Source organism: Nocardia vulneris (assembly GCF_001613425.1).
GTDB classification, from domain to species: domain Bacteria; phylum Actinomycetota; class Actinomycetes; order Mycobacteriales; family Mycobacteriaceae; genus Nocardia; species Nocardia vulneris.
Window position 1 is genome coordinate 55672 of sequence record NZ_BDCI01000007.1, and the last position, 230174, is coordinate 285845.

206 protein-coding genes (2 of these 206 only partly in view) are annotated in these 230174 nt (G+C 68.4%); 112 read left to right on the forward strand and 94 right to left on the reverse strand.

Annotated features, from left to right (window positions below; genetic code table 11):
- The 3 genes from NVU01S_RS09555 to NVU01S_RS09565 all read right to left on the reverse strand — a co-directional run.
- A protein-coding gene (locus tag NVU01S_RS09555) for a GGDEF domain-containing protein (RefSeq protein ID WP_156161398.1) crosses the window boundary here: on the reverse strand, positions 1 to 955 show its 5' portion. Its footprint begins 140 nt before the window's first position; only the first 955 of its 1095 coding nucleotides appear in the window; it begins with the start codon at positions 953 to 955; its stop codon lies off the left edge, out of view.
- A gap of 447 nt (positions 956 to 1402) precedes the next feature.
- Complete coding sequence (locus tag NVU01S_RS09560) at positions 1403 to 1633, reverse strand: hypothetical protein (protein ID WP_156161399.1); 231 nt, start codon at positions 1631 to 1633, stop codon at positions 1403 to 1405.
- A 600-nt stretch (positions 1634 to 2233) separates the two neighbouring features.
- Complete coding sequence (locus NVU01S_RS09565; RefSeq protein ID WP_043663874.1) at positions 2234 to 4408, reverse strand: VanW family protein; 2175 nt, start codon at positions 4406 to 4408, stop codon at positions 2234 to 2236.
- Between the two features lie 331 nt (positions 4409 to 4739).
- On the opposite strand from NVU01S_RS09565, the gene gnd reads away from it, so the two are divergent.
- Entirely contained in the window at positions 4740 to 5768 is a 1029-nt protein-coding gene (gene gnd / locus NVU01S_RS09570) for a phosphogluconate dehydrogenase (NAD(+)-dependent, decarboxylating) (RefSeq protein WP_042258609.1), read from the forward strand.
- Between the two features lie 154 nt (positions 5769 to 5922).
- Here gnd and NVU01S_RS09575 read toward each other — a convergent pair whose 3' ends face one another.
- Entirely contained in the window at positions 5923 to 7248 is a 1326-nt protein-coding gene (locus NVU01S_RS09575) for a lipase family protein (RefSeq protein ID WP_043663880.1), read from the reverse strand.
- Position 7249: 1 nt separating this feature from the next.
- Entirely contained in the window at positions 7250 to 8521 is a 1272-nt protein-coding gene (locus NVU01S_RS09580) for a hypothetical protein (protein ID WP_043663883.1), read from the reverse strand.
- Positions 8522 to 8954: 433 nt separating this feature from the next.
- Here NVU01S_RS09580 and NVU01S_RS09585 point away from each other — a divergent pair, with 433 nt between their 5' ends.
- On the forward strand, positions 8955 to 10709 hold the full coding sequence (locus NVU01S_RS09585) for an SDR family oxidoreductase (RefSeq protein ID WP_043663886.1): 1755 nt from the start codon (positions 8955 to 8957) through the stop codon (positions 10707 to 10709).
- A gap of 60 nt (positions 10710 to 10769) precedes the next feature.
- Here the strand turns inward: NVU01S_RS09585 and NVU01S_RS09590 are convergent, their stop codons facing one another.
- A complete protein-coding gene (locus tag NVU01S_RS09590; protein ID WP_043663889.1) occupies positions 10770 to 12092 on the reverse strand; it encodes an acetyl-CoA C-acetyltransferase in 1323 nt (440 codons plus the stop codon).
- A 274-nt stretch (positions 12093 to 12366) separates the two neighbouring features.
- Here NVU01S_RS09590 and NVU01S_RS09595 point away from each other — a divergent pair, with 274 nt between their 5' ends.
- Positions 12367 to 13725, forward strand: a complete 1359-nt coding sequence (locus NVU01S_RS09595) for a 3-oxoacyl-ACP reductase (protein WP_043663891.1) — start codon at positions 12367 to 12369, stop codon at positions 13723 to 13725.
- Positions 13725 to 14591: a MaoC family dehydratase gene (locus NVU01S_RS09600; protein ID WP_042258615.1), complete on the forward strand. Its 867-nt coding sequence runs from the start codon at positions 13725 to 13727 to the stop codon at positions 14589 to 14591. Before NVU01S_RS09595 ends, NVU01S_RS09600 begins: the two co-directional genes overlap by 1 nt.
- A 108-nt stretch (positions 14592 to 14699) precedes the next feature.
- On the opposite strand, the gene NVU01S_RS09605 is transcribed toward NVU01S_RS09600, so the two are convergent.
- From NVU01S_RS09605 to NVU01S_RS09615, 3 genes are all read right to left on the reverse strand, one after another.
- Positions 14700 to 15872, reverse strand: a complete 1173-nt coding sequence (locus tag NVU01S_RS09605) for a DUF5685 family protein (RefSeq protein WP_244467089.1) — start codon at positions 15870 to 15872, stop codon at positions 14700 to 14702.
- A 143-nt stretch (positions 15873 to 16015) separates the two neighbouring features.
- On the reverse strand, positions 16016 to 16615 hold the full coding sequence (locus NVU01S_RS09610) for a TetR/AcrR family transcriptional regulator (RefSeq protein ID WP_014988928.1): 600 nt from the start codon (positions 16613 to 16615) through the stop codon (positions 16016 to 16018).
- Positions 16616 to 16714: 99 nt separating this feature from the next.
- Positions 16715 to 17866, reverse strand: coding sequence for a glycoside hydrolase family 3 N-terminal domain-containing protein (locus NVU01S_RS09615; protein WP_043663898.1), 1152 nt, complete (start codon positions 17864 to 17866; stop codon positions 16715 to 16717).
- 160 nt (positions 17867 to 18026) lie between these two features.
- Here NVU01S_RS09615 and NVU01S_RS09620 point away from each other — a divergent pair, with 160 nt between their 5' ends.
- From NVU01S_RS09620 to NVU01S_RS09635, 5 genes are all read left to right on the forward strand, one after another.
- Positions 18027 to 18515 (forward strand): universal stress protein, encoded by a 489-nt coding sequence (locus NVU01S_RS09620; RefSeq protein ID WP_014988930.1) that lies wholly within the window; start codon positions 18027 to 18029, stop codon positions 18513 to 18515.
- 121 nt (positions 18516 to 18636) lie between these two features.
- On the forward strand, positions 18637 to 19731 hold the full coding sequence (locus NVU01S_RS09625) for an isochorismate synthase (protein ID WP_043663902.1): 1095 nt from the start codon (positions 18637 to 18639) through the stop codon (positions 19729 to 19731).
- Positions 19732 to 19865: 134 nt separating this feature from the next.
- Entirely contained in the window at positions 19866 to 20036 is a 171-nt protein-coding gene (locus tag NVU01S_RS42380; protein WP_014988932.1) for a DUF2613 domain-containing protein, read from the forward strand.
- Positions 20037 to 20101: 65 nt separating this feature from the next.
- A complete protein-coding gene (locus NVU01S_RS09630) occupies positions 20102 to 24424 on the forward strand; it encodes an alpha-(1->3)-arabinofuranosyltransferase (RefSeq protein ID WP_043664282.1) in 4323 nt (1440 codons plus the stop codon).
- Positions 24425 to 24483: 59 nt separating this feature from the next.
- Complete coding sequence (locus NVU01S_RS09635; RefSeq protein ID WP_244467090.1) at positions 24484 to 24984, forward strand: DinB family protein; 501 nt, start codon at positions 24484 to 24486, stop codon at positions 24982 to 24984.
- Between the two features lie 37 nt (positions 24985 to 25021).
- On the opposite strand, the gene NVU01S_RS09640 is transcribed toward NVU01S_RS09635, so the two are convergent.
- The gene (locus NVU01S_RS09640; protein ID WP_043663908.1) at positions 25022 to 26230 is read right to left on the reverse strand and encodes an acyltransferase family protein; all 1209 of its coding nucleotides are present in this window, start codon (positions 26228 to 26230) and stop codon (positions 25022 to 25024) included.
- Between the two features lie 206 nt (positions 26231 to 26436).
- On the opposite strand from NVU01S_RS09640, the gene pgfA reads away from it, so the two are divergent.
- The gene (pgfA, locus tag NVU01S_RS09645; RefSeq protein ID WP_041563190.1) at positions 26437 to 27582 is read left to right on the forward strand and encodes a cell envelope lipid trafficking protein PgfA; all 1146 of its coding nucleotides are present in this window, start codon (positions 26437 to 26439) and stop codon (positions 27580 to 27582) included.
- Between the two features lie 44 nt (positions 27583 to 27626).
- Here pgfA and NVU01S_RS09650 read toward each other — a convergent pair whose 3' ends face one another.
- The 3 genes from NVU01S_RS09650 to NVU01S_RS09660 all read right to left on the reverse strand — a co-directional run bounded on the left by NVU01S_RS09650 (position 27627) and on the right by NVU01S_RS09660 (position 30497).
- Positions 27627 to 27974 (reverse strand): VOC family protein, encoded by a 348-nt coding sequence (locus NVU01S_RS09650; RefSeq protein ID WP_043664285.1) that lies wholly within the window; start codon positions 27972 to 27974, stop codon positions 27627 to 27629.
- Positions 27975 to 28312: 338 nt separating this feature from the next.
- On the reverse strand, positions 28313 to 28717 hold the full coding sequence (locus tag NVU01S_RS09655) for a hypothetical protein (protein ID WP_043663911.1): 405 nt from the start codon (positions 28715 to 28717) through the stop codon (positions 28313 to 28315).
- A gap of 616 nt (positions 28718 to 29333) precedes the next feature.
- Positions 29334 to 30497, reverse strand: a complete 1164-nt coding sequence (locus NVU01S_RS09660; protein ID WP_244467091.1) for a polysaccharide biosynthesis protein — start codon at positions 30495 to 30497, stop codon at positions 29334 to 29336.
- Positions 30498 to 30735: 238 nt separating this feature from the next.
- Here NVU01S_RS09660 and NVU01S_RS09665 point away from each other — a divergent pair, with 238 nt between their 5' ends.
- Positions 30736 to 32607, forward strand: coding sequence for an MmpA family trehalose lipid delivery protein (locus tag NVU01S_RS09665; protein WP_052280143.1), 1872 nt, complete (start codon positions 30736 to 30738; stop codon positions 32605 to 32607).
- A 37-nt stretch (positions 32608 to 32644) separates the two neighbouring features.
- Here the strand turns inward: NVU01S_RS09665 and NVU01S_RS09670 are convergent, their stop codons facing one another.
- The gene (locus NVU01S_RS09670) at positions 32645 to 33817 is read right to left on the reverse strand and encodes a glycosyltransferase family 4 protein (RefSeq protein ID WP_043663914.1); all 1173 of its coding nucleotides are present in this window, start codon (positions 33815 to 33817) and stop codon (positions 32645 to 32647) included.
- Between the two features lie 210 nt (positions 33818 to 34027).
- Here NVU01S_RS09670 and NVU01S_RS09675 point away from each other — a divergent pair, with 210 nt between their 5' ends.
- The gene (locus tag NVU01S_RS09675) at positions 34028 to 34813 is read left to right on the forward strand and encodes a class I SAM-dependent methyltransferase (RefSeq protein ID WP_052280144.1); all 786 of its coding nucleotides are present in this window, start codon (positions 34028 to 34030) and stop codon (positions 34811 to 34813) included.
- Positions 34814 to 34878: 65 nt separating this feature from the next.
- Here the strand turns inward: NVU01S_RS09675 and NVU01S_RS09680 are convergent, their stop codons facing one another.
- Positions 34879 to 35181 (reverse strand): hypothetical protein, encoded by a 303-nt coding sequence (locus NVU01S_RS09680; RefSeq protein ID WP_014988943.1) that lies wholly within the window; start codon positions 35179 to 35181, stop codon positions 34879 to 34881.
- Between the two features lie 210 nt (positions 35182 to 35391).
- Between NVU01S_RS09680 and NVU01S_RS09685 the strand changes: the two genes are divergently transcribed.
- Positions 35392 to 36837, forward strand: coding sequence for an aldehyde dehydrogenase (locus tag NVU01S_RS09685; RefSeq protein ID WP_043663918.1), 1446 nt, complete (start codon positions 35392 to 35394; stop codon positions 36835 to 36837).
- 36 nt (positions 36838 to 36873) lie between these two features.
- Here NVU01S_RS09685 and NVU01S_RS09690 read toward each other — a convergent pair whose 3' ends face one another.
- Positions 36874 to 37077, reverse strand: coding sequence for a hypothetical protein (locus NVU01S_RS09690; protein WP_042258632.1), 204 nt, complete (start codon positions 37075 to 37077; stop codon positions 36874 to 36876).
- Between the two features lie 500 nt (positions 37078 to 37577).
- Positions 37578 to 38528 (reverse strand): GlxA family transcriptional regulator, encoded by a 951-nt coding sequence (locus NVU01S_RS09695; protein WP_043663921.1) that lies wholly within the window; start codon positions 38526 to 38528, stop codon positions 37578 to 37580.
- Between the two features lie 104 nt (positions 38529 to 38632).
- Here NVU01S_RS09695 and NVU01S_RS45215 point away from each other — a divergent pair, with 104 nt between their 5' ends.
- Positions 38633 to 39388 carry an HD domain-containing protein gene (locus NVU01S_RS45215; RefSeq protein WP_043663923.1) on the forward strand — a complete coding sequence of 252 codons (756 nt, stop codon included), beginning with the start codon at positions 38633 to 38635 and terminating at the stop codon, positions 39386 to 39388.
- A gap of 78 nt (positions 39389 to 39466) precedes the next feature.
- Here the strand turns inward: NVU01S_RS45215 and NVU01S_RS09705 are convergent, their stop codons facing one another.
- The 6 genes from NVU01S_RS09705 to NVU01S_RS09730 all read right to left on the reverse strand — a co-directional run bounded on the left by NVU01S_RS09705 (position 39467) and on the right by NVU01S_RS09730 (position 46214).
- Complete coding sequence (locus NVU01S_RS09705) at positions 39467 to 39832, reverse strand: hypothetical protein (protein WP_043663926.1); 366 nt, start codon at positions 39830 to 39832, stop codon at positions 39467 to 39469.
- A gap of 20 nt (positions 39833 to 39852) precedes the next feature.
- Positions 39853 to 40218, reverse strand: coding sequence for a hypothetical protein (locus NVU01S_RS43300; protein ID WP_156161400.1), 366 nt, complete (start codon positions 40216 to 40218; stop codon positions 39853 to 39855).
- Between the two features lie 364 nt (positions 40219 to 40582).
- Complete coding sequence (locus NVU01S_RS09715; RefSeq protein WP_043663932.1) at positions 40583 to 42415, reverse strand: phosphoenolpyruvate carboxykinase (GTP); 1833 nt, start codon at positions 42413 to 42415, stop codon at positions 40583 to 40585.
- 244 nt (positions 42416 to 42659) lie between these two features.
- Positions 42660 to 44249: a hypothetical protein gene (locus NVU01S_RS09720; protein WP_043663935.1), complete on the reverse strand. Its 1590-nt coding sequence runs from the start codon at positions 44247 to 44249 to the stop codon at positions 42660 to 42662.
- The gene (locus NVU01S_RS09725) at positions 44236 to 45369 is read right to left on the reverse strand and encodes a putative GTPase (RefSeq protein ID WP_043663936.1); all 1134 of its coding nucleotides are present in this window, start codon (positions 45367 to 45369) and stop codon (positions 44236 to 44238) included. The genes NVU01S_RS09720 and NVU01S_RS09725 overlap by 14 nt, the downstream gene beginning before the upstream one ends.
- Before the next feature lie 62 nt (positions 45370 to 45431).
- Entirely contained in the window at positions 45432 to 46214 is a 783-nt protein-coding gene (locus tag NVU01S_RS09730) for an SDR family oxidoreductase (protein ID WP_043663939.1), read from the reverse strand.
- Positions 46215 to 46368: 154 nt separating this feature from the next.
- Here NVU01S_RS09730 and NVU01S_RS09735 point away from each other — a divergent pair, with 154 nt between their 5' ends.
- Genes NVU01S_RS09735 through NVU01S_RS09750 form a run of 4 tightly spaced genes read left to right on the forward strand, consistent with a single transcriptional unit; the run spans position 46369 to position 52399 of the window.
- The gene (locus NVU01S_RS09735; protein ID WP_052280163.1) at positions 46369 to 47712 is read left to right on the forward strand and encodes a lipase family protein; all 1344 of its coding nucleotides are present in this window, start codon (positions 46369 to 46371) and stop codon (positions 47710 to 47712) included.
- A gap of 59 nt (positions 47713 to 47771) precedes the next feature.
- Positions 47772 to 48623 carry a tRNA (guanosine(46)-N7)-methyltransferase TrmB gene (gene trmB / locus NVU01S_RS09740; RefSeq protein ID WP_043663944.1) on the forward strand — a complete coding sequence of 284 codons (852 nt, stop codon included), beginning with the start codon at positions 47772 to 47774 and terminating at the stop codon, positions 48621 to 48623.
- Positions 48623 to 49351, forward strand: a complete 729-nt coding sequence (locus NVU01S_RS09745; RefSeq protein WP_014988955.1) for an NYN domain-containing protein — start codon at positions 48623 to 48625, stop codon at positions 49349 to 49351. The genes trmB and NVU01S_RS09745 overlap by 1 nt, the downstream gene beginning before the upstream one ends.
- The gene (locus tag NVU01S_RS09750) at positions 49352 to 52399 is read left to right on the forward strand and encodes an MMPL family transporter (RefSeq protein ID WP_043663947.1); all 3048 of its coding nucleotides are present in this window, start codon (positions 49352 to 49354) and stop codon (positions 52397 to 52399) included. It abuts the gene before it with no gap.
- 63 nt (positions 52400 to 52462) lie between these two features.
- Here NVU01S_RS09750 and NVU01S_RS09755 read toward each other — a convergent pair whose 3' ends face one another.
- On the reverse strand, positions 52463 to 54184 hold the full coding sequence (locus tag NVU01S_RS09755; RefSeq protein ID WP_082031805.1) for a DUF2339 domain-containing protein: 1722 nt from the start codon (positions 54182 to 54184) through the stop codon (positions 52463 to 52465).
- A gap of 1018 nt (positions 54185 to 55202) precedes the next feature.
- Between NVU01S_RS09755 and NVU01S_RS09760 the strand changes: the two genes are divergently transcribed.
- Positions 55203 to 56237 carry an isopenicillin N synthase family dioxygenase gene (locus tag NVU01S_RS09760; RefSeq protein WP_052280146.1) on the forward strand — a complete coding sequence of 345 codons (1035 nt, stop codon included), beginning with the start codon at positions 55203 to 55205 and terminating at the stop codon, positions 56235 to 56237.
- An 18-nt stretch (positions 56238 to 56255) separates the two neighbouring features.
- Here NVU01S_RS09760 and NVU01S_RS09765 read toward each other — a convergent pair whose 3' ends face one another.
- Positions 56256 to 56729, reverse strand: a complete 474-nt coding sequence (locus tag NVU01S_RS09765; RefSeq protein ID WP_043663952.1) for a hypothetical protein — start codon at positions 56727 to 56729, stop codon at positions 56256 to 56258.
- 147 nt (positions 56730 to 56876) lie between these two features.
- On the opposite strand from NVU01S_RS09765, the gene NVU01S_RS09770 reads away from it, so the two are divergent.
- Positions 56877 to 58067: a helix-turn-helix domain-containing protein gene (locus tag NVU01S_RS09770; protein WP_043663955.1), complete on the forward strand. Its 1191-nt coding sequence runs from the start codon at positions 56877 to 56879 to the stop codon at positions 58065 to 58067.
- Positions 58068 to 58087: 20 nt separating this feature from the next.
- Here NVU01S_RS09770 and NVU01S_RS09775 read toward each other — a convergent pair whose 3' ends face one another.
- The 4 genes from NVU01S_RS09775 to NVU01S_RS09790 all read right to left on the reverse strand — a co-directional run bounded on the left by NVU01S_RS09775 (position 58088) and on the right by NVU01S_RS09790 (position 61948).
- Complete coding sequence (locus NVU01S_RS09775) at positions 58088 to 58789, reverse strand: DUF1707 SHOCT-like domain-containing protein (protein WP_014988963.1); 702 nt, start codon at positions 58787 to 58789, stop codon at positions 58088 to 58090.
- Between the two features lie 81 nt (positions 58790 to 58870).
- A complete protein-coding gene (locus tag NVU01S_RS09780) occupies positions 58871 to 59539 on the reverse strand; it encodes a response regulator (protein WP_043663958.1) in 669 nt (222 codons plus the stop codon).
- Positions 59536 to 60717, reverse strand: a complete 1182-nt coding sequence (gene macS, locus NVU01S_RS09785) for a MacS family sensor histidine kinase (protein WP_043663960.1) — start codon at positions 60715 to 60717, stop codon at positions 59536 to 59538. The genes NVU01S_RS09780 and macS overlap by 4 nt, the downstream gene beginning before the upstream one ends.
- Positions 60698 to 61948: an AI-2E family transporter gene (locus tag NVU01S_RS09790; RefSeq protein ID WP_052280164.1), complete on the reverse strand. Its 1251-nt coding sequence runs from the start codon at positions 61946 to 61948 to the stop codon at positions 60698 to 60700. The genes macS and NVU01S_RS09790 overlap by 20 nt, the downstream gene beginning before the upstream one ends.
- A gap of 182 nt (positions 61949 to 62130) precedes the next feature.
- Between NVU01S_RS09790 and NVU01S_RS09795 the strand changes: the two genes are divergently transcribed.
- The 3 genes from NVU01S_RS09795 to NVU01S_RS09805 all read left to right on the forward strand — a co-directional run bounded on the left by NVU01S_RS09795 (position 62131) and on the right by NVU01S_RS09805 (position 65255).
- Positions 62131 to 63666, forward strand: coding sequence for an adenylate/guanylate cyclase domain-containing protein (locus NVU01S_RS09795; RefSeq protein ID WP_052280165.1), 1536 nt, complete (start codon positions 62131 to 62133; stop codon positions 63664 to 63666).
- 54 nt (positions 63667 to 63720) lie between these two features.
- A complete protein-coding gene (locus NVU01S_RS09800; RefSeq protein WP_043663963.1) occupies positions 63721 to 64809 on the forward strand; it encodes a lysylphosphatidylglycerol synthase transmembrane domain-containing protein in 1089 nt (362 codons plus the stop codon).
- 65 nt (positions 64810 to 64874) lie between these two features.
- A complete protein-coding gene (locus tag NVU01S_RS09805; protein ID WP_043663966.1) occupies positions 64875 to 65255 on the forward strand; it encodes a DUF3054 domain-containing protein in 381 nt (126 codons plus the stop codon).
- A gap of 8 nt (positions 65256 to 65263) precedes the next feature.
- Here the strand turns inward: NVU01S_RS09805 and NVU01S_RS09810 are convergent, their stop codons facing one another.
- Positions 65264 to 66940, reverse strand: coding sequence for an NTF2-like N-terminal transpeptidase domain-containing protein (locus NVU01S_RS09810; protein WP_244467092.1), 1677 nt, complete (start codon positions 66938 to 66940; stop codon positions 65264 to 65266).
- A 408-nt stretch (positions 66941 to 67348) separates the two neighbouring features.
- Here NVU01S_RS09810 and abmR point away from each other — a divergent pair, with 408 nt between their 5' ends.
- Both abmR and aroQ read left to right on the forward strand, forming a co-directional pair.
- Positions 67349 to 67960, forward strand: a complete 612-nt coding sequence (gene abmR / locus NVU01S_RS09815) for an ATP-binding transcription factor AbmR (protein ID WP_043663970.1) — start codon at positions 67349 to 67351, stop codon at positions 67958 to 67960.
- A 17-nt stretch (positions 67961 to 67977) separates the two neighbouring features.
- A complete protein-coding gene (aroQ, locus tag NVU01S_RS09820) occupies positions 67978 to 68418 on the forward strand; it encodes a type II 3-dehydroquinate dehydratase (protein WP_014988972.1) in 441 nt (146 codons plus the stop codon).
- Positions 68419 to 68455: 37 nt separating this feature from the next.
- Here the strand turns inward: aroQ and NVU01S_RS09825 are convergent, their stop codons facing one another.
- Entirely contained in the window at positions 68456 to 68902 is a 447-nt protein-coding gene (locus NVU01S_RS09825; RefSeq protein WP_052280147.1) for a nitroreductase/quinone reductase family protein, read from the reverse strand.
- 181 nt (positions 68903 to 69083) lie between these two features.
- On the opposite strand from NVU01S_RS09825, the gene NVU01S_RS09830 reads away from it, so the two are divergent.
- The gene (locus NVU01S_RS09830) at positions 69084 to 70205 is read left to right on the forward strand and encodes a glycerate kinase (protein WP_043663973.1); all 1122 of its coding nucleotides are present in this window, start codon (positions 69084 to 69086) and stop codon (positions 70203 to 70205) included.
- A gap of 138 nt (positions 70206 to 70343) precedes the next feature.
- Here NVU01S_RS09830 and NVU01S_RS09835 read toward each other — a convergent pair whose 3' ends face one another.
- A complete protein-coding gene (locus NVU01S_RS09835) occupies positions 70344 to 70694 on the reverse strand; it encodes a winged helix-turn-helix transcriptional regulator (RefSeq protein ID WP_042258679.1) in 351 nt (116 codons plus the stop codon).
- Between the two features lie 143 nt (positions 70695 to 70837).
- Between NVU01S_RS09835 and NVU01S_RS09840 the strand changes: the two genes are divergently transcribed.
- Positions 70838 to 71719, forward strand: coding sequence for an NAD(P)-dependent oxidoreductase (locus NVU01S_RS09840; RefSeq protein WP_043663975.1), 882 nt, complete (start codon positions 70838 to 70840; stop codon positions 71717 to 71719).
- Positions 71720 to 71787: 68 nt separating this feature from the next.
- On the opposite strand, the gene NVU01S_RS09845 is transcribed toward NVU01S_RS09840, so the two are convergent.
- From NVU01S_RS09845 to NVU01S_RS09855, 3 genes are read right to left on the reverse strand one after another with little or no spacing between them, the layout of a single operon-like run.
- A complete protein-coding gene (locus NVU01S_RS09845; protein WP_029900775.1) occupies positions 71788 to 72024 on the reverse strand; it encodes a helix-turn-helix transcriptional regulator in 237 nt (78 codons plus the stop codon).
- Entirely contained in the window at positions 72014 to 72865 is an 852-nt protein-coding gene (locus NVU01S_RS09850) for an ABC transporter permease (protein WP_043663982.1), read from the reverse strand. Before NVU01S_RS09850 ends, NVU01S_RS09845 begins: the two co-directional genes overlap by 11 nt.
- On the reverse strand, positions 72862 to 73791 hold the full coding sequence (locus NVU01S_RS09855) for an ABC transporter ATP-binding protein (protein WP_043663985.1): 930 nt from the start codon (positions 73789 to 73791) through the stop codon (positions 72862 to 72864). Before NVU01S_RS09855 ends, NVU01S_RS09850 begins: the two co-directional genes overlap by 4 nt.
- A 161-nt stretch (positions 73792 to 73952) precedes the next feature.
- On the opposite strand from NVU01S_RS09855, the gene NVU01S_RS09860 reads away from it, so the two are divergent.
- From NVU01S_RS09860 to NVU01S_RS09880, 5 genes are all read left to right on the forward strand, one after another.
- On the forward strand, positions 73953 to 74756 hold the full coding sequence (locus NVU01S_RS09860; RefSeq protein WP_043663988.1) for an ArsR/SmtB family transcription factor: 804 nt from the start codon (positions 73953 to 73955) through the stop codon (positions 74754 to 74756).
- 114 nt (positions 74757 to 74870) lie between these two features.
- Positions 74871 to 75239 carry an MmcQ/YjbR family DNA-binding protein gene (locus NVU01S_RS09865; RefSeq protein ID WP_043663991.1) on the forward strand — a complete coding sequence of 123 codons (369 nt, stop codon included), beginning with the start codon at positions 74871 to 74873 and terminating at the stop codon, positions 75237 to 75239.
- A 43-nt stretch (positions 75240 to 75282) separates the two neighbouring features.
- The gene (locus tag NVU01S_RS09870) at positions 75283 to 75915 is read left to right on the forward strand and encodes a TetR/AcrR family transcriptional regulator (RefSeq protein WP_043663994.1); all 633 of its coding nucleotides are present in this window, start codon (positions 75283 to 75285) and stop codon (positions 75913 to 75915) included.
- 70 nt (positions 75916 to 75985) lie between these two features.
- The gene (locus NVU01S_RS09875) at positions 75986 to 76555 is read left to right on the forward strand and encodes a TetR/AcrR family transcriptional regulator (RefSeq protein ID WP_043663997.1); all 570 of its coding nucleotides are present in this window, start codon (positions 75986 to 75988) and stop codon (positions 76553 to 76555) included.
- Positions 76556 to 76627: 72 nt separating this feature from the next.
- Positions 76628 to 77662: a medium chain dehydrogenase/reductase family protein gene (locus NVU01S_RS09880; RefSeq protein ID WP_043663999.1), complete on the forward strand. Its 1035-nt coding sequence runs from the start codon at positions 76628 to 76630 to the stop codon at positions 77660 to 77662.
- 16 nt (positions 77663 to 77678) lie between these two features.
- On the opposite strand, the gene NVU01S_RS09885 is transcribed toward NVU01S_RS09880, so the two are convergent.
- The 5 genes from NVU01S_RS09885 to NVU01S_RS09905 form a co-directional block, all read right to left on the reverse strand.
- Complete coding sequence (locus tag NVU01S_RS09885) at positions 77679 to 78548, reverse strand: LuxR C-terminal-related transcriptional regulator (protein WP_244467093.1); 870 nt, start codon at positions 78546 to 78548, stop codon at positions 77679 to 77681.
- Between the two features lie 29 nt (positions 78549 to 78577).
- Positions 78578 to 79897, reverse strand: a complete 1320-nt coding sequence (secY, locus tag NVU01S_RS09890; RefSeq protein ID WP_043664002.1) for a preprotein translocase subunit SecY — start codon at positions 79895 to 79897, stop codon at positions 78578 to 78580.
- 150 nt (positions 79898 to 80047) lie between these two features.
- On the reverse strand, positions 80048 to 80737 hold the full coding sequence (locus NVU01S_RS09895) for a nitroreductase family protein (RefSeq protein ID WP_043664005.1): 690 nt from the start codon (positions 80735 to 80737) through the stop codon (positions 80048 to 80050).
- A 139-nt stretch (positions 80738 to 80876) separates the two neighbouring features.
- Positions 80877 to 81248, reverse strand: a complete 372-nt coding sequence (locus tag NVU01S_RS09900) for a hypothetical protein (RefSeq protein WP_014988988.1) — start codon at positions 81246 to 81248, stop codon at positions 80877 to 80879.
- Positions 81249 to 81397: 149 nt separating this feature from the next.
- Positions 81398 to 82987 (reverse strand): alpha/beta hydrolase, encoded by a 1590-nt coding sequence (locus tag NVU01S_RS09905; protein ID WP_052280148.1) that lies wholly within the window; start codon positions 82985 to 82987, stop codon positions 81398 to 81400.
- Positions 82988 to 83182: 195 nt separating this feature from the next.
- On the opposite strand from NVU01S_RS09905, the gene NVU01S_RS09910 reads away from it, so the two are divergent.
- Positions 83183 to 83494, forward strand: a complete 312-nt coding sequence (locus tag NVU01S_RS09910) for a GNAT family N-acetyltransferase (RefSeq protein ID WP_014988990.1) — start codon at positions 83183 to 83185, stop codon at positions 83492 to 83494.
- Here NVU01S_RS09910 and NVU01S_RS09915 read toward each other — a convergent pair.
- Positions 83488 to 84249 (reverse strand): lysophospholipid acyltransferase family protein, encoded by a 762-nt coding sequence (locus tag NVU01S_RS09915; protein WP_043664008.1) that lies wholly within the window; start codon positions 84247 to 84249, stop codon positions 83488 to 83490. The genes NVU01S_RS09910 and NVU01S_RS09915 overlap by 7 nt on opposite strands.
- 116 nt (positions 84250 to 84365) lie before the next feature.
- On the opposite strand from NVU01S_RS09915, the gene NVU01S_RS09920 reads away from it, so the two are divergent.
- The 3 genes from NVU01S_RS09920 (at position 84366) to NVU01S_RS09930 (ending at position 86304) form a co-directional block, all read left to right on the forward strand.
- A complete protein-coding gene (locus NVU01S_RS09920) occupies positions 84366 to 85010 on the forward strand; it encodes a YqgE/AlgH family protein (protein ID WP_014988992.1) in 645 nt (214 codons plus the stop codon).
- Between the two features lie 62 nt (positions 85011 to 85072).
- The gene (locus NVU01S_RS09925; protein WP_014988993.1) at positions 85073 to 85582 is read left to right on the forward strand and encodes a sigma-70 family RNA polymerase sigma factor; all 510 of its coding nucleotides are present in this window, start codon (positions 85073 to 85075) and stop codon (positions 85580 to 85582) included.
- Positions 85579 to 86304: an anti-sigma factor family protein gene (locus tag NVU01S_RS09930; RefSeq protein ID WP_043664011.1), complete on the forward strand. Its 726-nt coding sequence runs from the start codon at positions 85579 to 85581 to the stop codon at positions 86302 to 86304. The genes NVU01S_RS09925 and NVU01S_RS09930 overlap by 4 nt, the downstream gene beginning before the upstream one ends.
- A gap of 79 nt (positions 86305 to 86383) precedes the next feature.
- Here NVU01S_RS09930 and NVU01S_RS09935 read toward each other — a convergent pair whose 3' ends face one another.
- The 3 genes from NVU01S_RS09935 to NVU01S_RS09945 all read right to left on the reverse strand — a co-directional run bounded on the left by NVU01S_RS09935 (position 86384) and on the right by NVU01S_RS09945 (position 88784).
- Entirely contained in the window at positions 86384 to 87154 is a 771-nt protein-coding gene (locus tag NVU01S_RS09935) for an ABC transporter permease (protein ID WP_043664014.1), read from the reverse strand.
- Positions 87151 to 88128 carry a daunorubicin resistance protein DrrA family ABC transporter ATP-binding protein gene (locus NVU01S_RS09940; protein ID WP_043664309.1) on the reverse strand — a complete coding sequence of 326 codons (978 nt, stop codon included), beginning with the start codon at positions 88126 to 88128 and terminating at the stop codon, positions 87151 to 87153. Before NVU01S_RS09940 ends, NVU01S_RS09935 begins: the two co-directional genes overlap by 4 nt.
- A gap of 140 nt (positions 88129 to 88268) precedes the next feature.
- Positions 88269 to 88784, reverse strand: a complete 516-nt coding sequence (locus NVU01S_RS09945) for an EXLDI protein (protein ID WP_014988997.1) — start codon at positions 88782 to 88784, stop codon at positions 88269 to 88271.
- Between the two features lie 204 nt (positions 88785 to 88988).
- Between NVU01S_RS09945 and NVU01S_RS09950 the strand changes: the two genes are divergently transcribed.
- The 5 genes from NVU01S_RS09950 (at position 88989) to NVU01S_RS09970 (ending at position 94309) form a co-directional block, all read left to right on the forward strand.
- A complete protein-coding gene (locus NVU01S_RS09950) occupies positions 88989 to 89759 on the forward strand; it encodes an MspA family porin (RefSeq protein ID WP_156161402.1) in 771 nt (256 codons plus the stop codon).
- A gap of 118 nt (positions 89760 to 89877) precedes the next feature.
- Entirely contained in the window at positions 89878 to 91566 is a 1689-nt protein-coding gene (locus NVU01S_RS09955) for a thiamine pyrophosphate-binding protein (RefSeq protein WP_052280166.1), read from the forward strand.
- Positions 91550 to 92248: an SRPBCC family protein gene (locus NVU01S_RS09960; RefSeq protein ID WP_175068882.1), complete on the forward strand. Its 699-nt coding sequence runs from the start codon at positions 91550 to 91552 to the stop codon at positions 92246 to 92248. Before NVU01S_RS09955 ends, NVU01S_RS09960 begins: the two co-directional genes overlap by 17 nt.
- Positions 92249 to 92255: 7 nt before the next feature.
- Complete coding sequence (locus tag NVU01S_RS09965; protein ID WP_043664018.1) at positions 92256 to 93278, forward strand: 3-oxoacyl-ACP synthase III family protein; 1023 nt, start codon at positions 92256 to 92258, stop codon at positions 93276 to 93278.
- Positions 93275 to 94309, forward strand: a complete 1035-nt coding sequence (locus tag NVU01S_RS09970; protein WP_043664317.1) for an aminotransferase class I/II-fold pyridoxal phosphate-dependent enzyme — start codon at positions 93275 to 93277, stop codon at positions 94307 to 94309. Before NVU01S_RS09965 ends, NVU01S_RS09970 begins: the two co-directional genes overlap by 4 nt.
- Here the strand turns inward: NVU01S_RS09970 and NVU01S_RS09975 are convergent.
- The 5 genes from NVU01S_RS09975 to NVU01S_RS09995 form a co-directional block, all read right to left on the reverse strand.
- Positions 94306 to 95310, reverse strand: a complete 1005-nt coding sequence (locus tag NVU01S_RS09975) for a bile acid:sodium symporter family protein (protein ID WP_043664020.1) — start codon at positions 95308 to 95310, stop codon at positions 94306 to 94308. The genes NVU01S_RS09970 and NVU01S_RS09975 overlap by 4 nt on opposite strands.
- A gap of 133 nt (positions 95311 to 95443) precedes the next feature.
- Positions 95444 to 95758 (reverse strand): SCO6045 C-terminal-like domain-containing protein, encoded by a 315-nt coding sequence (locus tag NVU01S_RS09980; protein ID WP_043664023.1) that lies wholly within the window; start codon positions 95756 to 95758, stop codon positions 95444 to 95446.
- Positions 95755 to 96633 (reverse strand): MbnB/TglH/ChrH family RiPP precursor modification enzyme, encoded by an 879-nt coding sequence (locus NVU01S_RS09985; protein ID WP_043664026.1) that lies wholly within the window; start codon positions 96631 to 96633, stop codon positions 95755 to 95757. Before NVU01S_RS09985 ends, NVU01S_RS09980 begins: the two co-directional genes overlap by 4 nt.
- A 15-nt stretch (positions 96634 to 96648) precedes the next feature.
- Positions 96649 to 97569 carry a TIGR04222 domain-containing membrane protein gene (locus NVU01S_RS09990; protein WP_052280150.1) on the reverse strand — a complete coding sequence of 307 codons (921 nt, stop codon included), beginning with the start codon at positions 97567 to 97569 and terminating at the stop codon, positions 96649 to 96651.
- Between the two features lie 154 nt (positions 97570 to 97723).
- Positions 97724 to 98131 carry an SdpI family protein gene (locus NVU01S_RS09995; protein WP_043664028.1) on the reverse strand — a complete coding sequence of 136 codons (408 nt, stop codon included), beginning with the start codon at positions 98129 to 98131 and terminating at the stop codon, positions 97724 to 97726.
- Positions 98132 to 98483: 352 nt separating this feature from the next.
- On the opposite strand from NVU01S_RS09995, the gene leuS reads away from it, so the two are divergent.
- Together leuS and NVU01S_RS10005 are read left to right on the forward strand one after the other, a co-directional pair.
- Positions 98484 to 101330: a leucine--tRNA ligase gene (leuS, locus tag NVU01S_RS10000; protein WP_043664030.1), complete on the forward strand. Its 2847-nt coding sequence runs from the start codon at positions 98484 to 98486 to the stop codon at positions 101328 to 101330.
- Between the two features lie 17 nt (positions 101331 to 101347).
- Complete coding sequence (locus NVU01S_RS10005) at positions 101348 to 101566, forward strand: hypothetical protein (RefSeq protein ID WP_043664032.1); 219 nt, start codon at positions 101348 to 101350, stop codon at positions 101564 to 101566.
- Positions 101567 to 101660: 94 nt separating this feature from the next.
- Here NVU01S_RS10005 and NVU01S_RS10010 read toward each other — a convergent pair whose 3' ends face one another.
- A complete protein-coding gene (locus tag NVU01S_RS10010) occupies positions 101661 to 102362 on the reverse strand; it encodes an SDR family oxidoreductase (protein WP_014989010.1) in 702 nt (233 codons plus the stop codon).
- 195 nt (positions 102363 to 102557) lie between these two features.
- Between NVU01S_RS10010 and ggh the strand changes: the two genes are divergently transcribed.
- Entirely contained in the window at positions 102558 to 103895 is a 1338-nt protein-coding gene (gene ggh / locus NVU01S_RS10015) for a glucosylglycerate hydrolase (protein WP_043664325.1), read from the forward strand.
- A 94-nt stretch (positions 103896 to 103989) separates the two neighbouring features.
- Entirely contained in the window at positions 103990 to 104724 is a 735-nt protein-coding gene (locus tag NVU01S_RS10020) for a glycoside hydrolase family 25 protein (RefSeq protein WP_043664034.1), read from the forward strand.
- A gap of 76 nt (positions 104725 to 104800) precedes the next feature.
- Here the strand turns inward: NVU01S_RS10020 and NVU01S_RS10025 are convergent, their stop codons facing one another.
- The 3 genes from NVU01S_RS10025 to NVU01S_RS10035 all read right to left on the reverse strand — a co-directional run bounded on the left by NVU01S_RS10025 (position 104801) and on the right by NVU01S_RS10035 (position 108449).
- Complete coding sequence (locus NVU01S_RS10025) at positions 104801 to 106867, reverse strand: PhoX family protein (RefSeq protein WP_043664327.1); 2067 nt, start codon at positions 106865 to 106867, stop codon at positions 104801 to 104803.
- A gap of 153 nt (positions 106868 to 107020) precedes the next feature.
- The gene (locus tag NVU01S_RS10030) at positions 107021 to 107824 is read right to left on the reverse strand and encodes a hypothetical protein (protein ID WP_043664036.1); all 804 of its coding nucleotides are present in this window, start codon (positions 107822 to 107824) and stop codon (positions 107021 to 107023) included.
- A gap of 85 nt (positions 107825 to 107909) precedes the next feature.
- Positions 107910 to 108449, reverse strand: a complete 540-nt coding sequence (locus NVU01S_RS10035) for a lipoprotein LpqH (protein ID WP_043664038.1) — start codon at positions 108447 to 108449, stop codon at positions 107910 to 107912.
- Between the two features lie 176 nt (positions 108450 to 108625).
- On the opposite strand from NVU01S_RS10035, the gene NVU01S_RS10040 reads away from it, so the two are divergent.
- The 4 genes from NVU01S_RS10040 to NVU01S_RS10055 are packed head-to-tail and all read left to right on the forward strand — an operon-like array spanning position 108626 to position 113751.
- Complete coding sequence (locus tag NVU01S_RS10040; protein ID WP_043664040.1) at positions 108626 to 109939, forward strand: hypothetical protein; 1314 nt, start codon at positions 108626 to 108628, stop codon at positions 109937 to 109939.
- Positions 109939 to 110970: a hypothetical protein gene (locus NVU01S_RS10045; RefSeq protein ID WP_043664041.1), complete on the forward strand. Its 1032-nt coding sequence runs from the start codon at positions 109939 to 109941 to the stop codon at positions 110968 to 110970. Before NVU01S_RS10040 ends, NVU01S_RS10045 begins: the two co-directional genes overlap by 1 nt.
- 1 nt (position 110971) lies before the next feature.
- A complete protein-coding gene (locus NVU01S_RS10050) occupies positions 110972 to 112495 on the forward strand; it encodes a tetratricopeptide repeat protein (RefSeq protein ID WP_043664043.1) in 1524 nt (507 codons plus the stop codon).
- On the forward strand, positions 112492 to 113751 hold the full coding sequence (locus NVU01S_RS10055; protein ID WP_043664045.1) for a CHAT domain-containing protein: 1260 nt from the start codon (positions 112492 to 112494) through the stop codon (positions 113749 to 113751). Before NVU01S_RS10050 ends, NVU01S_RS10055 begins: the two co-directional genes overlap by 4 nt.
- Here the strand turns inward: NVU01S_RS10055 and NVU01S_RS10060 are convergent.
- Together NVU01S_RS10060 and NVU01S_RS10065 are read right to left on the reverse strand one after the other, a co-directional pair.
- Entirely contained in the window at positions 113748 to 114035 is a 288-nt protein-coding gene (locus tag NVU01S_RS10060; protein WP_014989020.1) for a hypothetical protein, read from the reverse strand. The two genes, NVU01S_RS10055 and NVU01S_RS10060, sit on opposite strands and share 4 nt — an antisense overlap.
- A 128-nt stretch (positions 114036 to 114163) precedes the next feature.
- Entirely contained in the window at positions 114164 to 114922 is a 759-nt protein-coding gene (locus tag NVU01S_RS10065; protein WP_156161404.1) for an alpha/beta fold hydrolase, read from the reverse strand.
- 374 nt (positions 114923 to 115296) lie between these two features.
- Here NVU01S_RS10065 and NVU01S_RS10070 point away from each other — a divergent pair, with 374 nt between their 5' ends.
- Positions 115297 to 115581 carry a hypothetical protein gene (locus tag NVU01S_RS10070; RefSeq protein WP_043664050.1) on the forward strand — a complete coding sequence of 95 codons (285 nt, stop codon included), beginning with the start codon at positions 115297 to 115299 and terminating at the stop codon, positions 115579 to 115581.
- Positions 115582 to 115666: 85 nt separating this feature from the next.
- Here the strand turns inward: NVU01S_RS10070 and NVU01S_RS42390 are convergent, their stop codons facing one another.
- From NVU01S_RS42390 to NVU01S_RS10095, 5 genes are all read right to left on the reverse strand, one after another.
- A complete protein-coding gene (locus tag NVU01S_RS42390; RefSeq protein ID WP_082031808.1) occupies positions 115667 to 115963 on the reverse strand; it encodes a hypothetical protein in 297 nt (98 codons plus the stop codon).
- A 158-nt stretch (positions 115964 to 116121) separates the two neighbouring features.
- Positions 116122 to 116847 (reverse strand): amino acid ABC transporter ATP-binding protein, encoded by a 726-nt coding sequence (locus NVU01S_RS10080; RefSeq protein WP_043664052.1) that lies wholly within the window; start codon positions 116845 to 116847, stop codon positions 116122 to 116124.
- A 4-nt stretch (positions 116848 to 116851) separates the two neighbouring features.
- Positions 116852 to 118648: an ABC transporter substrate-binding protein/permease gene (locus tag NVU01S_RS10085; protein WP_043664053.1), complete on the reverse strand. Its 1797-nt coding sequence runs from the start codon at positions 118646 to 118648 to the stop codon at positions 116852 to 116854.
- 170 nt (positions 118649 to 118818) lie between these two features.
- Positions 118819 to 119613 carry an LLM class F420-dependent oxidoreductase gene (locus NVU01S_RS10090; protein ID WP_043664055.1) on the reverse strand — a complete coding sequence of 265 codons (795 nt, stop codon included), beginning with the start codon at positions 119611 to 119613 and terminating at the stop codon, positions 118819 to 118821.
- 104 nt (positions 119614 to 119717) lie between these two features.
- Positions 119718 to 120656 carry a tellurite resistance/C4-dicarboxylate transporter family protein gene (locus NVU01S_RS10095; protein WP_156161405.1) on the reverse strand — a complete coding sequence of 313 codons (939 nt, stop codon included), beginning with the start codon at positions 120654 to 120656 and terminating at the stop codon, positions 119718 to 119720.
- A 239-nt stretch (positions 120657 to 120895) separates the two neighbouring features.
- On the opposite strand from NVU01S_RS10095, the gene NVU01S_RS10100 reads away from it, so the two are divergent.
- Entirely contained in the window at positions 120896 to 121978 is a 1083-nt protein-coding gene (locus NVU01S_RS10100; protein ID WP_043664059.1) for an ABC transporter ATP-binding protein, read from the forward strand.
- 111 nt (positions 121979 to 122089) lie between these two features.
- Here the strand turns inward: NVU01S_RS10100 and NVU01S_RS10105 are convergent, their stop codons facing one another.
- Positions 122090 to 122608, reverse strand: coding sequence for a winged helix-turn-helix transcriptional regulator (locus tag NVU01S_RS10105; protein WP_082031810.1), 519 nt, complete (start codon positions 122606 to 122608; stop codon positions 122090 to 122092).
- A gap of 99 nt (positions 122609 to 122707) precedes the next feature.
- On the opposite strand from NVU01S_RS10105, the gene NVU01S_RS10110 reads away from it, so the two are divergent.
- Complete coding sequence (locus tag NVU01S_RS10110) at positions 122708 to 123877, forward strand: thiolase family protein (protein WP_043664062.1); 1170 nt, start codon at positions 122708 to 122710, stop codon at positions 123875 to 123877.
- 34 nt (positions 123878 to 123911) lie between these two features.
- Here NVU01S_RS10110 and NVU01S_RS10115 read toward each other — a convergent pair whose 3' ends face one another.
- The gene (locus tag NVU01S_RS10115) at positions 123912 to 124250 is read right to left on the reverse strand and encodes a hypothetical protein (protein WP_156161406.1); all 339 of its coding nucleotides are present in this window, start codon (positions 124248 to 124250) and stop codon (positions 123912 to 123914) included.
- Positions 124251 to 124294: 44 nt separating this feature from the next.
- On the reverse strand, positions 124295 to 124747 hold the full coding sequence (locus NVU01S_RS10120) for a winged helix-turn-helix transcriptional regulator (protein ID WP_043664068.1): 453 nt from the start codon (positions 124745 to 124747) through the stop codon (positions 124295 to 124297).
- 90 nt (positions 124748 to 124837) lie between these two features.
- Between NVU01S_RS10120 and NVU01S_RS10125 the strand changes: the two genes are divergently transcribed.
- The 3 genes from NVU01S_RS10125 to NVU01S_RS10135 are packed head-to-tail and all read left to right on the forward strand — an operon-like array spanning position 124838 to position 126158.
- Entirely contained in the window at positions 124838 to 125428 is a 591-nt protein-coding gene (locus NVU01S_RS10125; protein ID WP_043664071.1) for a dihydrofolate reductase family protein, read from the forward strand.
- Entirely contained in the window at positions 125425 to 125802 is a 378-nt protein-coding gene (locus NVU01S_RS10130) for a TIGR03618 family F420-dependent PPOX class oxidoreductase (protein WP_043664074.1), read from the forward strand. The genes NVU01S_RS10125 and NVU01S_RS10130 overlap by 4 nt, the downstream gene beginning before the upstream one ends.
- Positions 125803 to 125852: 50 nt before the next feature.
- Positions 125853 to 126158: a hypothetical protein gene (locus NVU01S_RS10135; protein ID WP_156161407.1), complete on the forward strand. Its 306-nt coding sequence runs from the start codon at positions 125853 to 125855 to the stop codon at positions 126156 to 126158.
- A gap of 7 nt (positions 126159 to 126165) precedes the next feature.
- Here NVU01S_RS10135 and NVU01S_RS10140 read toward each other — a convergent pair whose 3' ends face one another.
- Positions 126166 to 126537 (reverse strand): hypothetical protein, encoded by a 372-nt coding sequence (locus NVU01S_RS10140; RefSeq protein ID WP_043664077.1) that lies wholly within the window; start codon positions 126535 to 126537, stop codon positions 126166 to 126168.
- Between the two features lie 90 nt (positions 126538 to 126627).
- On the opposite strand from NVU01S_RS10140, the gene NVU01S_RS10145 reads away from it, so the two are divergent.
- The gene (locus NVU01S_RS10145; RefSeq protein ID WP_043664080.1) at positions 126628 to 127605 is read left to right on the forward strand and encodes an o-succinylbenzoate synthase; all 978 of its coding nucleotides are present in this window, start codon (positions 126628 to 126630) and stop codon (positions 127603 to 127605) included.
- A 286-nt stretch (positions 127606 to 127891) separates the two neighbouring features.
- On the opposite strand, the gene NVU01S_RS10150 is transcribed toward NVU01S_RS10145, so the two are convergent.
- Together NVU01S_RS10150 and NVU01S_RS10155 are read right to left on the reverse strand one after the other, a co-directional pair.
- Positions 127892 to 128404, reverse strand: coding sequence for a TIGR04338 family metallohydrolase (locus NVU01S_RS10150; RefSeq protein ID WP_043664082.1), 513 nt, complete (start codon positions 128402 to 128404; stop codon positions 127892 to 127894).
- Between the two features lie 129 nt (positions 128405 to 128533).
- Positions 128534 to 129400, reverse strand: coding sequence for a DUF2786 domain-containing protein (locus NVU01S_RS10155; protein ID WP_244467094.1), 867 nt, complete (start codon positions 129398 to 129400; stop codon positions 128534 to 128536).
- A gap of 143 nt (positions 129401 to 129543) precedes the next feature.
- On the opposite strand from NVU01S_RS10155, the gene NVU01S_RS10160 reads away from it, so the two are divergent.
- The 8 genes from NVU01S_RS10160 to NVU01S_RS10195 all read left to right on the forward strand — a co-directional run bounded on the left by NVU01S_RS10160 (position 129544) and on the right by NVU01S_RS10195 (position 138335).
- Complete coding sequence (locus tag NVU01S_RS10160) at positions 129544 to 130845, forward strand: ABC transporter substrate-binding protein (protein ID WP_043664085.1); 1302 nt, start codon at positions 129544 to 129546, stop codon at positions 130843 to 130845.
- A 135-nt stretch (positions 130846 to 130980) separates the two neighbouring features.
- Positions 130981 to 131913, forward strand: a complete 933-nt coding sequence (locus NVU01S_RS10165; protein ID WP_043664088.1) for a carbohydrate ABC transporter permease — start codon at positions 130981 to 130983, stop codon at positions 131911 to 131913.
- Positions 131913 to 132791, forward strand: a complete 879-nt coding sequence (locus NVU01S_RS10170; RefSeq protein ID WP_052280152.1) for a carbohydrate ABC transporter permease — start codon at positions 131913 to 131915, stop codon at positions 132789 to 132791. The genes NVU01S_RS10165 and NVU01S_RS10170 overlap by 1 nt, the downstream gene beginning before the upstream one ends.
- Before the next feature lie 142 nt (positions 132792 to 132933).
- Entirely contained in the window at positions 132934 to 135192 is a 2259-nt protein-coding gene (locus NVU01S_RS10175; RefSeq protein WP_043664089.1) for a transglycosylase domain-containing protein, read from the forward strand.
- A 304-nt stretch (positions 135193 to 135496) separates the two neighbouring features.
- On the forward strand, positions 135497 to 135955 hold the full coding sequence (locus tag NVU01S_RS10180) for a GyrI-like domain-containing protein (RefSeq protein ID WP_029900839.1): 459 nt from the start codon (positions 135497 to 135499) through the stop codon (positions 135953 to 135955).
- A 9-nt stretch (positions 135956 to 135964) separates the two neighbouring features.
- Positions 135965 to 136390 carry a GyrI-like domain-containing protein gene (locus NVU01S_RS10185; RefSeq protein ID WP_014989045.1) on the forward strand — a complete coding sequence of 142 codons (426 nt, stop codon included), beginning with the start codon at positions 135965 to 135967 and terminating at the stop codon, positions 136388 to 136390.
- Positions 136391 to 136731: 341 nt separating this feature from the next.
- Positions 136732 to 137718, forward strand: a complete 987-nt coding sequence (locus NVU01S_RS10190) for a hypothetical protein (protein ID WP_156161408.1) — start codon at positions 136732 to 136734, stop codon at positions 137716 to 137718.
- Positions 137715 to 138335: a hypothetical protein gene (locus NVU01S_RS10195; RefSeq protein WP_043664096.1), complete on the forward strand. Its 621-nt coding sequence runs from the start codon at positions 137715 to 137717 to the stop codon at positions 138333 to 138335. Before NVU01S_RS10190 ends, NVU01S_RS10195 begins: the two co-directional genes overlap by 4 nt.
- 324 nt (positions 138336 to 138659) lie before the next feature.
- On the opposite strand, the gene NVU01S_RS10200 is transcribed toward NVU01S_RS10195, so the two are convergent.
- Both NVU01S_RS10200 and NVU01S_RS10205 read right to left on the reverse strand, forming a co-directional pair.
- A complete protein-coding gene (locus NVU01S_RS10200; RefSeq protein WP_043664099.1) occupies positions 138660 to 139757 on the reverse strand; it encodes an inositol-3-phosphate synthase in 1098 nt (365 codons plus the stop codon).
- A complete protein-coding gene (locus tag NVU01S_RS10205; protein WP_014989047.1) occupies positions 139750 to 140307 on the reverse strand; it encodes a PadR family transcriptional regulator in 558 nt (185 codons plus the stop codon). Before NVU01S_RS10205 ends, NVU01S_RS10200 begins: the two co-directional genes overlap by 8 nt.
- A 170-nt stretch (positions 140308 to 140477) precedes the next feature.
- On the opposite strand from NVU01S_RS10205, the gene NVU01S_RS10210 reads away from it, so the two are divergent.
- The 3 genes from NVU01S_RS10210 (at position 140478) to NVU01S_RS10220 (ending at position 145588) form a co-directional block, all read left to right on the forward strand.
- On the forward strand, positions 140478 to 140897 hold the full coding sequence (locus NVU01S_RS10210; RefSeq protein ID WP_158439950.1) for a DUF5318 domain-containing protein: 420 nt from the start codon (positions 140478 to 140480) through the stop codon (positions 140895 to 140897).
- A gap of 676 nt (positions 140898 to 141573) precedes the next feature.
- A complete protein-coding gene (locus tag NVU01S_RS10215; protein WP_244467105.1) occupies positions 141574 to 143739 on the forward strand; it encodes a transglycosylase domain-containing protein in 2166 nt (721 codons plus the stop codon).
- Between the two features lie 73 nt (positions 143740 to 143812).
- Entirely contained in the window at positions 143813 to 145588 is a 1776-nt protein-coding gene (locus tag NVU01S_RS10220; RefSeq protein WP_052280167.1) for a glycosyltransferase family 87 protein, read from the forward strand.
- On the opposite strand, the gene NVU01S_RS10225 is transcribed toward NVU01S_RS10220, so the two are convergent.
- Positions 145570 to 147198, reverse strand: coding sequence for a TerD family protein (locus NVU01S_RS10225; protein ID WP_043664336.1), 1629 nt, complete (start codon positions 147196 to 147198; stop codon positions 145570 to 145572). The genes NVU01S_RS10220 and NVU01S_RS10225 overlap by 19 nt on opposite strands.
- A 31-nt stretch (positions 147199 to 147229) precedes the next feature.
- The gene (locus tag NVU01S_RS10230) at positions 147230 to 148645 is read right to left on the reverse strand and encodes a TerD family protein (RefSeq protein ID WP_043664106.1); all 1416 of its coding nucleotides are present in this window, start codon (positions 148643 to 148645) and stop codon (positions 147230 to 147232) included.
- Between the two features lie 242 nt (positions 148646 to 148887).
- On the opposite strand from NVU01S_RS10230, the gene NVU01S_RS10235 reads away from it, so the two are divergent.
- The 4 genes from NVU01S_RS10235 (at position 148888) to NVU01S_RS44570 (ending at position 151924) form a co-directional block, all read left to right on the forward strand.
- Positions 148888 to 149511, forward strand: coding sequence for an AIM24 family protein (locus tag NVU01S_RS10235; RefSeq protein WP_043664108.1), 624 nt, complete (start codon positions 148888 to 148890; stop codon positions 149509 to 149511).
- Between the two features lie 10 nt (positions 149512 to 149521).
- Complete coding sequence (locus tag NVU01S_RS10240; RefSeq protein WP_043664112.1) at positions 149522 to 150226, forward strand: AIM24 family protein; 705 nt, start codon at positions 149522 to 149524, stop codon at positions 150224 to 150226.
- Positions 150227 to 150228: 2 nt separating this feature from the next.
- On the forward strand, positions 150229 to 150993 hold the full coding sequence (locus NVU01S_RS10245) for an AIM24 family protein (protein WP_014989055.1): 765 nt from the start codon (positions 150229 to 150231) through the stop codon (positions 150991 to 150993).
- A 118-nt stretch (positions 150994 to 151111) separates the two neighbouring features.
- Positions 151112 to 151924, forward strand: a complete 813-nt coding sequence (locus NVU01S_RS44570; RefSeq protein WP_063775915.1) for an MFS transporter — start codon at positions 151112 to 151114, stop codon at positions 151922 to 151924.
- Positions 151925 to 152052: 128 nt separating this feature from the next.
- Here NVU01S_RS44570 and NVU01S_RS10255 read toward each other — a convergent pair whose 3' ends face one another.
- Both NVU01S_RS10255 and NVU01S_RS10260 read right to left on the reverse strand, forming a co-directional pair.
- Complete coding sequence (locus NVU01S_RS10255; protein WP_043664115.1) at positions 152053 to 152991, reverse strand: NAD-dependent epimerase/dehydratase family protein; 939 nt, start codon at positions 152989 to 152991, stop codon at positions 152053 to 152055.
- Positions 152992 to 153038: 47 nt separating this feature from the next.
- Positions 153039 to 153836: an MBL fold metallo-hydrolase gene (locus NVU01S_RS10260; RefSeq protein WP_043664117.1), complete on the reverse strand. Its 798-nt coding sequence runs from the start codon at positions 153834 to 153836 to the stop codon at positions 153039 to 153041.
- 46 nt (positions 153837 to 153882) lie between these two features.
- Between NVU01S_RS10260 and NVU01S_RS10265 the strand changes: the two genes are divergently transcribed.
- A complete protein-coding gene (locus NVU01S_RS10265; protein WP_043664120.1) occupies positions 153883 to 154335 on the forward strand; it encodes a MerR family transcriptional regulator in 453 nt (150 codons plus the stop codon).
- Position 154336: 1 nt separating this feature from the next.
- Here the strand turns inward: NVU01S_RS10265 and NVU01S_RS10270 are convergent, their stop codons facing one another.
- Genes NVU01S_RS10270 through NVU01S_RS10285 form a run of 4 tightly spaced genes read right to left on the reverse strand, consistent with a single transcriptional unit; the run spans position 154337 to position 160164 of the window.
- The gene (locus tag NVU01S_RS10270) at positions 154337 to 155185 is read right to left on the reverse strand and encodes an HAD family hydrolase (protein ID WP_043664122.1); all 849 of its coding nucleotides are present in this window, start codon (positions 155183 to 155185) and stop codon (positions 154337 to 154339) included.
- Positions 155186 to 155235: 50 nt separating this feature from the next.
- Positions 155236 to 157722, reverse strand: coding sequence for a phosphoribosyltransferase (locus tag NVU01S_RS10275; RefSeq protein WP_082031812.1), 2487 nt, complete (start codon positions 157720 to 157722; stop codon positions 155236 to 155238).
- Positions 157719 to 158933, reverse strand: coding sequence for an HpcH/HpaI aldolase/citrate lyase family protein (locus NVU01S_RS10280; protein WP_175068884.1), 1215 nt, complete (start codon positions 158931 to 158933; stop codon positions 157719 to 157721). Before NVU01S_RS10280 ends, NVU01S_RS10275 begins: the two co-directional genes overlap by 4 nt.
- Positions 158934 to 158946: 13 nt before the next feature.
- Positions 158947 to 160164, reverse strand: coding sequence for a hypothetical protein (locus tag NVU01S_RS10285; RefSeq protein WP_082031813.1), 1218 nt, complete (start codon positions 160162 to 160164; stop codon positions 158947 to 158949).
- A gap of 145 nt (positions 160165 to 160309) precedes the next feature.
- On the opposite strand from NVU01S_RS10285, the gene NVU01S_RS10290 reads away from it, so the two are divergent.
- The 3 genes from NVU01S_RS10290 to NVU01S_RS10300 all read left to right on the forward strand — a co-directional run bounded on the left by NVU01S_RS10290 (position 160310) and on the right by NVU01S_RS10300 (position 162911).
- Positions 160310 to 160885 (forward strand): TerD family protein, encoded by a 576-nt coding sequence (locus NVU01S_RS10290; protein ID WP_014989064.1) that lies wholly within the window; start codon positions 160310 to 160312, stop codon positions 160883 to 160885.
- Positions 160886 to 161094: 209 nt separating this feature from the next.
- Positions 161095 to 162195 carry a DUF475 domain-containing protein gene (locus tag NVU01S_RS10295; protein ID WP_043664128.1) on the forward strand — a complete coding sequence of 367 codons (1101 nt, stop codon included), beginning with the start codon at positions 161095 to 161097 and terminating at the stop codon, positions 162193 to 162195.
- A 92-nt stretch (positions 162196 to 162287) separates the two neighbouring features.
- The gene (locus NVU01S_RS10300; protein WP_043664131.1) at positions 162288 to 162911 is read left to right on the forward strand and encodes a TerD family protein; all 624 of its coding nucleotides are present in this window, start codon (positions 162288 to 162290) and stop codon (positions 162909 to 162911) included.
- Position 162912: 1 nt separating this feature from the next.
- On the opposite strand, the gene NVU01S_RS10305 is transcribed toward NVU01S_RS10300, so the two are convergent.
- Positions 162913 to 163812 (reverse strand): DMT family transporter, encoded by a 900-nt coding sequence (locus NVU01S_RS10305; protein WP_244467095.1) that lies wholly within the window; start codon positions 163810 to 163812, stop codon positions 162913 to 162915.
- 84 nt (positions 163813 to 163896) lie between these two features.
- Between NVU01S_RS10305 and NVU01S_RS10310 the strand changes: the two genes are divergently transcribed.
- Positions 163897 to 164430 (forward strand): CGNR zinc finger domain-containing protein, encoded by a 534-nt coding sequence (locus NVU01S_RS10310; protein WP_043664137.1) that lies wholly within the window; start codon positions 163897 to 163899, stop codon positions 164428 to 164430.
- A gap of 113 nt (positions 164431 to 164543) precedes the next feature.
- A complete protein-coding gene (locus tag NVU01S_RS10315; RefSeq protein ID WP_043664140.1) occupies positions 164544 to 165260 on the forward strand; it encodes an alpha/beta fold hydrolase in 717 nt (238 codons plus the stop codon).
- A gap of 13 nt (positions 165261 to 165273) precedes the next feature.
- Here the strand turns inward: NVU01S_RS10315 and NVU01S_RS10320 are convergent, their stop codons facing one another.
- Positions 165274 to 169119 (reverse strand): ATP-binding protein, encoded by a 3846-nt coding sequence (locus NVU01S_RS10320; protein ID WP_244467106.1) that lies wholly within the window; start codon positions 169117 to 169119, stop codon positions 165274 to 165276.
- A gap of 221 nt (positions 169120 to 169340) precedes the next feature.
- Entirely contained in the window at positions 169341 to 170738 is a 1398-nt protein-coding gene (locus NVU01S_RS10325; RefSeq protein WP_052280169.1) for a glycosyltransferase family 87 protein, read from the reverse strand.
- 170 nt (positions 170739 to 170908) lie between these two features.
- Here NVU01S_RS10325 and rpsF point away from each other — a divergent pair, with 170 nt between their 5' ends.
- The 6 genes from rpsF to NVU01S_RS10355 all read left to right on the forward strand — a co-directional run bounded on the left by rpsF (position 170909) and on the right by NVU01S_RS10355 (position 176639).
- Positions 170909 to 171196, forward strand: coding sequence for a 30S ribosomal protein S6 (gene rpsF / locus NVU01S_RS10330; protein WP_014989072.1), 288 nt, complete (start codon positions 170909 to 170911; stop codon positions 171194 to 171196).
- A gap of 89 nt (positions 171197 to 171285) precedes the next feature.
- On the forward strand, positions 171286 to 171831 hold the full coding sequence (locus NVU01S_RS10335) for a single-stranded DNA-binding protein (RefSeq protein ID WP_014989073.1): 546 nt from the start codon (positions 171286 to 171288) through the stop codon (positions 171829 to 171831).
- Positions 171832 to 171888: 57 nt separating this feature from the next.
- Positions 171889 to 172140 carry a 30S ribosomal protein S18 gene (gene rpsR, locus NVU01S_RS10340; RefSeq protein WP_014989074.1) on the forward strand — a complete coding sequence of 84 codons (252 nt, stop codon included), beginning with the start codon at positions 171889 to 171891 and terminating at the stop codon, positions 172138 to 172140.
- Positions 172141 to 172157: 17 nt separating this feature from the next.
- Positions 172158 to 172610: a 50S ribosomal protein L9 gene (rplI, locus tag NVU01S_RS10345; protein ID WP_043664146.1), complete on the forward strand. Its 453-nt coding sequence runs from the start codon at positions 172158 to 172160 to the stop codon at positions 172608 to 172610.
- A 652-nt stretch (positions 172611 to 173262) separates the two neighbouring features.
- A complete protein-coding gene (locus NVU01S_RS10350) occupies positions 173263 to 175920 on the forward strand; it encodes a replicative DNA helicase (RefSeq protein WP_043664149.1) in 2658 nt (885 codons plus the stop codon).
- 113 nt (positions 175921 to 176033) lie between these two features.
- Entirely contained in the window at positions 176034 to 176639 is a 606-nt protein-coding gene (locus NVU01S_RS10355) for a DUF3558 domain-containing protein (RefSeq protein ID WP_082031814.1), read from the forward strand.
- Positions 176640 to 176678: 39 nt separating this feature from the next.
- On the opposite strand, the gene NVU01S_RS10360 is transcribed toward NVU01S_RS10355, so the two are convergent.
- Together NVU01S_RS10360 and NVU01S_RS10365 are read right to left on the reverse strand one after the other, a co-directional pair.
- A complete protein-coding gene (locus tag NVU01S_RS10360) occupies positions 176679 to 177767 on the reverse strand; it encodes a hypothetical protein (protein ID WP_156161410.1) in 1089 nt (362 codons plus the stop codon).
- 252 nt (positions 177768 to 178019) lie between these two features.
- Positions 178020 to 178385, reverse strand: a complete 366-nt coding sequence (locus NVU01S_RS10365; protein WP_043664156.1) for a winged helix-turn-helix transcriptional regulator — start codon at positions 178383 to 178385, stop codon at positions 178020 to 178022.
- A 75-nt stretch (positions 178386 to 178460) separates the two neighbouring features.
- Between NVU01S_RS10365 and NVU01S_RS10370 the strand changes: the two genes are divergently transcribed.
- Entirely contained in the window at positions 178461 to 179327 is an 867-nt protein-coding gene (locus tag NVU01S_RS10370; protein ID WP_052280153.1) for an alpha/beta fold hydrolase, read from the forward strand.
- Positions 179328 to 179359: 32 nt separating this feature from the next.
- Here the strand turns inward: NVU01S_RS10370 and NVU01S_RS10375 are convergent, their stop codons facing one another.
- Complete coding sequence (locus tag NVU01S_RS10375; protein ID WP_043664158.1) at positions 179360 to 179869, reverse strand: hypothetical protein; 510 nt, start codon at positions 179867 to 179869, stop codon at positions 179360 to 179362.
- 194 nt (positions 179870 to 180063) lie between these two features.
- Between NVU01S_RS10375 and NVU01S_RS10385 the strand changes: the two genes are divergently transcribed.
- The 9 genes from NVU01S_RS10385 to NVU01S_RS10425 all read left to right on the forward strand — a co-directional run bounded on the left by NVU01S_RS10385 (position 180064) and on the right by NVU01S_RS10425 (position 188259).
- Entirely contained in the window at positions 180064 to 180849 is a 786-nt protein-coding gene (locus tag NVU01S_RS10385) for a helix-turn-helix transcriptional regulator (RefSeq protein WP_052280154.1), read from the forward strand.
- Positions 180850 to 181017: 168 nt separating this feature from the next.
- Positions 181018 to 181833 carry a class I SAM-dependent methyltransferase gene (locus NVU01S_RS10390; protein WP_043664162.1) on the forward strand — a complete coding sequence of 272 codons (816 nt, stop codon included), beginning with the start codon at positions 181018 to 181020 and terminating at the stop codon, positions 181831 to 181833.
- A 237-nt stretch (positions 181834 to 182070) separates the two neighbouring features.
- Entirely contained in the window at positions 182071 to 183126 is a 1056-nt protein-coding gene (locus tag NVU01S_RS10395; protein WP_209444749.1) for an SGNH/GDSL hydrolase family protein, read from the forward strand.
- Between the two features lie 204 nt (positions 183127 to 183330).
- Positions 183331 to 183945: a DUF3558 domain-containing protein gene (locus NVU01S_RS10400; RefSeq protein ID WP_082031815.1), complete on the forward strand. Its 615-nt coding sequence runs from the start codon at positions 183331 to 183333 to the stop codon at positions 183943 to 183945.
- Positions 183946 to 184024: 79 nt separating this feature from the next.
- Positions 184025 to 185281, forward strand: coding sequence for a hypothetical protein (locus tag NVU01S_RS10405; protein ID WP_043664167.1), 1257 nt, complete (start codon positions 184025 to 184027; stop codon positions 185279 to 185281).
- 20 nt (positions 185282 to 185301) lie between these two features.
- Positions 185302 to 185766, forward strand: a complete 465-nt coding sequence (locus NVU01S_RS10410) for a hypothetical protein (protein ID WP_244896304.1) — start codon at positions 185302 to 185304, stop codon at positions 185764 to 185766.
- An 81-nt stretch (positions 185767 to 185847) separates the two neighbouring features.
- Positions 185848 to 186378: a hypothetical protein gene (locus tag NVU01S_RS10415; protein WP_043664172.1), complete on the forward strand. Its 531-nt coding sequence runs from the start codon at positions 185848 to 185850 to the stop codon at positions 186376 to 186378.
- A gap of 92 nt (positions 186379 to 186470) precedes the next feature.
- The gene (locus tag NVU01S_RS10420) at positions 186471 to 187814 is read left to right on the forward strand and encodes a family 1 glycosylhydrolase (RefSeq protein ID WP_043664175.1); all 1344 of its coding nucleotides are present in this window, start codon (positions 186471 to 186473) and stop codon (positions 187812 to 187814) included.
- Positions 187815 to 187911: 97 nt separating this feature from the next.
- Positions 187912 to 188259, forward strand: coding sequence for a DUF1330 domain-containing protein (locus tag NVU01S_RS10425; RefSeq protein ID WP_043664350.1), 348 nt, complete (start codon positions 187912 to 187914; stop codon positions 188257 to 188259).
- A 6-nt stretch (positions 188260 to 188265) separates the two neighbouring features.
- On the opposite strand, the gene eccCb is transcribed toward NVU01S_RS10425, so the two are convergent.
- The 6 genes from eccCb to NVU01S_RS10455 form a co-directional block, all read right to left on the reverse strand.
- Positions 188266 to 192612, reverse strand: a complete 4347-nt coding sequence (gene eccCb, locus NVU01S_RS10430; protein ID WP_043664177.1) for a type VII secretion protein EccCb — start codon at positions 192610 to 192612, stop codon at positions 188266 to 188268.
- A complete protein-coding gene (locus tag NVU01S_RS10435) occupies positions 192605 to 192973 on the reverse strand; it encodes a hypothetical protein (protein WP_043664180.1) in 369 nt (122 codons plus the stop codon). Before NVU01S_RS10435 ends, eccCb begins: the two co-directional genes overlap by 8 nt.
- A 131-nt stretch (positions 192974 to 193104) precedes the next feature.
- Positions 193105 to 194091 carry an SCO2521 family protein gene (locus tag NVU01S_RS10440; RefSeq protein WP_043664184.1) on the reverse strand — a complete coding sequence of 329 codons (987 nt, stop codon included), beginning with the start codon at positions 194089 to 194091 and terminating at the stop codon, positions 193105 to 193107.
- Between the two features lies 1 nt (position 194092).
- Complete coding sequence (locus tag NVU01S_RS10445) at positions 194093 to 195121, reverse strand: SCO2522 family protein (RefSeq protein ID WP_043664187.1); 1029 nt, start codon at positions 195119 to 195121, stop codon at positions 194093 to 194095.
- A 2-nt stretch (positions 195122 to 195123) separates the two neighbouring features.
- Complete coding sequence (locus NVU01S_RS10450) at positions 195124 to 196053, reverse strand: SCO2523 family variant P-loop protein (RefSeq protein WP_082031816.1); 930 nt, start codon at positions 196051 to 196053, stop codon at positions 195124 to 195126.
- A gap of 1 nt (position 196054) precedes the next feature.
- Positions 196055 to 197929, reverse strand: a complete 1875-nt coding sequence (locus tag NVU01S_RS10455; protein ID WP_043664190.1) for an SCO2524 family protein — start codon at positions 197927 to 197929, stop codon at positions 196055 to 196057.
- A 463-nt stretch (positions 197930 to 198392) separates the two neighbouring features.
- Between NVU01S_RS10455 and NVU01S_RS10460 the strand changes: the two genes are divergently transcribed.
- The 6 genes from NVU01S_RS10460 to NVU01S_RS10485 all read left to right on the forward strand — a co-directional run bounded on the left by NVU01S_RS10460 (position 198393) and on the right by NVU01S_RS10485 (position 206724).
- Positions 198393 to 199931 carry an FAD-dependent monooxygenase gene (locus NVU01S_RS10460; RefSeq protein ID WP_043664192.1) on the forward strand — a complete coding sequence of 513 codons (1539 nt, stop codon included), beginning with the start codon at positions 198393 to 198395 and terminating at the stop codon, positions 199929 to 199931.
- Positions 199932 to 200288: 357 nt separating this feature from the next.
- Positions 200289 to 201977 carry a cutinase family protein gene (locus tag NVU01S_RS10465; protein WP_043664197.1) on the forward strand — a complete coding sequence of 563 codons (1689 nt, stop codon included), beginning with the start codon at positions 200289 to 200291 and terminating at the stop codon, positions 201975 to 201977.
- A gap of 311 nt (positions 201978 to 202288) precedes the next feature.
- Entirely contained in the window at positions 202289 to 203242 is a 954-nt protein-coding gene (locus NVU01S_RS10470) for a DMT family transporter (RefSeq protein ID WP_052280170.1), read from the forward strand.
- 11 nt (positions 203243 to 203253) lie between these two features.
- Positions 203254 to 203895 carry a class I SAM-dependent DNA methyltransferase gene (locus NVU01S_RS10475; RefSeq protein WP_052280171.1) on the forward strand — a complete coding sequence of 214 codons (642 nt, stop codon included), beginning with the start codon at positions 203254 to 203256 and terminating at the stop codon, positions 203893 to 203895.
- A gap of 129 nt (positions 203896 to 204024) precedes the next feature.
- Entirely contained in the window at positions 204025 to 205380 is a 1356-nt protein-coding gene (locus NVU01S_RS10480) for a WS/DGAT/MGAT family O-acyltransferase (RefSeq protein ID WP_043664203.1), read from the forward strand.
- A gap of 225 nt (positions 205381 to 205605) precedes the next feature.
- Positions 205606 to 206724, forward strand: a complete 1119-nt coding sequence (locus NVU01S_RS10485; protein ID WP_043664206.1) for an NAD(P)H-dependent flavin oxidoreductase — start codon at positions 205606 to 205608, stop codon at positions 206722 to 206724.
- Here the strand turns inward: NVU01S_RS10485 and NVU01S_RS10490 are convergent, their stop codons facing one another.
- Positions 206725 to 207696: a DUF5996 family protein gene (locus tag NVU01S_RS10490; protein WP_043664209.1), complete on the reverse strand. Its 972-nt coding sequence runs from the start codon at positions 207694 to 207696 to the stop codon at positions 206725 to 206727. It abuts the gene before it with no gap.
- A 207-nt stretch (positions 207697 to 207903) separates the two neighbouring features.
- On the opposite strand from NVU01S_RS10490, the gene NVU01S_RS10495 reads away from it, so the two are divergent.
- Positions 207904 to 208500 carry an SRPBCC family protein gene (locus NVU01S_RS10495; protein WP_043664213.1) on the forward strand — a complete coding sequence of 199 codons (597 nt, stop codon included), beginning with the start codon at positions 207904 to 207906 and terminating at the stop codon, positions 208498 to 208500.
- A gap of 19 nt (positions 208501 to 208519) precedes the next feature.
- Positions 208520 to 208693 (forward strand): hypothetical protein, encoded by a 174-nt coding sequence (locus NVU01S_RS43305; RefSeq protein WP_156161411.1) that lies wholly within the window; start codon positions 208520 to 208522, stop codon positions 208691 to 208693.
- Positions 208694 to 209228: 535 nt separating this feature from the next.
- On the opposite strand, the gene NVU01S_RS10500 is transcribed toward NVU01S_RS43305, so the two are convergent.
- Entirely contained in the window at positions 209229 to 210566 is a 1338-nt protein-coding gene (locus NVU01S_RS10500) for an ABC1 kinase family protein (protein WP_043664357.1), read from the reverse strand.
- Positions 210567 to 210644: 78 nt separating this feature from the next.
- Positions 210645 to 211421 (reverse strand): GntR family transcriptional regulator, encoded by a 777-nt coding sequence (locus tag NVU01S_RS10505; RefSeq protein WP_043664217.1) that lies wholly within the window; start codon positions 211419 to 211421, stop codon positions 210645 to 210647.
- A gap of 139 nt (positions 211422 to 211560) precedes the next feature.
- Here NVU01S_RS10505 and NVU01S_RS10510 point away from each other — a divergent pair, with 139 nt between their 5' ends.
- The 4 genes from NVU01S_RS10510 (at position 211561) to NVU01S_RS10525 (ending at position 215261) form a co-directional block, all read left to right on the forward strand.
- A complete protein-coding gene (locus NVU01S_RS10510; RefSeq protein WP_244896305.1) occupies positions 211561 to 213015 on the forward strand; it encodes an ABC1 kinase family protein in 1455 nt (484 codons plus the stop codon).
- A 148-nt stretch (positions 213016 to 213163) separates the two neighbouring features.
- Entirely contained in the window at positions 213164 to 213580 is a 417-nt protein-coding gene (locus NVU01S_RS10515) for a DoxX-related protein (RefSeq protein WP_043664220.1), read from the forward strand.
- A 156-nt stretch (positions 213581 to 213736) separates the two neighbouring features.
- Positions 213737 to 214531 (forward strand): 2OG-Fe(II) oxygenase, encoded by a 795-nt coding sequence (locus NVU01S_RS10520; RefSeq protein ID WP_244467097.1) that lies wholly within the window; start codon positions 213737 to 213739, stop codon positions 214529 to 214531.
- Positions 214518 to 215261 carry an SDR family NAD(P)-dependent oxidoreductase gene (locus NVU01S_RS10525; RefSeq protein WP_052280158.1) on the forward strand — a complete coding sequence of 248 codons (744 nt, stop codon included), beginning with the start codon at positions 214518 to 214520 and terminating at the stop codon, positions 215259 to 215261. The genes NVU01S_RS10520 and NVU01S_RS10525 overlap by 14 nt, the downstream gene beginning before the upstream one ends.
- Before the next feature lie 18 nt (positions 215262 to 215279).
- On the opposite strand, the gene NVU01S_RS10530 is transcribed toward NVU01S_RS10525, so the two are convergent.
- Both NVU01S_RS10530 and NVU01S_RS10535 read right to left on the reverse strand, forming a co-directional pair.
- A complete protein-coding gene (locus NVU01S_RS10530) occupies positions 215280 to 216128 on the reverse strand; it encodes an SDR family NAD(P)-dependent oxidoreductase (RefSeq protein WP_244467098.1) in 849 nt (282 codons plus the stop codon).
- A 44-nt stretch (positions 216129 to 216172) separates the two neighbouring features.
- The gene (locus NVU01S_RS10535; protein ID WP_244467099.1) at positions 216173 to 217072 is read right to left on the reverse strand and encodes a polysaccharide deacetylase family protein; all 900 of its coding nucleotides are present in this window, start codon (positions 217070 to 217072) and stop codon (positions 216173 to 216175) included.
- Between the two features lie 255 nt (positions 217073 to 217327).
- On the opposite strand from NVU01S_RS10535, the gene NVU01S_RS10540 reads away from it, so the two are divergent.
- Positions 217328 to 219700 (forward strand): lysylphosphatidylglycerol synthase transmembrane domain-containing protein, encoded by a 2373-nt coding sequence (locus NVU01S_RS10540; protein ID WP_043664230.1) that lies wholly within the window; start codon positions 217328 to 217330, stop codon positions 219698 to 219700.
- A gap of 18 nt (positions 219701 to 219718) precedes the next feature.
- On the opposite strand, the gene NVU01S_RS10545 is transcribed toward NVU01S_RS10540, so the two are convergent.
- Positions 219719 to 220696, reverse strand: a complete 978-nt coding sequence (locus tag NVU01S_RS10545; RefSeq protein WP_042259125.1) for an NAD(P)H-dependent flavin oxidoreductase — start codon at positions 220694 to 220696, stop codon at positions 219719 to 219721.
- A gap of 338 nt (positions 220697 to 221034) precedes the next feature.
- Between NVU01S_RS10545 and fadD5 the strand changes: the two genes are divergently transcribed.
- The 6 genes from fadD5 to NVU01S_RS10575 all read left to right on the forward strand — a co-directional run.
- Positions 221035 to 222636: a fatty-acid--CoA ligase FadD5 gene (gene fadD5 / locus NVU01S_RS10550; protein WP_052280159.1), complete on the forward strand. Its 1602-nt coding sequence runs from the start codon at positions 221035 to 221037 to the stop codon at positions 222634 to 222636.
- A 29-nt stretch (positions 222637 to 222665) separates the two neighbouring features.
- A complete protein-coding gene (locus NVU01S_RS10555) occupies positions 222666 to 223271 on the forward strand; it encodes a cysteine hydrolase family protein (RefSeq protein ID WP_043664234.1) in 606 nt (201 codons plus the stop codon).
- 101 nt (positions 223272 to 223372) lie between these two features.
- Entirely contained in the window at positions 223373 to 223840 is a 468-nt protein-coding gene (locus NVU01S_RS10560; protein ID WP_043664238.1) for a hypothetical protein, read from the forward strand.
- Positions 223841 to 224032: 192 nt separating this feature from the next.
- A complete protein-coding gene (locus NVU01S_RS10565; RefSeq protein WP_244467100.1) occupies positions 224033 to 224257 on the forward strand; it encodes an acyl carrier protein in 225 nt (74 codons plus the stop codon).
- Positions 224254 to 228483: a KR domain-containing protein gene (locus tag NVU01S_RS10570; RefSeq protein WP_043664244.1), complete on the forward strand. Its 4230-nt coding sequence runs from the start codon at positions 224254 to 224256 to the stop codon at positions 228481 to 228483. The genes NVU01S_RS10565 and NVU01S_RS10570 overlap by 4 nt, the downstream gene beginning before the upstream one ends.
- On the forward strand, positions 228480 to 230174 hold the 5' portion of the coding sequence (locus tag NVU01S_RS10575) for a fatty acyl-AMP ligase (protein WP_244467101.1). It continues 39 nt past the right edge of the window; 1695 of the gene's 1734 nt are visible here — the first part of the coding sequence; the start codon lies at positions 228480 to 228482; its stop codon lies beyond the right edge, outside the window. Before NVU01S_RS10570 ends, NVU01S_RS10575 begins: the two co-directional genes overlap by 4 nt.

Consider the following 230174-nt stretch of genomic DNA (forward strand, 5'->3'; position numbering starts at 1 on the left):
CCCCGAGGCTCGCGGTCACCGAGATCGTTTCCGGCGGCTCACCCGTCGCCGCGCACACCGCCTGCGGTTCGGAGACGGCCAGCCGTACCCGTTCGGCCTCGGCCTGCGCGGTCCGCTCCGCGATCCGGCCGAAGATCACGAACTCTTCCCCGCCGGTGCGCGCCACCACGAACGGTGCGCGCAACGCGGCACGCAGGCGCTGTGCCGTCCGCACCAGCACCTCGTCACCCACCGCGTGCCCGAAACGATCGTTGACGTCCTTGAACCGATCGAGATCGAGCGCGATCGCGTAGACCGGCCTGCGACAACCCGAGCCCGCCAGCGCCGCCAGGTACAACTCCAGCCCGCGCCGATTCAACAGCGTGGTCAACGGGTCGCGGACCGCGTCCTGGCGCAGCACCCAGAAGCAGAACTGCATCGCGGGCATCAGGACGACGCCGCAGGCCGCGGTCATCAGCACGATCGCCGCGCCGATCATCGGATCGCCGCCGCCCGCCACCATCCGGCCGGTCAGCAGCACCACCGAGAACACCGTCCACGCCGCGTGCAGCGCAAGCACTTTCGCGTTGTGCATCACCGCCAGATAGCCGCCGGTGATCACCAGCAGGGTCAGGCCGAGCGCCCCGTAGAGCCGGTTGGATTCCTGCAGGTTGGCGACGGTGATCGCGACGTCCGCCGCCCCGAACAGCACCAGCGATTCGACCCGGGACGGCCACGGCAGCAGCCACCAGCGCAGCGCCCAGAACACCGCGAACCCGGCGATGGTCCAGTCGATCGCGAGACCGAAGTTGTTCGGCGGGCCGCCGTCGGAAGACATCGCCAGCAGGGCGATCCCCGCCAGAAAGACGCCGCCCGTGCCGACCACCACCTTCAGCCAGGCCACCGCCGTGTAGGAGTCCAGCGCCCGCGCGAGCCAGGCATAGTCGGCCGGATCCCGCCACCAAGCTCTGAACATCGCGCCGCTGTGGGCCACCGTCACCGCCTAGTGCAGAGGGATCCGTACCGTGTGCTTGCGACGAGCGCGGGATCAGGTCGAGAAATCCCACCAGCTACCAGGCAAGTGTATTGCGCCCCGCGCGGCGGCGCATACCGCCGACACCTCGGCGAACTTCCGCTTTGTCAAACATCATTGCTGGTCAACGGCATATTTGTCACTTCAACCAAGAGCGCGGACAGCACCGGTGGCGCGGCACCGCGGGTAGGAGACCGGTTTGTCCGGTCCGGCGGGCCGCATCGTGAACCACCAGCAAACGAGGCGTGAGATCCGCCCGTCGGCCGATGTGAGCAGTTCGTGGTTCATCCGCGGGAACAGCCGCAGCGGCCCGGATCGCTCCGGACCGCTGCGCAGAATTCAGGACGCCCCGCCGCCCATCCCCACACTCACGCGGGGCCGATCGGTGACCTACGTGGCGGGCGTACCCTTGCCCGAACCGCTCGACAGCTGCTTGACGATGTCGGCGATGGCCTTGCTCGAGCCGGTGCCGGTCGGATCGGGCTCGCCCGGCGCGACCACCGGCTGCGCCGCGCCGGTCTCCAACGGGAGACCCGGTGCCGCACTGGCCATGCCCGACCCGGCGATGAGGAGACCGGCCGCCGCGGCCAGGACGACACCGAACACTCGTGTTTTGCTCATGTAACTTCTTCCTTTACCGATTTCTTTCTCGACCGATAACCCGAACGGTTTCAGCCGAAAGCAGTTCTATCACGCATGAACTCGGCCAGCGACCATTCAGTCATCGCGGAATTCGGTCACGATTAACCCTTCGATTGCACTACGCAAACACCAAGGAAGAACTGCGGCGCGCCATCAACTCACCTGGTAGGACCCTATTTTTACCGGCAAAGAAGCCGGTGGCACCAATTTTCCACACGCGAAACCGCAGTACAAACAATGCGATAGCGGGCCTACATGACCAAGCCGCGGGCAAATGTACGACAACCTGTCGGCATCGGGCATCGGAACGAATCCGATAAATGTTCAGCGACCCATGCCGCGGCCGGTCCACAGCAATCCGGCCGCAATTCTGTGATTCATTACATAACCGGCAGACGTAACATTATCGGCCCTATCCCGAAGGCGGTGCCGCGCCGAATCTCGCTGCGCAGCACGCCGATTCGAAGGCAGCACGCCGATCGGCGGTAACTGACCGATCGCTCCGCGCCGCCGACGCAGCGCCGCGATTCCAGTGATTCACATCACAGAATGTTTGGCTGAAAGCTCACTGAGCTGGCGTTACTCGCACTTCACCACGGGGATGGGGTCGTATTTGACGGTCCGGGTCGCGCGGGAGACCTCTTTGCCGGTGCGGCGGTCGGTGATGATCCGGGTGTCGGAAATGGTGAAGCCCGGAGCACCCTCGGAGGCGATGCAGTCCTTGCCCTTCGGGAGTTTGATGGTGGACGGCTCGGTCGGCTTGCTCTTCTCGCCGGTGACCGATTCGACGTTCAGCGTCTTGGTGCCCCAGAGCCGAACCGTCACTTCGGAATCCGTGGCGAGCGCCTCGATGAAGACGCCGGTCGGGGTGTTGTTGCGGAAACGCAGATCGATCGCGCCGTCGAACACGGTCGCCTCCCGCGCCGCCGGATACCGGGAGATGTAGTAGCTGTGCTCGGTGTGGCCCGCGTCCTCCATGCCCGCGAAATACGCGGCGTTGTAGAGGGTGGTGGCGAACTGGCTGATACCGCCGCCCACGGCGGTGGCGGGCCTGCCGTGATCGATGATGCCGGACTCCACATAGCCTTCCGCGGCACCGCGCGGGCCGGTGAAATCGTTGAGCGAGAAGGTATCTCCCGGCTTCACGACGGCACCGTTGACCTTCTTGGCGACCACCCGGATGTTCACACCGGAGGGTCCGCTGAAGCCGTTGGTGGTGAACGAACCCATGGTCTCGACGACGCCGAGGCCCTGCGCCGCCTCGGTGGTCAGCTTCGGCTCGACCTTTTCGTAGACGGCTTGCGCGGCGCGCTCACCCGGCGCGGTCAGCAGCGCCGTGTACTGCTCCAGCGTCTTCGGCCAGTTGATCTTGTCACCGACGACGGCGGGTACCACGGTGGGCTTGCCGCCGGTCAGCGCGAACGTCGCGTCCTTCGCCTCCACCTCGGTGGCCGCCAGCTGCGGCGCCAGCAAACCGACCGCGATGTTTTGATCCACGGCGAGGGCCAGCCCGCCGTTGCCGTCGGGGGCGAACGACAGCGTCGTCGCGATCTGCTCCGGATCGAGCTTGGCGGCCGCGCCCTTGCCCGCGAAGGTGATCGGCGCGCGCACCGCGGGCTCGGCGACGGTACGCAAGGCGAGGTCGACCGCTTCCGGCCGCACCTGCAACGGCGCGGGGTGCACCGGCAGATCCACCGTGAGACCGCTGATCCACTCGTCGATGAGATCTTGGCGCGCGGCGGCGATATCGAGCACCCGCCCCGGCACCGGGGCGACGGCGACGGGTCTGGCCTTGTCGAAGGCGATGGTGCCTTCGACCGACGGGCGGTCGTGCACGCGCAACGCCTCGAGCTGACGATCCAGTGCCGCATCGTCGACCACGCTGACGACCGCGACATCACGAGCGCTGAACAGCGAGGTGAACCGGGTGACCGGATTGAGCGGCTGACCGCCGACCCGCGCCCAGGTGCGGTCCCAGTCGACCGACAGGCCTGCGGCGCTCGGGATCATCCGGGTCTGCACGTCGCCGATGCGCAACGGCAGTTCACGCTCGGTGCGCGGCCCGAGTTCGGCGCGCAGCCGCTCGTCCGCCGCCGCGGTGGCCATGCCGCCGACATCGATGCCCGCGACGACGGTGCCGCGCGGCACCTCACCGGAGGACAGCGCCAGGTCGATCCCGTAGGCGATGCCGACCACGGCGCACACGGCGCCGACCGCGATGCCGGCGCGCCGGATCCTGGTGCGGTCGAATCGCTTCGGCGGCGGCCCGGAGATCGGGCGGCGCCCCGGCGGGCGCGGCTCGGCGGGCCTGGCGCGGTGCGTGTTCGCTGCGGGCGTGGTGACCCGCAGGGGTTCGGTGGGGGCCGAGTCGCTGACCCACTCCGGGGCCTGATTCGGCTCATACGGGGCCGGATTGGACTCGTACTGGGCCGGATTCGATCCGTACTGGGCCGAATCCGACTCGTACTGAGCCGGATTCGATCCGTGCCGGGCGGGATTCGATCCGTACTGCACCGGGTCCGAGCCGTATGCGGCAGGGCTCGTTCCGTAGGGCGCGGGGTTCGACTCATACGCGGCCGGGTTCGGCCGGACAGGTGCGGGGTTCGACGGGCCGGGGGCCGGGTTCGACCCGCCCGGCGCTTCCCCCGGAGCCCTGTTCGCGCCGTTCGCCTGGGCCGACTCGAGCAGCTGACGTAGGCCCACCTCGCCGCCTGCTTGTCGGCCGCGGCGTCCGGTGCTCGGCTGGCTCGTCACGAACCGTCCTCCCCGTTCGGGTGTCTTCGGGACCCGCCCGGTGCGAGTCACCCGCCAACGATAGTGCGCCGTCCCGACGACGTCAGGCGAGCACCGAAGTGCAGCTAACCGCCCGCAAAGCGCCCGGTGACACACGCAAAGGGCCCCGCGCAGTTGCCGGGTCGGGGGTCTGGCAACTACGCGGAGCCGATCTGATTATCGGTACGGCGCACCATGCGTTACACAGCCGGGCACATTCGATTCGCACCGGCGCGAGACAATCGAGGACGACCTCTCGCCACCAGGGCTCGCAGAGCGTCCGGACGGACGTCGCATACACGAGGGAGATGGAATGCAGCTGGGAATGATCGGCCTCGGTCGGATGGGCGCCAACATCGTGCGCCGCATCGTCAAGGACGGGCACACCGCGGTCGGCTACGAACGTCGCCCCAAGGCCATCGACGAACTGCGGCAGGAACTCGGCGACGATTTCCGGGGCAGCACCGACCTCACGGAATTCGTGCAGGCTTTGCAGACGCCGCGGGTGGTGTGGGTGATGATCCCGGCGGGCGCCACCGGCGCGGTCATCGATCAGGTCGCCGAACTGCTCGAACCCGGCGACATCATCATCGACGGTGGTAACAGCCGCTATCACGAGGACATCGCCCGGGCCGAGCGGCTGACCCCGAAGGGCATCCACTACGTGGACATCGGCACCTCGGGCGGTGTCTTCGGCCTGACCCGCGGCTTCTGCCTGATGATCGGCGGTGAGCCGGAGCCGGTGCGGTATCTGGATCCGCTGTTGCGTTCCATCGCGCCGGGCGTCGAGGCGGCCGAACGGACGCCGGGACGGACGGGCGAGCCGTCCCCGGCCGAGCAGGGCTACCTGCACTGCGGTCCGGCGGGCGCGGGTCATTTCGTGAAGATGGTGCACAACGGCATCGAGTACGGCGCGATGGCGGCCTACGCCGAGGGGCTGAACATCTTGCACAAGGCCAACTTCGGCGCGGAGCACGCCGGCGAGTTCTCGGCCGAGGAGACCCCGCTCGAGCATCCCGAGCACTACCGGTACGACCTCGACATTCCCGAGGTCACCGAGGTGTGGCGGCGCGGTTCGGTGGTCGCCTCGTGGTTGCTGGATCTCACCGCGAGCGCGCTGTACGCCGATCCGAACCTGGATTCCTACAGCGGGCGGGTCTCCGATTCCGGCGAGGGCCGGTGGACGCTGGACGCGGCGATCGACACCGGGGTGCCCGCGCCGGTGCTCGCCGCCGCGGTGTTCCAGCGGTTCTCCTCACGCGGAGAATCGCTGTACGCGGACAAAATGCTCTCGGCCATGCGTAAAGCCTTCGGCGGGCACAACGAGCTGCCCGGAAAGTGACCGACTGCCGCGGCCCCGCGGGTGCGGGCGCCGCGGCCGTCGGCACCGGGGATCAGAAGCCGGCGGCCTGGGCCATCAGCTTGGCGACCGCCAGCGGGCCGTACCAGAACAGATAGTTGATTCCGTAGAGAAATGCCATGGCGGTCAATCCTTTTCAGTCGAAATTACGGTCGATCCAGTCGATCGTCTGCATGCCGAACAGGTCGGTGCCCCAGCCGTAGATGTCGGTGAGCATCCGGACCATGCTGCAATCGGTCGGCTGGTAGGTGACGTCGGCACCACCCGCCCGATAGATGTCGGCCAGTTCCCGCGAGTCCTTGGCCGGCACCAGGGACATCGGTGAGTCGTCGGCGGCGCAGGAGGTGATGGCCACCTTGGCCTTCGGTGTCCCGGAACGGCCGAGGATGTTCTCCTCGAACGCGTGCTGGAACGCGGGTTCGTCGGCGGGGCTCAGGCCCGAGTTGAACAGCGTGTTGAGCGGCAGGAAGGGCAGCCCGAAGTACGCCGGCGTCTGGCACTGCGTGCGGAACGCGTTGGCCAGTGCGACACCCGCCGGGTTCAGCTTCTCGTTCACCCGCATCTCCGGGTACGCGGGCTCCAGCCCGAGCAGGGTCGCGAGTGCGAAGCCCGAGCCCACCGAGCCGTCGGCGACCCGCATGAAGTTGCGCGGGTTGACGACCATGCCTTCCAGCACAGCGGTTTTCACGTCCAGCTCGGGCGCGTAGGTCGGCTGCAATTCGGCGGAGAACGCCGCCCCGACCCCACCGCCCGCGATACCGAACAGCGAAATCGGCGCCTTCGGATTCAGTCCGGCTTCCTGGTAGCCCAAAGCCGCACGGACGCCGTCGAGTTGGGCGTGCGCGGCGAACTTGCCCGCGAACACGCCGTGCGGCTTGCGATCTCCGTCGTTGCCCACATCGGAGATCATCACCGCGTAACCCTTGTCGAACATCAGCGCCAGCGGACCGAGCGCCGACCACGACGAGCCGTCCAGCGGATCACCGCCGGTCCACTGCGTACTCGGGTGACACGACCAGCCGACGCTGTCGTTGGCCTCCTGGTAGGAGACGACCTTCTTCTCTCCCACCGGCGCACCGTGATTCGGGATCATCAGGATGCCGGTGCTGATCATCGGGGTGACGCCGTCGATCCCGGTGGTCACGTACATCAGCTTGTACGCCTCGATATCGGGCGGGGTGATGCCGAGGAACATCACGTCGACCTTCTTGGCCTTGAGCAGCGTGCCCGGCTGCTCGGCACCGGTCAGCGGTGGTTCCTCGTAGAACGGGTCATTGGCGAGCAGCGCCTGGAACGCCTGATCCGGCGGAACCGGTTGCGCGCCTTGGATCTGCCCGACGACGAAGCCGTTGAAGACCTGGTCCAGTCCGGGCGTGCCCTGCGGGCCCGGTTCCGCCGCCGCGGTGCCCGCGGACAGCAGCAGGGCGGTGGCCGTCGCGACGGCCACGGTGAATCGTTTCATCTCAGCGCACCGCCATCGTCTCGGTCGGGGTCACTTGGAGTTGGCGCGCCGCCGAGTCCAGCAGCTGCGGGATGTTGAACAGCGGACGATGCGATTCCAGCTGCACCTCGTAGGGGGTGCGCATCACGGCTTCCAGTGCGGGCCAGTTGTTCTCGACCTGGAACTTGTATTTCGGCAGCAGTTCGGTGGTGATGTAGTCCCACCGCGCATCGAACTCCGACCAATTCCAGTCCGGCAGCGGCAAAGTCAACAACCCCGGACGTCCGTCGGCCATGGTGACCGGGATGCGCACGGGGTGGAATTCCCGCGGCGGCGCGACACCGGCGACCGACGGCGATCCCGCCGCGCCGCTGACGTAGGTGATCGCTTCGCCGACCACGCCCTTGTAGTTGCGCGTCTCGTCCCACTGATCCCGGATGGCCCAATACTGTTCGCGGCGCAGCAGTGCCGCGTTGCCCGCGGCGATCCGGTCCTGGTCGCCGGAGGCCACGTCCCGCCAGGCGGCCAGCACATCGCCGTCGAACAGTCCGGCCGCATGGAACTCCGCCAGCGCCGGTATGCCCTCGGTGACGTACGCATCGTGCATCGGCATCAGATCCGAGAATATGTTCTTCTGCATCACCAGGATCATCCCGATGAGGTAGTGCAGGTCCGCCGGGGTGATCTGCGGACCGGCGGCGGCGAGGGCGCGCAGGCCGCTCGGCAGTTGCGCCACCGCTTGCGGTCCCGCGGTCTGCTCGACCGCGGCCAGGATGCCGCGCGCGGATTCGGACAGGCCGGGCAGGCTGTAGATATTGCCCATCAGCTCGAAATCGACCAGCCCGCCGCCGAAGTCGGCGCCGACCTGGCCACCCATGCCCGCCCACTGCAGTTCGCGGTGGCTCAGCTGCAGGTCTTCGTAATAGCGGTAGGACTTGATCAGGTTGGCGCGGTTGGCTTCCACGCCGGCGCGCGGATCCCAGGACCGCAGGTCGATGCCCGCCTTGCCGGTCGCGTCGACGAGCCAATATTGATAGAGCAGCGCGGCGTACCGGGTCGGCGCGACGCCCTGGGCCCGCGCCTGGTCCAGCAGACCGCGTAATTCGGCCGCGTCGTAGGGCAGTTCCGGGTTGACTCCGCCGGGTCCGCTCGCCGCGTCCCGATTCACCAGCGGTAGATCCAGGTAGCGGTCCAGGTCACCGGCCGCCCCCGCCGGGGCCGCGGCGGCGAGTCCGAGACCCACCGCGGCCGTGAGGGCCAGCGCGGTGGCGCGCAGCGCCATACCGATTCGCATCAGCTGTTCAGCCTTCCTCTCTGCTTGCTCGAGTCGAACAATTCGTTGAGCGAAGAGATGTCTTTTCAGTAGCTGCGTGTTCGTTGCGCGGTGACAAAACGCACGTTTCACCACCGGATACCGCTAGCACAGTAGGTGACGTGCAGGTAAACACACAGATCAGCCCCGCCGCAAGAATCCATATGACCGATCGCAGGCAACCGAATTAAACCTGTAACACGAAAGTTGCCTGCTAGTAGCTGTTAAATCGCCGAATTAATACGGCGAAATGCGACTCGGCGCGCGACAGACATTCATGACAAACCTCACAGCACCGCACACCCCCACATCGCGACAACCGGGACTACCCGAATCGCACCGTCTCAGACAGAATGAGGCGGACAACTACGTCCACGGACCGCGCGGCTCGCGGCCCGGATAGTGGGGTGAATCCATGGCCGAGAAGCATGTGGTGCGCAACGGCGAGGTCGACATCGCCGTGTACGAGCAGGGCAATCCGGACGGCCCGACGGTGCTGCTGTTGCACGGCTGGCCGGACTCGCACCGGCTGTGGGACAGCGTGGTGCCGGAACTGACCGAACGGTTCCGCGTGTTGTGTGTGGACAACCGCGGGCACGGCGCGTCGACCAACCCGCCCGGTAGCAGAGCCATCTCGACGACGGCCCTGGCGGCGGACTACGTGGCGGTGATCGAGGCGCTCGGCAACGGCGTACCCGTGCACGTGCTCGCCCACGACTGGGGCAGCGTCGCGACCTGGGAAATCGTCTGCGGCCCCGACGCGCAACGATTGATCGCCTCGTTCACCTCGGTCTCGGGACCGCATATCGCGCACGTCGCCCAGTGGGCCCGGCGGCGCCTGGCCCGGCCGACGCCGCGCAATATCGCGCTGCCGCTGGCGCAACTCGGCTCCTTCGCCTACTCGACCTTCCTCGCGCTGCCGGTGCTCCCGCAGGCCGCGATCAAGCTCGGGATGAGCGAAGATCGCTGGCGCGCCGCGCTTTCCGCCGCCGAAGGCGCCCCGCCGGAGCAGATCCATCTGGCGCCGAGCTTCACCGCGGACATGGCGAACGGGCTGCGCATCTACCGCTCCACCTGGGCCGCGAACCCGTTCCGGACGCGCGAGCAGTACACCGCGGTGCCCACCCAGATCATCGTCGGCACCCGCGATCCCGCGGTGCGGCAATCCAGTTACGCCGACGAGGACCACTGGGCCGAGCAGGTCTGGCTGCGCGTGGTGCAAGGCGGGCACTGGCTGCCGTTCTCGCATCCGCGGCTGCTCGCCGCGGCCACCGCCGAGTTGATCGACACGGTCACCGGTGCGCCACCGGCGCGCGCCCTGCGCCGGTCCCGAATCGGCGTGCCACGCAAGCCTTTCGAAGATCAGCTCGTGGTGATCACCGGCGGCGGCAGCGGTATCGGCCGGGCGACCGCGCTGGCGTTCGCCAGGGCAGGCGCAGAAATCGTGGTCTCCGATGTCAACGACATCGCGGCGGAGGCGACCGTGGCGCTGATCGCCCAGGCGGGCGGGCAGGGACACGCCTATGAACTGGATGTTTCCGACGAATCGGCGGTGCGCAAGCACGCCGACGCGGTACTGCGCGAACACGGCGTGCCCGACATCCTGATCAACAACGCGGGCATCGGGCAGGCCGGGCGCTTCCTGGACACCCCGGCGGCCGATTTCGACCGCGTGCTCGCGGTGAACCTGCACGGCGTCGTCAACGGCTGCCGGGCTTTCGCCGGCGCGATGGCCGAGCGCGGAACCGGCGGGCACATCGTCAATCTGTCCAGCATGGCGGCCTACACCCCGCAGCAGGCCTTCAGCGCCTATTCCACCAGCAAGGCAGCGGTTTTCATGTTCTCCGACTGCCTGCGTGCCGAATTGGCGAGCAGCGGAATCGGTGTCAGCACCATCTGCCCCGGCATCGTGCACACCGATATCGTCCGCAACACCACGATGTCCGGTGTATCGGCCGCGGAAGAGCAGCGCAGGCAGCAACGCTACGACCGGCTGTACCGGTTGCGTGGATACAAGCCCGCCAAGGTGGCCGATCAGATCGTGCGGGCGGTGCGACAGCAGCGTGACGTGGTCCCGGTGACCCCGGAAGCCCGCCTGCAGTACGTCTTCGGTCGCATGGCGCCCGCGCTGGTCCGATTCGCCGCCGCCCGAACGAGTTTGGTGCGCTGAACACAGATGGTGTCCGGCCGCGCGGCCGGACACCATCTGGCACTTGCTGTTTCGTGAGGCTTACCGCTCGACGATGGCGACCACGCCCTGGCCGCCCGCGGCACAGATGGAGATCAGCGCGCGGCCGGAGCCCTTCTCCGCCAGCATCTTCGCGGTCGAGGCCACGATGCGGCCGCCGGTCGCGGCGAACGGGTGACCGGCCGCCAGCGACGAACCGTTGACGTTGAGCTTGCTGCGGTCGATCGAGCCGAGCGCGCCGTCGAGGCCGAGCCGCTCCTTGCAGTAGGCGTCGGATTCCCACGCCGCCAGCGTCGCCAGCACCACGGAGGCGAACGCCTCGTGGATCTCGTAGTAGTCGAAGTCCTGCAGGGTCAGGCCGTTGCGGGCGAGCAGGCGCGGCACCGCGTAGGTGGGCGCCATCAGCAGGCCGTCGGGGCCGTGGATGTAATCGACCGCCGCGACCTCGCTGTCCACCAGGTGCGCGAGCACCGGCAGCTTGCGCTCGGCGGCCCACTCCTCGCTGGAGAGCAGCACGGCGGAGGCGCCGTCGGTGAGCGGGGTGGAGTTGCCCGCGGTCATGGTGGCCTCGCCCGCCTTCACGCCGAAGACCGGCTTGAGGGTGGCGAGCTTCTCGATGGTCGAGCCGGGACGCAGGTTGTCGTCGCGGGTCAGGCCGAGGAACGGGGTGACCAGGTCGTCGAAGAAACCGCGGTCGTAGGCGGCCGCCATGTTCTTGTGCGAGAGGTAGGCCAGTTCGTCCTGCGCCTCGCGCGCGATGCCGAATTCCTTGGCGGTGATGGCGGCGTGCTCGCCCATGGACAGCCCGGTGCGCGGCTCGGCGTTGCGCGGGATCTCGATGCCGAGCATGCTCGGGCGCAGCTGACCGACCAGCTTGAGCCGGTCCTTGTTGGACTTGGCGCGGTTGGCGTCGAGCATCCACTCGCGCATGCCCTCGCTGACCCCGATCGGCGCGTCCGAGGTGGTGTCGGTGCCACCGCCGACGCCCGCCTCGATCCGGCCCGCGGCGATCGCGTCGCCGACGGTGACCACGGCCTGCAGGCCGGTGCCGCAGGCGAGCTGCAGGTCGTGCGCCGGGGTGTACGGGCTGAGCGTGCTGCCGAGCACGCTCTCGCGGATCATGCCGTGCTCGCCGACCCGCTTGAGCACGGCGCCGCCGGCGACCATGCCGAGCCGCTCGCCCTGCAGGCCGAAGCGGCTGACCAGGCCGTCCAGCGCGGCGGTGAACATGTCCTGGTTGGACGCGTGCGCGTAGGCCTTGTCGGAGCGAGCGAACGGAATCCGGTTGCCGCCCACGATCGCGACCGGGCGGGCGGTCTTACCGGTCTTGGCGGTGCTCTTCGCCGAACGGGATTTGGTTGTCACTCGAGTCTCCAGGTCTCGTTGGGGATGTCCGGCGCTCCGGAGTCCGCGTGGAAGTACTCCACAGATCGGCGCCCCGTCGCGATTGGTTTACATTAAACTTACTCTGGAGTAAGTTTGTTGTCGACACCGTACCCCCGCAAATGTGCGTGAGCAGACCGAATGCCGGGGAAACGGCAGACCCGAGTACAGATTCGCGGCGTGAGCGACAGTCCCCGGCGGCGGTAGCTTGGCAGGGACCGTGCACGCCGCCGACCACACAGAAAAGGCAGGGACCGTGGCAGCCAGCAAGAGCAAGGGTGCGCCCAACCTCTACGGATCGTTCGTACACTCCTCCCCGGGTCAGTTCCTGGCGAGCAAGCTCGGGCTGCCGCAGCCGGAGAATCTGCGTCGCTACCAGCAGGGCGAGCCCGCGCTCCCGGGCCCGGTGCTGCTCGGCGGCAAGGGCCGGGTCGCCGAACCGCTGCGCACCCTGCTGACGGACTACACCTTCGCCGATGCGGCGAGCGCGGGCACCAAGTACGGCGCGCTGGTGTTCGACGCGACCGGCATCGGCTCGATCGAGGACCTCTCGCAGCTGTTCGAGTTCTTCCAGCCCGCCATGCGCAGCATCGCCGCCTCCGGCCGCATCGTGGTCATCGGCACCACCCCGGAGCTGGCCGCGTCGGTGGACGAGCAGATCGCCCAGCGCGCGCTCGAGGGCTTCACCCGCTCGGTGGCCAAGGAACTGCTGCGCGGCGCCACCGCACAGCTGGTCTACCTGCACCCGGAGGCGTCGACCGGCGCGACCGGCCTGGAGTCGACCCTGCGCTTCCTGCTCTCGGCCAAGTCGGCCTTCGTCGACGGCCAGGTGATCCGGGTCGGCAAGGACGACGCCACCGCCCCCGCCAGCTGGGACCGCCCGCTCGACGGCAAGGTCGCCGTGGTCACCGGTGCCGCGCGCGGCATCGGCGCGACCATCGCCGAGGTGTTCGCCCGCGACGGCGCGACCGTGATCGTCGCCGATATCCCGGCCGCCGGTGAGGCGCTCTCGCAGACCGCCAACAAGGTCGGCGGCACCGCGCTCGCGCTCGACGTCACCTCGCCCGACGCCGCGGAGAAGCTGGCCGAGTTCGCCACCGAGCGCTTCGGCGGCATCGACATCGTGGTGCACAACGCCGGTATCACCCGGGACAAGCTGCTCGCCAACATGGACGAGGGCCGCTGGAACTCCGTGCTCAACGTGAATCTCGCTGCGCCGCACCGGATCACCGAGGGCCTGGTGGCGCGCGGCGCGCTGAAGGACGGCGGCCGCGTGATCGACGTGTCCTCCATCGCGGGCATCGCGGGCAACCGCGGCCAGACCAACTACGGCGCGTCCAAGGCCGGTGTCATCGGCATGGTCAACGCCGAGGCCCCGAAGCTGGCCGAGAGGGGCATCACCATCAACGCGGTGGCCCCCGGCTTCATCGAGACCGCGATGACCGCAGCCATCCCGCTGACCACCCGCGAGGCGGGCCGCCTGATGAGCTCGCTGCTGCAGGGCGGCCAGACGGTCGACGTCGCCGAGACCATCGCCTACTTCGCCAGCCCGGCGTCGAACGCGGTGACCGGCAACATCGTTCGGGTCTGCGGGCAGAGCCTGATCGGAGCATGATGACCCAGATGATCACGCTGACGGAACCGCCCAAGAACGGCCCGCTCTATCTCAAGGCCGCGCTGGGCGCGGTGCCGCTGCCGCTGGTCTCGGCACGCAAGCCGGCGCTGCCGGATCGGGCGATCCAGCTGGACGGACTGCAGGTGGACCCGGAGCACCTGGCCGCCTACTGCCGGGCGACGGGGCTGCGGTTCGGCGACGCGCTGCCGCTGACCTACCCCTTCATCCTCACCTTCCCGATCGTGATGCAGCTGGTGGTGCAGCGCGACTTCCCGTTCGTCGCGGTGGGCGCGGTGCACGCGGAGAACGTGATCGAGCGGACGCGCGACATCTCGGTGAGCGAGCCGCTGGACATCCGGTCGCACATCGAGAATCTGCGCGAGCACCCGAAGGGGCTGCTGGTCGACGCGATCAGCGAGATCAGCGTCGGCCGGGAACTGGTGTGGCGTCAGGTCACCACGTTCCTGCACCAGCAGCGCACCTCGCTCTCGGGCGGGCCGAAGCCCGAACCCAAGCCGGAGGAGGCGGCCCCGCCGACCTCACGCGTGTGGAAGATCGATCAGAAGACGATCACCCAGTACGCCGCCGCCTCGGGCGACCACAACCCGATCCACGTGTCGAAGCTCGGCGCCAAGGCGCTCGGCTTCGCGCGGCCGATCGCGCACGGCATGTGGTCGGCCGCGCACATCCTCGGCGAGATCGAGGGCCGGGTGCCCGCGAAGGCCACCTACACGGTGAAGTTCGGCAAGCCGATCCTGTTGCCCGCCAAGGTCAATGTGTACACCGACCAGGTCGAAGGTGGTTGGGATCTGGCGCTGCGCAACCCGAAGAAGGGCTACCCGCACCTCACCGCGACGCTGCGCTGACGTACGAAAACCCCTGCGCCGCACCTCTTTCGAGGGGTGCGGCGCAGTTCGTTTCCGGGCCTTCCGGTTCCCGCACACAACACGTGCAGCGGTGCACCGCAGCATTGTTCAGCAGCTGCAATCACAACCGCAGCAGTCGCAACCACAGCAATCGGATTCACAGCAGCCGCCGCAACCGCCGTCGCTGCAGCCGCTGCAATCGCAGTTCTTGATCCAGGCGTCCTTGCGTTCGCCGGTGCACGGCTGGGTGTGGTCGGCGCAGCACGCGTAACCGGTGCAGTAGGCCCCGAGGATCAGCGTCAGCGACTCGCCGATACCCGGACGCCGGGTCGGCGGACGATGACCGGTGCGCTGCGCCCGCGGCCCGGCCGCCGCGTCCTCGGACCGGGCGGTGCAGCTGTGCGCGACCGCCGCGCCGATACCGCGGGTGAGCTTGCGCAGCACCGAGGTCAGCGGATCGAGCAGCATCCAGCGCACGGTGGGCACCTGGTCCAGTTCGGCGTCGGCGACCGATTCCCGCAGCCGCGCATCCGATTCCCGCAGCAGGTCGTAGGCCTGCGGCATGGTGGTGCCGGTCGCCGCGAGCGGATTGAATCGCCCGCGCGCCAGGTCCTGCTCGTAGTCCTGGACCGCGTCGGCCAGGTGCGCGATCCGGCCGAATTGCCAGCCTGCCGCGCGCAGCGCGTCGACATTCTCCGGCCGCTCGGCCAAAACCGCAGTGTGGGCGAAGAATTCAGAGGCACACAGCTGGGTGGGGATGGTCAGCGAGGTGAGCGCGTCGGTGCGATCGACCACCGCGAGTTCCTGGGCCGCCCGCTCCAGCCGCGACTGCGCGCCGAGCGCGGCGACCAGCGGTGCCACATCCAAACCGATCTGCTGCGCACTGACTCGCGCCTGCCCGGCCCAGCGGGTCGCGGCCTGGGTGAGTGGCGCGCGGGCCAGCACACCGGCGTCACCGTCGGCCACATGATCGTGAATCTTGGCCGAGGCCAGTAAGAGTGACGCGGTGGTGGCCAGTCGCACCCCCGGTGAACTCGCCGAGGCGACCGACGCCCGCTGCATGCCGCGCAGCGCACACCGCCCGGCCGCGGTGCGCTGCACCGCACCGCCGGCTTGCGCCTCGGTGAGCACGCTCAGCACGATGGCATCGACATTGGTTGTGGCACGGGCCAATTGGCCGTGCTCGTCCCGTAGCCCCAGACACAGTCCGCACAGATGGCTGCGCCACTGCGCCGCATCGATGCCGTACTTCGCCGCCCCGTGCGCACACGGCCTGAGCAACCCGAACAATTCCGCCCCGTTTCTTCCCGGCTCGTTCGTCGGAGCCGGTCTGTGCTTGTTGAACCCCCGCACTCTGGCAGGCCGCCCGCGACGCGGCAACCGCTACACGCCGGTTACTCGTCCGCGCACCCGCCGAGGTGCCGCTATTCGGTCTTCTTGCGCCCGGCCAGACCACGCCAGGCGAGATCGTCGAGCAGGTCGACGGCCTCGCTGACCTCGATCCGGCCGCTGGCCACCCGGTCGGCGATGGCCTCGCCCGCGCCGATCACCGCGACCGCGACGACGTCGAAGTTGGTGCCCGGCTCCGGGTGTTTGGCGCTGGACTCGAGCAGTTTGGCGGTCAGCTCGATGAACCGCTCGCGGGCGTTCTCGATCTCCGAGGCGAACGCCTGCTGGCCGATGGCCTGCCGGTAGAGCACCTGCCAGGAACGACGGTTGCGGTCGACGTAGCCGAGGAAGCCCTCCAGCGCGACCCGCACCTGCTCGTGCGGGGACAGCTGTGGGTTACCCGCCGGCACCACCGATTCGATGAAGCGCAGGCCCTCGCGCTGGATGCAGGCGCGGAAGAGTTCGTCCTTGGAGCCGTAGTAGAGATACAGCATCGGTTTCGATATCTTCGCCTCGGCGGCAATGGCGTCCATCGAGGTATCGTGAAAGCCTTTCCGCGAGAACACCTCGACGGCGGCGTCGAGCATCTGCTGCTCACGAACCGCCCGAGGAAGTCGCTTCGTTCCGCCCGCCATCCGCTCTCCTACCAATGGTGAATCTCATATATTACTCCAAGGTAAGTTCCGCGGGTCGGATTTGCTCCCCAGTCGCGGAACCAATGCCGCCGCGCGCGTTCAGCAGCGCGGCAGCACACCTTTGAACGCCGCCATCCGCAACACCGAAGCGTTCACCTGTGCCGCGGGCAACCGTCCCGCCGTCACGGCCGCTTCGAGGTGGTCGAGCACCGTCGAGACCGCGTCCGTACTGATCCACAGGGCGTTGTCCGCCCCGGCGACCAGCGCGGCTTCCACCGCGTCTTCGATGGACAGCCGGTCGGTGATGGCAGCCATGCCGCTGAGATCGTCGGTGAAGATCGGCCCCTGGAACGGCGCGGCACCGTAGCCGGTCCCCTCCCGCAGCAGCGCCATCGCCTCCGGGCTGATGCTGGCGGGCACGTTCGGCGTGGTCAGGCCCGGCACGTCCAGGTGGCCGACCATCACCCCGGCACCGGAACCGATGAGATCCCGGTACGGGACGAGATCGACGGTGCGCAGGCTGTCCAGCGGCGGCGTACGGACCGCGCCGCGATGCGAATCGCCCGAGCCGGAGCCATGGCCGGGGAAGTGCTTCATGACCGTGCCGACGCCGACCTCACGCATCGCACGGATGTAGGCCTCGGCGTAGCGGGTGACCACCGCGGGGTCGTCGGAGAAGGAGCGGTCGCCGATGACGGAATCGTCGGGCTGCGCGCTCACATCCACATCCGGCGCGAAATTCACCGTGATGCCGATATCTTTCAGCGCACGGCCCCGGGTCAGCGTCGCTTCGTAGAACTGCTCGGGTGTGATGCTCTGCGCCGTCGTCCGGGCCGAGGGCGCGGGGCCGATCAGATACCGGACGCGGGAGACCCGCCCGCCCTCTTCATCGATGGTGACCATCAGCGGCACCTTGGCCGCCTGTTTGACCTGCTCGATCTGCCCCGCACCGAGCAGCGACGGATCGGTCCAGCCGCCGATGAAGATGCCGCCGACCTGCTCGGTCTGCACCACGTTCGCGGCGTCGGCGCGGTCGGCGACCCCGACCGTCAACAGCTGCGCCAGCTTCTGCCGCAGCGTGAACTGCGCGAGGTAGCCCGCCGTGCAATCCGGCTTCGGGGTGGTGCTCGGCTGCGTGGCCGTCTCGGGGATGACCGCGCGTGACGGCGTGGGACTGCCGTCGCCGCCGCTCGAGCAGGCCGTCGCGACGGCGGCCAGCACGACGAACACGAGCAGGGGCGTCTTCCGCATGACGGTCAACGGTACTGTTCGAGCGCCGTTACGGCACGGTGGGGTGGGCCGCCGGACCCTTTCCGAGTGGAAGGTCCGATCCCGCGCGCCAGCAGGTGAACAAGCGTTTCCCACGGTAACCTTGACCTGTAGCCGGGAGACTCCCACCAGGAGGTCCATCGTGCCGTGCGATCTGATGCTCATTGCCTACGACGGTTCCGAAAACGCCAAGCGCGCCATCGAATACGCGGGGCGATTCCTCAGCGCGGACAGAGCCATCGTGCTGACCGCGTGGGAACCGATGGTGCGCCAAGCCGCCCGCCTCTCCGGGCTGTCGGGGGTGATGCAACCCGAATGGGTGCCCGACGAGGAGGTCGAGGACGTCGCCTACGTCGACGCGCGCACCATCAACACCGAGGGCGTGCGCCTGGCCAAGCTCGCCGGGCTCAATGCCGAGGCGCGCACCGCCGAATGCACGACGACCATCTGGAACGCCATCGTCGAATGCGCCGACGACCTCGATGTGGACATCATCGTCGCGGGCACCAGGGGCGCCACCGGCATCCGCGCACTGATGCACAGCAGCGTGGCCGACGCCGTGCTCAAGCATTGTCACCGTCCCGTCCTCATGGTTCCGCCCGGCAAGGAGCCCGCGGCCAAATCCCGCTGACCCGCCTGCGGGCACGGAAGTCGCTGCGCGCATACGGGTCTGGGCTCCGGGCGCGGTGCGGCCGTGAATGCCGTCACGCGAGCCGTTGTGACGGCCGGAGCGGGGTTAGGGTCGAAAGACTATGGACGGATTCCTGCTTGCACAGCCCGGCGGGGTGGTCCGGGCTACCGGTAGCCGGATCGCTTTCCGCGAACCCGAACGCGCGGTCGCCGCGTTGCGTGCGGGCAGTGCCGATCTGATCGTCGGGGCGTTGCCGTTCGATCCGCGCGAACCGGCCGCGCTGACCGTGCCGGAACAGGCCGAGCACACGGCGGGCCCGTGGCGGCCCGCGGCGGTCCCGGAGCTGCCCGCAGTGCAGTTCCTCACCGAAATCCCCAGTGCCGCTGAACATATCGCGCGAGTGACGAAGCTGGTCGAGCAGCTCGGCGATCCGGCGCAGCCGTTGCGCAAAGTGGTCGCGGCCCGCTCCGTCCTCGCCGAGGCGGCCGCAGCGCTGGACCCCGAGGTCGTCGCCGCGCATCTGCTCGCGCGCCATCCGCACGCGAACGTGTTCGCGGTGGATCTGAGCGCGGCCGGGCGTACGGGCGCGACCCTGGTCGGCGCGACCCCCGAGGTGCTGATCGAGCGCCGCGGCCGGACCGTCACCCTGCATCCGCTGGCGGGCACCGTGCCCCGCCTGGCCGATCCGGACGCCGACGCCGCCCAGGCGCGCGAGCTGCTGGCCAGCGGCAAGAACCGGGACGAGCACGCGTTCGTGATCGACTGGATCCGGGATCGGCTGGGCCCGGTCTGCGCCGAGCTGTCCATTCCCGACGGCCCGGAACTGGTCAGCACCCACGAGGTCTGGCACCTCGCCACGCCGATCACCGGCACGCTGCGCGACCCCGCGACCACCGCGCTCGAACTGGCCCTGCTGCTGCATCCGACGCCCGCCCTCTGCGGCACCCCGACCGACCTGGCGCTGGCGACCATCGCCGACCTCGAAGAGGACCGTGGTTTCTACGGCGGCGCGGTCGGCTGGTGCGATGCGCGCGGCGACGGCTCCTGGGTGGTGGCGATCCGCTGCGCGGAGTTGTCCGCGGACGGCCGCACCGTGCACGCCTACGCGGGCGGCGGCATCGTCGCCGCCTCGGACCCGAAGGCCGAACTCGACGAGACCACCGCCAAACTCCGCACGCTGCTCGGCGGCCTGCACTGCACGATCCCCGCCCACTGACCGCGGACCGGGTGCTCACGCGGCGATACCCATCGACTATCACCGAGGAATCGGCGGGCTGAACGCACCGAATCGGCGAGCGGGCTGCTAGGTTGACCGGGAATGTGCCTGCATCGATGTATTGGAGTGCCGCAATGAAGTTTGCTGTTCCTGGTGTTGCGAGTGCTGTCGGCGGCGCCGTGCTCGGTGTGATCGCGGTGCTCCTCGTGACCGTTGCGGTGCAGCAGAACACGCGTCCGGACATCGACCGCAGCGGCGACAAGGATTCGTCGCTGCTGAACAACGTCGAGTACGGCAGTCGCTGACCTCGGCCCTAACCGCCGACTCGCTCGCACCGGCCGCGGCGTCGCGGCGGCACAGTACTGCGCCGCTGGGTAGACGCTGGTTCGCCGGAACCGTTCTCGCCGCGTTTCTGCTGACCTTTCTGCAGGCTCCCGGGCGCACGGTCGCGGACACCAAATACGACCTGACGCAGAACCCGCTGGGTTTCCTCGAACGCGCCAGTCATCTGTGGAGCAGCCAGGCTCCGATGGGTCAGGTGCAGAACCAGGCCTACGGGTATTTCTTCCCGCACGGCGCCTTCTTCTCGGCCGGGCATGTGCTCGGCGTGCCCGCTTGGGCGACCCAGCGGATCTGGTGGGCGCTGCTGCTGCTCGCCGGATTCTGGGGCATCGTCCGGCTGTGCGAGACCCTCGGCATCGGCACCCGCGGCTCCCGGATCGTCGCGGCGCTCGCCTTCGCGCTCTCGCCGCGCGTGCTCACGACGCTGGGCTCGATCTCGTCCGAAACCCTGCCGATGATGCTGGCCCCGTGGGTCCTGCTCGCGCCGGCCGCGCTCGGGCTCCGCGGGCGGACTCGGCGGCGCGGCGGGGCCGCCTCCCCCGCGGGCAGCGCGCTCGCGTTGGCGCTGATGGGGTCGGTCAACGCGGTCGCGACGGTCGCCGCGTTCCTGCCCGCGCTGCTCTGGTGGGGCTCCTACCGCCCGAATCGCGAATGGTGGCGATTCACCCGAGCCTGGGTGCCGCTGCTGGTGCTCGCCACGTTCTGGTGGGCGGTGCCGTTGCTCCTGCTGGGCAAGGTGAGCCCGCCGTTCCTGGACTACATCGAATCCTCCGGCGTGACAACGCAATGGGCCTCGCTCGCCGAGGTCTTGCGCGGCACGGACAGCTGGACGCCGTTCGTCTCACCGGAACGCATCGCGGGCGCGGTACTGGTGACCCAGCCCGCCGCGGTGCTCGCCACCGGCCTGCTCGCCGCGGCGGGCATGGCCGGGCTGGCGCTGCGGTCCATGCCGCACCGGGGACGGCTCGCGCTCATCCTCTGCGTCGGCCTGATCGGCATCTGCGCGGGATACGTCGGCGAGCTGGGCGGTCCGTTCGCCGAATCGGTGCGGCTGTTCCTGGACTCCGGCGGCGCACCGCTGCGCAACGTGCACAAACTCGAGCCGCTGATCCGAATTCCCTTGGTCCTCGGCCTCGCCCAGCTGCTGGCCCGGGTGCCACTGCCGGCCTCGGTGCCGATGCCGGTGTGGCGCAGCGCGTTCGCCCATCCCGAGCGGGACCGGGTAGTTGCCGTCGCCGCCCTGGTGCTGACCGCGCTCACCCTGGCCACCTCGCTGGCCTGGACCGGCCGGCTGGCACCGCGCGGCGCCTACGATCGGGTGCCGGCGTACTGGGAGCAGACCGCGCAGTGGTTGCACGACCACGCCGCCGACACCCGCGCCCTGGTGGTGCCCGGTGCACCGTTCGGCAGCCAGGTCTGGGGCCTGACCAGGGACGAACCGTTGCAGGCCTTGGCGAGCACGCCGTGGGCGGTCCGGGACTCGGTACCGCTGAACCCGCCGGGCACCATCCGCGCGATGGATTCGGTGCAGCGACTGATCGCCGACGGCAGGCCGTCCACCGGCCTGGCCCCCACGCTGGCCGGGCAGGGCATCGGAATCCTGGTGCTACGCAACGACCTCGACGCCGAGACCTCGCGCTCGACCCGGCCGATGCTGGCGCACCGGGCGATCGAGGGCTCGCCGGGCCTGACCAAGGTCGCCGAATTCGGCGCGCCGATCGAATCGGCGGTCATCGCCGAGGATCTGGTCGCCGACGGCGATCTGCGGCCCGCCTACCCCGCCGTCGAGATCTATCGGGTAGGTGCTCCGGCACCGGGCACCCCTGCCGAGGTGCGCAGCGGAACCGGTGCGCCGCAATCGTTCCCAGGTGCGTACACGGTGCCGCTCGGCACGATGCCGATCGTCCAGGGCGGGCCCGAGGTGCTCGAACGGCTGCGCCGCGACCCCGGCACGACCAATGCCCCCGCCTTGCTCGCCGCCGATGCGGTGCGCGCGGGCCTGCCGATCGGACCGCTGACGGTCACCGATACCCCGATGGATCGCGAGGCCGACTTCGGCCGGGTGGACAACCACAATTCGGCGCTGCGCGCGCCCGGCGACGCCCGCCGCACACACAACCTGGTGCCCGACTACCCGGTCGACGGCGCGGAACCGGTGCGCGGGGAATGGTCGGGGGCGACCGTCACGGCATCGAGCTCCGCCGCCGACGCCACACAACTCGGCGGTGCCGCGCCGGGCAGCTCGACCGCGGCCGCCGTGGACGGCGATCCGGCGACCGCCTGGATCAGCAACGGCACCGAACACGCACTGGGACAGTGGCTCCGGCTCGAGCTGGACCAGCCGGTCAAGGCCGGGCAGCTGACCTTCAGCACCAGCGCGGCCGCCATCGGCGACCCGGTGAAGTGGGTGGAGGTACGTACGGCGAACGGCACCGTGACGACCAGGATTCCCGAACCGGGTACGCCGGTGTCGGTTTCGCTGCCCGCGGGCAGGACCACCTGGGTCACCATCACCGCCGTCCGCACCGAAACCGGCAAGCGCGGCGGGCAGTTCGGCATCAGCGAGCTGACGCTGGACGACTACTCCGTGCGCGATCAGCCGGTCCGTGTCGATATCCGGCACCGGACCGTGCTGCCGCCGACCCAGCCCGGCGCCCAGGTGCGCGGCTGGGATCTCGGGCAGGAATTCCCCGGCCGCAGTGGTTGTTTCGATTCACCGAATCGGGTGCGCTGCAGCAAAGGACTGGCCCTCGCGCCGGAGGAACCCGGTACCTTCCAGCGGACCCTCTCGGTGCCGGAACCGATGTCGGTGACACCCGAACTGACCGTCCGCACTCGACAGGGCCCTGCGCTGGAGGCACTGCTCACCGACCCCGGCCGGCCGGTCGCCCGCGGCCAGGCCGACGTGGGTGACGTGCGCGGAGCCGCGTTCGCGGCGACGGACGGCGATCCGCGGACCAGCTGGACCGCGCCGGAGGACTCGGTACGCGCGCTGACCGGTCCGAAACCCACACTGACACTCGAACTTCCCGAGCCGGCGCTCGTGACGGGCCTCGATTTGACGCCGCCGCTGGGTGGACTCCCGGCCACCCCCACCGCGGTGGTGGTGAATCTGGGCGACGGACCGCAGGTGCGGGAACTGGGACCGGGCGACCCGGGCACCCCGCGCCGGATCTCGCTGCACCCCACCGTGACCGACCGCATCGAACTCAGCCTCCAGTCCTGGCGGCCGGTGCTCGACCAGACCGCGCTCGGCTTCGTGCTCTCGCAACCGCCCGGACTGGCCGAGGTCGAGGTGCTCGGCCCCGGCTACCCGGCCCCCGCGCCGCTGGATCGAGAGATCACCGTCCCCTGCGCGCTCGGACCGACGATCACTGTCGACGGACAGATCCGGCACACCTCGGTCACCGCTACCGCGGCCGAGCTGCGCTCCGGCGCACCGGTTCCCGCGCGGGTGTGCGCGGACGACGCTGCGCCGCAGACCGATTCCGACGCCCTCGGGCTGGCATCGGGCCGGGCAGATGTCACCGTCGGCCCGACCGACCTGTTCTTCGTCGATCGGCTTCGCCTGGACCGCACCGATTTCCCGGCCGCCGCCCCGGCGGACCAGGGCACCCGCGTACTGGTGCTGCCGTTGAGCACGAACGTCGGCTGGCAGGCGAAAACGGCCGACGGGCGGGCGCTGGAACCCGTGGTCGTCGACGGCTGGCAACAGGCCTGGCTGGTCCCGGCCGACGCCCGCGGACCCGTCACGGTGTCGTTCCCGATCGACCGCTGGTATCGCCTCGGGATCTTCGGCGGACTCCTGCTCTTGCTCCCGCTGTTCTTCCTCGCGCTTCCTCGGCGTACGCGTACTTCGAAAAAGGCTGTTGCCGAGGGGGATACCGCGCCCGAAAACGCTGCCTCACCGGGCTCCGAAGTGCCGGACACCACGCCCAACACAGGCGCGGCAACGAAAACCGGTGCCGACGAACCCCACATCCCGCGCGACACAGCCGCAACGCCGAAAGCCCCTGCCGACGAGCCGGATTCCGCGCCGCGCACGTGGGGTACCCGCTGGCTCGGGGCGCTCGGACTCGCCGCGGCCGCGACGGTGATCGCCGGTCCGGTCGCAACCCTGCTCACCGCGGGCACACTCGCGGCCGTCCGGTTCCGGCCCCGGTACGCGGCGCGCGCACTGGTCGTCGTCGCGGGCGTCGGCACCGTGCTGTCGGCGGCGGTGCTGTCCACCGGGCCGTGGCGTTCGGGCGACGGCTATCTCGGCGGCTCGCTCTGGGCACAGTTGCCCGCGCTGCTCGCCGTGGTCGCCGTCGGAGTCGCGGCGCTGCCGCCCGCGCGCCGGAAGAACTGACCGGCCCGGTATCGATTCAGGCTGCGGCGCAACGGACCTCGTTGCTAATGTGGCCCGGCGTGGACACCTGTGCAGAATGTGGTTTCGTGTACGACCTGACCCGCGCGACCGACGTGGCGTCACTGGCCACCGAGCACGCCGTCGAATATGCCGACCTGCTCCTCACCGATTCGCCGAAACTACGGCAGCGCCCAGCGCCCGAGGTGTGGTCGCCGCTCGAATACGCCTGCCACATGCGCGATGTGCTGTTCGTGCAACGCGAACGCGCGCTCGCCGCCCGCCGCTGGGAAACCCCCGAGGCGACGCCGATGGGCCGGGACGAACGCGTCGAGCACGACGGCTACGCGGATCAGCGTCCGTCGGATGTCGGCAGGCAGCTGCGCGACGCCGCGCAATTGTTCGCCAACGTGCTGGACCGGTTGCAGGACGAGGACTGGGAGCGCACCCTGATCTACAGCTTCCCGGAGCGCCAAGAACGTTCGGTGCGCTGGCTCGCGCTGCACACCCTGCACGAATTGCGCCATCACCTGCGCGACATGCACCTCCAGCTGGACAACTGACGCGCGCCTGGACAGCTGCCGCGCAAGGCGATCCGGCTCACGGAGCGGCGAGGCGGTCCTCTTCCTCGATTTCGCGCGGCGGCTGCGGCCGGTCCCAGCGCCGCATCCACTGCCGCACCGGCTCCTCGATCAATGCATAGCTGGCCGCAGCCACGGGCAGGGTCAGCGCGATGGTGAGCCCGAGGACGTAGCCGAAATCGCCCGCGAACGGCAGGATTCCGAAGACCGGGAAGACCACCGAGAGCACCGCGAGATGCCAGATGAAGATGCCGTAGGACCAGCGCCCGACGGTCGCGGCCACCCGGGACTCCAGCCACCGGTGCGACCGGCCCGGCGCTCCGAGGACCAGCGGGGCGAGCAGGGTGAAGCCGATGATCGCGCCGAGACCCATCTTCGCCGCGTACTGCCACGGCTGCGCGTGCGTCAGTCCGGCGGGGCCCGCGACATCGGTCGCCGAGACACCGAACGCGACCGCCGCGACCGCCCACATCAGCGGCTGGTTCCCCACCGCACGCCAACCCTTCGATAGCCGTTCGCTATGAAGCGACAGTTCGGCCAGCACCATTCCCATCGCGAACCACGGCAGATATGCGGGCAGCCAATTATCGGAATGGATGGCGTCGGGGGTCGGCACCGGAATGAAGTTCCAGCCCAGACACACCGCCGCGAATACGAGCAGCACGGGGACCCGGTACCGGGCGGCGTTCCCGCGCAACCACACCAGGGCGAACGCGAGCAACGGCAGCACCAGATAGAAGGCCACCTCCACCGAGAGACTCCACATCTGGGTCAGCCCATCGGTCAGCGTCAACGGCACGAATACCTGCAGCAGCGCCAGATTCGACACCCACACGCGCAGGCCCGCCGTCCCGGCCGCACCGGGCAGCAGCACCAGCACCGCGATCACCACCACCCAGTACGCGGGCAGAATGCGCGCGGCCCGATGCCGGAGGTAGTAGCCGACCGACGGGGCCGGTCCCAGCCCGCGCGCCGCCGTCGCGTGCGGACGCCACAGCAGGAAACCGGAGAGCGCGAAGAACACCGCAACCGCCATGTCGAACCGTCCCCACACCCGTCCGAGCACGGGGGTATTGGCCGCACCGGTCTGAAAAGCCACGTGCGTCAACAACACTCCGAGCGCGGCCAGTCCGCGCATACCTTCCAATGCGGGCAGAAATGCGCGCGCGGGGACGGATTCGGCGGCCGCGGGAACGGTCGCGCCGGCGGTGGGCAGCGTTGCGGTCATCGGGCTCCAGTCTGCCTTGCCGATTTTCAGGTGATAACTCTACGTTTCACATTTCGCGCTAAACTCGGGCGATTTCTCGGCCGTTTCCGGCCTCGACGCCGCATGGTACGACATCGGACTGTTAGTGTCGGGGCTCACGAGTGCCACGGGGGTTGAACCCGGGGCACTCGCCGGAACGACCCTGTTCTACGACGAGGAGAGTTTGCATGGCACTGAGTGCCGGAACCAGAAGGACGGTGGCCTGCCTGCTCGTGGGTCTCGGCGCGTTGCTGATCGTCGCCGCGCTGATGATCCCGACATACACCGTCGGCAAACTGGCGAAGACTCCTCTCGATCTCGAGATCACCACGATCGCGACCAACCAGCCTGGTGAAGAGAGTCTCGTGCTGGACTCCAAGTCGCTCACCGGCGACGGCGTCGCGAAGATCGACAAGGACGTCAACCTGGTCTCGCAGCGCTTTCTCACCGTCGAAGAGCCCTCCGATGCCTCCGAGATGACGGTGCAGGCGGGCTCGACGTTGCGGCGCACCGACAAGCAGGGCGACACCGGCCTGCTGACCGCGACCATCGACCGCGTCACCATCGACCGCAAGACCGGCGAGCCGGTCGACAAGGAGCCGAACGGCTCCATCGCGGTCACGGTGAACAAGGAGATGCAGTCGGTCGCCGACCCGGTGCAGCACACCGGCCTGCAGTACCGCTTCCCGATCGGTACCGAGAAGAAGACCTACCCGTACTTCGATCTCAACGTGCGCAAGACCTACGACATCAACTTCGTCGAGGAAACCGAGATCAACAGCCTGAAGGTCTACCACTTCCAGCAGACCATCCCGGCGACCAACCTCTACGACGTGGTGCCCGCGCCGACCAACAAGCTGACCTTCCCGGCCGCCAAGTGGGGCGTCGAGGGCGAGGGTGACGTCACCATGGCCCGCTGGTACAGCAACACCCGCGACGTGTGGGTCGAGCCGGAGACCGGCACCGTGATCAAGGGTGGCGAGCAGCTGCACCTGTTCTACGCGCGTTCCGGCGACAAGCCCGAGGTCAGCGCGCTGAAGTCGCATATCGTCTTCAACGAGAACACCATCGAGTCGCAGATCGCGGTGGCCAAGGAGAACATCGACAAGCTGTCGCTGTACGGCCGGATCATGCCGATCATCCTCGGTGTGCTCGGCGTGATCGCGTTGATCGTAGGCGTGATCCTCGGCGTGCGCGGCGGCTCCGCGGCCGCCCCGGCGGGCAGCGGCGGGCCGTTGAACCGGCGCTCCGGTGGTTCGGCCGCAGCCGGTGGGACGCGCCCTGTGGACAACGATCCGCCGACCGAACAGATCAAGATCACGAAGCAACCGTGATGTAGCACCGCGATTCGGCCCCCGGTCCTCGACCGGGGGCCGTTTCATTTGTAGGCCACCGGGTGTCGCGGTTCGTAGAGCAGCATGGTGCCCGCGCCCGGTACCCGCAGGTCGATACACCGGCCGAAGCCGCGATCGACCATCTCGCCCGCGAATTCCGCACCGCGACCGGCCAATTCGGCGACAGTCTGCGCCAGGTCGTCGCACATCAGCGAGATCTCGTGCACCGGCACGCCGTCCGTCGGATGCACACCGAGTTCGCTCGGGCCGGTCCCGAAAATCAACCAGCCCCCGTGCGCATCCACATGCGGCCAGCGCAGCACGTCACGAAAAAACGCCCGCGCCGCCTCCGGATCCGTCGCGTACACCAGCGTGTGCACAGCAGTGATCATGCGCGCCATCGTAGGCCAGAAACCCTGTCACCAGGGGTGATACGCCGTGCGAGGCGGCTACGAGCGAGTGCCGGGTCACCATCGGCCACCCTGCACCATCGCCGGCCACGCACCGGCGCCTCCCCGCGTACAAGTCGGGACATCGCCGAACGCAGACCGCCGGCACCACCGCCGAGTTCGACTGTCGCCTCAGCATGCGCTGTCCGCAGGTCCGCAGTGGAGCCCGCCGCACAGCCGAGCCGACGCAACCATCACGCGACGCCGAACTCAACGGACAGCTACGCCCTGTGCCGCGGGTCCACAGCGGAACCCGCGGCACAGTCGGCCCGGTGCATCGGTCAGGCGGCGTCGAGGGCCGCACCGATCTTGCGGGCCATCGCCGCGACGGCCGGGGCAGGCGTGCCCTTGCCGAACTGGGCCGCGTCGACGGCGACCAGGACGGTGTCGCGGAAGTTGCCCGCCTCGGCCGGGTACTGCTCGCCGAGCAGCGTCATGGCCGCGGTCAGGGCAGGCAGCACCTGGTCGGCGAGTTCGGCGACGGACTTGCCGGGCAGGTGGATGTCCCGGGACTTGGCCGCGAGCACATGCCCGACCAAGCCGGTCGCGGAGGTCAACGCGGTGGAGCCCTGCGCGATGCCCTTGTGCGGCGCACCGGCGGCCGCGATCAGCGAAACCGCGCCGTAGGCGGCGGTGCGCAGGGTGGCCTTGTCCTGGTCGGTCAGGGTGCTGGTGATGATGCTCATGGTGAGTACTCCTCGTAATCGTTTGTGGCAGTGGCCGGAACCCCGTTGGCGCCGGCCGCTTTGTTCGATGGATGTACTTTCGCCGGGTCGCCTGACACCGCCCTGACAGCCACCTGACACTGCCGCTGACACCAAATGGGCGCACGCCGGACGTGCTGCCGGGACCGGCCCGCACCCGGGCCGGACCTACTCCGGGGGCCGGACCTGCTGCGAGGGCCGGACCTGCTTCGAGGCCTGGTCATGCGGGCCACGAGCGCGTCAACGGCGCAGGCGCTCGCAGCGACAGAGGGAGTGAGAACTCACGCTCGGAGGTCTTTCCCCAGCCCGTGAACGCACGGTCGCGACGCAGCCCCCTACGCGAGTGTCTGCGCGCACCTCACGCCAACCCACGCACCTCACGCCACCGCGCACACCTCGCCGCCACCCGCGCACACCCTCACGCCGCCCCACGCACCTCACGCCACCGCGCACACCTCACCGCCACCCGCGCACACCCTCACGTCGCCCCGCGCACTTAATGTCACCCCGCGCGCGTGTCAGCTGAACGACATGCGCGCGGGACGGCGAAAGGTGCGCGGGGTGGGGAGACGTTGCCGCGGTGGCTGTCTCGGGTGCGTCAGCGGATCTGGTGACGGTCGCGCTCTGCTGTGCGCAGGACGATGGCGGCGACTACGAGGGTCGTGGTGGCGGCGCAGGCGGCGGCGGTGGTGATGAGGGCGGGGGTCGAGCGGGCGAACGCGACCATCAGCGTCACCTCGATCGCCAGGCCCAGCCAGGTCAGGGCGGCGAGGGCGGTGCGGTCGACGGCGATGGCGGACAGCATCGCGCCTTGGAGTACGGCGAGGATCGCACCGTGCAAGGCGAACAGCCACAGCAGTCCTTGAATGGGGGCGTAGTCCTGGCCCGCCAGCACCGGCGCGATCGGTGCGGCCAGGGCGGCGCACAGCACGGCGGCGATGCCGATACCGGACAGCACGGCCAGCGCCGACCGGATCGCGCGCGCCGAATGCGTCGGCTGCGCCATCCGCGGGTACAGCACCACGCCGACCGCCTGCGGCAGCCAAAACGCGATCTTAGTCGCGATGGTGCCCAGCGCATAACGGCTGGCGTCCGCGTCGTCGAGGACCATCCGGACGACGATCAGATCGGCGGACGACAGGGCCATCAGCGCCGCCTGCACCTGCGCGGCCCGCAGCACCGGCAGTACTCCGATGGCCTGCACTACTTCGTCTTCGTCCACGTCGGCGGTGCGGTCGCGCGGGGCGGGCGAGCCCGCGACGAACCTGGCGAACGCCGCCGCCCCCGCGATACCCGCGGCCGCCGCGATCAATGCCGGGGCCGCGCCACCCCCAGCGGCGAGCACGACCAGCGCGGGCGCGACCCTGGCGATCCCGGCCGCGCCGAGTACGACGCCCAACGCTCGAAACCGCCTGCCCCCCTGCAACACTCCCTGTTCACCGGACAGCAGCACCAGGGCGGGGGCCGCGCACAACGCCGCGGCGCAAGCGGCGACGCCGACGTTCAACGCCGTGGTCACCACCGGAATCAACAACGCGACGACCACCGCCACGATCACCGCGCACCGCCACTGCAGCCCGCGCAACGCGGCGGCACTCGCACCCCGGACCAGTTCCCGGGCCACCACGTTCTGCAAGGCCAGCGCGGGCACCGCACACAGCAACTGCACCGCGAGCAGGCTCGCGAACTCGCTGTATCCGGCGACGCCCAGCCAGCGGCCCGCCAGCAGCTGCAACAGATAGCCCGCCACGTTGGCGGTCATCGCACCCGCCGTCACCAACGTCAGATCCGCCACCACAGGAAATCGACGGACCGCAGACACGCTCGCCATCGTCCCACCCGGTGGCACTTCGGCGGCTGCGCACCCCCTGGTCGGGCGTGTTCAAGATCAGGAGGAACTGGTGGCGGCATCGTTCGAGTAGCCGCCGCCGTCAGTTCCCCCTGATCATGAACGCGTCCGCCGAGGCTGCCTCGGCGTAATGGACGTAGGGTGCACAAGCGTGAACGAGAGCGAGCCGAGGGCGCCCGGGCGGTGGGGGAAGTTCGTCCCCGCCGGGTACAGCGCGGTGCTCACGCTGCTCATCATGGGACCGCTGCTGGGTCCGGGATATCTGCTGCTGCGCGACGCGGTGAGTACCCCGCGTTCCTATCTCACCGGCTCCGCCCTCGGACTCGGTGACGCGGCCCCGCGCGCGGTCCCCCAGGACGCGCTGCTCGCGGCGCTGTCACCGCTGCTCGACGGCGGCCTCCTCGTCAAAGCGATCCTGCTCCTCGCGCTGTGGGCGGCCGGTTACGGCGCCGCCGTACTGGTCCGCGAACTCCTGCACGCACCCGTGCCCGCCCAACTGGTCGCGAGCACCGTCGCGCTCTGGAACCCCTACCTCGCCGAGCGACTCCTCCAGGGACACTGGAGCCTGCTCACCGGCTACGCCGCCCTCCCCTGGATCATCCTGACCGCCAACCGCATTCGAGTGCCGTCGCGCAGTGGTCAAGCACCTGGGGCATTCGCCGGTCACGCGCAGACGGATCCGAGGCCGGATCGGTTTGCTGCGCTGCGGGATTGGGGTGGGTTGGCGGGGGCGCTCGCGGCGGCGGGCCTTACGCCGACCGGTGCGGTGCTCGGGGCGGTGGCTGCGCTGGTGGTGGTCGGGCGGCGGCGGTTCGCCGGGGTTGCGGTGCTGGTTGTGCTTGCGTCCGTGCCGTGGTTGCTGGCGACCGCGGTGTCCGGGTCCGGGAGCGAGCCGTCGGATCCGGCGGGGATCGCGGCGTTCGCCGCTCGGGCCGAACCCGGTCTCGGCACGCTGGGGAGCCTGGCGGGCCTCGGCGGGATCTGGAACGGGGACGCGGTGCCGGCTACGCGGGCAACACTGCTCGCGGTGATCGGGACTCTCCTGTTACTGGCCATCGTCGCCACCGGCGTGCGATCGGTCTGGGCCGCCCAGGGCAATCGCTACGCGCTCCGCGCCCTCATCGTTCTTGCGGCACTTGCGATCCTGCTGCCCGCCCTCGGCGCCACCCCCTGGGGCGTGCACCTGCTGGAATGGCTCGTCGCCCACGTCCCCGGCACCGGATTGCTCCGCGACACACAAAAATACGTCGCCCTCGCCATGCCTGCCTATGCCCTGTGCGCCGCCGCGGGCTGCACGCTGCTCGCCGCCCGCTTGCACGCCACTGCGTCCGCTGCCGCGTCTCGCGCTGCCACGCCACACCCTGCGCGGAGCAGGGCGCTGACCCGTACGGTCGCAGCTGTTTTCATCGTTGCAATGATGCTGCCGCTGCTGGATCTCGCTTGGGGCGTGGGTGGGGCGTTGCGGCCGGTGCACTATCCCGCGGGGTGGCGGGAGGTTGGCGAGCGGGTGGATGGGCCGGGGGACGTTGCGGTGTTGCCGGGGGGCATGTTTCGGAAGTTCCGGTACAGCGGGACGGTTCCGGTGCTCGACCCCGCGCCGCGGATGCTGCCACGCGACGTGTTGCAGACCGGCGAGCTGCCGGTACGTGGGCGCACGGTGGCCGGGGAGGGCACGCGGGCCCGCACGGTGGAAGGCCTGCTCCTGCACGGTGGTTCGGCTGCGGAGTTGGCCGGGCAGGGCGTCGGCTGGGTGCTGCTGGAACGCGGCACCCCCGGCCCGCTCGGCGACTCGAAAACGACACTCGCGCAACTGGATCAGGTGTACACCGACGCCGACCTCACGCTGTACCGCGTGCCCGGCCCGATCGACGAGCGCACGGGCTCCGCCACGAATCGCCTACTCGTCATCACCGCCCACATTTCATGGACCGCACTACTTCTCGGCGGCCTGCTCCTAGCAGTCATGGTGCGCACCCTCGCACCGAGACGCCTACACCCCGGGACAGGCGCATCACGTTCTTAGCCGAGAAGTTCCAGTCCCACAAATTGCCCGAGCGAACTCAACTGACTGGGCGCGGAGCGATCAATCCTGACGTGTGTTCGCCGCGGGCGACTGCGGCCAGCACCTCGTATACCCCGTTTCCCGTTTGCTCCCAGGAGAATTCCCGGGCGCGGGCCCGCGCCTTTTCGCCCATTACGGTGCGGGCGGCGTGGTCGCCGAGCAGTTCGCCTACCGCGTCGGACAATTGGGGGACGTCGTCGACGAGCAGTCCGGTGACGCCGTCGATGATCGAGTCGGTGAGTCCGCGGGAACTGCGGTAGCCGATGGTGGGGACGCCGTGCTGGGCGGCTTCGATGACGGCGAGCCCCCAGCCTTCCTTGCGCGAGGGCAGCACGTGCACCCAAGCGCGGGAGAGCAATTCGTGTTTGCGGCGCTCGTCGACGTGTCCGTGGAAGGTGAGGGCGTCGGCGATGCCGAGGCGCGCGGCGTCGGCTTTCAGGTTGTCGGCCCACCAGCCGTCGCCGATCACGTCGAGATGCAGGCCGGGGATGCCGGGGCGTAGTCGTGCGACGACCGCGAGCGCGTCTTCGATCTGCTTGTGCGGCACCAGCCGCGACAGCACCACGAGGCGCGGGTTGTCCGTGCGGGTTTCGGCGGCGCCGGTCGGCGCGTCGGCGGGGACTGGTTCAGCCCCGTTGCGCACCACCGCGATCCGGGCCTGCTCGACGCCGAGGGTGGCGAGTTCTTCGGCGGAGGGCAGCGAAACAGTCAGGTATTGATTGCGCCGGTGCACGCGCGGCGAGAGTCGCGATTCGATCCACCAGCCGATCCGGCCGACCAGCCGCCCCGCGACCGGCCACTGTTCCCGATGGCCGTGATGCACCAGCACCACCGACGGCGCCTTGGCGGCCGCGGTGGCGAAGAACGGGATGCCGTTCTGCGTGTCGATGACGGCGTCGGGCCGCACGTCGCGCAGCGGCCCGAGACCGAGCCTGCCGAGCGCCATCGCGGCCAGCGCCCGCGGATAGACGGAATAACGCCCACCGGCCCGGCTGATGTCGATGCCGTCGAGGTGTTCACGCTTCGGCGCGCCCGGATAGCGAGCGGTGCGCAGGGTGACCTTGACACCGCGTGCCGCGAGCTGCGCGCCGACCTGCTCGAGGTAGCGTTCGCTGCCGCCGCCCTGCGGGTGCCCGGTGTCGCGCCAGCACAGCAGGAGGACTTCGCGCACGGTCGAGCTTCTCTCGGTCAGGTGGTCCCGGTTTCGGGAACGTCGGATATCGCGCTACACCCTAACCCGGCGACCCGCCGGAAAGCCGATCACCGGCGTTCGGGCGGGCACATGAGCGGCAACCGCGTCCCGCCGACCTGGTTATCGGCGAGCGCGCGAGCGCAGGAGCGGACGACAGCTCCACAACACCGTTATGCGAGACTCGGCGCCGTGTTGAGAGCCGAAAAATCGCCCGCCGACGGCGCGGCCCCCCGGTTCGCGCGCCGCGCGACGCTGCGCCGGTCGCTGCGTCTGCTCGGCAGTTTCCGGTTCGAGCAGTCCGATCCGGCGGTGTTCTACGGCGGACTCGCCGAGGACAGCGCGGCGATGCTCGGCGATTTCTACACAGACCTCACCGGCAAGGAGCTGACCGGGGCGACGATTCTCGATGTCGGCGGCGGGCCGGGATACTTCGCCGACGAGTTCCGGCGCGCGGGCGCGCGGTATATCCCGGTGGAACCGGACCCCTCCGAAATGCACGCGGCGGGCTTGTCGGCGGCGGGTGCGGTGCGCGGCTCGGGAATGGCGCTGCCGTTCCGCGACGACGCGGTGGACATCTGCTTTTCGTCGAATGTCGCCGAGCATGTGCCGGATCCGTGGCTGATGGCGGACGAGATGGTGCGCGTGACGCGCCCGGGCGGGTTGATCGTGCTGTCGTACACGGTGTGGCTCGGCCCGTTCGGCGGGCACGAAACGGGGCCGTGGCACTACCTCGGCGGCGAGTACGCGGCGCGGCGGTACCGGCGTAAGCAGGGGCGGGAACCGAAGAACCGGTTCGGCAGGTCCCTGTTCGCGGTGCGCGCTTCGGACGGATTGCGGTGGGCGGCAACGACTTCGGCGGACGTACACACCGTATTCCCGCGCTATCATCCGCGCTGGGCATGGTGGCTCGTGCGCGTTCCGGCGCTGCGCGAGTTACTGGTGAGCAATCTGGTCGTGGTCGCCACCAAGACGTAGCGACGACGCAGTGCGCAGCGGACCACTCAGTGCGCAGCGGACGACTCAGTGCGCAGCGGACGAACTCAGTGCTCGAGCCAGCCGCGCCGCCAGGTGCGCCTGCCGCACGGTTCGTGCAGCGGCCGGCTCCACGGCGATTCCTGAATCGCGAGACCGACGGTTTCCAGCGTGGTGAGACCGACCTGGTCGGCTAAAGCCCCCACGACGGCTACGGCTTCAGCGGCTTGCATGGCGGCGGTTGCTTGCTCGATGGTCAGCGTGCGCCCCGGTAGGAAGGACACCACCCAGCCGCCCGCGCCCACGCTCTTCGCTTGATGTTCGGTCTGGTCGCTGGTCATCAGCGATCTGCCGACTACTTGCACCGCCATGACTCGGTCTCCCCAATTGCGGTATCGGTTCAGAAATCGAGCGAGCTGATCAGTAGCTAACAGCATCCTCTTTTCAGCAACAGAACGCAATAGTGCGTTCTACGAAAAGCGAACCGACAGGTTGGGATCCGTCCAGCTCAGCGCCACCCTCCGTAAGCAGAACTGGAACAGGTTACAGACAACCGGACCACAAAACTGTAACGTGTTCTCATGCATTACGACAGCTTGTTCATCGGCGGCCGCTGGACTGCGCCGGCCACCACCGAGCGCGTTCAGGTCATCTCGCCGGTCACGGTCGAGCCGGTGGGCAGCGTCCCCGCGGTCACCAGGGCCGACGTCGACGCGGCGGTCGCCGCCGCCCGGCACGCCTTCGACCACGGCCCGTGGCCCGCCACGCCGCCGCAGGAGCGGGCCGAAGTGCTCACCCGCGCCGCGCGGCTGATCGAGCAGCGTTCGGCCGAGCTGCTCGCCGCGCTCACCGCGGAAATGGGCGCGCCGCAGATGATCGCCATGACGCTCAACCAGATTCCCGCGGTGGCGGCGCTGGACGCGTGCGCGGCGCTGGCGAAGACGTTCCCCTGGAACGAGACTCGTACCGGACTCTTCGGCACCGCACGGGTGAGCCGGGAGCCGCGCGGGGTCGTCGCGGCGGTCACCGCGTGGAATGTCCCGCTGTTCCTCGCCGCCAACAAGCTCGGACCGGCCTTGCTCGCCGGTTGCACCGTGGTGCTGAAACCCGCACCGCTGACACCGATCACGGCCAACCTGCTGGCCGACATCTTCACCGAGGCGGGCCTGCCCGAGGGCGTGCTCTCGGTGCTGCCCGCCGAACCCGAGGCCGCGGAGTACCTGGTATCGCATCCGGGCGTCGACAAGGTCACCTTCACCGGCAGCACCGCGGTCGGCCGGAAGATCGGCGCGATCGCCACCGGTCAGCTCAAGAGCGTGTCCCTGGAACTCGGCGGCAAGTCCGCGGCAATCCTGTTGCCGGACATGGATATCGCGGCCACCATTCCCGTGCTCGCCTTCTCCGGGCTGATGAACAGCGGGCAGGGCTGCGTCGCGCAGACCCGAATTCTCGCGCCGCGCAGTCGTTATGACGAGACCGTCGACGCGCTCGTCGCACACGTGCAGACGATGCAGGTCGGCGATCCCGCGGATCCCGCGGTGCAGCTCGGTCCGCTGATCTCCGAGCGGCAGCGCGAACGGGTCGAGGGGTATATCGCGAAGGGCAAGGCGGAGGGCGCGCGCTTGGTGCTGGGCGGCGGCCGCCCTGAGGGTCTGGATCGGGGCTGGTTCGTCGAGCCGACGATCTTCGCCGATGTGGACAACAAGTCGACCATCGCGCAGGAGGAGATCTTCGGGCCGGTGCTGTCGGTGATCCCCTACGAGACCGAGGACGAGGCGGTGGCCATCGCCAACGACTCGGTGTACGGCCTGGCCGGCTCGGTCTGGACGACCGACGTCGAGCACGGCGCCGAGATCGCCGCGCGGGTGCGGACCGGCACCTACGCGATCAATTGGTATGCGTTCGACCCCAGCTCACCGTTCGGCGGCTACAAGAATTCCGGGCTCGGCCGCGAGAACGGGCCCGAAGGCCTCGACTCGTTCTGCGAGCAGAAGTCGGTGCTCATGCCGATGGGGTGGACCGGCTAGTTCGCGCAGCGGAACCAGCCGGGAGGTGGCGGCGGCTCAGTCCGTCGGCATGACCACCCGCAGGACCGGCTCGCTCTCGCGGCCGGTCAGGCCGGGCGCGTCGACGATCTCGACGCGCCATCCCGGTGGCAGGACGGCCTGCAGGCGTCCGGCGGCGCGGCGCAACGGCGTGCTGAGCGTGGTCAGCTCGAAGCCGGCCACCAGGGGCGCGATGGACGCGCCCGTCTCCAGATCGGTCATGCTCCAACCACCTCTCGCGCGTCGATCTCATCGTCTTGCCGCAGCGCGGGAATTCGATGTCGATAGGGAAGTAGTTCAGTCGATCAGTTAACGGTTAGCAATCGGACTGGCAGGTCATGAGACCAAGAACACTGCAAGCATAAGCCACCTCTGCGCAAACCTCACACATCAGGCAACTACCCCATGCCGCGTCTTGGCAAACGCTCCCTGCGCGCGATTCCGTGACCACCGACCATGACCAATAGCACCACACATTCCGGCTCACGCGGCGGGAAACACGCGCAACGGGTGTGGATGATGTGTCATCGACCGGGCGCGGGCGGGATGGTTGCCGCGAGGATTCCCACACCCGTCCCGAGCCGATCTCGCCGGGTATTTGTTGGCATGGAACGGGATTCGACTCCTGCACCATGAAACCCGGTGCGCGGCCGGAAGGCTCGTGCGCACCCCATTGTCGCGTCATCCCCACTTCGCACCGGAGCGCAACTGGGGAGCACACGTCAACGGCGTAGCGACCGGCGATAGTCCGCCGGGGTCGCACCGGTCGCCGCACGCAGATGCGTCCGCAATGCGGTGACACTGCCGAAACCGGACCGCTCGGCCACCACTTCGACTGGCAGGTCTGTCGTTTCGAGCAATTCGCGGGCGCGCACCGTGTGCTGCGCGTCCAGCCACCGCCGCGGTGTCGTGCCGACCTCCTGCTTGAACCGGCGAATGAACGTCCGTTCGCTCATCAGCGCGTGCGCCGCCATCGCCGAAACATCCGGTGCGACAGCCGGGTCCCGCGTCACCCACGCCAGCGTCGCGGCCAACCCGCCCTGGAAGCTGCCACCCGCCAACGGATCCGGAATGTACTGCGCTTGACCGCCGGACCGGTGCGGCGGCGTCACGTTCCACCGGGCGAGTTCGGCCGCGGGGCTCGCGCCCAACTCCCGGCGCGCGATATGCAGGCACAGGTCGAATCCGGCCGACAACCCCGCCGAGGTCAGGACATCGCCGTCGTCCACATAGAGCGCTGCCGGGTCCAATTTCACCGCGGGGAAAAGTTCGGCGAACTCGTCGCAGTACGCCCAGTGCGTGGTCGCGGGCCGGTCGTCCAGTAGCCCGGCCCGGGCCAGCACGAACGCGCCGACACAGATGCTCACCATGATCGCGCCCCGGGCCGCGGCGGCACGCAGTGCCGAGAGGGCGTCGTCCGGTGGTGGCAGCGTGGGCAGGGCGATGCCGGGGACGACGACGATGTCGGCCTGCTCGACGGCTTCCAGTCCGCTGTCCACCCGCAGATCGAATCCGTTGGGCGTCCACACCGGACCACTGCGCAGGCCACACGTGGTCATCTCGAAGCCCGCCGCTTCGCCGAACTTGCTCGGTCCGTGCCGGAAGACCTGGACGGCGCAGGCCAGGTCATAGGTCATGACGCCGTCCAAGGCGAGCGCGACGACCTGTTTCACCCCTGCAGTTTGGCACGAATCCGAGCATCCGTGGCATCTCTGCCACTCGTTGCTCGCTCCCGCGTGCGATTCACTGGACCTGAGTCAGTGGAGAGGGGTTCGCAATGGGCACGCCGCACGGCATCGACGGGGAATGGGCGATCAGGACGGGCGGTGCGCTGTCGGGCAAGCAGCGCCGGCAGCTGTTGGTCACCGTCACCCGGGCGTTGCCCGCCCTCATCGCCGATCGCGCACGACTCGCCGCCGGTCGGCGCGGCGCGGGACGGCTCGACTTCGCGGGCCTGCGGCTACCCGATTCCGCGCTCGCGCGCGCCGCCGAAGAGCAAGCGCGCGAAGCACTTTCCATCCATGTGCTCGGGCATTCCTACCGCACCTACTTTTTCGGCCGCGTCCTCGCCGACCTCGACGGTGCCCGCTACGACGACGAACTCGTCTACGTCGCCAGCCTGCTGCACGACCTGCAACTCGAACACCCCACGCCCGGTCGCTGTTTCGCGGTCACCGGCGCCGAACGGGCCGTCGAGTTCGTCACCGGCGCGGGCGCCACTGCCGAACAGGCCGCCGCGATCGGCACCGCCATCGCCACCCACATCACCCCCGGCACCGGCAAAGACCTCAGCGAGCCAGGCCGTTTCATCTACGCGGGCGCGTCCGTCGACGTCGTCGGCGCCCGCATGGCCGACCTCGACCCCGCCTGGGTCACCGAACTCCTGCACCGGCACCCCCGCCACAATTTCGCCGCCCACATGTCCGCCGCCCTCACCGACGAGGCCGCCGCCGTCCCCCGCGGCCGCACCCGATGGCTCCTCACCCGAGCCGCCATGCGCCCCTTGATAACCCACGCCCCCTTCGACGAATAGGTTTGTCACCCAGCATCGGCGACTGGGCCGACAGGGCTGTCACTTCGACGGTGGCCAGCCCTTCTGCACGTGATTCACTCAGCTCAGGAGTTTGGTCCCGGCGTAGCTGCCCCACTGTACTTCGACGATCTCGCCGGCAGAGTCGTTGTAGGTCGAGTCGATCCACTCGGTGACCTTGGTTTCCGCCTCCCTCAGCGCAGGCTCTGGAACATCGGTCGGCGAATCCACCCGGATCAAGTAGTAGGTCCTGTCGGCAGGATCCTGTCCAGGATGATCAGCAGCCCAATGCAGGTGCATCTCGTAATCGGCCTCTGTCTCTTGTGCCAACGCGATCCGCGCGTCGGCGAACTCCGGGAACCTCGCAATCTCGCGTTCCAACGCTGAACAGGTTGCCTCCGCCTGCGCCGGCGTGCAGTACAGCTGGACGACCAGATAGCTACTCACGGCTTATCCGTCACATCCTCTCAGTTGATGGCACGACAGTGCCGTTTGTGGTAACCCTGCGGCATCTTGTTGTCGACATCCTTTTCCGCGAGCTTCTCGGCGTCTTTCCGGTTCTTGGCGCGGCCCGTGCCCTCGATCTTCTCTTCAGAATGCCCGTTGCCAGGTGTGTCGTTCTTGACCTTGTCGCATCGCACGGTGACCGAGACCATCTTCGGCGCCTCCCGCATCGGCACCCACCCCGCCGAGGCAGGCTGACCAGTCATGGCAGTTGCAACCTGCATCGGATGGCCCGGTGTCGCAGTCGCCACCGCCGATGTTGTGGCCCCCAGAATCAACGACCCCGCCAGCATGAAACCGATCGCCGATGCCCTCCGCATGTTCCCCATCTCATCTCCTCGGTTCGGCCACTGCCCCAGCTGTGCCAACCGGACAGCAGGTGTGCCTTGTCACGTGTCGACGGCGGATCCACACCCTGTGTGGCTGAATCCAAATTCGTTGTCCGTCAATAGGGTTGGACGGGCCGGGCCGCGACATGGTTCCACAGGCTGATAAACGTGTGACGCAGTGCACAATCGGTGCGTAGGGCTGTTCTACCGGGTTACGGCCCCGCGACGCCGGATCTGTCGATGCGTGGGCGCACTGCACACCGGCTGGCGCACAATGAATTCGGCTGCTTCTGTGCGGAAATTGTTGGGGTGCAAAAGGGAACCGCCCGCACCGGGAACGGTGCGGGCGGTTCGGACCGGGGGATCAGCCGAGGCGTTCTTTCAGGGCCTCGAATTCGTCACGAACTCCGGAAGGCAGCTTGTCGCCGACGAATTCGAACCATTCCTCGATGAGCGGGATTTCTTTGCGCCACTCGGCGGCGTCGACCTTCAGCGCCTCGTCGACGTCGTCGGGGTCGACCTTCAGGCCGTCGAGGTCGAGCTGGGCGGCGACGGGGACGTTGCCGATCGCGGTGGCCTCGGCCTCGGCCGTGCCCTCGACGCGGCCGACGATCCACTCCAGCACCCGGGAGTTCTCGCCGAAGCCGGGCCACAGGAAGCGGCCGTCCTCACCGCGCCGGAACCAGTTGACGTAGAAGATCTTCGGCAGCTTGGTGGCGTCGGCGTTCTTGCCGAGGTTGATCCAGTGGTTCAGGTAGTCACCGACGTGGTAGCCCATGAACGGGATCATCGCCATCGGGTCGCGACGCACGGTGCCGACCTTGCCCTCGGCGGCCGCGGTCTGCTCCGACGACAGGGTGGCGCCCATGAAAACGCCGTGCTGCCAGTCGAAGGACTCGGTGACCAGCGGGACGGTGGTCTTGCGCCGGCCACCGAACAGGATCGCCGAGATCGGCACGCCCTGCGGATCGTCCCACTCGGGCGCCAGGATCGGGCACTGCGCCATCGGCGTGCAGTAGCGCGAGTTCGGGTGGGCGGCCAGCGTCTCGGTTTCCCGCAGGTACCAGTCGTTGCCCTTCCAGTCGATCAGGTGATCGGGCTCGCCCTCCAGGCCCTCCCACCACACGTCGTTGTTGTCGGTCAGCGCGACGTTGGTGTAGACGGTGTTGCCCGCCTCCATGGTGGCCATGGCGTTCGGGTTGGAGCTGCGGTTGGTGCCGGGCGCGACGCCGAAGAAACCGTATTCCGGGTTCACCGCGTACAGCTGCCCGTCCTTGCCGAACCGCATCCAGGCGATGTCGTCGCCGAGGGTTTCGGCGCGCCAGCCGGGGACGGTCGGCTGGATCATCGCGAGGTTGGTCTTGCCGCAGGCGCTCGGGAAGGCGGCGGCGATGTAGTAGGCCTTGTTCTCCGGGGAGATCAGCTTGAGGATCAGCATGTGCTCGGCCAGCCAGCCCTCGTCGTGGGCCATGGCCGAGGCGATCCGCAGCGAGTAGCACTTCTTGCCGAGCAGCGCGTTACCGCCGTAGCCGGAGCCGTAGCTCCAGATCTCGCGGTCCTCCGGGAAGTGGGTGATGTATTTGGTGTCGTTGCACGGCCACGGCACGTCGGCCTGGCCCTCGGCCAGCGGGGCGCCGACCGAGTGCAGCGCCTTCACGAACGGGCGGTCGGTGCCGAGCTTCTCCAGCGCGGCGGTACCCATGCGGGTCATCACGCGCATCGAGACGACGACGTACTCCGAGTCGGTGATCTCCACGCCGAGCTTGGGGTCCTCGGCGCCGAGCGGGCCCATGCAGAACGGCACCACGTACATGGTGCGGCCCTTCATCGAGCCGCGGTACAGCTCGGTCATGGTGGCGCGCATCTCGGCGGGGTCGACCCAGTTGTTGGTCGGGCCGGCGTCGGACTCGCTCTTGGAACAGATGTAGGTGCGCGACTCCACCCGGGCCACGTCCGAGGGATCGGAGAGCGCGAGGAAGGAATTCGGCTTCTTCTTCGGGTCGAGCTGCTTGAAGGTGCCCGCCTCGACGAGCTGAGTGGTGAGGCGGTCCCATTCTTCGTCGGAACCGTCCGCCCAGACCACGCGCTCTGGCTGAGTTAGTTCTGCGACTTCCTGTACCCAGGCGAGTAGTTCGCTGTGCTCGGTCGGCGGTTTGCCGTCGGATCCACGAAGACCAGGAATGGTCGCTGAGGTCATGAAAACTCTCCTGAGATGGGCGGTCCCTACGATCTGCCTCCGCTTGGCCCAAGGCCCTTGACCAGCGGTAACACACCGAGCGCCACCATTGGCGGGAAGGCACCCGCTACGACCAGTCGAAAGCCGCGCCCCGGCTGGACGGCGGACGAGGACTTAGCGGACGCCCAAGTTCCTGATTAGAGGTTAACGCGATGTGACGACCGGTACGGAATCGGGTTCGTCACTATGTACCCATTCTCAATAGTTATTCAACCGGCGTGATCCAGCGGTCGAGGATCTCGATGTCACGTTCACATGCGGCGAGTTGTCCGGGTTGTTCGGCGACGGTCCGGCGTAATCGCGCTTCGACCTCGGCGACCCGGCGATCGGTGTCGACCATGCGGGTGGCGCTGGCGCGCACGACGCGATCCGCCAGCACCGTCTCAGTTTCCACGAGCGCCGTCGCCACGCGCTGCTCGAGCTGGGCTTTTACGTTGATCAGCGCGTCGGAGACCCACTGCCGCACGTGCGCGCGATCGGCGAGCTGCCCGCGCGCCCGCACCACCCAGCCCGCGGCGCCCGCGCCGAGCAGCAGGGTCACCGGCACACTCGCCACGTCCAGGGCCGGAACGAGCGCGAAGGGCGAAACCAGCAGGCGGCCGAGGCCGACACCGGCCGAAGCGCCGAGCACGATCATGAGGTGATCTTCGACACCCCGGTGTCGCGGATCGGGGTCCGGACCGACTCTGGGCGCGGGGTCGCGGCGGCGCGGCGGCAGTCCGGTCTCGGGCGCGGCGACGCCGCCGATGTGCGCGGCCAGCTCGGCGAGCCGCTGGTCGATGGCCTGGTCGACGCCGCCGGTGAGTTCGGTCACGGCGTGCTGCAACCGATCCGGATAGCCGGTCAGGTCGCGGCGGCGCAGCCGGTCCAGGTCGCCGCGGGTCGCGGTGTGCAACGCCCGGATCCGCGCGCCCACCTCGGTCATCAGGTCGACGCGAGCCAGGTGCAACTGACCGCGCAGGGTCGACATGGCGGTGGCCCGGCCGCCGTCGCGGCCGGCCAGCAGCACCGCGCGTTCCTCCCGCAGCCGGGCCGATTCGGCGCCGGAGCGCAGGGTGGTCACCTGCTCGGTGACCCGCTGACGGGTTTCGGTCAGCACGCGCGCGGTCACCGCCGCGAGCCGGTCGCCGCCGTCGGCTTCCGCGCTCTGCGCCGCCGCGGCCAGCTGCGCGTGCAGCGCGCCCAGCCCGGAGCGGTCCATCAGTCCGGCGTCCCCGGACGCGCGGGCCGCCGCCGCCAGCCGCGCCGAGACCGGCAGGATGTCGAGTTCGCCCGCGCCCTGCCCGGCCAGCAGGGCCAGGTTTCGCTCGCGCACGGCGCGCCAGTCCTGATACGCGTGGATGCCGTTCATGGCGAGCAGGATCCGCGTGCCGTCGGACCGCAGGCGCCGCACGAGCTGCAGCGTGTCGGCGCCGAGCGTGGTGCCCGCGTCCAGCAAAAGCAGCGCGAGCGACGCGGGCGCCGACCCGGTCTCCGCGGGCAGGCCCGGTTCGGCCACCGGGTCGGCGAGCGGAATCCGCGGTTCGAAGCGCGCGAGTTCGGTCCGCAGCAGCGTGGTGTTGGCGTCGAGAGGGCCGATGAGCAGGACCGAGCCGGCCGCGCCGCCCTCCCGCACGGCGCGCAGCAGCGCGGTGCCCTGCGGATTCCACCGCGCGACAACCGCTTCGACGTCGGGCGCGAGCGGGCCGGACAGGCGCGCGGCCGATCCGGGCTGTTCGTCCTCGGCGGGCAGGTCCAGCGAATCGGCCGCCGGAGCGGCGCCCGGCGATCCGTCCGGTATGTCAGAGACCGGCACTGCTCATCCGTTCCCATAGTCGGACGTAGCCGTTGTGCACCCGTAACGCCGCGCGGCGGGCGGTGGCGGGCATATCGCTGGCGACGACCGCGCGCCAGCGGGCCGCGCGGGCCATCGCGTCGTCGGCGTCGGCGGGCGCGGGCGAGGGATAGCCGGCGGCCAGGTGCGCGACGGACGGATGCGCCAGCCCCGCGCACAGACCGAGCCAGCGGGCGTCGTCCCCGAAGAGATACTTCTCCAGGATGTCGCGGGCCCGGCTCTGCTCCGCGGGCACCGCGCGGGCGGCCAAGCGCGTGAGTTCGTCGAGCAGTTCGCCGCCGCGCAGCGCGGAGACCTGCTCGTAGCGCCGATGCAGCAGCCGGTGCAGCGCGTCGATACCGCTGGCCGCGTGCAGGATCTGCAGCAGGGTCTGCGGCGCGAGTTCCGGATCGTGCCGCAGCGCGGCGAGCGCGCAGGTCACCCCGTACAGGTCCCAGCGCTGCAACAGGTCTGCGCGGGCGGCCTGATCCGGGCCGGGCGCGACGAAGAGGTCCGGCGAAAGAGTCAGCGCCGCATCGTCGTTCGCGAGCAGGCGGCGCAGTGCGGCGACGTCGACATCGGTCATGGCGCCGGCGCGGGTGCGGACGGCGAGCGAGGCGACCACCGGCAGCACGGCGACGCCGAGTTCCCTGCCGTACTGCTCCGCGGCGGTGACCGCGTCGGCCCAGCGCGCGCCGATCGCATCGGCCTTGTTCAAGACCACGACGGTGCGCTCGGGCGGCAACGTGGCGAGCAGCCGCCGATCCGCGGGCGACGGAGCCGCCGACAGCACGTAGACGACGATGTCGGCGTCGAGCGTCGGTTCCGGTGTCTCCGGCTCGTCGACCGGCCCGGTTTCGACGGCGGACATGAGGGCCAGCGCGTGCAGCACCGTGGTGCGCCCGGCGTTGGCCCGGCCGGTGACCTGGATTCGCGGCGGTTTACGCCACGTGCTGACCGCGGCCCCCGCCGCGTACCCGATCTGTGCGTCCCGCCCGGTCCCGAAGGCCAGGTCCGCGAGCAGCTGATCGAGGTAGTCCTTTTCCCCCGTCGGCACGCCGCGTTCGCGCAACGGTCCCTCGTGCTCGGTGGCTGTCGGCATGCTGCACCCCCTTTACGGTGCGCAATTCTTGCAGAAGTCGCGGCGGCGCAGGCAGCGACCGGTCAGGTGCCGCTGAAGTATTTGTTCACGGTGCGCACCGCCCAGTTCGGGGCGTATTTGGCGGCGGTGGCCAATACCTTCGCCTGCGCCCCGATCTCGTAGTGCACCCGGGGCAGCCTGGCTCGTTTACGCGTGGCCTCCCAAATACCCTCGGCGACGTCCTGTGCGGTCAGCCGCACGCCGAGCGATTTGGTCGTGCCGGTCTGCACCCCGTCGGTCATCGCGGTGTCCACGAACAACGGCCAGATCGCGATCACCCGGATGTCGAACCGCTCCCATTCGAGATCCAGTGCCTCCGTAAGGCTTTTGACCGCGGCCTTGCTCGCACCGTAGCTGGCGAGTTCGGGCTGGCCGTAGATGGCCGAGGCCGAGCACAGGTTCACCACTTGAGCGCCCGGTGTGTCCCGCAGATAGCGGAACGCCGCATGCGTGCCGATGAGCACCCCACCGAGGTTGACGTCGATGATCGCCTGATGGGCGGCCAACTCGAGCGTCTCGAACCGGCCCGCGCGCAGGATGCCCGCGTTGTTGATCAGGATGTCCAGGCGACCGGCCGCGGCGTGGAACTCGGCGAGCCGCTCGGCCCACTGGGTGGCGTTCGTCACATCCAGCACGCCGGTGTGCACACTGCCGCCCTGGCCGGTGATGTCCGCGGCGAGCCTGCCCAGGCCCACCTCGTCGATGTCGTAGGCGCCGACCTGATATCCCTGCGCAGCGAAAAGCAGTGCCGTCGACCGGCCGATACCCGCTGCGGCGCCGGTGATGAACACTGCTGGTCTGCCCATGTCGGCGAGTGTAATGCGGAACTGGCAGGATCCTGCCGTCTTCCCAGACCCGGCGCCGGTCATTTACCCTGCTTCGATATGGTCGGCGCCATAGTTGGTGCGTAACTTCGCTTTTCGAGTGCGGTACACCGGCCTCACGGATGAGGAGGTCGAGATGACCGCGGATATCGTCGACGCCGGCGCCTCGGAGCCCGCCCTAGCGGGTCGTAAACCACTGCTGCCGAGCGCCGATCCGTTCCACCGCCCGCCCAAGGGCTATGCCGCCAAGGCGCCCGGCACCATCCTGCGCAGCCGCAAAATCGAACTCGCCCTGTTCGGCGTTGTGCCCCAGCAGGTCTGCGCCTGGCAACTGCTCTACCGCAGCAGCGATATGCACGGCACGCCCGAGGCGGCGATCACCACCGTCCTGTTGCCCCAGGACGCCGACCCGTCACAAGACCGGCCGCTGCTGGCTTTTCAGACCGCGATGGACGCGGTCACCGAGAGATGTTCTCCTTCTTATGCATTGCGCTACGGCGCCCGCGCGCTCGGCTCGGTCACCCAGTTCGAATGGCTGCTCGTCGCGAACGCGCTGCGCCGCGGCTGGGCCGTGAGCATCGCCGATCACGAGGGCCCGCGCGGAAACTTCGGCGCCCCACGCGAACCCGGCTACCGCGCGCTCGACGGCATGCGCGCCGCACTGCGTTTCGCGCCGCTCGGCCTGCGTCCGGACACCCGGATCGCGGTGTGGGGTTACTCCGGCGGCGGCATGGCGAGTTCGTGGACGGTCGAGATGGCGCCGAGCTACGCCCCGGAACTCGATATCGTCGGCGCGGTACTCGGTGCACCGGTGGGCGATCCGGGCGCGGTGTTCGCCCGGTTGAACGGCACCAGTTATGCGGGCCTGCCCGCCATCGTGATCTCGGCACTGCGCAGGCTGTACCCGGCGCTCGGCGCGCTGCTGCAGAACGAACTCACCCTGGACGGGCACCGGTTCGTCGCCCGCGCCGAGACCTCGACGCCGTTCGGCGCCATCTTCGGCTTGGCCAACAAGCGCATGGACGATTACCTGACCCGCCCGCTCGACGAGGTGATCGCCACCCCCGAGTTCCAGGCGATGTTCGACGATCTGCGCCTCGGTAATTCGACGCCGACCTGTCCGCTGCTGGTGGTGCAGCCGGTGCACGATCAGGTGATCCACATGGACGGCATCGACGGCCAGGTGGACCGGTATCGGCGCGGCGGCGCGCTGGTCAGCTACGTGCGGGACCGGTTGAGCGAGCATTTCTCGCTGCTGCCGCTGTCCACGCCGCTCAGCCTGGACTGGCTCGCCGACCGGCTGGCCGGGCAACCGGTGAGCGACGAGGGCGACAGCACGGTGTGGTCGGTCGCCGCGTCGCCGGCGGCGGCGCGTGGACTGCTGGAGATGATGGTGACCGCGGCCAAGGTCGCGCTCGGCCGCCCGCTGCGCCAGGAGAGTGCGGCGGCGGCCCCGATCGCCCCCGCGCGCGCCGCCTGACCTCCCGCTCGCCGGCTTGCGCGCAGTCGATTGCCGCACCACTGGCCGGATGCTGGACAATGGACGCCGTGAACGACGCCGCGAACCATACTGCCGAGTCAGTTCCGGGCCCGCCGTCCACAGGATCGGCCCCGACTGAACCCACTCACCCCGTCGGCTCCGCCGCCGGCCGTCCCGCGGACCGTGGCCCCCGGAGCACCACCGGCTCCCGCCTGTACCCCCGCGTGACCAGTTTCCGGTCGCGCCGTGGCGCGCTGACCGCGACCCAGCAGCAATCGTGGGACCGCATGTGGCCCACCATCGGGCGCGAGGTGGCCGACGAACCGCTCGACGCCGCCGCCTGGTTCGGCCGCGAAGCTCCGCTGGTCATCGAAATCGGTTGTGGCACCGGCACCGCCACCGCCGCCATGGCACAGGCCGAGCCGCACCTGAACCTGATCGGGATCGAGGTCTATCAGCCCGGCCTGGCGCAACTGGTGCAGCGGATCGAACGAGAGCAGATCCCGAACATCAGGCTGCTGCGCGGCGACGCTGTGGACGTGCTGGAAAACATGGTTGCTGACGAGTCGCTGACGGGCGTCCGCGTTTTCTTTCCGGACCCGTGGCCCAAGGCCCGCCATCACAAACGCCGGCTCTTGCAACCCGCCACATTCACGTTGATCGCGAATAAATTGAAATCCGGCGGTGTGTTGCATGTCGCGACCGACCATGCCGGCTATGCCGAACATATTGCCGAGGTCGGCGCGCAAGAAACCCAGCTCAGAGGCTTGAACGAGAGCACGGGCGGGGTCAGCGCGGACCATCGGGACAGCGCTCCGATCGGCTTCGAAAGGCCCGTCACGAAATTCGAAGGCAAGGCACATCGTGCGGGTAGCGCCATCACGGAGCTCATATGGGGGAAGATCGAATAATGAGTGTCAGTGAGATGGCCCACGAGGTGGTCGAAGTTGCCGGGGAGGTGCAGGGCACCGGATCCGAGGGTCTCGGTGGCGCGACGCCGGACGTGCGCCGGGTCCTGCTGGTGTGGGATGCCCCGAACCTCGACATGGGTCTCGGGGCCATCCTCGGTGGGCGGCCGACCGCCGCCTACCGGCCCCGGTTCGACGCGCTCGGCCGGTGGCTGCTGGCGCGCACGGCCGAGCTGTCCGTCGGCACGGTGCACCGGGTCGAACCGGAAGCGACCGTCTTCACCAATATCGCCCCCGGCACCGCCGACGTGGTGCGGCCGTGGGTAGAGGCGCTGCGCAACGTCGGCTACGCGGTGTTCGCGAAGCCGAAGATCGACGAGGACTCCGACGTCGACGCGGACATGCTGGCGCACATCGAACTGCGCAGCCGCGGTGCCGGATTGGCCGGCATCATGGTCGCCTCGGCCGACGGCCAGGCGTTCCGCGAGCCGCTCGAGGAACTCGCCGCCGCCGGAATCCCAGTTCAGGTACTCGGGTTCCGCGAGCACGCGAGTTGGGCCGTCACATCCGATACCCTCGAGTTCATCGATCTCGAGGACATCCCGGGCGTGTTCCGTGAACCGCTGCCCAGGGTCAGCCTCGACTCGCTGCCCGACGAGGGCGCTTGGCTGCAGCCGTTCCGGCCGCTGTCGGCGCTGCTCACCTCTCGCCCCGCGCAAGGAGTCGCTTAAGTGTTCACACGCTGGGGCGATCTGGTCTACAAGCTGCGCTTCGGCGTGGTCGGTGTCGTCGCGGCCGCGCTGTTGGCGCTGGGCGGGTACGGCCTCGGTCTGGGCAGCCACCTCAGCTCCAGCGGGTGGGACGACCCGACGTCGGAATCCTCCCAGGGCGCCAAGATCGCCGATGCCGCGTTCGGCCGCGATCACACCAGCGACGTGATCGTGCTGTACACCGCGCCCGAGGGCAAGACGATCGATGATCCCGAGTTCAAGGCGAAGGTGCTCGACAGCCTGAACAGCCTGCCGAAGAAGTACCCGGAGATCACCAAGGTCAACGGCGCCTACTGGCAGACCGAGACCGGCCCCGCCTCCCCGCTCACCTTCGGTTCGAAGGACAAGAAGTACACGTTCGCGTCGCTGGCCATCAAGGGCGACAACGACACCGAGATGTTGAACAACTTCCGCAAGGTCAAGAACGTCTTCGACGTTCCGGGCGTCACGGTGCAGGTCGCGGGCCTGCAGGCGGTCGCGGGCACGTTGAACGACACCATGGCCGAAGACCAGCACCGGATGGAGATCCTGGCCATCCCCGCGGTCGCGGTGCTGCTGTTCTTCATCTTCGGCGGCCTGATCGCGGCCGGGCTGCCGCTGATCGTCGGTGGTCTGACCGTGATCGGCGCGCAGGGCATCGTCCTGTTCATCACCAGGTTCACCGAGGTGAATTCGTTCGTCGCGCCGGTCGTTTCGATGATCGGCCTGGGCCTGGCGATCGACTACGGCCTGTTCATCGTGAGCCGGTTCCGCGAGGAACTCGCCGAGGGCTACAGCACCTCCGCCGCGGTCCGCCGGTCGGTGATGACCGCGGGACGCACCGTCGTGTTCTCCGCGACCATGATCATCGCCAGCCTCGGCGGCATGCTGCTGTTCCCGCAGGGCTTCCTCAAGTCGATCGCCTACGGCTCCATCGCGACGGTCTCGCTCGCCGCGCTGACCTCCATCACCATCCTGCCCGCCATGCTCGGTGTCCTCGGGCCGCGGGTGGACGCGTTGGGGCTCAAGCGGTTCCGCAAGACCAAGACCGCCGAGGAAGTCGAGAACGGCTTCTGGGGCAAGTGCACCCGCTGGGTGATGCGGCATCCGCTCAAGATCGCCATCCCGATCTGCATCCTGCTGCTCCTGCTGATCATCCCGGTGAAGAACCTCGCCTTCGGCGGCATCAACGAGCGGTACCTGCCGCCGGACAACTCGACCCGGCTCGCGCAGGCGAAATTCGACTCGATCTTCCCGTTGCGCAAGTCCGACCCGATCCAGCTGGTGTTCGTCTCGGACAACAGCAACGAGGTCGGCAAGGCGTGGGCCGAAGCCAAGCAGGCGCCCGGGCTCGCCGGCACCTTCGAGGTGCCGTCGCGCTCCAACACCGATCCGAACGTCTACCGCACCAGTGCGACGCTCGCCGACTCGGAGAACGCCGACCCGACGATCGAATACCTGCGCTCGATCAACGTGCCCGACGGCGTGACCATGTACGTCGGCGGCCAGCCGGTCATCCAGAAGGACAGCATCGACGCGCTGCTCGATCGCATGCCGCTGATGATCGCGCTGGTGCTGTTCGTCACCACGCTGCTGATGTTCCTGACCTTCGGCTCCCTGGTGCTGCCGATCAAGGCCGCGTTGATGAGCGCGCTCGGCCTCGGTTCCACGCTCGGCATCCTGACCTGGATCTTCGTCGACGGGCACGGCGCGCGGCTGCTGAACTTCACCCCGCAGCCGATCATGTCGCCGGTGCTCGTGCTGATCATCGCGGTGATCTACGGCCTCTCGACCGACTACGAGGTCTTCCTGCTCTCCCGCATGGTCGAGGCGCGCACCCAGGGCGCGTCCACCACCGAGGCGGTGCGCATCGGCACCGCGCAGACCGGGCGGATCATCACCGCGGCCGCGCTGATCCTGCTCGTGGTGACCGGCGCGTTCGCGTTCTCCGACCTGGTGATGATGCAGTACCTCGCGTACGGCATGATCGCCGCGCTCTTCATCGACGCCACCATTCTGCGCATGCTGCTGGTGCCCGCCACCATGAAGCTGCTCGGCGACGACTGCTGGTGGGCGCCCGCCTGGATGAAGAAGATCCAGCAGAAGATCGGGCTCGGCGAACCCATCCTCGACGACGAGCGGCCCGGCGGCGGCGAGGTCGTCGACCTGGTGAAGACCACGCCGATCACCGATCCGGTCACCATGCAGATCCCCGCCGTGGCCGACCCCAACAAGCCGCGCAAGCCGCGCAGACCGCGCACGGTGGAGGAGATCGAGGCCGAGGCGCCGACCAAGCACCTCGACAAGATCAAGCCCGCCGCGCCGAAGCCGCCGCAGGCCGCGCCTGCCCCGCCGCCGCTCGACCCGACGCGGCAGCGGCCGATCCCGCCCGCCGGTTTCCTGTCGGACCCGAACCTGCCGCGCCCGACCGGATATGCGGCGGCCCCGCCGGAACCGATCACGCCGCGGGTCAGCCCGCCGACCACGAGCAGACCGGATTCGGCTGCGGCACGCCCGTTTTCCTCCATTCCGCACGACCCCACCGGTCCCCGGCCCACACCGCCGCCGGCACCCCGGACGGAAACGTCCGCCGGTGCTCCGTTCTCGGCATTCGAATCGCCGGCGGCGAACACCTTCGAACCGCCCGCCCCGGCGCCCTTCGAGCCACCGGCCGCGCCGCAGGACGGTGCCCGACGCCCGGAGGCGAAGTTCGAGCCGACACAGCCCACGCCGTCCGTGGCGCCTTTCGCCGGTGCGGACCCGCGGCCGTCCATGCCGCTGCCCAGGTTCGTCGATCGCAATGCGGCACAGGATGATTCGGCCGACCGGTCGGCCCAGCACGGCGCGCCGGAGGCCGCGGCGGAACCCGACGATCCGAACCGCAACAGCATCGAGAACTGGATGGCCGAACTGCGCTCCTCGCGGCGCGGCGGTAAAGCGCCCGGCAAGGTCGAGGAAGGCCGTCATTCCGGTGGCGACGGCCGCACCGTCAGCGTGAACGAGCTGCTGCGCCGCCGCGACACCGAATAGTCAGCACACGAAAGAACCGCCCCCGCGCGATATCTCGGCGCGGGGGCGGTTCCTTTCGGCCGGTCAGTCCGCCGACGGCGGCGTGGCCGCGGCCTCCGCGAAGGCCCGGGCATACCTGGTGCCGACGACCAGGAGCAGGACGCCCACCACGAGGAAGGCCGCCACCCGCACCAAGCCGTCCAGCGTGGCCAGGTCGAACAGGAACAGCTTGGCCAGTGCGGCGACGGTGACCAGCAGGCCGGAACCGAGGGCGAGTTTCGCTACGGCGGAAGCCTTTCCGAGGTTGCGCAGCCCGTAGAACAGGGACGCGGTCGCGCCCGCCATCCACAGGATCGTCGCCGCGCTGTGCCCGATCACGAAGCCGTCGTCCGCGCCGATCGCGACGGCGATCGACACCGCCGCGGCGGTCACCGAATACAGCCCCGCGATACCGGCCACGATCCACTGCAACTCGGCGGTGTTCCGCAGGGCCGGTACGGTGCGCGCACACCACACCCCCACCGCCACGACGGCCATCAAGAGCATCGCGGCGAGCGCCGTCGCGAAGTTCAAGCTCTGCTCCGAGCGATGCTGCGCGGCAAGGACTTCCGGGCTCGCGATGTTCAGGAACGCGAGAGCGCCCAGCGCCGCGAAGGCCGCACCGAGACCGGCGGTGACACCGGAGCGGCGCTGTCCGGCCACACCGAGGAAGCCCAGTGCCACCAGGAACCACGCGATCGGCAAGGTGCGGGCATCGGTGACCGCGACACAGACCTCCAGCAGTGCGATCGATCCGGCGACCGCCGCCACCGTTGCGGTGTGACCCGGAATCTTCACCAGCGCCGCAATTTTCGGCACCAGGGCGGTGGCGGCCACGAGCAGCAGCACCGTCGCGCAGACCGCGGCGATCAGCGTCGCGATCGGACGATCGAACTTGTACATTCCCGGCGCGATCAGCAGCGGGACGGTCGCGACGGCGAGCGTCAGCGAGGCGGTGATATCGGCCGGCCGCCGCCGGACCACCAGGATGGTCCCGGCCAGTCCGACCGCCGCCACCGCCACGGCCGCGACCAGCAGGCGCAGCCGGTCGTCGGACGTGTCGAGCAGCGCACCGGCGACGGCGACGAACGTGGCCAATGCCGCGGGCAGCGTCCGCACCACGTGCAGATACGGCCAGTCCCGCAGCAGCTGCACCGGGAGGCAGGCCAACTGCAACACGATCAGGAAGGCGAGCAACACCAGTTCGGTGGTCAGCACCGGCGACAGCACCGCGGCGCCGAGCACCACCAGGACCGCCAACGGCTGCGACTGCCAGCGCATCGCCAACGCCACCCCGATGGCCGCGACGCCGAGCGCCACCGCGAAACCGAGCACCGGATGCAGCCAGTGATAGATCGCGGTCACCGCGACGACATCGAGGTACGCGCCCGCGATACCGGTGGCCGCCAATGCGATACCGCCGACCCGGCCACCCGGTCGATCGAACACCCGCATACCCGCCGCCACCAGCGCGGCCGAGAACACCGCGCCCGCAACCACTCTGGGCACCGGGCCGAAGAACCCGGCCTGCGCGGCCAGCACCAGCAGCATCACCACGCCGATCAACGTGACGCCCACCCCCGCCACCGCCAGCAGCTTGCTGATCAGCCCGTCCCGCTGCCACCACGGCGTATGCGGCACCGGCGGCCCGGCCCGCGGCGGCACCGGCGGCCGCATCCCCGGCCCGGGCATTCCGCGCACCGGCATCGGTGGCCGCCCACCCCACGCCCCAGCCTGCGGACCGTACATGGGCACGTACGGCGGCATCGCCCCAGAACCTGCTGCCGCCCAAGCGCCTTCAGGCCCCGACGGAACACCCGGCAGCTGCGCTGCCCCAGGCGGAACCGCGCCGAAGCCCTGCGCAGGCGGTACCGCACCCGGCACCTGAGGCCCCACAGGCGCAGTCATGCCCGCCCCCGCAGGCGCACTCTGCGCCGCAACACCGGGGATCCGACCCGCCACAGGCGAACCTGTGGCCGCCGCAGGCGCACCCTGCACCGGCGCAGCACCGGGGATACGACCAGGCGAAACCGTGCCCGCCGCAACTCCACCCTGCGCCGGCGCAGCAGCCGGGTTCTGCGCGGCGGCAGACGGAACCGCGGCCGTCCCCGCCTGGGCATCCTGCCCCTCCGAACCGGCACCTGAGGCAGGACCCGTGCCCGTGCCAGGCGCCTGATGGGCCGAACCCGCTCCCGGTGCCGGACCCACCGCCTCGCCGGATGTCGCGCCCGCTCCCGCAGTAGACACCGCGGCCGTATCCGCGCCAGGCGTCCGCGCCGCCGAATCCTGTACGAGAGTCGAAACCCCCTGCGCCCCAGCAGAACCTGTCACTACCTGAGTACGCAACAGCTCCAGGTCCCGCCCGAGCACACCCATCTGCGTCCCCAACGCAGCGAATTCCCCCGAAAGGCGCGAGATCAGCGCCGGATCGATAGATGTGGTCATGCACCCATGCTCACCCCACCCGCCCCCCGAAACATGAGTAGTAACCCCTGCTGACCACCCGAGATCTACCCGACTGCCAGGACTGCCGATCTCTGCTGGGCGCACCGAGGGTGGGTCGGTGATGAGCGGCTGAGCGCCAGGTGATCGTGACGTGGCTCTGAACTATGCCCCCACGTAGGGGTGCAGGATTTGGGCGTTCGGAGCGCTGGGGGTGGCGGTTTTTCGTGGGCCAGTGTCGGGTATCGGCGGAAAGACTTGGTTACTCAGGTTGGTGGCGACTTGGTACGGGGCTGGGTCGAATACTCGGTGTCTGCTCGTAAATCGAGGAAGGACAACGACATTGAGTGGGACTACGGCGGGTAACGGGGTGACGGTGCTGGAGGGGTTCGTGCCGGTGATCGATCTGTCGGACCGGCACTGTGCCGACAGACGTGGGGAGATTGCGCGGGCGATCGGACAGGCCTGTGCGAGTTCGGGATTCTTCACCGTCGTGGGCCATGGGGTTGCGGCGGAGCTGGTGGCGCGGATGTGCGCGACGACCAGGGAGTTCTTCGAATTGCCCGATGCGCTGAAGGATTCGGTCGCGCATCGGCCGGGCGTATCCGGCTTCCGGCGGATGGCGGGTGCGACCGCGCACAGCCTGGACCAGCCGTCACCGCCGGACCTGTGCGAGGTCTTCTCGGCACATGTGACGGGTGATCTGAGCGAGGCGGAACGCGCGGGTCTCGGCGACTATTGGGCCTCCTGGAAATTGGCCAATATCTGGCCCGCCGTGCCCGCGAATTTCGCGGACACTTGGCGCGAATACCTGGCGGCCCTGACCGATTTGTCCGCCGATCTCATGCGATTGTTCGCTCTGGCACTGGAATTGCCGGAAAATTTCTTCGACGACATCTTCGCCCGCCACGTCTCGTCGGTGGCCGTCAACTACTACTTCCCGCAACGCGCTGCGCCGCTGCCCGGGCAATTGCGCCGTGGCGCGCACACCGATTGGGGCAGCCTCACCATCCTGTATCAGGACACCGCGGTCGGCGGGCTCCAGGTACGCCACGGCACCGGCGAATGGCGTGACGTCCCGGCCATTCCCGGTGGTTTCATCGTCAACATCGGCGATCTGATGGCCCTGTGGACGGCGGGCCGCTGGGTGTCCACCCTGCACCGGGTGATCAATCCCGAACGGGGCGATACGTCTTCGCGCCTGTCGATTCCGTTCTTCTACCTGCCGAGTCACGACGCGGCGATCGACCCGATCGGCGCCTTCGCGGGCCGCGCGGCGCAGCAGAAGTTCGGCGCGGAGACCGCGGGCCACTGGATTTCGCGCAAGATGCAGAAGACGTTCGCCGCCGATCCACAGCACTACCGAACGGCCGACTGAGCGCCGACCGGCGGATGCTCACGCCGTACCGGAATGGCGGGTCGTCACCTGCTGGACGGCGTTGAGCACCGCGGTGCGCGGCGGCATCCGGAGCACGCCGGGGGCCGGTTCGCCCGCCCAGTGCCAGCCGCGCGCGCAGTCGCCGGTGGGCACCATGATGTGATGCCCACCCGGCAGCACGGTGACCTGGTGGCCGGCCAGGTATCGGCGCACCGGCACCTCGACGGGCCGGGCGGGGCTCGGCGGCGCGACCAGAAAGATCCAGGTGTGTTCGCCGGGATCGGCGATCACGGGCGCCGCGTAGGTGCGCTCGAGGGCGGCGAGCACGGTGCGGCCCAGGTCGGGCGGCATCGCGACGGCGCCGAGGACCGAGCCGGTGGTCACCATCGGCCGTCCGCCGAGTAGTTGCACCGGCAGCCCGTACAAATGGCGCAGCCGATGCGCGATCTCGTGGGATGAATGACAACGCTCGGTGTTCGGCACGATGTTCATTGCCGCCGCCCTTTGCTATGAAAGTTGCAGAAAGGCAACGATATTCCACGCGCCGGAAAACGAGTCGTACGTAATGTCCCACTTCGGCCGAACACCGTGACTTAGCGTCGTACTCTGAAACCCAGATTTAACAAAGGAATTGGGTCCATGGACGATTCGTCGATCGGCGTCCGCATCCGCATGTTCCGCGGCCGGGCGCTCACCCAGCGCCAGCTGGCGGATCAGGCCGGGGTCAGCGTCGACCTGGTGCGCAAACTCGAGCAGGGCGGCAGGCAGACCGCGTCCATCGCCAGCCTGCAAAAGCTCGCGCGCGCACTGGATGTGGACATCGCCGACCTCATCGGCAAGCGTGCGGGCGTGCCGTCCGGCGACCCGGATTCCGGCATCGTCGCGATCCGCCGCGCCTTGACCCCGGTCGACGACCTGCTCGGCGTGACCGAGGAGGAGTCCGCGGTCAGCCTCGAGGAGGGGCAGCGCGCGGTCGATTATGCATGGGGCGCGTACTGGGCCGGCCGCTACGAACTGCTCACCTCGGTGCTGCCGACCGGGATCACCCAGCTGCGCGCGACCGTGCACGCCGCGCGCAACGGCGCGGTCCCGGTCGCGAACGAGCTACTGGCGCGGATGTATTGGGTGACCGGCTGCACGCTGGTGCACCTCGGACAGACCGATCCGGCGTTCCTGGCGATCCGGCAGGCGCTGGTGGCGGCGGCCGCGGGCGATGACCCGCTGCTGCTCGGCACCATCCGCGGCTCGGTCGCCTGGCAACTACTGGTGCAGGGCCGCTACGCGGAGTCCCGGGGCGTCGCGCTGCGCGCGGCGGCCGAGCTGGAGCCGAAGGGTGAGGTCCCGCTCGCTCATCTGTCCGCCTACGGCTCGCTGGTGCTGCAGGGCGCGACCGCCGCGGGCCGGGCCCAGGCTGTGCCCGAGGCGCTGTCGCTGGTCGAAGCCGCGCGTGCAGTCGCCGAGCGGATCGGCGGCGACCGCACGGATTACGAAACCTATTTCGGCCCAGCGCAAATCGTCATGCAGACGGTGGATGTGCAGGTCTCGTCCGAGCGTTATCCGGAGGCGCTGGCGGCCGCGCGCGAGATGCCCGCCAACGGCGGCCTGCCGCAGTCCTCGCGCGCCCGGCACCTCACCGATACCGCCGTCGCCCTGACCCGCACCGGCCAGCATCAGCGCGCGCTCGCCGCCCTGCTCACCGCCGAACGGGTGGGCGGCACCGACTGGCTCAAATACCAGTCGCTGCCCCGCCACATCGTGGCCGAGCTGCTCGACCACGACCGCCGAGTCCCGTTGCGCGCCTTCGCCCGTCGCATCGGCGTCCATACCTGAGCCGACGCCGATCGAATTGCTCAGTGGCCCATCATGCGACGCCAGTGCGCCATGAAGGTGTGCTTGGCGGTGAGGGATCCGAAGCGGATCCGGCCGCGGACGACGACGTGCAGCGGTCCGATGGGCGGGCCGGTGCGCACCTTGTTGTTGACGCTGGAGCCGATCAGATCCACCTCGTTGAGGTCGACGGTGGCTTCGCGCGGCACGATGAGGGTGAGCGAGCTGCAGAAATCGTCCACGTTCACCTCGACCACCTGGGTCGACATGATCGCCTCGGTGAAGTCGAGGGTGACGCCGGAGAGCCAGTTGTTGAGGTGCAGGGTCGGTGCGACCTGCCACGGCCCGCGCCGGTTCACCCCGGACAGCCTGCTGCGGATCACGCTGCCGTTGCCGGTGACCGGGCTGATCGGCGGCGGCGCGGGGCGATGCTTCACGAACGAAGGCGTGGTGTTCACGAAGGTGGAGGGCGGCGCGGTGGGCTGACCGACCAGCCGGACCCCGGGCAGGTCGATGAGCACGGCGTTCAGCTCACCGCGGGTTTTCGCGGCGAGCGCAGTGTCCATCCGCTCGGTGAACTCGCCCAGCGAGAGCATGCCGAGACCGACGGCACGTTGCAGCAGCTGCCCGACGTGCTCGCGCTCGGCGTCGGACACGCGTAGATCCCGGTCGCCGATCGCGTCACCGGGGCCGACGCCGTGGGATGTCGATTCGGGTCCGCCCATGGTTTCGAGATTACCGACTCACCGGCTCCGGCGTATCAGGGCGATCCCGGATTCCGCCGGGCGTTTCCTACCTCCACCGGACTACTCCAGTCCCTGCTCGATCGCATAGCGGGTCAGCTCCACCCGGTTGGCCAGTTGCAGCTTGCGCAGCGTGGCCTGCACGTGGTTCTCCACGGTGCGATGACTCAGAGTGAGCCGGGACGCGATCTGCTTGGCGGACAACCCCTTCGCGACCATGCGCAGCACCTCGGTCTCGCGTTCGGTCAGCGCGGGACGGTGCGGCTCGTCAGGCGCGGCAGGGGCCGTCGCCATCCGCCGGTATTCGCCGAGCACCAGCCCGGCGAGGCCGGGGGTGAACACCGGCTGTCCGGCCGCGGTCGCGCGCACCGCCTCGATCAGCTCCGCCACCGACGCGCTCTTCACCAGATACCCCGAGGCCCCGGCCTTGATCGCGTCGAGCACGTCGTCACGTTCGGCCGAGGCGGAGAGCACGAGCACCCGGCTCTGCGGCGAGACGCGCAGCACCTCGGCGGTGGCCTGCGCGCCGTTTCCGTCGGTCAGTTGCATGTCCATCAGCACCACCGCGGGTTGCACCGCCGCGGCCCGCCTGGTGGCGCTACCCACCCCGTCCGCGGTGGCGACCACCTCGAACCCGGCCTCGGCGAGGTCGCGCGACACCCCGTCGCGCCACATCGGGTGATCGTCCACCACCATCACCGAAATCGCTTCGGTCGCAGCACTGTCGGTCATAGTCCGCTCCTCGGTACCCGGAATTCCCATTCGGTGCCGAAGCCGACGCCGCCGTCGATTTCGGTGAGCAGATCGGCGGTACCGCCCAGGGCGGCGATCCGTCCGACGATGGATCGGGAAACGCCCAGTCGCCCTTCGGCTTCCGCTTCGGCCAGCCGGCCGGGCGCGATGCCGACGCCGTCGTCGCGCACCGAGATCACCAGTTCGCCGCCGGTGTCCTCCAGCAGCACATACGTTTTCGCGTCCGGCCCGGCGTGCAGTTCGGCATTGGACAGGGCGTTGGCGACGGCGGCCGCGATCTCGCCCGCCGCCCACCGCCCGATCAGCACCGGATCGCCGGGCGTGGAGACGAACACGGCCGGCTTCGCGTGCACGGTCAGCAGTGGCCGCAGGTCGACCTCGGCCCCGCCGGAATCGCCGCGATCGGCCTGTTCGCTGATCAGAACCCGCAGCGCCACTTCCTGTTCCCCGGCCCGCTGCGCCAGTTCCGCGGTGGCGCCGCCGATCTCGGTACCGCGCCGTTTGATGTAGCTGAGCACCTGCAGCACGCCGTCGTGCACCTCACGCGAAAGCCGTTCGCGCTCTTCGGCGGCGGCGGTCAGCCGGACGGCGCGTTCGAGCTGGTCCTGCGAGCGGCGCGCGGTGTTCGCCGCCAGCCCCAGGGCCAGGCCGACGGAGACCAGCACCGGCACCGTCGCATCGGTCCACACGTCCTGTCCCCACTGGTCACGCACGGTCAGCGCCGCCGAGGCGATCAGCGCGCCGGAGAGCACGCCCGCGATCGGCCCGCGCAGAATCGCCGCGCCGATCACCGCGTTGGCGGCCCAGAGCGTGGTCGGCAGGGTCTGATGTCCGTGATACCAGTCGTAGTCGGCGACCAGCCGGGTCGCGGCCATCAGCGCGATCACGACGACGTGGTCACCGAGCACCACCCAGCCGCGCAGCCGCCGCACATCGGGAAACTGCCACTGCGACAGCATGATCGCCGACGCACCCGACCAGACCGCCATCAGCGCGACCAGCACCCAGCTCAACCGCTGGTTCTGGTAGTAGGGCACCGAGGCGACCTGCTGACCGACCGCGTACAGCAGCGTGACCAGGCGCAGCGCCTGCACCGCCCGCCACAGCGGCGTGGTGGCCACGTCGGACGAACGCGGCTCAGCCCCGCGGCGCGCCATCACCGGATCCGGGCTCGGCGGGCCGGGCCTCGGGGGTCTCGTCCGCGGCCTTGGTCAAGGTCGCCGCCACGTCGAAGCGGTCCGGGTCCGGCTCGTCGGGTTCGACCTCCCCGGTTTGCAGATCCTCGAACAACTCCTCCGGGGTATCCGCGAGCAGCGAACGGATGGCCGTGTTCATCACCGCGACGAACGGCACCGCGAGCAGACCGCCCGCGATCCCGCCGAGCACCACACCCGCCGTGATCGCCAGCACCACCGCCAGCGGATGGATGCTCACCGCCCGGCCGAGCAGCAGCGGTTGCAGCACATGGCCTTCCAGCTGCATCACCGCGATGATGATGCCGAGCACGATCAACGAGGTGATCACGCCCTTGGTCACCAACGCGATGAACACCGCGACGAACCCGGCGACGAAGGCGCCGATGATCGGGATGAACGCGCCGATGAACACCAGCGAGGCCAGCGGCAGCGCCAGCGGCACACCGAGTATGCCCAGCCCCGCCCCGATACCGATGGCGTCCACCGCCGCCACGGCCACGGTGGCGCGCACGAATCCGACCAGCGTGCCGAAGCCGAGCTGACCGGCGGTGCGTACCCGCTCCCGCTGCGCGGTGGGCACGATCCGGGTGACGAACTGCCAGATCTGATCGCCGCCGTAGAGGAAGAAGATGAGGATGAACAGCGTCAGGAAGATGCCGGTGAGCAGTTCGAAGATGACCGTCGCGGTGGTCAGCGCCCCGCTGGTGAGCCGGTCCTGATTGGACTGGATGGTCTTGACGATCTGGTCGCCTGCATTGCCGATCTGATCGTTGCTCATATGCAGCGGACCGGTGATCAGCCAATCCTGAATCTTGTGAATGCTGTTGGTGAACTCGCGGGAAAGCTGCGGCACGCCGGCGATGAACTGCTCCACGACGAAGGTCATGATGCCCGCGACCAGCCCGAGCGAACCGACCAGCGCGACGAACACGCCGACCGAGCGCGGCACCCCTAGTCGCTGCAGCCAATCCACCAGCGGCGCGAGCAGAGCGGCCGCGAGCAGAGCGATGGCCAGCGGAATCACCACCGTCGCCAGTTTCTGGATGAGCGCGACCAGCGCCAGCGCTACTGCGAAGAGGATCAGCAGCCGCCAACCCCACTCCGCCGACACCCGGACGATCGGATGCACGGAGTCAGCGGCAGGCCGGGGCAGAGCGGCTTTCCGCTTCGTATTGGGCTCGGCGTCGGTCACCTCGCCGAGCTTAACGGGCACACCAGGGCAAAGTCCCGCGTCGACCCGCGCCGAGCCGGGGCACCACCGCACCCCGACCGAAGCTGAGCCGGACCGGCGCAACAGCGCCGCAGCGATGGACGCGTGATCGAAACGCTAGATTGTTGGTTGTGTCAGCGCCCTTGGAAGCGGTCAAACAGACCATGCGAACGCGCTGGCCGCTGTACCTGGCATCGATGCTGCTGGCCAACGCCTTCGGCGCGGTGCTGGTGTGGGCGTTCATCCAGTACGGCCTCCCGGTCCCCGAAGACGCGCAGAGCGGTGCCAGGCACACCGGCCTGGTGATTCCCGGTCTGGTGTTCATCACCGGCGGCGTGCTCAGCGCGGCCGCGTCCGCGCTGATGCTGCGCCCGGTGATGCGCTGGCAGATGCGCGGCGGACCACCGAGCAGGCAGGAACAGATGGCCGCGCTGCACGCGCCGCTGCGCCAGGCGATCCTGCATCTGGCGCTGTGGCTGATCGGCGGCGCGATCCTGGCGGCCCTGATCATTTCCGAAGAACCCAAGCTGGCGGGCGCGGTGATCGTCACCGAATGTATGGCCGCCACCATCGTGTTCGGTTTCACCTACATGCTCGGCGAGCGGATCCTGCGCCCCGTCGCCGCCGAGGCGCTGACCGCGGGCACCTTCGATCACACGCTGACCCCGGGCGTCGGCACCCGAATGGCCATGACCTGGGGCATGGGCACGTTCGCCCCCACCATCGCCATCGTGCTGCTGTGTATCACGCAGATCTCCTCGGACGTGAAATTCTCCGCCCAATCGCTGGCGATCTCCATCCTGCTGCTCTGCGGTGTGGTCATCCTGCAGGCCCTCGCGCTCTCGATGCTCACCGGTTCCAGCATCTCCGATCCGGTACGCCAGCTCAGCCAGGCCATCGACCGGGTGCAGGAGGGCGCGCGCGACGTGCAGGTCGAGGTCTTCGACGGCAGCGAGATCGGCCTGCTGCAGGTGGGCTTCAACCGGATGATGGAAGAGGCGGCCAAACGCCGCCAACTGCAGGAGCTGTTCGGCCAGCACGTCGGCGAGGAGGTGGCCCAGCGCGCACTCGACTACGGCACCGAACTCGGCGGCGAGACCCGGTTCGTGGCGGTGCTGTTCGTCGATATGGTCGGCTCCACCGCGACCGCCGCCGAGCGACCGCCCACCGAGGTGGTGAGCCTGCTCAACGAATTCTTCCGGATCGTGGTCGACGTGATCGACCGGCACAACGGGTTCGTCAACAAGTTCGTCGGCGATGCCGCGCTGGCCATCTTCGGCGCGCCGCTGGACCGCCCGGACGCGCCGACCGCGGCGCTGGCCGCGGCCCGGGAACTGCGCGAAGTACTGCGCGAGGTGCCCGGCCTCGATATCGGGATCGGGGTATCGGCCGGACTGGCCGTCGCCGGAAATATCGGTGCGGCAAATCGTTTCGAATACACGGTGATCGGCGATCCGGTCAACGAAGCCTCCCGGCTGACCGAGCTCGCCAAAGATCAGCCGGGGCGCACCTTGGCCTCGGGCAGCGCGCTGTATTTCGCCGATGAAAGCGAGCAGGACAAGTGGGAAACCGGCGAAGAAGTACAACTGCGCGGCCGGCGCCGAAAAACCATGCTCGCCTGGCCGAAAGAAAGCTTCGATGTCGCTCGGGCCGCCCCGGAAGTCCCGGATCATGCGGTCGACACGCAGGTCGCCACCTAGCCGACCACGCGGTAGACCGATGAAACACCAGCGTTCCCGAGTTAGGCTGACCGGGTGACGGCCAACGGGGAACTGGCAGGAGAACCTGCGCCGGCGCCCACGGACCAGAACCGCCGTGGCAAATTCTGGTGGCTGAAATGGGTCGGCGGCATTGCCCTGCTGGCATTGTTGATCGCCGAGGGCATCTATCTGTGGCCCCGGCTGCACGAATCATGGCAAAAACTCAGCGACATACATTGGGGCTGGGTCGCCGCGTGTATTTGGTTGCAGGCATTGTCGATGAGCGGATTCGGCCGCGTGCAGAAACAACTGCTGAACGCGGGCGGCGTCGAAGTGAGCCAGCGCAAATCCGTCGCGGTGGTCTACGGCGCCACCGCAATGTCCGTCACTTTGCCTGCGGGGCAGGTGTTTTCCACCGCCTTCACCTACCGGCAGACCCGCCGCTTCGGCGCCAGCCCGATCGTGGCGTCCTGGCAGCTGGTGTTCTCCGGCGTGGTCGCCGCGGTCGGACTGGCACTGCTCGGGGTGGGCGGCACGTTCCTGTCCGGCGGCAGCATCGGGCCGTTCAAGCTGGTCCTGTCGGTCGCCGCGGTGATCGCCCTGGTGTGGGGCGGCAACTATGTCTCGAACAACCCCGGCTCGCTGGAGGCCCTGCTGCGCCGGGCCCTCGGGCTGCTGAACCGGCTGCGCAAACGCCCCGCCGACCAGGGCGCGAGCAAGGTCGGCGAGGTGCTGGCGCAATTGGAGTCGGTGCAACTCGGCAAACGCGACGGGGCGCTGGTCGCCCAGTGGGCGCTGCTGCACCGCTTCGCGGACGTGGCCTGCCTCGGCGCCGCCTGCTATGCCGTCGGCGCCGATCCGCGGCTGGCCGGGCTGCTGCTCGCCTTCGCCATCGGTAAGGCCGTCGGCTCGATCCCGTTCGCGCCCGGCGGCATCGTCTATGTCGACGCGACTCTGATCTACGGCCTCACCGCGGCGGCCGGGCTGCCGGCGGCGCAGGCGGTGGCCGCCGCGTTCGTCTACCGCCTGGTGAGCTTCATCCTGGTGGCGATCGTCGGCTGGATCGTCTTCCTCTTCCTGTTCCGTACCCCGCAGGACGACGACGCCGAATACGAGAAGGAATTCTCCCAGCGCCGGTTCTGAACGCGAACACGCAGTGCCGCAGGTGCTTCACATTCGGCGCGGCCGCGCCCACTACGCTGGCCCGCGTGAAGAAACTGGTGCCGTTGGTCGTCGATGCGCTGCTGGTGATCTTGTTCTGCGCGATCGGCAGGCGCAGTCACGACGAAGCGGTACTCACCGGACTGCTGCGCACGCTGTGGCCGTTCGCGATCGGCCTGGCCCTGGGCTGGCTGGTCGCCATCGCCGCGGCGAGCAGGCTGTTCGGCGATGCCGGGCGGATCGCCCGCTTCGACGCGGCGGCGTTGTGGCCCACCGGGATTCTGGTGTGGCTCGGCACGCTGTGCGGCGGCATGCTGCTGCGCGTGGTCAGCGGTCAGGGCACCGCGTTCAGCTTCGTGCTGGTCGCGGGCGTGGTGCTGGCGCTGTTCCTGCTCGGCTGGCGCGCGGCCATCAAAGCGTTGAACTAGCCGCTGTTTCAGGGCTCGGGGGTGGCCAGCGACTGCAGCATCCGCACCGCCATGCGCGCGGTCGCGTCGCCGCTGTCCACATCGTTGATGTGCACCGCGAAGGCCAGGTCACCCATGTTCGCGATGAGCCAGCCGTCGCGTCCCGCGGTCGCCGCGAAACCGGTGACGTCGCGATACATCCGCAGACTCGCGAACTCCGGGGCATTGGTCGCGTCCCGCAGCATCGCGCGCAGCCGCTCGGTGATCTCCGGCGCCAGCGGCGCGAGCTGGGCGTCGGTGGTGCTCGGCCGCGCGACCTCGATGAGCGGCGGCGGCACCGAGCCGCGCGCGATCGCCGCCGCGGCGATCGCCATGCCGAACGGGCTGGCCAGTACCGCGTCCGAGCCGCCGCCCTGCCGCACCTGCTCGCTGCGTCCCGCGACCGCGAGCCGCCCGGTCACCTCGTCGAGGCCGGGCACCTTGAAATCGACGCCGACCCCGAGCGCGGGCGCGAACTCGGCCGCCTCCGGCACCGGAACGTCTTGCGGCGCCTTGCCTTTGGCGAGCGCGGCGACCGCGCGGAACAGCTCGATATTGCCGCCGACGGGGTAGAGCCCGGTGAACGCCACCGGGCCGTGCTCGCTGGCCTGGGTATTCTGTGCGACCGCGACCACCGCGCCGCTGGAGGGCTGGATCGCGACGATCGAGGCGGGCGTCGGCGCGCTGACGACCGCGTCCTCGGCGGCGCGCTGCAAACGCTGGTCCATGGTGCCCGCGATATCCGGGCCGGGCGGGCCCTGCTCGCCGGCCAGCTGCGTGACGAACCGGCCGTCCTGCTCGAAGACCTGCACGCCCCAGCCGGAATGCTGATCCTGGCTCTCCTGCTGCACCTTGCGCAGCGCGTCCAGCATGGGCGACCAGACGCGGCGGTCGGCGGAGATGAGCCGCTGCTGCTTCTCCATCACGACGCCGGGGATCGGCGCCATATCCGGCTGCAGCAGTTCGAAATCGGATTCCCGCAGGTTCACCGCGACCACCGGCTTGCCCTGCGAGGTGGCCACCTGCTGCATCAGCGACGGCCCGGTGATCAGCGGGGCGACCGGCTCGATCGCCTTGGCGAGCGCGTTGGTCGAGCCGACCGGGTCGGGCATCTTGGCCGGGTCGAGCTTGATCACGTTGATCGGCTGCTCGGTCATCAGCGGCTGGCCCGCGATGTCGTTGACCTTGGGGGCGGGGGCGGGCTGGGTCCGCACCAGACGCACGGTGCGGTTGTGATCGAGCTGCGGCATGACGATCGCCGGATCCCACGAGATGCGCCAGCCGATCGCGAGCTTGCGCACGTTGCCCTGCAGGCTGTAGTTCCAGTTTTTGCGGTCGCCGAAGTTCCAGTCGGCATCCATGCTGAAGATGGCCGATTCCGCGTCGAGCCCGATGAATTGGGTCTTCCGATAATCCACCTTGCCCGGCTGCAGGCCGGCAAACATTTGCTTCAGGGTTGCCGAAGCTGCGGTGGGATACGACGTGAGTTCCGAGGCGCGGGTGTAGTCCTGTTTGTCGAGCAGTTCGGTGAAACGCTCGACGACCGCCTCTGCCTCGTTCTTACCCTCGTGTATCCCGCACGATCCCATTGCGATCGCAAGCGCCGCCACCCCCGCGAGTGCCATAGCGCCCCGGACGCGGAAGCGGCGGGATCCCCACACATCCATGTCGCCCACTCTTCACTCTTGTCACTCCAGTAACAAGACCACCGTACCTGAAAAAGACCTGTCTGCGGTGCCTCCGCCGCAAGGACGTTACCCATGCTCAGCATCTCAATTGTGCCCGAAATCTCCCATCTCGGGGGCCCGATCATGATCGGTGTCCAGTGCTACGGCGACAACCGGCGCCGCTACCGTACCGGGCACTCCCGCAAAGTCGTGCGCTTACTGACTTACTCGGCGTTTCGGATCAATGGGTACCCAGACGGGGTCCGGACGAACCGTAGAACAGTCGCCTCGACCACCGCCTGAACCAGCGGCGAACTCTGTTCGCACAGAGCGGAACCATTCGCATGAATTGCGACGTAATCTTGTAATCAACGTAAGCAGTACTACACGGTAAGTAGGTGATTCCCCATGAGACAGCACCATCGGGGACGGGGCTTCGGCCGACCCGGCGGCTGGCAGCAAGCCGACCTCCCGGATCCCGCGGACGCGCCGGATTGGTTCGCGGGCAGGTTGCCCGCCGACTGGTTCACGGGCCCGCCCGTCATCGAGATCGACCGGGACGAGATCGTCGTGATCGGCGAACTGCCGATCCCGCAGCCGGAGAAGACCCGGGTCGAAACCTCCACGGAAGGCGATACCGAAGCGCCGACCGAGGAAGTTCCACGGGCGACCAAGGAGGGGGCCGTCTCCCGATTCCGCGAATCCACCCGCGCCGCCCGGATGCAGATCGCCGACGAAGCGCAGCGACGCTACGGCCGCAGCGTGGCGTGGGGGGTGTCGGTCGACGGGGAACCGCTCCTGTTCACCCACTTGGCCGTGCCCGTGATGACGCGGTTGCGTCAGCCCGAGCGCAAAGTGCTCGACACCCTGGTCGACGCGGGCGTGGCGCGCTCGCGCGCCGACGCGCTGGCCTGGACGGTGAAACTGGCCGGGCAGCACGCGGAATCGTGGCTGGCGGAACTGCGCGACGCCATGCGCACAGTGGATGATCTGCGCGCGGAGGGGCCGCAGGGTCTGTAAGGACTAGTGTTGCGGGCATGTCCGCACCTGGTCCGATCCTGGTCCTCAACGGCCCGAACCTGAACATGCTCGGCACCCGGCAGCCGGAGGTTTACGGGTCGGCGACGCTCGACGACGTCGTCGAGCTCTGCAGGCAGACCGCCGAACGCTACGGTCGCGAGATCGCGGCGTTCCAATCGAATTCCGAAGGCGCGCTGATCGACCGCATCCATCGCGCGCGTGGCGTCGAATCGGCCATCGTGATCAATCCCGGCGGACTCACCCACACCTCGGTGGCGCTGCGGGACGCGCTGGTGATTCCGGAGGTACCGATCGTCGAGGTGCACATCAGCAATGTGCACGCGCGGGAGGAATTCCGGCACCATTCCTATATCTCGCCGATCGCCACCGCGGTGGTCGCCGGCATGGGTATCCAGGGGTACGCGGCAGCCATCGAATTCCTGGTCCGCTCCGCCTGATCCGTCGATTCCGGCTCGACGTCTCGTCGAGCCGGGGTCAGGCGATCCGGAAAACGGGGAAGCCCGGGGCGATGGCGGCGAGTTCGTCGTCGGTGGCGTCCTTGGTGACGCCCTCGAAGAACTTACCCACCTCCCAGCCCCACTTCTGCAGGTAGAGCCGCAACAGCGGCACCTTGTCCGCGTCGGCCACCTCGATCGCGGTGAATTCCTCGACCTTGCGGCCGAGCCGCAGTTCACCGCCGCCCGCGACGCGCAGGTTGCGCACCCACTGGGTGTGCCCGCGCGGGGCGACCAGGAATCGCACACCGTCCTCGCGCACCAGCAGATTCACCATCGTGGTCCGCCACTCCCCGCTCTTGCGCCCCCGCACCACGAGCAGCCGCGAGCCCAGCACGCTGATGCCCAGCCGGGGCAGCCAGTTGGCGATCCGGTTCATGATCGGATCCAGGCCGGACGGGCCGATGTACCGGGTGCTGAGGTCCATTTCTTCACTCCTTGCGTGAGCACTGCTCTCTGTTGCGACAAGTGTTCCACAGGCCGGTTCAGAAAACAAGAGCACTGCTCTCTCATTGCAAATCCGCAGGTGAACCCCGCATTCACCCGAGTGCAACGGTCGACAACCCGGTGGATGACCCGCGCGGTCGACCGCACCGGACAATGTGGGGATGACACGGGAAGCCCCGCGCCGGGTGGTGCTCGCGCCGGACAAGTTCAAGGGGTCGCTGTCCGCGCCCCGGGTGGCGGCGGCGCTGGCCGTCGGCATCGGACGCGTCGCACCGGAGGTGACGGTCGAGCAGGTACCGGTCGCCGACGGGGGCGACGGCACGGTGGACGCCTTCGTGACCGCGGGGTGGCAGCGGGTGGCACTGCGCGCGCCCGGCCCGACCGGTGTCGTGACCGACACGTCGTATGCGGTGCAGGGCACGACCGCCGTCATCGAATTGGCCGCCGTGGTGGGCTTGGTGAAACTTCCAGGGGGACAGTTCGATCCGCTCGGCGCGAGCACCTACGGGTTGGGCGTGGTGCTCGCGCACGCACTGGACCACGGCGTCACCGATATCGTGCTCGGACTCGGCGGCAGCGCCTCGACCGACGGCGGCGCGGGCATGGTGCAGGCGCTGGGCGGACGCCTCCTGACCGCCGCGGGCCGCGAATTACCGCCCGGCGGTGCGGCTTTGACGCAGGCGGCGCGATTCGACCGGTCGCGCCTGCATCCCGGCCTCGGTTCCGTCACCGTTACGGTCGCCTCCGATGTGGACAATCCCCTGCTCGGTCCCGCAGGCGCAGTCGCGGTCTACGCGCCGCAGAAGGGCGCGGGCGCAACGGATCTCGACACCTTGGAGACGGCGCTCGCCAATTGGGCACGGCTCGCGGGGCCGGAGTTCGCGGACCGCCCCGGCGCGGGTGCCGCGGGTGGGACCGGGTTCGGGGCGCTGGCCGTGCTCGGCGCCCGGGTGCGCAGCGGCATCGAGGTGATCCTCGAATTGCTCGATTTCCGAACACTTCTCGAGGCAGCGGTACTGGTCGTCACGGGCGAGGGCACCTTGGATCGGCAGAGTCTGCACGGCAAAGCGCCGATCGGTGTCTGCGCGGTCGCGAATTCGCGGCACGTCCCCGCTGTCGCGGCCGTCGGCCGAACCTCGCTCACCGCGCAGGAGATTCGAGCGGCGGGCTTCGCCGACTGCTACGCGCTCAGCGATCTCGAACCGGACCCGGACCGCTCGATCGCGGCGGCCGCCGCGCTACTGGAGCAGGTCGGCACGCAGATCGCTCGCCGTCACCTCTGAGTTGCACAGCGCCCCTTCACTGAATTACACAGCGCCGCTTCGCTGAATGGCACAGCGCCGCTTCGCTGAATGGCACAGCGCCACTTAGCAACCATCGATCACAGCCACGACTGCGCAAGACCGAACGCTCGGACTGCCCTAACTCGCCGAAGCCAGCAGGTTGCCGAGCAGCTCGGTGCGGTGCTTGTCGCCCCACTCTTCGAGCGGACGCAATGCGATGGCGAGTTCCTGGCCGAGCGGAGTGAGCGAGTATTCGACGCGGGGCGGAACCTCGGGATAGACCTCGCGGTGCACGACACCGGACGCTTCGAGCTGGCGCAGGTTCTCCGCGAGCACCTTCTCGCTGACGCCGGTGAGCAGACGGCGGATCTCGCCGAAGCGCTGCGGGCTGGCACCGAGCGCCCACATCAGGTGCAGTTTCCACTTGCCGCCCACGACGTCGATCGCCACGGACATGCCGCACACGTCGTGATCCGCGTCACTACTCATGTTCCCCGCACTCCTTCTGACCTCGTTTCGAACCTCGAGGTAAGCAACCACACCTGAACGTGCGGTCTTCCCGACTCTACCTGCGACAACGACTATGGATCTCGGCGCCGAACCATCCGAATCGAGAACCGAAGGGACACACAATGTCCGAGCAGAACACCCCCCGCTCCGTTTCCGTCGTGGGCCTCGGGCCGATGGGCCAGTCCATGGTCCGGGCCCTGCTCGCCGCCGGCGTCGAGGTGACGGTGTGGAATCGCAGCACCGACAAGGTCGACGCGATGGTCGAACTCGGCGCCGAGCGGGCCGATACGGTCGCGGCGGCGCTGGCGGCCAACGAGGTGACCGTGCTGAGCCTCACCCATTACGCCGCCATGTACAGCGTGCTGGAGCAGGCCGCGGATCAGCTGGCCGGCAAGGTGATCGTCAACCTGTCCTCGGACTCCCCGGAGAAGGCGCGCAAGGGCGCCGAGTGGGTCCGTTCGCACGGTGCCGAATTCCTGGCCGGCGGTGTGATGTCGGCGGGTGACAACATCGCCCACCCGGCGTCGTACATCTTCTACAGCGGTCCGCGCGAGGTCTTCGACGCGCACGCCGAACTGCTGCGCCCGCTGAGCCCGCAGGAGTACCTCGGCCCGGACGACGGTCTGTCGCAGGTCTTCTACCAGGCTTTGCTGACCATCTTCCACCCGTGGCTGCTCGCCTTCGACCAGGCGACCGCGATGATCGAGCGGTCCGGCAACAGCATCGCGCAGTTCATCCCGTTCGCCGTGCGTTCCGCGGCCGCGTACCCCTACTTCATGGAGGAGTTCTCGGTCGCCAACCAGAACGGCGGCTGGGCCACCCTGGCGAGCCTGAAGATGATGGACGCGGGTGCGCAGCACATCATCGATGCGAGCGAAGAGGTCGGCGTCGACGCGACGTTCTCGCACACCGCACAGGCCTACTGGCGCAAGGCCGTCGCGGCCAGCGAGGAGAAGGGCGAGGCCGTCTCCACCTACGCCCTGATGCGTGGCGCCGACGCGTGAGCCGGCCGGGACCGATGACCGCCGCCCCGCCGGGCGGCGGTCATACCCGGCACGAGAGTGCCTCCTGCTCAGGCCGTTTCGGTGCCCAGGCGGGGAAAGGGGTTGGTGGAGAAGACGATTTCCACCGCCACCTCGAAGTAGGCCGCGATACGCAGGGCGAGATGCAGGCTGGGGCTGTACTCGCCGCGTTCCAGGTAACCGATCGTCTGGTAGTGCACGCCGAGCGCCTCCGCCAACTCACGCCGCGAGATGCCACGCTCGGCGCGCAGCATCGCGATGCGGTTGTAGATGACCTCAGTAGGCACGCTGTATCGCTTTCTCGCGGCGCTCGGCCACGCTCGAACCGGATTCCCGCCGGGCCATCCGGCGGAGCACGAACGGTGCGACCGCCAAGCCGACCACGGCCCAGACACCGAGCACCGCAACGGTTTCCAGGTGCCGCCAGGACTGCCCGAGTTCGATCGCGACCGCCTCGCCGGGCAGCATCGCCGAGCGCATCCCCAGCCCGAGCCAGTACACCGGGAACACCTGCGCGAGCCCCTGCACCCAGCCCGGCATCGACGTGATCGGATAGAAGATGCCGGACACCGCGATCACCCCCATGATCGGGAAGGTCATCAACGAGAAGTTGCGCGGGTTGTCGAACATGGACCCGAAGATCGCGCCGATCGGCAGGGTGGCGAGCAGCCCGAGCACCATCACCCCGATCAGCGTCAGCCACGCCCCGACGGTGTGCAGCGCCAGGCCGTCGACCATGAGCATCCCGGGGATCAGGACGATGGCACCAGGAATGACAACCCAACCGGACACCTGGACGATTTTGCCCAGCAGGTAGCCGACCATGCCATTGGGGGTCGCCTTGGCGCGCAGCAGCGTGCCGTCCTCGCGATCCATGGCCAGTTGCTGACCCATCCCGATCATCCCGTTGATCGCGACCAGCATGCCGATCACGCTGGGCAGCGCGAGCGAACCGAGCAGCAGCCCGCTCGACTCGAACGACGCGTTGCGCATGAAGAACAGCACGACCAGCATCGCCAACGGCCAGAACAGCAGCCCGAACAGGTCCTGCCCGTTGGTGAGCCCCTGGCGCAGTTCGATCCGGCCGCGGATCAGGCCCTGCCGGACGGCGGGCAGCAGCGGGTTCATCGTCCTACCTCCTCGAGGGTGTGCACGTCGGACTCGAGTGCACCGGCTTCGAACCGGCGCACCAGGGTCATGTACGTCTCCTCCAGCGAGGCGCGCCGGACCTCCAGATCGCCGATCGCGCTGCCGTACTGCTGGAAGAGTTCGTGCACGAACTCGGTCGATTCGGCGGTCGAGTGCACGAACCGCTGCCCGTCGTTGGTCCAGCTGATCTCGGCCTTGCCGGAGACCCGCCGCGACAGTTCGTCGGCCGAGCCGTCGGCGATGATCCGCCCGCCGGCCAGGATCATGATCCGATCGGCGAGTTTCTCGGCCTCGTCGAGGTCGTGCGTGGTGAGCAGGATGGTGGTCTGCTGGTCGTCGGCGAGCCGGTGCACCAGGTCGTGGAATTCGCGCCTGGCCTCCGGGTCGAAGCCGGCGGTCGGCTCGTCCAGGAACAGCACCTCGGGACGCCCGACGATGCCGATCGCCACGTCCATCCGGCGCCGCTGGCCACCGGACAGGTCGCGCAGCCGGTGGTTCGCCCGATGCGTGAGACCGACGGCTTCGATGAGTTCGTCGGTGTCCCACGGCCTTCGGATCCGATCCGTGCCATAGGGCGCGTAAAAGGCGCCTTGATAGTCGAGCAGTTCCCGTACACGCCACTTGCCGTGATCGCGCCACGACTGCAGGACGACGCCGACGCGAGCCCGCCAGGTCTCGTCGCCGTGCGCCGGATCGACGCCGAGGATCTCGACCCGGCCCGCCGACCGCATCCGGAAGCCCTCGAGGATCTCGATCGTGGTGGTCTTACCCGCCCCGTTCGGCCCGAGCAGCACGAGCACTTCGCCGTGCCGGGCCTGAAAGCTCACGTCGTGCAGCACGTCGGTCGAGCCGTAACGCATCCGCAGCTTTTCGACGTCGAGGACGACGTCCTGACCCACTGTCATAATTCCCTCCCGATGGTGGGCATCCCTCGATTCGTAGCATAACTACTACATTCCGCCGCGACAATGCGCAGCATTGATCGATCATGATTGACACGCAGCCAAACGGCTGCCTATCCTGCAACAGGCAGCCGAAAGGGTGCATATTCCCGGTAAGGTGGGGCATGGACGAGGTATTCAAAGCGCTGGCCGATCCACACCGCCGACGACTGCTGGACAGTCTCAACACGCGCAACGGGCAGACCCTGCGCGACCTGTGCGCGGGGCTGGCGATGGCACGACAGTCGGTCAGCAAACATCTCGCGGTGCTCGAGGCGGCGAACCTGATCACCACCCGGCGCAGCGGCCGCGAAAAACTGCACTACCTCAATGCCGAGCCGATCAACGCCATCACCGAGCGCTGGATCAACCGGTACGACCGCTCGCGAGTGCGCGCACTCGCCGACCTGAAGCAAGCACTGGAGGCACATCCCATGAGCGACAACACTTTCGTCTACACCACCTACATCCGGACCACCGCACAGCAGCTGTGGCGGGCGCTGACGGATTCGGCGTTCACCAGTCGCTACTGGGGCGCGACGTTCGACACCGACTGGCGGCCGGGCTCGGAAATGGTGTGGCACCAGCGTGATTGGAGCAGCAAGGACCCCGAGCAGGTGGTGCTCGAGGCCGACCCGTACACCAGGCTGTCCTACACCTGGCACAGCTTCGACGCCGAGTTCGCCGCGACCTTCGAGATGCACCCCGACGAGGTCGCCGCCTGGGGCCGCGAACCGCGCTCCAAGGTCACCTTCGAGCTCGAGCCGGCGGGCGAGGTGGTCAAGCTGACCGTCGTGCACGACGGCTTCGCGCCGGGCAGCGCGGTGCTGGAGGGCATCAGCGGCGGCTGGCCCGCGATCCTGTCCGGGCTCAAAACCCTGCTGGAGACCGGCGAGCCGCTGCCCGACCCGGAACCTGCGCAGTCCTGACGGCACCACAGGCGGGGCGGCGGCCGTTGTATATTCGGACTCCGGTATCGAGGCCGCACCCGAGGTGACGGACGCCGGTCAGCACCGAGCGAGTTCGAAGGCCAGAGGTTTGCGGTGGCGGTACACAGTGACGAGTTCTTCCGGATCATCGACGCGCTCGTCGACGTGCGCAGCAGCGCGGGCGAGAAATACACCTCCTACAAGGTGCGCGGGAAACTGTTCGGCTACTACTGGCCCCGCACCCGGACCGTCGGCCTGAAACAGACGCTGTCGGAGCAACAGGCCCTGGTCGCCGAGCGGCCGAAGGTATTCGAAGAGCAGTTCACCGCAGGCGGTTTCGGCTGGGTCGTGGTGTATCTGGACGGCATCGAGGCCGACGAACTGGCCGAACTCGTTTTCGAGGCCTGGCGCCTGTCCGCCCCCGACGCCCTGCTCGCCGAGGTGCCCGAGTGGCGTCCGGCACCGCACCGGCAATCGCGGTAGCCGCCCGGGCGCGAGAATCGCCGCACGCGGCAGGATGGATCGTATGAGCAGTGCGATCGAACGAGCGCCCGGGCGCCGGACCATGCAGCAGCGCCGCGAGGCCACGGTCGCGAAGTTGATCGACGCGACCATCGAGGCGATCTGCGATGTCGGCATCGATCGGGCCTCGGTGCGCGAGATCTGCAGTCGCGCCGGACTGTCCAGCGGCGCGATGTTCAAACAGTTCGACGGCCGTCCGGAGCTGATCGCGGCGGCTTCGGAGGAGATCCTGGCCCGTCTGCTGCGCCAGTTCCATGCGGTGGTCGACCATTTGACGCAGGGCGAGAGTTCGCTCGAGGCGACGGTGGGCTTCCTGCGTTCGGCGATGAGCACGCCGCTCACCCACGCACTGCGTCAGATCTATATCGCCACCCTGCACGATCCAGAATTACAGGCGCGGATCGCGCCCGCGGTGAGCAGCTATTACAGCGAACTCACCACGCACGCCGAGCAGACGGACGCGTTGGCGCAGTTCCCTGAGCACGTCCGCGAACCGCTCACGTTCATCGTGGTGCACCTGTTCTCGGGTGAGGCGCTCACCCGCGTCGCGTACCCGCGCCCCGATATCCAGGACCGCATCCTCGAGATCACCCTCGACATGCTCGCCACCTACGCCGCCGATTTGAAGAAGCGCTGAAACCACGTTCGACCAGCGGATTCGACCGAGTCGTTGACGTCACCCGAAGAGTGAGTGTACAGTCACTCACATGAGCAAGCGAGGTGCCACTCTCTCCACATCAGAGGTCCGCCGCGACGCGGTCGTGGACGCGGCCATCGCCGAGTTCGCCAAGACCGGCTACCACGGCACGCCGATCAACAACGTGGCAGCACGGGCGGAGATCTCGCCCGCGTATGTCTTCAAGTTGTTCCCCGGCAAGGTCGCCCTGTTCGTGGCCGCCCTCGACCGCTGCTACGAATTGGTCGAGCAGGCCATGTCGGCGGGCGCGGCCCGCGCCGCCGGGGCCGGCCCGGACCAGATCCTGCACGAAATGGGCGGGGCCTACGCCGAACTCATCGCGGACAAGCGGCTGCTGATGCTGCAAGTGCACGCCCGCTCGGCGAACGACATCCCGGAGGTCGCCGACGCGATGCGCCGCGGCACCGAGCGGATCACCACGTTCGCCAAGCAGCGCTCGGGCGCCGCGGACGACCAGGTCCAGCGCTTCATCGCCTACGGCGAGCTCTGCCACATGATCACCACCCTCGGCCTCGAAGCCGGCGACGGCCCCTGGGCCGCCCTCCTCACCGCGGGCATTCGGCACCCGAACGCCCACTAGTCCGACCGCGCCCCAGCCAGGCGCTCTTTTTACCGTCAGAGTGATTGACCAGTCACACACCAGGAGAACATCATGACCACCACCGCCCTCGAAATCGTGCTGCCGGACCGCGTCGAGCCGCACGGCCTGCAGGTCACGACGCGTGAGCTGCCCGCGCCCGGACCGGGCCAGGTGCTCGTCCAGGTGGAAGCCTCCGGCGTGTCCTTCGCCGAACAGCAGATGCGCCGCGGCAAGTACTACGACCAGCCCGCCTTCCCCTTCGTGCCCGGCTACGACCTGGTCGGCACGGTGGCCGAGCTCGGCGCCGGCGTCGATCCCGCGCTGCTCGGTCGTCGCGTCGCCGCGCTGACCAAGGTCGGCGGCTGGAGCAGCATGGTCCTGCTCGACGCCGCGGAACTCGTGCGGGTACCCGGCGCGCTCGATCCGGCCGAAGCCGAAACCTTTGTGGTGAACGGGATCACGGCATGGCAGATGCTGCACCGCACCGCCGCGGTGCGCCGCGGCCAGACCATCCTGGTGCACGGGGCGAACGGCGGTGTCGGCTCGACCCTGGTCCAGTTGGCGCGCGCCGCCGGCATCACCGTCATCGGCACCGCGTCCGCCCGCAACGCGGCGGCGGTGCAGGCGCTCGGCGCGACCTGGATCGACTACCGCGGCGATGTGGCGCAGCAGGTTCGGGCCCTGGCCCCGAACGGCGTGGACGCGGTCTTCGACCACGTCGGCGGGCCGGGCATCGTCGACTCGTTCCGGCTGCTCGCCCCCGGCGGCACCCTGGTCTCCTACGGGACCGCGGCGACCAAGAACGACGAGGGCAACTCCCGGCTGCCCGTGCTGCGACTGTTCGCCCGGCTGCTCTGGTGGAACACGTTGCCCAACAAGCGCAGCGCGCACTTCTACAACATCTGGGCGGGCAAGCGTAACGCCGCGCGGTTCCGCAACCGGATCACCGAGGACCTCGGCGCGGTCTTCGAACTCGCCGCGCAGGGCACGCTGCGCGCGCAGGTCGCCGCGCGGTTCCCGCTCACGGAGGCGGCTCAGGCCATGGAACTCGCCGAATCCGGCACCGTCACCGGCAAAGTCGTGCTCGTCCCCGACGTGCAGCGCTGAAGACCGAAGACCGGTTCTACGCCCGGATCGGGTCGACCTGCCAGGGCTGGTGCGGGAGCGGCACGATCCGGCGGGTATGCGCGTAGACCGCCGCGTGCACCCGGTCCCGGACACCGAGTTTCGCGAGCACGTTGGACACGTGGGTTTTGACCGTCTGCTCGCCGACCCCCAGCACCGCGGCGATCTCCGGATTCGTGTAGGCCTTGGCGATCAGCAGCAGCACCTGATGCTCACGGGCGGTGAGGTTTTCGACCTCTGGGGCACGGGGGAACGGCTCGATGCCCGTGGTCAGCCGGGTGACGAGGCGGCGGGTCAGGTGCGGGTCGATGAGGGCGTCCCCGCGCGCGGCCATCCGGATGGCCGAGATCAGTCCGTCGGCGGGCAGCGTCTTGACGAGAAAGCCCGTCGCACCGAGACAGAGTGCGCGATAGAGGTTTTCGTCGGAGTCGCTGCTGGTGAGGGTGAGAATCCGGGTACTGCCGCCCAGCGCCGCGATGGCGTCGACGGCGGCGGGGCTCTCGAAACCGGGCAGGTCCAGGTCGAGCAGCGCCACGTCGGGCCGCAGGCGCTCGATCTCGCGGACCGCGGCGGCGCTGTGGTCGGCCTCGGCGACACATTCGATATCGGGCTGGGTACCGATCGCCGCGCGCAGGCCGGACCGGAAGATCGCGTGGTTGTCCGCGAGCACCACCGAAATCGCCGAGCCCGAAGTGGTTTCGATCCGATCCGGGGTGCGATCGTCGTGCCGGTCGATCGCGCTGGGCCGCTGCTCCGCGGCGGCGTAGCGGGCCGCGGCCGGCTCGCTGTGCGTGGCACTCACCGACAGCGTGGCCGCGGTGACAGCGAGCACGAGCGACGACGCCACTCGACGCAGTGGGTGTGTCATGGCTCCGACCTTATGTTCCACGCCGCGGGTCAGCGCAGGAATCCTGCGTAGCTCCTGCTCATCAGCTGGCTCTCGAGCTGTTTGACGGTGTCGAGCCCCACACTCACCATGATCAGCACCGAGGTGCCGCCGAAGGCCAGGCTCGACACCCCGCCGCCCGCACCGACCCCGAGCAGTACGTTCGGCAGCACCACGACCGCGCCGAGATAGCAGGCGCCGGGCAGCGTGGTCCGGCTGAGCACGAAGGCCAGATAGTCCGCGGTCGGCTTGCCGGGGCGATACCCCGGGATGAACCCGCCGAACTTGCGCATCTCGTCGGCGCGCTCCTGGGGATCGAAGGTGATCGCGACGTAGAAGTAGGTGAAGAACACGATCAACGCGAAGTAGCTCGCTACGTACACCGGGTTGTCGGGGTTCACCAGGTACTTCTGGATCAGCTCCTGCCAGGTCGCGGTCGGTCCCGCGCTGCCCTGGGTGAGCTGGGTGAGCAGGTTCGGCAGGTACAGCAGCGAGGACGCGAAGATCACCGGGATGACGCCGGCCTGATTGACCTTCAACGGCAGATACGTCGACGAGCCGCCGTACATCTTCCGGCCGACCACGCGCTTGGCGTACTGCACCGGAATCCGGCGCTGCCCCTGCTCGACGAAGACCACGGCCACGATCACCAGCAGCACCGCGACGCAGACGCCGGCGAAAACGAACGCGCCCTTGCTGTCCAGGATCGCCTTGCCTTGACCAGGAAGTTGGGCCGCGATACCGGCGAAGATCAGCAGCGACATCCCGTTACCCAGGCCGCGTTCGGTGATCAGCTCACCGAACCACATGACCAGCGCCGCACCGGCGGTCAGCACCAGCACGAGCACGACCATGCCGAACAGTCCGTCGTCGGCCAGGATGTCCTGCGGACACCCGCGCAGCAGTTGGCGGCGCGCGGCCAGCGCGACCAGCGTCGACCCCTGCAGCACCGCCAGCGCCATCGCCAAATAGCGGGTGTACTGGGTGATCTTCGCCTGACCGGTGGTGCCTTCTTTGCGCAGCTCCTCGAACCGCGGGATCACGACGGTCAGCAGCTGGGTGATGATGCCCGCGGTGATGTAGGGCGTGATGCCGATCGCGAACACCGACAGGTGCAGCATCGCCCCGCCGGAGAAGAGGTTGATCAGCTGGTAGATGCCCGCGGCGTCGCCGCCGGAGGCGATCGCGACACAGGTGCGCACCGCCGTGAAGTCGACCCCGGGCGAGGGCAATGCCGCACCGAGCCGATACAGCGCGAGCAACCCCAGCGTGCAGAGTATTTTCCGCCGCAGGTCCGGAGTCCGAAAGGCCGGTACGAGGGCGGAAAGCACGGGTCCTCCTGACGAAAGGCAGTGTCGGACAGGACGAATACCTGCCGTGGCCTTCGAACGGTACGGAGCACCGGGGTCGGCTCACGTCGCCCGCGAGTCGGAATTCGGCCTCCCTCCATCGGGGGAACGCGGGCGATGCGGTCGCGAGGGTCAGACGCGGACCAGCACCTGGTCCAGCGACTTGCGGGTCAGATTGGGGACGACGGAATCGTCGGCAGGGTAGCCGATGGGGATGACGGCGAAAGCCTTCTCGTTGCGGGGACGGGCCAGCACCTCGCCGAGGAATTTCATCGGGCTGGGCGTGTGCGTGAGGGCGGCCAGGCCGGCCAGATGCAGGGCGGTGAGCAGCATGCCCACGGCGATGCCGACCGATTCGTCGCCGTAGTAGTGCTTGTAGGTGGTGCCGTCCGCGCGCAGGCCGTAGCGCTGCTGGAAGACCACCAAAAGGTAAGGGGCATCGGTCAAATGCGGCTTGTGTTCATCGGTGCCGAGCGGTCGCAGGGCGGAGAGCCATTCTTCGCCGAGGCGGCCGCCGTAGGAGATGCGCTCCTCGGCTTCGGCGGCCTCCCGGATGCGGGCGCGCACCTCGGGATCTTCCACCAGGACGAAGGTCCACGGCTGTTGATGTGCGCCCGAGGGCGCGGTGTTCGCCACCGCGATGGCGTCGAGCACGAGTTGCTCGGGTACCGGATCGGTGGCGAACATCCGCACCGTGCGGCGCTCGTCCATTCTGGCGCGCAGCACGGCGGACGCGGCGAGCGCCTGCTCGACCGGAATCCGGTTCGGGTGGTAGGGAATTGGTTCGTACGGGTGCCCATGCAGCGGAGTCCACGTCATCATAGGTGGAGTGTGAGCCGCGCCGCCGGGACGGACAACGCGACGGCGCGATTACTGTCCACTCCACCAGACGCACGAAAGCCCGTCCCGGAATGGTCCGGTGGCGGCCGGTCCATTCCCGAAACGGGCTACGCGACGGGATTCACCCGTTATAGATCTCCACATACGCATTGGTGGCGAAGGCGAAAACGCCGGGGCCCATTCCCGTGCACGCGGCGGTCGTACGCTGACCCGACGGCGTGAACGGATAGCTGAGCACCTTGTACGGCCCGATGTTGTAGATCGGGAAGGCGGGCCCGGCGTAGAGGCCGACACAGTCCAGATGCAGGACATAGTTCGAACCGCCGTCGGCCTGGCATACCGCCGAGGCGTCGAACAGGCCCTTCTCGACTACGCAGTCCTGCGGGGCCGCCTGGGCGGTGCCCGCCCCGGCCACGCCGACCACGCCGACGAATGCCAGCCCCGAAATGCCCGCGGCCGCGACCCGAGCGGCGGTGGCAATTGCACTTCTCATGAAAACTCCTCCGGTTTGCATTGTGCTGTTCGTCGGGGCCGCGCGCTGAAACGTTACATTTGCCGCCACCGAATCGGCTGCCCCTGAGTTTCGGGGCCGAGAATAACCGAGGTGTGCCGAACACTTTCAGGAGGAAGAACCGGTGCTCGTCAACGGCCGGGTATGGGAGCCTCGGCCGCTTCGGTGATGGTGACCTGGCCGGTGCGCAGGTAGGTCATGACGGCATCGTCGACGACGGGGTTCCCGCGGGCGAAGTTGCCGTGATCGCCGCCCGCCACCGTGACGAGCGAACCGTTCAGTGCGTGCGCCATCGCCGGTCCCCCTTCGTATTTGGTGAGCGCGTCGTGCCGGCTCTGCAGCACCAGGGGCGGTGTGGTCAAGCCGGCGCCGCTGATCTCGACCGGTGTGGCGACGGGTTTCCAGGTGCCGCAACTCATTCCGGAACGCACCAGATCGGCCCGCGCGTCCATCGCGTTGCCGCCGGAGACGATCGTCGCGATGGCCGAACCGATGACGTCCACCCGCCCGGGAATCGCGTTCTCGTTGCAGGTGATCGCGGCGAAGACGAACCGCCCGGTGGGGTCGGTGGAGGTCGCGCCCGCGATGGTGCGCAGACGCTGCACGTTCGCCGGATCGGCGGCGGCCTCGGACATGGCGCGCGCGAACGCGGGCCAGAACGTGCGGGTGTAGCTGGCGACGGAGGTGGCGCCGAGCAGCGGCCCCTGGGCCGAGACGCCGCCGGAGATCAAGGTGCGCACCAGGTTCTGCAGTTTGCCCGCCTGCTCGACGCTGCCGCTGTACCCGTCGCGCGCGATCTCGGCGAGCGGCTCGGGCAGCGCGCCGGGCAGGTCGGCGAGGCTGGCGGGCGGCGGGGTCAGGTTGGCGTACCAGCCGCCGCCCTGGTCGACCGCGAGCCGCACCCAGTGCTGATAGACCTGTAAAGCGGTGTCGCCCAAGTGGTATTCGGTGTGGTGCTCGGCGATCCAGGCGAACAGATCGTCGAGGCGCTGCTTGCCGGCCACCTGCTGCTGGGCGAACTCCTCGGTCCACACCCAGTCGGGATTGACGTTGGAGTCCAGCACCATTCGCTCGACCCGGTCCGGGAACAGCGAGGCGTACACCGCGCCGAGGTAGGTGCCGTAGGAGGTGCCGAGATAGCTGATCCGCTCCAGCCCGAGCGCGGCCCGCACGGCGTCGAGGTCACGCGCGGTGTTCTCGGTGGTGATGGTGTCGAGGTAGCCGGGCCGGGACGCTTCGCACGCCTGCTTGATCTCGTCGCGATTGCCACCGCCGAGCGATACCTGGGCGCCCTCTTCGGCTTTCACCGCGCCCGCGCACATCAGCGGCGTGGCCCAGCGCAAACCGCGTGGCTGCACCGCGACCCGGTCGTAGTGGGCGGCGAGTTCGGCGGGCACCACATCGGTGCGCAGCCCCCAGAAGTCCAGTCCGTCCGCGCCCGGCCCGCCGGGGTTGGCGAACAGTACGCCGCGGCGTTCCCCGCTCGCCGCGATCCGGCTGACGGTCAGTTCGATCCGCGGCCCGTCCGGGTCGGCGTAGTTCATCGGCACCTCGACGACCGCGCACCGCACGCCGTGCCCCGCGACCACCGCACCGTCCGGGCAGGCGCCGAAGCCGACCCCGGGCGCGGCGACGGCCGAGCCGGGCACGATCGATAGACCGAGCAGGCACACGGCGCCCATGGCAGCCGCCGCCCGCGAGAACAGCCGTACCTTCATCATGTTTCGTACCTCCCCGGGCCGCCGCCGCGTGCACGCGCGCGACCCCGATCAAGAGCATTCTGCGCAGGTGGGGAGCAACAGACAAGTCGAACACCGGTTTTCGCCGGTCAGCGCGCGGGCCACGGCGAGGGTCGGCATAGCGCGAGATATGTTCTGGAATACGCGGATGACGTCGCACGGGAGTAGCGTCGAGCCATGTCGACCGAGGTCCGTCTCAACACCGCATTGGAACGTTTCGAGATCCATGTCGACGGTGCGATCGCCGGATATGCCGAATACCAGGACACCCAGTCCGAACGCGCGTTCGTGCACACCGAGATCTACCCCAGCTACGAAGGCCAGGGCTACGGCCGTGACCTGCTCGAGGCGGCACTGAACAGCACCGCGGCGGACAAGCTCGGCGCACTGCCGATGTGTCCGATGGTGCACCACTTCATCCAGACCAGGCCGGAATACCTGGTGATGGTGCCGCACTGGGCGCGCGACAGCCTCAACCTGCCTCAGTAGGCGGCGACCGCCCCGTCGAGCGCCCGCTGCAGATCGGTGCGGACCATTCGCGCGATCTCGCCCGGCTTGGCCGGCAGTTCGGTGATCGGCACGCCGAAATAGAAGCTCGCCGATGTGGCCTGCTCCTTCGTCGGCTGCACCGTCGGATCGTCGCGCTTGCCATAGCTCAGTCCCATCGACACCAGCACCGGCTCGACCCCGAGCTTCATCGCGCGGAACGCGATATGCCCGATGCCGCTGCCGACCGATTGCACCTGGCTGGGATCGACCTCGTTGCAGGTGCCCTCGGGAAACACCGCGACGCCGTCGCCGCGGGCCATCCGCTGGGCGCAGATGTCCATCATGCGCTGGCCGGCCGCGTTCACCGCGCGGATGCCGTGGTCCTTGCCGCGGAACACGGGGATCCCGCCCATCATGTCGATCTTGCGCCGTTGCTCGGGCTCTTCGAAGAGTTCGTCCTTGGCCAGCACCCGCACCCGGCCGATCACCGGTCGCAGGGCACTGCGCCACGCCGCGGCCGCGACGGTGTACGGATCGTTCTCGGAAAGATGATTGATCGAGATCAACAGCGGTCGGCGTTGTTTTATCGCCGCGCGCAAGCCCTCGCGGGCGCCCTCGGCATAGGCGACGCGCGGGTAGTAGCGGCGGGCGAGAATGGCGTAGGCACCCCAGGCTTTCAGCCGATTCTGCCGGTGCTCGAGATAGAAGTCGTACACGGTGTCGCTGTTCTCGAGGCGCACCTCGGGCGGTTCCATGACACGGACTCTACGACGCCGCGCGGTGCCGAGTTCGAGCCCCCGCGCCGAAATCCGTTACCCCGAACTCCGCCGCAGAAGGAGCAAATCGCCGAAACAACTGCGATGATGTCCGAGTGGCACGCGCAGACGACCCGGATGATCGGAAAACTCGCGGCGGGCACGGCGACCGCAAGCGGCGCGATTTCCGGCACGGCGAGCAGGTGGTGCGCGCCGGCACCCTGCTGGTGTCGGCGACAGAACTGGCTGAACCGACTTTCCGGCGCACCGTGGTCTACATCATCGAGCACAACGAGGCGGGCAGCCTCGGCGTGGTGCTGAACCGGCCCAGCGATACCGCCGTGCACGACGTATTACCCCGCTGGACCGAGCTGACCGCGGCGCCGCGCACCCTGTTCATCGGCGGTCCGGTCAAACGCGACGCGGCACTGTGCCTGGGCACCGTCCGGGTCGGCGCGAGCATCGACGGCGTGCCCGGCCTGCGCCGGATCGACGGACGGGTGGTGCTCGTCGATCTGGACGCCGACCCGGAAGAAATCGGCCGGCTGGTCGAAGGCATCCGCATTTTCGCAGGCTATGCGGGGTGGACTTTCGGTCAGCTGGAAGGCGAATTGGAAAACGACGACTGGATCGTATTGTCCGCGTTGCCCTCCGATCCGATCAGCACCGGCCGCGCCGACCTGTGGGCGCACGTGCTGCGCCGCCAGCCCCTCCCCCTTTCCCTGCTCGCCACCCACCCGATCGAACTCGAACGAAATTGAGATGTCGCTCGGTATTGAACCGTTCGCCCCTGCTGATTCGTGGGATGTGCGGGAGGTGAGCAATGCCGGACGACCAAGGCGAGTTGCTGCGGGTCCTTTACGACGAACACGCGTCTGCGCTGTGGCGGTACACCCTCGGTTTGGTCCGCGACCCGGGCCGGGCCGAGGACATCGTGCAGGAGACCTTGCTGCGGGCGTGGCAACGCCCGAACGTGTTGGATCAGGCCACGACATCGGCGCGCGCGTGGCTGTTCACGGTGGCGCGCAATCTCGCCGTGGATGAACATCGCAGCGCCCGCAACCGGCGCGAGTACCGCACCGACAGCCCGCCCGAGCAGGCCGCGCCGGACCAGGCCGACCGCGCCCTGGACAAATGGCTGGTCGCGGACGCGCTCGGCAAGCTGAGTTCCGACCATCGCGAGGTGATCGTGCGGGCCTACTATCGGGGTCTGTCCACCCACCAGATCGCCGAGGAACTCGACATTCCACCGGGCACGGTGAAGTCCCGGATGCACTACGGCATGCGGGCACTACGACTGGCACTACAGGAGATGGGGGTGACGAACCAATGACGGACCTTGCCGACGACTACACCACGTGGGATGCCCCGTACGTGCTCGGCTCCCTGACTCGCACCGAACGTCAGGAGTACGAAGCGCATCTCGCGGGGTGCCCGGCCTGCCAGGCCGCCGTGGCGGAACTGGCCGGCCTGCCGGGCATGCTCGCCATGGTCGACCAGGACACCGCACTCGCGCTGATCGAACCGCCCGAAGCCCTTGCGGCAGAGCAGGATCCGGTCGAGACGAGTCCGCCGGTACCGCAGTTGCTGCCGCGGCTCGCCGAGGCGGCCGAGCGGCGCAGGCGCCGCAGCCGGTGGGTCTCGATCGGGGCCGCGGTGGCGGCCGCGGCCGCCGCGGTGGCCATCGCCGTCCCCGTGATCAGCACCGTCAACGACAACGATTCGCCCACTACCGCAACGGTTTTCGCCCAGCGGCAGATGGACCCGCTGGTGCCGACGCCGGTGCAGGCGAGCTTCAAGCTGCTCGCGAACGAGGGTAAGACGACCGTCGAGATGTCGTGCAGCTATGCCGCGGGCGGTCCGGACTACAACTGGAACTTCGAGATGTGGATGACGCTGAAGGACGGCAGCACCGCCGAATTGGCCGGCTGGCGGGCCGGACCGGGCGACGCCCTGACCTTGACCAGGACCACGGAGGTGGCCCCGGAGCGCATCCAGAGCGTGGAGATCCGGTCGCTGAAGACGGATCAGACCATCCTGCGCGGCGCGGTCTAGGCCCGGACAGCGAAATCCCCCGCCAGGCCCCATTTCCTGGCGGGGGATTTCGGTTCCGGCAGCGGCCGGCGACGGTGGCTCAGGCGGTCTTGCGCCGGAAAATCGCGTTCGCCCAGAAGAATCCGCCGAGGGTGAGCACCAGGCACCACCCGATCGAAATGATCCCGTTGGTGCCGATCTCGCTGCCCATCAGCAGACCGCGGACGGTCTCGGTGATCGGCGTGAACGGCTGGTACTCGGCGAACTGGCGCAGGCCGGCGGGCATCGTGTCGGGCGAGACCAGGCCGCTGCCGAGGAACGGCAGCATGATGATCGGGAACACGATGTTGCTCGCGCCCTCGGCATTCGGCGAGAGCAGCCCGAGTGCCACGGCGAGCCAGTTCAGCCCGAAGATCATGAACGTGAGCAGGCCGAGCGCCGCGACCCATTCGACCGGGTTGGCATCGGGCCGCCAGCCGATCAGCAGCGCGACCACGCACATGACCGCGATACCGAGCAGGGCCTGCAGCAGCGCGCCCAGCACGTGACCGGTCAGCATCGAGGACTGGGTGATGCCCATGGTCCGGAAGCGGTTGACGATCCCCTTGGCCGCGTCGTTCGCGATGGACACCGCCACCGACGCCGTGATGTAGGCGGGCACCATCAGCAGCATGCCGGGCGCGAGATAGTCGACATAGTTACCGCCGGAGGACTTTTCGAGCGCCCCGCCGAAGACGAACTTGAAGATCAGCAGGAACAGCGTCGGCATCATGATGACGCCGATGCTCATGCTCGGATAGCGCTTGGCATGAGTCAGGTTGCGCCGCAACATCGTCGCCGAATCGGCCAGGGCGAAGGACATGGTAGTCATGCGACGGTTTCCTTTTCGGAAGTGGGCTGACCGGTGAGGGTGAGGAAGACATCGTCGAGGTTGGGTGTGTGCACGGCCAGACCCTCGACCTCGATCTGCTCGTAGTCGAGCCGATCGAGCACGGCGCGCAGCGATTTCACGCTGCCGTCGCTCGGCACGGCGAGCGTCAGGTCTTCGTCCGCGTCGTCGGCGGCGATCCTGGCGGCCACGCCCAGCGCGGCCGAGGCGGCGAACAGCTCCTCGCGTACCGCGAACTGCAACCGGATGTGCCCGCCGGGCACCATCCGCTTCAGTTCCGCCGCAGTGCCTTCCGCGACGATCCGGCCGTGGTCGAGCACGGCGATGCGATCGGCCAGCTGGTCGGCTTCCTCCAGGTACTGCGTGGTGAGGAAGACCGTCACATGGTAGTCGTCGACCAGGCCACGGATCAGCTCCCAGATCACCCGCCTGCTGCGCGGATCGAGGCCGGTGGTCGGTTCGTCCAGGAAGATGATGCGCGGATCGCCGACCAGCGTCATCGCCAGGTCCAGGCGCCGGGTCATGCCGCCGGAGTAGGTGGACGCGGGCTTGTCCGCGGCCGCCACCAGATCGAACCGGGCCAGCAGGTCGGCCGCCAGCCGCTTGGTGTCCCGCCGCGGCAGATGGTGCAGATCGCCCATCAGCAGCAGGTTCTCCCGGCCGGTGAGCAATTCGTCGACCGCCGCGAATTGACCGGTGACGCCGATGGTTTCGCGCACCGACGCCCGCTCGGCGGCCACGTCGTAGCCGCCGACCCGCAGATCGCCGCCGTCGGCGTGGATGAGCGTGCTGAGGATCTGCACGGTAGTGGTCTTACCCGCACCGTTCGGACCGAGCAGCGAGTAGATCGTGCCCTCGGGGACGACGATGTCGATCCCGTCGAGCACCACCTGCTCGCCGAATGCTTTGCGCAGGCCCAGCGCCGAAATGGCGGGTGCGCGATGGCCGTTGACCATGGCGGTCCTTTCGATGATTTTCATTGTTGAATGCGCATGTACGCATGACTGATCGACACCGCTCCCGGTGTCCCGGGGCGGCATGGGGGCCGATCAGCTGCTGTTCAGTTGTGCGGAACGGGAATCGGGCGGGACAGGACCTAGATGTCGAGGTCTTCGATCTGGGGACGTTTCGCGAGATCGACCGCCCGTTCGTAAAGCTTCGGAGGCAGTTTGTCTTTCAACTCCTCGATCGTGTCGACGACCTCCAGGACGTACTCGCCCCAGTCCTGGTCGCCGACACCGAGCATGCGCCGCCAGTTCGTCAAATCCTTGACCCAATTGGTGGATTGGGGAAATTCGGACCAGTCGTTGTAGTGCGCGTGCAGCACGTACTTGCCTTTGCGGCTGCGATAGACGCGGATGTGTTCCTGCCGTTCGTCGGTGTACTCGTTCGATTCGATGAGCAGCGCACCGGAGAAGCGGACCTGCCGGACTCCGTTGTGGCCGACCCGGGCGATAATCTCCTCGAACCCCTCCTGGCGACCCTCTTCCAGCTCGATGAACCGGCGCAGCGCCGTGGTCACCGCTCCGGAGAGATTGCCGCCAACCAGCTCCTGGGCTCGCTGGAACAGCGCCAGATCGTCATCGGCAACATAGATCGTCTTGTTGGGCATGACACGACTATACGTAGATGTATACGTACACGCAAGTGGCGAAGAAGACTCCGCCTTGATACTTCCATTGCGAAACATCTTCTTGTAAGTTGCTGAACATTCACTGAGATGTACTCAGCCGACGCTGCCTGAGCTCAGGGACTCGACCGGCAGGATGCTGGGTGAGCACCCGGTGCCGCCCAGAGAAGCGAAAAAGGTGCTGTGGTGATCTCTCTGAAGAACCTGCGGAAGCTACCGGCGCCGGTGGCGCTCGCGGTCGGCCTCCTCGTCTCGACGTTGCTGCTGAACACCGCGGCGCCCGCGTCGGCCCAGTTCGTCGACCCGGCGACGCTGAACATCCGCATCGGCCACCAAGAGGTGAAACCCACGCTCGACGGCTTCGCCATGATGACCACCGAGGCGAACACCAACGCGCGGGTCATCCCGCCGCTGGACGGCAGCCCGTTCAGCCGCGAGGCGTTCCTGTCGGGCATCGGCATCGGGCAGATCGACGGACCGCCCGACGCGCACGTCGCCAGCGCGGTGATGGAGGTGGGTTACGAGGTCGGCTATCCGATGTCGTTCGCCCCGAACGGCATCACCGTCACCCTGAATTCGCCCTCGGTCTCGGTCTCCGGTGCGGTCCGCCCCGAACTCTCGGCCGGGGTGACCCCGCAGATCAACATCGCGCCGGCCCCCGGCGCGCAGATCGAATTCCCGCTCGGCGCCAAGCTCGGCGCCGAACTGGGCGCCCAGGCCACCATCCTGCCCTCGCAGCAGCTGTCCTTCCAGGTCGGGCACGGCGGCATCACCGAGGTGTCGCTGGCCAAATTCACGCTGACCCAGCCGTTCGCCTACGCGGATCTGTCCAACACCCACCTCACCGTCACCGGCGCCCTCGGCCCGGTCACCATTCGCACCTTCGTGAAGTTCACCCTGGTCACCGGCGCGGGCCAGGCCAGCGACGCGGTGTACAGCGACCCCATCTCGCTCTGATCCCGCGGGCACGTACTGGTTCACCGTTGAACCAGCTGCCGGGCTCACCCGTATCACCTCTGTACGCAGGAAGTGATCTCGCGGAGCCCGGCACCCGGCCACGCGGGGAGGAGTGCCGATGCAGACGCGGGTCGTGGATTATCTGGTCCGAGCGGTCGCGGGCCTGGGCGTACGGCACATCTTCGGGGTGGACGGCGCGAACATCGAGGACCTGTACGACGCCGTCTTCGACACCGCGCACGACCTCACCGCGGTGGTCGCCAAACATGAGTTCGGCGCGGCGACCATGGCCGACGGCTACGCCCGCACCAGCGGCGGATTCGGCGTCGTAGCCGCGACCTCCGGCGGCGGTGCCATGAATCTCGTTGCCGGCCTTGCCGAATCGTTCGCTTCCCGAGTTCCGGTGCTCGCGCTGGTGGGTCAGCCGCCGACCGCGGCGGCGGGCCACGGCGCCTTCCAGGACACCAGCGGACGGGCGGGCACCATCGACGCCGCCCGCGTGTTCGGTGCGATCACCCGGTACTGCGCCCGCGTCGAGACGGCCGCCGACCTGCCCGAGCAGGTGGCCCGGGCGGTCGGCGCGGCCCGCCGCGGCGGCCCCGCGGTGCTGTTGCTGCCCAAGGACGTGCAGCAGGCCGACCTCGGTCAGGCGCCTGCGTTCCGATTGCCCGCCAAGACCTATCGACGTGATCGAGCGGGGCTCGCGCGCGTGGTCACCGCGCTGCGGGCGGCGCGCCGGACCGGCAAGATCGTGCTCATCGCCGGTGACCAGGTGGCCAGGGACGATGCCCGCGGTGAACTGGCCCGCCTGGCCGCGGTGCTGGACGCGGCCGTCGGGGTCGCACCCGATGCCAAGGACACCTTCGACAACACCGACCCCGGTTTCTGTGGGGTCGCGGGCAGCATGGGTCATCCCGAACTCGCCGCCGCACTGCGGACCTCGGCGATGTGCCTGATCATCGGCACCCCCATGCCGATCACGGCGCGCACCGGACTGGACGACGCGCTGACCGGCTGTGCCGTGGCGAGCCTCGGCGTCGTCCCGCCACACCTGCCCGCGATCCACGCGACGAGCACCGACCTGGCGCGCACCCTGGGTGAGCTGGCCGACGAATTCGCCACCACCGCAGTACCTTCCGAGCCGCGCCCGGCCACCGCGCTCACACCGCTGCGCGTGCCCGCCGCGACCGGCCCCGGGCTGCGCTATCGCGAACTGGTCGACACCATCGAGACGGCACTGCCCGCGGGCACCGACGTCTTCGCCGACGCGGGCAATACCGGTGCGGCGGTGGTGCATCAGCTGCGGGTACCGCGCGGTGGCCGGTTCGCGGTGGCGCTCGGGATGGGCGGCATGGGCTACGCGTTCGGCGCCGCCATCGGTTCCGCGTTCGCCCGGCGCGCCGGTGACCGGCGCACCGTGGTGATCGCGGGTGACGGCGCGTTCTTCATGCACGGCATGGAGATACACACCGCGGTCGAGCACGCGCTGCCGGTCACCTTCATCGTGCTCAACAACAACGCGCACGCCATGTGCGTGACCAGGGAGCAGCTGTACTACCGGGATCGCTACAGCTACAACAGGTTCCGGCCCACGCAACTCGGCGACGGGGTCGGCGCGATGTTCCCGGCGCTGCCCGCCGTGTCGGTGCGCACGCCCGGCGAGCTCCCCGCGGCGCTGCGCGCCTGCCTGGAAACCCCTGGGCCGTCGTTCCTTTCGATCGACGTCGATCCCGACGAGGTCCCGCCGTTCCTTCCGTTCCTGACGACCATCGAACACTCCAGGAGTAGAAATGACCGCATCGCGTAGCGATTCCCGTAGCAGCGGTGTCCGGGCGACCGGCGCGCTGCCCGCCCTCAGCGATATCCCGGCGGCGGTCGTCCCGGGTGTGCTGCGCATCGAGAACTCCGACAAGGACGCCACCACCCCGATCATCATGGACATGCTGCGGTCGGTGTATCCGCACGACCAGATCTTCGGCGAGTACTGCCCGGTGCAGGCGTATATCGCCGCACCACCGGGCGAGGTCTACGAATACCTGGCGGACACCAGGTCTTTGGAGGAGTGGACCTACAGCCTGCGCGGCTTCGTCGAAACCGGCGAGCCCGGCCTCTGGCTGGCCTACGACCGGCTCGGCGACGAGACCCAGATCTTCACGCGCACCGTAGCGCATCCCGAGGCGATGACCGTGGACTATCACTGCGCCTGGGATCAGTCGGCACACCTGTGGATGATCTACCTGCTGCGCGTGATCGATGCCCAGACGGTGTTCGACAAGCCGGGATCGGTTGTGCTGTGGGTCAATTGCAAACACCCCTTCTACGACGAGAACCCCTACCCCGAGACCGCGCCGCCGCAGCGACCGGTGTGGGTCGGTGACTTCTGGGAGATGTTCTCCGCGGGCCACCAGCTCGAAATGGACAACCTGAAAGCGATCTGCGAGTACCGGGCGGCCAACGGCCTGCCCGTCAAACCCGACTGGATGAACTGAGCCCGGTATGAATTCCTTTCCCACGGTCAGCCTCGTCGACGTCGCCGGGTATCTGCCCGGCGAACCGGTCGGCACCGAATACTTCACCCAGTTCTCCCGCTCGGACCGGATGGCCAAGAACGTGATGTTCCGGTCGCCCAAGGCCCGTCACCACGTGGATCGCGACGAGACCGCGGTGGACATGGTCGAGCGCGCGGTCGCCCCGCTGATCGAACGGCATGGGGCACAATTCCTCTCGCAGATCGACGTGCTGATCACGCATACCCAGCTGCCGACCAATCCGGTCATGGGCTGCGGGCCCGAGGTCGCCCGGCGGCTCGGCGCCCGACCCGCCTTCGTCTACGACGTGCACAACGGCGGCTGCGCGGCCTTCGTGCACATGATGTCGATGGCGCAGATGGTGTTGCAGACCACCGACGCGCGCACCGCGCTGATCGCGGCCACCCAGAACTGCGCCGGACCGGTCTTCACCCAGCCCGAGATCCGCAAGCTGGCCCAGGCGCCGGTGCCCGGCGACGGGTGCGGCGTCGGCCTGCTGATGAAGGACGACAGCGCGCCGATCCTGGACATCGAATGCCGCACCTACCCCGAGTTCGCCGGTGACATGGAGTTCTCCACCAACGGCGACCGCAAGTACTGGGAGCCCGGCGCGGGGCAGGGCTGTGTGAGCTTCACCGAATCGAAGATCACCAAGGTGTTCGCGCGCGGTAACCGGCTGGTGCCGGAAGTGGCGCTGGCCGTGTGCGATCGGATCGGGGTGAAGGGCCGCGACATCGACACCTTCGTCACCAATCAACCCAACCGCCTGTTCCTGCGGAACTGGCACGACGCGCTGGAACTGCCCGCCGAACGGCACCCGGACACCTTCGACCGGTGCGGAAACCTGTTCGCCGCGGGCATTCCGGTGACCCTGGATGTGGAGAACCGAGCGGGCCGGCTGCGCAACGGCTCGGTGGTCCTGCTGTCGGCCTTCGCGCACGCGGGTGATTTCGCCGCCGCCGCGGCCATCCGGTGGGGCGCGGCCGGATGAACGTCCGGCTCGTCGAGGAGACCACGCCGTCCCGACAGCGCCGCGGCACCGCTACGCCGCCGCGGTTCGATCTGGCCCTGAGCGAAAACCCTTTCCCGCCACTGCCTTCCGTGCTGCGTGCGATGCACGGCACACTGCTGCGGGCGAATCGGTACCCCGAGTTCCTGCCCGACCGCTTGCCCCGGCTGATCGCCCGGCACCTCGGCGTCCGAGCGGATCAGCTCGTGGTCGGCGCGGGCGCGACCGGGGTCGCGTGGCAGATCATCCAGTCGCTGATCCCGCCGGGCGCCGGAATGGTCTACGGGTCACCGACTTTCGACGGCTACCCGATCATGGCGGAGATGGCCGGGCTCGACCCGGTGCCGGTGCCGTTGGACGCCGGCGGCGATCAGGACCTGTGGGCGCTGGCCAAGGCCGTCGACAAGCGCACCGGGCTGGTGGTGGTGTGCCGCCCGCACAACCCGACCGGCACCGTGGTCCCGGCCGCAGAGCTGACCGCGTTCCTGCGCACGGTGCCCGCGCGGGTGCCGGTGATCCTGGACGAGGCCTATGTCGAATTCCTCGACGCCGCCGATCATGTCGACCCGCGGGCCCTGCTGAGCAGACATGCGAACCTGCTCGTGCTGCGCACCTTCTCGAAGGCGTACGGCCTGGCCGGGCTGCGCATCGGCTACGCGTTCGGCAGGCGCGAACTGGTGACCCGGGTGTGCAGGCTGCAACTGCCGTTCGGGATGAGTTCGACGGCGGAGGCGGCGGTGGCCGCCTCCTACGCGGCGGCGCCCGAACTCGCCGCGCGCACCCTGCGCATCACCGCCGCGCGCGAGGAACTGCGCAACGCGTTGCGGGACTGCGGTATCGCGGTGCCGCGCAGCCAGGCCAACTTTCTGTTCCTGCCCGGTCCCGGCGTGGCTACCGCACTGCGCCGGGCCGGTATCGCGGCGAAAGCGTATCCCGATGGGAGCGCGCGTATCTCGGTCGGCGATCCCGACGCCGACCGGGCCGTGCTGCACGCACTGGCGGGACTGCGTTAAGCGGCCGGTTTCAATTCGCTGGCTTCCCCCGGGTCGTCGGCCTGCTTGGCCCAGCGCTGCGACAGTGCGGCACAGGTGATCAGCTGGATCTGATGGAACATCATCAACGGCAGCACGATCAGGCCCACCGGCTGGCTGGCGAAAAGCACCGTCGCCATGGGCAATCCGGTCGCCAGGCTCTTCTTGGAGCCGCAGAACACGATCACGATGCGATCGGCCCGGGAGAAGCCGGCGAAGCGGCCGATCAGCATGGTCAACGCGATGACGAGCGCGAGCAGCAGGCAGCACACACCGGCCAGCGCGAGAATCCGCCACGGCGAGAGCATGTGCCAGATGCCCTCCACCATGCCCGCGCTGAACGCGGCGTAGACGACGAGCAGGATGGAGCCGCGGTCCACCAGCTTCGTCGGCTCGGCGTAGCGGCTCAGCCAGCCGATCACCTTCGGCCGGATCAGCTGCCCGATCGCGAACGGGACCAGCAGCTGCAGCACGATGTCGCCGATCGACGAGAAGTCCACGCTGGCATGGCCGGTGGTGTTCATCAACAGGATCACCAGCAGCGGGGTGATGAACACGCCGAGCAGGTTCGAGGTCGTCGCGCTCACGATCGCGCCCGGCACATTGCCTTTCGCGATCGAGGTGAACGCGATGGACGACTGCACCGTGGACGGGACCAGGCAGAGGAACAGCAGACCGGTGTACAGGTCGTCGGTCAGCACGCTCGGGACCAGCACCCGGGCCGCCAGCCCCAGCAACGGGAAGGCGACGAAGGTGCAGGCGAGCACCACCAGATGCAACCGCCAGTGCGTGAGGCCGGCCAGTGCTTCCTTCGGCGACAGCCGCGTGCCGTACAGCAGGAAGAGCAATGCGATGGCAATCTTCGTCAGCACGTCGACCACGTCCGCCGCGGTACCTCTGGCCGGGAAAACGCTGGCCAGAGCGACAGAAGCGAGGATCGACAGGATGAATCCGTCGATATAGAACTTGCTGAGGAATCGCACAGCCCAGGCTAACGCCGCACCGGGCCCCGAGCGCGCCCACACCGTGCGTACTTTCTCACATCCCATGAATTGCGATATCACTCCGGACGAAGCCGAACGTTCGTGCTTATCGGGGTTACGAGTGCGCCGGGGATCAGCGCCGCGACCACCTCGTCGCGGTGCTGCCGAACGGCGCCGGAAGACCCAGCGACGCCGCGAAGGCGGTGGCGTCGGCGGCGGTGCTGGTCTTCGGTCTGCCGTCGGCCCAGGCGAGAAAACGTGTGCGGTACTCGGGGCCGCAAGCTTGGGCCAGCATCGGGAAGCGGCGGGCTACCTCGTCGGCGCGTTTGCGAAGCAGGGCGTGCGCGGCGGCCGCGACGTCCGTGCGGTCGAATCCCGCGGGCACCGGCGCACCGGCCACCAGGGCGCGGACCAGAGCCGCTTGCTGCTCGGCCAATTCGGCACTCATGCGCGCACCGCCCGGGCCCGGCCGGTGATCGACGGGCGGTGCGCCGCGGCGGCGATCGCGTCGAGTTCGTCCAGGAGTTCGGCGGCGGGTGGATAGTTGCCGTCGCGCTCGAGCATCAGGGGCACCGGCCGCCGGGCGGTGAATTCCGTTACGAGGGTGAGTACTTCAGCCGGAACGGGGTCGGTATGGGTGTCGTGATAGCGGCCACCGGCCTCGTGACCGCCGGCGACATGACAGTAGGCGACCCGGTCGGCGGGCAGGCGCAGTAGTTCGCCGAGCGGGTCGCGGCCTCGATTGCGGGCATTGGCATAGACATTCGCGATATCGAGCAGCAGATACACCCCGGTCCGCTCGACCAACTCGGTGAGGAACTCCGATTCGGTGTACTCGTCGTCGGGCCAATCGAACAGCGCGGCAATGTTTTCCACCGCCAGCGGCACCCCGAGCCCGGCTTGGGTCCGGGTGATGTTGCGTTCGAGCACAGCCAGCGCCGCGGCCGACCGCGGCACCGGCAGCAGATGCCCCGCCTCGACCCCGCCCGCGCGCACGAAGGCGATGTGCTCGCTCACCAGCGGAGCGCCCAGCGCCGCCGCACCGGCGGCCAGGTGCGCGACCCGCTGCTCGTCGACCGGCTCCGCCCCGCCCAGCGACAGCGAAATGCCATGCGGCACAACGGCGACGCCGCGATCGATCAGTGCGGTCAGCTCGGCGGGCGGCACCGCCGTCAGCCCGCCGCGCAGCCGGGACCGCCGCCGCAGCGGCAGCGACTCCGCGATCACCTCGGCGAAACCGAGCCCGTCCAGTTCGGCGATGACCCCGCAGATCTCGGGCCGCCAGCCGATGCCGAGCGCCGCCGCCGGTAACAGTCCGTTCATCGGGCGGCCGGACCGTCACCCACCACAGCCGCCACCCCCACCGCAGCCACCGCCGCCACTGCAGCCACCGCCGCCACTGTCCCCGCTCCCGCCGCTGTCGCCACCGGACGAACTCGGCGGTTCGACCGCACCGGCCAGCCCGGGATCGAGCGACAACAGCGCGGCCCCACCGAAGATCGCCGCCGCGAGCGCGGCGCTCTCCACCCCGTAGGTGGCGTAGGCGGGCGAGTTGGCCGGCCGCAGATGCTGGCTGCTGGTCCTCGCGTTGGTACGGGCCCGCTTGCCGAGCGGAGTCAGCCGCGGCTTGCCCACCAGGAACCAGTAGCAGAGGAACTGCGCCAGCAGGGTGAGGGCGAGGAACGCGACCGGGTTGTTGTTGAGCATGCCCGCGATGAGCCGCACCACGCCGACCGTCATGACGACCAGCGTCGGCAGGCCCGCGTCCCAGATCCGCCGCTTGAAGTCCGCGTCCGGGAAGTAGCCGCGCCGGACCATGGAATCGCGCAGTTTGGCGAGCGTGCCGGACAACGCGACGGTGAGCGCGGCCACCGTCGGCTTGGTCCCGGCGACGATCTGCCGGTGCACCGCCAGGGTGAACGGGTCCAACCGGAATTCGTCCGCCTGCTCCAGCGGCCGGGTCGGGGCGGCGCTGGAATCGATGAGGTCGGCGCTGCGCAGCCGGGCCAGCGCGGTGAGCACCGCGCGCCGGTCGTCGAACAGCAGGCCGACCTCGGGCGCGGACAGTTCGGCGCCGGGGTGGGCGGTGCCCGGGTCCGGCGCGGCGCGCGTCACCCGTAGCCGCATCCACACCCCGAGCGCCAGCGCGAGCAGCGCGAACGGCAGATAGATCGCCAAGAAATCGGATCCGGAGATGCCCCACGTCTCGCCTGCCGCGACGACGAGGTCGGAGCCCGCGCTCCGGTCGAACGTACCCATATCCACCCCGGAGTCGTGCCAGTAGTTTCCCCAGTATGGGACCGCCCCACACCGGTGCCAACCGGATTCGGCGAGGTGATCGGATCGAAACCTGGGCGAATAGGGCTACGAGCGGGCCGGTGGAATGGTTCGACCGGATGAAACGGGGTGGCGGCTAGGTCGCGGGCTGGCAGGCGTCGCGCAGCGAGCAGGCGCCGCACGCGCTGCCGCAGCCGCCGACCTCGGCGGGCGGGGCGATCGCCGCGGCCTTGGCCGCGGCCGCGTTGGCGCCCGCCCCCAGGGTGAACAGCGCGACGACGGCGACACCGACGGCGACGAACAGCGCCGCGAAACCTCCTGCGGCGAGCACGACGAGGCCACCGGCGAACAGCAGCGCCCCCGCGGCCAGCGAAGTGGGAGCGGCGATGCGATTCGCGACGCGGAAGGTCTCGTCATCGGCGAGGGCGGCCTCGGTGTGCACCCCGACGAAGCGGTTGCGCGGCAGCCGGCCGGTCAGCCCGAGCGCTCCGGTCGCGAGGGCGACGAGGCCGAGCACGAACAAGACGAGAGCGACGACGAACACCCCTGCAGGCTATCGCACCGGTCCCGGCGGACCGCCGACAGCTCCCGCGCAACCCTGCAGCACTCGGCGCGTCACCACTGCGGACAAGCGCTTTCCACACTGCGCCGGGACAGCTCGCGGAGCCAGCAACCAAACGCACTGTTGGGTCCGCCGAGCGGAGAATGCCAACTCTGCGGTACCGCGAAACCGGTGTGCCACAGCCGCATACCGACGGGTGGGTAACCCCGGAAGAGAGATCGGCACGGGGGCGCGACCGGAGTCAGCGCAGCCCGATTTTCAGTACTGCGGTGTGCACGTTCTACCCTGATAGACGAAGTTTGTCGGGGATCGGCGATAACAAGAAGGCAGGACCGTGCAGGACACTCGTGCGACCGATAGCGATGTACCCGAGCATCGGTACAACGCCGCGCTTGCCGCCCGTATCGAAGCGCGTTGGCAGCGGACGTGGGCCGACCGCGGGACCTTCCATGCGCCGAACCCGGTCGGTCCGCTAGCGGGCGACACCCCGGCGGACAAGCTGTTCATCCAGGACATGTTCCCGTACCCGTCGGGGGCGGGCCTGCACGTCGGGCATCCGCTCGGCTACATCGCCACCGACACGTTCGCGCGGTACCACCGGATGCACGGCCGCAACGTGCTGCACGCGCTGGGCTTCGACGCCTTCGGCCTGCCCGCCGAGCAGTACGCGGTGCAGACCGGCGCGCACCCGCGGGTGACCACGGAGTCGAACATCGCCAACATGCAGCGCCAGCTGAGCAGGCTCGGACTCGGCCACGACAGCAGGCGCTCGTTCGCGACAACCGATCCGGCGTACTACCGCTGGACCCAGTGGATCTTCCTGCGCATCTACAACTCCTGGTACGACCAGGAACTCGATCGCGCGCGCCCGATCACCGAGCTCGAAGCTCAATTCGCCAGTGGCGCACGGCCGGTCCCGGACGGCAAGACGTGGGACGCGCTCCCGGCCGCCGAGCGTGGTGCACTGCTGGACTCGTATCGCCTGGTGTACCTCACCGATTCGATGGTCAACTGGTGCCCCGGTCTCGGCACGGTGCTGTCCAACGAGGAGGTCACCGCCGACGGCCGCAGCGAGCGCGGCAACTTCCCGGTGTTCCGTAAGCGCCTGTGGCAGTGGATGATGCGGATCACCGCCTACGCCGACCGGCTGATCGACGACCTGGACCACCTGGACTGGTCGGATCAGGTGAAGGCGATGCAGCGCAACTGGATCGGCCGTTCGCGCGGCGCCCAGGTGAAGTTCGACGTCGCGGGCGAGCAGATCGAGGTGTTCACCACCCGTCCCGACACCCTGTTCGGCGCGACCTACGTGGTGCTCGCGCCGGAACACGAGCTGGTGGACACGCTGACCGCGGCCGCATGGCCGGCGGGCACCGATCCCCGATGGACCAACGGCGGCGCCGCGAATCCCGCGGACGCCGTTGCGGCATACCGCAAGTCGATCGTGGCGAAGTCGGATCTGGAGCGCCAGGAGAACAAGGAGAAGACCGGCGTCTTCCTCGGCGTCCATGCCGTGAATCCGGCCAACGGCCAGGCCGTGCCGGTCTTCGTCGCCGATTACGTGCTGAGCGGCTACGGCACCGGCGCGATCATGGCGGTGCCCGGTCACGACCAGCGCGACTGGGAGTTCGCCACCGTGCTCGGCCTGCCCATCGTGGCGGTCATCACCGGCGGCGACCTCGCCGAGTCCGCGTATTCCGGCGACGGCGAGCTGGTGAACTCCGGCTATCTCGACGGCCTGTCCGTCGAGGAGGCCAAGGCGACCATCATCGCCCGGCTGGAAGCCGACGGTCACGGCACCGGCACCATCCAGTACAAGCTGCGCGACTGGCTGTTCGCCCGCCAGCGTTACTGGGGCGAGCCCTTCCCGATCGTCTTCGACGAGGACGGGAGGCCGCACGCGCTGCCGGAATCGATGCTGCCCGTAGAGCTTCCGGAGCTGGACGATTTCGCCCCGGTCACCTTCGACCCGGACGACGCCGCCTCCGAGCCGTCACCGCCGCTGGCCAAGGCCACCGAGTGGGTCAACGTCGAACTGGACCTGGGCGACGGCCCCAAGATGTACCGGCGCGACACCAACGTCATGCCGAACTGGGCGGGCAGCTCGTGGTATCAGCTGCGCTACGCCGACCCGACCAATTCGGAAGCGTTCTGCGCCAAGGAGAACGAGCAGTACTGGCTCGGCCCGCGCCCGGCCGAGCACGGCCCGGACGATCCGGGCGGTGTCGATCTGTACATCGGCGGCATGGAGCACGCCGTGCTGCACCTGCTGTACGCGCGGTTCTGGCAGAAGGTGCTGTTCGATCTGGGTGACGTCAGCGGCCGGGAACCGTACCGAAAGCTGTTCAACCAGGGCTACATCCAGGCCTACGCCTACACCGACGCCCGCGGCGCGTACGTGCCCGCGGCCGAGATCGTCGAGCGGGACGGCAAGTTCTTCTGGACCGAACCGGGCGGCACCGAGATCGAGGTGTTCCAGGAGTACGGCAAGATCGGCAAGTCGCTCAAGAACGCGGTCTCGCCGGACGAGATGTATGACCTCTACGGCGCGGACACCTTCCGCTTCTACGAGATGTCGATGGGCCCGCTGGACAGCTCGCGGCCGTGGGCGACCAAGGACGTCGTGGGCGCGCACCGGTTCCTGCAGCGGGTGTGGCGGCTGGTGGTGGACGAGGAGACCGGCGCGGTGCGCGTCGCGGAACTGGATCCCACGCCGGAAACGCTGCGCCTGCTGCACAAGACCATCGCCGGTGTCGACGAGGACTACGCCGCGCTGCGCGACAACACCGCGGGCGCCAAGCTGATCGAGCTGACGAACCACCTCACCAAGACCTATCCCGACGGCGCGCCACGCGCCGTGGTGGAGGCGCTGGTGCTGATGCTGGCGCCGCTGTCCCCGCATATCGCCGAGGAGATGTGGGAACGCCTGGGGCACAACGAGTCCCTGGCGCACGGCCCGTTCCCGGTGGCGGATCCCGCGCTGCTGGTGCAGGAGTCCGTCGAGTACCCGATCCAGGTGAACGGCAAGGTCCGCAGCCGCATCCAGGTCCCCGCCGACGCCGACAACGCCGCAATCGAAGCCGCCGCCCTCACCGACGAGAAGATCGCGGCCCTCCTCAACGGCGCCGCCCCCCGCAAACTGATCGTCGTCCCCGGCCGCCTGATCAACATCGTCGCCTGACCCACCCGAGTAGCCCTATGTCGAAGACCGAATACAGTGCGCTGCATTTCTCGCAGGCGAATCCGCGGGGGGCCGCGCAAGGGGACGTGCCTGCGCTGTTGCGCAGGATCGCCGCGACGCTGGAGGAACTCGGCGCGGTCAGTGTGCAGGACCTGGTGCTGCACAACGAGGTGACCGCCGAAGGTGACTGGCCTTCGGTCACGGTCTACTACACCAGGACCGACGGCGACGACTGATCGACGGTAAGGGTGACCGGTCCGTGCGCGAACCGGTTCGGCCCCTTCCTTTTCCGGCAGACGGAACGGGAAGGGGCCGTAGTTTTTTCCGGTGCTAGCTGGGCATCGGGCGGAGCACGATTTCGGTGGGGTGGGCGTCGCGCGGGGTTTCGACGGCGGTGCGGACCGCGCCGGCCACGGTCTCCGCGCGCAGGAACTGCTCCGGCTGATATTCGCGCCCCTCGTGCGCGATGATCTCGCGCTGCATGTCGGTGTCGATCCGGCCGGGGTGGATGGCCGTGACGCGCAGGGCCGGCTCCTCCAGCCGCAGGGCATCGCCGAAGGCGCGCAACGCGAACTTGCTCGCGGCGTAAGAGGCCCAGCCCGCGTTGGCGCGCAGGCCCGCACCCGAATTGATCAGCACCACATGGCCGTTCGCGACCCGCAGCGCGGGCAGCAGCAGGCGGGTCAGCTCGGCGACGGCGATCACGTTGGCTTCCAACGTATGTCGCCACTGCTCTACGGTGGACTCGGCGATGCTGTTCAGATCCGCGACACCGGCGTTGTGCACCAACACATCCAGGCGCGGTATCTGCGCGGTCGCCGCGGCCACCGCCGGGTAGTCGGTCAGCTCGACCGGCCACGCGGTCGCGCCGGGCAGCTCGTCGAGCACCGGGCGCAGCGCGTCGGCCGAGCGGGCACCGAGCAGCAGGTCGTGGGTCGGCGCGAGCTCTCGGGCGATGGCGGCGCCGAGCCCACGGCTCGCACCGGTGATCAGCGCGGTCGGCTTCGGGGAGCTGGTCACGGCATTGGTCATGCGCCCCACCGTAATAGCCCAGGAAAACAGAGCGATGCACGCATATATCGATCGACCATCTCGAGCAGTGAAATACGGACGGGGCATTCGAGAGTGACAACCGCCGCGCACGAGCCCCCCGCCGCCAGGTGGGACGAGGCCGAGTCGGACATCACAGAACGGGCGTACTTGCGGGTGGCACCGCAGAATAGGGGGATGGCACACCCGGGGTTCACGCCCACGCAGCTCGCGGCCCGCGCCGCGTACCTGCTGCGCGGCAACGACCTGGGCACGATGACCAGCGCGGCGCCGCGCCTGTATCCGCACATGTGGAGCTGGGACGCCGCGTTCGTCGCGGTCGGCCTGGCCCCGCTGAGCGTGGAACGGGCCGTGATCGAGCTCGACACGCTGCTCTCGGCGCAGTGGAAGAACGGCATGATCCCGCACATCGTGTTCGCCAACGGCGTCGACGGCTATTTTCCGGGTCCCGCGCGGTGGGAGTGCCGCAGGCTGGCCGCGAACGCGCCCGACGGGCCGGACACCTCCGGCATCACCCAGCCGCCGGTGCACGCCATCGCGGTGCAGCGCATCCTCGATCACTCGCGCAGGCACGGCCGCAGCACCCGCGCGGTCGCGGAGGACTTCCTGCACCGGCGCTGGCCCGATCTGGTGCGCTGGCATCGCTGGCTGGCGCACGCCCGCGACCCCAAGGAAACCGGCCGGATCACGCTGTATCACGGCTGGGAATCCGGCATGGACAATTCGCCGCGCTGGGACCGGGCCTACGCCAACGTGGTTCCCGAGGATCTGCCGCCCTACCGGCGCGAGGACACCGCGGTGGTCGCCGATCCCACCCAGCGCCCGAGCGATCGCGAGTACGACCGCTATCTCTGGCTGGTCGAGCAGATGCGGCGGGCGGGCTACGACGATTACCAGCTCTCCTCGACGATGAGTTTCGCCGTCGAGGACGTGTTCGTCACCGGAATCTTCGCGCTGGCGTGCGAGGTGCTCGCGAATATCGGCGAGGAGTACAAGCAGCCGCACGCCGACGTGCGCGAGCTGTACGCGTGGGCCGATCGTTTCCGGGCGGGCGTCGTCGCGACGACGGACCCGCGCACCGGCGCGGCCCGGGATTTCGATGTGCGCCTGCAGCGCTGGATCAGCACCGAGACGTTGGCGATGTTCGCGCCGCTGCTGTGCGGCGGGCTGGCGCGCGATACCGAACGGGCGCTGCTGCGCACGTTCGAGGGTCCGCGCTTCTGCGGGCATCCCGATCTGCGCTACGCGCTGCCGCCCTCGACCTCGCCGGTGTCGCGGGAGTTCCGGTCCCGCGAATATTGGCGCGGGCCGGTGTGGCCGGTGATGAGCTGGCTGTTCTCCTGGGTGTTCGCCCGGCGCGGCTGGGCCGAACGCTCGTTCATGCTGCGGGCCGAGGGCCTGCGCCAGGCCAGCGACGGCAGCTTCGCCGAGTACTACGAACCGTTCACCGGCGAACCGCTCGGCAGCATGCAGCAGTCGTGGACCGCCGCGTCGGTGCTGGATTGGCTGGGCTGAACCGCCGGGTTCGGACGCTGTTGGGTAAATGTTCCGCAACTGCCCCTCGAGCAACACTGGTCACAGGAAGATCAAATAGCTATCGTCGAACGCCATGGACATCCGTCGTTGGAGCTCGACCATCCGTCGCCGCGGTTCGGCGCTGACCCTGCTGATGCTCACCGGCATCCTCACCGCAACCCTGCCCGGCACCGCGGTGGCCACGCCGACCGGCCCGGACGTCTCGTCCTGGCAGCACATCGACGGACGGCTGATCGACTGGTTCGCGGTCAAGCGGTCCGGCCACGACTTCGCCATGGTGAAGGCCACCGAGGGCCTTAGCTACATCAACCCGTATTTCGTCCCGGACAGCCTGCTGATGCGGGCGGCCGGGGTGGCTCGCGGGACCTACCACTACGCCCGGCCGAACCTGCCGCCCGAGCCGCAGGCCGCGCTGTACGCGACCGTGGTACTCGGGCAGAACGGCGCGCTGGACCTGCCGCCGGTGCTCGATCTGGAGACCACCGGCGGACTGCCGCCCGCCGCGCTGATCGATTGGACGCGGCGGTACCTCAACACGGTGCAGGCCCTCACCGGACGAGTCCCGATCGTCTACACCTATCCACACTTCTGGCGGACGGCGATGGCCGATACCAACGAGTTCACCCGGTATCCGCTGTGGATCGCCGACTACCGGGACAACGACGATCCCGAGGTGCCGGGCGGCTGGCCGCACTGGACCTTCTGGCAGACCACCGACAGCGGCCGGATCGACGGCATCGCGGGCAACACCGACCTGAACCGCTACAGCGGCGCGCAGGGCGATTTCGCCCGCTTCGCCAATATGTAGCGCCACCCGGAAACCACGAAACCGCCACTCCTGCAGGGAAACAGTGGCGGTTTCGCAGGGCGGTGCACCGGGGACGCTAGGCGCCGATCCGGCCGCCGTTCTTCTGCCACACCGCGGCAACCGAAGGACGCGGTTGCGCGGTGCCGCCGTCGGGCCAATGCGACAGCGGGTTCTCGGGGGTGGCGTCGTCGGACTCGCCGGGATGCTGCACGCACACCAGCACGCGCGCCTCGGTGACCACCGGGCCGCAGGTCTCCGCACCACGCGGCACCGTCAGGAATTGTTTGGTGGCACCGCGATTCGCGCCGTCGAGAACGACGGAGAACAGGCCGTCGTTCGATTTCAGCGCGTTGCCGTCGGTGGAGATCCACAGGTTGCCGTACGGATCGAAGGCCAGGTTGTCCGGGCAGGAGATCGGGCTGACCTTCGATTTGTCGTACCCGGCGAAGTAGGTGTCCGCGGCGTTCGGGTCACCGCAGACCAGCAGCAGCGACCAGGTGAACTTCGTGCCCGCGTGCTCGTCGTCGATCTCCAGGATCTGACCGTTCTTGTTCAGGTTGCGCGGATTCGCCTCATCCGGGCCCTGTTTGCCGGCGGCCCCGCGATTGTCGTTGTTGGTCAACGCGACATAGACCTTGCCGGTATACGGGTTGGCCTCGAAGTCCTCGGGGCGGTCCATCTTGGTGGCGCCGACCTTGTCCGCGGCCAGCCGGGTGAACACCGCGACCTCTTCCGCGCTCATGCCGTCGACCAGCGACTTACCTTTGCCGTCCGCGCCGGTCTCCAGCAGCGGAATCCATTGGCCGGTACCGGTGAAACCCTGGTCGGAGGGCTGCGCACCGCTGCCGTCGACCTTGTCCGGATGGTCGCCGGTGAGCTTGGCGACGTAGAGCGTGCCCGCGTCCAGGATGGTCAGGTTGTGCCGCATGCTCGACGCGCCCGCACCCGACTCCACCTTCCGCGACGACACGAATTTGTACATGTAGTCGAACTTTTCGTCGTCGCCGGTGTAGGAGACGACCTCACCCTTCGCGGTGACGTAGATGGTGGCGCCCTCGTGCTTGAGCCGCCCCATCGCGGTGTGCTTGATCGGCGTCGAGGTGGGATCCCACGGATCCACCTCCACCACGTAGCCGAATCTGTTGGCCTCGTTGGGTTCCTGCGCCAGGTCGAATCGCTTGTCGGCACGCTCCCACTGGTTGGGCGTCTTGCCGGCGGCGAACCCGTACCGCTTGGCGCGAGCGGCCGCGGTGGCCTCGGTGAGCTTGTCGCCGTTGGCGAAATAGCCGTTGAAGTTCTCTTCGCCGGAAAGGACTGTGCCCCAGGGGGTCACGCCGCCCGCGCAGTTGGCGAAGGTGCCGAGCACCTTGGTGCCGGTCGGATCGGCGGAGGTCTTGACCAGATCGCTGCCCGCGGCCGGGCCGGTGAGCGTGAACTCGGTGGTCGCGGTGATCCTGCGGTTGTACTTGCCGAAGGCGGGCGTCAGCTTGCCCGTACCCGCTTCGCCGCGCACCTCGACCACGGTCAGGCCGTGTGCCGCCTGGGTGATCGCGATCTGCTCCTCGGTCGGTGCGTCCTTGTTGTACCCGCGGAACATGTGCGGGCCGGTGGTGTATTCGTGATTCACCACGAGCAGGAAGGCATTCGTCTGCCCCTCGATCGGCAAGAGCGCCGCGAAATCGTTGTTGTAACCGAATTGCTTGGCCTGCGCGGCTGCCGACTGCTTGTCGAAATCGAACGCGGGCGCGTCCGCGAAAAGCGGATCGCCCCAGCGGATCACGACGCCCTGCTCGTAGCCCTCCGGAATCACCAGCGCGTCTTCCTTGTTCGGCGCGACCGCGGCGAAGTCGGTGCCGGTCCCGGGCGAGCCGCTGGGCGAGGGGCCGGCCGACCCCGCCTGCTCGACATCGTCGCCGCACGCCGCGAGCACACTGCCGGCGCCGACGGCGAGCACGGCCGCCGCGCCGCCCTTGATCAGGCCGCGCCGGTTCAGCGAGCTGACGATGTCACCGAAGTAGGCGCCCGCCGAGGTATTGGGGACCTCGTGGAAACACGCGTTCGCGCATTTGTATTCACACGTGACCGCGGCGCGCGAGGACTGGCCGTCGTGTTTCACGAACAAGGCGAGGGGCTGCAACTTCACGATCGGCACGCTAAACGATCCGGACAATCCAGAAACGGACAAAAGGTGAACAGCGGACCAATTAGGTAACCCTTAATTTGCCCAGCTACCGCTCGGCACGAACAAATGCCGCGCCCTCCGCATGATGCGGAGCAGCGCGGCATTCGCCGGGGTTCAGGCATTGACGGCGAGCGCGATGACGACCTCGTGCTCGGCCTCCGGCAGATAGTGCACCCGCAGGATGCGACCGACCTGCACCTGGCCGACACTGCTCGGGGCCAGGAACTTCTCCACCAGCGTGCTGAAGGTCGACCCGTCCGGCCTGGTCACGACCAGCCCGAGGGCGATCTTCGAGTGGCCGTCGCGGATCTCGCCGGTCACCGAGAGCGAGCGCACCACCGCCTGGGTCGCGATGCCCCGCTCGGCGATGTCGAGCTTGTGCCGGGTGGTGATGCCCTTGCGGATCATCGACTCGTTCATGGCCTGCTGGGCTTGGGCGGTATCACCGGAAAGATCCACCTCGACCTTGTCGGTGCGGTCCGGCAGGTAGCGCACCGGCAGCACCACCCCGGGCTGCAACAGGGCCAATTCCGTCAGCGGCACAATCATTTTCGCGGTCGCCACGAAGTTCTTCCCGTCGGCGCCCTCGACGGCGAATTCGATCCGCACCTGCGGTTGGTCGTTGACGGTTATCCCCGTCTGACCGACCGACCTGATGGTGCCGAGGCCCAGCAGGCCGTTGCGGAACGCCGCACTGTTCCGTCCGGTGAACGCCGCGGTGATGCCCTCGCCGGTGAGGGCGAACACGGTGGGGACGAGGGTGAGCGCGAGGATAGGCAGCACCATCTGCCAACCGAGCCAACCCATTCCGGCCGGTTCGTAGACATCGGTGCGGGCGTAGGTGAGGCCGTGCAAGACGTAGTAACCGATGGCGAGCGCCCCGACCGCGACGGCGCCCCAGCGCAGGTATTTCATGATGCTCCTTCGGGATTCGAGCCCACCCCGTCGTCGCGCTCGGGCCGCGACGACGGGGTGGACCGGAAAGGGTTGGCGCGGAAGTTGATCAGCCGCCGACGATGTCCGAGCAGGCGAAGGTGACGTCGAATTTCGAGGTCTTCGGGCCGGCCAGCGGGTTGGTCAGGTCAGGGGCGCCGACGCCCTCGCCGGAGATCTTGTAGGTGTTGCCGTCCTTCGTGAGCGTGGCCGAGCCGCCCGGCATGCCGTTGCCGAAGCCGATCGCGTAGGGCTGACCCGACTCGCCGCCCTTGGTGCCCGCGAACCCCACCGCCTGGACCGTGTCGGTGCCGGTGATGGTGGCGCTCACCGCCAGGTTGCCGTAGGTGGCGTTGGCGCTGTCGGTCAGCGCGAGCGCCAGCGTGCCCGCCTGCTTCGCACAGGTGGTGGTGAACGTCGCGGTGAGGGCCTTGCCGTCGACCGAGGCGGTCGACTTGCCCGCCGGTGCCGGGTTGCCCTGCGCGGACGGCGTCGCGGCGGCCGAGGACTTGGCCGGGCTGCTGCTCGCGTCGTCGCTGCATCCGGTGACGAACAGCGCGGTAGCGGCGGCGGCGGTGACGAGGACGGCGGTGACGGACTTGGTGTTCATGATGCTTCCTGACTGTCTGGGGAGGGCTCGGTGTCTTCCTGGAGTTCGGCCGGCCCGGTGTGGCTGGGCCGATACGAGAAAGGTAGGAACGGTTCGCGCCCTACCGATCCCAGGTTTGCGCCGGTCCGAATCCGACAAATGTCCGTTAACCTGGTCGAATGCGACGACCGCGCGCCATGGTGCTCGACGAGGTGTGGCGCAAGCTCGACGGAGTGGAACCGCTCAGCGGTCCGCACGGCGGGCCGTTGCGCCGCACGGTGAAACTCGTGCTCGATCCGCTGGTGATCCGGCCCGTGCAGCATCCGCTCTGCGCCGGGCCGATCCTCAGCGCCGACGGTGCGGTGCTGCTCGCCACCCGCGTGCACGCCGCGGCGGACGTGCTGCGCGCGACCGCGGCCTGGTTCACGCTGCTCAAGCAGGTGCGCCGAGCCTTGCGGATCACCGAGGGGAACCCGCAGGACCTGTATTTCCAGCGCTGTTTCGAACTCGCGACGACAGCAGGCCCACCGGACGCGGCACGCGACCGCGCGGTCGCCGAGGCGACACTGCGCGAGGTGCACGATCTAGCGGCAGGCCGGACCACCCAGGCCCTGAAGGAGTATGTCGCGCAACGCACTGCCGAACTCACCGGGTTGATCGAAATCGCTTGGCGGCGCAGGCCGTTGACCGGTCCGTCGGGCGGTGACCACACGGCCGCGATCGTCGAGCTGCTCGATGCGTGCGCCGCCGCGCGGCAGGGGCAGCAGCAGGACAACGGCCGGCGGACGCTGGATCGGCTTGTCGCCGCGCACGCGGGCACGCACGCCGGGATCCGGCTGTGGCAGGACGAATCCGCCTGTTCCGCGGGCGAACTCGGGCTCACGGTGCACCCCGTGCCACGGCCGCCCGCGGTCGGCGTCTCGGCTTCGACGGCCACCCTGGGTTTGCCGTTCGACCGCACCGTCTACGAGCGTGTGTTCACCGCGCTCCAAGCCTCGACCGAACGCGCTGAGCTACCACCGATTCCCGAGCTGGTGCGCACCGAGATCGCCCGGAGTTGTTCACCTTGGGCGTTTTTGGACGAGACGCTGCGGGTGGCGGCGACCGTCGGTGTCACGCTGGCACACGGTCTCGTGCCGATCGGCGGGCCGGAGGTCGGTAGTCCGGAAACCGCGGCACACCGCGTGATCAACAGTCGGTGGCGGCGGGAAGCGTATGTGCTGCAAGCCCGGCGGCTGGTGGTCCGTAGTGCCGCCACACCGCCGCCCGCCGGGCCGCTCGCCGCCATCGCCGCGGAATTGTCCACACCGTGGCGGCCGTACCTGCGGCGGCTGTGGGTGCGGCTGCACGGCCGGGATGTCCGGGAGTTCGCGGTCCACGACCCGGACGAACTGTGGGATCTGCTCGACGGTGTCGCCCGCTCGGTCATCCTCGATCACCGCACCAGGGTCAAACAGGCGTTGAGTGTCATGGCGGCCGAGCCGGATTCGACCGAATCGAGGGCGAGCTGATGAACGATGCGGTGCGCATCCACCGGACCGAGGACGGGCTCGTGGTGATCGCCCCCGCCGGGGCGCCGACCGTCCTCGACGCGGCGGCACGGCTGGACGTGACCGTGCTCGAGGTGCTGGGCGGGCATCTGACATGGAGCCTGCTCGACGGCGGGCGGCTCCCGGCCGCGGTACTCGATCGTGCCGACCTCGCGCAGGAGTGGGTGTGGGCGGTGTTCGGCGAACAGATCGCGCTCGCCGTCGACGCGGGCGACGACGTCGAACTGCCTGCCGCCCCTGAATTGCCGGAGCTGGTACTGAGTGCGTGGCGGCTCGGCTACGCGCACTGGGCGGCCCGCTGGTGGCCCGCGTCCGTGCTCGACGGGATCGCGCCGCTGGACGAGCGACTGCTGCTCGACGAGATCGCCGTGCTCAGCGCGGAATGCGAGATGCTCGTCGACGGGGCCGACCAGGCGGTGGAGGAGATCGAGCTGCCGGTGTACGTCGGGCGCGCCGAGGACTACGCGCTGGCCGCCGGACCCGCCACCGTGCCGAGCGGCGCCTTGGTCCTCGCCCGGGGCAGCACCGGCTGGGATTGGCGCTGCTGCCCACCCGGTCTGCTCGACGCCTCCGAACGCGCGATCTCCTGGGAAATCCGGCGCGAGGGTGGCCGCACCACCGTCACGGTGCGCGCCGTCGCCGCCCCCGGCCTGCCCGCCGTGGTCCCCGAACACCTCCACCCGCACGCCGCGATCCACACCTCCACCGGAACCGTCGAAACAGCCTTGGCGCTACACGGTGACCAGTGGACGGGCGCGGTAACGGCAGCCGATGCCACGGAACCGGCTGTGAGCGTGGTCGTTTCGGTGCCGGGCGTGGGCGATACCGACTACCGCGCGGGCGGTGCCGAGCCGGACAGTGGGTCGAGTGGCGCGGAGATGCGCCGCCGCTTAAGGGATTTCGCCGCAGCGCGCCTCCGACGCGCGACCGACCCGGACGCCGCACCCCTGGCCGCCGAAAGCGCCGCCGCCGCTTCGGATTCGGACTTCTGACATGGTCGAGACACCGGACGACGGGCGCGCGTTGCTAGCGGCGGGGGCGGCGGCCTACACCCGCGGTGATACGGCCGGGGCGCTGCGTATTTTCGAGGAGGCGGCGCGTACCACGACCGGGGATGTGCGGATCGGGGCGATCGTCAACGCGGCGAGTATGGCGGACGAGCTCGGGGAGCATGCGACGGCGTTGCGGCTTTATCGGGACGCGTTGGCGGCCATGCCGGAGGACGCTCCGCGGTTGCGGCCGAACGCGCTGGTGAATATGTCGCAGGCGCTTCAGCATCTCGGCGAACTCGACGCCGCGCAGGAGGCTTTGGAGCAAGCGCGCGCACTGTTGGCGGCGAGCACCGATCCTGATCAAGGTGTGCTCCGGGTCGCCTGTTTGCTGTCGCTGACCGCCGTCGCGCTGCATCGACAGCACTGGGCCTACGCCGCGGAGTTGGCCCGCGAATCACTGGACGCGGCACAACGATTCGCACCGCAGCTGGCCGGGCATCCGCTGATGAACCTGGCCGCCACGTACTTCGAGACCGGGCGGCGCGAGCTGGCCATCGATTTCGCCCGGCAAGCGCTCGCCGCGTTCGATGCGGCCGGCGACCGCAATGCCGTCGCCGAGACCCAGCAGAACCTCGCCACCATGCTGGTCCGGCTGGAGCGCCTGGACGAGGCCGAGCCGCCGTTGCGGGCCAGTCAGCAGTACTTCGAGCAGGCGGGACTGGGCTACCGGGCGGGCATCGGGCTCAAGACCTTGGCCTTCGTCGCCGAGGGCCGTGCGGATCTCGCCCAGGCACAGGACCTTTACGAGCGCAGTCTGGCCTACTTCGTGGAGTCCGGGGCGGTTCTGGACGCCGCGGATCTGCGGATGCGGTTGGCGACCGTGGCTTTCAAGAACGGCCGGGTCGCGGAGTGCGAGGCACTGCTCGCGCAAGCCTTCAGCGCCTACGCCGGACGCGGCCTCGGACTGCACTGCGCCCAACTCGACTACTGGTACGCGACGCTGCTGGAAGGCGCGGTGGCCGCAGCGGAGTCGCCCTCGGCAGAGCTGCTTGCGCAGGCCGTCGGCGTGGCCGTCCCGGCGGCGCTGGCCATCGACGCAGTGCGCTACACCCTGCCCAACGGCCATCAGCGAGACCAGTGGAATCGGCAGATCGCCGACCCCGCCATGCGCTTGGCGTTCCGCTTCGCCTACCTTTCCGGCAACGGCTTGCTGCTCGCGGACTTGATCGAAACCCAGTGCGCGGGAACCACCTTGAACGTCGACCGCGCCGAAACCACCGCCGCCCCGCGGTTACCGCTGGAATTGTTCGAATTGCCCGCCGAAGCGGTAACGCATCCCGGCGCCGACGCGCTACAGCTCGGTGCCGCGCTGGCCGAGGTAGCGGCCGCGGCGGGCCTGCCCGTATCCCCGCCGCCACGTTTGGCGCTGGCGGCGGAGGGCCGGATCGCGCTGGCGCCCTACATCTCCGCCGCCGAACAGCGATACGGCCGGTTGATCCGAGACAGCAAGGTGCTCACCGTATGACGCAACAGCCGACGGTCCTGGTGCGCATGGCGGACGCGGGCGACGTGTACATGTCCTGGCGCTGGCCCGACGGCACCGCAGCGCGCGGCGCGGCCATGCTGCCCGGCGACGCGGTGCTCGACGCGGTCCGACGACTGACCGACGCGCTCCCGCACCCGGAACAGCCGGGCGGGCTGGAACACGCCATGACGGCCGGCCCGTTCGCTGCGCTCGAGACCGAATACCTGGTCGCCCAGGCACTTTCCCGTGCATTGCTGCCCCAAGGACTCGCCGCCCAGCTGTACGAGCTGTATCGGCAGGACATTCGACCGCATATCCGCCTGCAACCGTCACCGCGAGTGGCACAGGTGCCGTGGGAGCTCCTCGCACCGGCACCCGACCTGCGCCTGATCGATATCGCCGATATCAGCCTGCTGGCTCCGGCCGGTATCGTGCAGGCGCCGGGCCGCACCGCCCGCAGCTGGGCTCGGTCGCGGCGCGAACCCGTTGTCGCCGTGCTCGATCCGCGCGTTCCCGGCTTCCGCGCGGACTCGATCCTCGGCTCGGTGCTCGGCCGGATGCCCGAAAACGCCCCACTCACCCGGCGGATCGCCGGCTACGCGGCACAGGGGCGACTGCGGCCCACGGTCGGTGCGCCGACCGAGATCTTCCGCCGCACCGACCTAGATCGCACCTGGCTCGGCGCGACCCTGCGCGCCGGGGCGAGCAGGCTCGTCTACGTCGGCCATGTCACCGCGGCGCCGCCCGAGTCGGGCCAGAGCGAAGCCGCACAACTCCACCTGGCCTGCACCGCGGACACACTCGGCTTCGCCGCACCCGATCGCACCCATCGGCCGTTGTCCGCCAAGGACTTCCTGCTCGGCACCCACACGCTGACCGCGGAACCCGGGAACGGCCAAGACCTTTGGCCCATCCCCAGCCGGGTCGCCCTGATCGCCTGCGAGAGCGGCGGCGACCTGCGTTTCACCGAGGCGCTCGGCCTGACCGCGGCCATGATCAACGGCGGCGCCGAGTTGGTGACGGCGAGCCGCTGGCCGCTGCCCACCGACCTCGCCTTCCACCGGATCGCCGGCGCCCCGCCGGACGCCCATCCGCTCCAGCAGGCGATCTGCGCGATCGACGCGGCGCACGAAGCCGACGACCCGGTCACCGCGCTCGCCGAATGGCAACGCGCGCAATTGAACCGCTGGCGCGGCGATGGTGCGATCGAGCACTCGCCGCTGCTCTGGTCGGCCTTCGCCACGCTGCGGGCTTAAGCCCGGCCGCGGACCGTCCGGACCACCGTCGGATCGACGCCGAGCACGTCGAGCATCTGCGAGATGGACATCGCCTGCACCTCGCCCGCGTAGTCCGGCCGCGACGCGTCCGCCAGATCCGCGTACTGGTGCAGGCGTTCGTAGTCGGCCATCGTCATGATCACCGCGATCTCTGTGTCGCCGTCGGTGACGACGGCGTCCGCGCCGGTTGCCACCACTTCGCGGACGACCGCCGCGACGGCCGGCGGCAGTTCGTGCAGAGTGCGCGTATTCGAGTTGGGCATGCTCCGCATTCGGAGCGGCGTGCCCCTTTGGATCGGCGTGTCACCGATTCGTTAGCACAATCGTCCGGCTCGGCCCGGCGACCGGGGAACCCGCTCGCGAAAAGGTTGCCGGGCGAAGGTGTCCCGGCTCAGGACCGATGGGCGAGCAGGTGCTGCATGATCAACCGGGTCAGGTCCTCCGGGGCCTGCTCGGGGATCCAGTGCGAGACGTCTTCGAGCATTTCGAAACGATAGGGACCGGTCACATACTTCGCTGTGGCCAGCGCGGCGGTGGAGCCGATGACGCTGTCCTCGGTGCTCCACACGTACAGCGTCGGCACCGTGACCTCGCCGACCCGGCCCGACAGATGTGCGGCCCGATACCAATTCAAGGCCGCCGTCAGCGCTTCCGGCCGACTGAGTCGCTCCACGTAGTGGTCGACGCGCTCCTCCGGGACCTTCCATTCGAAGAGCCGCCGCAGGCCGATGGCACCGTCGGCGAGCAAGGCGCGCTCCGCGGTCCGCGGCTCGCGCAGTCGCGCGACATACTGGGACCGCAGCGCCTGATCCTCGTCCTCTTTCATCGCTTTGACCAGCGCGCCGGGATGCGGTTGCGAGACCGCGGTGAACGTCCGCACCCGCTCCGGATGCTCCGCCGCCACCGCCCAGCCGACGTACCCGCCCCAGTCGTGGCCCACCAGATCGAAACGCTGCCAACCCAATTCGTCCGCGATCGCGAGCACGTCGCCGACCAGTTCTTCGACCCGGTACTCGGCCGGTCGTTCCGGCCGCACCCCCGCGGAATACCCCCGCTGATCCGGTGCCACCACATAGCATCCGCCACCGCCGAGCGTATGCAGCTGGAACTCCCACTCGATGGCCCCCTCCGGAAACCCGTGCAACAGCATGACTTCCCGCCCCCGCACGTCCCCGCAGGTCAACACGTCGAACGTCCCCGCCCCCGTAGTAATCTCCGTCGCCTCGATCACCCACCCGACTCTAGATCCTCCACCCCACCCCGCCGCAGCCCAACGCCGCACGGCGGCGGGCCGTCGCTGCTGCCCGCCTACGGTGGCGTCTCACCACACGAGCGTTCCCACGGCGAATCGTTCGTCGATCTGGTGCTTCCTCGCCGCCCCAGAAAAGTTCCTGCGCCATCTGCTGGCCGACGGGCGGTAGCCGAGGGAGCGCGGTGCCGGCACCGGCTCGGCGGGAAAACGGCTGTGCGGAACGAGGATCCGCTTGATACGGTGGCCGCAGAGGTTGGATGGGCTGGGTATCTATGGTTCGAAAGATCGTTGCCGCGAAAGCGCTCGTCTTTCTTGCCCTGGTTTCCGTTTCCACCGCGCTCGCCATGCCCGATGAGCGAGAACCCGCGCGGACCACGGTGCGCATCGAGAACACCGCCGACATCGACTGGGATCTGGTGGTTCGCGCCTTCGATACCGAACGGGCTTGCCGATCCGCCTCGGCGGCCTATCGCCGGCCCGGCAACGTGCCCGTATGCCTGCCACACGAGACGAAGACCAGCGGAACCCTGTGGCTATTGCTGGTGTATCACCTGTGACCCGGACATCCCCGCCGCTGTAGCCGAAGCCCGGCCCGCCCGAGCCCGCGAGGACCGGGCTCGGCCGGTTCGCGGGCGGGCGGACTCAGTGTTCGTCGTAGTGGCCGTTGTGGGCGGCGTGGCGGTGGCCGTCGTGCAGGTAGTCGACGTGGTCGCCGTGCTGGACGGACTCGTGGCCGCAGCCTTCGCCGTGCTGGTGGGTGTGGTCGGCGTGCTCGGTGTGGCCCGCGGGCTCGCACTCGTCGTAGTGGCCGTCGTGTTCGCGATGCAGGTGACCGTCGTGCGCGTAGTCGACGTGGTCGCCGTGCTCGACCGCGGTGTGCCCGCAACCGGGGCCGTGCGCATGATCGTGCTCGGTGTGCTGCATATGCGCTGTCGTCATCAGTTCTCCCTCTTTCCCAGCGTGGACAGATGGAACTTGTGAGCGTCAACACATTAACATGTGCGCATCAATGCAGGTTGCTGGGGGTGCGCCGGCGCCGCCCGGAACCGTGGCGTCCGACGCGCTGCAGGAACGCGGACGCCACGGCATCGGAGACGTTAGAGCACCTGCGACAGAAAACGCTGTAGGCGTGGCGTCTGCGCGTTGTCGAACAGCGCGCCGGGCGTCCCGGTCTCCACCACCTGACCCTCGTCCATGAACACCACGCTGTCGGAAACCGTTCGGGCGAAGCCCATTTCGTGGGTCACCACGATCATCGACATACCCCCCGAGGCCAGATCGGCCATCAGCGCGAGCACCCCCTTGACCAGCTCGGGGTCCAGCGCCGAGGTGGCCTCGTCGAAGAACATCACCTCCGGCTTCATCGCCAGCGCGCGGGCGATCGCGACGCGCTGCTGCTGCCCGCCGGACAGGTTCCCCGGCCGCGTGTCGACCTTGTCGGACAACCCGACGATCTCGAGCTGTTCCACCGCGAGCGCACGGGCCGCCTCCTTGGACAGCCCGCGCAGTTTGCGCGGGCCGAGTGCGACATTGTCGGCCACGCTCTTGTGCGGGAACAGGTTGAAGTGCTGGAACACCATCCCGATGCGCTGGCGCAGCTTGTCCGGGTCTTCGGTGAGCACCGACTCGCCGTCCAGCAGCACATCACCCTGGTCGGGCTCGTGCAGCCGGTTCAGCACGCGCAGCAGCGTCGATTTGCCCGAGCCGGACGGGCCGATGACCGTGGTGGTCTTGCCCGCGTCGACGTGGATATCGATCCCGCGCAGCACGTGGTTGTGCCCGAGCGTGAGATGCAGTCCGGTACCGGTGAGGGAAGCACTCATGGGTCTACCCGCGCCCTTCCGTGATCGTGGCGGTCTCGACCGGGTCGATCGGCCGGTCCGGCCTGCCGGTGCGCATCCGGCGGTCGATGTAGTTCACCAGGTGGGTGAGCGGGATGGTGAGCAGCAGGTAGACCAGGCCCGCGGCGACCAGCGGGGAAAGGTTCCCGGTCTGCGCGTTCAGGTCCCGGCCGACCGCGAACAGCTCACGCTGGGTGGCGAGCAGGCCGAGGAAGTAGATCAGCGACGAGTCCTTGATCAGCGCGATGAACTGATTCATCAGCGCGGGCAGCACCCGGCGCACGCCCTGCGGGATCACCACCAGCGTCATCGCCTGCCGGTAGCCGAACCCGATGGCGCGGGCCGCCTCCAGCTGACCGGCCTCGACGGACTGGATACCGGAGCGGAAGATCTCACCGATATAGGCCGAGGCCAGCAGAGCCAGTGCGACAGCGCCGAGCCAGTACGGGTTGTTCCCGGTGATGTTGCGCGCCACCGGCCCGATGCCGAGGCCGATCAACAGGATGATCACCACGGCGGGCAGGCCGCGGAAGATATCGGTGTACACCCGGGCGGGCCAGCGCAGCCAGCGGGTCCGGGAGATGCCCGCCACCGCGAGCAGCATGCCGAGCACGGTGCCCAGCACGCCCGAAACCACCGCCAGGATCAGGGTATTCGGCAAACCGGTCTTGAACAGGTCGGGAAAAGCCTTGCGGTACAACGACCAGTCGAAGAACGTGTCCTTCAGTTGTTGCAGTGTGGATTTCGGCGCGGTCTGCGCGGTGTCGTCCGGCTGCTGCTGCGCGGCGAGGGCGGCGAAATCGGGGAGTTGCGGCAGCGGTGCGGCTTTGGAGCCCGGCTGCCAGCCCGGCGGCAGTTCGCGCGGCACCCAATCCTGGTAGAGCTTGGCGTAGGTGCCGTCCGCGATCACCGCGTCGAGGCCGCTGTTGAGCGCGTCGATCAGCGGCTGATTGTTCTTGGCCACCGCGTAGCCGACGAAGTTGTCCAGGCTGAAGGTGTTCTGCGACACGGTCGTTCCGTCGCCGGGCTTGATCGCGCCCTCTGCCTGCGCGGACGGCGCGACCCAGGCGTCGACCTGACCGGACTTCAGATTCGCGTAGGCGGTGTTGTAGTCGGGGAACTTCACCGGATCCAGGTGCAGCGTGTTGACCACGAACTCGTCCTGCACCGTGCCCTGCACGACGGCGATCCGGGTGCCGCGGTTCAGGTCCGAGAACCCTTTGATCGCACTGTTGGCCGGCGCGACCAGGGAGAAGTAGCCGAAGTCGTAGCCGTTGGTGAAGCCGACCAGCTGCCTGCGCGCATCGGTGGTGGTGATGTTCGACGAGCCGACGTCGAAGCGCCCGCCCGCCACCTGCGCCAGCAGCCCGGCGAACTCGGTGCCCGAGAACTCCACCTGCAGACCGAGTTTCGCGCCGATCGCGCGCAACAGTTCATTGTCGAAGCCGGTGAAGGCGCCCGCGCCGTTGACGCAGATGCTCGGCGGCGCGTCGGAGAGCGTGCCGACGCTGAGCTTGCCCGGCGTGATCAAGCCGAGCTTCGAGACGTCGATCGCGGACACCGGTGCGGTGGTCGCGGTGGTGTATTTGTCCGCGCCCGCGGTCTGTGCCGAGGCCAGGTTGGTCGGCGCGGCCGAGGCCGCGCTCACCCCGGGCGGGGAACACAGGTTGCGCTCCGAGGAAGCACCATCGGAGCCGGAACCACACGCCGTGGCCGCGAGACCGACGGCAAGCAATATCACGGCGATCAACGCACGAGACCGCACAGCGGGCAGACCAGCCATGATGGACAACCCTAGCGGCGCGCGGGTTGCTAACCCGCAGCTACCCCGGCGGTGCCCGGAACGGGACAAGTCGGACCTGGACCGCACGGATTCGGATCAGCGTGATCCGAATTCCGGCGCGCCCCGACCGTCCCGGAGCGGCAATCGGGCTCCGACCGGGCAGAACCGGCTCAGGCGAGCCCGCTGACCTGCTCCGGGTTCACCTCGTCGCGCCAGCGGACCGCGCGTTCGGCTTCGCTCAGGTCGTAGTCGGGTCCGTCGACGCCGATCGTGAAGGTGGACACACCTGCCGCGACGAATGCGGGCGCCTGTGCGAGCCCCGGCCACTGCACGGAACGCTCGATCCGCGCGTCGTCGGTGCCGACGGCGTCGCAATGCTCGGCGAGCACCTTGTTCTTGTGCGCGAGTTCGTCCAGACCGGAGAAGCTGTGCCACATGTGCGCGTACTCGGCGACCAGGCGCAGCGTCTTACGTTCACCACCGCCGCCGATGAGGATCGGGATCTCCCGGGTCGGCGCCGGGTTCAGCGCACGCAGCCGGGCGGTGAGCCGCGCCATGTTCTCCTTCAGCAGCGCGAGCCTGCTGCCCGGCGTGCCGAAGTCGTAGCCGTACTGGTCGTAGTCCTTCTGGAACCAGCCCGCGCCGATGCCGAGGATGAGCCGGCCGTCGCTGATGTGGTCGACCGTGCGCGCCATATCGGCGAGCAGATCCGGGTTGCGGTAGCCGCCGCCGGTGACCAGCGCGCCGAGCTCCACCCGTGCGGTCTGCTCGGCGATCGCGCCGAGCATGGTCCAGCACTCGAAGTGCGCGCCCGCGGGATCGCCGGTGAGCGGATAGAAGTGGTCCCAGTTGAAGACGATGTCGACGCCCGCGTCCTCGGCCCGGCGCACGGCGTCGCGGATGAGTCCGTACTTCGGGGCGTGCTGCGGCTTCAGTTGGACTGCGATCCGAACCGGGCGGTTCATGCTCGCACCTTGATGATTCGCTCACTCATGGCAACGCTCCTCCTCGACGTCGGCGGCACTTCCCCCGATCGAGGCTACCCGCGGCCGGCGGACCGGCGCAGCGTTCAAGCGCGATGCGGCTGGAAGGTGCTGCGGTCGGTGAGCAGGACCGCGAAGGTCAGCACCCAGGCGCCCACCGCCACGACCAGCAGGAGTTCCCCCAGGAGATGCAGCGCGGGCACACCGACTGCGGCGCCGGTGGACAGGGTCGCGACGGCGGTCATGCCCAGCGGGAAGACGGTGGCCCAGCGCCGGATGTCGTAACCGGGTCGCGGACGCACGATCTCGGCGATCATCAGCACGGCGTAACCGCTCAGGTTGAGGCCCAGCACGAGCAGCGCGACGACGCGCAGCAGCCCGTGCATGCCGCCGGTCAGCTGGTGGGCCGCAACGAGTTTCGACGCGGCCAGGGCCGAGATGGCCAGCGCTCCGGTGGCGATCCATTGATCGCCCGCCCCGGTCCACACCTGTTCGACATCGAAATGCACCAGGGCCCCGATATAGAGCAACAGACCGAGCGAGAAGAACACCGACGCGGCGAGGATCAGCCAATCGCCGGCCCCGGCGAGCGCCAAGGTACTCGCCAAGACAGCCAGCCCCTGCGTCGAGACGCACACCAGGAAGACGACGCCCGGCATGCGCCGCCGGGTATGCCGCAGCACACCGTGTAACAGCAACGGCCACAACACCATCGCCGCGACAAGCAGAACCACGGACACATCGGGCAGACCCAGTTGCGCGATCCGGCTGCCGAGCACCGTGGTCGCCGCGACACCGGTCAGCGCGGGCGGTGTATCGGCCTCCGCTATCCAGCGAGAGCGGTTGCGCAGCAACCGCTCTGCGAAATCGAAGACCAGCAGCAGCCAGACGAGCACGGCCAGCGCCAGCAGGACCCAGGACACGACCTCGAATCCGATCAGGTGCAGTCCGATCGACACGATGCCCGTGGCCATCACGAACGAGCCCGCCGCAGGCGGTAGTTCACGCCACCATCGCTGTGCCACGCAAGTATCACAACTCGAGCGCTCGCCCCTGGTCAAACAACTGGAGAGCGATCGATGCCGAGGGTTGGGACCGCATCGACAGGCAGCGCCCAACGCTCGATGCAACCAGCGCGCAGCGATCGGTTCCGCGCGAACTCGAGCATTTCGAGCAGGAATCGCGCAGAACCAGTAATATCGCGGGTCAACCCTTACTCGGATCGTCCGGCACGTTCCTGCCGGTGATGGGAAGTGATTTTCGCATGGCCACAGTGACCTTCGACCGCGCGACGCGGCTGTACCCCGGCTCCACCAAACCCGCCGTCGACCAGTTGAACCTGGAGATCGAAGACGGTGAATTCCTGGTCCTCGTCGGCCCTTCCGGTTGCGGCAAGTCGACCTCGCTGCGCATGCTGGCCGGCTTGGAGGACGTGAGCGACGGGCGCATCCTGATCGGCGCCAACGACGTGACGCACGCCGAACCCAAGGAACGCGATATCGCGATGGTGTTCCAGAACTACGCGCTCTACCCGCACATGACCGTCGCCGAGAACATGGGCTTCGCGCTGAAACTGGCCAAGGTCGCCAAGGCGGAGAAGGACAAGCGCGTGCTCGAGGCGGCGCAGCTGCTCGACCTGGAGCCGTACCTGGACCGCAAGCCCAAGGCGCTGTCCGGTGGTCAGCGCCAGCGCGTCGCGATGGGCCGCGCGATCGTGCGCCAGCCCCAGGTGTTCCTGATGGACGAGCCGCTGTCGAACCTGGACGCGAAACTGCGCGTGCAGACCCGCACCCAGATCGCGCAGCTGCAGCGCCGGCTCGGCACCACCACCGTGTACGTCACGCACGACCAGGTCGAGGCGATGACCATGGGCGATCGCGTCGCGGTGCTGAAAGACGGTCTGCTGCAACAGTGCGCGACCCCGCGCGACCTGTACCAGGATCCGGTCAACGTGTTCGTCGCCGGGTTCATGGGTTCCCCCGCGATGAACCTGTTCACGCTGCCGGTGTCCGGCGGGACCGTGTCGCTCGGCGGCCACGAGCTGCCACTGCCCCGTTCGGTGGTCGACGCGGCCGAGGGTTCGGTGTCGGTCGGCATCCGCCCCGAGCACTTCGAACTCAACGGCGCGGGCGGCGGTATCGAGATGGAAGTCGACGTGGTCGAGGAACTCGGCTCCGACGCCTACATCTACGGCCGCACCACCTCGCAGGGCAACGCCGCCGGGGAAACCATTGTGGCGCGGGCAGATTGGCGCAACCCGCCATCGAAGGGCACGCGCGTCCGGCTCTCCACCGACCCGGTACACACCTACTTCTTCTCGTCCACCGACGGTCGCCGCCTGAACTGAGTCCGTAGGTCCCCGCGCGCGCAGGTCGATCGTTCCCGCACCCCTTCTACGTTCCCGCACCCGCTGTGGCGTGGCGCAGCGAGTGCGGGAAGACGGAAAGGGTGCGGGAATTCAAGAGCGGCGCGGGGACCGCTTCGCGGCGAGGTAGTCGTCGTTGACGCGGACGCCGAGTTGTTCGAGCGCGATCTCGTGGCCGGATTCGCTGCGGACCTGGACGCGCACGGGAGCGCCCGTGGCTTCCTCGACCAGTAGCAGCGGGGCCGGGCCCGGCTGCAGGTAGGCGTCGCCCCACTGCATCAGCGCGAGGACGGCCGGGAGCAGGTCGCGGCCCATCTCGGTCAGCACGTACTCGTGCCGGGTGCGTTTGCCCTGCTCCTGGTAGGGCTGCTTGGTGAGCAGGCCCGCGGCGGTGAGTTTGCGCAGCTGGCTCGCCGCGGCCGCGTCGGTGATGCCGACGCGCTGCGCGAAGCCGTCGAACCGGGTGGTGCCGTAGTACGCCTCACGCAGAATCAGGACGGCCGAGCGGGTGCCGACCAGATCCATCGCCTTGGCGATCGAGCAGTCGGTCGTCTGCCACGCGCTCAGATCGGCCAACCGACCTTCCATCACTGCTGCCATGACCGACATCATAGCCGAGCTGACTTGCCTCAACTATTGCCAGGTGTAGGCTGACTATGTACTGATAGAGCCAGGCAGGGCCGCCGGCTCTCGGTCCGGAAAGGTTGCACCATGAGAGACGCGGTGATCGTCGAAGCGGTACGCACCCCGATCGGCAAGGGCAAGCCGAACGGCGCGTTGCACGAGGTCAATGCGGTGGACCTGCTCGCGCACAGCCTGCGCGAGGTGGTCAGCCGCAGCGGTGTCGACTCGGTACTCATCGATGACGTCATCGGCGGCATCGTCACCCAGGTCGGCGAGCAGGGCATGAACATGACCCGGCGGGCCGCACTCGCGGCCGGCTACCCCGAATCCGTCGCCGCCACCACGGTGGACCGGCAGTGCGGCAGCAGCCAGCAGGCGATCCACTTCGCCGCGCAGGGCGTGCTCGCCGGCGCGTACGACATCGTCGTCGCCGCCGGTGTCGAATCGATGGGCCGAGTTCCCATGGGCGCCAACCTCGTCGGCTCCGACGATGTCTCGGGCGTCGGCTTCGCCGAGCGCTACCCGGAAGGGCTGGTACCGCAAGGGATCAGCGCCGAGCTGATCGCCGCCGAATGGGGGCTGAACCGCACGCAGCTCGACGAATTCGCCATCGGCAGTCACGAAAAGGCCGCCCTGGCAACGAAGAACGGCCTGTTCACGCGCGAACTCGCGCCACTCGACGGGCTGTACACCGACGAGGGCATCCGGGTCGGCAGCACCCTGGACACCCTCGCCAAGCTGCGTCCCGCGTTCTACGACGAGGCGATGTCGGCCCGCTTCCCGCAGATCGGCTGGGCGGTCACCGCGGCGTCCGCGAGCCAGGTCAGCGACGGCAGCGCCGCGGTGCTCATCATGACCAGCGAGCGTGCGAAGCAGCTGGGTCTGCGTCCACTGGCGCGGCTGCACAGCTTCGCGGTGGCCGGCGACGATCCGCTGCTGATGCTCACCGCCGTCATCCCGTCGACCCGAAAGGTGTTGCAGCGGGCCGGACTCCAGCTCTCCGATATCGATCTGTTCGAGGTCAACGAGGCCTTCTCGCCCGTCGTGCTGGCCTGGGCGCAGGAGACCGGCGCCGACCTCGCGAAGGTCAACGTGCACGGCGGCGCGATCGCCATCGGCCACCCGCTCGGCGCCTCCGGCACCCGCCTGGCCACCACCCTGGTCCACGCGATGCAGGAACGCGGCGCCCGCTACGGCCTGCAAACCATGTGCGAGGCAGGCGGTTTGTCCAACGCGATGATCCTCGAACGCCTCTGATCGGATCGGTGCCCACCCCGCGGGGTGGGCACCGTCATACCGCGACCAGCACGATCGCGACCAGCAGTCCGGCCACCCACGCGCCGACGATCACCGGCACCGCCACCACGGGGGTCCAGCCGACAGGCCTGCGGGCCCGGACCTTTCCGACCATCAGCAGCACCGCCCAGAGCACCGCGCCGGCGATCCCCGCGAACGCGACGAACTGCGCGACCGCCAGATAGCGCCGCGCCCCGCCGTCGGCGTCCTCCCAGGCGACCACGTCGTAGACCGACACGAAGGCCGCCACCACCCAGGCAAAACCGATCACGAACACCGACCCGAGCACCGCCCGCGCGATATCCGCTCCCCACCCCCGCAATTGCGAACTCACCCCTCATTCCTGCCCGCAACGTCGCTGTACCAAACGCGCGACGCTCAGGTTGCCGCGCCGGGCCCGGGCAGCAGGTCGATGTCGGTGGCGCGCATGGGTTCGCCGCAGTGGTCGCAGCGCAGCTGCACATCGCTGATCTCGCCGCAGGCGTGGTGGCGGTACAGAACCGGCGGCCCGGCCGCCCCCGCGCGCCATTTGTCGCCCCAGCCCTTCATCACCATGAGCACCTCGAACAGTTCGATGCCCTGCTGAGTCAGCACGTATTCGTAGCGCGGGCGCTGGTCGTAGGGCTTGCGCTCGAGAACGCCGTGCTCGACCAGGTGGTTCAGCCGCTCGGTGAGCACCTTGCGGGAGACACCGAGATCGGCCTGGAGCTGATCGAAGCGCGTCATGCCGACGAACACGTCGCGCAGGATCAGCGGTGACCATGCCTCGCCGATGACATCGAGGGTGCGCGCGATGGAGCAGGCCATCTCGCCGAAGTTCGTCCGCTGCATGACATCAGTCTAGCAATTGGGGTTCCCTTAAGGAACTCTAACTGCTACGGTTCTGGAGTCTCCTGAAGGAACTCAGAAAGGAAAGCGGCGATGAGCAAGGTCATCAGCGCCCATTCGGTATCCGTAGACGGCTATATCACCGGGCGCGACCCGCGAGCCGGGCACGGACTCGGCGACGGCGGGATGCTGTTCGACTGGTACTTCGACGGCGACACACCCAGCGCGGTGTTCGACGGTTTCCGGCTGAGCGCGCCGAGCGCCCGGGTCTTCGACGCCGCGGGCGGGCGGGTGGGCGCGATCGTCGCCGGCCGCAATACCTACGAAGACTCGGAACGATTCCACGGTGGCAGTCCGCATCCGAACGCCCGGCTGGTCGTGCTCAGCCATCGGCCGATGCCGGTCAGCGAGCAGCAGATCCTGGTCACCACCGGGATCGACGACGCGATCGCGGCGGCCCGCGACGCGGCCGGGGGCGGTGATGTCGGGTTGATGGGCGGTGGTGTGCTCGCCGCGGCGTTGCAGGCCGGGCTCGTCGACGAGGTGCTCCTGCACCAGGTTCCGATCCTGCTCGGCACCGGTCGGCCGTTCTTCCAGTCGCTCCCGGATCACGTGCGGCTGCGGCTGATCGAAGCCGTCCCCGCCCCCGGCGTCACCCACCTGCACTACGAGGTTCAGCGATGATCGACCCCGCCGTCCGCCAAGTTCTCGACAGTGCTCCGCACGCGCACCTGGCCACCCTGCTGCCCGACGGTTCACCCCACGCCGTGCCCGTCTACGTCGGCACCGAGGGCGACCACGTCGTCATCCTCACCGACCCGGACTCCCGCAAGGCCCGCAACCTGCGCCGCGACCCGCGCGTCGCATTGTCGATGACCCCCGCCGACAACCTCTTTCACCCGGTGATCCTGCGCGGCCGGGTCGTCGAATGGCTCGACGGCGACGCCGCCTGGGCGATCATCGACCGGCTCGCGATCGAATACACCGGCCGGCCCTACTCCCGCGAACTCCACCGCGTCGTCGCCCTGATCGAGCCCGACCACCAGCGCGCCGGGTGAGAGCGGTTGGCCGCGTTGAGGGTTCGGTCGTGGTGCAGCAGGATGGGGTGATGACTGTCGCACCCGATGGGGAAGACCTCGCCACCGCGCCGGGTGGTGCGGTGCTGGCGGGAACTGTTCTCGGCGTGGCGATTCTGCTGTGTGTTCGGCTCGAGCGAGTTCCGTTCGGGGGTGCGCTGACCGGTCCTGATCAGCTGGTGGGGATCGTGCTCGGCGGGGGGCTGCTGGGCGTCTGCCTGCTGGTCTGGGCGATCAAGACGCTATACGTGGTGGGCAGGCAGCGGCAGTGGTCGTGGCGGATCATCGCGGTACCGGTGGTGGTATTCGCCGGGCTGGCAGCCGGATTGGTGGCGTAAGGGTGCGTCACGGAGTGTCGTAGACCTCGTTCGCCAGGGCCACACCGCTGAGGAACGAGGCCACGATCAGGGCCATGGCGACGACCGGCCAGTACCACATCAGCCAGCGCTTCACGGCGGCGATGATGATCATGACGAAGGAGCCGGCCAGGGCGAGGGCGGTGCCACCCCAGGAAACGACGAATGCCGCACTCAGATATTCGTCGCGGCAATTGCGTCCGGGTCCGCACGCGTCGGCGGCGAAGGCGAAGAAGACGGTGCAGTAGGCGGCAAGCAGGCCGAGCACCGCGGCGGCGCAATAGAGGACGACGGTGAGGATCACGTCCCAGGTCCGCTGCTGCGGCTGGGCCGACTGATAAGCGGCCGGGTAGTAGGTCATGCCTTCAGCATCCTGGGCGCGGCCGAGGGCGAGTACCGCAAAACTACTCAGGCCGGATGGGGGGATTCCGTGCCGGTTACGCTGGCGGCGATGAGCGATCAAGTGCTGGAGAGCTTCGTCTACGCCATACCGATGCGCACCCGATTCCGCGGTATCACGGTGCGCGAAGGGATGCTGATCCGCGGACCACTCGGCTGGGGCGAGTTCTGTCCGTTCGTCGAATACGACGACCGGGAAGCGGCCGGGTGGCTGGCGACAGCGCTCGAGCAGATCAGCGCCGGATGGCCGGCACCGGTCCGGGACCGGATCCCGATCAACTGCACGGTGCCCGCGGTGGACGCGGAGCGCGCACACGCGATCGTCGCGGGATCGGGCTGCGGCACGGCGAAGGTGAAGATCGCGGACCACCCCGATTCGCTGAGCGAAGATCTCGCACGGGTCGAGGCGGTGCGGGACGCTCTGGGTCCGGCCGGGGCGATCCGGGTCGATGCCAACGCGGTGTGGGAGGTCGAGACCGCGGTCGCGCACATCACCCGAATCGACCGTGCCGCAGGCGGTTTGGAGTACGTCGAGCAGCCGTGCCGGACGATCGAGGAGTTGGCGGCGGTGCGCGCACGCGTCGACGTCAGGATCGCCGCGGACGAATCGATCCGGCGCGCGGAAGACCCGCTGCGCGTCGCGGTCGCCGGAGCCGCCGATATCGCGGTGCTCAAATGCACCCCCCTGGGCGGGGTCCGGCGCGCACTGCGGGTAGCCGAGGCCGCCGGATTACCCTGCGTGATCTCCTCGGCACTGGAAACCAGCGTCGGCCTGGCCGCCCAACTGGCTCTTGCCGGGGCCCTCCCCGAACTCGACTTCGCCTGCGGACTGGGCACGTTGTCCCTGCTCACCGGCGACACTGTGCGCGATTCGCTACGCCCGACCGACGGCTACCTCCCCGTCCCCCACACCGCCCCCCAACCCGACCCCGCCCTACTCGAGCAGTACCGCCAACGCGACCCCGAACGAGTCACCTGGTGGGAGAACCGCCTCACGCGCACCCTCCGATTGATCCCACCCGCACCCTGATTCGCCGCCACCTCCGAATGGTCGCGGCCCGTGCAGCACGCACAGCTCGGCCCGGAATGCGTGACACCGACCCCAGCAGCGCGCAGAACCGACCCGGCGATGCGCGCCGCCGACCGAGGCCAGGCACAGCGTCGACCTGACTTATCGCCGCCTCCGGCCTGGGCGGTGCACGGAGTCCACCCCGAACAATCACGGCGACCGTCTATGGATCGCAGCCTTGACCCAGCGGCGTGCGACGCCGGCCGTATTGCGCGAGGGAAGGCGCACCCGCTGGGGCGCAAGGGGGTCACCCCAGGCGTACGCCGCAGCCCAGCATTGTGGCGCGCAGGATCAGGGCGGCTTCGGGGCCGATGATGCCGTCTACCAATTCCAGGTAGCGGGTGCAGAATTCGGGACCGTGGGGGGCGACCTTCTCGGGCGCCGATTCCAGGTGGTGGGTGAGCTCGTGCAGGACGACGAGTTCGCGTAGCGCCCAGGCGGTTCCGCCGGTGTGCAGCGGGACGGCGAGCACGGCCTCGGCGGACTCGTAGTGGGCGGCGGTGGCACCCGCCCGGGCGCGCACCCGCACCGGTACGTCGGCGCGATCCCACTGTGCCCGAATCCAATTCAGGGCGAGCACCTTGTCCGCGTAGCTCTGCACCGAGTCCACCGAGGCGAAGCGCCGTTCGATCGGCAGGGTGATATGCGAGCCGTAGAGTTCGACGGTGCGATTGCCGTGCTCGTCGGCACGATCGAAGACCCCGCGCACCAACTGCTCCGCGTCGTACACCTTGGCGCGCTGGGTATCTCGCGCACTCACGACAGGTCTCCTGGCGAGTACGTCCCCAGCCCGAACCCACTGTGGCTCAGGTCACTCAGCTGACACACGCTCACGAGCATCGTCCTACGTACCCGAATGCGCGACCCGAGCGGGAAATCCGCGACGCACTCACTCCGAGCCGTCGCCCGCGCCGCGCGCCTTCCGAGTGGTCAATTGCCCGCGCGCCGCACCGAGTTCGGGGGAGGTGCCCAGGCGGGCGGCCTTGCCCGCGCGGTCCCCCGCGCGCCGCGCCGCCGCGGAATGCCCGGCCGAGGACTGCGGTCCACGCCAGGTGCCACGTGCCTCGGAGGTGCGGGTGTAGAAATCGGTGAGCTCGATCTCCTTGTTGCGCAAGGCGAGCGCGGTGCCGGTGGCGGGTGCGTCGGCGGGGACCACCTCGGCTTCGACCTCGGCCTTCACCGCGGCGAGCCGCTGCCCGATCCGCGCCGCGAACGCCATCTGGAAATTCAGGCGCGCCGTCACGCCCGCGACCGGCGCCTGCACCCGGCGTTGCACCTTTCGGCCCCAGCGCTTTTCGGTGACCACCTTGTCCACGGTCGCCGACCGGTACTGACCCGACTTGATGTACTGATCCGACGCGCGGACCATCTGGACGAGCAGACTCGCGTACAGCGCCTCGCAGGTATCGATGTCGGAGTCGAAACCGTAGGCGTACACCTGGGTCGAGGTGCGAGCGACATCGCAGCGCACATCGTTGGCGGACGCGATCGCGACGAAGAGTTGCACGTACGTGCGCAATCCGCGCTTGCCCGGCTCGCCGATCGGGATCATCCGCTGGATCGGCGTCGGCCTGCGTTCGCGCCCCGCGACGTGCGCACGCGCCACCGTCAGGTCGATGGACGAGCGGGTCGCGAGGCGTTGCGCCGCGGCGAGGAACGCCTCGGCCTCGTGTTCGTTGTCGGTGGACTCGGCCTGGCGCAGCAGTCCGCCGATGCGTGTCAGCATCCGTTCGGGAACCGGGTTCGGCGATGTCATCACCTGCGAGCTTAGGCGGCGGGACGCGGCGATGTAGCGCGGACTTCCCGCCACATTCCCCCGAGTAACTCCCACACCATGTATCTTGCGTTGTGCAACCGGCAGGGTGTGCTAATGCTCACGATCGATCTGGAGTGTCCGCGATGGCTGTGAAAAAGGTGTCGTCCCTACGTACGTCGCTCGTACCGAAGGCCGCGGTCGCGGCTGTCTCGGTCGCGCTGCTGACGGCGACGTTCACCAGCGCCTGCTCCAGTGACAGCGGCGGCAGCCCGACCAGCCAGAACCTGACCGGGCGCGGCCCGATCACCTACGTCGAGGGCAAGGACACCACCGAGACCGGTGCGGTCAAGCAGCTCATCGAGCGCTGGAACGCCGCGCACCCGGACGAGCAGGTGACGTTCAAGGAACAGTCGAACGACGCCTCGCAGCAGTACGACGACCTGGTCGAGCACATGCGCTCCAAGCAGTCCAACTACGACGTGGTCGCCCTCGACGTGCCGTGGACCGCCGAGTTCGCCGCGAAGGGCTGGATCCAGCCGCTCAAGGACGCCTTCGCCATCGACACCTCCGCGCTGCTCTCCCCGCCGGTCGCCAGCGCCACCTACAACAACACGCTGTACGCGGCCCCGCGAAACACCAACGGCGGCTTGCTGTTCTACCGCAAGGACCTGGTGCCGAACGCGCCGAAGACCTGGACCGAGCTGCTCGCCCAGTGCCCGCTGGCCAAGGAGCAGAACATCGGCTGCTACGCCGGTCAGTTCGCGCCGTACGAGGGCCTGACGGTGAACACCGCCGAGGTGATCAACGCCTACGGCGGCAGCTTCGTCGGCGCCGACGGCAAGACCCCGACGGTGAACAGCCCGCAGTCCCGGGCCGGCCTGAAGGTACTGGTCGACGCCTACAAGAGCGGCGATATCCCGCCGGAGGCCATCTCGTTCAAGGAGCCGGAGAGCAGCAACGCGTTCGCGCAGGGCAAGCTCATGTTCCTGCGTTCGTGGCCGTCCACCTACGGTGACGTCGGCGGCGAATCGTCCGCGGTGAAGGACAAGTTCGCGGTCGCCCCGCTGCCCGGTGAGAACGGTGTCGGCGCGTCCACGCTCGGCGGCTACAACGCGGCGATCAGTGCCTACTCCAAGAACAAGGCCACCGCGCTCGACTTCCTGCGCTTCCTGATCAGCGAGGACGCCCAGCACATCGTCGCCTCCGGTGCGCTGCCCTCGGTGCGCGCGTCGATGTACGACGACCCGGCCCTGATCGCGAAGATGCCGTACCTGCCCGCGCTCAAGGATTCCATCGCCAGCGCGGTGCCGCGCCCGGTCACGCCGTTCTATCCCGCGGTGTCGAAGGCCATCCAGGAGAACGCCTATGCTGCGCTGAAGCAGACCAAGTCGGTCGACGACGCGATCACCGGCATGCAGAAGGGCATCGAGACCGCGGGATCGTAGGCGGAAGCGCAACGGACCCGACGAGACCCGTAGGAGAGAGAAACGGTGTCGGATCCTTCGGGAGCGGCCAGCACTGTGTCGAGTGAGGATTTCCTGCCACGCAAGCGTGGCCTCGGCGAAACTCTGGCATTGGAAATGCGGCGCTCCGGTAAAGCCTGGCTGTTCGTCGCGCCGGTACTGCTGGCGCTGGCGGTGGTCATCGGTTATCCGGTGGTGCGCGCGCTGTGGATGTCGTTCCAGAAGGATTCGGGGCTGGACCCGGCGACGGGCATGTTCACCGAGGGTGGCAGCGCCGGCTTCTCGAACTACACGCACTGGCTGCTGCAACAGTGCCAGGCGGGCGGCGAGACGGTCAGCTGTCCCACCGGCAACCTCGGGTCGCAGTTCTGGCTGGCCATCGGCGTCACGCTGTTCTTCACGGTGGTCACGGTGACGCTGGAGGCCACGCTCGGCCTCGGCTTCGCCATGGTGATGGGCAAGACGTTCCGCGGCCGCGCCCTGCTGCGCGCCGCGGTGCTGATCCCGTGGGCGATCCCCACCGCGGTCACGGCGCGGCTGTGGGAGTTCATGTTCCAGTACGACGGCGTGGTGAACCGGGTGTTCGGCACCCACATCCTGTGGACCTCCGACGCCTGGGCCGCCCGGTTCGCGGTGATCGCCGCCGACGTGTGGAAGACGACGCCGTTCATGGCGCTGCTGCTGCTGGCGGGCCTGCAGGTGATCCCGGCCGACGTGTACGAGGCGGCCCGGGTCGACGGCGCGACCGCCTGGCAGCGCTTCACCCAGATCACCTTGCCGCTGCTGCGCCCGGCCCTGCTCGTCGCGGTGCTGTTCCGCACCATGGACGCGCTGCGCATGTACGACCTGCCCGCGATCATGACGCTGAACAACCCGTCCACCCGGGTGCTGTCGATCCTGGTGGTCGACCAGGTCCGGCAGGGCCCCAACAGCGCGGCCGCGCTGTCGACGATCACCTTCCTGCTGATCTTCGCGGTGGCCTTCGTGCTGGTGAAGGTCTTGGGCGCCAACGCCGTCCGGACCCAAGAGGAACAGCGGGAGGCGCACTGATGTCCGTACAGACTTCGGCAAAGCCTGCCGCGCAATCGGTTCCGTGGACCCACCGGCTCAAGTCGGTGCGGCTCTACGCCGGTGTGTTCATCGTGCTGGTGTGGGGGCTCGGGCCGTTCTACTGGATGGCCGTGACCGCGTTCCGCGATCCGGACTACACGTTCGACAGCACCCCGTGGCCCACGCACGTCACGCTGGAGAACTTCCGCAACGCCTTCGACACCAGCCGCGGCAACAACTTCGGCCGGGCGTTGATCAACAGCGTGGTCATCGGCTCGATCACCACGGTGATCGCCCTGCTGATCGGCGTGCTGGCGGCGTACGCGCTGGCGCGGCTCACCTTCCGCGGCAAGTACCTGGTGTCGGGCCTGATCCTGAGCGCCTCGATGTTCCCGGTGGTGGTGCTGGTGACCCCGCTGTTCCAGCTCTTCACCAACATCGGCTGGATCGGCGAATACCAGGCGATGATCATCCCGAACATCTCGTTCGTGCTGCCGATGACCGTCTACATCCTGGCTTCCTTCTTCACCGAATTGCCGTGGGAGCTCGAAGAAGCCGCGCGGATCGACGGCGCGACGAAGATGCAGGCCTTCCGCCTGGTGATGCTGCCGCTGGCCGCGCCCGCGGTGTTCACCACCGCGATCCTCGCGTTCATCGCGGCGGTCAACGAATACCTGCTGGCCCGGCTGCTCTCCTCGGACAAGACCGAGCCGGTGACCGTCGCGGTCGCCCGGTTCTCCGGTAACAACCCGCTGGTGGAGCCCTACGCGGCGATCATGGCGGCGGGCACGATGGTGTCCATTCCGCTGGTGCTCATGGTGCTGCTGTTCCAGCGCCGGATCATCTCCGGCCTCACCGCCGGTGGCGTGAAGAGCTAGCTCTCGCGCAGAATTCCGGTGCGCCGCAACGGCCCGGTGATAGCATCGCGGGTCACCCACGGCACGAGTACAGTCGTGCCGTGGGGGCACATTTCCGATCGTTGTTCGTGCAGGTGAGATTCGACCGACGCTCCGGGAGGAGATGATCGTGGGCTCGATTCGCAGGCGGAAAGCGCGGCGCGGCACTGATTCCGCGCCCTACTCCTCCATCGCGGGCTTCAACGAGCTGACCTCACCCGCCGCCCGCGCGAAGCGGCGCGCGCACGCGGCGAAGGACCGCCCGCCGACCACACCGAAACCCACTACGGATCCGAATCGCCCGCCGCGCACCCGAGCGGAACGGTTCCGCCGGCTCGTGCTGGCGCTGTTCATCATCTTCGGCGTGGTGCCACTGCTGCTCTCGGTGCTCGTCTACTGGAGCGCCGAGATCCCCGATCCGAGTTCGGTGCAGACCAACCAGATCGCCACCATCCTGGCCGCCGACAGCAGCACGGTGATCGCCAAAGTCGTGCCGCCGAACGGGAATCGGACGCCGGTCCCGCTGGCCGAGGTGCCGCAGTCGACCCGCGACGCGATGCTGTCCGCGGAGGACCGCAACTTCTACAGCAACCCCGGCTACTCGACCTCCGGCTTCCTGCGCGCCGCCCGGGACAACCTGCTCGGCCGCGACGACGCGGGCGGCGGCTCCACCATCACCCAGCAGTATGTGAAGAACGCCTTCCTCGGTTCCGAACGCACGCTGACCAGGAAGATGCGCGAGCTGATCATCGCGGCGAAGATGGCGCGCCAGTGGAGCAAGGACGACATCCTCGCCGCCTATCTCAACACCATCTACTACGGGCGCGGCTCGTACGGGATCGCGGCCGCGACCAAGGCGTATTTCAACAAGCCGGTGAATCAGCTGACCCTGGCCGAGGGCGCGGTGCTCGCCGCACTCGTGCGCACCCCGTCCATCCTCGACCCGGAAACCCACCTGCCCGACCTGACGGCCCGCTGGCAGTACGTGCTCGACGGCATGGTCGAGATGGGCGTGCTCGCGCCGGGCACCCGCGATGCCACCACGTTCCCGGCGATCATCCCGCTCAACGAGATTCCCGACGAGAACGTGGCCCGCGGGCCCGAGGGGCTGATTCGCGCCCAGGTGGTTCGCGAGCTGCGTTCCGCCGGGATCAGCGAGCACGAATTGAACACCGGGGCTTTGCAGATCACCACCACGATCGACGCCAAGGCACAGCAGGCGGTGCTCGGCGCGGTGCAGGATCGGCTGGCCGGTCAGCCCCCGGAACTGCGCGCGGCGGTGGTGTCGATCGATCCGCGTTCCGGCGCGGTGCGCGCCTACTTCGGCGGATTCGACGGCATCGGCTACGACTTCGCCCAGGCGCCGCTGCAGACCGGGTCGGCGTTCAAACCGTTCGCGGCGATCGCCGCGCAGCAGCAGAGCGTCCCGCTGACCCGGCTGCTGGACAGTTCCCCGGTCACCGACCGCGGCACGAAAATCACCAACGTGGACGGTGAATCGTGCGGCAAATGCACCATGGCCGAGGCGCTCAAACGATCGCTGAACACCAGCTTCTACCGGCTCACCATGTCAATGTTCGACGGCCCGAAGGCGATCGCCGACGCGGCGCACGCGGCGGGTATCCCGGAGGAGATCCCCGGCGTGGCCGGGAAGACGCTCACCGAGGACGGCGGCCGGCCGTTGAACGGAATCGTGTTGGGGCAGTATCTCGTTCGTCCCATCGATATGGCCTCCGCCTATGGCACCATCGGTGCGTCCGGGGTTTATCACCAGCCGTACTTCGTGCAGCGGGTGGTGACCGGTGACGGACGGGTGCTGCTGGATCGCGGCGCTCCGGAACAGCAGATCGGCAAACAGATGCCCGCAGGGCAACAGCGCATACCGAAGGCGATCGCCGACAAGACCACGCAGGCGATGACACCGATCGCGGCATACTCCAACGGCCACGCCCTCGCCGGTGGCCGGCCGTCCGCGGCCAAGACCGGCACCACCCAGCTCGGCGAGTCCGCGGACAACAAGGACGCGTGGATGATCGGGTTCACCCCGGCGCTGTCCACGGCCGTCTGGATCGGGACCGAACGGTCCCAGCCCATCCACACCGCCCGCGGGTCGGACATCTACGGCTCCGGCCTGCCCGCAGACATCTGGAAGCAGGTGATGGACAACGCGCTCGACGGCACGCCGGTCGAGCAGTTTCCCGCCGTGGACGGGCCCGGCCCGGCCGCGACACCCAACGCGAACAAGCCCTCCGGCGGCACCTACGACATCCTGAACCCGCCGACGGGCGCCCCGCGTGAGCCGGTCGTCATCATCCCGCCCGCCCCGCAGCCGCCCAAGGAAGTGGAGATCTTCCCCGGGCTGAGCATTCCGGTCCCGGGATAGCGATGATGCTGTGACCTTCGAGCACCCGGGGGAACGGTTGGCATGGCAGCATCGTTTGCCAGAGTGAGAGCGAACAGGGACTGTGTCGGAACAGGCCGACGCCGGAGTCCCGGGATCGATGCGGAAGGATATGCGCTCGAACGACGACACAGCGGTGTGAGCGACAGGCCCGGAGGCGGCGACTTGCCTGACCACGATGGGCTTCGAAACGGAACACAGCGACCCGCGAACCGGCCCGGAGGCGCACCACGAAGGGCCAGGGAGCGCCGCAATTGGAGACAGACGAGACATAGGGGCTACGCCGGTGGATTTCAATGTCGTTGACCAACCCGAGACGCTGGTGGCGGGCACGGTACTGCGCAGCCCGGCGCTCGCGGTCGAGGGGCCGCGCCGCGCGAAAGTCGAAGAGGCGTGGAAGCGCAATCTGGCGCGCCAATTGCCCGGACCGCCGACGACCGCGTACGTCGACCACGCGCCGGAGATCAATTCGTATCTGACCCACATCGTGGGTTATCGCTGCCGCAGCCTCGACGACTTATTGCCCGGCGACGTACTGGCCCGGGTGCCCGCGGGACGATTCGCGCGGTTCATCGCCAGCGGTGACAACCTCGGCGACACCATCGTCTACATCTGGCGCTCGGTGTGGGATGCCGAGGCCGCGGGCCGTTTCGTGCGGTCCTATACCGGCGATTGGGAGCATTATCCCGACGCGCGCACGGTCGAAGTCTTCGTAGCGCTGGCAGACGATCAGGTCGACGGGTAGGAACAGACTGTGGACTTCGAGATTGTCACGTTGGACGAGAGCCTGGTCGCCGGACTGACCGTCCCGCTGGCCGGGCGTGAGGTGACCGCCCGCGACCTCGACCTGGTGAACTTCACCTGGGACCGCTACCTCGCGCGGGAAAAGAACGTGCCGCGGGTGGCCGCCTATATCGGCCAGAACGATCACGCCGTCGCGGTGCTCGGTTACGAGATCACCGGCATGGCCGAAATGGACGCCGGCGACGTGCTCACCCGCGTCCCGCAGGGCCGCTACGCCAAGTTCGTCGTCTCCGACAAGCCCTACGACCTGCTCCGCACCGCCTGGGCCCAGGTCCGCAAGGCCGAAAGCGCCGGCACCATCACCCGCTCCCACACCGCCGAACTCGAGCGCTACACCGGCCCCACCTCCGTAGAGGTCTACGTCTCCCTCGACTGACCCTCGACCGAAAAACGCCTAGAGCCACACGCAGGTCTGCGTGTGGCTCTAGGCGTTTCAGGGGCTCCGAGATGTGTGGAAGCGAGGTTCTGAAAGACCTGTCGGTCTGCATCGTGCGTCAAGGGAAGGTAGAAATCTCAACTGCCCGGCAGTCGGCCTGAGACACGGACCCGAGCTACCGAATCACGGGTATCCGTTCTTTGTCGGTGTCCCAGGGTGTCACATCGAGGTGTCGCATCACGGTTTCGCATGATCAGGTTTGCATAGGTGAGCGCGAAACAGATATTCACCGAACGATCTTGCGCATACAGTCGTTGGTTGTGTTCGGATACTCTGATGCCATGCACACACAGACGTCCACTGCGCCAACAACATCGATGCAGGTCGATGGCATTGCCGACGGCGTGGACGTGGGCGACGCCGGGCCCCAAGCCACTCCTCAGGAAACCCGACTGGAGCTGCTGAAAGTCTCCGGTCGCGGGTACACAGTTGTGCGCCATCTGTTCACTCAGTTGCCCTCCGATGAGTCAGCGCGAGCCAGCGTGCTCGGCCCCATGGTCACAGACCGCAAGCGCCGCTCGATTCAGCTCTACCTCATGCTGCTGACGGCGTGGCCGTATGTGGCGAACCTGGCGGAGAAGGGCCAGCCTCCGTTGGCATCGGAGGTATGGGCCCGGGCCCTGCGGACGCAAAAAGGCAGGCAATGGACAAACACCCACGTGTCCGCCGCCTGGACCGACCTGGAGCAGCGCGGTTTGATCGACCGGAAGCGGCTCGCGCGCGGCGTGGTGGTGCGACCACGCCGGGAAGATGGCAACGCCGACTATACGAAGCCAGGACAGAAAGCCAACGACCGCAGGGAGACCTACTTTGTTCTCCCCCAGGAATTCTGGACAGAAGAGTGGTTCGAACGGCTCACCTTGCCGGGGCTTGCGATGTTACTGGTCATCTCGGCGGGCACCAGCGACAAAGCCGAGATCTGGCTGACGAACGCGAAAGTTCAAGACTGGTACGGCATCTCACCGCGTTCCGCTGAAGCCGGTATCGAAGACCTGAAAGCGCACGGTCTACTCACCGAACGCGTCGAGTGGATCAAAGCGCCGTTGTCCGCGATCGGTGCCACGCAACGGCACTGGTACAGCCTCGCTGGCGCGTTCGGCACCGACCAACGCCGCAAGGTCCAAAAGGCTGCACAGGTTCAGTTGGAGACGCGCAGAGGAAAAAGCGCATCCGGCGACGTCGCGGACCCGGAGGTTCGCCGGGTTCTCGTCAAGAAGACCGGCAAGAAGCAGAAGAAGCGCCCATCCGGAGAGGTCGCTGGGAAATGACTACCGACGACACGAACCGCCCGGCGTCCGAGGCGACTTCGACCCACGCGTGGATCGATGAATCGAGCATCGAGCGGGTCGCGGAGGGAGCCGGTGGCTTCTACGTGCTGGCTGCGGTCATCGCTTCCCCGCTCGACTGCGAGGCATTTCGCATGGACCTCGCAGCGCTGCTCCCCAAAGGAGCCGGCCGATTGCATTGGCGCGATGAATCGGCAGCACAACGACGCAAGGTCGTCGACGCCATAACCGGGTATGGCCTGACCAACTTGGTTGTGATCAGTGATCAGGCCGATTCCCGCAAACAGGAACGGGCCAGGCGCAAGGGGATGGAACGAATGCTGGTCGAGCTTGCGAGCCTTGAAGTCTCGCAGGTGGTGATCGAGGCTCGGACGAAAGCACTCAACAGCAGAGACCAAAGCCTGGTTGCCACGCTTCGCACTTCCGGCGCACTGCCGACGCGGATGCGGGTCGATTTCGAGTCTCCGAAGACCGAACCCATGCTCTGGATACCGGATGCGGTAGCTGGGGCCACCGGCCTCGCACACCGAGGCGGCGATGCCGGTTTCCTGGCAAAACTGAGCGAAGTGACTGTGCAGATCGATCTTCGGTCGGCTTAGGACGCGAGAGCCGGGTCCCGTCGTCCGGCGGGATCCCGGCCTCACTTCCTCCCTACCCGCAGGGGGAGGCTCACCCTCGAGTGTAGAGAGCCTGAGCAGACAGCAGCGCAGTGCCGGGGAAACAGCAAGCCGCCCGGAGGAATACACCTCCGGGCGGCTCGCTCATCGATCTCATGCCCCGCACAGCGCGAGCCCAACGAGCGCGTTCATGGCCCGTCTCGCGTCCGAGCGGACGAAGCGCACGCGCCGCAGGCGCAAGTCTCGTCCGCTCGGACGCGAGACACCGAGGGGCCATGAACACGCCGCGGCCACGCGGCAGAAAACTCAGCCCTCGATGATGAAGGCTTCCAGTTGGGCGCGGGCGACGTCGTCGGCCAGCTGCTTCGGCGGGGACTTCATCAGGTAGGCCGAGGCCGGGATGACGGGGCCGCCGATGCCGCGGTCCTTGGCGATCTTCGCGGCACGCACCGCGTCGATGATGATGCCCGCCGAGTTCGGCGAATCCCACACCTCGAGCTTGTACTCCAGGTTCAGCGGCACGTCGCCGAAGGCGCGACCCTCGAGCCGGACGTAGGCCCACTTGCGGTCGTCGAGCCAGCCGACGTGATCGGACGGGCCGATGTGCACGTCGTTGGCGCCGAGCTCCTTCTTCAGGTTGCTGGTGACGGCCTGGGTCTTGGAGATCTTCTTGGACTCCAGGCGCTCGCGCTCGAGCATGTTCTTGAAGTCCATGTTGCCGCCGACATTCAGCTGCATGGTGCGGTCGAGCTGCACACCGCGATCCTCGAACAGCTTGGCCATGACGCGGTGCGTGATGGTCGCGCCGACCTGGCTCTTGATGTCGTCGCCGACGATGGGCACGCCCGCCTTGGTGAACTTCTCGGCCCATTCCGGATCGGAGGCGATGAACACCGGCAGCGCGTTGACGAACGCGACGTCGGCGTCGATGGCGCACTGCGCGTAGAACTTGTCGGCCTCTTCCGAGCCGACCGGCAGGTACGACACCAGGACGTCGACCTTGTTGTCCTTCAGCACCTTGACCACATCGACCGGCTCGGCCTCGGACAGCTCGATGGTCTCGGCGTAGTACTTGCCGATGCCGTCCAGGGTCGGGCCCCGCTGCACGACGACGTCGCTCGGCGGCACATCGGAGATCTTGATCGTGTTGTTCTCGCTGGCGAAGATCGCCTCGGCGAGGTCGAAGCCGACCTTCTTGGCGTCCACGTCGAACGCGGCGACGAACTTCACGTCGCGGACGTGGTACTTGCCGAACTTGACATGCATGAGACCGGGCACGGTCGCGGTCTCGTCCGCGTCCTTGTAGTACTGCACACCCTGGACCAGCGAGGAGGCGCAGTTGCCTACACCCACGATGGCGACGCGAACTTCGGTGGCGTTGTCAGCCTTCTGTGCTTCACTCATGGCCGATATTTCCCTCTTTCTGTGGTGCCGCCTTCGTCGATTGCTCCGCCGCAATCAACTCGTTGAGCCAGCGCACTTCGCGCTCGCTTGATTCGAGTCCGAGCTGATGGAGCTGCCGGGTGTAGCGATCGAGCGAGCCGCTGGCCCGCTTGATCGCCTCCCGCAGCCCTTCTCGGCGCTCTTCGACCTGGCGCCGCCTGCCCTCCAGAATCCGCATCCGCGCTTCCGCGGGGGTGCGGCTGAAGAAGGCGAGGTGCACGCCGAAGCCGTCGTCTGTGTAGTTCTGCGGTCCGGTGTCGGCCAGCAGTTCGCTGAACCGCTCCCGGCCCGCAGGCGTCAGTTGGTAGACCCGGCGCGCACGGCGCGCGACCACGCCCGCCGGGATCTCCTCCGCGATCAACCCGTCGGACTGCATGCGGCGCAGCGTGGGGTAGAGCGACCCGTAGGAGAAGGCACGAAACGCGCCGAGCAGGCCGGTCAGCCGCTTGCGCAGCTCGTAGCCGTGCATGGGCGATTCGAGGAGCAGCCCGAGGATTGCCAGCTCGAGCACCGGGCTTCACCTCCCTGACTATGTACAGACCTAACTGATGGATGCGACTCCAAACTATATCGGAGCGATATAACCGTGCACAGCCCCGCTCGATATAACCCGCGATCTACCGGCTTTCTCATACCCCTGAGCCGGGGCACCCCCTCGGCAACACCGCTACTCTGGTTCTCGTGCGAATCCAGCGGCAAGTGGTCGACTACGCCCTCCGGCGGCGATCTCTGCTGGCCGACGTGTATGCGGGCCGTGTCGATGTCGCCGAGGTATGTGATGCGAATCCCTATCTCCTGCGTGCGGCGAAGTTCCATGGTCGGGGGAGCGAGGTCACATGCCCGATCTGCCGGAAAGAACAGCTCACGCTTGTATCTTGGGTCTACGGCGACGGCCTGGGACCGATGGCGGGTTCGGCTCGCACCCCGGAGGAGCTGGCGCGTCTCGATGAGACTCGCGAAGAGTTCTCGGTCCATGTCGTCGAGGTGTGCCGGTCCTGCAGCTGGAATCATCTGGTGCAGTCCTATGTGCTCGGTACCGCGCCGGCGCCCACGCGCCGCCGCACCGGGACCCGAGCCAACCGGCGCACCGCAGCCGAATGAAGTGCCTGGTCATCTGCCCGTCGGGTGACTCGCGGAGCCGAAACGGGTCCGCCGCGGTCCGCGTGACCGCACCGAGCCACCAGCAACGTCACGAGTTATGGAGATCTTGTCAGTGAATTCGCCCTACGAGACTTCCCCCTACGGCGATGACCCGAACGGCGGCCGTGCTCCGCGGAGTTCACATCCAGGTCCCAACCCGTACCAGAACCCCCGGCCCGGGCCGCCGCCCGGCGCGCGTCCGGGTCCGCCACCCCAGCGTCCGGCCCCGTACCCGGGCGAGCTGCGTGGCCCACAGCCACAGCGCCGCCCCGGCCCGCCCCCGCCCCCGCAGCAGCGGCCGCCGCAGGGGCGTCCCGCGCCCGGCGCGCCGAACGCACCGCAGGCGACCCAGCGAATCGAACGCGCCAACCTGCCCAACAACGCGGTGGCCGAACGCAATCGGCGCGGCGCACCGCCCACCGGCCCGCGTCCGGCCGAACGGGCCCGCCGCGTCGGCGACCCGGCCAACGGCACCGGCGAACGCCGCAAGACCGCGGGCGGACCGCCCTCCGGCCCGCCGCCGCGGCGCAACGGCGGCTCCGGTGACGGGTCCGGCGGTGGCTCCGGCAAGCGTCCGGGGCAGAAGAAGAAATCACCGTGGCGGATCGTGCGGCGCGTCATCTACGTACTGATCGCGATGATGATCCTGATCCCCAGTGGCGTCTTCCTGATCGCGTACACGACAGTGTCGGTACCCCAGCCGCAGGATCTCAAAACCAATCAGGTGGCGACCATCCTCGCCGCCGACGGCGAGTCGGTGATCAGCAAAGTCGTTCCGCCGGAAGGCAACCGGACCGACGTCACGATCGACAAGATCCCGCCGCACGTGCGGTACGCGGTGATGGCCGCCGAGGACCGGGACTTCTACTCCAATCCGGGCTTCTCGATCTCCGGTTTCGCGCGCGCGGCCCGGGACAACGTGCTCGGCCGGGAGAGCGCGGGTGGTGGTTCGACGATCACCCAGCAGTACGTGAAGAACGCACTGGTCGGTGACGAACGCTCGCTCACCCGCAAGATGCGCGAGCTGGTCATCTCAGCCAAGATGGCGCGCCAGTGGAGCAAGGACGAGATCCTCGCCGCGTACCTGAACACCATCTACTTCGGTCGCGGCGCGTACGGCATCGATGCCGCCGCCAAGGCCTACTTCGGCAAGCCGGTGCAGGACCTCACGCCCGCCGAGGGCGCGGTGCTCGCCGCCACCATCCAGCAGCCGTCCGGCCTGGACCCGGAGAAGAACCCGGAGGGCGCGAAGACCCGCTGGAACTACGTGCTCGACGGCATGGTCTCCGGCGGCAACCTTTCCGCCGCCGACCGGCAGGCGATGCAGTACCCGCAGGTGGTCCCGGTCGCCACGACCAAGGACAAGACCCTCGACACCGGCCCGGAGGGCCTGATCAAGTCGCAGGTGCTCAAAGAGCTGACCGCGGAAGGCATCAGCGAGCAGCAGCTCAACACCGCGGGCCTGTCGATCACCACGACGATCGACCCGAAGGCGCAGAAGGCCGCGGTCGACGCGGCGCAGAAGAAGATGCAGGGCGAGCCGGAGCAGCTGCGCACCGCGGTCGTTTCGGTGGATCCGAAGACCGGTGCGGTGCGCGCGTACTACGGCGGTGAGGACGGCCAGGGCTGGGACTTCGCCAACGCGGGCCTGCAGCCGGGTTCGTCGTTCAAGGTGTTCGGTCTGGCGGCGAACCTGGAGCAGGGCGTGCCGCTGTCGCAGCTGTACGACAGCTCACCGCTCACGGTGAACGGCATCAAGATCACCAACGTGGAAGGCGAGCAGTGCGGTATGTGCACCATCGCCGAGGCGTTGAAGCGCTCGCTGAACACCAGCTTCTACCGGATGCAGATCGACATGGGCAACGGCCCGAAGAAGATCGCGGACATGGCGCACAAGCTCGGCATCCCGGAAGCCATTCCCGGCGTGCCGAAGACGCTGACCGAACCCGACGGCTCCGGCCCGAACAACGGCATCGTGCTCGGCCAATACCAGGTGCGGGCGCTCGACATGGCTTCGGCCTACGCCACTTTGGCCGCGTCGGGCACCTATCACAAGCCGCACTTCGTGCAGAAGGTCGTCACCGCCGACGGTCAGGTGCTGCTCGATCGTGGTGAGGTCGCGGGCGAACCGCGGGTCTCGGCCGCGGTCGCCGACAACGTCACCGCCGCGATGAAGCCGATCGCGGCCTGGTCGCGCAACCACAACCTGGCCGGTGGCCGGGAGTCGGCCACCAAGACCGGTACCGCTCAGCTCGGCGACACCGGGGAGAACAAGGACGCCTGGATGGTCGGCTACACCCCGTCGCTGTCCACCGCGGTCTGGGTGGGCAGCGTGGACGATTCCCCGCTGCGCAACTACGGCGGCGGCATGATCTACGGTTCCGGCCTGCCTTCCGATATCTGGAAGGCCACGATGGACGGCGCCCTGCAGGGCACGCAGAACGAGACCTTCCCGAAGCCGGCCCCGATCAAGGGCCAGGCGGGCGTGCCGGAGTGGTCGGCCCCGTACACCCCGCCGTCGACCACCGAGGCGCCGTCGATCCTGCCGCCGATCTACATCCCGCCGACGATCGACACCCCGTTCGGCCCGATCCCGCTGCCCGGCGGCCAGCCGCGACCGCAGCAGCAGCAACAGCAGCAGCCGCGCAACGAGCAACCCGAGAAGCCGGACGCCGGTCCGCTCCCGGGCCAGCCGGTGGCTCCTTCGGACGGATCGTCGCCGACCGCCACCGGTGCGCCGCGCCCGGGCACCAACGGGCAGGGCGATACGAACGGGACTCCCCCGACCACGCGCAGCAGGTAGGTCTGGTCGGGTGACCAGGGGGGAACAGGTGCGCGACGCACCCGACGGTGATCGCCCGGTAGCCTCGGGTGCCGTGACTGATCAGCAGCTGGTGGATCAGCGGGCGAACGGGAGCGGACCGCACGCGAGTGAGGCGCCTTCCGGCACGGCGTATTACGTCGCCGCCGGCCCGCTCGCGCCGGACCTGCGCTCGGCCGACGCCCGCGATCGGCCCAGTCGCAACGACTCGCTGACCGCGCAGCTGTCCACGGTGATCGGCGGTCCGGTCGGTGAGCACGCGCTGATCGGCCGGGCCCGGTTCTGGACCCCGATGCGCGTGCTGCTGGCCTTCACGGTCGTATTCCTGGCGTTCGGCTGGTTCGGCAAGGCGGGCTGCATCCAGCAGACCACCACCGCCGACGGTGCGCTCACGCTCGATTGGAACAACGGCCGCCAGTACGTCGCGATGTGCTACTCGGATACCGTGCCGCTCTACGGGGCCGAGCGACTGAACGAAGGCGCGTTCCCCTACAAGAAGTTCTGGATCGAGCAGACGCCCGACGGCGGCCGCGAGACCAGGTACATGGAGTATCCGGTGCTGTCCGGTCTCTACCAGTACCTGTCCATGCGGATCGCCAAGGCCTGGGACATGACGCCGCTGCCGGGCGCGTTGCAGGTGGTGATCTACTTCAACGTCGTCGCGCTCGGCCTCGCGCTCGCCTGGCTGGTCACGGTGTGGGCGACCGCGCAACTGGCCGGGCGCCGGGTGTGGGACACGGCGCTGGTCGCCTGTTCACCGCTGGTGATCGTGCACATCTTCACCAATTTCGACGCGCTGGCAACGGCTTTGGCCGCGACCGGCCTGCTGGCCTGGGCCCGCAGGCGACCCGCACTGGCCGGGTTGCTGCTCGGGCTCGGCGGCGCCGCCAAGCTGTATCCGCTGCTGTTGCTCGGCCCGATCGTGCTGCTGTGCCTGCGCACCGACCCGCTGCAGCGTATGCCGAGCACCCAGGCCGGCCTGCGGCTGCGTGATATCGACAGCGTCGCGGCCGCACTGGACTGGGTGCGCGAAACGCCCTACCGCGTGCACCTGCTCGGCGCGCGCCCGCTCGGCGCCGCGGCGGTCACCGTGACGGCCGCGCTCGGCACCTGGATCGTGGTGAACCTGCCGATCGCCGCGCTGTACCCCACCGGATGGCGAGAGTTCTTCCGGCTCAACACCTCCCGGCACGCTGACCCGGACTCGATCTACAACGTGATCACCTCGTTCACCGGCTGGGCCGGTTTCGACGGGCAACTCGCGCACGGCGAACCGCCGGTGATCCTGAACGCGGTATCGCTGCTCGCGTTCATCGCGGCCTGTGTGGCGATCGGCTACATCGCGCTCACCGCGCCGCAACGCCCCCGGCTCGCGCAGCTCTGTTTCCTGGTGGTGGCGGCGTTCCTGCTGACGAACAAGGTGTGGAGCCCGCAGTATTCGCTGTGGCTGGTGCCGCTGGCCGTGCTCGCGCTGCCGCACCGCCGCATCCTGCTCGCCTGGATGACCATCGACGCCCTGGTCTGGGCGCCACGCATGTTCTACTACCTCGGCCTGGACAAGAAGGGCCTGCCCGAGCAGTGGTTCACCGGCACCGTCGTGCTGCGCGACCTCGCGGTGATCGCCCTGTGCGCCTTGATCGTTCGCCAGATCTATCGCCCCGGCGAAGACCTGGTGCGTCGCGACTACGTGGACGACCCGATCGGCGGCGTCGTCGACCGCGCGCCCGATCCGCTGCTGCCGTGGCTGCCCGAGGTGCTGCGTCCCCGGGTGGCGCCCACCCGCGCATGGCAGCCGCAGGTGGACGCGTCCGCTCAGTGGGTGCGCAGGTAGCGCGCCAGCCGCTCCGGTTCCTGGGAGAGCAGATCCAGATCGAGCTGCCAGGGGCTGCCGGTCCACGGATCGAACAGCGGCGTCCCGGCCACGGTGGGCAGGTGCCGGCACGACTGCGAGAGCATCGCGACCGTGGTGTCGGTGGAGTCGGATTCGTCGCTGCCGACGATCACCGTGGACAACCCGATCAGGTCGCCGCGCATGATCAGCGAGCCGATCCGTTGCGCATCCGAACTCTGGTATCCGTGCGGGAAGTCGGCCGCGATCAGGATCCGGTGTTCGCTCGGCGGGCTGCCCATACCGCTGGTGAACGCGAGCTCGGCCAGTTCGGCGGCCTGGACCAGTTCCTGTAGCCGCGCGGAGATTTCCGTGTGGTCGGTGATCGGCGGGCCGTTCAGCACCGGTGCGAGCGGTTCGGTGAAACTGGTGAAGGCTCCGGTCAGGTCGATGATGTCGACCACGGTGCGCCGGTCCGGCGCCGCGGTGAGGAGCCGGGCGAGCAGCGCGCCGACCACCGGCGCGACCGCCTGCGACGACTCGGTATCGATCCACAGCGGCCGATTCAACGGCACCGGAACGCAATACGGCACGCGCAGCGCACCGCGTTCTTGCGCGTACAGCTCGCCGAGCCGGATGCCGTCGCTGGGGGCCACCGGCTTGTCCCACGCCGGCGCGTCCCAGGACGCCAACGCGGGCGGCAACATCAGGTCGGCGTCGGCGAGCTCACGGACGAGCTGTTCGCTGTCGCGCTGATGATTACGCTCGGCGGTGGCGATCAGTTCGTCGTTGCGCTGCTGGGCAGCGCGACGTGCCGCGTCGGCGGCCGGCGTGTTCCTGGTCGCCGGATCGGAGACGGCGGCGGACAATTCGTGATCGAGCCGTTTGGCCGCGTAGTCCCGCGCGGAGACCAGCGCCGCGGCCGAACGAGCGGCATCCTCGAAGATCATCCACAGCCGTTCCAGGCCGTGCCCGACCTCCGTCGGCGCGGCGGTGACCGAGCGGGCCTCGCTCGCCATCGGCCCGGCCATGGTGTGCGCGACCGGGCCGGAGCGGGACACATCCGCCGGCTGCGGCACACCGCCGGTCTGCGCGGCCGAACCGGTCTGCGCGGCCGGGTCGGCGGGCTCGTCCTCGACGTCGACGCCGTGCGCGGTCAGCAGCACCGCGAGCCCGCCCGCATACCCCTGACCGACCGCACGCAGCCGCCACTCGGGCCCGCGCCGGTACACCTCCAGGCAGATCAGCGCCGCCTCACCGGCAGCCGGGGCCACCACGAATTCCGCTGTCGCCGAACCGTTCTCGGACAGCGTCGCGGTCACCGTGCCGAGCCCGCCCGGCCGCGCGGGCACCGCCGGGTCGGCGCTGACCACCAGCAGCACCGCCTTGGCGTCGGCGCGGACCTCGGCGAGCGTGACGGTCACCTCGGCGTCGGCCAGCGCCACCCCCGCGGTGGCGGGCTGGTTGTAGAAGACGAAATCGTCCGAGGAGAACACCTTCAGGTTCTCGGCCACCACCAGCGCCGAAACATCCAGTGCCGCTTCGGCATGCGCGCCGAACCGGACGATATCGCCGGTCAGCGGCACGTTCTGACCGGCTTTGAGTGGAATCACGTTGTCTGCCTTGCTGTCCGCGCTGCCGAACTCAACCGTGCTGCAGGAACCGGCCGAGGTGCGGCATCGCCTCGCCCGGATGCTTCGCGGCGAAGCCTTCACCGATCGCCTGCATCTTCCAGTCGTTGCCGACCCGGTAGACCTTGGCCATCGCCATCGCGGTGAACGGCATCCCGCCGGCCATGGTGTACCTGGCCAATTCGGCGTTGTTGGAGCCGTCGACCAAGCGGCAGAACGCATTCTGGATCTGCTCGAAGGTGTGGCCCTTGTACGAGGTCACGATGAACACCAGCGTGCTCACGTGCGCCGGGATGCGGGTGAGGTCGACCAGGATCACCTCGTCGTCGCCCTCGCCCTCACCGGTCAGATTGTCGCCCTGGTGCCGGATCGAGCCGTCCTTGGAGGTCAGCTGCCCGTAGTAGGCGACGTCCACCGGGTTCATATCGGCGAACAACACCACCGACGCGTCGAGGTCGACGTCCACGGTGCGGTTGCCGAACATGCCGCGGCTCTTCACCGGATCCCAGCCGAGACCCATCTTGACGAAGGTCAGGGCGGTGCCGCCCTCCTTGCGCAAGGTGACCCGCTGGCCCTTGGTCAGGCTGACCGGGCGGTCCTTGCTGAGACTGACCTCGGCGGGCGGCTGCTGCGGCGGCGGCGCGACCGGTTGCCCCGGCTGCTGGAAGCCCTGCGGCGGGCCCGGCGGCGGGTACTGACCACCCGGACCGGGCGGCGGCGGGTAGCCGGGCCCCGGCGGCGGGTAACCCGGGCCGGGCGGCGGGTAGCCGCCCTGCGCGAACTGCGGGTCCTGCTGCGTCGGGTACGCGGGCGTGGTGGGCGGCGGGTAGTTCGGCTGCTGCTGCGGGGGCGGCGGCTGCGTCGGGTACGCGGGAGGCGGCGGAGGCGGCGGCGGGGCGGCCTGGGCGGCGGGCTGCGCCGGCGAATCGTCGACCGTCACACCGTGGTCGGTGACCAGCGCGGCGAAACCGCCGGCATAGCCCTGGCCCACGGCACGCACCTTCCAGCTGCCCTGCCTGCGGTAGAGCTCGAGCGCGATCACGATCGACTCGCTGCTCAATCCGTCGATCTGGTACTCGTACAACCGATTACCGGCCGTGTCCGACACGATCGCGGTCGGCGCGGGGAACCGGCCGAAGTTGCTGTTCGCGTCGTCCAGCGTGATCACCGCGCGGATCTGATCGATGTCCGGCGGCACCGAGTTCAACGACACCGCGAGCGAGGCGGGCTGTCCGGCCGGCGCGGGCTGCAGGTTCACCCCGGGCCCGCTCGGCTGGTTGAAGAAGACGAAGTCCGCGTCGGAGCGGACCTTGCCCGTTTCGGTGACCAGCAGCGCGGACAGATCCGCCGGCGCCGTGAGCTGGATGGACACCACCACGTCGTTCGTGGCCAACGGACCGTTTTGGCCCTTGGCGAGTGTTGCGGACAAGTTCGACCCTTCGCTTGTCGGTGCGTTCGATGCCACTCTACGAGAAACGTGCGGGACACGGTTCAGGTAAACGCCGCCCCGGCCCCGTCAGTTCTGCGGGCATACCGCCTGCATTCACCCCGGATGGACCGGATCTGTGGATAGAATCCGTCGCGCTGCGCCTATCAAGGTGACGAAACGCGGGCGGAATGTGGCGCGATTACCCCATATTCACTGACAAGAACAGCAGGGCAGACACCCACATGGCGCAACTTTTCGAACAATCCAAGAAGGTGATCGAGGCGCACCTCGCCGGAACCAGCCTCCGCGCGATATCCGGCTCGATGGTCGCCTACGAGGGCAACGTGCAGTTCAAAGCGGCCGGTTTCGGCGGCGGCGACGGCGTGATCGCCGGACTCAAGCGCCGGGCCACCGGCGAAAAGCTTTCACTGATGGAGTGCTCCGGCAACGGCCGGGTGTTCTTCGCGGTCAACGGCCAGCACGTGACCGTGGTGAATCTGAACAACGAGACCCTGCAGGTGGAATCGCAGCAGCTGCTCGCGTTCGCCGGCAACCTGCGCACCGACGTGCGCTTCGCCGGTCTGCGGGGCGCGTCGACCGGCGCCGGCCTGTTCACCACCACGGTGACCGGTCAGGGTCAGGTCGCCCTGTTGTCGGCGGGCGGTCCGCTGATCCACCTCGAGGTGTCGCCGCAGTATCCCCTGGTGGTCGACCCCGACGCGTTCGTCGCGGCGCGCGGCAACCTCAATCAGTCGTTCATCACCGATATTTCGTGGCGGACCGCGGTCGGCCAGGGCGCCGGCGAGACGTTCTCGCTGCGCTGGGACGGCCAGGGCGTGGTGTTGATCCAGCCGGCGGAACGGTAAGGGCGAGTAGATGTTCGAGAAAGTCAACGGCAAGGTCGTCAAGGTCAACGTCGGGATGTCGGGCGGCGTGGTCGCTCGCACCGGCGCGATGCTGTTCTACACCGGCGACGTTTCCTTTGCGCCGCACCAGATTCCGGGCGGTCAGGGCATGGGCGGCGGCGGTGGTGGGCTGATGCGCATGGCGGGCCGCATGATGGCCGGCGAGCACGAACGCACCATGCTCGCCCAGGGCAACGGCGAGGTGCACTACGGCTACGCCGGGCTGGAAGTCCACGTGGTGCACATGCAGCCGGGTGCGACGCTGCGGGTCGAGGCCTCGCGGCTGCTGGCGAACACCGCTGGCTTGCAGAGTTCGATTGTCTCCGTGATGAGTTCGGGCGGCGGCGGTGGTGGGGGCGGCGGACTCATGGGCGCGCTGCGCGGCGCCGCCTCCGGCGCGCTCACCGGGCAGGGCATGTTCACCACCCAGCTCTCCGGTCAGGGCTCGGCGGTGCTACTCGCGCACGGCGGCTTCCTGGAATTACCAGTGGGCGGGCCGAATCCGATCGTGGTCGATCCGCAGGCCTTCGTCGCCGCGTACGGCAATGTGCAAACCGAGCTGAAGACGGCACTCAGCTGGCGCGACGCGGTCGGCCGCGGTGCGGGCGAGGCGATGCAGTTGCATTGCGTCGGACAGGGTGTGGTGTACGTGCAGGCCTCCGAAGAGAAGTTGTGACCATGGCTGACATCTTGAACCCGATGAATCTCGGGGACAGCGACAACATTCCGGGCAACAGCTACGCGTACTGCATCGACTTGAACAAGCCCTGGTTCATGCGCAAGGGCGCGATGATCGCCTACTACGGCGACATGCGTTTCCAGACGCTCACCCACGGCCTGCAGGGCGGGCTGCTGCACATGGTGTCGCAGCAGTTCTCCGCGCCGCTGTTCACCGGCGACTACGTCGTCGCCGAGGGCCACGGCAAGCTGATCATCGGCGACCGCGGCTACGACATCAATTCCTATGACCTCGAGGACAACGGCAACCTCACCATCCGCGCCGCCAACCTGCTGGCGTTCGAGCCCGGCCTGTCGCTGAACCAGTCCATCGTGCCCGGCTTCCTCACGTTGATCGGCACCGGCAAGTTCCTCGCCTCCTCCAACGGTCCGGTCATGTTCGCCGAGCCGCCGCTGCGGGTCGACCCGGAATCCCTGGTCGGCTGGGCCGACTGCCCGTCCCCCAGCCATCACTACGACCAGCGCTGGATCGGCAGCTTCCTGGCCGCGGGTGCGGCCCGGTTCGGCGTCAACTCCGGTGAGGAGCGCCAGTTCGATTTCACCGGCGCGGGCACGGTGCTGATCCAATCCAGCGAGAAGGTGCTCAGCGACGAAATGCTGGTCCGCACCATCGAGGGGCAGATCCAGAGCGGTATCACGCCGCCCGGCCTGCAACGGCTGCAAGCCACCATCATGCAGCAGCTCGGCAACCAGCAGCACTACTGACCGACCGACCGGCGACCCGGAGGAGGGCGGATCCTCCGCCGGGTCGTTCGTTCGGAGGATCCGGGGCGCCGCGGCGCGCGATTAGCTTTCCGGCAGGACTACTTGCCGGGAGGCCACCATGAGCGTCGGGTTGCTGATCGCCGTTTTGGTCGGCGTGCTCGTGCTGATCGTGAAGCGGTTCGCCGGAGAGCCGGTGGACGCGCGGGACACCTTCCTCACGCCGTTGATCCTGGTCGGCATCGGCGGGTACAGCGTCGTCCATGTCGAAGGGCTCAACGGCACCGATATCGGATGGCTGGTGATCGGCGCGGTGATCGGCATCGCGTTCGGCGCGGTGCGCGGCACCACCACCGTCCTGTTCGAACGCGACGGCTACCTGTGGCAGCGGTACACGGTGAAAACCCTTGTCGTATGGGGTGTCTCGACCGCCGCGGGCTTCGGCGTCAGCGCCCTCGGCAGCGTCATGGGCATGCCTCCGGAGGCCCGGCCGATCACGCTCTCGATCGGCGTCGGCATGCTCGGCGAAATGCTCACCCTCGGCCTGCGCGCACTGGCCACCGGCGTCCCCTTCGCCCCCGCCAAGCCCACCGGCGGATCGTCCGACAGCGCCGGCGCACAAGGAAACTCACCGACCCTCGACCGTTTCCTGCGCAACCTCGGACACCCCGGCTCGGCCCCGCGCGAGAGTCGCCCCCAGCAGTGGTCTGATCGCTCCCCGCAGTACCGCCCCCCGTCCGAAACTCAGCACGAACACCCGAACAGGTCAGGCAACGCCCGACCCGACCACTCCCCGACGTACTTCGAGCCGGACCACCACCGACCCGAACCGGACGACATTCGGCAGGAACACCCGAGCAGGTCCACACCCCGCCCCGACCACTCCCCCACCTTCCGCGACGGCGTCGACTGGCTACGCACCCACCGCCGGTAAGCCAGCACCGAATTCCCGCACCCCGCCTGAGCTTTCGCACCCGCTGCGGCAGGCCAGAGCGGGTGCGCGAAGTCAGAAGTGGTGCGTGGTGCCAGACGAGGTTCGTGCGGACAGCAGCGGTGCGTGGTTCAGGAGGAGGGTGGGGTGGGGCGGGCGGACCAGGCGTCGCGGAGGATGGTCGGGATCGCGGAGTGGGTTGGGGTCCAGCCGAGTTCGCGGTGGGCCCGGGTGCAGTCGCTGATCAGACGGGGTGGCTCCGGCTGCGCCGGTCGGTATTCGACGGGGATGGGACGGCCGGTCACCTCGTGCGCCGCGGCGATCAATTCGTTGACGCTGGTGCCGGTTTCGCTGCCGATGTTGTATGTCCGGCAGGGCACGGGTGCGTCCCGCTCGACCGCTGCGACGAAAGCCTGTGCGGCGTCGTGGATATGGACGTAGTCGCGGACGGCGGAGCCGTCACCGTTGACGGCCGGCATCGGGCTCTCCCCTGCCGCGGCGGCGAGGATACGCGGGATGATCCGGGTCGGATCGCGATCGTCGCCACCCGCGATGTTGAACAGGCGCAGGACGATCGCATCCACTGCCCCGGTGGCGGCGTGGGCGGCGATCACCGATTCGGCAGCGGACTTGCTCGCCGCGTAGGGATGGGACGGGCGGTCCGGCAGATCTTCGGACATCGGCTGCACCTCTGGTGCCCCGTAAATCGCAGCGGTGGAGGCGAATACCAGCTTGCGGGCTCCGCACTCGCCCATCGCCCGCAGCAACGCGACAGTACCGCCCACGTTGACCTCGAAGTAGCCGAGCGGATCGGCGAACGATTCCCGAACCCGGGTGCGCCCGGCCAGATGGCAGACGATGTCCATGTCCCGGACGGCCGCGCCGAGCGCAGCGGTGTCGCGCAGGTCGGCGGGGCGCACCGGCACGCCCGGCGGCACATCCGCCACCCCCGGCGGCACACCCGCGCCTTCGCGCCGGACCATCCCGACCACTTCGTGCCCACCGGACCGCAGCGCGGCGACCACCGCCCCGCCCAGGTAGCCGTTCGCCCCCGTCACCAGAACCCGCACGCTTCTCCTCTCGGCACCTGCATAGTGCCAGGTCGCGCCGACGGCGGTCAGTTGTAGCCGCTGAACTCCCACGGGTCGTGGGCGCTGAACACCGACACCTCGGCTCCGTGGTCGCGGACGAGTTCACGCAGCCGCGCCCGGGTGCCGACGCGCAGGTCGTGATGCACCTCCGAGCTGGTCTGCACGACGTCCATTACCGGGTGCGGGTGATAGGGCTGGGTCAACTCGCGGTGGTAGTAGTAGGCATCGCCGCAGTGCAGCAGCCACCGATCACCCTCGCGCACAGCCACTCCGGTGTGCCCGGCCGTGTGTCCGCCGAGCGGGATGAGCTTGAAGTCCGACGGCAAGCCCGTCAACGGCGTTGCGCGGAAACCGAACCAGTCTTCGTCCCCATCCGGGTGATAGGTGACCCAATCGGGGCCGTGCGCCCAATGTGCGTCGCGGTACCGGAAGTTCGGACCTTCCGCCTGTGCGGCCGCCAGTTCGGCGGCGAGCACGTGCACCTTCGCCTGCGGGAAGTCGGGCAGGCCACCGCAGTGGTCGACGTCGAGGTGGGTGAGGATGATGTGCCGGACGTCGGCGGGCGCGTAGCCGAGGCGGGCGACCTGCCGGATCGCGGTCTCTTCCGGATCGAGCAGCGGCTGGGCCATGGCTACCCAGTCCGTGCCGAGTGTGCCTGCCGGGTCGCGGACATTGTCGAGACCGAGCCCGGTTTCGACGAGAACCAGGCCGTCCGAATCGGTTTCGACCAGCAGGCAGTGGTTGACGGCGGGTGCGGGCTGCGGTCCCGGGTAGGTCGCGTCGATCTGCCGCAGCGATCCGCAATTGAGGTGGTGAATCTTCATGGCGAGTAGTGTTCAACTTGAAGCGCGCTTCAAGTCAAGGAGAACCATGGCCGATATTCTGCTGGACATCGCCGAGGTGGCAGAGCGCTGCGGCCTCGCGCCTTCGGCGCTGCGGTTCTACGAGCAACGCGGCCTGATCGCGTCCGCGGGACGCAACGGACTGCGCCGGACCTACCACCCGGACGTGCTCGGCCGCCTCGCGATGATCATCTGCGCCCGCGAGGCGGGCTTCACCCTCGCCGAGATCACCCGATTCACCCGCGCTACTCCCGGCGACACCGATATCCGGGCGAACATGGCGCAGAAGGCCGTCGATCTGGAGGACGACATCGCGCGACTCATCCGCATGCGCGACGGCCTGCGCCACGCCGCCACCTGCACGCACGAGGTGCTGGTGGACTGCCCGGAATTCAAACGCACCCTGGCGAATCCGGCCCCGCGCACCGCCCGGACGCGGAAATCATCGGGCACACCACGACGTCGTTCCGGGGCGGCCTGACTCAGTCCTGCTGCTGCGGTGAGCCTTTGATGAACCAGTTGATGATCTCCTCACCCGCGAGGATGCCGGTGGCCCGGGTGATCGTGAGGTTCGGATGGGTCCAGTTGAGATGTTCGAGTTCGCCGTGCCTCGGGCGGATGGCGTAATCGGCCGCACGTAACATCTCGGCGTCCAGCGCACCGTCCCCGGCGGCGAAAGTCCTTGACTCGGTGGCCAGTTCGCCCGACTCGAGCAGCCTGCGACGCACCTCGGCGACCGCGTGGCTCTTGCAGACCACCTGCGGCATCGTGTAGATCTTGCGGCCCTGCTGCGAGGCGGACCAGCCCCGCGGGCGGCACCATTCGTCCCATTCCGCGAGGAATCCCTCGGGCACTTCCTTGGGGCGAACCACCAGGTAGCAGAACAGATCGTCGGCGACACGGAATTTCGACACCCACGAATCGCCGATGCGGGCGCGGAGTTCGGTGGTGATCTCGGACAGGGTCGCGCCGCCCGCGCGCACCTTGGCGTCGATATCGATGCGCCAGCGCAGATCGGGCACGCCGTCGACCAGAATGTTGCCGCCGTTGCTGGTGATGGCGTAACGCCATGGCGCGCCGGGCAATTGGATGCGGTTGAACTGTTTGATGGTGCGGGTGGTGGTCGGCACGACCGCGGCCGGCTGGGTGAGGGTCTGCATGCGGAGCGCGGCGGCGGTCGTCATGAACGACAGCGGGGCGCCCTCGAGGTGTTCCACGCAGACCGTCGGCACCTCGGGGTGCGCGCTGAACGCGTTGCGCGAGTAGATCATCGTCCGGTCCAGGTCGGTGGCGACCAGCGTGTGTCTTCGTAGTCGACCCAGCTCCATCATGCACCCAGCTCCATTATCCAGTCGGTTCCATCATCATCTGAGCTGCTCGGTCACGACTGCACGTCCTTGATCAGCCCCATGCACGAGTACGCCAAGCCGGGCACCACCTCGACCGGCACCCCGCGCGCGGCGGCGAGCAACCGGATGTGCGCGTGTTCGGGTGCGTCGGCCTCGCGCACCAGCACCCGCCACGGCAGCCGGCGCAGCAGCACCCGGGTGGTCTCGCCCACCCCCGGCTTCACGAAGTTGACGCTGGTGATGCCGTATTCGGCCCGCACCTGCTCGACCGACGCCCACCCGGTCCAGGTGGGTGTGCGCACGCCGGCGCGGACCGCGGCGACCGCGCCGGGCACCCGGTCACGGACCGGGTCGAACGCGGCGGCCACGGTGTCCAGCAACCGGTTCGACACGTCGTCGCCGGCCAGTTCGCGATAGAACTTGGCACCGTGGAACTCGCCGGGCCCGATCAGTTCGTCGTTCAGTACGGTGCGCGAGATCAGGCCGGAGACAGTCGAATTGAGGCAGGCGGAGGCGATGAGGAAATCGTCACGGGTGCCGTAGGTGCGCACGCAGTGCCCCGGGTCGGCGAGCACGGCGAGTTCGTCGTTGAAGCGCGCGCCGCCCGCCGCGTGGTAGGCGTCCAGCGCTTCGGTCAGCTCGTGCGTGATCGCACCCTTGCCGGTCCATCCGTCCACGAACACGATGGACGACGGATCATGATGTGCCGCAAGATAATCCAAGGCCACCGCGTCGATACCACGACCGCGCACGATCGAGACGGCATAGTGCGGCACGTCCAGCGCGGGCAGGCCCGCGGCCCGCCCCGACCGCAGCCAGCGCCGCATCAGGATGCCGATCGGCGTCCCCGCCCGGGCGAGCGAGACCAGGACGATATCGTCGCCGCGTTCGGCCACCACGAGTTCGGCGACCGTCGCGACCGCGAGCGCCAATCGCTCGGCGCTGTCGGCGAGCACATCGTCGAACAGCGCGCGATAGGCCGCGTCGGGCTGGTATTCGATCGGCAGCGATTCCGCGTAGTGCGCCACCCCGGCTTGGATCCGCCGTTCCCGTTCCACGACATCGGCTTCCAGGTCGACGGCGGAGAGGTCTTTCAGCAGCCAGCACACCTCATCGGCCGCGTACGAACCGAATTCCGGGCCGTACAGCGGCGTCGGTAGTCCGGTGGACGCGACCTCGGCCGCAGTGCCGGTACGCAATTCGGCCCGCGCCGCATCCAGTGCCCGCGGATCCGCGCCGGGCAGCACCGCGACCACGACGTCGGCGCCGGAGGCGGTCAGCACATCCACCAGACCGCCGTCGGCGACCAGCTCGTCGGTATCGGCGGGCGGATCGATGACGACCAGCAGCACCGGGTCGGCGCCGGTGCCGCCGTCCCACTGCGCGTTGTACAGATAGCGCGGCGCTTCCCGATCGGATTCCGGTGCGGTGAAACGGAATCCGCGGCGAAGCGGATACCCCGGCTCGTCCAGCACATACGCGGGCGAGCGGGTGGTCGTCTGATACCGCACCGGCGTCCCGGCGGCGGCGAGTTCCGCCGCCAGTCGCAGCGGCAGATACATCAGTTCCTCGTGCCCGAGCACGATGACCGGCCGAGCCGGAAACCGCGCGCCGAGCCGAGCGCGCAACAGGTCGGTGACCGTCGCGAGGGCCGCGTCGAACGCCGCGAGGTCGGCGCGCAGCACGCCGTGCCGTCCCCCCTCGGGCACCGCGGCGGGCCAGGGCAATTCCAGCCGGGTGAACGAGCCGCGCTGTGCGGCAACCGGATTGAGCGTGGCTTCGGGAAGTTCGGCGACCGCGTCCACCAGTCCCGCGGGCAGCACGGTCTGCCCCGAGGCCAGGCATACGGTGTCGATCCGGACGCCGATATCGGCGGCCGCCCGCTCGAACGCGGCGCGGTCGGCCTCGACTCGCATATCCACCAGCGAGGCGAGCACATAGTGCGAACGCGGCGAAAAGGCGTGCAGCGCCCGAATCGCGTCGAGTGCCGTAGCGCCCGTGGATATTTCGTCGTCGACCAGAACCAGCGGCAGGTCGTTGACAAAGATATCGGCGGGCACCGGCTGCAGTTGATGCGAGGTGGCGTGCGAATGCCCTTCTTCGAAACCGGTGAGCGTGTCGGCTTCGGCGACATCACGCCGGGTCGAATGCAGATATCCGACGGCCCCGATCCGTGCCGCGACACAGTGGCCGAGTCCGGTTGCGGTCTCGGCGAATCCGAGCACCAGCGCGTCGCGCGCGCCGAGCAGTTCCCGCACGAGATCGCCCAGCCGGTTACCGCCCTCGAGCACCACGCGGGGGTCGGTGGGCAGGTGTTTCCCGAGCACGGTGGAGACGAGCAGGTGGGCGCGGCGCTTGTTGCCCCGCCGCAGCCCGGGCTGGATCAGCGCGGCGATGTCCAGCTCCGCGGGCAGCACCCCGACCGGGGCGGTGCCGAACGATTCCGCGTGCTCCAGCTGGATGCCGAGATTCTTGGTAGCCCAGGGAGTTTCGATCACCTCGAGGGCGGCGCCGCTCATACCTTCACCATCGCGGTCAGCAGATCCACGAACGACACTCCCTTGTTGGCCACGCCGAACACCCGTGCGCGCAGCAAGGTCTGCCGGGCCCAGCTGCGATGCGGCCGCATCTCGTTCATCTTGTTCCGGTAGCCCGAGGCCGCGACCCCGCCGACATCGACCTGCAAGATGTCCAGCGCGTCGGAGTACTCCTCGTGCGTCACCACCGACAGTGCGTGCACCGCCGCCACGTGCGACGGATGGATCACCGTCTTGCCCTGGATACCGTTGGCCCGGTCCAGCGTGATCTCGCGCAGCAGGCCGTCCAGATCCCGGCTGACCAGGTACTGGCGGAACGGCACCGCGTCGGATTCCTCGAACGGCGCGGTGCGCAGCAGCGGCCGGAACATGCGTTCGTGGTCGGCGAAGTACTCCCAGACCGGGCCGGTGATGACGAAACCGGTGCCGTCCGCGCGGCCCAGATAGTTCACGATGTCGCCGATCACATCGGCGACCACCCGCACGTCGTAGATGGTCAGGTCGCGGTCGCGCCGGATGCCGAAGGTCGAGCACATATCGGTGGCGCCGACCCGCACGGCCAGCACCCGGTCGCGATGCGCGCCGAGCAGTTCCGCGATCCGGGTCAGCTCCTGATCCCGGGTCTGCCGGTGCACCAGGCCCGCCGATTCGAGCACCGGCATGCCGTAGATCGGCCGATCCAGTCGCCGCACCGCGGCGCTCAACGCCTCCAGATAGCGCGGCCCCGTCGTGCTGTCGAACTTCGGGAAGACGAATCCGGTCAGCACCGAGGCGCCGGCGTCCAACTGCTCGACGATCTCGGTGATGGTGTCCGCGTCGCGCACCCGGACGAACAGCAGCGGATTCGAATCCCCGTTGTGCGCCAGCGCATCCAGCGTGCGCACCGTCTGCGACTTGGCCAGTTCGACCTCGTGATCGGCGACCGCGTCCTCGAGGTCGATCACCATCGAGCACACGCCGCGTTCGGCGCGTTTGCTGATGGTCAGCGCGAGGTCCGGCCGGGTCGCCGGCGCATAAAGGGTCGCGCCCAGCGCGACCGCCAGTAATTCCCGATCGGTGTGGTCGTCGCCGAACGGCTCGGGCTCCCGATGGAAAAGACTCCGTACGTCCGGACCGTGCAGCTGCCGAAAGTGGCGCAGCGGCATTCGCTTCCGCAGGGAAACTTCCCGCTGGACGGCGATGCCTGCGGTCATCGTTGGTCCATCCTCATTCTCGTCGTGGTCCTGCTTGCTTTCTCATTCGATCTACCACCCCGGCTATGAAATCCATGACGGTATCCAGCTCCGTCACATACGCCCAATAGTCGGGGTGCCGCCCCGACAGGCTCTCGCTGATTCGATCGATCCGTACGGCCTGCGCGTCGAGCACAGAACCCCATTCCGGGACGAGCTCGCGACTCACCGCGAGCATTTGCGCGTCCCGCAGCCGAAATCGTACGGCCTTGGCCTTCTCTTGCGGGTCGGACCGGACTTCCCGCAGCAGAGTCAGCCGTTTCGTGACGGCGTCGACCTGCTGCTCGGCCTCCGTGAGATACCCGCGGGCGGACGTGGTCAGATCAAGTGCAATCTCCGGGTTGTTCTCCGCCGCTGCCGCACGCGCCCGGGCCAGGGCATCGTCCGCGGCCTCGATGGCTCGCTGGCTTTCCCGCTCATTGTCAGCCAAGTCTGCCGAACTCGCAGCATTGAATTCGCGCAGCAGGGCCGAATAGGCCGGGCCGAGCCCCTCGGCCCTGGTCCGGGCCGCGGCCAGCCGGGTGGTCACCGAGGCGACCGCGGTTTTCGCCGCGGCGGCCCGAGATGGGGCCTGCGCCAACGCTTCTGCCAATGCCTTGGTGGTCGCCTCCAGCCGGTTCGCGGCATCCCGCACCGTCCCGGCCGGAGCCCCCGGACCTGCGGCTTCGAGTGTGACGAGGGCCTCATCCACGGCTTGGGCGCGTTGGCGGACCGAGGGATAGTTCGCGAACTCGGACTCGGCCGCCTGCCTGCGCACGCCCGCCGCGCCGATCTTCACCTGCTGGGCCAGCTGCGGCACCGTGCCGAGCACCCCGACCGCCTGCTCGAGTTGGGCCTGGTTGGCGCGATAGAACTCGTCGACGGCACGGGCCGCCTCGACCAGCTGCCTGGTCACGGTGTCGGCCTGCGCCGGCCCCTGCGGCATCGGGGTCGCGTCGCGTTCGACCTGCTCGAGCTGCTCGGTCAGGGTCAGATACGCGCCCGACGCGTCGTAGCAGCGGCTGCGCACCGGCTCCCAGCGCGCGGCCAGGCGCCGCTCCGGGAACACCTGCTCGGACGCGTGCACCGCCGCCTCGGCCGCGCTCTGCCGTCTGTCCATGTCGAGGAACGCCGACGCCAGCGACTGTCGCGCCTGCTCGATCCATTCGCTGTTCCCGGCTGAGCGGAACCATCCGCGCCTACGGCCTACCACGCCCCGATCTTAGAGATCTCCTCTGTTCACCGGGGGTTCTGCGGGTTCCTACGCAAGTTCGCGGAAACCTACTACTGTCGTAAGGCGTACCCGGCGATTCGGACATGCTGGGAACCAATGACGGACTATTGAAAGGGAATCCCGCATGGGTGTCAGTTTGTCCAAGGGCGGCAATGTCTCGCTGACCAAGGCGGCGCCTAACCTCACCGCCGTCGCAGTCGGCCTAGGGTGGGATGTGCGGACCACCACCGGTACCGACTTCGACCTGGACGCGAGCGCGATCGCGACCGGCGCGGACAAGAAGGTGCTCTCCGACCAGCACTTCGTGTTCTTCAACAACCTGAAGTCCCCTGAGGGCGCGATCGAGCACGCCGGTGACAACACCACCGGTGAGGGCGAAGGCGACGACGAGGTCATCAACGTCGACCTGGCCAACACCCCGCCGACCATCGAGAGCATCTTCTTCCCGGTCTCGATCTACGACGCCGAGACGCGGCAGCAGTCGTTCGGTCAGGTCCGCAACGCGTACATCCGCGTCGTCGACCGCAGCAACAACAACGAACTCGCCCGCTACGACCTCACCGAGGACGCCTCGACCGAGACCGCGATGGTGTTCGGCGAGCTGTACCGTAACGGGGCGGAGTGGAAGTTCCGCGCCATCGGCCAGGGCTACGCCTCCGGCCTCGCGGGCATCGCCCGTGATTACGGCGTGAACGTCTAGGAATAATTCGCGGTTGCAGGGGGCCCGGCGACGGGCCCCCTCGTCGTGCGCTCAGGATTGTCCGATTTGTCGGGAACGCTGACGGGCGCAGCACCGTTGGACAAGCGAGGGTTCTCCGGCCACGCTGGTACCGGCGGCGCCATCTCGGCTACATCAGATAAAGCGATCGGACGGCAGACGTCCGGCCGACGCAAACGAAAGGTCCCCGCGTGGTCCTGCGAATTTTCGGCATGTCCATCATCGTGACGGTGCTGTCGCTCGTCGTGGCGTTCCTGTACGGCGGACCCACGGCCCTGGCACTAGCCGCGATCCTCGGCATCCTCGAAGTGTCGCTCTCCTTCGACAACGCTGTCATCAACGCGACAGTGCTCGAGCGGATGAGCGCGTTCTGGCAACGGATCTTCCTCACCATCGGCGTGTTGATCGCCGTGTTCGGCATGCGCCTGGTCTTCCCGCTGGCGATCGTGTGGATCACCGCGGGCCTGGACCCGGTGAAGGCGCTGGATCTGGCGCTGAACCCGCCCGCGGACGACGCGGCCTACTTCCCGAACGGCGATCCCAGTTACGAAACCCTGCTCACCGACGCGCATCCGCAGATCGCCTCGTTCGGTGGCATGTTCCTGCTGCTGCTGTTCCTGAACTTCATCTTCGAAAAGCGCGACATCACCTGGCTGTCCTGGCTGGAGCGCCCGCTCGCCCAGCTCGGCAAGCTCGACATGCTCTCGGTGGTCGTCGCGAGCATCGGCCTCATCCTCACCGCGGAACTGGTCGCGGCCGAGGACGACCGGTCCACGGTGCTGCTCGCCGGCCTGCTCGGCATGGTCACCTACATCGTGGTGGACGGGCTCGGCTCGATGTTCCACACCGAGGAGCACACCGGCGACGGACCGTCGGAGCTGGTCAAGGCCACCGGTAAGGCCGGATTCTTCCTGTTCCTCTACCTCGAGGTGCTCGACGCGTCGTTCTCCTTCGACGGCGTGATCGGCGCGTTCGCCATCACCTCCGACCCGATCATCATCGCGCTCGGCCTCGGCCTGATCGGCGCCATGTTCGTCCGCTCGATCACCGTCTACCTGGTGCGCAAGGGCACACTGGCCGAGTACGTGTACCTGGAGCACGGCGCGCACTGGGCGATCGGCGCGCTGGCGGTGATCCTGTTCGTCTCCATCGGCGTGCACATCAACGAACTCATCACCGGCATGGTCGGTATCGCGTTCATCGGTGCGGCGTTCATCAGTAGCGTGCTGCGCAACCGGCGGGAGAACGACAAAGAAGTCGACAGCGAACGAGAGCCGACCCCGGTAGGCTGATTTTCGGCAGGCAGCCGAAAGACTCGTGCGGCAGCGGCCCCTCCTGCGGGAGGACCGCTGCCGTTCCCATTTCTTCCGAGGGGGATCGCGCCATGGCGACCGACAGCAACGCCGGTGGGGTCAACCTGTCCAAGGTGACCCTGTCCAAGGCCACGCCCAGCATCAACCTCACCAAACCCGGTGAGCAGCAAGGCGCCATGCGGGTGAACCTGAACTGGTCGGCCGGCTCGAAAGGCTTCTTCCGCCGGTCCAAGCCCGTCGACCTCGACCTCGGCTGCCTCTACGAATTGGCCAATGGCAACAAGGGCGTGGTGCAGGCGGTCGGCAACAACTTCGGCTCGCTCGACGCCGAGCCCTATATCCAGCTCGACGGTGACGACCGCAGCGGCACCGCCACCGGCGGCGAGAACATGCACATCAATCTCGCTCGCCCCGAACTGTTCCGGCGCATCCTGATCTTCGCGTTCATCTACGAGGGCGTACCGAACTGGGCCGCCGCCGACGGTGTGGTGACCCTGTACCCGACCTCCGGTCCGCAGATCGAGGTCCGGCTCGACTCCCCTGTCGACGGTGCGCGCTCCTGTGCGATCGCCCTGCTGCAGAACCAGGGCAACGGCATCACCGTGCATCGCGAGGTGCACTACATCAACGGCGCCCAGCAGCAGATCGACGAGGCCTACCGCTGGGGCATGAACTGGCACCGAGCCAGCAAGTAGCTCAGCGCGCCGCGAGCACGGGCCGCGGTACCGGTGACCGCACCGCAGCCGGTTTGCGCGAGGCGAACACCAAGCCGAGCAGCCCGACACTCAGGCCGGCAAAGGTCAACGGCCGCACCGGCTGATCGATCAACACCCAGGCGAGCACCGCGGTGACCGCGGGCGTGGCGAAGAACAACCGGCCGACCCTGGTGGCGTCCCAGTACCGCAGCATCGCGTTCAGCAGCAGGAACGCGGCCATCGAGTTGACCAGCACCATCCAGGTGAGCGCCCCGGCGAAGCCGGGCACATCCCACACCTCGAGCTGACCGGTCAGCACCGCCAGCACGCCGGCGACCGGCGCGCTCACGAGCACGTGCACCGCCGTCGACGCCCGCGGATCGACCTCGGGGACGAATCGCTTCTGATACACCGTGCCGATGCTCAGGCCGAGCAGGCCGAGCACGCACAGCAGCAGGCCGATCAGCGAGAAGGTCGATTGGTCGAGGACGGCCAGCCCGACGCCGACCCCGCCGATCCCGAAGCCGAACCATTGCCGCGCCGAGACGCTTTCGCCGAGCACCCCGGCGAACAGCGCGATGACCACCGGATTCAACCCCTGGACCAGCGCGATGACCGCGGCGGGCACGTGCTCGTTCATCGCGGTGTAGAAGGCGCCGAACTGCACCGCCTGCATGAGCAGCCCGGCGACGCCGACGTGGCGCAGCTGCCTGCCGCGCGGCCAGGTGGCGTGTACCGCAACGGCATACGCCGCGAGCAAGAGGCCCGCGATGGCGAAGCGGGCGAACAGCACCGTCATCGGCGGCGCCGCGCCGACGCCGATGATTCCGGCGATGAAGGCGCTGCTCCACAGCACGACGAACAGCGGCTGCACCGCCACCGACCTGAATTGAGTCCGCACGTACCCTCCCGGAGCTAACCGCCTTAGATGGTTACTACCGTGACAGCTCGTTGAATAACCTGTCAAGGTGGTTACTATGAGAGGGTGTTCACCTTCGTCAGCGGCAACCTCGCCCTGGACTTCGCGGGCACGGTCAAGGCCCGCAGCACCACATTCGACGACGGCCTGCGCACCCCGGCCGACCTCGCCGACTGGTTCCGCGCCGCCGAACTGCTCGACCGGGTATCCGACTGCGAGCCGGCCACCTTCGAACAGGCCGTGCGATTGCGCGAGGCCGCGTACCGGATGGCCGTGGCCAAAGCACACGGCGAAGGTTTCGCCGACCCGGACCGCCGGCTCGTCAACGAGCTCGCCAAAGGCGAAATCCCCATGCTCAACCTGCGACCCGACGGCACACTGCGCCGCTCCGGCGCACCCGCGACCGCACTCGCCGCGATCGCCCGTGCGGCGATCGAGCTCCTCGGCAGCCCCGCCACGGTGAAGGAGTGCGGCCGCGACGCATGCACCCGCCTCTACGTGGACGCCTCCCGCGGCGGCACCCGCCGCTGGTGCGATATGACCATTTGCGGCAACCGCGCCAAGAGCGCCGCCTTCCGTGCGCGGCACACCCCGGAATGAGGCACTGAGCAGCACGTTCGTCGGACATTCAGCTCACGTTGAGCCAGCTCGGCGATGGTGGAGCAGTCGCGCCCGCCGGGCGCGGCGATCCGCTGTGAACTGGAGGAAACCGAATGACCACCACCCCGAATGTGCTGCTCGTGCACGGCGCCTGGGCCGACGGCTCCGCGTGGAGCAAGGTGATCGAGCGCCTGCACGACCGGGGTCTGGGCACCGTGCTCGCCAGCCAGCTGCCGCTGCGCGGCTTCGCCGAGGACGTCGCCACGGTCACCCGCGACCTGGACACCCTGACCGGGCCGACGCTGCTGGTCGGCCACTCCTACGGCGGCGCCGTGATCAGCCAGGCGGGGGCGGGACGCTCGGACGTCAGCGGGCTGGTGTTCGTCGCCGCTTTCACCCCGCACGCCGGGCAGTCCGCGTTCCAGCTCAACCAGGAATTCGGCCAGGACCTCGCCAGCGGCGCCGACCTGGTGAACATCGGTGCGGCCGAGACGCCGGAGCTGATCATCGCCCGCGACCGCTACCACGCCGACTTCGCGGCCGACGCCGACCCGCGCGAAGCCGCCGTGCTCGCCGCCACTCAGAAGCCGACTTCGGTACTGTCGCTTGCCGGTTCGGGCACCGCGACGCCCGCGTGGCAGACGCTGCGGCACAACACCTGGTACCAGATCTCCGAGCTGGATCAGATGATCCACCCCGACCTCGAGACCAAGATGGCCTATCAGGTGGCCACCGAGGACCACATCGTGTCGCTGGCGACCAGCCACGCCTCGATGATCACCCAGCCGGACGCGATCGCCGATCTCATCGTGCGGGCCGCCGCCGGGTGAACCGGGAGTCCGGTCAGTCGGCGGCCGCCGGGGGCGTCTGGGTGTCGATCAGGTCGAGATACCTTGTCGCGCCCATGCTTTCCGCCAGATGCCGAGCTTCCTGGCGCAGCGCCGGAGCGGCTTCGGGCCGGGCCGCGGCGAGTTCGAGCAGCGCAGGGACCAGTTCGACCGGTGAGCCGTAACGACGCAGCTGCTCGACCGCCCGGCTCAGCAGTTCCGCGTCGACGCCACCGGGCGCCGCCGCGGCCATCGCACGCAGCGCCCGGCCGAGCGTCGCCGGGGTGTCCCATCGTTGCGCGAGTTCGTATTCCGCGGCCGCGAGCTCCGTGGCCCGGGCCCGTTCGCCGAGCCCTACCAGTGCCAGCGCAGCGGAACTGCGCCACGGAATATGCGCCGGATTACTGATGCCCACCGCGCCGACCCGGCGACCGCAATCCAGGAAGTGCGCCACCGCTTGACGCGAATCTCCTTGTGCCGCACAGAGCATGCCCCTGACGTGGAGGACGACGGTCCACTCCCAGGTTTCCGGATTCGCCTGCTCGGCGACGCTGTCGAGCCGGCGTTGCGCCTCATCGAGCCGGCCGAGACCCAGCAGCGCGTGCGCATACTGGGCGACCAATGCCAGTGGCGGCCGGATGGATTCGTCGTCGAGCACCCCGACGGTCGGCGCGAGCACACGCAGCGCCGCGCGGTACTCACCGCAGCGCAGCAGCACTTCCGAGTGCAGGATCAGGCGATAGACGTCGATGGTGCCGAAATGATGCTCCCTCGGTTGGGCGCTGAGCTGTTTCGCCAGCGCCAGATCGCCCGACCACATCGACAGGTGCGCGAGCAGCCCGACCAGTTGCTGCGGCAACGCCGCCCAGCCTCGGGCCGGATCCGCCTCCGCGGGAAAACGCGCGAGTGTTTCGCGCGCGGAGTACCGGACACCGAAGGCGTCGTCCCAGGTCAGCACGGCCGTGCTGATCTGATCGGCCACCCCTGCCGTGCGCAACCGCGCGACGAACCCACGCCAGCTTGCTGCGGTCAACCCGGCGACGGCCCAGGCGGCGGCGCGAATATCCTGTGCCGCCACCGGATCTCGCTGTTCGGTCTCCGCGAGCACGGCATCGAGCAATGTCATCGCGGCCGCCGCCTGCCAGCGGGTCGACATGGTCCAGGTCAGCGGGATGAGCGCGCTCGGCGCGACGCCGCGTTCGCGCTGACTGTGCAGCGCCTCCTCCAGGTGTGCGCGCGCCGCCGCCGGATTGGTCCACAGCTCCAGCTGGCCCAGGCGCACCAGGATGTCGTCGCGGCCGGCGGGCGCGGTGATCCGCAACGCGGCCGCCAATTGCCGTACCGCATCCGGAATCAGCCCCTGGCGCAGACACTCTTCCGCGGCGTCGAGCAGCACCACGGTCCAGCGCGCGTACTTCGCGCCGACCAGATCGTGCAGAATAGCGGCGACCTGCCGCGCCGAATACCCGGCACTGCGCGCCTGTTCGGCCGCGGCGATCCGGAACCGGTCGGCGTCCTCGCGGCGGCACAGCCAGCGAATCGTGTTGCCGATCAGCGGATGCTGAAACACCGGCGGCGACACCGCCGCCAGAATGCCGGTGGCGGAGAGCAATGCACAGCGATGCCGCACCTCGCTCACCGGTTCGGCACACGCGGCGGCAAGGATTTCGAGGCTCGGCTCGACCTCCTGCAACACGGCGAGCGCGCGCAGCATGACCACTCCGCGCGGCGCGTAGCGGCCGAGCAGTCGGCTGATCGACCGCGAATAGCAGCCTTCGGGCAGGAATTCCGGGATCCGGCCGGGATCGCGCATAGCCAGCAGATCCGCGATCAGCGCACCCGCCAGCAGCGGAATGCCGGCCGTCGCCCGCTGGATCTCGGCGGCCAGGCCCGGCGGGCAGAGCATGCCGGTGCGCTGTTCGTACAGGCCCTCGATCGCGGGGACGCTCAACCCGCTCAGTCGCAGAATCGCGACGGCGGGCGGCTCCAGTCGCCCGTGCAACGCGAGAACCGCAGGCTCCCAAGCACGTTCGTCCAAGGCAAGGATCAGCAGCACCGGCATGCGGCGCAACCGGGGCGCCGCCGCGGCCAGCACGCGCGCGGATCGCTCGTCCATCAGATCTGCGCCGTCCACCACGACGACCAGCGGTGCGGTGGCAGCGGCAGCTTCGACCAGACTGGCGCACAACGCTGCTGCCGCCTGAGCGTCGGTCTGGGCGGGCGCGAGCGCGGTCTCCGCCAGCTCGGCGATCAGCCCCAACGGCGGCGCGACATCCCACGGCGGCGTCAGATCGATCCGCCGCACCCCGGCGAACCGCCGCGCCACCTCGTCGAGCAACTGCGTTTTGCCGAACCCGGGCAACCCCGAGATCACCAGCAGCCCACCGCTCCCCGTCGCCGCCCGCTCAACCCACGCACCGATCTGCGCCAGCTCCCACGCCCGCTCGAACACCACGGGTGCCGCCGGATCGATCCCGGCCCACCCACGTTGCGCCCCACCCGAGGTCGGGTAGGCCGCTCCGACGGTCGGATCGACCGAACCAGCGGGCGAATGCGCCCACCCCCCAGCCGGATACACCGAGCCCGCACCAGCATTCGGCCCACCCGACGTCGGATGTGCCGAGCCCGCATCCGGGTACGCCGAAGCCGTGGTCGGGGCCATCGCCGCGGCAGGCAGTTGCGCGGGCTCCGCTGACGTCCGCCTCGACGTGGCGGACGAATCCGCGGGCCGCCCTGATGGTTTCGGAGCATCCGGCGGGCGGCGCGCCCAATCTGCGGTCAGGTGGGCCGAATCCAGGCGTGAGCGGTCCGTGTCTGTTGCCGCTCCGGCGGGCTCGGTTCCGGATGCTGAACGTGGTGGCTTCGCTGCCCGCTCGGCCGAATCCACAGTTGAGGATCCGGCCGAATGCACCGGTGGCGAGGCAGGCGGTGCCGTGGGTTCCGGCCACAGGGTGGATACGATGCCGAAACGCTCTGCCGTGCCGGTGCGCGGCGAGTTGGACGCGATCGCTTCTCGCGGGATCACAGGGGGCGGAGGTAGATCGGAGGGTTCTGCGCCAGAAAGGATTTGCTCATGCAGCCGACGTAGCTCCGGCCCTGGTTCCACGCCGAGTTGATCCACCAGCAGGTTGCGGGTTTCCCGGTAGACCTCGAGCGCTTCGGACTGGCTGCCGCGCGCGTACAGTGCGCGCATCAGCACGGCGCGCGGGCGTTCCCGCAACGGATGTTCGGCGGTGAGTACGCGCAGCCGATCGATCACCTCGTCGGAACGCCCCAGTGCCACAGCGACATCCAGGCTGTCCTCCAGCACGGCGAGCCGTCGCTCGGCGAGCGCCACCCGCTGCCGCTGCGCGAAGGGGCCGGGCAGACCGGTCAAGGGCTCACCGGCGTAGAGCGCGAGCGCGCGCGTGTAGCGGTCTTCGGCGCGAACCAGGTCGCCCGCTTCGCGCGCCCGGCTCGCCTCGCCGACCAGTCGGTCGAAGACGCCGAGGTCGACCTGTTCGTCATCGATCCGCAGCTGGTAGCCGCCGTGGCCGGACAGCAGCACGGTCGGCGGGGTGCGCGGCGGACGATCGGGCTCGAGCACTCGCCGCAGCGCGGAGACATAGGTCTGGATCACGCCGACGCCACTGGCCGGCGGCACACCGTCGTACAGCGCCGCGAGCAGGCTGTCCGCCGAAACCCATTGCCGGCGGCGGAAAGCCAGCACGCTCAGCACGGCCCGACGCTGCGGCGGGCCCAGCGGCAGGACCTGGTCCCCGCGGTGCGCTTCGACTCCGTTGAGCAGCGTCAATCGAACGACGGATGGCGGGTGCGCGCCCGTGTCCACCTGATCCATCCGTACTTCACCGTCCTGCTCCATCACCAACCCGACCAGAGTAAGCGGACCAGCACCATTTCACTTGATGGCGATTTCGCGGGTGCGCAGGCCCCGTGCTACCGGTCCGCGACCAGCTCGGACCAGGCCCGCACCACCTGAGCTGGATATTCGGCAAGCCACAGGCAACCACCGGACAACCACCGGCGCGTGGTGCCTCGAACCAGCCGGTGACGCACTTCGCAGTGCCCACTGCGCCCGAACGCTCAGGCCGGGATCAACTCACCCGGTGCGAACCGCGGCACCGGCGGCTGCACCGGACGCGAACCCCGCGGCACCGCACGCAGGAAAAGGAAGAACAGTGCGACCAGCAATACGGCCCGGCCCCACACCCCGAACTGGACGACCTTCTCCATCGTCTCGTAGGGACGACCCGAACCCAGCGCGTAGAAGTATCGGAACACACCGATACCGACGGCCGCGTCGGCCACCAGATACGCCCCGATCAGCGACCACGGCACCTCGAGCAGCACCAGGAACGGCACCAGCCACAACGTGTACTGCGGTGAGTGCACCTTGTGGAACAGCAGGAACGCGCACAGCATCGCGCCGCTCACCGCGACCCACGGGAACACGCCCGTCCTGAGATACCGCTTCCAGCCCAGCCACATCGCCAGCGCGAACGCGGCGAGCACCAGCGTCGGCGACGCGAACGACACGACCTCCTGGAACACCGCCTCGCCGCCGGTGTCGTGCTCGAACAACGGCCGAAGTCCCCAGTACCAGATGGAATTCGTGGTGATGTCGGCCTGCCGCAACTGCTGGAAGGTGATCGACGCCCGCCAGCCCTCGTAGCCGGCGACGGCGAACGGCAGGTTCACCACGACCACGGTGGCGACGGCCGCGGCGGCGGTCAGCAGCGCGCCGCGCACGTCCAGACCGCGCGGCCGCGCTCCCGGCTCGTCGCGGACCCGCTCGATGCCGCCGGTCAGCACATACGCCATCAGGGGCAGCACGAAGATCCCCGGATAGAGCTTGAAACAGAAGCCGAGTCCGAGCAGGATCGCGGCCAGAATTCCCCTGGTGCGCACCGAGTATCGGGTCAGCGTCGCCATCACGTAGACGGCCGCCACCGCGGTGCAGACCACCGGCAGTTCCCAGTTGTGGAAGGCATAGAGCACCAGCGGCGGTCCCGCCGCCCACAGCAGCGCCGCCCGCCCGGCGAGCCGGGCCAGCATCCACGCGGTCAGCAACGCGAACGGCGCGAGCAGCAGCGCCGAATGCCGCAGGAAGTCGGCATCATTGTGCGCGCCGATCGCGCCGAGCCAGATCACCGTGCCGCTGAGCACCGGATACTCCACCGCGCCGCCGACCAGCGCGCCGTCGTCGGTGATACCGCCGTTGATATAGGGAAAGACGTGCTCGTTGATATCGCGGCCGAGCCAGAGGAACTGGATGTCGGAATAACAGACCTCGGCATCCTTGCGGATCTCGAAGACCGCGCTGCGGCCGTCGGCCTGGAACGGCGCGCCCGCGCACCGCGCCTTGTTCGCATACGCGAGCGCGAGCGTGAGCCCGCACAGCACGAGTACGAACGCCGCCAACACCGCGCGCCGGCGCACCCGGCGCGCGATCAGGTCGCTGACGGCGAGTCCGGTCGGCATGAGCACCACCCTAAGTGGATCGATACCGCTGTGCCCGCGTTCCCTCGCCGACGAGATCGATTTCAGTGGGAAAGGGCTGTTCATGTAGCCTTGTCGGGTTGCTGACGCAACGACCCTCCTGCCACGGAGAGCCCGTGGCCGTTTCCTAGTCCACAGGAGGTGATTGGTCCGTGCGTCATTACGAAGTGATGGTTATCCTCGATCCCAGTCTGGACGAGCGCACCGTTGGTCCGTCTCTCGAGACGATGCTCAACGTGGTTCGTACCGAGGGCGGCAAGGTCGACAAGGTCGATATCTGGGGCCGTCGCCGGCTCGCCTACGAGATCGCCAAGCAGGCCGAAGGCATCTACGCGGTGGTCGATCTGACCGCGGAGCCCGCGACCGTGAGCGAACTCGACCGCCAGCTCGGCCTGAACGAGTCGGTGCTGCGCACCAAGGTTCTGCGCCACGACAAGTAGGCCCGCAACCCTCGATTGCGTCGGGGCCTGTCTCTAGGCTCTAGCGCAACAGCGAGACGCGGACTGCGTACCCGAGCAGGAGGAACCACATGGCAGGCGACACGGTCATCACCGTCATCGGAAACTTGACGGCCGACCCCGAGCTTCGATTCACGCCCGCGGGAGCGGCGGTGGCGAACTTCACCGTCGCGTCGACACCCCGTGTGTTCGACCGTAATTCGAACGAATGGAAAGACGGCGAGGCGCTCTTCCTGCGCTGCAACATCTGGCGCGAAGCTGCCGAAAATGTCGCCGAAAGCCTGACCCGCGGTTCCCGAGTCATCGTGAGCGGCCGGCTCAAGCAGCGCTCCTACGAAACCCGCGAGGGTGAGAAGCGCACGGTCGTCGAGCTCGAGGTCGACGAGGTCGGTCCCTCGCTGCGCTACGCCACCGCGAAGGTCAACAAGACCAGCCGCGGCGGCGGTGGCGGCGGCTTCGGCGGCGGCAGTGGTTCCGGCGGCGGAGGCAACTTCGCGCCGGCCAACTCAGGTGGTGGCGGTGGGCGTTCCGGCGGTGCCGAGGACGACCCTTGGGGCAGTGCGCCCGCGGCAGGCTCCTTCGGGGGCGGCCGCATGGATGACGAACCGCCGTTCTGACAACGGCTTTCATAGGTCCACCCCGCGTGGACCATCACTGATAACGGAGTAAAGACCATGCCTAAAGCGCCCGCGCGCGAAAAGGTGCTCAAGAAGAAGGCTTGCGCGTTCTGCAAGGAAGCCAAGTCCGGAATCGTCAACATCGACTACAAGGACACGGCGCTGCTGCGTAAGTACGTCAGCGATCGCGGCAAGATCCGCGCCCGCCGCGTCACCGGCAACTGCGTGCAGCACCAGCGTGATATCGCGGTTGCCGTCAAGAACTCGCGTGAGGTCGCTCTGCTGCCTTACGTGTCGACGGCTCGCTGAGTAAGGGAGGCACGCAAATGAAGTTGATTCTGACTGCAGACGTGGACAACCTCGGTGCGCCCGGCGACACCGTTGAGGTCAAGGACGGCTACGGCCGCAATTTCCTGCTGCCGCGCGGCCTGGCCATCGTGGCCAGCCGGGGCGCCGAGAAGCAGGTCGCGGGCATTCGCCGGGCGCAGGATGCCCGCCGGGTGCGCGACCTCGATCACGCCAACGAGCTGAAGCAGGCCATCGAGGGCCTGGAGTCGGTCTCGCTGTCGGTGAAGACCGCCGGCACCGGCAAGCTGTTCGGCTCGGTGACCCAGGCCGACGTCGCCGCGGCCATCAAGTCGGCCGGCGGCCCCGTGGTCGACAAGCGCAGCATCGAGCTGCCGAAGTCGCACATCAAGACGGTCGGCAAGCACGTCGTCGTGGTGCACCTGCACCCCGATGTGGTGGCCAAGTTCGACCTGCAGGTCGCTGCCAGCTGATTCGAGCACGTCCCGAAGACCACTCCCGCGTTCGGCGCGGGGGTGGTCTTCGCTGTGCGACGTCGGCCACTTTTATCGGTAACTGATTATTAGCTCGGCTCGCAGTCCTGCCAGATGGAACGTTCTCGGCCGATCAGCGCTGGTCATCGCGGCGCCGAGCGGCTCCCCTGTGGATGACCGGAGAAACCGACCGGTGGCAATGTGATTCAGCTCATATCGGCCACCCTGGCCGTTACCTCAACACGCCCGGCTGTTCAACTTCCCCGACACGCCGCGACTTTGTTCATCCACACGTGGATAGCTCGGAAAATCCATATCTATCTGCAGCTTCCCCCGCTATGACCTGGGTTTTCCCCAAGTTGTCCACAGGGGGTGCACACCGTTGGGTGAACAGTCCCCAACTTATCCACAGCTGTGTGCACATTCTGGTTTGATGGCCGCTTGTCGGACGCCTAGGTTCGTCGCTACAGCCCGTACAACCGGTCCCCCATGTCCGGAATCAGTGGATACCAAGACGGTAGCTGGCACCCGCGGCGGCATTCGCCGGCGCCGCGGCGCCGGCCCGCTGCGCTGCCGCCTCCGCGTGGGAGCCGGACAGTGGACCGAATCATCAATATGGTGAGCCCAGGTGGAGAAAGGACGGTCGAGCCGGATGGCAGTCGTCGACGACCGCGGACACGCGGACTTCCCGCCCGAACCCCCCGGCGAGGACTTCGGCAGGCAACCACCGCACGACATGGCGGCCGAACAGTCCGTGCTCGGCGGCATGCTGCTGAGCAAGGACGCCATCGCCGACGTCATCGAGGTCATGCGCCCCGGCGACTTCTACCGTCCCGCGCATCAAGCCGTCTACGACACCATCCTCGACCTGTACGGGCGCGGTGAACCCGCCGACCCGGTGACCGTCGCGGCCGGCCTGGACCGCCGCGGGGAACTCAAGCGCATCGGCGGCCCGCCCTACCTGGTCACGCTCACCCAGACCGTCCCCACCGCCGCCAACGCCAGCTTCTACGCCGAGATCGTCGCCGAGAAGGCCATCCTGCGCCGCCTCGTCGAGGCGGGCACCCGCATCGTCCAGTACGGCTACGCGGGCGCCGACGGCCAGGACATCGCCGAGGTCGTCGACCGCGCCCAGGCCGAGGTCTACGAGGTCACCGAACGCCGCACCACCGAAGACTTCCTCCCGCTCGAAGAACTCCTGCAGCCCACGATGGACGAAATCGACTCCATCGCCAGCCGCGGCGGCATCTCCCTCGGCGTCCCCACCGGCTTCACCGAACTGGACGAACTCACCAACGGCCTGCACCCCGGCCAAATGATCATCGTCGCCGCCCGCCCGGGCGTGGGCAAATCCACGCTCGGCATGGATTTCATGCGGAGTTGCTCGATCAAGCATGGGTTGCCGAGCGTTATCTTCTCGCTGGAGATGAGCCGGACCGAGATCGTGATGCGTCTGCTGTCGGCGGAGGCGAAGATCAAGCTCGGTGATATGCGCGCGGGGCGGATGAGCGACGACGACTGGACCAAACTCGCGCGGCGGATGAGCGAGATCAGTGAAGCGCCGCTGTTCGTCGACGATTCACCGAACCTCACCATGATGGAGATCCGGGCCAAAGCGCGACGGCTCAAACAACGCCACGACCTGAAACTCGTGGTGGTGGACTACCTCCAGCTGATGACCTCCGGTAAAAAGGTCGAATCCCGCCAGCAGGAAGTCTCGGACTTCTCGCGAAACCTGAAGCTGCTCGCCAAGGAACTCGAAGTCCCCGTCGTCGCGATCAGTCAGCTGAACCGCGGCCCCGAACAGCGCACCGACAAACGCCCTATGGTGTCCGACCTCCGCGAGTCCGGCTGTCTACCCGCATCCACCCGCATTCTGCGCGCGGACAACGGAACCGAGAGCACCCTCGGGGAACTGCTGGCCAGCGGCGAGCAGCCACTGGTGTGGTCCCTGGACGAGCGGATGCGCATGGTGGCGCGTCCGATGGTCAAAGTCTTCCCCAGCGGACGCAAGGAAGTGTTCCGGCTGCGCCTCGCCTCGGGGCGGGTGGTCGACGCGACCGGTAACCATCCCTTCCTGACCGTCGACGGCTGGATCGCTCTGGAAAAGCTCGCCGTCGGCGACCGTCTCGCCACCCCACGTCACGTACCGGAGCCGGTACACACCACACGGATGCCGGACGCCGAGATCATCCTGCTGGCGCACATGATCGGTGACGGTTCTTGCGTCAAGCGCCAGCCGCTTCGCTACGCGAGCATCGATGAAGCGAACCTCGACGCGGTCACCGCGGCCGCCACGCACTTCGGCGTCACCGCAGTGCGTGACGACCATCCGGCCGCGCGCGTGTCCACCCTGCGCCTGCGTGCTCCCGAACACCTCACCCACGGCAAGCGGAATCCGATTGCCGCATGGCTCGACGAGCTCGGTCTTTTCGGCTTGCGCAGCTACGAAAAGTTCGTCCCCAAGCCGGTTTTCGAGCTCCCGAACGATCAGGTGGCATTGTTCCTGCGCCATCTGTGGGCGACCGACGGTTCGGTGCGCTGGGACGACACCGGCGGACAGGCCCGCGTCTACTATTCGTCGACGAGCCGCCGCCTGATCGACGACGTCGCGCAACTGTTGCTTCGCGTCGGTGTCCACGGTCGGATCAAACAGGTCCGCAAAGCCGGCTATCGGGACTGCTGGCATTTGACCATCGACGGATCCGACAACCAGACCGTCTTCCTGCGCGATGTCGGGGTCCACGGCGCCCGCGGGCAGGCCGCCGATGCGGCGTTGACTCATTTGGCGCCCTTGGCAAGCAATACGAATGTCGACACCGTGCCCAAGGAAGTCTGGAACCAGGTTCGCAGCCTGCTTGCGACCAAGCAGATGACCCATCGAGAATTCTCGGCGGCCATGGGATCCCGGTTCTGCGGATCCACGATGTGGAAGCGCTCCCCGAGTCGTTCTCGGCTGGCTCGGGTCGCCGTCGTCCTCGACGATGCCGACATCGAAATGCTCGCCACCAACGACGTCTTCTGGGACAAAGTCGTCGAGATCACCAGCCTCGGTGAACAAGACGTCTACGACGGTACCGTCCCCGGCACCCATAATTTTGTGGCGCAAGGGATTTCGGTCCACAACAGCCTTGAGCAGGACGCCGACATGGTCATCCTGCTGCACCGCCCCGACGCGTTCGAGCGCGACGATCCGCGCGGCGGCGAAGCCGACCTCATCCTCGGCAAACACCGAAACGGCCCCACCGCCACCATCACCGTCGCCCACCAACTCCACCTCAGCCGCTTCGTGGACATGGCCCGCGGTTAGGTCGCTGCCGCCGCCGCTGCTGTTGTGGGCCAGCTGCAGTGGGCGCGCCTGCGTGTCGACCAGAAGAACGCTGCCGCGTTGCGGTTCGTCGGCGAGTCCGATGGACTGACGGCATGAAGCGTTCTGTTGCTGCCGCATGCTGCGGCATCACTGCTCTGCTGATCGCGGCGTGTGATGGCGGAACGTCGGAGGGCGATCCAGCGGCAAGGTCCACCGCGCCGTCACCAACTCCGCTGAAGCTTGCCGTTTCGGTGCCGCCTGCTCCTGCCCAACGAAACCAGGGGCGTCACGATGTGACCTTCGATCCCTGCTTCAAGCTCGATGATGTGACGATCGAACGAGCTGGATACGATCCGCGCACTCGCAAGCGCAAGGATTTCATCGCGGATGGTTACTCCGCGCTCGGATGCGAGTTCGCTCGCAAAGAGCAGGGACTGCTGATGGGATCCTTGGTCACCTCGTCGTCGAATCTGACACTCGATGAGTACAAAGACCGATACGGGAGCACCGCGACCACTACGTCGATAGCCGGCCGCGAGGCTGTGACGTACCAACTCCCCGGCGACACAACCAATACAACGTGCTTTCTCGCCATGAAGGCCACCGACGGAGTGCTCCAACTGCAACTCGACGTCAACAAGGCGCGGACTGCGGACCGGCCCTGCGATTTGATCCAGGGTACGGCTGAGTCCATCGAGCCGGGCTTGCCACGCGCATAGGCATCACTTTGGGCAAGCCCCAGCTCGCTGCCGGTCGTCTCAGCGCAGTACAGCCTCGGCGGCTTGACGCATGTATGCCTCTAGGTCCTGGACCGCGTTCTTCATCGCGCCGCCGCGGTAAGTGTTCACGATGTTGAGTAGATCGCTGTACAGAGTGCTCGTACTCTTTGAATCAACCAGCGTGCGATAGTCCTCGAGCCGTCCGTCCGGCTGGAAAAGGTTGTCGTATCGCGGGTCATGCGCGAGGGGGCCGTCGGCGTCTTGCAGCGTGCGTGCGATCTCGTAGACGGTGTGGGCAGGGTCGAGATCGTTGCTGACCGATACCCGGGGGGCGACTTCCTTGGGGTCCTTCGACTGGTCATCGGCTCGGTCCGCAGCCTCGGTATCGAGTCCTCGAGTCACGAGCCCTTTGAGTGTTCCTGCGTAATAGGCAAGTTGGAGTTCCGGGTTCTGTGGATCCGCCAGCCACGATCGGGTCCAGTCGGATTGCAGCTTGGCGATGGTTTCGACTGCTTGTCTGTTCAGGTCAAGTGCTGATGTTGCACCAGAGTCGATTACGGCAAAGATGTTCTGCGCCTTGGGTCGCTGGAGATTTCCGAGCGGATCAGGCGCGGTGAACCCTCTCGAAGTGACGAATTCCGGGCTGGCACCAGCAAGGTCACGCAGGTAAGGAGTGAAAGCCACCGCGAGACTCTGCACCAGCTCAGGATTGACCTCACCTACCGCACTGGTACGGGGCCCGTCGACATTCAGCAATTTTGAAGAGTGATCGGCTACATATCTGGCGAGCATCGTTGCGGATTCGCCCGCGCGGGTCGACGTCGCGGCGTCGGACGAGCCAGCGTCCGAGCCGATCCAGGCAAACAGGTTGCCGACTGTCGAATCTTTGGTTTTCCAGCGATGACTCATCAACTGGTCCAGCAAGTCGTCGGACGTCACCCCTTGCGGCAAGCCGACCCCTCTCAACGCGTCTTGGACCGCGCCCTTGTCGACTACACCATTGGTCGACGCCTGGTCTACGAGCCGTTCGGCCGCAGACAACGCAGCTGAACCACGTTCCGAGTTGCCACACCCGGACACGACTGCTGCCAGTAGTGCGGGAAGGAGAAGGAATCGAATGCGCGTCATCGGACGAGGTTCCTGCCTTCCGTGACTCTTTGCTGCATCACCTGCAGCGGATCTTGTAGCACGCCGCCTTGGTAGCTTGCGAGTAGTAGGCCGGTCCACAGTTCATGTCGAGCCGATCCAACGGTTTCCAGTCCAGCAGTAAGCGTAACCTCCGACCGAGCAGACCTGGCCCTCGTAGGTTTCAGAACTCGTGGCGGAGTGGTGTTGTGGATCTGCCGTGGTTTCGAGGTCCGGTTGCGACGGGCGAGCGGGTCACTGGTCCGCTGGGGGCCGCTCATCGATGGCGGACATGTTGTGTTCGGCCCATTCTCGGAGGGCGGCGAGGGGGACTTCTAGGGATAGGCCCAGGTCGGTTAGGCGGTAGTGGACTTGGGGTGGGACGGTGGGGGTGACGCGGCGGGCGACGAGGTTGTCGCGGACCAGTTGGGCGAGGGTTACCGAGAGCATTTTTTGGGAGATGCCGGGGATGCGGCGGCGCAGTTCGGCGAAGCGCACCTCGGGCGGATCTGCCGACGCGAGGATTTTGATGACCATGGAGACCCATTTGGAGCCGATCCGGTCCAGCAGTTGCCGAGTAGGACAGGCGGGATCGAACAGATCTCCGCGCCGGGTAGTCACCTGAAGCTCACCACCTGAATCGAAAGTGCCGTCTTGGCCGATCCGCCCAGGTTACCTACCGTGAGGTGGTCACTGATGGTTACCAGCTTCGAGGTGGAGATGAGCGCCGATATCGCGCTGCACAGGGTCGCGGCGAACGGGATCGAGATGAACGTCGCGGTCGCCGGAGCGGGTCCCGCGGTCCTGCTGCTGCACGGGTTTCCGCACACCTGGGAGGTGTGGCGGGGTGTGCTGGACGGACTCGCGGGGACACATCGGGTGATCGCGCCCGACCTGCGCGGGTTGGGTGCGACGACCCGGCCGGAAAGCGGTTACGACGCAGCGAATCTGGCCGTGGACGCGGTTGCCGTGCTGGATGCCCTGGGCGAAACCCGCGCGGACGTGGTCGGTTTCGATCTCGGTGCCGCCCCGGCGTTCCTGACCGCGATGCAGCACCCGGACCGGGTTCGGCGTCTGGTGCTCATGGAGGCGATGCTCGGCCGGTTACCCGGAGCCGAGGATTTCCTGCGCGACGGACCGCCCTGGTGGTTCGGTTTTCATGCCGTCCCGGACCTGGCCGAGTCGGTGCTCATCGGGCACGAAAGCGCCTATATCGACTGGTTTCTGCGCGCGGGCACGCGCGGCCGTGGTGTGCCCGCACACCTGCGCACCGCGTTCGTCACCGCCTACACCGGCTCCGCCGCGTTGCGTGCCGCCTTCGCGCACTACCGGGCCCTGCCCGAGAGCGGACGTCAGATCGAAAAGGCCACCGCCACAACTCGATTGCGGATGCCGACGCTGGCCGTCGGGGCGCATCCGGTCGGTGACGCCCTCGCCCGGCAGTTGCGGTCGCACACCGACGATCTGACCGAGGCCGTGATCCCCGACTGCGGCCACATCATTCCGGTGGACGGGCTACCCGCACTGCTTCCGCTGTTCACCGACTTCCTGGCACCCCAGTAGCGAAGACGCCGGAGACGGCGGCGCTGAACGCCTCACCGCCACACGGCCTCCGGGCAATTGGTCATGCGGTCGTCTTCGTAGGCCGACACCGTGATCACGGTGATGTAGCTGATCCGTTTGGACCAGTCGCCTGACGCGGGACCCGCGTTGATTCGAGTGAGATCGTCCCAGGCGCGGCCTGCGCCGTACTCCACCGGTTCGCCACCCCAGAAGGCGATGCAGTCGCCGGTGCGGCCTTCACCGTCCCACACCGTGAGCCACGTGTGCGGCCCGACGTTCAGGGAGGACGGCACGTTGTTCCAGTCGTTCCAGCAGAAGAACACGCAGTCCCTGGTGACGCGCAATAGTTCGTGGGCGCCGAGACCCAATGTGACACCGTCGTTGTCGAAGCTGGGGGTCTCCCAGAATTGTGCGTAACCCGGGTAGATCATCGGGAGGTTGCCGGCCTGTGCGGGCGCCGCCGCGGTGAGACCGAGCGCGGCGGTCGCCGCCATGACCAGGGTGGCCCAGCGTGCGGTGCGGTGGGAGTTTCGGCTCGACATTGTGTGCTTCCTTTCGACATGCCTCGGCGCGTCGGCACCGCCGCGCTTTCCATGATCGAAAGTCACTATCCGGCAGTGTATTTCGCGCAGAACAACCGTAGGATTCCGGGCGCCGCGCCGACCATACGAACAACTTCGTATGGCGTTCTGCGCTTCGGCCTGTTCGCGGAACGTGCCCGGGAGATACTGAAGCGGTGACGAGGGGGACCGACTCGACCGCACAGAAAATCCACGATCTCGCCTTGGCGATCGTCACCGAACGAGAGCCGCTGCGGGTGTGGCCGCTGCTCATGGAGCGGCTCACCGCCGACCTACCATGCGATCTCGCGGTACTGATCGATCTCGACTGGGACGCAGGCACCGGACACGCCCTCACCGGTGCGCCGGACTGGCTGCACGAAGCACCACTCGACGCACTCATCCACGCGCACATGCGATCTCATCCGCTGTTGCAGCATTACGCCCGGACCGGGGACACGACGCCGTTGACCATGGACGAAGTCGCCGACGATCGCTGGTGGAAGGGCGAGGCGTACCGGGCGGGCAAGGACGCGATCGGTATCGACCGGCAGCTGGCGCTGCCCCTGGCCGCGGGACGCGGCCGAATCCGCGGCGTCATCATGAGTCGCAGCAGCCACGGGTTCAGCGACGGTGACCTCGAATACGCCACGCTCGCACGATCATTGCTCGATGCGGTGGAAGCCCACGAGACGGCGGCCTTCGGGCATCGCGGACCGGCAGACCCCACGGACTACCGGCTGACTCCGCGGGAGCTGGCGGTGCTGGGCCTGCTCTGCGAGGGCCTGACCGCCCGCGCGATCGCGAGCAGGCTCGGCATCGCCCCCGCGACCGCCACCAAACATACCGAGAACATCTACCGGAAAATCGGCGTGCACGATCGCATCGCCGCCCTACGCGCGGCCCAGCGACTCGGCCTGATCGCCGTTGTGCCGAACAGGCCGGCGGGGTTCGGCCGCTGAGCCAGAATGGCTTTCATGAGCCGGCTGCCTACACGCGTTCACTGAAACTCGCCACCCGCCTTGGCTTTCGGCCCGTCAGCACTTTCGAGGCGTTCGGTGCACAGCAGACGCTCGCCACGGCCGCACTGCACGCTTTCACGGGTTCGTGACGGGAGTAGCGTGGGTGGGGTGCCGGACGCCGAACTGGTCGGAGTGCAGAAGACCCTCAGCCCCGTGCTGCGGGCCAAGGCCCTGGACAATCTGTTGCCGGATCCGATACTCGGTGACACCTTTGCCGCGCAGGTGATGCGGCGGCTCGAGCCCGACTACGACAAGGGTCGATTCGGTAAGAGCCAGATCGGGCTCAGTGCGGTGGTGCGCGCGAAGACCCACGACGATTGGGCTCGGACCTTCCTCGCCGAGCACCCCGACGCGGTGGTGCTGCACTTGGGCTGCGGCCTCGATGCCAGGGTATATCGGGTCGATCCGCCGGCTACGGTCGACTGGTACGACCTGGACTATCCGGCGATCATCGCACTGCGGCAACGACTGCTGCCGCCGCGCGAGCACTACACCCTGATCGGCTCCAGCGTGACAGACCTGACCTGGCTGGACCGTATCCCGCGCGGCCGTCCGGTGCTGCTGATCGCCGAGGGACTGGTCCCCCACCTCACCGAAGCCGAACTGCGCGAACTGCTCGACGCCGTCGTCGCCACCTTCCCGACCGGCGGGATCCAGTTCGACACGGTGGCGGTCTGGGCGTGGCGCACCTCGCGGTGGCATCCGGTGCTGCGCAAGTACGGCACCCAATTCCATTGCGGTTTCGATGATCCGGCCGCGATCGCCGATTGGCTGCCGCGGCTCGAGTTCGTCGACGAGGCACCGATGAACGACGCCCCGGTGCTGATGACCAAGGCGCCCAAGGACATTCGCCGGTTGTACCGTCTCCTGAACCGGCTACCGGGCATGCGCCGGTCCACTCGGATCGTGCGCTTCCGCTTCTGACTGCGCACTGCCGCCGAGTCAGCGCCCAACTAACGGGAATGAAGTTTCATTAATCGCGGTTAGGCAGTACTGTCACCAACACTAACGGGATCACAGATCCGTTAGTGCGGTTCAGAGAGGACAGTACGATGCAGAACACCTTGCGGGTCCGGCTGGTCGGCGGCCCCGCAGTCGCCCAGTATCGGCTTCGAACCGAACTGGGCGCAGGACGGCTTCGACAACCAGACGGTGCGCCAGGTGGTCCGGGTGACCGACGGCGGCACCGCGGCCAGGATCACACTGTCCAACCTGTTCGGCGCCACCCCGCTGCGGGTGGATCGCGTCACCATCGCCCGTGCCGCCACGGGTGCGGCGGTGGATCCGAATTCGTTGCGGGAGTTGACCTTCGATGGTCGCGCCGGGGCCGAGATCCCGGCCGGGCAGACCCTGACCAGCGACGCCGCCGACCTGAACCTCGCCGCCATGGATTCGGTCGGCGTCACCCTGTACCTGGCCGGCCCGACCGGCCCCGCCACCTTCCATTCGCAGGCGTACGCCAGCACTTATCGCGCCGCGGGCGACCATGTCGCCGACCCGGCCGCCGCACCCTTCACCGAGACCACCCACTCCTGGTACTACCTGACCGACGTGCAGGTGTTCGGTAGCGCCGAAGCCGACGGCGGCACCATCGTCACGGTCGGCGATTCGATCACCGACGGGTTCGGCTCCACCTACGACACCAACACCCGCTATCCGGATCGGCTCGCGCAGCGACTGGCCGAAGCGGGCACCCCGCGCCCCGTGCTCAATGCCGGGATCGGCGGCAACCTGATCCTCAACGATTCCGCCTGGTTCGGCGCGGCCGCCGTGCGGCGGTTCGAGCGGGACGTGCTCGCCAAGCCCGATGTCTCCAGCGTGATCGTCCTCGGCGGCCTGAACGATTTCGGCTTCTCCGAGGTCGACCTGCCCACGTACAAGCCGAACCCGGAGGTCTCGGTGGCGCAGCTGATCGCCGGTCATCGGCAGCTCATCGCCGCCGCGCACCGCGCGGGCGTCCGGATCGTCGGCGCCACCCTGCTGCCGATGAAGGGCGCCGAGTACTACACCGAGAAGTCTGCGGCGAAGATCCGCGAGTTCAACCAGTGGCTGCGCACCAGTGGTGAATACGACGCGGTGGTCGATTTCCATGCCGCCGTCCGCGACCCGGCCGATCCGGAAAACCTCGCCCCCGCCTTCGATTCCGGCGATCACAAGCATCCCAACGCCGCGGGCTACCGGGCCATGGCCGACGCGATCGACCTGGCCCAGCTCTGATCGGCACCACGGCAGCGGCACCCGGAAGCCCGGGTGTCGCTGCCCGGCGCACTTGCCCGTCGAGCAGTGCGCTAAACCTGGATTTCCGCATTTGGCAGTCGGGGTGCCAGGACGGAACAGACCTGGCAGCGCCGTTTGACCAGGGTGCGGAGGCATCGTATCGTCGTGGATCGCCAAGGGGTTGCTGACCCGGGGAGGGCTTCGATGATGAGCAAGGGCTTCGCCGCCGGTTGTCTGGTGCTGAGCGCTACGGTGCTGTCCGCCTGCGCCGGTGGTGCCACCGAGCACGCGGGACATACCGCGACGTCGACCGCGACGTCCCCCTCGGTGCAGGTGAGTCTCCCGCCGGCACCGACCCAGACCGGTGCGAAGCAGGTGCGGTTCGATCCGTGCGCGCGGGTCGGCGACGATCTCGTGCAAAAGGCCGGATTCGACCCGGCGACGCGCGAGCGTGCGGTGAGCGAAGGGGTGTCCTCGCTACTCACGACGATCGGCTGCCAATTCTGGCGAGAGGCACTCGTCGATGGCGCGAAGTACCCCACCGGCGGATTGTCCGTGACGTCCAGCGACCTCACCCTCGACAACATCCGGACGAGCTCGGAGCACGAGATATTCAACGCGGATCCGATCCGCGGACGGGCGGCAGTGCTGTACCGGACGCCGCAGGTCGGCAACGGTTGCTGGGCATCGATCGAATCGGCCGACGGGACGTTCACGGTCGGGCTGATCGTCACCCCGGGCCCGGTCGCCGTGCCGCCGCCCTGTGACCAGATCCGCCAGATCGCCGAAACCTTCAGCGAAGCACTCGACACCGAGTAGTGCCGCTTTTCGGCGGGCCGTGCCGACGCGCACCGCGCCCGCCGATGTGAGTGAAGTACACAGTCAGGGAGTAATACGGATGGCCGAGACATTCGCGGCGAACCCCAGCGAGATTGCCGGTCTCGGCAATCTCGTCACCTCGATAGCGGGAGACGCCCTGCTGGCGTCCAGTTTCGTGGCGAAGGAAGGTAAGGCGGCCGATTGGCTGCACGGGCCGATCATCGACACGCTGATCGCCCCGATCAACGATGCCGCGGACTGGATGTCGCAGCGCCACTCGGTGCTCGCGAACACCACCCTCGGTACCGGCACCGAACTCAACAAGGCCGCCTGGATGTATCACAGCCAGGATCAGCAGAACTACGCCGCGCTGAACGCGAATACCGAATCGAATCTGCCGGTGGACGACAACACCGAAGAGACCGGCGTGACCGCGCAATACGCCGGTGCGGCCAGCTATTCGAAGCCGGAGTCCGTCAAATACGAAGCGCCCGCCGCGAACAAAGAAGAACTCGCCGGGCTCATCGCCGAAGTCTTCCCGGTGCTCGGCAATGTGAACGAGTCCATCAAGAGCATCACCCGGGCGGCCGGCACCGAATACGACCCGCTGGTCACCTGTCTGGCACCGATTCCCGGGAACTGGTCCGAAATCCGCAGGCTCGGTGAGGTGTACAAGGCGGCGGGTAACGGCCTGGAGGCCTGCGGCAAGAATCTCGAATCCGGTGTCAAGCGGATCGACGGCAGTACCGACAACAAACCGAATTGGGATGGCGCCGCCTCCGTGGCCTTCAGCGCGTGGGCGACCAAACAGATCGCGGCGATGAAGTGGGAAGGGCCGGTCGGCCGGATCGTCAGCGATTGCGCGGGCGCGGTGTCCGACATGATCCGGGACGGCATCAAAACCATCCTCGAGAAGATGTGGGGGATGCTCAACAAGTACTGCGATTTCGACGACATCAAGGGCGCGCTCAAATCGGTCGCCAATATCTTGTCCACGGCGGTCCCTGGTCTCGGCGCCGCACGGATCGCCAAGCTGGTCGCCGACATCGGGTTTCTCGTCAAAGCCGCGATAGACGTGGTCACCAAGATCAAGGAGCTGGCCGACGCCTTCAAGAGGCTCCTCGACTTCATCAAGGACCCGGTGGGTCAATTGCAGGACAAGGCGAAGCAGAAGTTGGACGAGGCGATCGCGCCGGTCACCAACAAGATCGACGACGCGACTCGTAAAGCGGCCCTCGGCAAGGACATCGAGCAGATAGCCAATTACGGCGACACCACGAACCGGCCGACGCAGGCCTACGACACCGGCGCCACACCGTGGGCGAACGCCCAGTGACCCGGCCGCAGTGGGGCAGCATGCGCGAGCCCGATCTCGACCCCACGGCAGAGGCGCTCGCCCGCCAGGTCATGGACGCGGTCGACAACCTGCGCACCGCCACCATCCGCCTCGACAGCATCGACCCCGCCGAGCTCTTCGAGCGCGCCACCGAGGTGACCGACGAGTTCATCTCGATGGTCGCCGGGATGGACACCGCGTCCGCGGCGCTGAAGGCGTACGCCGAACGCGTCGCGAGCGGTGAATGTCGTTGGAGCGATATCGAAACCCTCGCCCGGCCGGTGCCACCGGAGGTAGCCGAGATGAAAGGCTCGCCGGAGTTCGTCTGGCGATGGTCCCCGACGCCCCCGGCCGAACCGGATCCGCCCTCGGCTACCACCTGGACGCCCACCCGCCGGCCGCGCCCGGAGGACAATGTGGTCGGTCCCAGCGACTGGCCGGACGACTTCGACGACTATCCCGATGAGCGGCGGCCGTGGAGCTGAGCCGGCGCACACCGTGACCGCGCGCCGCAGGGGTGCCATTACAGTCGGCGACGCACCGCCGAGTTGCCCGAGGAGAGCGCTATGAGCCGGTCCGACAGGTTGATCGGCCTGATGTCGCTGGTGTGGACGCTGGGTGTCGTCGTCGCGGCCGTGGCATTCTTCGGGGGTGCGTTGCGACTGGGTGCCGCGATCGTCCGGTGGACCGATTCGCAGCTCGCCATGGCGCTGTATCTGCCGGTGAGCGTGTTCGCGGGCATCGGCGCATGGATGCTCGTACTGTCCGCCGCATGGCGGTTGCGCCGCAGCTACCTGCGGCGCGCCGGGGTTGAAGTCGCGGCGGTGGTGGTCGAGTCGGAGCTACGGCGAAAATACCGTTCGGGCACGCTCAGCTGGGATCTGTGGCGGGTGCAGGTCGAAGCCCGGTTCGCCCACCCGGATTCCGGACGGGATCTCCGGGTCCGAAAACAGTTCCTCTACCCGCAATTCCGCGAGGCCGAAGCACGCGCCCTGGCCGAGCGGTTGAGCGTCGGCTCCACCGCTGCGCTGCTGGTCCGCAAGAACTACGCCCTGTTCGATGTCCCCAAACGTCCGGTGTGGACCGACATCTGGTGAACGGCGGATCCGCCACGCCCGAACACCGGTCGCCTACCGGTGGATTCACCTGATCCGGCGGCCCTCGGTGCACATCCAGTTACCCTGAGGTGATGCGATTCCGGGTTCGAAGGTATGTCCTGGCCGTACTCGCTGCCGCCGCATCGACGATGCTGCTGTGTACGAATGCCGCGGCGGCACCGCCGATCCAGCCGGTCGCGGCACCGCTCGGCGGTGATTTCCTTTGGGGCGTGGCAAGTTCCGGGTTCCAGTCCGAAGGACATGCGCCCGACAGCAATTGGACGCGCTACATTCCGTCCCATCCCGACTACGACGCGCTGCACGATTCGGTCGACTTCTACGACCGCTACGCGTCCGACATCGATCTGGCGGCTGATCTCGGTGTGCGGGTCTTCCGCATCGGAATCGAATGGGCCCGGCTGCAACCCGCGCCGGGGGTGTGGGACGAGGGCGCGTTCCGTTTCTACGACGCGGTGCTCGCGAAGATCGCGCAGGCGGGCATGCGGCCGATGATCACCCTCGACCACTGGGTGTATCCGGGGTGGGCGGTCGATCGCGGCGGGTGGCGCAATCCCGAGATGGTGGGGGACTGGCTGGCCAACATGCGCGCGGTCGTCGATCGTTATGCCGACCGCGATCCGCTGTGGGTCACCGTGAACGAGCCCGCGGCCTATGTCTCGCACGAGGTGCGCAGGGGCAAGGCCGATCCCGGCGAGATGCTGGACCGGCTCGCACAGGCGCACAACGCCATCTACGACCACATCCATCAGGTGCAACCCGGCGCCCAGGTCACCAGCAACGTCGGCTATGTCGCGGGCTCGGAGGCCGAGGTCAACGGGTCGTTCATCGACCGGGTCGCGGCACGGCTCGACTATGTCGGCGTCGACTACTACTTCGGGTTCGATCCGGTGCAGTCGGTGCTGGGCTCGGTCACCAGGGCGCTCGGCTCGGCCGTGCCGAACCCGCCGGGCATGAACATCTGGGATCTGCCGCTGCGCACGGAGGGCATCTACTATGCGCTGCGCCACTATTCGCAGCGCTTCCCCGGTAAACCGCTGTACATCGTCGAGAACGGCATGCCGACCGAGAACGGCGGCCCCCGGCCGGACGGGTACTCCCGCAGCGATCACCTGCGCGACACGGTGTACTGGATCCAGCGTGCGAAGGCCGACGGCATGAACGTCATGGGCTACAACTATTGGAGCCTCACCGACAACTACGAATGGGGCAGCTACACACCACGATTCGGCCTCTACACGGTCGACGTGCGCACCGATCCCGGCCTGACCCGCCGCCCCACCGACGCGGTCGGCACCTACACCCAGCTCGTCGCCGCGGGCGGCGTCCCCGGTGACTACCGCCCGACCCGCGCACCGGCACTCTGCATTCTGGTCGATCCGCCGGCCAGCTGCCTGACACCCGTCGCGGCACCGTAATCGCCCGGTACATCGAAGGATTACCCGAGAGGTAATCGACCCGCGTCCGTCCTGCGTGTCACGATCGGTGGCGTACCGATCGAACCCGGAGGATGTCATGCCCGCCTACGTCATCGCTCATCTGCAAGATGCCGCGCCGCACGCGGAGATCGCCGAGTACATCGAGCGACTGCCCGGCACCTTCGCACCGTACGGCGGGCGCTACCTCGTGCACATGAAGCAGCACGAGGTGAAGGAGGGCAGCTGGCCGGGCGCGGTGGTGATGATCGGCTTTCCCGGGATGGACGAGGCGCGGCAGTGGTGGGATTCGCCCGCCTACCGGGCGATCGCGCCGTTGCGCGCGCGGCATATCGAGGGCGACATCATTCTCGTCGAGGGCGTGCCCGACGACTACACGCCGACCGCCGCCGTACAGGCGCTGCGGGCGAGTCTGTCCGGCGATTGATCCGGTTCACCGCGGTGGCGGCAGGTGGGCGATCTGAATCGGTTCGGGTTCCCGGGATCTCGTGACGAGCACGCCGCGCCCCGGCGGCAGGCAGGCGGCGCGGACGTTGCCGCCGAACAGGTTTCCCTCGTCGGCCGGTGCGCTCATGAGCAGGGCGGCGGCGGACACCTCGCGCAGCCGCCCGAGCAGGCTGCCGTGCAAGGCGCGGGCCAGGCCGGTCGCGCGGCGGGTGAGCACCACGTGCAGGCCGACGTCGTAGGCGGTCGACAGGAACTCCAGCAGCGGCTCCAGCGGGTCGTCGCCGTCGGTGACGACCAGGTCGTGGTCGTCCACGACGACAAAGCATTCGGGCCCGGTCCACCAGGTGCGATCGTGCAGTTGGTGCGGACCGATATCGGGTCCCGGGATACGGGTCGCCAGGAGCTGGCAGAGTTTGTCGATGGCGTCCGGAACCGTTGCGGCAGTGGGGCAATAGGCCGTCAGCCGATTCTCGTCCACCGCGCCCAGCAGCGTCCGCCGATAGTCGATCAGCAGGATCTGTGCCTGCTCGGGCGTGGAATTCTCCACGATGCCGCGCAGGATGTTGTGCAGCAGGGTGGTTTTCCCGTAGCCCTGGTCGGCGAAGGCCATGAAATGTGGCTGCGTCGCGAAATCCAGAGCGAGCGGCGACAATTCCCGTTCACCGAGGCCGATCACCACGTGCGTGGCGTCCTGCGCGACGCCGGTGTGCAGCGCCGACCGCAGCACGTAGGTGCGCGGGATATCGAGCGGCAGCAGGCGCACCTCCGGCGCGCGGCGCGCGCCGTAGATCGTGCGCAATTGCCGGGCGGCCGCAGCGATACCGCCCGGCAGGTGCTGTGGATCGGTGTCCGCGTCCAGCCGCGGCAGCGCGATGAGCAGGTGCAACTTGTCCGGGGAGAGCCCGCGGCCGGGATGCTCGGGCGGTACCGTGCCCGCGGCCTGGCGGTCCAGCTGGGAATCGGCGGGATCACCGAGTCGCAGCTCGATCAGGGTGCCGATCGTTTCCGGCACGGCGAGCCGGGAGCGGGTCCACGGCGGCAGCGTGACCACGAGGTGGATACCGCAGGGTGGTCCCTGCGTCGCCACGGTGACCAGCGTCTGCTCCAGGGCGGGGTAGTCCTGCTGCAGTACGTCGAGCCCGTCGACGATCAGGAAGACATCGCCGTACTCGTCGGCGGAGAGCGGGTCCGCGGCACGCTTGCCCGCCGGCAATTCGGCCAAGCGCGCTTTGTGCGAACGGAATTCGTGCATCGAGGTGAGCCCGAGCTCGCGGAACCGCTGTTCTCTGCGCCCGACCAGCGCCGCGATCTCGGCGACGGTGCGCCGTATGCGATCCGAATCACGGCGTCCGGCCACCGATCCCACGTGCGGGATGTCGGCGAGGCCGGCCAGCACGCCGCCCAGATCCAAGCAGTAGAACTGCACCTGCTCCGGGGTGTGCGTGGCCGCGGCGGCGACGATGAGGGTCCGCAACGCCGTCGACTTGCCCGAGCGCGGTCCGCCGACGATCGCCATCGGACCCGAACTACTGGACAGGTCGGCGACCAGCACGTCGCGGCGGTGTTTGCGCGGGACATCGACGACGCCGATCGGCAGCCGCAGCGCGCCGGGCCGATCGACGGACAGAGTGGTATTCCACTGCCGCAGCAGCATGCCCACCGTGGACGAATCGCTCAGCGGCTCGGGCCAGATCTGGTGCGCCACCGGGCCGTCGCGGCCGAGGGCGACGGCGAGCGATTCCGCCACCGGCCGGTCTACGCCGCCGATGCCCGCGGTGGCCGCGCCCGCGCCGGACGCGTACGCGGCCCGGAAACGGGTGACGGTGCCCGCACCGATCCGCAGGTAGCCGTATCCGGGTATCCGCGGCAGGTGATAGGCGTCGGTGGTGCCGAGCACCAGCCGCGACTCGGCGGGTGAAAAGGTACGCAGCGCAATGCGATACGACAGATAGCTGTCCAGCGCGCGCAACCGCCACTCGTCCGGGCGTTGCGTACCGAGCAGCAGATGCATGCCGAGCGAGCGGCCCAGCCTGCCGATCCGCACCAGCACGTCGACGAAAGCCGAAGTCCCGGAAAGTAATTCCACGAACTCCTCGATCACGATGACGAGCTCGGGCAGCGGCGGCAGCGCCTTGCCGGTGGCGCGGGCCTGCTCGTATTCGCCGATCGTGGGGTATGGCCCGGCGTCGTGCAGCAACTGCTGGCGGCGCTCGATCTCGCCCGCGAGTACCTGCTGCAACCGTTCCCTCAGGTAGAGATCCTGTTCCACATCGCGAACATGACCGGCCAGGTGCGGCAGGCAGCTCAGCGGCTGGAAGGTCGCGCCCCCCTTGAAATCGACGAGCAGGAAGTTCACCCGGTCCGGGGGATGGTGCAGGGCCAACCCGAGCACGATGGTGCGCAGCAGTTCGGACTTGCCCGCGCCGGTCGCGCCGACCACCAGCCCGTGCGGCCCCATGCCGCCGTCGCCGACCTGCTTGAGATCGAGGAACACCGGCTCGCCGGGTCGCGTCGCGCCGATCGGAATCCGCAACATCTCGCGCGGCGACCGATCCTGCCACCAGCGGGTGAGATCGGGCACCGACACGTCCGCGAGGCCGTGCAGCGCGGCGAAATCGACGTCGACCTCGGCGCCGGCCTGCCCGGCCCCGACACCGGCGGCGGTGTGCCGGGCGCGCAGCCGGGCCACCAGATCCGCTGCGCCATCGGTCATATCGTCGACCAGCGTGGGGTCGGCGGGTGGCTCGCGAATATCGGGCACCGCGATCCGGAAGGGCTGCTGCTGGTGCAGGGCCCACCCCGGACCTTCGGGCAGCCGCAGCGCGCGCTCCGGGTCGATCCGGGAATCGCCGGGCCGGTGCAGGCGCAGTTCGATCTGCACGGTCAGCAACCGGGCCATCCAGTCCGGCACGTCGTTCCAGTCCCGGACGGTGGCGATCACGTGCACGCCGAACTCCGGTCCGGCATCGGCGATCCGCCGCACCATCTCCGGCACCCGGGGCAGCTCCGCGAAATCGTCCCAGCGGTCCAGGATCAGGAACAGGTCGGGCACCGGCCCCTCGGTCAGGGCCGCGCGAACCGCCCGCAGATTGGCGGGGGAGTCGATGGTGTGCTTGCGGTACAGCCGCTTTCGGCTGCCGATCTGCTCGAGCATGCGCCGCAGCAACGCGTCCACCTGTTCGGGCTCGTCGTCACCGACCACGTCCGCGACATGCGGTAGATCGCGCATGGAGCCCAGGCGATTACTCGATTCCAGCACATGGATCCGCGCTTCGTCCGCGGAGTGGGTCAGCACCAGCGCGGCCACCAGGGTGCGCAGCAGCGTGCTCTTGCCCGAACCCGCCCGGCCGACGATGAGCAACCCGTCGTCCGCCCCGGCGAACTCCAGCTGCACGATATCGCCCGCCGTGCCGTCGGGCCGGCGCTGCCTACCGATCGGCACGGCCAATCGCGAAGTGCCCCACCAGTTCTCCGCCCGCAGCCCGGCATCTTCGTCCACCTGCTCCAGGCGGCCGAGCAGACTGCCGAGCAGCACCCGGTCGCCGCTGTCGCTGGCCCCGGGGGTCCGGCGCCGGGTACGGGCGATGAACACCTCGTCGTTGAGAAAGCCGTAGTGACTGGGTGTTTGGCGATCGGTGCGGCGGCGCACCTCCTCGCTCACATAGGTCCACAGGTCGTGCGTGCTGATCTGACCGGTGCCGTTGCCCGCCAGTCCCGCGGTGGTGATACCGCTGACGATGGCCGAGGTGAACATCGACAGCGGCACGGAATCCTCGGTGGCGGGCCGGATTCCGTCCTCGGCGATCTGCACGCCGGTGCAGGCGGTCATCACGCAGATGCCGTCGCCCGCGACGAGATGCTGGCCGACCCCGTCATCGATGCCGCCGGCCGCCTTGATCACATCGCTGCCGAGGAAGGCTCCGCTGTAACAGCAGTCCAGGAGGATGACCTTGGCCGCGGCGCTCGACTCACGGATCAGCTCCTTGATGAACGCGGACGACACCGCGGAACTGCTGGGCAGCGTCGGGTCCGTGTTACAGGCGGCCAGGTACAGGTTGCGACTGGTGCGAAAGCCGTGGCCGGAGTAGTAGAACAGCACGAGATCTTCCGAGCGCGCGGTGCGGAACAACCGCTCGATGCTGCGCTCGATCTCGGTCTTCGACTCGTTGACCAGGATCTCCGCGGGCTGGAACGCGCCGATACTGGGATCGTGCAACAGGTTTCGCAGCTCGCGGGCGTCCGAGACCGGTGCGTAGAGCTGCGAGATCGCCGTCGAATGAAAGGTGTCGTTGGCGACGAACAGCGCGATCCGGCGGCCCCGGGGGCTAGTCATCGCCTAACAGACTCCGTAACTGATCGACGACGCCGTCGACCTGCCCATCGGTCGGCCGGACGATCGTGACGCCACGGTTGCCCTTACGGACCGTGACGGATTCGGCCCGGTTCCGCGCGAGAAACCGGATGACGATGTCGCGAACGGCCCAGGACGCGGCGCTGAGCGCACCCCCGGACACGAGCAACTGACCGAGCTCGACCGCGGTACCGGACTTCGTCCCGGAACTGCCGGCCTTGGTCACCGGCTCGACCGCCACGCCCGAGATCTCGCGCAGCTCCTCGGCCAGCTCCTCGGCCAGCTGATCGAGCCGCTGCTCCTCCCGCGGATCGACGGTGACGATGAACAACACGTCGGCCATCGATATGCCTCCCCAATTCGACTGCCGCATCCCACGGCACACCGTCATTCTAGTGCGTGGGACGGCAAACGAGCTGCGGTCTTGCACCTATGGGATAACAACCGGTGCGGCGGTGGTTCGGCCGTGCGTGCTCACCAGTCGTGGCTGATGATCTTCGAATTACGCAGTGCGCGCAGCGTCGCGGTGGTCATGCGGTCGCGCAGCTGCCCGACCCGCGCGGTCCACTGCCGGGTGAAGCCGGGATCGGCTTCCAGGCCCTCCCACAGTCGCCGCAACTGCGGTGCCGTGTGCGCGCCCGGCATCCAGAGCGGCACAAGCTGTTCCAGCAAGGGCACGAGTTGCTCCAGCACCATGTCGGTCTCGTGGTCGGCCCTGGCGCCGCGGTCGGCTACCTGGCCGATGGTGGTGAGCAGCCAGTCGTGGATCGCGAGGTCCTCACAGAAGCGCTGGGCCACCGCGGCATCCTGCGGACCCAGGGTGAGCCGTACGGTGCGCAGCGTGTCGCTCGCCAGATGAAAAGCGAAGTGGGGCAGGCAGTCCGGCTCCGGCGACACCTCGACGGACCAGCGCAGTCGCGTGCTGCCTGCGCGGAACGGCACCTTCTGGTCGAGTCGCGGGTCGACCCGGGTGAAGGTGGACATGCGCTGACTGACCGAGGTCAGGTCGAGTTGCTCGGCGTCCTGCACGTGCAGGTGGCCGTCCGCGATCCGGCCGGCCGGTCGCGCACCGAGCGCGCTCACCGCGTCGACGGTGCCGGGCCTGCTCAGGTAGTACGACCATGGCTGCCGGTCCTGCGCCCGCATCACCCTGGTGTGGGACGAGCCCTGTAACACCCGGCCGCCGATCACCACCGTGCGCGAGGCGACCGTGCCGATCACGTGAATGTGCTTGCCCGACAGCGGGATCAGGTCACAGTCCACACCTTCGAAACGATTCGGCGACAGCACCAAGGGCATCGGCCGCGCCCGGGCGCTCACCGCGATGCCGGGTTGCACCGTGCTCAGCAGCTCGACCCCGGCGGTCGTGTCCAGCACATTCCGGGATGGCAGCAGACAGGTGTGAATCTCGCCGAGCACGACCAGCGGCGGGTCATCGGATGCCACGACGGCGTCGTTCATCTCACGCTCCGTCCGCGCGCGGGAGCTTGGCGACCTCGTCGACGAACATGTGGGACAACCGGCCGGTGACCTCGCGCGGGATCGTGATCCGTTCGCCCGCAGCGCGTTTGACGGCCTTTGCCAGGACTTCCTGATCGATGACGATGTGGTCCAGAATGGTCTGCACCGCATGTTCGATCTTCACGTACTCCCGCGGCAGAATGGACAGCGCGCGGTAGGCCTCGAACGCCGCCGCCTGCGGGTTCAATTTGACCACCGAGGGCATTTCCCACCAGCGTTGCGGCCACGGCCCGTCGTGCGGCTGCGGTTCGACCACCGCTTTGCCCTCGTAGCGCACCATGCCCAGACGCAGGAGCTGCCAGACCGCGGCCAGGAACGGGCACGACCATCGCGTGTGCTCCTCCCCGTCCTTGTTGATCTGGGTGTTCCACAGCTCGATGTCCAGGAAGATGGTGTGCTCGCGGGACGCGAACTCCTCGGGCGTGCGGTATTCCGCGACCTGCATCGCCTGCGCCGAATCGTGATCGGAGGAGCGCCGTCCGTTGCACAGCCACCCGGATTCGACATCCGGCGGGCGCCGGCCCGTCGTCTGCTTCAACGGCTCGGCGACGACCCAGGACGCGATCATCTCGGCCAGCTCGATCTGCTGCCCGGTCATGCGGCCGTTGACATACAGCGGTGTTTCCCAGCAGCCCGCCTCACGCGCGAGATAGTCGATGCGCAGGTCGCAGTCCGCCGCGATACCGAGCACCTTCGGCAGGATCTCGCTCGGTTTGGTATTCGCGCCGAAGTAGTCGTCGATCAGGAAACACGTACTCACCCGGGCGGATTCGCCGTACTCCGCCTTGGCGTCCCTGGTGTACAGATCGACCAGCCGGGCCACCTGCCGGAAATGGGCGCGGATCTTGTCCTCGCCGTTCACCAGGCTCTTCATATAGAAATGCCCGGTTTCGATGGAGAGGTGCGCGAAGTTCACGCCGGCCACCGGAACCTGCTCGGTCGCCTCGCTGTAGACGGTGACACCGTTCATCGTCAGTAGAGCCTCTCCCACGTCGCGACGTCCATGAGGCCATCGGCCAGTTCCTCGAAAGCCTCGACCGTGCCTTTGTTCGCGATATTGCGGTCGACGTCGGAATCGAGGATCAGCTGCTCGCGCCACTGGAGCATAGGTTCCACCGGAGTGGTGCCCAGCGTGACACTCTCGCCGAGCTGATTTCTTTGCGCCAGATATTCCAGGGCTTTGTTCTGTTCACGCAACCAGGCCCACTGGGGCCCGCGGTCCTTGTCGCCTTCCCCCTCGTTCGTGTCCGGCACCGCGGTGCGGACGTAACGGACCGAGTCCAGCAGCCGCCCCGCGTCGTGCCCGCAACTCGTCCCCGTCTCCAACAGGCCGTTCGGGCCGTGCACCAGACCGTTCGCGGCGAGAATGTGCTGGCGCGTCCAGCGGTGGAAAACCAGCCAGCGCGATTCGACCGCCTGCAACGGATCGGCCGCCGTGGCGCGCAGCACGATCTCCAAGGCCGCCGACCGGCCCGAGCTGAGGTCCACGAATATCACATCGAATTCTTGCTGACAGATCACCATCAACTCGATGCATTTCTTCACCACCTGCTCGGTGGCCGCGAATTCACCGCCCCCGCGATCACCGGGGAACAGCGTGAGCTCGTACGGATGCCTGATGGCCCGCAGGTTCTCGCGATTGGTCTGCGACCGAATGTCGTAGCGCACCGGCGGATTCACCGCGCCCGTGAAATACTGGTGCAGGCCGTTTCCCTCGACCACGCCGCGATCCATCTTCTCGATTTCGAACAGCGCGCCCGAGGTGGGCGAGCCGAAATCGAAATCGAGATAGGCGACTCGGTAGTCCTTCGCGCTCAGTCGATAGGCGAGATTACAGCTGGTCACCGAGCGCCCGGTGCCGCCTTTGTCCGAGGTCGAGAAAACCAGGATGGAATCGCTCAAACTACTCACCTCTCCTGGCATCGAGGCTGGCCACTTCCAGCGCATCCAGCTCACGCAACGCCTGATCGCAGAGACTGAACGCCGTCGCAGGCCGCTCGTCTATCAAAACGCTTGCGCGCAAAAGGTTCTTTTCGATGTTCTCCAATGCCCGCCGATTCGGTGTGTTGTCCTTTTCGCTGAGCTCGAGGAATCGCTGATTGAGCAGGTGATCGGCTTCGTCGAGCAATTCCAGCGCCCGCGTCACCGAGGTGGGGGAGCGGAACGGCGGATTCTGGTACGAGGATTCGGCGACGACCAGGCACTCGATGATGCGCTCGGTGAAATACCAGGAGGGTTCCTGCACCCGGTCCGTGGGCTCGACCGGCTCACCGGTCGGCACCGGTTCGACGAATACGCGCGCCGCATCGTCCCACAGGCCCTTGGCCGGCCCGCCCGGAAAAGCGCGCCGCTCCAGGTGATCCATGGTCGCCTGCGCCAGTTCCAGCAGCTGCCTGCGCGTCGACAGGGTGCGCGACAGCTGCGCCGCCTGCAGGATGCGCTTCAGCAACATCGGGCCGTAGTCCGAGACCGACCAGGCCAGCACAGGTCCGTCGTCGATGGACTCGATGCCCTGCAGGGTCAGCAGTACACCCGGAATATGCAGGGCACGTGCGGGATCGCGCTCGGTGAGCCTGCGGGTGATCCGGCCGCGGCGGGCCAGCTCGTCGAAAATCTTGGTGGCCCTGGTGAGGTCGTCGTCGTCGGCTTCGCGGGCGATCAGGTCCTGGATCAGCAGGCCGGAGACGCAGAGACTGAAATAGTCGGACTCCTCGCCGTCGGAGGTCCGCCAGGGAATGTCCTCGAGCGGCCAGTCGCCGTCACCGTAGCGGGCCATGGCCGACCAATACCGTTGCGCGAGATCCCAGCGCAGTTGCAGCGCGTCGGCCAAGCGTCGCTGGTCTGCGTCGAGCAGGTCCAGCTCGCGGGTGCGCGGCTGGGTCAGGTCGTTGATGCCGTCCAAAGCGGTGATGGTGAAGTACAGGTAGGGCTGTCCGATCGCGTAACCGTCCGATTTGGCGGTCGGCACATCGACGAAGTCGATGACCTCCGCGCCCTTGACCACGCCCCAGCTCCAGCCACACTCGAACATCAGCGCGGGGCTTTCCAGGTCGGCCTGCGGGGTCTTGTTCAGCGTGACGTCTCGCAGCAGCCGGCTGCGGACGCGTTCGAGCCGCTTCGCGACCCCGCTCACCACCGAATCCGATTCCGCGCCAGTCTGATTGAACATGCTGAGCATCGCGAGCCCACGCTTGGTCTCGGGATCCACCGATTGCACGACGAAGCTGCGCACCAGGCCGATCATGGCGGCGGTGAGCCGCTTCCTGAGCCGCTCCTCGACCGGCTTGATCAGGATCTCCAGCCGCGGCTGATCACCGCCACCGGTCGGATCGCGCAGGGCGCGAAGATATTGCAGTCCGGCCAGGCAGAGCGACAGCGACATGGAATAGGAATCGACCACGTCGACTTCGCGCTGTTTTTCCGACGCCTGCTCGCCCGCGCCCGCACGCAGGTAGCTGCCCGCGGAGAAGACCGGCTCCTCGTCGCGCTCGTAGCGACGCAGGTAGTCGTCCATGATCTCGACGATCTTCAAACCGATACGGCGTTCCCGGCCGAACGGTTTGAGCGTGGCCCGGACGTCGTCGGCGATCTGGTCGGGGTTGTGCAGCGCGAAGCTGGTGATCTGGGTAGCGGGGTAGAGCAGGCACAGCAGTTGTTCTGCGTCACTGATGGAGTTCGAGCCGTCCCGCCCGCCCCACACCCAGGTATCGTCTCGGTAGCAGGCCGCCAGCAGTGAACTCCACACATTCAGAATCTGCCGCCGTGGCTGGATTCTCATGGATCGCAGCCTTTCTCTCTCGCTCAGAGGACCACATCACAAGGGAGCGCTCGGCAGCAAAAGCCGACCGCCCAGTTTTCTTATCTCGACTAAACATGCACTCGGACAACGTTGTTCGCGGTCAGGTGATGACCCGACCATACTTATTGTCTGTGACTGGAGCGTATCGCGTTTGTAACTCCGTAAACCCGGCAAATTTCGCCTGAAGCGCGAGCAACCGGCGACGCCCCCGCGGGAGCGCATCCGCTGCAGATCGGATGCCGTCGGCCGTGCGAATCTACACCACCGCCGCGGGCGGCCGCAGCCGAGTTCGGCACCGGGCGGACCCCGCGGCGAAAGCCGGTCCGACCGGCCCGTCACTACCCGCTCGAGCTGGTGAAACCTCGGTGCAACCGGCGTGAGACGGCACTGCGGCACAGTGGTCTGTGGCGGAGCCGCCGGACGAGTCGGGAGGAGCGCGGAGATGCTCGAGGTCGAGGTGTTGATTGTCGGCGGCGGACCGGTCGGGCTGACGGCCCGTGCTCTGCTGGAACGCTGGGGAGTGCGCACGCTGGTGGTCGAGAAGCGCCGCGAACTCTCCCCGTTTCCCAGGTCGCGGTTGATCAACGCCCGAACGATGGAGATCTTTCGCGGGCTCGGCATCGCGGAGACGATCACCGCCCGGGCCTTCCCGCCGGAGTACGGTCGCATCCGTTTCCGGGATCGGTTGCTGGACAAGGACTTCGCCTCGGCGGCGATGGTCGGGGTGGACGCGCCGATCGCGGCGAGTCCGGTAATCGGCGTGGTCAGTTCGCAGGATCGATTGGAGCCGACGTTGCTCGCGGCGGCGAGCACCCCGGTGCGCTTCGAGGTCGAGGCCGCCGATCTGACCGAAGTCGCCGACGGCGTCGTGGCGTCGCTGATCGATCGGAACAGCGGGGCCACGACCGAGGTCCGCGCCCGCTATGCCCTCGGCGCCGACGGCGCCAATTCCACTGTCCGGCAGGGTCTTGCCATCGGCACCACGGGCCCGGGGGTGCTGAGCCGCGCCACCTCGGTGGTCTTCGAGGCGGACCTGCCGCGCTGGCGGGCCGAGCAGCCCGCGGGGGTCTACTTCACCATGCAGGGATCGTTCGCGCCGCTCTACCCCGAGGGCGGCTGGCTGTGGTTCGTGCCGACGCCCGACAACGTGGCCGACGCCGACTGGCCCGCGCTGCTCGCGCACGCGCTCGGTCCGCAGGTGCCGGCCGAGGTGCTCCGGGTGCAGCACTGGGAGATGAATGCCCATGTGGCCGAACGCTTCCGCGCCGGACGGATACTGCTCGCCGGGGACGCCGCGCACGCGTTGCCCATCGTCGGCGGCCTCGGCATGAACACCGGCGTCGCCGACGTGCACAACCTCTGCTGGAAACTGGCGGGGGTGCTGCGCGGGTGGGCGGACCCGAAGCTGTTGGACACCTACGAGATCGAGCGGCTGCCGGTGGCCCATCGCACCCTGCGGCAGGCCGTCGAGAACACCCGGCTCATGCTCCAGGTACAGCACGGCCGCCGCGACCCGCGATCCGGCAGTTCCCCGGCGAGGATCGAACTGCCTTGGTCCGAACAGTATTTCGCGCAGATGGGGCTGGTACTCGGCGTCAGCTATCGCTCTGCCGCCGTGCACACCACCGGCAGCGCGGTGGCGGAATCCACCGATATGGGCACGGAGTACGTGCCCACCGCACTGCCGGGCCATCGCATGCCGCATCTGTGGCGCGAGGACGGCCGGTCCACGCTGGACCTGCTCGGCACCTGGTTCACGCTGCTCACCCCGGCGCCGGACGCATGGCAGCAACCAGCGCTGCCGTGGCCGCTGCGCATCGAAACCCTCGCCGGCGCGCACGCCGACCGCTGGGGGCTGGGGACCGATGGCGCGCTGCTCGTCCGGCCCGACGGGCATATCGGCGCCCGGTGGACGGCCCGGCCGGACGCGGAATCGGCACTCCGTGCGGTACTGGCCGCGATTACCTGCACGCCGAGTTGATGCGGTCCGCGAAATCCGGTCGGCCGAATTCGGCGGCATCAAGTGCAGCCGCACCTGAACTACCGCCGCATTTCGAGAAATGGTTCCGCACCGACCGGCGGGATACCTCATTTATAGGGGCATGGATCGAGCGCGAACGGCCGCAGCAGACATGCCCATTGGCTATAAGGCCAGCTAGATCCAGTTGAACCTGCTTGTTTGTCAAGGGGAATAGCGCCCTACGTGTCCGATTCCACACTGCCCGCAACCATTCCACCCAGTAACACTCGGCACCCCGGCCACGACGTCCTCGGTGACGCATGGCCCTCGGGGGGGCCTTGTCCGTCACCTTGCCGGTAATGGATTGGGGATAAGGACATGGCTTTTCGCGAGTTCTTCGCGCGACATCGGATCGCCTCGGCGGTCGCGGCGCCCGCGGTGCTGGGCGTGGCGGCGGCGGTGGCTGCCACGTTCGCACTGACGTCGTCACCACAGACCAGGGATACGCAGCTCACGACGTCGGTGACCGAGTGTCATGACATGGTGACGGTCTCGGTGGCCGGACGTAACGACACTCCGGTGGCGGGAACCACGAAGCTGCTCGTCGGCGCGGACGGCAAGGAACTGCCCGCCGCGATGGCCGGTGACCACAACAGCGAGTGGGTCGATCCGGTGGTCAACGCGCCGAACGGACAGGTGGAGCCCGGCTCGTACGCCGCGGTCTACATCGCCTACCCGGCGAACATGGCCACCTACGAGGACGCGGTCAACGCCGGTGCCGCGAACACCGAACAGGTGATGCGCGAGATCTCGAAGGCCTGCCCGGACACCAAGTTCTCGATCGTGGGCTACAGCGAGGGCGCCGATGTCGTGCGCCGCGTCGCCCAGAAGATCGGTCATCAGGAGGCGGGCCAGGACGGCGCGTACGGGATCGTCGATCCCGACGATGTCCTCGGCGTCGTGATCCTCGCCGATGCGGGACGCAGCGCGGGTGACGGACCTTTCCCCGGCTCGAAGGATCCGTTCGGCAACCCCGACGGCTTCGACCAGAAGTATCAGAACGGCAAGAATCCCGTACCGGGTAAGGGCGCGTTGCCCGGCACCAGCGGTGATTTCGGCAAACTGAACGGCAAGATCGCCTCGTTCTGCTCCGACGGCGACCTGACTTGCTCTGCGCCGGAGAACATTTCGCTGTTGCAGCTGGTGGTCAACGTGGGCAGGCAGATCAATGTCGACGCGCTCGAGCGCGACGGGCTGACCCCGGCCACCGGCCAGGATGTCGCCGTCGTGCTCGGCCGGATCGCGATGACCGCGTTCGCCGATATCGCCGCCAACCCGAACTGGATGAAGAGCGACGAGACCTTCCTCCAGGTGCTGTTGAAGGTGTCCGATCCCGCCTACAAGCCGGGTCAGCCGCCGGCCACGACCCCGGCGAAGGCCGATGCGATCGCGGCCGACGACATGTCGCCGCTGGCATATCTGCCGCAGAAGATCCTGAACGAGATCATCGGTCTCATCGTGACGAACCAGAACACCATTCCGGTGGTGATGAGCGATCCGTACAAGCTCACCCTCGGCCCGAACCACACCGGCCACCACTTCGACTACTGGAAGGACGCCGACCCCGCCAACGGCAAGCCGCTGACCTCCGCCGAATACGCGGCGGCGTGGATCACCCACCTGGCCAAGCAGGCGCAGGAGGGCAAGAAGATCGACAAGAACGCCAAGCCCGAGCAGGCGGACGTGGAAGCGGTGTACAAAGCGGCCGCGGCCACCAGCACCAGCAAAGCCGCCCCGACCAGCACGACCGCGGCACCGACCAGCACCGGCGCCGCGCCCACGGTCAGCACGACGCCGTCCACCGCCGCCCCGACCACCACGCCGGCACCGTCCACGACCACCACACCGCCGGCCACGACGACCACCTCGGCCCCGTCCGAGATCGCCGCGCCGATCGACACCACCAAGTCGGCCCCGTCGGCGACCAGCACCACGGAATCCGCCGCGCCCACCGCCACGAGCACCGTGGCTCCGGCCACCACGAGCACCGTGGCTCCGGCCAACTGAGTTCGGCTCGCACCAAGCGAACGGCGTCACCGACCTCCGGTGGCGCCGTTCGCCTTCGCCGGTACCGCTGTGCTGCAATGGAATCCACTATGACCCCGGCTGCGCCGATCGGGCAGGTACCACCGCATGCGGGTGGCCGAAAGACGCCGATGCCCCGATATTTCGGGGCAAGTGGCCTGGTCTGCGCATCGCGAAGTGGATCTGTCGGATGATCCGATCTCCTGTATAAGCTCGCGTTCGATCGAAAGCGAGTGCCGCATGCCAGTAATTCGAACCTGCCGGAACGTGCCGTGTCCACCGGGGGTCGGGCGATGACGCAGCGCGGGTGGGCACTGTTCCTCGCGATGGGCGTGATCTGGGGCGTGCCGTACGCGATGATCCGGATCGCGGTGGACGACTTCGATCCGGTGGTGGTGGCGTTCGGCCGCACCCTGATCGGCGCGCTGGTCCTGTTGCCGATCGCGTGGTACACCAAGGCCCTCGGCCCGGTGTTCGCACGATGGCGGCCGCTGCTGCTGTACACCGTGGTGGAGATCGTCGGACCGTGGCTGTTCATCGGCTTCGCCGAGACCACGCTGAACAGTTCGACCGTGGGTCTGTTGATCGCCGCGGTCCCGTTGATCGCGGTGGTGATCGTGACCAAGCTCGGCCACGACCGGTTCGACCGGCGCCGGGTCACCGGGCTGATGGTCGGATTCGCGGGCGTCGCGGCGCTGGTCGGTCTCGACATCGACCTGTCCAACCCGGCCGCCATCGGCGCGATCGCGCTGACCACCGTCGGTTATGCGCTCGGCCCGATCGTGATCAATCGATCGCTGGCCGATCTGCCCCCGCTCGGCGTGGTGACCGCCTCGCTGCTGATCGCCGCCGTGGTGTACGCACCGTTCGCGGTATTGCGCAGGCCGGCAAGCTATCCCGCCGATGCCACGCTCTCGGTGCTCGGCCTCGCGCTGGTGTGCACCGCCGCCGCGTTCCTGCTGTTCTTCGCGCTGATCTCGGAGGTCGGCCCGGCCCGCGCCACCGTGATCACCTACATCAACCCCGCGGTGGCCATCGTGCTCGGCGTGAGCGCGCTCGGCGAACCGCTGACCGCGGGCATGGCGATCGGCTTCCCGCTGGTGATCCTGGGTTCCATCCTCGGTACCGCGCGCAGCCGGGAAGTGCACGAGGACGCGCTGACCTGTTCGCCCGCCGCCCCCGAGGCGGCCGCGCAGTTGCCGGAGCGCCCGCCGGACCAGCAGCCGGACCTGTCGGTGCGCGGGTGAATGATGAGGCGGTGGTTGATCATCCGAACGCACCCGATGTAGCCGTCACCCGCGCGTCCTACGACGAGATGGCCGAGCTGTACACCGAATTCGCCAAGAACAGTCTCGCGGGCAAACCATGCGATCGCGCGATACTGGGCGCCTTCGCCGAGCTCGTGCGCGGCCCCGTCGCCGATATCGGTTGTGGGCCGGGGCGATTGACGACGCACCTGGCCGGACTCGGCGTCGACGTCCGCGGCATCGATCTGTCGCCGGAGATGATCCGCATCGCCCGCAGGCAATACCCGCAGCTGTCCTTCGAGGTGGGTTCGATGGAGCGGTTGGCGCTGGCCGACAGCTCGCTCGGCGGCATCCTCGCCTGGTATTCGCTCATCCACCTGCCGCCCGAACGCGTGCCGGGGGTGTTGAACGAGTTCTATCGGGTACTCGAACCAGAAGGACACGCGCTGTTGGCTTTCCAGGCGTTCGACGGAACCGATGCCGTGACAGCGTTCGACCACAAAGTGGCTCGCGCCTACCGCTGGTCGCCCGAGCGGATGGCCGAGTTGCTGCGCGACGCCGGGTTCGAGGTCCGCGCCCGGCTGATCCGGCAGCCGGATCCGGACGAACGCTTCCCGGAGGGTTGCCTGCTGGCGGTAAAGCTTCGTCAATAGCCGCGCAGGCATCGGCCGGACCAGGTATTTTGGTGATGTCGCGCAGGATTCATGGCTGCGCGTGGCCCACCCGACAATGTGGTCGATTCGATTGCAACCCACACCACTGTCGTCAGGGGGCGACCAACCATGGAACTCATCGCACCGGTCGATGCCGTCTTCTTGCTCGCCGAATCGCGGGAACACCCGATGCACGTCGGCTCGTTGCAGCTCTTCGAAGCGCCCGAGGACGCCGGACCCGATTTCGCCCGGCTCACCCACGAAAAGTTGTTGGCGGCCAAGGAGATCGACTCGACCTTCCGCAAACACCCGGCCACCCTGTTCGGCGCTCCGCAAATGGCCTGGAGCCGGGCCGCGGACGTGGAACTGGGATATCACCTGCGCAGACTCGCGCTACCGCGCCCGGGCCGGATCGACCAACTGGTCGAACTCGCGTCCGGGCTGCACAGCACGCTGCTCGACCGGCATCGCCCGCTGTGGGAGATCTACCTGATCGAGGGTCTCGCGGACGGCCGGTTCGCGGTGTACTCGAAGATGCACCACGCCTTGATCGATGGCGTCTCCGCGCAGCGCGTCCTACAGCGCACGCTGTCGAGCGACCCGGCCGACGCGCAGCCGCGGGTGCCGTGGAATCTGCCGCAGCGTCCGCGCGGGGCGGACACCGGCGAGCCCGGCGGGCTGCGCGGCGCCGCCCGAAATCTGTTGTCCGCCGCGGGATCCGGTGCCGCCATGCTGCGGGTGGCCCGTCAGGCCCTGGTGCAGCAACAGCTGACGTTGCCGTTCGAGGCACCACGCACGATGTTCAACGTGCCGATCGGCGGGGCCCGCCGCACCGCGGTCCGGTCGGTGCCGCTGGAACGGATCAAGCAGGTGAAGAAGGCGACCGGGTCGACCGTCAACGACGTGGTACTGACCATGTCGTCCGGCGCGCTGCGGTCCTATCTCGCCGAGCGAGATGCGTTGCCGGACAAGCCGTTGATCGCGATGGTGCCGATGTCGCTGCGCTCGGCCGAGGACACCGAGACCAACGGCGTGAAGGTCGGTGCGGTGCTGTGCAACCTCGCCACCGATATCGCCGACCCGCTGGAGCGGCTCCGCGTGGTGAGCGAATCCATGCGCAAGAGCAAAGACGTCTACAGTTCGCTGTCCAGCACGCAGACCATGGCACTGTCCGCACTGATGCTCAGCCCGCTCGCGCTGAGCCTGCTGCCCGGGCTCATCCCGCTGACCACGCCGGCGTTCAACATCGTGATCTCGAATGTGCCCGGTCAGCGGGAACCGATGTACTGGAACGGTGCGCGTCTGGACGCGACCTATCCGATGTCGATCCCGTTCGACGGCCAGGCCGTGAACCTCACCCTGACCACCACCGCGGACCACCTCGACTTCGGCGTGGTCGGCTGCCGCCGCACCGTGCCGGAACTCCCGCGCCTGCTCGACCACCTGGAGCACGCGCTGACCGAGTTGGAGGACGCCGCCGTCTGAAAGACCCATTCCGAGCAAAACTAGAACGTGTTACTGTCAACTGATGGTGCACCGACCCGTCGAGGAAGCCGCGGCCGTGTCATGGCGATATCTGCGGCTCGCGGCCGAATCGACGAGTCGGAGTCCGGCGACGGACCGGCACCCACTGCGGACAATCATGTAACTCGTTCTAGGACAGCTGTGCGTCGTTCGTCGCGACGCCGCGGCGAGGGAGACCAGCACGCCATGCGTACCGAAATCTGCGAGCGGCTCGGGATCGAATTCCCGATCTTCGCGTTCACCCACTGCCGCGACGTGGCGGCCGCGGTCAGCAATGCCGGCGGGCTCGGCGTGCTCGGTGCGGTCGGCTTCACCGCCGAGGAACTGGAGGTCGAGCTGGCCTGGCTGGACGAGCACGTGCACGGCGTGTACGGCGTCGACCTGGTCATCCCGAGCAAATACGAAGGCCAGGGCATCGACGGCCTCACCCCGGAGGAACTCGAGGCCAAGCTCGCGGAGCTGGTGCCGCACGGTCACCGCGATTTCGCCGAGAAGATCCTGGCCGACCACGGCGTCCCGCAACTGCCCGACGGCGAACAGCACAACCAGTTGCTCGGCTGGACAGCGACCACCGCCGCCCCGCAGGTGGCAGTGATCCTGCGGCATCCGAAGGCCAAGCTGGTCGCCAACGCCCTCGGCACGCCGCCGGACGACGTGATCAAGCAGGTGCAGGATTCGGGCAGGCTGATCGGGGCGCTCTGCGGCTCGGTCAAGCACGCGCTCAACCACAAGAACGCGGGCCTGGACTTCGTGGTCTGCCAGGGCACCGAGGGCGGCGGGCACTGCGGCGAGATCTCGTCACTGGTGTTGTGGCCGCAGGTGATCGATGCCGTCGGCGATCTGCCGGTGCTGGCCGCGGGCGGCATCGGCAACGGCCGCCAGGTCGCGGCGGCGCTGGCGATGGGCGCGCAGGGCGCGTGGACCGGATCGCTCTGGCTCACTGTCGAGGAGGCCAATGTGCCGCCCGCGCAGATGCAGACCTACATCGACGCCACCAGCCATGACACCGTGCGTTCCCGGTCGTGGACCGGCAAGCCGTGCCGCATGCTGCGCAACGACTGGACCGACGCCTGGGAACAGGCCGACACCCCCGATCCGCTGCCCATGCCGTTGCAGATGATGGTGGCGCTGGACGGCGTCAAGCGCGGGCACCGTTACCCGGAGGCGGCGAAGGACGTGAACTTCAATCCGGTCGGCCAGGTGGTCGGCATGATGCAGCGGGTCGAACGCTCCGCCGACGTGGTCGGCCGGCTGATCGAGGAGTACGTCGAGGCGTGCGATCGCCTCAGCAAACTCAACGGCTGATCACTCCGGCCATTCCGGCCAGCCCTTTTCGCGCAGCACCGGGTCGGTGATGCCGCCCCAGCAGGTGAGCTGGTCGGTGTCCCACCCGGCCAGCTCCGCCCCGTTCGCGTAGACGGACTGGAAGAACTCGAGCGCGGCGCCGACCGGATCGGCGGCCGCGCGGGCTTCGTCATAGGCGTAGTAGGCCGAGTGGCCGGCGCCGGAGGCGACCCAGCGGGCGCCGTTCGGGGTCAGCGGCCGCTCGGCCAGCCCGGCGGGTTCGGGCGCGGTGTAGCTGTAGAAGGTCGGCTCGGGCACCTTGTCGTCGCCGAACCAGAACCCGGAGCTGATCACCTCGCGCGAATACGCCTCGCGGGTCACCGCATCCACCGAGTCGGGCAGCTCGACATGGCGTGGCGAGAACCGCTGCACGGCGATGTCGAAGGTGTGCCAGAACAGCTGGACCGGGCTGATCTTGCCCGAATAGGTGGCGCTGAACTCCTCGAGCACCCGGCCCACCTGACTCTGCACCCGGAACGCGTGCCGCACCTTGTCCGGGTCGTAGTGACGGTGCTCGTCGTCGTCCTCGAACGGCCGTCGCGCGTCCGGCAGGTCGAACGGGTAGGGGTGCGCCGGTGTGACGTGCACGTCGAGGTCGCGCAGGCCGTTGCGCACCGCGCCATAAAAGGTGGCGACGGACTGGTCGACCAGGTCGATCTCGGCTTCGGCGCCCTGATCGGTGGCGATCCGCAGCACGTGATCGAAGAAGTCGAACGCGCAGGTGAACACCGGCCCGGAGCGCGCGGAGCCGAGCGGCACCGTGGTCCAGCCGCGCGCGGTGAGCCGATAGGTCATATGCCACCAGTGGTTGCGCCGAATGCCAGCGGCCAGCGCCACCTTGCCGACGACCTGGGCGAACCGGTGCAAGGTCTCTTTGGCCGGCCGCCAGGATTCCAGCGGGATCGCGGGCAGCGGCTCGAATGCGACGGTCATGAGAAAAACGGTACGCCGGTACGAGTACCGCGCCGGCGTCTTGACCACGACACGGGCAGACGGCCACGCCGCGTCTACATTCACGCCACGTCTACATTACTGTCTGAGACAGTGTACACTCTGCCCACGCGCTCACTGCCGAAGCGCGCAGGGGATTTGCGCCTGGCGGCCCGTCGTATTCGCCAGCACAGTACTGGGAGTGTCCGGATGACAAAGCTTTTCACCATCGTCGCCATCGTGCTCGTCGTCGGCGCACTGGCCGGGCTGGTGGCGCTCATCGTGTCCCGCCGGTGGACCAAGGCCCTACTCGCCGGTGGTGGTCACCCGATCAAGCCGGTGCCCGCAAAGGCGTTGCGCGGCTTCGTCGATGACAAGGCCGCCTTCGTCGTCACCGCGGCACACACCTTCGACGCACCACGCGACCGGGTGTGGGCGGCCCTGGACACCAACGGCTTGTTCTCCTGGTTGCCGCTGGTCAACGGCATGCGCTACCGCGACGACAACCGCGGCGTCGGCACCACGCGCGTGTTCGACGGGCTGCTGGTCGCGGGGGAGGAGCAGGTGATCGCCAGGGAGGAAGGCCATAGGCTCGCGTTGACCGCAACGAAGTCCTCGGTACCGTTTGTCATGAAGTCGATCACCGAGGAATACGAGCTTCACGGAAACGGTTCCGGTGACACGACTCTCACGTGGACGCTCGCGGTGCAGCCGCGCTTCGGCGCGCTGTTGCCGCTGCAACTCTTCGTGCCACTGGCCCGTCCGGTGGCGCGCTGGAGCCTGCGTGGGTTAAGCACTCGGATCTGATTTCTTCCGGAGGTTCGGCATGTACCCGTGCGCCAATCGTCGTTGTGCCGAGGCGGCACACCCCTCGATCGAATGCCCGAACCTGGTCCGCACGGACACGCCCTCCGGCCGAAACCTGTTGATCCTGGCGGTACTCGCGGCCTTGATCGTGGCGGCGCTGGTGCTCGCCGCGGTCACCGTCGGCAATCGCTGAGCGTTCCACCGACCGCCCGCGCGGCGGTTGCGGCGGTCCGCGGGCGCGGCTCAGCAGGCTGTCTGGGTTGGCACTATTTCGCGATTTCGCTCCCGCTGATCGCTACCTCGTCCGCGAGAACGCGACCGGCGGCTGCCGGTGACGCCGTACTCGATGACATACCGGCCGCATCGGATGCGCTCGGTGCCAACATCTCCCGCCCGCTGTCCACGCCCGCCGACGAGCGTGGATGTCTCCAGCTGCACCGATGCGATCCACCAGCAGTGTTGGCTGACGCACGAAAGATGTTCGATACCAACTATTCGAGCAACGCGCCTCGATCGCGGGCAGCTCCAGCCAACCGAAACATGGTGCAGTCAACGAAGATCGCAACCCCCGACCCAGCGGAACGTCCGCGCACAAATGGCGAATCTTCGCCTTGCTACGAATCACATCGGTCCACTGCCGCTGATTGTCCCAGACAATCATGCGCCGCACCGCTGGGGAACCCCGAACGGACACCGGAAAACTGGGTACCCCACCACCTCCGGACCGGTCAGGCCGCCGCACCGTCCGCCGCGAAACCGGGCAACCAGCGCGCGACCGACTCGAGGAACGGCCCCTCGGCATCGAGTTGCGCGCAGACCCCCACCACACCGGCGAACACCCGGCCCAGCATGGCCAGTTCGGGAATCTCGGTGGGCGCCTTCACCGCCCGGGTGTTGACCAGCGATACGTTCTTCCTGTCGAGGGCGCGGGCGGTATGCCCCTGCAAAAGTTCTCGACTGATGTGCACGCTGTCGCCATTGATCTGCGCGACGATCGGCGCGACCAGCCGTTCGATCGGGCCGAGCTCGAGTTCGTGCCCGGGGCGCACGAAACCGTGGTCCCGCATGACGCGTACCAGCTGGTCGTAGTCCTGCTGCACGGCGCAGCGGCCGAGCTCGCCGATCACCGCGGGGATGCCCGTGGGCAACGCGATGGACGCGCCGAAGTCGATGACGCCCAGGCGGCCGTCATCGAGCAGCTGGAAGTTGCCGGGATGGGGATCGCAGTGCAGATAACCGACGCGCACCGGCGCGGAAAGCGAGAACTCCACCAGCCGTGCGCCCGCGCGATCGCGCTGTGCCTTGCTGCCGTTCGCGATGATCGCGGACAGCGGGGTGGCCTGCAGCCATTCCGAGACGAGCACTTTCGGCGCGCTCGCGATCACCCGCGGCACCTGGAAGTGCGGATCGTCGGCGAATTCCCTGGCGAAGCGGCGCTGATGATCCGCCTCGATCCGGTAGTCGAGTTCGTCGGCCGTGCGGTCGATGAACTCGGCGATCAGCGCTTTGGTGTCCGCGCCCGGCATCATGAGACCGAAAGCGCCGGAGAACATCTGGAGCATTTTGAGGTCCGACAGCAGGGCGGTGTCGGCGCCGGGGTACTGAACCTTGACCGCGACGTCGCGGCCGTCCCGCCAGACCGCGCGGTGCACCTGCCCGATGCTGGCGGCCGCGACCGGCCGATCGTCGAAGCTGGTGAATCGCTCCCGCCAGCGGGTGCCGAGTTGCTCGGTGAGCATGCGGTGCACCGCGGCCGTCGGCATCGGCGGGGCTTGCGCCTGCAGCCGGGTGAGCGCCTCGCGGTAGCGATCGGCGAAACGAGGCGGGATGCTGGCCTCGGCCACGCTCAGCGCCTGACCGAGTTTCATCGCGCCGCCCTTGAGCTCGCCGAGCACGGCGAACACCTGGTCGGCGGCCTTGTCGATGAGCTCGTCGTCGAGTTCGCCGCGGGATGCGCCGGTCATCATCGCGCGACCGGTCGCGGTGACCCGGCGGGCCATGATGCTCATGGGCAGCTTGGCCAGTTTCGCCGACCGTGCCAACCCTGTACGCCTGCTACCTGCCATGGCTACCTCGCTTCGTTGCGTGATCTCCACCCTATTCTGTCTGAGACAGAGGGTCAATCACGCCGAAACGACGTTTGTTCAGGCGGTGGCCGCGTGATCCTCGCCGGCCTGACCGCCGGTCACACCGACGAGTTCGTCGAAGCGCAGCACCACCCGCTCGTGGTACATCCCGAACAGATCCTCGAACAACGCGACCTGCGCGTCGGACGGTCCGGACCCGGAATCCCACACCGCCGCGAGCGCCCGCCAGACCAGCACGTGCAGGTCCGGCGCGCCGGCGAAGAAGGCCTCGACCGCTTCGGGCACCTCGAGTACCATCTCGCCGATCGAGTTCAGGATCGCGCGCTGCATGGACAGCCCGAGCGCGGTGAGCAGCCTGCGCACCAGGGCGACCTCGATCGCGAGGATCTCGCGCAGGTCCGGCGCGTCCTGGCGGGCGAGCGTCTCGAGCTTGTCGATCTCGGCCTTCAGCAGCGCCGGATCGATCTCCTGGGCGCTACCGGTATAGGCCAGCAACGTCTCCATCACGATGCCGCGCTCGACCTCGACGATGTCGCGGAACATCTCACTCGCCACATCGGGCCTGGACACGGAAAAACGGAACAGCTGCCGGTACACCTCCACGCCGCCCGCCTCGCGGACGTCACGGATGGTGAAACCCTTGCCACGGCGCGCCTCGACGAAGCCGTTCGACTCCAGCCGCCCCAGCGTCAGTTGCGCGGTGGCCCGGTTCATGTCGAATTCCTCGGCCACCTGCCGCACCGACGGCATCAGGTCCCCCGGCTGATACTCCCCCGCGGCAACCCGGCGTGCCAACTCATCGGCAACGTCCGCGACTACCGTCTGGGCTCCCATCGAAGTCACCTTTCGACTACGTTCGAATACGTCCCAGACAGTCTAAGGCCTACTCTGCCAGACTGCACGTATGCGACACTGGTCCGCGCACAGTGTGAGGTGAGTCATGGCAATCCGGCGCAGCGGCGACAGTTCTGACATGAGTTCCACGGAACGGCGTACACGCCTGTTCACAGCAAGGCCCGATGGCAAACCGCCAGTTCGCGCCGCTATTCGCAATGCCAAGCTCGCCGCATTGCCGGTAGCCTTCGCCGGGCGGCAGGCCGCGGGCGTCGGCAAACGCGCGCTCGGCAGATCGGCCGAAGAAGTCAATCGCGACATCCAATTGCGCACCGCGCAACACATGTTCGAGGTACTCGGGGAGCTGAAGGGCTGTGCCGCGAAACTCGGTCAGCTGCTTGCCATTTACGAGCTGGCGTTGCCGCCGGAGATCGCCGAGCCGTATCGGATCGCACTGAGCCAGCTGCAGGATTCCGCGCCCGCAATGCTGCCGAAGACCGTGCACGCGGCCATCGCGGCGAGCATGGGCGAGAACTGGCGGTGGCACTTCCAGGAGTTCGACGATCGCCGGGCCGCGGCCGCCTCGCTCGGCCAGGTGCACCGGGCGGTCTGGCACGACGGCCGACAGGTCGCCGTCAAGGTGATGTACCCCGGTGGCAGGCAGGCCGTGGAGGGCGACCTCGAACAGTTGCGGCGGATCTCGCTGCTGGCCACCGTTTTCCTGCCCGGCGCCGACGTCAAGGCGGTCACCGAGGCGATCTGCGATTGCGTGCGCGAGGAACTCGACTACGCGGCGGAGGCCGAATACCAGCGCGCCTTCGCCGCCGCCTACGCCGACGATCCGGATTTCTCCGTGCCGCAGGTGGTCGCCCAGCGCGGCGACGTGCTGATCACCGAATGGGTCGAAGGCACCCCGGTGACCAAGATCGTGGCGACCGGCAGCCAGGCCGAACGCGACCGGGTCGGCATGCTGATGCTGCGCTTCGTCACCTCCGGCTGGGGCCGGCACGGGTTGCTCTACGCCGACCCGCACCCCGGCAATTTCCGGGTGCTGCCGGACGGCCGACTCGGCGTGGTCGATTTCGGCGCCTGCTGCGCCTGGCCGCCGGAGGGTTTCGCGGAACTCACGATCGACTACTTCAAGGCCTTCGCCAGCGGGGGTCCGGTGGAGCTGGAGGCGGCGACCCGGCGGCACGGCTTCGTTGCGACCGGCCGCAGTTTCGACAGCGAGGCGCTGTTCAAAGCGGTGTCGCCGTGTAGCGAACCGCTCAAGCATTCGACCTACCGGATGACCACGCCGTGGCTGCGCAAGCAGGTGCTGCGCACGACGAATCCGCGGCTGACGAACGTCGTGCGCGAGATGACGATGCCCGCCTACTTCACTCCGTTCGCCCGCTCGATGCTCACCCTCGTCGGCGTGCTGAGTCAGCTGGAAACCGAGGGACCGTTCCGCGACGAGATCTTGCGCTGGTTGCCGATGCTCGCCGAAGCACTGGAAGCCGTCGAAACGCCCGACCCGAACCGGCCGGTGGATCTGGCCGCCGTCCGCAAACGCCGGGCGGAGGCGGAAGACCGGCAGATGTCGGTCGGCTGACTATCGCCTTCGGGCGCCCGCGCCGGTTCGGTGCGGGCTTTTCGGCGTGGGCAGCCGCCTGGCCAATCCGTCTGAGACAGTGCTATCGTCGGTACCCGGCATGCCCGCGGAGACCCGCAGGCTCAGCGCTCGCACCCAGAGGAGAACTATGCGCCGCAAAATCTTCGGCCGTCGCAAAGGGCGCACAGCGACCACGGCGAGCGCAGCGACACCGCGTCCGGTGGTACAGATCCAGCGACCTCCGGACAGCGTGCGGGCGCGCGCCTTCGGGCTAGGTCTCGCGGGCTCGGGGGCGGCCCACTTCACCGCCCCGCGCGCGTTCGACCCGCTGACCGCGCGGGCGTTCCCGCGCGCGACCCGGCGCTGGACCTATCGCAACGGTTTCACCGAGATGGTGCTCGGCCTCGCGATCACCTTCCGGCGGAGCAGGCCGATCGGCTCGGTCGGCTTCATCGCCTATCTCGCCTTCCTCGCGTCCCGGCTCGCGGGCGCACGACCCATCGAACAGTCGACGACCGTCCCACCGCAGGTGCAGACCAGGACGCCGGTCGCCGCGAGCGCGTAGTCGCACGGTCGCGGCGTCCGGAACACGAGGGGTTCCCGGAACCGAGACCGTATCGGCAGGCACACCGGCCCCGGCCGCCGCACAAAACGAACACCCGGCACCACCGCCCGGAACCGGGCATATGATCGCCAGAGGTTCGTTCGGGAGGGAGTGCTGGTGACAACGGAGTCGATCTTGGAGGCGGCGCCCGCGGTGCCGCAGTGGTTCGCGGACCTGTTCGCCCATCGGCGCTGGATCCGCCGCACCCAGCCGTTCCCGCACGTGTACGCCCGGGACGTGTTCGTGCCGGAGTTCTATCAGCGACTCACCGAGGAGTTCAGCCGGGTCCGGCGCGAGGAAGTGGACCGGTTCGGCCGGGTCGCCGCGAACTACAGCGCGGACGGCCTCGGGCTCGCCGAACTGCGGGACGGCCCGTTCGGGGTGTTCACCTCCCGGGAATGGCACGACCTGGTCGCCGGGGTCGCGGGCGTCACCGCGACGGGCGACGTCGAGGGGTCGGTGCATCACCACGCCCCCGGCGCGCCGTACGGCTGGCCGCACAACGACCTCAATCCCGCCTGGTTCCCGGGCGAGCCGCCCGGCCCGGACGAGGTGCGCCTGCCGGGCGACGGAGTGGACACCAAGACCGGCGAACACCCGCCGGGCGTGACCGCGCGCGCGAACGTGCGCGCGGTGGCCGTGCTGTTCTATTTCGGCAACCCGGACTGGCAGCCCGGCGACGGCGGCGAGACCGCACTGTACGACAACCTCGCCGAGGGCGAGACCATGCCGAACCTGACTCTGGTTCCGCCGCTGGATAATTCGCTGATCCTGTTCGAGGTCACGCCGCGGACCTGGCACACCTTCGCGGGCAACAACCGGCGCGACCGCAGCAGCGTGGTCATGTGGGTGCACCGCACCAAGGAGGACGCGGTACAGCGCTGGGGAGGAGACAACATTGTCTACTGGTGACCGCCGGGTCTGCTTGCTCACCGGGGCCAGCGGCACCCTGGGCGATCTGTTCTGCCGCTCCTATTACACCGACTACGACATCGTCGCGGTCTGCCACACCCGCACCCCGGCCGCCCCGTCCCAGCTGGAGTGGTTCGTCGATCCACTGGAGCCGGAAAAGTCGGTGCCGGAGAATGATTCGCGCCTGTTCGTGATCCGCGCCGACCTCACCCAGCCGGGCGAGGTCGAGCGGGTGGTCGACCTCGCGCTGGCGCGGTACGGCGGGGTCGACCTGCTGATCAACAACGCCGCCCACGTGCAGCTGCAGCCGCGCGGCATCGTCGACGGCGAGGCGGCGCTGGAACAGTTCGATCCGCACTTCACCTTGAATGTCGCGGTGCCGCTGCGGCTGTGCGCCCGGCTCGGGCAGCGGGCGTGGATGCACGCCGGGCCCGAGAACCGCGCGCGCAACCGCAATATCGTCAACGTCTCCAGCATTTCCGGCTCGGAGGTGTATCCCGGGCAGACGCTGTATTCCGCGTCGAAGGCGGCGTTGAATCAGCTCACCCGCAACATCGCGGCCGAGTTCGCCGAGTTCGGCGTGCGCGCGAATGCCATTGCGCCCACGACCTTTCCGGCGCTGGTGCCGACCGAGCAGGTGGCGCGGGCGATCATCGAACTCGATCAGAGCAGCACGCTCACCGGCGGGGTGTTCGGGGTCGGGATCAACGCCGAACTCGCCGACGCCTAGTTCCTGCCGCGACGGGGCCTACGCCTTGGCTGTCCCCGTGACCCGCTCGGACAGCTCCCAGAGTTGCTGGGCGAGTACGGCATCCACAGCCTGCCTGTTGCTCGGTCGCTCCGGCTCGAAGCGGTGGAAGTAGTCGCCGCTGCCGAACTCGGCGGTGGTGGCCAAGTGCTCCAACGGTTGCGCGCCTTTCTCCGGACGGATGAAGAACGGCCGCGACAGCGGGGAGCGGATGAGCGCGCCGAGACCGAGCGGGGCGTTGTCGTACACGTGGGTGGCGACCGCGCCGGGATGGAAAGCGGCGGTACGCAATCCGGTGCCCTCGGTGCGCCGCGCCAATTCCCGGGTGAACAGCAGATTCGCCAGCTTGGACGCGGCGTAGGCGCCCATCTGGTTGAACGAGCCCGAGGTGGCGTTGACCTTGTCCAGATCCAGCCGGGCCATCCGGTAGGTCATGCTGGAGGTGTTGATCACCCTGGCCGAGGACTGCACCAGCCGATCGAGCAGCAGGCTGGTCAACAGGAACGGCGAGAGGTGATTGACCTGGAAGGTGAGTTCGTTGCCGTCGGCGGTGGCGGTCCGCTTCGGCCACGAACCGCCCGCGTTGTTGGCCAGCACGTCGATCCGCGGGTACCGGTCGAGCAGGTGGTCGGCGAGTTTGCGCACCTCGTCGAAGCGGGCGAAATCGGCGAGGAAATGGTCGGCCCCCGCCGCGGCCGCCACCTCGGCCGTCCGTTCCGGGGAACGGCCCACCACCGCGACGGTGGCGCCGCGGGCGGCCAGCCGCGTGGCCGCCACGGCGCCGATACCGGAACTCGCGCCGGTCACTACCACCGTCTTGCCGGTCAGATCCTGGTCTGCTTCAGCCATAGCTGCCTCCTGGGCATCGGTTGTCCGACCTGATCGTCTTCGGCCTAGGTGGATTCGGCAAGGGGCGACGCGCTCGAATAGTGCGCCGCGATCTCGTCACTGGTGGTCGTCCACACCCCGGGGTGGTTCACCACGTACTCGAGCGCCTGGTCCAGGTACTTGGCCCGGAACGCCTGGCCGATCACGAAGGGATGCAGCGCCAGCGCCAGCACCCGGCCGCTCTCGGCGGATTCGGCGTAGAGCTGGTCGAGCTGATCGGTGACGATCCGCACGAAGTCGGGGCCGCTGGTGCCCTTGGCGAGGAACAACGAGTTGTCGTTCAGCTCGACCGTATAAGGGACGCTGAGCATTCCGGGGACGTTCAGTCGATAGGGCTGATCGTCGTTGGTCCAGTCCAGCACGTAGTGCAGGCCGAGTTCGGCCAATAGTGCCGGGGTATGGAAGGTTTCGGTGAGGGCGGGCCCCATCCAGCCATGCGGCCTGCGGCCGGTGCCGCGTTCGATGGTCTCGACCACCTCGGTCAGATAGGCGCGCTCCTCGTCGATGGTCATGTCCGCCTGGAAGATCGAGTTGTTCTTCCCGTGTGCCAGCCACACCCAGTCCCGGTCCACGCCCGCCCGGATGAGCTGCGGATTACGTTCGACCACATCCGAATTCAGCAGCACGCTGGCGCGGACGCCGTGCCGGTCGAGCGCGGCCGCGACCCGCCAGAAGCCCACGCGCGGCCCGTAGTCGCGCCAGCCGTAGTTCAGCGGATCGGGCGTCAGGCCCGCGGTGCCGGGAAAGATGCTCGTCGAGGGCCGATCCACCTGGTAGTGCTCGACATTGAGCCCGACGTAGAACGCGACGCGCGCGCCGCCGGGCCAGTGGATCGGGGCACGGTCGACGATCGGGCTGTAGTCGTAGAGATCGTTGTCCATGCCGTCGATTGTCGGACCTGACATCAATGTCAGCTTCAACTCCGACAAGGGTGACATCGGGCACAATCCGGGCCCTACGCTGCCCCAGAACGGTTTTGCCTACCCGGACGACCGGGCCCCGGTGTGTACATTTGCCCGGCGGACACGACAGCCCATATCGCGGGCGGCCCGGTAACTCGCCGGGGACGCACAGAACTCGGCGATGCCGTGCTCCGCAGGCCCGCGACGGTACGTTGAGGCACGGAGAGGCGGACGAGCCGCGGAGAGGCGGACCAGCACATGCGAGTGGACGGGCGGGAAATCCCGGTCACCGGCAACCTGCTACAGCCGATGATCCGGCGCACCAGCGACATCATCCGCGTCGTGCTCGCGGCGCTGTGGGTGGCGGTCGTGATCGCGGCCTCGGTGATCACCCGCCCGGAATGGCTCGCCCTGGAACGTTCGGTCTCCAATATCGTCGGCTTCCTCAATCCCGACCAGTCCAACCTGGTGTACCTCGTCTACGGCATGGCCATTCTGGCGCTGCCGTTCGCGATCCTGATCGAGCTGATCATCGGCAGGCAGTGGAAACTGCTGGCCGGCTACGCGGCGGCGGGGCTGACCGCCGGTCTGCTGCTCTCGATCACCGGCACCGGTCTCTCGGCGCCGAAATGGCATCTGCAAGTACCCGATCGCCTCGACACCTTCCTCTCCCAGTTCCTGGACGACCCGCGCTGGATTGCCATGCTCGCGGCCGTGCTGACGGTGTCGAGTCCGTGGTTGCCCACCCGGCCGCGCCGCTACCTGTGGTTCCTGCTGCTCGCGTTCGCGCCGATCCACCTGGTCGTCAGTACTGTCGTGCCGGCTCGCGCGATGTTCGGGCTCGCGGTCGGCTGGCTGGTCGGCGCGGTCATCGTGCTCGTGGTCGGCACGCCCGCGCTCGAGGTGCCGCTCGACGCCGCGGTGCGGGTGCTGGCCAAACGCGGGCATACGGTCACCGGATTCACCGTGGTGCATCCGGCCGGGCGGGGCCCGCTGGTGCTGGCCGCCGCGATCGACGGACCCGAGCGCGAACTCGTGGTCGAGATGTACGGCAAGAACCAGCGCAGTTTCGGTGCGCTGCGCCAACTCTGGCGCTGGCTCACCTTCCGGGCCAGCGAAACCGCGGCGATGCACGGCTCGATGCATCGCGCCGTCGAGCATCGCGCGCTGATGGCGATCGCGGTGGACGAACTCGGCTTGGCCAGCAGCACACCGGTCGCGGTCGCGGCGCTCGATCGCGGCTGGATGCTGCACGCGCACACCATGCCCAAGGGCGCGCCGATCACCGAGCTGTCCGCCGAGCAGTTACCGAGCGTGTGGCAGGGACTGGACGCGCTGCACTGCGGCCAGATCGCGCACGGCGACCTGCGCCCGACCGAAATCCGGATCCAGGACGGCGCCACGCTGTTCGGCGGTTTCTCCAGTTCCGAATTCGGCGCCTCGGCCAAACAGCAGCAGTCCGATATCGCGCAGCTACTGGTGTCGACCACCGCGCTCTTCGGCAAGGAACCGGCGGTACGCACGGCGCTGGACTCGCTCGGCAGGCAGTCGGTGCTCGCGGCGGCGAGCCGGCTCACCAAATCCGCCATGCCCGCGGGGCTGCGAAAGTCGGTGCCCGACTGGAAGGGCGCGCTGTCCGCGGCGCGCGAGGAGGTGCGCAAGCAGACCGGGCAGGATCGGATCGAGGCCGAGCAGATCACCCGGTTCACCCGCAACCAGATCATCCAGCTGGTGCTGCTGATCGGGCTCGTCTACGTCGCGTACCCGTTCATCAGCGCGGTGCCGACCTTCTTCACCCAGTTGAAGACCGCCAACTGGTGGTGGGCGCTGCTCGGGCTCGCGGTCTCGTGTCTGACGTATATCGGTGCGGCGGCGGCACTCTGGGCCTGCGCGTCGGGCGCGGTGAGTTTCCGGAACCTGGTGATCATGCAGATCGCGAACACCTTCGCGGCGACCACCACCCCGGCCCGGGTCGGCGGGCTCGCACTCAGCGTGCGCTTCCTGACGAAGGGCGGGGTGGGCGCGGTTCGCGCCACCGCGGCGGTGGCGCTGCAGCAGGCGGTGCAGGTGATCACGCACGTCAGCCTGCTGGTGGTGTTCAGTATCGCGGCGGGCACCTCGGCAGACCTGTCCCATTTCGTGCCGGACGCCACGGTGCTGTACCTCATCGCCGGGGTCGGCGTCGGCATCATCGGCACGTTCATGTTCGTGCCGCAATTGCGGCGCTGGCTGAACAATTCGGTGCGCCCGCAGCTACAGGAGGTGCTCGGCGAACTCGGCGAGCTGGCGCGCGATCCCAAGCGTTTCTCGGTGATCATCCTGGGCTGCGCCGCGATCACCCTCGGCATGGCGGGCGCGCTGTGGGCCAGCGTGGAGGCCTTCGGCGGCGGCACCACCTTCGTCACCGTCACCATCGTCACGATGATCGGCGGCACCCTGGCCTCTGCCGCGCCGACCCCGGGCGGGGTCGGCGCGGTCGAGGCCGCGCTGATCGGCGGCCTCGGCACCTTCGACGTACCACTGGAAGTCGCGGTGCCCTCGGTGCTGCTCTACCGCGTGCTGACCTGCTGGCTGCCGGTGCTGTGCGGCTGGTTCACCATGCGCTGGATGACCGCGAAGGACATGCTCTGACGCCCTGACGGCGAAAGCTCAAGCGCGCACGACAGTTTCGGCGAGCCGGGCGGTGATGAGCCCCTCGGCCTCGGCGACGATCCGGGTGATCAGCTCGGCGCAGGTGGGGATGTCGTGGATCAGGCCCTGCACCTGTCCCGCGCTCCAGATGCCCGCGTCCAGGTCACCCTCTTCGAAGACGCGACGGCCTCGGGCGCCCGCGACGAGATCACGGACATCGTCGAATGTGCCGCCCGCCTTTTCGATCTCGACCACCTTGCGGCTGATCTCGTTGTCCGCGACGCGGGCGGTGTTGTGCATGGTGCGGAAGATCAACTGGGTGTCCCGCTCGGTGTGCGCGACGATCTGGTCCTTCACCTTCTGGTGCACGGCGGACTCCTGGGTGCACAGGAAGCGGGTGCCCATGTTGATGCCGTCCGCACCGAGCGCCAGCGCCGCGACCAGGCCGCTGGCGTCGGCGAAACCACCCGAGGCGATCATCGGGATGTCCAGCACCCGGGCCGCTGCCGGGATCAGGATGAGGCCGGGGACGTCGTCCTCGCCGGGGTGACCCGCGCATTCGAACCCGTCGATGCTGACGCCGTCCACGCCGATCCGCTGCGCCTTGAGCGCATGCCGCACGCTGGTGCACTTGTGCAGCACCTTGATGCCGGCGTCCTTGTAATAAGGCAGGAACGGCTCGGGGTTGCTACCCGCCGTCTCGACGATCTTGACGCCGCTTTCCACGATCGCCTGCACGTACTCCGCGTACGGCGGGGGATTGATCGAGGGCAGGATGGTGACGTTCACGCCGAACGGCTTGTCGGTCAGCTCCCGGGTGCGCGCGATCTCGCGGCGCAGGTCCTCGGGGGTGGGCTGGGTGAGTGCGGTGATGAACCCGAGCCCGCCCGCATTCGCGACGGCCGCGACGAGTTCGGCTCGGCCGACCCACATCATGCCGCCCTGCACGATCGGGTGTTCCACGCCGAAGGTCTCGGTGAACCTGGTCCGCAGCATTGCGCTCTCCTCTGCTCGCGCGGGCGGTCCGGTTCGCCCGTACGCGACGATCGTGACACGAGAATCCACTCGTATTCAACTCCTAAGTGAGCCGTCATTCGCATCGATCACCATCTCCGACGGCCGTCGCATGAGGTGAGCAGCAAGTCGATAAGCAGGAAATATCCAGCTCAGTTGCACTTTCTGCGATACAGCTCCATTTTTGCCGGATTAACGGCGGTTCCGCACCAGAAGCCTTGTCTGTGCGTTAAGTTACTTGCTATTCTTCGGTCGTTCAGCCGTCGGCGCGGTCGGCCATCGTGGCGGACGCGGCCGGCGGTCCGAGAGGAGTTCGTGGCATGACCATCGGTGCGCAGGGTGGATCCCAGTCGGGGCAGGTGAGCACCGCGCTCGACGAGCCGCTCCGGTCGCGGCGCAATCACTGGAACAACCAGATCGCCGGGCACGCGCAGATGCGGCCCGATGCGGTCGCCCTGCGGTTCCGTGGCGCCGACACCACCTGGCGGCAGCTGCACGAACGCTCGTCGAAGTTCGCCGACGCGCTGGCCCGCCGCGGCATCGGCTTCGGCGACCGGGTGCTGATCCTCGCGTTGAACTACCCCGAGTACATCGAGACCGTGTTCGGCATCAACGCACTCGGCGCGATCGCCGTCCCGGTCAATTTCCGGCTCACCCCGCCCGAGGTCGCCTATATCGTGAGCGACAGCGGCGCGAAGGCGATAGTCACCGATACCCTGCTGCAACCGCTCGCCACCGCGGTGCTCGCCCAATCGGACACGCTGGAAACATGTTTCGTGATCGGCGGCGCCGGCGCGGACGGCGTCCTCGGCTTCGAGGACGTACTCGCCGAAGACGGCGTCCCGCACCAGGCACTCGACATCCCGGAGGACACTCCGGCGCTGATCATGTACACCTCGGGCACCACCGGCAGCCCGAAGGGCGCGATCCTGTCCTACGCGAACATGAACGCGCAGGCGTTCACCGTGATCCGGGCATTGGCGGCCACCTCCGAGTCGATCGCCTTCTGCACCTCACCGCTGTTCCACATCGCCGGACTCGGCAGTCTCGCAGCCAATTTCGTGCTCGGCGCGAAAACCGTGCTGCACCCGCTCGGCGCCTTCGACGCCACCGAATTCCTCGACGCCGTCGAACGCGAACAGGCCACCGGCGCGTTCTGCGTGCCCGCGCAGTGGCAGGCGATCTGCGCCGAACCGACGGTGCGCGAACGCAAATTGGCGCTCGAGTCGCTCAGCTGGGGCGCCGCACCGGCCTCCGATTCGGTCCTGCGGGCGATGGCGGACTGCTTTCCGAACGCGTTCAACGTCGCGGTGTTCGGGCAGACCGAGATGTCGCCCATCACCTGTGTGCTCGAGGGCAAGGACGCGTTGCGTAAGCTCGGCTCGGTCGGCAAGCCGATCCCGACCATCCAGGCCCGCATCGTCGACGACGAGATGAACGACGTCGCCCCGGGCGAAATCGGCGAAATCGTCTATCGCGGACCGACCCTCATGCAGGGCTACTGGAACAAGCCCGAAGCCACCGCGGAGGCGTTCGCGGGCGGCTGGTTCCACTCCGGTGACCTGGTGCGCCAGGACGAGGAGGGCTTCATCTGGGTGGTCGACCGCAAGAAGGACATGATCATCTCCGGCGGCGAGAACATCTACTGCGCCGAGGTGGAGAACGTGCTCTTCGGCCACCCCAAGATTCGCGAGGCCGCGGTGATCGGCCGGGCGCACGAGAAGTGGGGCGAGGTCCCGGTCGCGGTCGTCGCGCTGCACCGTCCCGACGACGAACTCACCCTCGACGAGCTGACGAGCTTCCTCAACGAGAATCTCGCGCGGTACAAGCACCCCAAGGATCTGGTGGTCGTCGCGGAGCTGCCCCGCAATGCCAGCGGCAAGGTCGTGAAAGTACAACTGCGCAAGGATTATTCATCCTGACCGCGCCGCGCTGAGGTACGGTCGATCGGATGGCGATTCCTCGGATCCGCGCGGCCGTCCTCGCGCTGCACTGGCAGGTGAACGTGATCAAGCCCGAAGGTTTCTTCGGGCCGATGCTCGCCGGGCCGGTGACTGCCTCCGGTGTGCTCGACCGGGCAGTGCGCTTCCACGAAGCGGTTGCGGCCCAGGATGTTCCGGTGCTGTTCACCCGCTTCACCATCCCGGTGGGCGAGGGCCAGCTGGTGCGCAACACCGGATTCATGCGTTCGGTCGGCGCGGCGCAGACCGAATTCCGGCCGGATTCGCCTGGTAGCCAGCTCATCCCGGAGATGACGGGGCAACCGTCCGCGGTGTTCGACAATCAGAAGCTGTCCGGACTGGCCGGCAGCGAACTGCCCGCCTGGTGCGCCGATCGCGGTATCGACACGTTGTTCCTCACCGGGGTAGCGACCAACCTGACCGTGGAGCAAACCGCTCGGCACGGCACCGATCTGGGTTTCACCGTGCATCCCGTGGCCGACTGTGTGGCCGCGGCCGACCCGGCGGCACACGAGTCGTCGCTGGCCGATCTCGAACTCACCACGGCGGGTTCGCTCACCGCCGCGCGAGTGCTGGCGTTGCTCGCGCGCCGCTGAGGCCCGGTGCGGCTCGGCACAATAAGGTTTACCGTTCGCTCGACTCGGCAACCCCACGGCTACGGAACTCGGTAGTCGCCTCGAGATCAGGAGCCAGCACTGTGCAACTCACCCACCTCGCGGTCTGCGCCGCCACCGCGCTCGCGGTCGTCGGCGCGGCGACCGGTTGCGGTACCAACGACACCGACCACTCCGACCACGCCGCCCACGCCGGCTCCTCCGCTGCCGCCGCGCCGGCTCGCACCGCCACCCACCCGACGTCGGCCGCCACCACGAGGGACGCCGCCGATCCCAGCGTCACCCCCGCCCCGGGCACTATCGTCGAGGACGTGAACTGCGGCCCGGTCACCGACGCGGGCGGCGGCACCCGCACCGTCATCGCCCCGGGCACGCCGGCCGGCCGGGTGGGCTGCACCGAAGCCATCAATGTGGCAACCGAATACGCGCAGACCGTCAGCAACACCGACGCGCAAACCGTCCAGGGCTGGCAGTGCCACGCCCAGCCGGACCCCCGCACGCCCTCGGCCTGCACCAAGGACGGCCTGCGGATCGAACTGCGCGCCGGCTGAGCACAGCACGCTCGACCCGGCCCGTGCGGACGATGCGCGGCGTCGGAGCGAAGGTCGAGCAAAAGACTCTTCTCCACCGTCCGATATCTCGGCATAATCGCTGGGGGTGCCCGGGCGACCGGCATGAAGTCGTCGTAACGGTGGGTCGAGCGTGTTGGGATGGATCGGAGCTCAATGGTGCACAGTCGGCGTGTGACGCTCACCACCGCGGCGGTCACGGCGGTGGCCGAACTGCTCGGCGTGGACGCGACCGCCGTCGCCACCGATGCACCGTTCGCCGACCTCGGCTTGAACTCCACCCAGCTGGCCCGGCTCACGGCGCTATTAGAGGACGCCATGGGGGTCGAGGTCTCGCTCGCGACGATCTACGACCACCCCGATATCGATCGACTGGTCGAGTATCTCGCGATGCGATGACGGCAGCGGGGGTATCGATCGTCGGCATCGGCTGCCGGATTTCCGGGGCCGCGAGCGCCGGCGAATACTGGCGAATGCTGCACGCCCGGCCACCGGTCGCCGTCGCGGGCATCGAGCCGTTCGACCACGACTGGTTCGGCCTGTCCGCACGCGAGCACGCGGCCATGGCCGCAGCGCAGCGACTGGCCATGACGGTCGCGATCGAGGCGCTCGACGACGCCGGAATCGGTTACCGGGCACCGGGTTCCAGCGCCGCCGTGCTTTTCGGAGCGGGCGCGGGCACGGCCGACCTGTTGTCCACGGCGCTGGATCTGCACGGGCCGAGCCTCACCCTGGACAGCGCGCAGGCCTCGTTCCTGACCGCCCTCGGCATGGCGGTACGGCTGCTCGACGACGCGGCGGTACCGTTCGCCATCGTCGGCGGCGTCACCGCGCCTCCCCCGAATCCCTTGTCGACCAGCGAGATTCACACCAGCGGCACCGAGCCCGAGCACTGCGCCGTGGTGATCCTGCAACGCACCGCGGACGCGGCCCGGGACGGCAATCGGCAGTACGCGCAGATCGCCGAGGTGGCCTTCGGTGCGCACGGCCACCCCGCGGCCCCGGCGGAGCGAGCGAACAGCGCGGCAGCACCACCCGTCGCGACGGTCGGCGAGCTGGTCGAGGCCGCACTCCGGATCTATCACGGCGATCGCCCGCTCGAACCCGATGCGGCCGAGACACCCACGGCCGCCGCAGCGCTCGTCCAGGTGAGCGTGCGAGCGGGCGGCAGCACCTACGCCGAGGTGGTGTTGCGCCGCAGCCCGGCCACCGGTGCCGAGCGCGGCTATGAGCCGCCGGTGCTGATCCCGGTGACCGGCCGGGACAACGCCGAACTCCGCGCGCAGGCCCAGCGTTACGCGATGCGCCTCGAGCGCACCGCCGGTGGCGCCGCGCCCGCTTCGGTGCGCGAGTTCGCGGCGGCCGCAGCACGATTGATCCCGGAGCGGGCGCGTGCGGTGGTCCTGGCCCAGGACCGCGACGACGCGATGACGCAGTTGCACGCGCTGGCGCACGGTGAGGCGAGCACCGCGGTGCTCGGTCCCTCCTCGGCACGCCGGCCGGGCCGTCTGCTGTTCTTGTTCTCCGGGCAGAGCGCACTACACGTCGCGATGGGCCGCGCGCTCGCCGCGCGGCACCGTGTCTTCGCCGCCGCGCTGGCCGAGACCGCCGAGACGATCGTCGCGGCGGGTGGCCCGCGCAGCTGGACACCGAAGCACGGCTTCGCGCTCGCCGCGCCGGGCGGCAGTGCCGCGAGCGGCGCGCACCCGAGCGCGCTCGTCGTGCCCGCGCTGTTCACCTTCCAGGTGGCGGTGACGGAATTGCTGTCGGCGTGGGGGATTCGGCCCGCTGCCGTGGCCGGACACGGGCTCGGTGAGCTGGCCGCGGCCGCGGTCAGCGGTGCGCTGCCACTCGCCGACGCCGCGCGGGTCGTGGTGCAGCACAGCAGATTGCCCGCGCCGGGCAGTACCGCGGCGGCCCTGCTGACCGCCACCCCGGAGGATGCGGCGAAGCTCATCGAGCCGCTGCGCGGACACGTCCACCTCGCGGCGGTGAACGGTCCGCGTGCGGTGCTCGTCACGGGCAGCGCCCGCTATATCGAGACCGTGATCCGACGCGCCAAGCGCCGCAACATGTTCGCGCGCCGGCTCACCGACGACGCCGACCCGCACGGTCGGACCGGCGCTGTGCCCGCGGGTTTCCTCGACGCGCTCGCGGGTCTACGTCCGGCCGCACCGCATACCCCCATGTACTCGACGGTCCGGCACGGCGCGGTGCTCACCGGCCCGGCAACGGACGGCCGGTACTGGGCCGAGAACGCCTCGGGCACCGTGCAACTCGCCGCTGCGCTGGCGCACGCGGCGGTGGACGGCGTGACCACGGTCGTGGAGATCGCGCCGCAGCCCGTGCTGAGCCCGGCGGTCCGTGCCTATCCCGATTTCCGCGATGCGGTGTACCCGGTGGCGACCCGTGCCGACGAGGCCGGTGATCTTCTCGCCTGTCTGGCGCGGCTGCACCTCGACGGACGGCCGGTCGACTGGTCCGCGCAGGGCCCGTTCGTCGCGGCGCCGCGCCGGATCTGGCGCAGGCCGCGTACGCTGCCCGACCCGCGGACGGCCGCACCGACCCTGCCCGCGGACGAACTCGTCGATCACGTGGTGTGCGGCACGCCCACCGTGTCCGCGGCCTTCTGGCTGCGGATCCTGCTCCGGCACGCGGGCGCCGACGCGACCGTGCTGAGCGATTTCGTGGTGCACGAGCAAGCCGAGTTCGCGGTGCTGCCCCGGGTCCGCTACCGCGCTCTCGACAGCGAGGGAAGTCTGCGGGCGGAGGTCACCGACGGCGCAGCGCTGGCTTCGGCCCGGCCGGGCGGCGACCCCACACCCGCGGATATCGTCGCATGGATGCGGGTCGTCGATACCAACCGGGCCGGACGGCACCGGATGCGGGTCGTCGCGCCCGCGGCGTTCTACGACGAACTGCGCTGCCGGCGTTTGGCTTACGGACCGCGACTGCGCGTGCTGCGCGGCATCGCGCTCGGGTCCGAGCAGGCTGTCGGGCTGTTCGACGCCGCCGAATTGCACAGCACCGCAACCGTCGACGGCTGTCTGCAACTCCTCGCCGCGACCGGCTACGAGGACGCGCCGGCCGACGCGATCCCGCTGCCGGTCGGCATCGAATCGGCGTGGCTGTCCGCCGAGCCGCGCCGGACCGTGCTGGAGGCGCACGCGTTCCTGCGCACGCGGAGCACGACCGGTCTGCTCGGCGACGTGATCGGCACCGACCAGCACGGTGTTCCGTGTCTGGCCCTCTCCGGCGTACGGATCCGGTTCGCGGCGCCGGACATTCCGGCCGCGGACGCACCGCGGCCCGTCGAGCGCCCGTTCTCGTTCCGTCAGGAGACGTGGCAACCGGGGGATCTCCCGGACCTGGACCAGGACCCACTTGTCGAGCGCGTCTTGCTCATCGGCGACTCGGATCTGGCCGTTCGGCTGAGCACCGCGCTCGGCGCGGTGGTGCCCACCGATCGCGTGCCGCACGGACCCGAGGCCGCGCGGCCACTGGTCGCGGCGGCGCTCGCGCGCGGACCTGCCGCACTGGTCCTGGTCTGGTCCGAAACCGGCTCGGCCGCTGTCGAATTCGACGGCGCCGCCGGGGCGGACAGCGCGGCCTCCGTCGGCCACGTGCTGGTGCTGCTCCAGCAGGTACTCGCGGCGGCGCACCCGCGCACCGTGACGATCGTGCTACCGGCACCGCGAGACCCGGCCGCGGGCACGCCACGGCTCGGCGAACTCGCGACATCGTGCGGGATCGCCGGGCTGGTGCGGTCGCTGCAACGCGAGTCCGAACGGACGGTGCGGCTGGTATGGGCCGACACCGACCACGCGGACCTGCCCGCGCTGTGCCGCCTACTCGTCACCGATGCCCCGGGCGTACCGGCCGAATTGCGGTTGTCCACAGACACTTTCGCCGTGCGCCGATTCGCGCACGCACGCCGCCGCTCGCTGCCGGCCACCGTGGATATCGCCGGAACCTACGTGGTCACCGGTGGTTTGGGCGCGCTCGGTTCGATCGCGGTGCGCTGGCTGCTCGATTCCGGCGCCCGCGATGTCGTGGTGCTCACCCGGGCGCCGCGCCCGATTCCCGCATTGCTCGACGGATGGGAGGACCGGATCGTGGTCGTGCGCTGCGACGCCGCCGACCGTGGCGATCTCGCCAACGCGCTCAACGACATCCGGGAGTGCGGGTCCACCATCCGCGGCGTCGTGCATGCGGCCGCCGACGGTACCGACGCGGCGTTCGGCGCCGTCACCCCCGCCGCGCTGGCGACGATGTTCGCGCCCAAACTGCACGCCGCCCGCAATCTGATCGAGCTCACCGCCGCCGACCCGACGGATTTCGTCCTGCTGTGCTCGGCCACCACCGGTGCGCTCGGCGCGCCGGGCAGAGCGGCGGACGCCGCGGCCAACGCCGCGATGGACGCGCTGGCCTCGGTATACACCGGCCGCCGGGTGCTCAGCATCGGCTGGGATCGATCGATGGCGGATCCGGACGGCCCCGCGCTGCCCCGCACCGGTGCCGCGCGGCGCGGCGCGGGCCTGCTCACCCAGGTGCTGCGCTACAGCGACACCTATCTCCTGACGACCGACGAGGTCGCTCCCGTACCCGCGTGCGAGGCCCCGTGACCGACCCGATGCGCAACAGTCTCGCCGTGCGAGTAGCCGAACAGGCCGCGTCGCACCCGGATGTCATCGCGTACACCGAACTGCGGTACCGGATGCACGAACGTCTGCCGCACTCGATCACCTACGCCCGTTTGCACTCCGCGGCAGGCGAACTCGCCGCACGACTGCGCGGCGCGAGCGCCCCGGGTGATCGGGTCGCGATCCTCTGCGCGCACGGACTCGACTACGCCGTCGCGTTTCTCGCCTGCCTGTACAGCAATCGCATTGCGGTACCGCTGTTTCCGGCTGCGGGCACGCGGAACCGGGAACGATTGCACGCCGTCCTCGCCGACGCCCGGCCGACCGCCGCCCTGCTCGCGCACAGCGACGTGACCAGTCCGGCAGTGCTCGGACCAGGACTCGGCCAGGTGGTACGGCTGCCACCCGACGTGTCCGTGACACCCGCCGTGCCACCGGGCAATTCGGCGGAGCCCGTGATCGACCCGCTGCGCGGCACGCTGGCCTACCTGCAGTACACCTCCGGATCGACGCAGGCACCGACCGGCGTCCAGGTGACCCATGCCAACATGGCCGCGGCCCTGGAACAACTGTGCCACGCGCTGGCGCCCACACCGGACAAGCCCATCCTGACCTGGTTGCCGTTCTTCCACGACATGGGCCTGATCCTCGGTCTGTCCCTACCGCTCTACTGCGGGGTGCCCGGCTACACGATGGCGCCCGCCGAGTTCGTGAAGCGGCCGATCCGCTGGCTGCGGGCCGTCAGCGACTATCGGGTCGGCATCACCGGCGGGCCCAACTTCGGTCTTTCCCTGACGGTTTCGGCGACCACGCCGCAGGAGCGGGCGGGTTTGGACCTGTCCGGGCTCGATCTGCTGCTGAACGGCTCCGAGCCGGTGCGCGCCGAGGCGCTCGACGAATTCAGCACCGCCTTCCTCGATTACGGCTTCCGGCAGCACGCGCACACGCCGGGCTTCGGGCTCGCCGAAGCCACGCTGACGGTCACCGTCTGCGCCCGGGACGAAGAGCCGGTGGCGCAGCGCTTCGACCGTGCCGCGCTGGCCGAGGGCCGAGTGGTCGCGCTGGTGCCCGGGGACGAACCGTTCGGTGGCGCGGCGCTCGTCGGCTGCGGCGTGCCCGCCGGACAGGACGTGCGGATCGTGCACCCGCTCACCCAGGTCGAGCTGCCGACCGGCCGGGTCGGAGAGATCTGGGTGGCGGGCGCCAACGTCTGCGACGGCTACTTCGGCAGGCCCGACGCCACCGCCGAGACCTTCCAGGCCGCCCTGGCCGGCAGCGACGTGCACTGGTTGCGCACCGGTGACCTGGGCTTCTGGTTCGACGATCAGCTCTATATCGCGGGTCGCCGCAAGGACGTCGTGGTGGTCGACGGCCGCAATCACTATCCACCCGATATCGAGGCGACGGTGGAGGCGTGCGCGCCGGAGGTCAGGCCGGGACACGTGACGGTGTTCGGGCACGACGACGGACGCCGGGAGGACCTCGTGGTGGTCGCGGAGCTGAGCACCGTCGAAGCCGTCGAACCCACCGAGTTCTCGGTGCTCGCCCGCCGGATCCGCGCGGCGGTCGCAGCCGCGCACGAGGTGCTGCCCGGCGCGGTGCTCCTGGTCGAACCGGGCCGCATACCCAAGACCACCAGCGGCAAGCTGCGGCGCGGCGAGTGCCGGGCCCGC

Coding starts and splice junctions, on each gene's coding strand:
- NVU01S_RS10540 (WP_043664230.1), top strand. CDS start 217,328: ATGCGAGTGGACGGGCGGGAAATCCCGGTCACCGGCAACCTGCTACAG.
- NVU01S_RS10370 (WP_052280153.1), top strand. CDS start 178,461: ATGGTTACCAGCTTCGAGGTGGAGATGAGCGCCGATATCGCGCTGCAC.
- NVU01S_RS09840 (WP_043663975.1), top strand. CDS start 70,838: ATGTCCGAGCAGAACACCCCCCGCTCCGTTTCCGTCGTGGGCCTCGGG.
- rpsR (WP_014989074.1), top strand. CDS start 171,889: ATGCCTAAAGCGCCCGCGCGCGAAAAGGTGCTCAAGAAGAAGGCTTGC.
- NVU01S_RS10410 (WP_244896304.1), top strand. CDS start 185,302: ATGCGCGAGCCCGATCTCGACCCCACGGCAGAGGCGCTCGCCCGCCAG.
- NVU01S_RS09960 (WP_175068882.1), top strand. CDS start 91,550: ATGACCGCATCGCGTAGCGATTCCCGTAGCAGCGGTGTCCGGGCGACC.
- NVU01S_RS45215 (WP_043663923.1), top strand. CDS start 38,633: ATGGGCACGCCGCACGGCATCGACGGGGAATGGGCGATCAGGACGGGC.
- NVU01S_RS09885 (WP_244467093.1), bottom strand. CDS start 78,548: ATGACACACCCACTGCGTCGAGTGGCGTCGTCGCTCGTGCTCGCTGTC.
- NVU01S_RS43300 (WP_156161400.1), bottom strand. CDS start 40,218: ATGGGGAACATGCGGAGGGCATCGGCGATCGGTTTCATGCTGGCGGGG.
- NVU01S_RS09955 (WP_052280166.1), top strand. CDS start 89,878: ATGCAGACGCGGGTCGTGGATTATCTGGTCCGAGCGGTCGCGGGCCTG.
- NVU01S_RS10415 (WP_043664172.1), top strand. CDS start 185,848: ATGAGCCGGTCCGACAGGTTGATCGGCCTGATGTCGCTGGTGTGGACG.
- NVU01S_RS09600 (WP_042258615.1), top strand. CDS start 13,725: ATGACCCAGATGATCACGCTGACGGAACCGCCCAAGAACGGCCCGCTC.
- NVU01S_RS09755 (WP_082031805.1), bottom strand. CDS start 54,184: ATGCCGCCGTACGTGCCCATGTACGGTCCGCAGGCTGGGGCGTGGGGT.
- NVU01S_RS09725 (WP_043663936.1), bottom strand. CDS start 45,369: ATGCCGACAGCCACCGAGCACGAGGGACCGTTGCGCGAACGCGGCGTG.
- NVU01S_RS10500 (WP_043664357.1), bottom strand. CDS start 210,566: ATGGCAGGTAGCAGGCGTACAGGGTTGGCACGGTCGGCGAAACTGGCC.
- NVU01S_RS09680 (WP_014988943.1), bottom strand. CDS start 35,181: ATGGCGGTGCAAGTAGTCGGCAGATCGCTGATGACCAGCGACCAGACC.
- NVU01S_RS42380 (WP_014988932.1), top strand. CDS start 19,866: ATGAAGTTTGCTGTTCCTGGTGTTGCGAGTGCTGTCGGCGGCGCCGTG.
- NVU01S_RS10200 (WP_043664099.1), bottom strand. CDS start 139,757: ATGAGTGAAGCACAGAAGGCTGACAACGCCACCGAAGTTCGCGTCGCC.
- NVU01S_RS10360 (WP_156161410.1), bottom strand. CDS start 177,767: ATGACGCGCATTCGATTCCTTCTCCTTCCCGCACTACTGGCAGCAGTC.
- NVU01S_RS10235 (WP_043664108.1), top strand. CDS start 148,888: ATGGCGCAACTTTTCGAACAATCCAAGAAGGTGATCGAGGCGCACCTC.
- NVU01S_RS10020 (WP_043664034.1), top strand. CDS start 103,990: ATGGACATCCGTCGTTGGAGCTCGACCATCCGTCGCCGCGGTTCGGCG.
- NVU01S_RS09745 (WP_014988955.1), top strand. CDS start 48,623: ATGAGTGTCAGTGAGATGGCCCACGAGGTGGTCGAAGTTGCCGGGGAG.
- NVU01S_RS09860 (WP_043663988.1), top strand. CDS start 73,953: ATGGACGAGGTATTCAAAGCGCTGGCCGATCCACACCGCCGACGACTG.
- NVU01S_RS09690 (WP_042258632.1), bottom strand. CDS start 37,077: ATGACCGATCTGGAGACGGGCGCGTCCATCGCGCCCCTGGTGGCCGGC.
- NVU01S_RS09655 (WP_043663911.1), bottom strand. CDS start 28,717: ATGAGCATCATCACCAGCACCCTGACCGACCAGGACAAGGCCACCCTG.
- NVU01S_RS09895 (WP_043664005.1), bottom strand. CDS start 80,737: ATGATGACGTGGACTCCGCTGCATGGGCACCCGTACGAACCAATTCCC.
- NVU01S_RS10050 (WP_043664043.1), top strand. CDS start 110,972: ATGGTCGAGACACCGGACGACGGGCGCGCGTTGCTAGCGGCGGGGGCG.
- NVU01S_RS09835 (WP_042258679.1), bottom strand. CDS start 70,694: ATGAGTAGTGACGCGGATCACGACGTGTGCGGCATGTCCGTGGCGATC.
- NVU01S_RS09625 (WP_043663902.1), top strand. CDS start 18,637: ATGGACGGATTCCTGCTTGCACAGCCCGGCGGGGTGGTCCGGGCTACC.
- NVU01S_RS10035 (WP_043664038.1), bottom strand. CDS start 108,449: ATGAACACCAAGTCCGTCACCGCCGTCCTCGTCACCGCCGCCGCCGCT.
- NVU01S_RS09780 (WP_043663958.1), bottom strand. CDS start 59,539: ATGACCGACAGTGCTGCGACCGAAGCGATTTCGGTGATGGTGGTGGAC.
- pgfA (WP_041563190.1), top strand. CDS start 26,437: ATGGCACTGAGTGCCGGAACCAGAAGGACGGTGGCCTGCCTGCTCGTG.
- NVU01S_RS10010 (WP_014989010.1), bottom strand. CDS start 102,362: ATGACCAATGCCGTGACCAGCTCCCCGAAGCCGACCGCGCTGATCACC.
- NVU01S_RS09825 (WP_052280147.1), bottom strand. CDS start 68,902: ATGGACCTCAGCACCCGGTACATCGGCCCGTCCGGCCTGGATCCGATC.
- NVU01S_RS09810 (WP_244467092.1), bottom strand. CDS start 66,940: ATGGATGTGTGGGGATCCCGCCGCTTCCGCGTCCGGGGCGCTATGGCA.
- aroQ (WP_014988972.1), top strand. CDS start 67,978: ATGTCCGCACCTGGTCCGATCCTGGTCCTCAACGGCCCGAACCTGAAC.
- gnd (WP_042258609.1), top strand. CDS start 4,740: ATGCAGCTGGGAATGATCGGCCTCGGTCGGATGGGCGCCAACATCGTG.
- NVU01S_RS10455 (WP_043664190.1), bottom strand. CDS start 197,929: ATGAGAATCCAGCCACGGCGGCAGATTCTGAATGTGTGGAGTTCACTG.
- NVU01S_RS10435 (WP_043664180.1), bottom strand. CDS start 192,973: ATGGCCGACGTGTTGTTCATCGTCACCGTCGATCCGCGGGAGGAGCAG.
- NVU01S_RS09985 (WP_043664026.1), bottom strand. CDS start 96,633: ATGAACGGACTGTTACCGGCGGCGGCGCTCGGCATCGGCTGGCGGCCC.
- NVU01S_RS10535 (WP_244467099.1), bottom strand. CDS start 217,072: ATGTCAGGTCCGACAATCGACGGCATGGACAACGATCTCTACGACTAC.
- NVU01S_RS10070 (WP_043664050.1), top strand. CDS start 115,297: ATGGTTCGAAAGATCGTTGCCGCGAAAGCGCTCGTCTTTCTTGCCCTG.
- NVU01S_RS10355 (WP_082031814.1), top strand. CDS start 176,034: ATGAAGCGTTCTGTTGCTGCCGCATGCTGCGGCATCACTGCTCTGCTG.
- NVU01S_RS10510 (WP_244896305.1), top strand. CDS start 211,561: ATGAGTTCCACGGAACGGCGTACACGCCTGTTCACAGCAAGGCCCGAT.
- NVU01S_RS10405 (WP_043664167.1), top strand. CDS start 184,025: ATGGCCGAGACATTCGCGGCGAACCCCAGCGAGATTGCCGGTCTCGGC.
- NVU01S_RS09765 (WP_043663952.1), bottom strand. CDS start 56,729: ATGAACATCGTGCCGAACACCGAGCGTTGTCATTCATCCCACGAGATC.
- NVU01S_RS10280 (WP_175068884.1), bottom strand. CDS start 158,933: ATGACCGCAGGCATCGCCGTCCAGCGGGAAGTTTCCCTGCGGAAGCGA.
- NVU01S_RS10080 (WP_043664052.1), bottom strand. CDS start 116,847: ATGAGTGCTTCCCTCACCGGTACCGGACTGCATCTCACGCTCGGGCAC.
- NVU01S_RS10420 (WP_043664175.1), top strand. CDS start 186,471: ATGCGATTCCGGGTTCGAAGGTATGTCCTGGCCGTACTCGCTGCCGCC.
- NVU01S_RS10480 (WP_043664203.1), top strand. CDS start 204,025: ATGGAACTCATCGCACCGGTCGATGCCGTCTTCTTGCTCGCCGAATCG.
- NVU01S_RS10005 (WP_043664032.1), top strand. CDS start 101,348: ATGTCGAAGACCGAATACAGTGCGCTGCATTTCTCGCAGGCGAATCCG.
- NVU01S_RS10315 (WP_043664140.1), top strand. CDS start 164,544: ATGACCACCACCCCGAATGTGCTGCTCGTGCACGGCGCCTGGGCCGAC.
- NVU01S_RS09610 (WP_014988928.1), bottom strand. CDS start 16,615: ATGGCGGGCGGAACGAAGCGACTTCCTCGGGCGGTTCGTGAGCAGCAG.
- macS (WP_043663960.1), bottom strand. CDS start 60,717: ATGGCGCGCCGCGGGGCTGAGCCGCGTTCGTCCGACGTGGCCACCACG.
- NVU01S_RS42390 (WP_082031808.1), bottom strand. CDS start 115,963: ATGACGACAGCGCATATGCAGCACACCGAGCACGATCATGCGCACGGC.
- NVU01S_RS10335 (WP_014989073.1), top strand. CDS start 171,286: ATGGCAGGCGACACGGTCATCACCGTCATCGGAAACTTGACGGCCGAC.
- NVU01S_RS10485 (WP_043664206.1), top strand. CDS start 205,606: ATGCGTACCGAAATCTGCGAGCGGCTCGGGATCGAATTCCCGATCTTC.
- NVU01S_RS10140 (WP_043664077.1), bottom strand. CDS start 126,537: ATGACCTACTACCCGGCCGCTTATCAGTCGGCCCAGCCGCAGCAGCGG.
- NVU01S_RS10270 (WP_043664122.1), bottom strand. CDS start 155,185: ATGATGGAGCTGGGTCGACTACGAAGACACACGCTGGTCGCCACCGAC.
- NVU01S_RS09560 (WP_156161399.1), bottom strand. CDS start 1,633: ATGAGCAAAACACGAGTGTTCGGTGTCGTCCTGGCCGCGGCGGCCGGT.
- NVU01S_RS10290 (WP_014989064.1), top strand. CDS start 160,310: ATGGGTGTCAGTTTGTCCAAGGGCGGCAATGTCTCGCTGACCAAGGCG.
- NVU01S_RS09935 (WP_043664014.1), bottom strand. CDS start 87,154: ATGACTACCATGTCCTTCGCCCTGGCCGATTCGGCGACGATGTTGCGG.
- NVU01S_RS10490 (WP_043664209.1), bottom strand. CDS start 207,696: ATGACCGTCGCATTCGAGCCGCTGCCCGCGATCCCGCTGGAATCCTGG.
- NVU01S_RS10175 (WP_043664089.1), top strand. CDS start 132,934: ATGATCGTGGGCTCGATTCGCAGGCGGAAAGCGCGGCGCGGCACTGAT.
- NVU01S_RS09615 (WP_043663898.1), bottom strand. CDS start 17,866: ATGCGGAAGACGCCCCTGCTCGTGTTCGTCGTGCTGGCCGCCGTCGCG.
- NVU01S_RS09930 (WP_043664011.1), top strand. CDS start 85,579: ATGACGGACCTTGCCGACGACTACACCACGTGGGATGCCCCGTACGTG.
- NVU01S_RS10090 (WP_043664055.1), bottom strand. CDS start 119,613: ATGAACCGCCCGGTTCGGATCGCAGTCCAACTGAAGCCGCAGCACGCC.
- NVU01S_RS43305 (WP_156161411.1), top strand. CDS start 208,520: ATGTACCCGTGCGCCAATCGTCGTTGTGCCGAGGCGGCACACCCCTCG.
- NVU01S_RS09970 (WP_043664317.1), top strand. CDS start 93,275: ATGAACGTCCGGCTCGTCGAGGAGACCACGCCGTCCCGACAGCGCCGC.
- NVU01S_RS09730 (WP_043663939.1), bottom strand. CDS start 46,214: ATGGGCAGACCAGCAGTGTTCATCACCGGCGCCGCAGCGGGTATCGGC.
- NVU01S_RS10265 (WP_043664120.1), top strand. CDS start 153,883: ATGGCCGATATTCTGCTGGACATCGCCGAGGTGGCAGAGCGCTGCGGC.
- NVU01S_RS10055 (WP_043664045.1), top strand. CDS start 112,492: ATGACGCAACAGCCGACGGTCCTGGTGCGCATGGCGGACGCGGGCGAC.
- NVU01S_RS10260 (WP_043664117.1), bottom strand. CDS start 153,836: ATGAAGATTCACCACCTCAATTGCGGATCGCTGCGGCAGATCGACGCG.
- NVU01S_RS09915 (WP_043664008.1), bottom strand. CDS start 84,249: ATGGAACCGCCCGAGGTGCGCCTCGAGAACAGCGACACCGTGTACGAC.
- NVU01S_RS10100 (WP_043664059.1), top strand. CDS start 120,896: ATGGCCACAGTGACCTTCGACCGCGCGACGCGGCTGTACCCCGGCTCC.
- eccCb (WP_043664177.1), bottom strand. CDS start 192,612: ATGACTAGCCCCCGGGGCCGCCGGATCGCGCTGTTCGTCGCCAACGAC.
- NVU01S_RS09575 (WP_043663880.1), bottom strand. CDS start 7,248: ATGAAACGATTCACCGTGGCCGTCGCGACGGCCACCGCCCTGCTGCTG.
- trmB (WP_043663944.1), top strand. CDS start 47,772: ATGGACGCCGTGAACGACGCCGCGAACCATACTGCCGAGTCAGTTCCG.
- abmR (WP_043663970.1), top strand. CDS start 67,349: ATGAGACAGCACCATCGGGGACGGGGCTTCGGCCGACCCGGCGGCTGG.
- NVU01S_RS09980 (WP_043664023.1), bottom strand. CDS start 95,758: ATGAGTGCCGAATTGGCCGAGCAGCAAGCGGCTCTGGTCCGCGCCCTG.
- NVU01S_RS09855 (WP_043663985.1), bottom strand. CDS start 73,791: ATGACAGTGGGTCAGGACGTCGTCCTCGACGTCGAAAAGCTGCGGATG.
- NVU01S_RS09640 (WP_043663908.1), bottom strand. CDS start 26,230: ATGACCGCAACGCTGCCCACCGCCGGCGCGACCGTTCCCGCGGCCGCC.
- NVU01S_RS10120 (WP_043664068.1), bottom strand. CDS start 124,747: ATGCAGCGGACGAACTTCGGCGAGATGGCCTGCTCCATCGCGCGCACC.
- NVU01S_RS09900 (WP_014988988.1), bottom strand. CDS start 81,248: ATGAGAAGTGCAATTGCCACCGCCGCTCGGGTCGCGGCCGCGGGCATT.
- NVU01S_RS09660 (WP_244467091.1), bottom strand. CDS start 30,497: ATGACCGCCAACGTGGCGGGCTATCTGTTGCAGCTGCTGGCGGGCCGC.
- rplI (WP_043664146.1), top strand. CDS start 172,158: ATGAAGTTGATTCTGACTGCAGACGTGGACAACCTCGGTGCGCCCGGC.
- NVU01S_RS09830 (WP_043663973.1), top strand. CDS start 69,084: ATGACACGGGAAGCCCCGCGCCGGGTGGTGCTCGCGCCGGACAAGTTC.
- NVU01S_RS10215 (WP_244467105.1), top strand. CDS start 141,574: ATGATGATCCTGATCCCCAGTGGCGTCTTCCTGATCGCGTACACGACA.
- NVU01S_RS09850 (WP_043663982.1), bottom strand. CDS start 72,865: ATGAACCCGCTGCTGCCCGCCGTCCGGCAGGGCCTGATCCGCGGCCGG.
- NVU01S_RS10495 (WP_043664213.1), top strand. CDS start 207,904: ATGACAAAGCTTTTCACCATCGTCGCCATCGTGCTCGTCGTCGGCGCA.
- NVU01S_RS10350 (WP_043664149.1), top strand. CDS start 173,263: ATGGCAGTCGTCGACGACCGCGGACACGCGGACTTCCCGCCCGAACCC.
- NVU01S_RS09770 (WP_043663955.1), top strand. CDS start 56,877: ATGGACGATTCGTCGATCGGCGTCCGCATCCGCATGTTCCGCGGCCGG.
- NVU01S_RS09775 (WP_014988963.1), bottom strand. CDS start 58,789: ATGGGCGGACCCGAATCGACATCCCACGGCGTCGGCCCCGGTGACGCG.
- NVU01S_RS09880 (WP_043663999.1), top strand. CDS start 76,628: ATGACCACCACCGCCCTCGAAATCGTGCTGCCGGACCGCGTCGAGCCG.
- NVU01S_RS09905 (WP_052280148.1), bottom strand. CDS start 82,987: ATGATGAAGGTACGGCTGTTCTCGCGGGCGGCGGCTGCCATGGGCGCC.
- NVU01S_RS09585 (WP_043663886.1), top strand. CDS start 8,955: ATGGCCGAGAAGCATGTGGTGCGCAACGGCGAGGTCGACATCGCCGTG.
- NVU01S_RS10320 (WP_244467106.1), bottom strand. CDS start 169,119: ATGGAGCAGGACGGTGAAGTACGGATGGATCAGGTGGACACGGGCGCG.
- NVU01S_RS10460 (WP_043664192.1), top strand. CDS start 198,393: ATGCTCGAGGTCGAGGTGTTGATTGTCGGCGGCGGACCGGTCGGGCTG.
- NVU01S_RS09685 (WP_043663918.1), top strand. CDS start 35,392: ATGCATTACGACAGCTTGTTCATCGGCGGCCGCTGGACTGCGCCGGCC.
- NVU01S_RS10170 (WP_052280152.1), top strand. CDS start 131,913: ATGTCCGTACAGACTTCGGCAAAGCCTGCCGCGCAATCGGTTCCGTGG.
- NVU01S_RS10155 (WP_244467094.1), bottom strand. CDS start 129,400: ATGACATCGCCGAACCCGGTTCCCGAACGGATGCTGACACGCATCGGC.
- NVU01S_RS44570 (WP_063775915.1), top strand. CDS start 151,112: ATGAGCGTCGGGTTGCTGATCGCCGTTTTGGTCGGCGTGCTCGTGCTG.
- fadD5 (WP_052280159.1), top strand. CDS start 221,035: ATGACCATCGGTGCGCAGGGTGGATCCCAGTCGGGGCAGGTGAGCACC.
- NVU01S_RS09875 (WP_043663997.1), top strand. CDS start 75,986: ATGAGCAAGCGAGGTGCCACTCTCTCCACATCAGAGGTCCGCCGCGAC.
- ggh (WP_043664325.1), top strand. CDS start 102,558: ATGGCACACCCGGGGTTCACGCCCACGCAGCTCGCGGCCCGCGCCGCG.
- NVU01S_RS10325 (WP_052280169.1), bottom strand. CDS start 170,738: ATGCCGACCGGACTCGCCGTCAGCGACCTGATCGCGCGCCGGGTGCGC.
- NVU01S_RS10240 (WP_043664112.1), top strand. CDS start 149,522: ATGTTCGAGAAAGTCAACGGCAAGGTCGTCAAGGTCAACGTCGGGATG.
- NVU01S_RS09580 (WP_043663883.1), bottom strand. CDS start 8,521: ATGCGAATCGGTATGGCGCTGCGCGCCACCGCGCTGGCCCTCACGGCC.
- NVU01S_RS10505 (WP_043664217.1), bottom strand. CDS start 211,421: ATGGGAGCCCAGACGGTAGTCGCGGACGTTGCCGATGAGTTGGCACGC.
- NVU01S_RS10105 (WP_082031810.1), bottom strand. CDS start 122,608: ATGATGTCGGTCATGGCAGCAGTGATGGAAGGTCGGTTGGCCGATCTG.
- NVU01S_RS09940 (WP_043664309.1), bottom strand. CDS start 88,128: ATGGTCAACGGCCATCGCGCACCCGCCATTTCGGCGCTGGGCCTGCGC.
- NVU01S_RS10160 (WP_043664085.1), top strand. CDS start 129,544: ATGGCTGTGAAAAAGGTGTCGTCCCTACGTACGTCGCTCGTACCGAAG.
- NVU01S_RS10045 (WP_043664041.1), top strand. CDS start 109,939: ATGAACGATGCGGTGCGCATCCACCGGACCGAGGACGGGCTCGTGGTG.
- NVU01S_RS10145 (WP_043664080.1), top strand. CDS start 126,628: ATGAGCGATCAAGTGCTGGAGAGCTTCGTCTACGCCATACCGATGCGC.
- NVU01S_RS09735 (WP_052280163.1), top strand. CDS start 46,369: ATGACCGCGGATATCGTCGACGCCGGCGCCTCGGAGCCCGCCCTAGCG.
- NVU01S_RS10570 (WP_043664244.1), top strand. CDS start 224,254: ATGACGGCAGCGGGGGTATCGATCGTCGGCATCGGCTGCCGGATTTCC.
- NVU01S_RS10470 (WP_052280170.1), top strand. CDS start 202,289: ATGACGCAGCGCGGGTGGGCACTGTTCCTCGCGATGGGCGTGATCTGG.
- NVU01S_RS10375 (WP_043664158.1), bottom strand. CDS start 179,869: ATGTCGAGCCGAAACTCCCACCGCACCGCACGCTGGGCCACCCTGGTC.
- NVU01S_RS10465 (WP_043664197.1), top strand. CDS start 200,289: ATGGCTTTTCGCGAGTTCTTCGCGCGACATCGGATCGCCTCGGCGGTC.
- NVU01S_RS10190 (WP_156161408.1), top strand. CDS start 136,732: ATGCACACACAGACGTCCACTGCGCCAACAACATCGATGCAGGTCGAT.
- NVU01S_RS10275 (WP_082031812.1), bottom strand. CDS start 157,722: ATGAGCGGCGCCGCCCTCGAGGTGATCGAAACTCCCTGGGCTACCAAG.
- NVU01S_RS10440 (WP_043664184.1), bottom strand. CDS start 194,091: ATGAACGACGCCGTCGTGGCATCCGATGACCCGCCGCTGGTCGTGCTC.
- NVU01S_RS10555 (WP_043664234.1), top strand. CDS start 222,666: ATGGCGATTCCTCGGATCCGCGCGGCCGTCCTCGCGCTGCACTGGCAG.
- NVU01S_RS10060 (WP_014989020.1), bottom strand. CDS start 114,035: ATGCCCAACTCGAATACGCGCACTCTGCACGAACTGCCGCCGGCCGTC.
- NVU01S_RS10065 (WP_156161404.1), bottom strand. CDS start 114,922: ATGCTGTTGCACGGGTTTCCGGAGGGGGCCATCGAGTGGGAGTTCCAG.
- NVU01S_RS09795 (WP_052280165.1), top strand. CDS start 62,131: ATGCGAACGCGCTGGCCGCTGTACCTGGCATCGATGCTGCTGGCCAAC.
- NVU01S_RS10445 (WP_043664187.1), bottom strand. CDS start 195,121: ATGAACGGTGTCACCGTCTACAGCGAGGCGACCGAGCAGGTTCCGGTG.
- NVU01S_RS09990 (WP_052280150.1), bottom strand. CDS start 97,569: ATGGGTACGTTCGACCGGAGCGCGGGCTCCGACCTCGTCGTCGCGGCA.
- NVU01S_RS10245 (WP_014989055.1), top strand. CDS start 150,229: ATGGCTGACATCTTGAACCCGATGAATCTCGGGGACAGCGACAACATT.
- NVU01S_RS10135 (WP_156161407.1), top strand. CDS start 125,853: ATGACTGTCGCACCCGATGGGGAAGACCTCGCCACCGCGCCGGGTGGT.
- NVU01S_RS10195 (WP_043664096.1), top strand. CDS start 137,715: ATGACTACCGACGACACGAACCGCCCGGCGTCCGAGGCGACTTCGACC.
- NVU01S_RS09945 (WP_014988997.1), bottom strand. CDS start 88,784: ATGCCCAACAAGACGATCTATGTTGCCGATGACGATCTGGCGCTGTTC.
- NVU01S_RS09870 (WP_043663994.1), top strand. CDS start 75,283: ATGAGCAGTGCGATCGAACGAGCGCCCGGGCGCCGGACCATGCAGCAG.
- NVU01S_RS10040 (WP_043664040.1), top strand. CDS start 108,626: ATGGTGCTCGACGAGGTGTGGCGCAAGCTCGACGGAGTGGAACCGCTC.
- NVU01S_RS10400 (WP_082031815.1), top strand. CDS start 183,331: ATGATGAGCAAGGGCTTCGCCGCCGGTTGTCTGGTGCTGAGCGCTACG.
- NVU01S_RS09715 (WP_043663932.1), bottom strand. CDS start 42,415: ATGACCTCAGCGACCATTCCTGGTCTTCGTGGATCCGACGGCAAACCG.
- NVU01S_RS10125 (WP_043664071.1), top strand. CDS start 124,838: ATGAGCAAGGTCATCAGCGCCCATTCGGTATCCGTAGACGGCTATATC.
- NVU01S_RS09910 (WP_014988990.1), top strand. CDS start 83,183: ATGTCGACCGAGGTCCGTCTCAACACCGCATTGGAACGTTTCGAGATC.
- NVU01S_RS10110 (WP_043664062.1), top strand. CDS start 122,708: ATGAGAGACGCGGTGATCGTCGAAGCGGTACGCACCCCGATCGGCAAG.
- NVU01S_RS09650 (WP_043664285.1), bottom strand. CDS start 27,974: ATGATCACTGCTGTGCACACGCTGGTGTACGCGACGGATCCGGAGGCG.
- NVU01S_RS10530 (WP_244467098.1), bottom strand. CDS start 216,128: ATGGCTGAAGCAGACCAGGATCTGACCGGCAAGACGGTGGTAGTGACC.
- NVU01S_RS09965 (WP_043664018.1), top strand. CDS start 92,256: ATGAATTCCTTTCCCACGGTCAGCCTCGTCGACGTCGCCGGGTATCTG.
- NVU01S_RS10300 (WP_043664131.1), top strand. CDS start 162,288: ATGGCGACCGACAGCAACGCCGGTGGGGTCAACCTGTCCAAGGTGACC.
- NVU01S_RS10085 (WP_043664053.1), bottom strand. CDS start 118,648: ATGGCTGGTCTGCCCGCTGTGCGGTCTCGTGCGTTGATCGCCGTGATA.
- NVU01S_RS10130 (WP_043664074.1), top strand. CDS start 125,425: ATGATCGACCCCGCCGTCCGCCAAGTTCTCGACAGTGCTCCGCACGCG.
- NVU01S_RS10545 (WP_042259125.1), bottom strand. CDS start 220,696: ATGCTGCGGACCAGGTTCACCGAGACCTTCGGCGTGGAACACCCGATC.
- NVU01S_RS10165 (WP_043664088.1), top strand. CDS start 130,981: ATGCGGCGCTCCGGTAAAGCCTGGCTGTTCGTCGCGCCGGTACTGCTG.
- NVU01S_RS10425 (WP_043664350.1), top strand. CDS start 187,912: ATGCCCGCCTACGTCATCGCTCATCTGCAAGATGCCGCGCCGCACGCG.
- NVU01S_RS10515 (WP_043664220.1), top strand. CDS start 213,164: ATGCGCCGCAAAATCTTCGGCCGTCGCAAAGGGCGCACAGCGACCACG.
- NVU01S_RS09925 (WP_014988993.1), top strand. CDS start 85,073: ATGCCGGACGACCAAGGCGAGTTGCTGCGGGTCCTTTACGACGAACAC.